We start from the raw sequence: 230686 nt of genomic DNA on the forward strand, positions 1-230686 counted from the left end.
TGATCACTGCACTTGCAAAGGGTGCAGGCCCTGTAGGAGCGGGTTCACCCGCGAAGAGGCCCTAGAACACTACCCGAGACCCCGCAATGCCATCCGCAATTCGCATCACTTCTCCCCTCCTGCTCGCCCTGGCCAGCACCACCGCCCTCGCCGACGGCGACCTGATGACCCGCAACACCCTGACCGGTGACTGGGGCGGCCTGCGCCATCAGCTGGAAGAAGACGGCGTCAAGTTCACCGGCGACTACAGCGGTGAAACCGCCTACAACGCCCACGGTGGCCTGCACCGTTCGGCCCGCTACTCGCAGAACCTCAAGCTGGGCGTGCAGTTCGACCTGTCGAAACTGTACGGCCTGGAAAACGGCGGCAAGGTGCAGTTGACCATCAACGACCGTCGCGGCAACAGCGCCTCGGAAGACCTGGTGGGCAACCGCTTGCCGATCCAGGAAAACTACGGTGGCCTGTACACCCGCCTGACTGAACTGAGCTACGAGCGCACCCTGTTCACCCCGGCCTTGAACGTCAAGCTCGGCTACATGGCCATGGGCAACGACCTCGGCGGCTTGGACAGTGGCATCCTGTGCAACTTCATGAACGCCGGCTTCTGTGGCCACCCACTGAACATGTCGGGCGGCAGCGGCTGGACCAACTACCCCAACGCCCACCTGGGCGTGCGGGTGAAATACGACCTGTCGCCGTCCTGGCAGCTGCGTGTCGCGGCCTTCAACGTCGACCCCGAGAGCAACGGCAATTCCAGCCGTGCCTGGCACCTGGGGCCCAAGCACACCACAGGTACCGTGGTACCGGTTGAGCTGGTGTACAAACTGCAAGGCGAACTGCCAGGTGAGTACAAGCTGGGCTACTACTACGACAGCTCTGATGTGAAACGCATCGGCAGCGACAAGGAAGTGTCCGGCCGCGGCGGCCATTACCTGCTGGTCGACCAGGCCGTGTGGAGTGATCCAAGCTCGCCAGGCCGCAGCCTGCACGCCTTTGGCCAATACTCGGCATCGAGCGAGGCCGCTTCGCCGTTCACCAAGTGGTATGGCACCGGCGTTGTGCTGTACAAGCCGTTCGAAGGCCGCCCGCGCGATACCCTGTCGCTGGGCTATGGCCGTGCCGTGCCGAACCCGCGCAGCCGCGATGTGCTGGAAGACGCTGCGTTCAACGCAGGGCAACAGTTCCCGAACATCGACAGCGCCGAGCAGTTGATTGAACTGAGCTACGGCTACCAGGCCACGCCATGGCTGAACCTGCGCCCGGATGTGCAGTACATCATCGAGCCGGGTGCGTTCTCCGGCAAGCATATCGACAATGCGCTGGTAGTGGGCCTCCAGGTCAAGGCGACGTTCTGATTCATTACGGCATTGCCCGCATCCTGTGAGCAGCCTTGTGCTGCGAAGAGGCCCGTGACAGCACAGTGAATTTTCTCTGCTGTCACGGGCCTCTTCGCAGCACAAGGCTGCTCCTACCAGGAATGCATAACCGGTAAAAAAGACTCAACCTTCGCGCAGGTAATCCACCAGCCGCAGCAGCATCTCATCGCACCCCTGCAACTGCTCGACACTGACAAACTCGTCCGGTTTGTGCCCCTGCTCCATGCTCCCGGGCCCGCAGACCACCGTCGGGATCCCGGCCTGGTCGAACAAGCCGCCTTCAGTACCAAACGCGACCGTGCCGAACGCCGCTGAACCACTGAGCAAGGCGACCAAACGTGCTGCTTCGCTGTCAGCCGGCGTGGCCAGCCCCGGGTAAGCACTCAGCGCCTCAAGGCGAATATCGGCGCCCTGATTGACGGCGCGCATGCGCGGCAGCAACTCAGCCTCGGCGTAGCCCTGCAACTGGTCAGCCACCCCCTGAGCGTCGAACCCCGGCAATGCCCGCACCTCGAAGTCGAATTCGCATTCCTCGGGCACGATGTTCAACGCCCTGCCACCTTTGATCACGCCGGTCTGTACCGTGGAAAACGGCGGATCGAAACGCGTGTCATGGTGCTCAGGCTGCGCCAAACCATCACCGATCTCGCCCAGCTTGCCGATCAATCGCGCGGCGTACTCGATGGCGTTCACCCCATAAGGCGCATAAGCCGAGTGGCAGGCAGCACCGTGCACCTGGCAACGCATTGCCAGCTTACCCTTGTGCCCCAGCACTGGCTTGAGCTCGGTCGGCTCGCCGATCAGGCACAACCGCGGCTTGTGTGGGCGCTGCGCAAGCGCCGCAAGCATCGAGCGTACCCCCAGGCAACCCACTTCTTCGTCATAGGAGAACGCCAGGTGCAGCGGAATACGCAAAGGCTGCGCGAGAAACGCGGGGACCGCTGCCAGGACAGAGGCGATGAAGCCCTTCATGTCCGCAGTACCCCGCCCATACAGGCGCCCCTCCCGCTCACTCAAGGCAAACGGCTCGACCGTCCAGGCCTGGCCGTCAACCGGCACCACATCGGTGTGCCCCGAAAGCACTACACCGCCAACGTCCTGCGGGCCGAGGGTGGCAAACAGGTTGGCCTTGGTGCCCTCGGCGTTATGGAACAACTCGCATTCCACGCCGAGGTCCGCCAGGTAGTCACGGATGAAACCGATCAGCGCCAGGTTCGAATCGCGGCTGACCGTGGCAAAACCGATCAGCCGGGCAAGCAACGCGCGGCTGGTGCGCTCATTCATTGCCCGGCACTCCGTAGCTTGGCGCGGCGGTCGGGTCGAGGGCGCGGGTCACGTAGTCTTGCATCTGCGGGCGATAGGCTTGCCACAGGCCATCGAGCTGGCCAATCGGGTCTTCATCGGCCCAGTCGACGCGCAGGTCCACCAGCGGCCAGGTCAGCTCGCCGGCAATCTTCAGCGCTGCGGAATGCACCGGCCCTGCCTCACCCCCGGCCGCCATCGCCGCCTGCATGGCCGCCAACAGGCGATCGGCCAGGTGCCCGCCGGCCTGTTCAAACGCGTGCACCATGGCCTCGATCACCTGCTTGGACGCCAGCAAGTTACCCGCAGCAGCGCACTGCTCGCCGGCCACGGCATTGTGCACCCCAAGCGCCTGCTTGCCGGTGAACAACGCGACCTGGCCCTGGCTGTCGATCACGGTGACCTGGCGGTATTCGCTCCAGCCATTGGCGTTCAGCACCCTGTCTAGTGCAGCTGCCGGCGGCAACTGGCCCTGCTCCAGCACATCGAGCAACTGCGGCCCCAATGCCGGCAAGGTGATGTTCTGCGTTGCGACCGCCCCCACACCTGCGCGCACCCAGGGGCAACGCGCCCCGACCGCGATGCTCGACGAGCTGATGGCGATACCGACTTGGCCGGTTTCCTGGCAACGACCGATGATGGAGAAAGTCATGTGATGGTTCCTGTTGTTCTGTCGATGCAGGGCATTCTGGGTGGAACCCTCCAGGGCGCGAAACCACCTTTTTCCGAGGGCTTGAAGAGGAAAAAACTAAGGCCGCCCGCACCACCCCGAACGGCATCAAAAATCCCCCTCAAGCACCGCGGCAAGCCCTGTGAATCAAGGCCTTCGCCGTTTTATCGGCAAGCCCTAGCTAAATACTATTTTCGCCATTTGCGCAGCGTCCCTAGTCTGGCCCCAGGCAACGGCGGTCCTCCAACCGACCTGACAAAAACCGCCTGATAAAGGGCTCGGACATGACTTTGAACAACCTCGAAATCGACACCCTCGTCGTCGGCGCCGGCCAAGCCGGCGTGGCCATGAGCGAACACCTGAACAAGCTCGGCGTGCCGCACCTGGTGCTGGAGCGCAAGCGCATCGCCGAAGCCTGGCGTACGGGCCGCTGGGACTCGCTGGTCGCCAACGGCCCGGTCTGGCACGACCGCTTCCCTGGCCTGGAATTCAACCTCGACGCCGATGCCTTCGCCGGCAAGGACCAGGTTGCCGACTACTTCGAACAGTACGTGCGCAAGTACAACCTGCCGGTGCGCACCGGCATCGAGGTGAAGAAGGTGGTGCGCAACAGCGATCGCCCAGGCTTCACCATCGAAACCAACGAGGGCGTGATCCGCGCCAATCGCGTGGTTGCTGCCACTGGCCCGTTCCAGCGCCCGGTGATCCCGGCCATCGCGCCAAAGGACGAGCGCCTGCACCAGATCCACTCCGCCGCCTACTACAACCCCGAGCAGCTGCCCGCCGGTGCCGTGCTGGTGGTGGGCGCCGGTTCTTCGGGCGTGCAGATTGCCGAAGAACTGATGCGCGCGGGGCGCCAGGTGTACCTGTCGGTCGGTGCCCATGACCGGCCGCCGCGGGCCTACCGCAACCGCGACTTCTGCTGGTGGCTGGGTGTGCTGGGCGAGTGGGACGCAGAAATCGCCAAGCCTGGCCGCGAGCACGTGACCATTGCTGTCAGCGGCGCACGCGGCGGCCACACCGTGGACTTCCGCGCCCTTGCCCACCAAGGCATGACCCTGGTCGGCCTGACCCAATCGTTCGCCGATGGCATTGCCACCTTCCAGGACAACCTGGCAGACAACATCCGCCGTGGCGACGAAAACTACCTGGCCCTGCTCGACGCCGCCGACGCCTACATCGAACGCAACGGCCTGGACCTGCCTGAAGAGCCGGAGGCGCGCAAGCAACTGCCCGACCCTGAGTGCCTGAGCAACCCGCTGCACACACTCGACCTGGCCCAGGCCGGCGTCAGCACCATCATCTGGGCCACCGGCTACGGCGTGGACTTCAGCTGGTTGCAGGTCGACACCTTCGACGCCAACGGCAAGCCACAACACCAACGCGGTGTTGCCCGCGAACCCGGTGTGTACTTCCTCGGCCTGCCCTGGCTGTCACGCCGCGGCTCGTCGTTCATCTGGGGCGTGTGGCACGACGCCAAGCACGTCGCCGGGCACATCGCCACGCAACGGACCTACCTGGCCTACCGCGACAGCGAACAACGCGCCGCGGATGAGCAGCAACAACCCACAATCAGCAACGTCAGCACCCTTGGAGCCCACTGATGCCAACCCATACCCGTATCCGCATGTTCAACACCAAGGTCACCTACCCTAATCAGACCCTGGACAACGACCTGTGCCAGGCGGTGCGCGCCGGCAACACCATCTACGTACGCGGCCAGGTGGGCACTGACTTCGAAGGGCGCCTGGTAGGCCTGGGCGACCCTCGGGCACAAGCCGAACAAGCGATGAAAAACGTCAAGCAACTGCTTGAAGAGGCCGGCTCGGACCTGTCGCACATCGTCAAGACCACCACCTACATCACCGACCCGCGCTTCCGCGAGCCGGTGTACAAGGAAGTCGGCAAGTGGCTCAAAGGCGTGTTCCCGATCTCCACCGGGCTGGTGGTGGCGGGCCTGGCCCAGGCCGAGTGGTTGATGGAAATCGATGTGATCGCCGTGGTGCCGGATCAGGCCTGACCTGCCGGCACCCCGCTCAGCCAGGCCTGCGTGACACGCGCAGCTGCCCTGAGCCGCTCTGCCCCGTGCAAATGGGCAGACGGCACCTCGACGCTGAGGCTGATGTCGCGGGGCAAGGCTGCGAGCAACTGCACCAACGGCAGTTGCCCGTGGCCAGGCAACTGCCTGCCCTCGCGCGCTTCCTGGATGATGCCGCTGTCGGGTGGTGCCTGCAGCGGGGCATCGCACAATTGCACGGCGCGCAAGTAACGCGGGTCGATTCCGGCAAGGTCCACTACCGCTGCACCAGCGCGAAACAAGTGCAGGGCATCGACCAGCACGCTGCTGTTGTCCTGCCCCGCCCCTGCGACCACGGTATAAGCCTGGTGCACGTTCGCCACCGGCCGCCAGCGCATGAATTCAAGGTCCACGCGCACGCCATAACCCCCTGCCAGCTCGCACAAGGCCGCGAAATGCCCGGTCAGCCGCGCGACATCGGCATCATCCCCCGACACCGTCAGGCTTACCGCCCCCAGCTCCGCACCTGCCGCCAGCAAAGGCTCGTAATCGGCGACCACCACCTCGGGCGTCAATGACACGAACTCGATATCAGCGACCCGTACGCCCTCACCCGCCATCACCGCCTTGAGCTCACGCAGCGCCAGGCTGCCCGCCGTTACCGGGTAGGCCAGCGCACCCGGCATCACTGGATGCAGGCGCAGCCCCACCGCGCTGAAGCCGGCACGGCTCGCCTCGCGCACCAGCACGGCTGGCGCCAGGTCCAGTGCCGTCAGGTGAGCGACGCCCAGGCCCCTCAATAGGTCGCCCTCCCGCCACTGAGGTCGAACACGAAGCCAGTGGTGAAACTGCACTCTGGCCCGGCGATCCAGCTCACCATGTTGGCGATTTCCTCGACCTTCAGGAAGCGCCCCATGGGGATCTTGGCCTTGCTCGCTGCGATGTGCTCCGGGGTCATTTCGGCCATCAGCGGCGTTTCTACCATCGCCGGCGCCACGCAGTTGAGCAGCACGCCATCCTGCGCCAGCTCCTTGGCTGCGGCCTTGGTGAAGGCGATCACGCCTGCTTTGGCCGCCGAGTACGCCGAGATGTACTGCACGCCATCCTTGCCCGCCATCGAGGCGACGTTGACGATACGTCCGTAGCCGCGTTCGCGCATGTGCGGGATGGCGGTGCGGCAGCAATAGAACACCCCGTTCAGGTCAATGGCGATGACCTTGTCCCAGGCCGCTGGCGGGTATTCCCAGGCGGGTACCACTGGGCCATTGATACCGGCGTTGTTGACCAGGATCTCGACCTGCCCGACGTGTGCAAGCACGTCGGCAAATGCCGCTTCCACCGACGCCAGTGATGAAACATCGACAGACTGGCGCAGCACCGGCTCAAAGCCGTTTTCGGCTGTGTCCCAGCCATCGACCGCCAAGTCCCAGATCACCACGTGGGCACCTGCGGCGTGCAGCCGCTGTGCAATCCCCAGGCCGATGCCACGCATGCCGCCGGTGACGATTGCAGTCTGCCCTTGCAGGTATTGGCTCATTGCTTTGCTCCATTTTCGAGGTTAGGGATGTCTGGCAGACGACGCAGGTCGCTCACCATGAACAGGTAACACAAGGCACCGAGGACGGTGATCGACGACACGAAGGCCAAGGCCCAGACGAACGACCCGGTCATCGAAACGATGATGCCGATGGTCAACGGGGTGACGATGCCCGCCGCGTTGGCGAACAGGTTGAACAGGCCACCGCTCAAGCCCAGCAGGCCCTTTGGCGCGATGTCGGAAACGATCATCCAGGCCAGCGCCGACATGCCTTGGGCGAAGTAGGCGATGCAGAGAATGGCGATTACCAGCGCGTCGGACTCGACATAGTTAGCCAGCACGATCACCGACGCGGTGAGCAGGCCGGCAATCACTGGCAGCTTGCGCGCCACGTTCAGGGAGTAGCCGCGGCGCAGCAAGGCATCGGACAACCAGCCACCGACCAGGGTGCCCAGCGAGGCGGCGATGAACGGCAGCACCGCGACCCAGCCAACCTTCAGCCACGGCATGTGCCGCTCGGTGACCAGGTAGGTCGGGAACCAGGTCAGGAAGAACACGTTGGTCGAGTTGCAGGCAAACTGCCCCAGGCAGATGCCCAGCATGTTGCGGTGTTTGAGCAGAGCCGGGATCTGCGACCAGCGGAATACCGTGGCTTTCTGGCCACCGTCGACCACGCCACCGCCAGCTGCGATGTAGTCGAGTTCGGCCTTGTTCGCCGTGGTGGACTGGTGCGGTTCATGGTACTTGCGCCACCAGACCAGGCCATAAAGGATGCCCATCAGCCCGACCGCCATCAGCAGAAAACGCCAGCCGTACGCGTGCAGTACCCAGAACAGCAGCGGCGTGAGAAACGCAAGCCCCGTGTATTCGGCAAATGTGTAGATGCCGGTCGCCCTGGCCCGCTCACTCTGTGGGAACCAGGTCGCCACCACGCGGCTGTTGGTGGGGAAGCACGGCGCTTCGGTCACCCCCACCAGAAAACGCATGCCCAACAGCGACAAAAAGCCCTGGGCCAACCCTTGCAGGCCAGTGAACAGCGACCACAGCGTCAAGGCCAGCCAGTACGTGAACTTGGTGCCCAGCCGGTCGATGAGGATCCCGCCGGGGATCTGGGCCGCCGCGTAGGTCCAGGAAAACGCCGAGAAGATCACGCCCATCATCGCGGCGTTAAGGCCCAGGTCGGCACTGATGCTAGGCGCCGCAATGCCCATCACGCTGCGGTCAAGGTAGTTGATCATCGTGCCGCCGGAGATCAGCGCCAGGATCATGAAGCGGGTGCGGGTGCGTTGTTGCAGGCGTGCAGGCGTGTCGAACGCCCCCACGCCGAGGTTCTGTTCAGTGTTCATGACGGTTGCTCTCTTGTTATTGGAATGGCAAAGGGCGGTGCGCTAGGCAAACCCGAACAGACGTCGCGGCGTGTCCCACATGACGGTGCGGCGCAGTTGCGCATCCGGCATCAGTTGCTCGGCCAGTTTCAGCAGCGGCCCGTAGTCCACCCGCGAGCGCTGACGAATGAACGGCCAATCGGAGCCCCACACGCAGGCCTGTGGGCCAAACGCTTCGAGCAGGGCGTGAACGTAGGCACTGCTCTGCGCCTGCAGCGCATCGGCCGATGCGAACTTCTGCATGCCAGACAGCTTGACGCTGGCCCGGCCGCTTGCGGCCAACCGCAGCAAGGCCTGGAAACCCGGTTGGTGAATACCCGCGCTCACCTCCGGGCGGCCGCAATGGTCGATCAACACGCGCGCCGACGTGCGCTCAAGCAGCCCGTGCAGCGCCAGCAACTGGTCTTCGCACACCTGAATCTGCGCAAACAGGTCGAGCTCGGCGAGCTTGCCGAACAACCCGTCGGCTGCATCCAGGCTCGCCACACCGTACAACGCCGGGTTGAAGGCCACCCCGACCACCCCTTGCGCCTGCAACGTAGCCAGCGCATCCAGGGTGATGTCAGGGCTAACCACTGCCACCCCCTTGAAACGCCCCTGCCCAGTGGCGAGCGCGCTCAGCAGGCAGCTATTGTCGGTGTGGTAGCCGCTGTTCGGCCCCACCAGCAAGGCATGCTGCACGCCATAGGCGTCCATCACCCGGTTGAATTGCTCGAGGGTGGCGACCTCCTGCCCGGACGGGGCGTAAGGCGCGTCGGGGTGGTAGGGAAAGCGCGCAGGGTCAAACAAATGGTTATGGCAATCGATCTTGGGTTCATCGAAGATGTTCACGCAACACTCCCGTCAAGCGCCGCTGCGCTTGCCTGCAGATCTTGTTATTGTGCGCCGCGAAGGCGACTCGGCAGGCTTCAAGATACTGCGTGCCCGGCGTCTGCGCTCATACCCAGATGGCGAAGACCATAACCAAAGGTAATGCTTATGCCCCTCGACCATGAAGGCCCGGAAGCTCGCGCACTGGTATTCAAACTGCGGCACATGGAAGTGTTTCGTGCGGTGATGTTGACGGGCTCGATCAGCGCGGCGGCGAAGATGCTCTATGTGTCGCAGCCGGCCGTGAGCAAATTGATCCAGTACATCGAGGGGCGGCTGGCGTACCGCTTGTTCGAGCGCATCAACAACCGCCTGGTGCCGACCCACGAAGCGCAGATTCTGTACCGCGAAGTCGAGCGGGTGTATCAGGCCGCGCTGGAGGTCAATGAATGTGCGTTGTCACTGGGCAGTGGCGGCCACCGTAACCTGCGCATCTCGTGCAGCGCCTCGCTGTCGACCGTGGTCATCCCGATTGCGCTGGCCCAACTCAAGCGTGAGTCACCCTCGCTGAACATCGAGTGGCAGACCTCGTTGATGGGTGAAATGCCGAACCAGATCCTGTCGAAGAAGGTCGACCTGTCGATTGCCGCCTTGCCGGTGATCCACGATCACCTGCATTCACGCGCGTTCATGCGCGGGCGCATGGTGGTGGTGATGCCGCCGGAGCATGCCTTGGCGCGGCAGCCGTCACTGGCGCTGGAGCAACTGCAAGGCCATGCCCTGCTGCTGTTCAGGCCCGACATGCCGTTCGGCAAATTGCTGGCCGAACACATCCACCAGCGCGGGCTGCAGTTGGAGTCGCTGTTGTCGTTCACCAATGCCAACGAAGCTGTGGCCTTGGTCAAGCAAGGCATGGGCATTAGCTTGATCGACGAATTTGTGGCACAGGACAGCGGCTTGACGGTGGTACCCCTGGCCGACGAAATCCATTTCGACATCAGTTTCGTCTATTCGCGCTTCGAGCCACCTTCGCACTCGGCGCTGCACCTGATGCAGGTGCTGCATGCCCAGGCCCTGAAGCTGGGGCGGGGGATCGAGGGGTTCGCGTTGCCAACCCCTTGATGAACCGGGGCCGCCCGGCGGCCCATCGCCGGCTCCCACAGGTAACTGCGCAGGCTCAGACCTTGCGAAAAACCTGTGGGAGCCGACTTGCCGGCGATGGGCTGCAAGGCAGCCCCTTGAGTACAATCAGGCGATCGCCGCGTCCACCAACACCTGCGCTTCCTGCACCAGGCGCTGCAGGTGCGCCTCGTCGATAAAGCTTTCGGCATAGATCTTGTAGATGTCCTCGGTGCCCGACGGCCGTGCGGCAAACCAGCCGTTGGCGGTCATCACTTTCAACCCGCCAATCGCCTGGCCGTTACCCGGTGCATGGCTGAGGATCTGCACGATTGGCTCACCAGCAAGCTCTGTGGATTTAACCTGCTCAGGTGCCAGCTTGCTCAACAACGCCTTCTGCCGGGCATCCGCCTTGGCCTCGACGCGGGTGGCATACGGTTTGCCCAGTGCTGAGGTCAGGTCGGCATAAGCCTGGCTCGGGTTGCGACCGGTGCGTGCGGTCATCTCGGCGGCCAGCAAGGCCGGGATCAAACCGTCCTTGTCAGTGGCCCAGACCGACCCATCGCGCCGCAGGAACGAAGCCCCCGCGCTCTCCTCGCCACCAAAGCCCAACGACCCGTCGAACAGGCCCTGGGCGAAGAACTTGAAGCCTACCGGCACTTCGAACAATTTACGGCCCAGGCGCTCGGTAACGCGGTCGATCAGGCCACTGGACACCACGGTCTTGCCCACGGCTGCGTCGCTGCGCCATTGCGGGCGGTGGCGGAACAGGTAGTCGATGGCCACGGCCAGGTAGTTGTTCGGCTGCAGCAGGCCATCCGGGGTGACGATGCCGTGGCGGTCGTGGTCCGGGTCGCAGGCAAAGGCCACGTCAAAGCGCTCGCGCAGGCCGATAAGGCCCTGCATCGCGTAGGGCGAGGATGGGTCCATGCGGATCTGGCCGTCCCAGTCGACGGTCATGAAGCGGAAGGTCGGGTCGACCTCGCTGTTGACCACTTCCAGGTTCAGCTTGTAATGCTTGGCAATCGCCGACCAGTAGTTAACCCCGGCGCCGCCCAGCGGGTCGACGCCCAGGCGCAGGTTGGCGCTGCGAATCACGTCGAAGTCGATGACATTGCCCAGGTCTGCCACGTAGTGGCTCACGTAGTCGTGGCGGTGCGTGGTGGCAGCCTGCAGTGCCTGGGCATGGTCCATGCGTTTGACGCCAGCAAGGTTCGCAGCCAGCAGCTCGTTGGCCTTGGCCTCGACCCACTTGGTCACGTCGCTGTCGGCTGGGCCGCCATTGGGCGGGTTGTACTTGAAGCCACCGCTTTGCGGCGGGTTGTGCGACGGCGTGATGACGATGCCATCGGCCAGGCCCTGCTCGCGGCCACGGTTGTAGCACAGGATGGCGTGGGACACCGCTGGGGTCGGCGTGTACTCGTCGTCTTTGGACAGCATCACCTGCACGCCATTGGCCGCCAGCACTTCCAGGGCACTGGCCGTGGCCGGTGCCGACAGCGCATGGGTGTCGGCGCCAATGAACAGCGGGCCATCGATGCCCTTCTCCTGGCGGTACAGGCAGATGGCCTGGGTAATGGCCAGTACGTGGTACTCGTTGAAACTCAGCTCAAGCGAGGTGCCTCGGTGCCCCGAGGTGCCGAAGGCCACCCGTTGGGCCACCACGCCAGCGTCGGGGCGGCCGGTGTAGTAAGCGGTGAGCAGTCGGGGGATATCGACCAGCACGCTGGCCGGAGCCGGCTTGCCTGCCAAAGGACTGAGCGTCATGCAGAAACCTCGAGTTCAACGAATGTTGGTGTTGGAACGTGCAGTGTACTGAGAGTTGCAACGCCGCGCGACGGGCGACGCGATGAAAGCCGCCAGCACTTGGCGATGGTCTAGAGTATTAGCCACCACTCCCCGGCAACGAGGCCCCATGGCTTTTCACCGCCTGACACGTACCCACCCTCGCCTCACGTTCGCCACCTTGGTCGGCATCATCGGCGCCTGGCTGATCCCTGCCGGTGACACGGTCCAGCACATTCTGGTCGGCTGGAACCTCGGCGTCTGGCTCTACCTGCTGCTGGTCCTGTGGCTTACCTGGAGCGCCAACCCGGAAAAGGTCCGCAACGTTGCCCAGGTCGAGGATGAGAACGCCGGCCTGGTCCTGCTCACCGTCTGCATCGCTGCCATCGCCAGCCTGGCCGCAATCACCTTGCAACTGGTCTCCAGCCGCGGCCTGCAAGGCAGCGCCCTGGCCCTGCACTACTTGTACACCGGGTTGACCGTGGCCGGCTCCTGGCTGTTGATCGGCTGCATCTTCAGCCTGCACTATGCCCGGCTGTTCTATACCGGCCAGAACCATGAGCCCCCGCTGCGCTTTGCCGATGGCGAGCGCAACCCGGATTACTGGGACTTTCACTACTTCTCGTTCACTATCAGTGTGGCGGTGCAAACGTCCGATGTCGGCGTCGCTGGCCGGGGGTTGCGCCGGGTGGTGCTGGCACATTCAGTGGTAGGGTTCGTGTTCAACACGGCCATTCTGGGGTTCACCATCAACATTGCGGCCGGCCTGCTGGGGTAGCACACACCGCTCGTCCGAAAACCCAGTGCGGTAGAGGCGGCCGTTACTTGCGGCACCCCGCAAGGAAAACGTTTGCCAGGCGAGCTGCCGGTGGATAGCGGCCCTAACAGCACTGTGACCTAGGTCAAACCTCCACGATTCCGGCGTATTCCCACCCTGGGCAATGGCGTGGCAGGTGCTATGGTTACATTCCCGGCGGCCGTGCACGCGGCCTCCCGCTCACCGCGTCCAGGTACGGACAAGGAGGCTGGCATGAACAAAATGACGTTCCCGAACGCCTGCCAGGTGATGCGCTGGCATTTCCACCCGCTCGGCTTCGAAGCCAGCATGGATGCACCGCGCAGCATGATCGCGCGCCTGTTCGACCGCGCCACCGGAGAAACCTTGCTGGCTATTGCCGGCATCCCCTGCGCTGCGATCATGGCCGCTGCGGATGTCGAGCGCATCATTGAAGCGGTCGAGGCTGAGATGGACGCCTTCGTACCCGTCTTCGCCCTGCGCGACGCAGGCTAGACTGCCGCCTCGGGCGTCTCCCGCATGGCCTGCAATTTGCCCATGAATTGCTCGGCTGGCACCGGTTGCCCGAGCAGATAACCCTGCAGCGAATCGCACCCCAGGCGGGTGAGGAAGTCTTGTTGCTTGTCCGTCTCTACCCCTTCGGCAACGATGCGCAAGCCCAGCGCCTGGCCCAGTGCGACAATCGCCGAGACGATCGCGGCGTCATCGCTGTCCTGCTCCAGGTCACGCACAAACCCCCGGTCGATCTTCAGCTCGTTGGCCGGCAGTCGCTTCAGGTACATGAGGCTGGAATAGCCCGTGCCGAAGTCATCGATGGACAAGTCCACGCCCAAGTCGGACAGGCGCTGCAACACTGTCAGGCTAGCATCGGCATCATGCATGGCGGTGGTCTCGGTAATCTCCAGGGTCAGGCAGTTGGCCGGCAGGCCGTTTTCGCGCAGGGCCCGGGCCACGCTGTCGACCAGCCCCGCATGGCAAAACTGGATGGCCGACAGGTTGACTGCCATACGCCACCCCTGGTGGCCCTGGTTCAGCCACTGGCGCATCTGCCGGCAGGCTTCGTCAAGCACCCACTCGCCAATCGGGATGATCAGGCCGGTTTTTTCCGCCAGGCCGATGAACCGGTCAGGCAGCAGCAGGCCCTGCTGTGGGTGCTCCCAGCGCAGCAACGCTTCGGCACCGATTGGCTGGCAGGCCTGGGCATCGAACTTGGGCTGATAGTGCAGGCGGAACTGGCGCTGCTCCAGGGCCTGGCGCAGGTCCTGCAATAACTGCAATTGCTGCCGCGCGTTGCTGTTCATCGACGCGTCGAAGAAGCTGTAGCCGTTTTTACCGGCGCTTTTGGCGTGGTACATCGCGGCATCGGCATTGCGCAGCAACTCGTGCTGATCCTGGCCATTGCCGGGGTACAGGACGATACCCAGGCTGGCCGTGAGCTGCAAATCATGCTCGGCGACGCGGAACGGCCGCGACACCAGGTTGACCTGCTTGACCGCCACGTCCATGGCATCGTTGGGCTCCTGCAACTCCACCAGCAGCACGAACTCGTCGCCGCCAATGCGCGCCAGCGTGTCCTGGCTGTGCAAATGGCCGCGCAGGCGCGCCGCGACGGCCTTGAGCAGCAAGTCGCCGACGTGGTGACCAAAGGCATCGTTGACCGGTTTGAAGCCATCCAGGTCGATGAACATCAGCGCAAAACAACCGCCCTGCTCCGCCACCTTGGCGATGGCTTGCTCGATGCGGTCGGCCAACAAGGTGCGGTTGGGCAGGTCGGTGAGCGTGTCGTGCAGGGCCAGCTGGGTCAGTTCCTGGTTGGCCAGTGTCAGCGAACGGGCCAGTTCCGCCGTACGCGCTTCGAGGCGCGCGTCCAGTACCGAGGTCAACAAAGCTACCGCCAGCACTGCCAGGGTGGTGATCAACACCAGGTAGACCAGCCCGTCGCCTTGCAGCCCATCGGCCAGCGCACCACAGAAACTGCCCTCGGGGAAATTGGCTGCGGCCATGCCGGTGTAGTGCATGCCGACGATGGCCATCCCCATGATCACTGCTGCCAGGCCACGAATCTGCCGGACGTAAGGGGTGTGCTTGCGCAAGCGGAACGCGATCCACAACGCCGCTGCCGAGGCGCCCACGGCGATCATCAGCGAGGCGCCGAACAGCGCAGGGTCATAGTCGATGCCCGGCAGCATGCGCAGCGCGGCCATACCGGTGTAGTGCATGCAACTGATGCCCGCGCCCATGATCAACGCGCCAAAGCCCAGTTGCAGCCAGGGCAGGCTCGGCTGGCTTACCAGCCACAAGGCAAAGCCTGACGACAGCACCGCAATCAACAGCGAGAACGCAGTCAGGCCAAGGTCGTAGCCCAGGTCAATGGGCAGGCTGAACGCGAGCATGCCGATGAAGTGCATCGACCACACGCCGACCCCCATGGCCAACGCACCGCCCCCCATCCACAGGTGCACAGCCCTGCCTTTGGCCGTCGCGATACGGCCGGTCAGGTCAAGGGCAGTGTAGGACGCCAGGATCGCCACGCACAGCGAAATCAACACCAGCGAAGAGGAGTAGCTACCGGTCAGCATTGGGAGTTCCAGCGACGGGCCAGGGGGCCCGGAAAAAGCTGACGATTGTACTCAAGCTTTGGCGAAACGCACGGGGTTTTTGCGAATGGGAATGGATCCAAGTGCTGGGATGCCACGGCTGGGCATACGTACCTTGCGCTGCGAAGAGGCCCGTATGCCTGGTAGCGATGTATTAGCCGTTAGGGCCTCTTCGCAGCACAAGGCTGCTCCTACAAGGAAGGGCTAAACCCTATGTTCAATACGAAGTTCGTCATCCTCAAGGCCCGCACGTAAGACTCAGCGGCTACCAAAGCCCAGTCATGCGCACGTCTTTGTAATCGATGGACTCGCCCCCGCCGAGGCATCACAGTGCCACGGTGGCGTTCAAAGAAGCCAACGGCAGCGAGGGCGAGACCATGAAGAAGCGATACATAGATGCAACCGGGTTCCTAAGTTCAAAAGCAGCTAGACAGTGTGGGCGAGTCCATACATAGGAGCAGCCTTGTGCTGCGAAGAGGCCCGTATGCCTGGCAAAGATGTAGTAGCCGTAAGGGCCTCTTCGCAGCACAAGGCTGCTCCTACAGTGATCGAGGCATGGGGCCACGAAGTGGCACTTATAGCCCAGCATGAATGGCCGGCCATCACTCCTGTTCGGCAAACGCCTGCTCGGCATCCCAGCCGCCGCCCAGCGCAGCAATCAGTTGCACACTGGCCACCAACCGCCCCTGCAGCAGGTTCAGCACACTGCGCTCGTTGCTCAGCGCGGTGGTCTGCACGTTCACCACATCCAGGTAGCCAATCAGCCCTGCACGGTACTGATTTTCAGTCAGGCGCAGCGACTCACGCGCCGCGTCCAGTGCCTCCTGGCGCACCACCGCTTCATCGCCGTACACCTTCAGCTGCACCAGGAAGTTCTCCACCTCCTTGAAGCCATCCAGCACGGTCTGGCGGTACTGCGCCACGGTCTGGTCGTACACCGCGACGGTGCGGTCCACCTCGGCGCTACGCTTGCCCGCATCGAACAAGGTCATGGCCAGCGAAGGCCCCACCGACCAGTAACGGTTCGGCAGTTCGATCCAGTTGCTGAAGCTGCTGCTGGAATACCCGCCACTCATGCTCAGGCTCAGGTCGGGGAAGTAAGCGGCCCGCGATACCCCGATATTGGCATTGGCTGCCATCACATTGCGCTCGGCCGAGGCAATGTCCGGGCGGCGTTCGAGCAACTGCGAGGGCAACGTCACTGGAATTTGCGGCAGCGCTGGGATGGTCTTGCTGTCTGCCAGGGCAAAATTCGCCGGGGCCTTGCCCAGCAACACGGCAATGGCATTTTCGAACTGCGCACGCTGCCAGATCAGGTCGATCAGGTCCGCCTGGGTGCTCTTCAGCTGCGTGCGCGCCTGCGCCACCGCATCCGGGCCAGACACACCGGCACGGTATTGGTTTTCAGTCATGCGCAGCGAGCGTTCGTAGGTGGCCACGGTCGCTTCCAACAGGCGCTTCTGCTCGTCGATCACACGCAACTGCAGGTAGTTCTGCACCAGCTCCGACTGCTGGCTCAGGCGGATCGAGGCAAGGTCGGCGAAGCTGGCTTCGGCACTGGCTTCGTTAGCGTTCAAGGTTTCACGCAGCTTGCCCCACAGGTCGATTTCCCAGCTCACGCCGAGCTGGGTGTTGTAGGTGTTGCGGATGCCGCTGCTGTTGTTCGACAGGCTGGAACTCGAGCTTCCAGTACCCTGGGCAGAGCGGTTCTTGCTGGCGCTCAAGTCCAGGCTGGGGAACAGCGCGGCGCGGCTGCTGCGCACCAGGGCCTGGGCCTGACGGTACTGGGCCTCCGACTGCGCTACCGTCTGGTTGCTGCGGTTGAGCTCTTCGACCAGCGCATTGAGCCCGGCATCGCCGTAGACTTCCCACCAGGCGCCACGGGCGATCGCGTCCGAGGGCTTGGCCTGGGTCCAGCCCTCGGCCTGCTTGTAATGCGCCGGGGTGCTCAGCTCGGGGCGGTGGTAGTCCGGGCTCAGGGTACAGGCACTGAGCAGCGCCACGCACAGACTGGCGCCGAGCAGACGCGAGCCACGCCCCAGGGTCAATGACTGCAGGGCACGGTGAAGCGGTGTCTGGGCAAAATTCATAGCGGGGTTTCCAGAGCGGCGTCAGTGCGTACGCCGCGCCAATGGTTGAAACGGTGACGCAGGCGGTCGAGGTACAGGTAGACCACCGGCGTCGTATAAAGGGTGAGGATCTGGCTGAAGACCAGGCCGCCGATGATGGTCAAGCCCAAAGGCTGGCGCATTTCCGCCCCCTCGGCACGGCTCACCAGCAACGGCAAGGCGCCGAGGATGGCCGCCAGGGTGGTCATCAGGATCGGCCGCAGGCGCAGCAGGCAGGCGCGGCGGATCGATTCCTCCGGCGACAGGCCTTGTTGGCGCTCCAGCTGCAGGGCCAGGTCGATCATCAGGATCGCGTTCTTTTTCACCACGCCAATCAGCAAGAACAGGCCCAGCAGCGAGATCAGGCTGAACTCGCCTCCGGTGACGTAGAGCGCCAGCAAGGCACCGACGCCGGCCGAGGGCAGGGTCGACAGAATGGTCAGCGGGTGAATGTAGCTTTCATACAGAATGCCCAGCACCAGGTACACCAGCACCAGCGCGCCCAGAATCATGAAGGGTTGGCCCTCCTGGGTCTTGGCAAAGGCGTCGGCGGTGCCACCGAGTTTGGCGATGACTTCCTCGGGCAGGCCAAGCTTGGCCACCGCCCGCTCCACTGCAGCCATGGCCTGGTCGGGGCTGTAGCCTTCGGCAACGTCGAAGGCGATGTCTTCGGAAGCGAACTGGCCTTCGTGGCTGACCCGGTCATTGGCCAAGCTGTTTTCGTAGTGGGCGATGGTCGACAACGGCACGCGGGCACCGTCGCTGGTGATCACCTGCACCTGTTCCAGCGTGCTCGGGTCCCAGGCGTATTTCGGGTTGATCTCCAGCACCACCTGGTACTGGTTGAGGCTGCCGTAGATGGTCGAGATCTGCCGCTGGCTGTAGGCGTTGTTGAGCACCGTGGTCACCATGTCCATGTCGATGCCCAGGCGCTTGGCCTGATCACGGTCGACCACTAGGGTAACCTGCGGGGTACCCGCGCCATCACGGGCGTCGATGGCGGTCAGTTCGGGCAATGCGCGCACTGCCGCGACCACTTTCGGGAACCACTCGCGAAGGGCCGCCAGGTCGCCACTCTGCAAGGTATAGAGGTACTGCGACGACGTCTGGTCACGCCCACCGCCACCTAACTGCAGGTCCTGGTCGGCCATCAGGAACAGCCGCCCGCCGGGCACCTTGGGCATCTCTTTGCGCAGGCGCTCGATCACCTTCTGGGCATCCATCTTGCGCTCGCTGATCGGTTTCAGGCGCACAATCACCATCGCATTGTTGGTGCCACTGTTGCCGCCGATGAAGCCAGCAACGCTCTGTACCGCAGGGTCGGCCAGCAAGGCGCGGCGGTAGGTTTCCATCTTCGGCTGCATCACGCTGAACGACAGGCCATCGTCACCACGGATAAAGCCAATCAATTGGCCGGTGTCCTGCTGCGGCATCAGCGTCTTGGGCACCACCACATACAACGCGATGTTGATACCGATGGTGGCCAGCAGGCTCAGCAAGGTCAGGCGCTTGTGCCGTAGCACCCAGCCGAGGCTGCGGTCATAGCCGTTGACCATGCGCTGATGAACCTTGTCGCTCCAGCGCTGTAGGCGGCTCTGTTCGGCCTGGTGCGGTTTCAGCCAACGGGCGCAGAGCATCGGCGTGAGGGTCAGCGAGACCACCAGCGAGACAATGATTGCAGCCGCCAGGGTGATGGAAAACTCCTGGAACAGGCTACGTACGATACCCCCCATGAACAGAATGGAGACGAACACCGCCACCAACGAAACGTTCATCGACAGCAGCGTGAAGCCCACTTCCTTGGCACCGAGGAACGCCGCACGCATCGGCGGCTGGCCGTCCTCGATGTGCCGGGAGATGTTTTCCAGCACCACAATGGCATCGTCAACCACCAGGCCCGTGGCCAGGATCAGCGCCATCAGCGACAGGTTGTTGAGGGAGAAACCGCACAAATACATGACCGCGAACGTGCCCACCAGCGACACCGGTACTGCCAGGCTGGGGATCAACGAGGCACGCAGGCTGCCGAGGAACAGGTAGACAACCAGAATCACCAGCCCCACCGCGATCAGCAGCGTGTGCTCAGCCTCCTTGAGGGTGGCTTTGATCACCAGCGAGCGGTCCATGGCCACGTTCAGCTGCACGCTGGCTGGCAACAACGACTGCAACGCCGGCAACTGCGACTTGATCTGGTCGACCGTCTCGATGATGTTGGCGCCGGTCTGGCGGTTGACCACCAGCAACACCGCGCTCTGGTCGTTGAAGAAGCCGCTGTTGTAGCGGTTTTCAACGCTGTCTGTGAGGGTGGCGACGTCGGACAGGCGCAGGATAGTGCCGTTCTGCTGGCGTATCACTACCGGCTCGTAGTCCTTCGCCGTTTCCAACTGGTCATTCGCCCGCACCTCCCAACTGCGCTCGGCATCCTCGACGAAGCCCATGGGCCGGCGTTGGTTGGCGTTGGACACGGCGGTACGCACCTCGTCCAGCGACAGGCCGTACTGGTTGAGCAACTGCGGCTCCACCGAGATGCGCACGGCGGGCAGCGAACTGCCGCCGATCTGCACCTCCCCTACCCCGGATACCTGGGCCAGGCTCTGGGACAGGATGGTGTCAGCCAAATCGTACAACTGGCCTTTCTTCAGCACGTCAGAGGTCAACGACAGCACCATGATCGGTGCCTGCGAGGGGTTGATCTTCTTGTACGTCGGCATGCTGCGCATGCCACTGGGCAGCAGGTTACGGGTGGCGTTGATCGCCGCCTGCACCTCACGCGCCGCACCGTCGATGTCACGGCCCATTTCGAAGCCGATGACCACCCGCGTCGAGCCCTGGTTAGAGCTACTGGTCAGCGTAGTGACGCCCGCGATACTGCCCAGCTTGCGTTCCAAAGGCGTGGCCACCGTGGCGGCCATCACCTCCGGGCTGGCGCCGGACAGGTTGGCCTGCACCACGATCACCGGGAAGTCCATCTGCGGCAGCGGCGCAACCGGCAACAGGCCGAAGCTGACGCCGCCCAGCAGCATGATCGCCAGGCTCAGCAGCATCGTCGCCACCGGGCGACGAATAAACGGTCCGGACAGGTTCATGCCTCAGCCTGCTTGGCATCAGTGGCCGGGCGCCAACGACGGGCCAGGCGGTCGAAGTACAGGTAGATGACCGGCGTAGTGAACAGTGTCAGCACCTGGCTGACCAGCAGCCCGCCCACCATCACCAGGCCCAGCGGCTGGCGCAGCTCGGCACCGGACCCGGTCGCCAGCATCAGCGGCACGGCGCCGAACAGCGCGGCCAACGTCGTCATCAGAATCGGCCGGAAACGCAGCAATGCGGCCTGGTAGATGGCGTCCTGCGGGCTCATGCCCTGGTTGCGCTCGGCTTCCAGGGCAAAGTCGATCATCATGATCGCGTTTTTCTTGACGATGCCGATCAGCAGGATGATGCCGATGATGGCGATCATCCCCAGGTCATTGCCACTGATGAGCAGCGCCAGCAAGGCCCCCACCGCCGCCGAGGGCAAGGTCGAGAGAATGGTCACCGGGTGGATGTAGCTCTCGTAGAGCACACCCAGCACGATGTACATGGTCACCACCGCAGCGAGAATCAGCAGCAAGGTGCTCGACAGCGAGGCCTGGAAGGCTTCTGCAGCACCTTGGAAGCGGGTCTGCACGCCGATCGGCATGCCGATGTCCTGCTGCACCTGTTCGATCACCTTGACCGCCTCGCCCAGCGACGCGCCATGGGCCAGGTTGAACGACATCATCACCGCCGGGAACTGGCCGATGTGCGAGATCGCCAACTGCGCCTGGCGCTGCTCGATACGGGCCAACGCCGACAGCCGCACCTGGCCGCCATCGGTGGCCTTGACGTGGATCGACTCCAAGGCCTGCGGGCCGATGCTGGCGGCGGCTTGCGACTGCAGCACCACGCGGTACTGGCTGGCCTGGGTGTAGATGGTCGAGATCTGCCGCTGGCCAAAGGCGTCGTACAAGGCGTTGGTGATCTGCGAAACCGAGATGCCCAAGCGGCTGGCCATGTCGCGGTCGATCACCAGGTACACCTGCAGGCCCTTGTCCTGCAGGTCGCTGGCCACATCGGCAAGCTCTGGGCGCTGTTGCAGCGCCTGCACCAGCTTGCCGCTCCACTGCGCCAGCAGGTCGGCGTCAGGTGACGACAGGCTGAACTGGTACTGGGTGCGGCTGACCCGGTCCTCGATACTCAAGTCCTGCACCGGCTGCATGAACAGGCGGATACCCACCAGCTTGTCGAGCTGCGGCTGCAGGCGGCTGATGACCTCGCCAGCGGTCACATCCCGCTCGCCGTGCGGCTTGAGGTTGATCAGTAGGCGCCCGCTGTTGAGCGTGGCGTTGTCGCCATCCACGCCGATGTAGGACGACAGGCTCTGCACCGCCGGGTCCTGCAGGATCACCTTGCTCAGCGACTGCTGGCGTTCGCTCATGGCGGCGAACGAAGTCGACTGTGGCGCCTCGGAAATACCCTGGATCACGCCGGTGTCCTGCACCGGGAAGAAGCCCTTGGGCACGGCGATGTACAGGACCACGGTGAGCCCCAGGCTGGCCACGGCCACCAGCAGGGTCAGCGGCTGGTGTTTGAGCACCCACTGCAGGCCACGGCCATAATGTTCGATGAGCCAGTCGATCCAGGCGCCGCTGGCGCGGTAGAAACGGCCCTGCTCTTCTTCCTTGGGCTCACGCTTGAGCAACCGCGCGCACATCATCGGCGTAAGGGTCAACGACACGACCAGGGAAATCAGAATCGCCACCGCCAGGGTGATGGCGAACTCGCGGAACAGGCGGCCGACCACGTCGGCCATGAACAGCAGCGGAATCAGGACCGCGATCAGCGAGAAGGTCAGCGATATGAGGGTGAAGCCAATCTGCCGGGCGCCCTTGAGCGCGGCCTGCATCGGCGTTTCGCCTTCTTCGATGTGGCGGGAGATGTTCTCCAGCATGACGATGGCGTCATCCACCACGAAGCCGGTGGCAATAGTCAGAGCCATCAGGGTCAGGTTATTGACCGAGAACCCGGCCAGGTACATCACGCCAAAGGTGCCGATCAACGACAGCGGTACGGCGATCGAGGGGATGATGGTGGCGCTGAAACGACGCAGGAACACAAAGGTGACCATAACCACCAGGACGATGGCGATCAGCAGCTCGTGCTGCACGTCCTTGACCGCGGCGCGGATGGTCTGGGTGCGGTCGGTCAGTACCGATACGTCCAGGCCGGCAGGCAGGTTATCGGTGATCGAGGGGAGCAGTTCCTTGATCCGGTCGACCACCTCGATGACGTTGGCGCCCGGCTGGCGCTGGATATTCAGCAACACCGCCTGGTTTTCGTTGGCCCAGGCCGCGAGGCGCTCGTTTTCGGCACCATCGACGATCTCGGCGACGTCCTTCAGGCGCAGCGGCGCGCCGTTGTTATAGGACAGGATCAGGTTGGCGTATTCCGCGGGGGAGCGCAGTTGATCGTTGGCATCGAGCATCGACACCCGGGTCGGGCCATCGAAGTTACCCTTGGGCTGGTTGACGTTGGACGCCCCGATCAGCGTCCGCACGTCCTCGAGGTTGAGGCCGTTGGCGGCCAACGCATCGACGTTGACCTTGATACGTACCGCCTGACGCTGGCCGCCAGCGATGCTGACCATACCCACGCCACTGATCTGGGCAAGCTTCTGGGCCACACGGGTGTCGACCAAGTCGTTGAGCTTGGGCAGCGGCATGGTCTTGGAGGAGATGGCCAGGGTCAGCACAGGCGTGTCGGCCGGGTTGACCTTGTTGTAGACCGGTGGCGCCGGCAAGTCGCTGGGCAGCAAGTTGCTGGCAGCGTTGATCGCGGCCTGCACCTGCTGCTCGGCAACGTCCATGTTCATGTCGAGGCTGAAACGCAACGTCAGCACCGACGCCCCGCCGGAGCTGGTCGAGGCCATCTGGGTCAGCCCCGGCATCTGCCCGAACTGGCGTTCCAGCGGCGCGGTGACCGCACTGGTCATGACTTGCGGGCTGGCCCCTGGGTACAGGGTCATGACCCGGATGGTCGGGTAGTCGACCTGCGGCAGCGCCGAGACTGGCAGCAGCTTATAGGCAATCAGGCCGGCCAGGACGATGGCCAGCATGCTCAGCGTGGTGGCGACCGGGCGCAGGATGAACAGGCGCGAGAGGTTCATGCGCCCGCCTTGCCTGCTTCACCGGCTTGGGCCGAGCCCTTGGCGTCCTGGCCCTGCAGGTGCTGGCCTGGGGTGGTTGGCACCTGCGAGCTGTCTTCGACCACCTCTACCTTGGTGCCTTCACGCAGGCGATCGGTGCCTTCCAGCACCAGGCGATCGCCGGCAGCCAGGCCTTCAACGATCACGCTGTTCTCGCCGTCGCTGGCGCCAACCTTGAGCTTGCGGATATTGACGGTGTTCTGGGCATTGACCACATAGGCAAAGGTGCCATCGTTGCCAAACTGGATAGCCGCAGCCGGGGCCAGCACCACCTGTTTGAGGGTGTCGGCCAACAGGCGCACATTGACGAACTGGTTGGGGAACAGCGCCAGGTCCTTGTTCTCGAAGCGGCCCTTGAACTTGAGGGTGCCGGTGGTGGTGTCGATCTGGTTGTCGATACTGCCCAGTACCCCGGTGGACTGCAGCTTGCTGTCGCTGCGGTCCCACGCCTCGACCGGCAGGCTGGCGCCGCTGCGGTAGCGTTCCAGCACGGTGCTCAGTTCGGTTTCTGGCAGGGTGAACGCGACGTTGATCGGCTCGGTCTGGGTGATGACCACCAGCGCGGTAGCGTCGTTGGCAGCCACCAGGTTGCCCAGGTCAAGCTGGCGCAGGCCTACCCGGCCATTGATCGGCGAGCGGATCTGGGTGAAATCGAGGTTCAGGCGCGCATCGCTGACCTGTGCCTGGTTGGTCTTGACCAGGCCTTGGAATTGCGCGACCTGGGCTTCTGCGGTGTCGAGGGTCTGCTTGGCGATGCTGTCCTCGGCATACAGGCCTTTATAGCGCGCCAGGTCGACCTGGGCGTTTTTCAGCTGTGCCTGGTTCTGCGCCAGGGTGCCTTCGGCCTGCTGCAAGGCGATGCGGTAGCTGCGAGGGTCGATCTCGGCCAGCAGTTCACCAGCCTTGACCTGTTGGCCTTCCTTGAAGTGGATCTTGACCAGCTCACCGGCCACACGGCTGCGCACGTTCACGGTGTTGGTCGCGGTGACCGTGCCCAGCGCCTTGTAGTACAGCGGGAAATCGCCCACCCGAACCGGCTCAACACGCACCGGCACCGGGTCGCTGGAGGCCCCGAAACCTGGGCGCCCGCCTTTGCCCATGCGCCCGCTGCTGGCTTCTTTATGTGCAGGCGATGCGGGCCACAGCCACCAGGCCAGCAAGGCCACCAGCAGCAGGATCAGCAGGCCGACGAGCCAGCGACGGGGGGAACGGGAATTGGACGCTTGCATGGGTTGAACGAACCTTGTTCGGAGTGACGACTTGGGAGGGTTGAACGATAAGCACTGGCATCGTTTTAGCAAAGGCCCTTTACCAGAGGTTTACCTTTGCCTGACGTTGCCAAAACACTGAACTTTAAACGAAAACGGCCCGGAAATCGTTCCGGGCCGTTACAGGGTGTTGCTTGGAGCGGTGGGCGGGGCTGGAGTTCCCTTACTTCAGAACAGCCAGCGCAGCCTCGTAGTTCGGCTCGTCAGCGATTTCACCGACCAGTTCGCTGTGCAGCACGTTGTCGTTTTCGTCCAGCACGACCACTGCACGTGCAGCCAGGCCAGCCAGCGGGCCGTCGGCGATGGCCACACCGTAGTTCTCGAGGAACTCGGCGCCACGCAGGGTCGACAGGTTCTTCACGTTCTCCAGGCCTTCGGCACCGCAGAAGCGCGCCTGGGCGAATGGCAGGTCGGCGGAGATGCACAGCACCACGGTGTTGGCTACATCGTTGGCCTGGGCATTGAACTTGCGCACCGACGTGGCACAGGTTGGGGTGTCGACGCTCGGGAAGATGTTCAGCACCTTGCGCTTGCCGGCGTAGTCCTGCAGCGACTTGTCAGCCAGGCCTTCACCCACCAGCGAGAAGGCTGGCGCCTGAGCACCGGCTTGCGGCAGGTTGCCCTTGACCTGAACCGGGTTGCCTTTGAGAGTCACTTGAGCCATGGACGAAATCCTTATGCGGGGTTTGAAAAGGACACCGAGTTAAGCATGAAGGCGGCCGGGTGCCTATGGGTGAAGCAAAAATTGTTTTATTGCCAGACAATTCTTGTGGACAAAAAAATGCCCAGGTCGCAACAGGCGACCTGGGCATTGCTTGTCACGGGCGGTGGATCAGCTCAGCAAGCCGTAAACCACCGACGTCAGCGCAACCACGCCAACCGCGACCACGAACACGTTGGACATCGCCCCACTGTACTTGCGCATCGAAGGCACGCGGCGAATGGCGTACATCGGCATTAGGAACAGCAGCACCGCGATGACCGGGCCGCCCAGCGATTCGATCATGCCCAGAATGCTTGGGTTGAGGGTGGCGACGATCCAGCACACCACCAGCATCAGCGCAGCGACCACGCGGTCCAGGGCTTTGGCGCCCGGGCGCGCGCCGGTTTTGGCAATGATGCCTTTCAGGCCTTCACTGGCACCGATGTAGTGGCCCAGGAACGACTTGGCGATAGCAATGAAGGCAATCAGCGGTGCGGCAAACTCAATGGTCGGGTTGCTGAAGTGGTTGGCCAGGTACGACAGGATCGACAGGTTCTGTGCCTTGGCTTCAGCCAGCTGGGCGCTGCTGAGGGTCAGCACGCAGCTGAAGACGAAGAACAGCACCATGGCCACCATCAGCAGGTGGGCGCGGGCGAGGATCTGGCCGCTGCGCTCATCGGCATGCTCGCCGTAACGGCGCTTCTGGTCGACCGCGAACGCCGAGATGATCGGCGAGTGGTTGAACGAGAACACCATCACCGGAATCGCCAGCCACACGGTGTGCAGGAAGGCCGAGCCCGACGGCAGCTGGGTGGCGCTGTCGAGAATACCACCGGTCCAGTGCGGTACCAGGTACAGGCCCAGCAGCGCCAGGGCCACGATGAACGGGTAGACCAGCAGGCTCATGACCTTGACCGTGGCCTGCTCACCGCAGCGCACAATGGCCAGCAGGCCCAGGATCAGCACGAACGACAAGATCGCCCGCGGCGGCGGCGTCATGTGCAGCTGGTGCTCCATGAAGCTGGTGACGGTGTTGGTCAGCGCCACGCTATAGATAAGCAGGATCGGGAAGATGGCGAAGAAGTACAGCACGGTGATCAATGCACCGGCGGTAATGCCGAAATGTTCCTCGACCACTTCGGTGATGTCCCCGCCCTTGCGCCCGGAGAGGACGAAACGGGTCAGGCCACGGTGGGCGAAGTAAGTCATCGGGAAGGCCAGCACGGCCAGGATGATCAGCGGCCAGAAGCCACCGAGGCCAGCATTGATGGGCAGGAATAAAGTACCTGCGCCGATGGCGGTGCCGAACAGGCCCAGCATCCAGGTGGTGTCTTGACGTGCCCAGCTGCCCAAGGCTGCCGGGGTCGATTCTTCATAGCGCCGTTCGACGCTTGGGGTCTGCTCATTCATTCCGGGTGTAGCTCCACTCGCAAGACTGCAACAGGGCTGGGAATGGCGAACCAGACGCTTCGCGCTCCCCAACCAAAAAAGAGGGGCGCGATTGTGCACTGAAAGTGGGCGGTTGCGAAGCCCCGTCCGAGGGACGGTTGCACTTGTCATGACAACTGGGTGAAACCGGGGGCCGCTTCGCGCCCCATTCGCGGCGCAAGGCCGCTCCTACAGGTGTTGCGCGAAGCGGCCCCTATCACATCACTTCTGAACGGCGGCGAACGCCTCGGCAACCCGTTGCAGGTTGGCCGGACGCAGGCCGGACATGCATACCCGGCCGCTGTCGATCAGGTAAACGCCGAACTCGTCACGCAGGCGACGCACCTGCTCGACGCTGAAACCGGTGTAGCTGAACATGCCGCGTTGGCGCAGGAAGAACTGGAAGTCCTGGCCTGGCAGCAGCGTGGCCAGCGCATCGACCAACGCCTGACGCATGTCCAGGATGCGTTTACGCATCACTTCGACTTCAGCCGCCCATTGGGCATTGAGCGCGGCATCGCCCAGTACGCCGGCGACCAGTTGGGCACCGAAGTTGGGTGGGCTGGAGTAGTTGCGGCGCACGGTAGCCTTGAGCTGGCCGAGCACGCTCTGCGCGGTGGCGTCATCGTCGCAGACCACCGACAGGCCCCCTACCCGCTCGCCGTACAGCGAGAAGATCTTCGAGAACGAGTTGCTGACCAGGCACGGTACGCCGGCACGGGCCATTTCACGGATGGCGTAGGCGTCTTCCACCAGGCCTTCACCAAAGCCTTGGTAGGCGATGTCGAGGAACGGGATCAGCTGACGTGCCTTGACCACTTCCACCACCTGCTGCCACTGGTTCTGGTCCAGGTCGGCGCCGGTCGGGTTGTGGCAGCACGGGTGCAGCAGCACGACGCTGTTGGCCGGCAGGGTCTGCAGGGTTGCCAACATGCCGTCAAAGTCGACGCCACGGCTGACCTGGTCGAAGTACGGGTAGGTATGCACCTTGAACCCGGCACCTTCGAAGATGGCGCGGTGGTTGTCCCAGGTCGGGTTGCTGACCCAGACTTCGGACTGCGGGAAGTAGCGCTTGAGGAAGTCGGCACCCACTTTCAGTGCGCCAGAACCACCCACGGTCTGCACGGTGGCCACGCGGCCGCCGGTCACGGCCGGGTGATCGGCACCGAACAGCAGTGCCTGGATGGCTTGGCGGTAGCTGGCAAGGCCTTCCATCGGCAGGTACAGCGACGCTTCGTGAGCAACGCCTGCGATGCGTTTTTCGACGGCATCCACCGCCGCCAGTTGTGGCACCACGCCGGCTTCATCGTAGTACAGGCCGATACTCAGGTTGACCTTGTCGGCGCGGGGATCGGCCTTGAAGGTTTCCATCAGCGAGAGGATCGGGTCGCCGGCATAGGCATCGACATGTTTGAACACAGCGTGCAGCTCCTTGGATCAGGACAGTTCGGAATGGCTGCCCTGAGGATACCCGGAGTCGCGGTGGAGGAACATCACCGATTGTGCAGGTTGTCTATGCAAGATTGCACAGCCCTAGATTCGTGCTGCCTGTAACGGCCCTTTCGCGGGTAAACCCGCTCCCACAACGCCAAACCTGTGGGAGCGGGTTTACCCGCGAAGAGGCCGGTTCAGGCAACTAATGCCTTGAGGCCCTGCAGTTCCTGCTCGGTCAATGCCACGCCCTCTTCCTCGGCCACCTCGCGCTCGCGGTAACGCCGCTCCCCGGGCATCCGCGTCAGGCCCACGGCCTGCATCTGCTCCACCAGCTCGCGGCTGCGCTGGGCAAACCGCTCGCCTTCGGCCTTGCTCGGGTCGATGACGATGATCAACTGCCCGGTCCAGGGCGTTTTGGCCCCAGGGTGCGAGGACCAGTCGAACTCCCACGAGAAATGGCCGCCCGTCAGCGCCGCCGCCAGCAGCTCGACCATCATCGACAACGCCGACCCCTTGTGACCGCCAAACGGCAGCAAGGCGCCGCCTTCGAGAATGGCCTTGGGGTCGGTGGTCGGCTGGCCGTTGGCATCTACGCCCATGCCCTCGGGCAACTGCTGGCCGGCCCGTGCAGCGATCTGCACATCGCCATGGGCCATGGCGCTGGTGGCCATGTCAAAGACGATCGGATCATGTTCGGCACACGGCGCGGCAAAGGCGATGGGGTTGGTGCCAAACAGCGGTTTGCGTGCACCATGCGGCACCACGCAGGTCATGCTGTTGACCACACTCAGGGCCACCAGGCCCTCTTCGGCGAACGGCTCTACATCCGGCCACAGCGCCGCGAAGTGGTGCGAGTTGTGGATCGCCAGCACTGCGATGCCGGCATTGCGTGCCTTGGCCACCAACAGCTCACGGGCCGCCGCCAGCGCCGGCTGAGCAAATCCGCCCGCTGCATCGACACTCACATAGCCAGCCGCCACGTCGCTGACCTTCGGCCTGGCCTGGCCATCGACCCAGCCACTGGCCAAGGTCGAGACATAGCCCGGAATACGGAACACACCATGGCTGTGAGCACCATCGCGCTGGGCGCTGGCGCAGTTGTGGGCCAGCACCTGGGCCACGGTCTCGCTGCAGCCATGACGCTGGAGGATCGCCTGCAACAGGTTCTGCAGCTCGGTAAAAGGCACACGCACGGCAGTGCCAGTGGAAGGTGCGGACATCTGAAGCTCCTTGTTGGAATTAGAGTGGCTACAGCGTTGCAACGACAAAAACTTTCCTGCATGTGACAGCTATCTGTCAAATATTGACTTGATGACAGAAAACATTCATTTTCTATCGCAAGCCTCACCCCCGGAGAAACAGCATGAGCCAACCGATCAAGCAACGCCTGGAAAACAGCCTGCAAGGGGCTGCCGCCTCAGGCCGCACGATCGCCAGCTACATGCTTGCCAACCTGCACGAACTGCCCTTTCAGACCTCGGCCAGCATCGCTGCCAAGCTGGGTGTCAGCGAATCCAGTGTTGGCCGTTTCTGCCGCTCGTTAGGTTATGCCCACCTCAAGGCGCTCAAGCAAGACCTGCAGAACGACCTGGGCGATGGCCCGTGGCTGGTCGGTGACCGCCTGCAAGACTACCGCCAGAACCATGATGCCAGCGACAACGCCGGCAGCCTGGAGCTGGAAATCGCCGCACTGGTGCGTGTGCACGAGTACCGCCAGAGCGAGCCCTGGCATCGCGTGGCACAGCGCCTGGCAAGCAAACCACGGGTGTTCATCGCCGGCTTTCAAACCGAGCGCGGCGTTGCCATGTGCATGAGCCACCTGCTGCAGTACCTGCGCGATGGCGTACAACTGGTCGACCTCAGCGCCGGGCACTTCGGTGAGGTGCTGTTGGGCCGCGCCGAAGACAGCGCACTGGTGGTGTTCGAGGCGCGTCGTTATTCCCGCCACGCCCTGCAGCTGTGCCAAAAGGCGCGCGAGGCTGGCATTGCGGTCACCCTGGTGACCGACACCTTCTGTGACTGGGCCGATGCCAACGCCGACGAGGTGTTCCGCATCCCCACCGAATTCAACCTGTTCTGGGAATCCACCGCGACCATGCTGTCGTGGGTGCACCTGATGGTCAACGAGGTCTGCAAGAAGCTCGGGCCGGATGTTGAAAAACGCTTGGAAGCGACTGCCGCTCTACATAACGAATTCGTCGGCTACACCTCGTGGCCGGCGGGAAAACAACAATAGCAAGAGTGCAAGAGGTGCGAGATGAACAAGACCATGGCTATGGTAGGTGCGTGTGCCCTGCTGCTGGCGGGCGCCGCCAGTGCTGAAACCCTGCGTTTCGCCACCGAAGGTGCCTACCCGCCCTTCAACTATGTCGACGCCGATAACCAGCTGCACGGCTTCGACATCGACATCACCCACGCCCTGTGCGAACAGATGAAAGTCGAATGCACCCTGGTCGCCCAGGATTGGGAAGGCATCATCCCGGCCCTGATGGCGCGCAAGTACGACGCCGTGGTCGCGTCCATGATCGATACCGAAGAGCGCCGCAAGAAAATCGCCTTCACCGATCATTACTACCGTACCCCGCTGACGGTGGCTGTAGCCAAGGACAGCAAGATCACAGACGCCCAGAACAACTTCGTCGGCTACACCGTGGGCGCCCAATCCTCGTCTACCCAAGCCATCTATGCCGAAGACGTCTACGGCAAGGCCGGTGCCGACGTGAAGCTCTACCCGACCATGGATGAAGCCAACGCCGACCTGGCCGCAGGCCGCCTGGATGGCGTGATCGCCGACAAGTTCCCCCTGCACGAGTGGATGACCAAGAACGGCCAGGACTGCTGCAAGATCCTCGGCGACGTGGCCGACACCAAGGCCGACGCGGCCATTGCCGTGCGCAAGGATGACGAGGCGCTGCGCCAACGCCTGAATACCGCACTGCAACAGATCGTTGCCAACGGTACCTACCAGAAGATCGCCAGCAAGTATTTCGCCTTCGATATCTACAACTGATCTTCAGGAAACGACGCAATCCTGTAGGAGCAGCCTTGTGCTGCGAAAGGGCCACAAAGTGGCCCCCTGCAATCTGTGCCGCGGCATACACCCTGGGGCTGCTCCGCAGCCCTTTCGCGACACAAGGCCGCTCCTACCAAGAGAACGCGTTGCCCACCTTAGGGGTTTGTCATGCTCGATCAATTGTCCTTGCTGTCCTTCGCCAGCGGAGGCTGGGGCCAGGCGTTGCTGGCCGGCGCCTTGGTCACCGTTTCGCTGGCCCTCGCCTGCCTGCCCATCGGCCTGCCGCTGGGCCTGGCCGTAGCGTTTGCCGCACGTTCGCGCAAACGCCTGCCACGGGCCTGGGCCACGACCTTTTCTACCGTGTTCCGCGGCCTGCCCGAACTGCTGACGCTGCTGATCATCTATTACGGCTGCCAGATCGCCGCGCAAAAAGTGTTGGCCGCCCTCGGCTATCAAGGCGAATTCCTGATCAACACGTTCCTGGCCGCCATGATCGCCTTCAGCCTGGTGTTTGCCGCATTCTCCAGCGAAATCTGGCTGGCAGCCTTCAAGACCCTGCCCAAAGGGCAACTTGAAGCGTGCTCGGCACTGGGCCTGAGCAAGCGCACAGGCTTCTTCAAGGTGGTGCTGCCACAACTGACGCGCATCGCCCTGCCCGGCCTGTCCAACAACTGGTTGTCGCTGCTCAAGGACACCTCGCTGGTGTCGACCATCTCGCTGGTCGACCTGATGCGCCAGACCAACCTGGCCGTCAGCGTGACCAAAGAGCCGATGTTCTTCTATGGCGTTGCCTGCCTGGGTTACCTGCTGTTCTCGGCGGTCTCGGGACGGGTCTTTGCCTTCATCGAACGGCGCAGCAGCCGTCACCTGCAAGGAGCCCGGGCATGAATATCGAACAATGGCTGGCAGTCGTCCTCGACCCGGACCTGCTGGAACGCTACGGCCCGCGCTTCGTCGATGGGCTGCTGGTGACAGCCAAGCTGGTGGCGATTTCATTCACCCTAGGCGCCGTGCTCGGCCTGTTGCTGGCACTGGCACGCTTGTCGCGCAGCCAGTTGCTGCAGCGCCTGTCGGCCGGTTATGTGTACTTCTTCCGCGGCTCGCCGCTGCTGGCGCAGTTGTTCCTCCTTTACTACGGCCTCGGCTCGTTGAAAGGTTTCTGGCAGGACGTCGGCCTCTGGTGGTTCTTCCGCGAAGCGTGGTTCTGCACGTTGCTGGCATTCACCCTGAACACCGCCGCCTACCAAGCCGAGATCTTCCGCGGCAGCCTGATGGCCGTCGCGCCTGGGCAGCATGAGGCGGCGCGGGCACTGAACCTGAGCCGCTCGACCACCTTCTTCAAGGTGATCCTGCCACAGTCGCTGCTGGTGGCCATCGGCCCACTGGGCAATGAACTGATCCTGATGATCAAGGCCAGCGCGATTGCTTCGCTGGTGACCATCTACGACCTGATGGGCGTGACCAAACTGGCGTTCTCGCGCAGTTTCGACTTCCAGATCTACCTGTGGGCCGCCGTGCTCTACCTGGTGATCGTCGAGCTGGTACGGCGCCTCCTGAAACACCTGGAAGCCCGCCTGGGCCGCCACCTGAACTGACCGAAGGATACGTTCCATGCATTGCCAGACTCTCGTTCTCGGCGCCGGCATTGTCGGCGTCAGCACCGCGCTGCACCTGCAGGCGCGCGGGCGCCAGGTGATTCTGATCGACCGCGACGAACCCGGCAGCGGCACCAGCCATGGCAATGCCGGGCTGATCGAGCGCTCCAGCGTGATTCCGTATGCCTTCCCCCGGCAAGCGGGCGCGCTGCTGCGCTACGGCCTGAACCGCCAGCCCGACGTACGCTACAGCTTGCTGCACTTGCCCAAGGCCGCACCGTGGCTGTGGCGCTACTGGCGCCAGTCGGCACCGGGGCGCCTGGCGGGTGCCGCCGCCGACATGCTGCCGCTGGTACAGCGCTGCGTCGAAGAGCATGACGCGCTGATCGATGCCGCCGGCCTGGAAGGGCTGGTTCAGGCCAAAGGCTGGATCGAGGTGTTCCGCGACCCGGCCCTATTCAAGCAGGCCAAGGAGGACCTCAAAGGCTTGAGCCGTTACGGCCTGCAGTACGAGATTCTCGAATGCGGGCAGCTTCAGGCACGCGAACACCAACTGGACAGCACCGTGGTGGGTGGCATTCATTGGCTCGACCCGAAGACCGTGAACAACCCCGGCGCCCTCACCCGCGGCTATGCGGCGCTGTTCGTCAAACGTGGCGGGCAGTTCCTGCATGGCGATGCGCGCAGCCTGCGCCAGGCCGAAGGGCAATGGCAGGTCGACAGCCGTCGCGGCCCGGTCACCGCCGACGAAGTGGTGGCCTGCCTCGGCCCACAGTCGGCCGACCTCTATGAAGGCCTTGGCTACCAGATCCCGTTGGCGATCAAGCGCGGCTACCACATGCACTACGCCACCCGTGACGGTGCGCAACTCGAGCATTCGATCTGCGATACCCAAGGCGGCTATGTGTTGGCGCCCATGGCCCGGGGCGTGCGCCTGACCACCGGTATCGAGTTTGCTGCCAGCGACGCGCCAGGCAACGAAATCCAGCTGCGCCGCTGTGAAGCCTTGGCCCGGCGGTTGTTCCCGGCACTCGGCGAACGCCTCGATGACGCGCCGTGGCTGGGCCGGCGCCCGTGCCTGCCAGACATGCGCCCAGTGATTGGCCCAGCGCCGCGGCACAAAGGCCTGTGGTTCAACTTCGGGCATGCACACCATGGCCTCACCCTGGGCCCGGTCAGTGGCCGGCTGCTGGCAGAACTGCTGACCGGCGAGCGCCCGTTTACCGACCCTGCGCCCTACAGCGCGACACGTTTCGACTGAACCCTGCGGAGAACAACAATATGACCGCCCCTTTGAGCCTTGCCAGCCTTGCTCCAGCACCCGACCCGCGCCCGGTACTGATCCGTATCGAGGGTTTGAACAAGCACTATGGCGCGTTTCATGTCTTGCGCGACATCGACCTGCAGGTCCGCGAAGGCGAACGCATCGTCCTGTGCGGCCCGTCCGGTTCGGGCAAGTCGACGCTGATCCGCTGCATCAATCGCCTGGAAGTGGCCGAAAAAGGCAGCGTCCAGGTGGATGGCACCGACCTGGCCGCCACCACGCGCCAGGCGGCGCAGATCCGCAGCGAGATCGGCATGGTGTTCCAGCACTTCAACCTGTTCCCGCACATGAGCGTGCTCGACAACTGCCTGCTGGCCCCCACCAGCGTGCGCGGGCTGTCGCGCAAGGACGCCGAGGAACGCGCGCGCATGTACCTGGCCAAGGTCGGCATCGAAAGCCAGGCGCACAAATACCCCAGCCAGCTGTCCGGTGGCCAGCAACAACGCGTGGCCATCGCCCGCGCCTTGTGCATGAAACCCCGCATCATGCTGTTTGACGAGCCGACCTCGGCGCTGGACCCAGAGATGGTCGCCGAGGTGCTGGATGTGCTGGTAAAGCTGGCCGACACGGGCATGACGATGCTCTGCGTCACCCATGAAATGGGCTTTGCCCGGCAGGTGGCCGAGCGGGTGCTGTTCCTTGAAGGTGGGCAGATCATCGAAGACAGCCCGCCTCAGGTGTTCTTCAACCAACCGAAGACCGAGCGGGCCAAAGGGTTCCTGGCGCAGATACTGCACTGATCCGTGTAGGAGCAGCCTTGCGCTGCGAAGAGGCCAGTGACAGCACCGTAAATCTTCGTGGCTGCCACTGGCCTCTTCGCAGCACAAGTCCATCGATTACAGGTGGCGTGCCAATGCATACGCCGCCTTCATTGCACCGCTGCAATGAACCAACTGCGTCGTTAAATATAATTGACCTCACCCCCTGCCAAACCCTTGCCGCCACAGGCCTGCAACGGTTTAACCCCCCTGAAATCGGCGTATAGCCCCCTCTAAAGCCTCTACCAGTCGTTTGACATATCGAACGGCTCTGGCAAGCTAGTAACAAGTCCCGACCGGAATCGTCGCCTCTGACGAGCCGGCAGTGCTCGGGGCTTCAGGTCGCACTCAAGGCCCCGGCCGTGCGCCTGCACAACAACGACAGGTCGAACCTGTCCCAAGGTGACATATGTCCAACAGCAACATTGGCAACAAGCAACCTTCCCTGCGCAAACCCGTCGTTCTGATGACCATGGGCAGCCAAGAGCGCAAAGGCCATGACTATCAGGTCATGACCCACAAATACATTACTCCGCTGGTCGACTTCGCCGGTTGCGTCCCGGTCCTGGTGCCCACCTGCTGTGGCACTGAAGACCTCGAGACCTACTTGGACATGGCCGACGGCGTCTACCTGACCGGTGCCGGCAGCAACATCGACCCGGCCCTGTACGGCCAGGAAAACGAAACCCCCGGCAAAGGCCAGGACAAGGCACGCGACCTGTTCGACATCCCGCTGGTCAAGGCAGCCCTTAAGCGTGGCCTGCCGATCTTCGGCATCTGCCGTGGCATGCAGGAAATCAACGTGGCGCTGGGTGGCGACATCTACCAGAAGGTGTACGCCGAGCCAGGCTTCAACGACCACCGCGAAAACCCCGAAGACCCGGTCGATGTGCAATATGCCCAAGTGCATGCCGTGAAGGTCAAGCCAGGCAGTTGGCTGCGCGACACCCTGGGCTGCGACGAGATCCGCGTGAACTCGCTGCATGGCCAAGGCCTGCGCAACCTGGGTAAAGGCATCGAGCCAATCGCCCTCGCCGAAGACGGCCTGGTCGAGGCTATTCATGCCCCGAGCATTTCGCCCTTCCTGTTCGCGGTGCAGTGGCACCCCGAGTGGCAAGCCGCGAAAAACCCTGATTCGATCAAGATCTTCCAAGCCTTCGGCGACGCTTGCCGCGCCCAGGTTCGCAAGTCCCAGGTCAAGCACCATCAGGCTGCCTGACACAAAGCTTCGTTAGCTTTGATCGCGGGGCGGCGCAAGGCCGCCCCCGCTTCCCCGGTCACCCTCTGCTGGTCCCAGAACACTTCCCGTGGATGCGGGCGGCGGGCTTGCGCCTGTCTCCGCGATCGTTTTTTCCTTCCCCCTCAAGAGATACGATGACTGTTTGCCATGAACCTGGGTGCCAGGCTTCATGCATGATCGGTTTTCGCCTACTACGCCCCATTCGCGGGCAAGCCCGCTCCCACGGGGTTTTCTAGGTGCTGAATGTTTGCGCTTTCCCTGTGGGAGCGGGTTTACCCGCGAAAGGGACGCCTGCAGAAACACGCCTTCCTCAGCCCATCAGGGAAAAAAAATGCATCGAGGGACTAGTCATCGTACAAGTTGTACGATAACTTACCTCCATCGCTTCTACACACCCTCACCCAAGCGCCACAGGATGCCTATAACAATGAATCCACAAGAACTGAAATCCATCCTCTCCCACGGCCTGCTGTCTTTCCCGGTCACCGACTTCAATGCCCAGGGCGACTTCAACCAGGCGGGTTACATCAAACGCCTGGAATGGCTGGCCCCTTATGGCGCCAGCGCCCTGTTCGCAGCCGGCGGTACCGGTGAGTTCTTCTCCCTGGCGGCCAGCGAATACAGCCAGGTGATCAAGACTGCCGTCGACACCTGCGCCACTTCGGTACCGATCCTCGCCGGCGTTGGTGGCTCGACCCGCCAGGCCATCGAATACGCGCAAGAAGCCGAGCGCCTGGGAGCCAAGGGCCTGCTGCTGCTGCCGCACTACCTGACCGAAGCCAGCCAGGACGGCGTCGCCGCCCACGTCGAAGCCGTGTGCAAATCGGTGAAGATCGGTGTAGTGGTCTACAACCGTAACGTCTGCCGCTTGAACGCCGACCTGCTGGAAAAACTCGCCGAGCGTTGCCCGAACCTGATCGGCTACAAAGATGGCCTGGGTGATATCGAGCTGATGGTGTCGATCCGCCGCCGCCTGGGCGATCGTTTCAGCTACCTGGGTGGCCTGCCGACCGCCGAAGTGTATGCTGCTGCCTACAAGGCCTTGGGTGTGCCGGTCTACTCGTCGGCCGTGTTCAACTTCGTGCCAAAGACCGCGATGGACTTCTACCACGCCATCGCCCGCGAAGACCACGCCACCGTTGGCAAGCTGATCGACGACTTCTTCCTGCCGTACCTGGACATCCGTAACCGCAAGGCCGGCTACGCAGTCAGCATCGTCAAGGCGGGCGCCAAGATCGCCGGTTACGACGCTGGCCCGGTGCGCACGCCGCTGACCGACCTGACTGCTGAAGAATACGAAATGCTCGCAGCCCTGATGGACAAGATGGGTCCGCAATAAGCGAACCCCCGCGGCCTGTCTCAGCCGCACCCGGAGTGGGAAGCCCCCACTCCGGTTACACCTCGTGAGCCCGCACAAAAATAACTAGTGGGAGTACTACCAGCATGCAAGCGACTAAGAAGACGCATGTGCGCTACCTGATCCTGTTCATGCTGTTTCTGGTGACCACGATCAACTATGCCGACCGCGCTACCATTGCAATCGCAGGCTCCAGCCTGCAGAAAGACCTCGGCATTGACGCCGTCACCCTCGGTTATATCTTCTCTGCCTTTGGATGGGCTTACGTGGCCGGCCAGATCCCTGGTGGCTGGCTGCTCGACCGTTTCGGCTCCAAGAACGTCTACGCCTTCAGCATCTTCACCTGGTCGCTGTTCACCCTGTTGCAAGGGTTTGTCGGTGGCCTGCCGGTGGCATGGGCAATCGTAACGCTGTTCACCCTGCGTTTTCTGGTCGGTTTTGCCGAAGCCCCGTCGTTCCCGGGCAACGCCCGCATCGTCGCGGCCTGGTTCCCCACCGCAGAACGCGGCACGGCCTCGGCCATCTTCAACTCGGCCCAGTACTTCGCCACCGCACTGTTTGCCCCGATCATGGGCTGGATTGTCTTCAGCTTCGGTTGGGAACACGTGTTCGTGGTCATGGGCGGCCTCGGCATCCTGTTCTCGTTCGTCTGGATGAAGACCATCTACAACCCCAAGCAACACCCGCGCATCAGCCAAAGCGAGCTCGAGCACATCGAGCAGAACGGCGGCCTGGTGGACATGGACCAGAAACGCGGCAACGACGGCCCGAAATGGGGCTACATCAAGCAGTTGCTGACCAGCCGCATGCTGCTGGGCGTGTACCTGGGCCAGTATTGCATCAACGCCATCACCTACTTCTTCCTGACGTGGTTCCCGGTGTACCTGGTGCAAGAGCGTGGGATGACCATCCTCAAGGCGGGCATCATTGCCTCGCTGCCGGCCATTTGCGGCTTCATCGGTGGCGTGCTGGGCGGGGTGCTGTCGGACTGGCTGCTGCGCCGCGGCAATTCGCTGACCTTCTCGCGCAAGCTGCCGATCGTCTGCGGCCTGTTGCTGTCGACCACCATGGTCTTCTGCAACTACGTCGACGCTGAATGGATGGTGGTCGGTTTCATGACCTTGGCCTTCTTCGGCAAAGGCATTGGTGCACTGGGCTGGGCTGTGGTCGCCGACACCTCGCCCAAGCAGATCGCCGGCCTTTCGGGCGGCCTGTTCAACACCTTCGGTAACATCGCCTCGATCACCACGCCCATCGTCATCGGCTACATCATCAGCGCCACCGGTTCGTTCAAGTGGGCCCTGGTGTATGTAGGCGCCAACGCCCTGGTCGCGGTGTTCAGCTACCTGGTGATCGTCGGCCCGATCAAGCGCATCGAGCTGCATGAAACCCCAAAGGCTGAAGCCGACGTCACCGCCAATGGTGACCTGGCAAGCGCCCGACACTGAGTGAACACGCCCGCGCCCGGCACCTGCCGGCCGCGGGCGGATGTATAAAGCCTGAGCAATCACAAGAAGGGCCCGAACATGCAGTTGATCGAACATTCCGACTCGCCCCGCTACGTCCGCCTGCACGATGACGACAATGTCGTGGTAGTGGTCAACGACGGTGGCCTGGGCGAAGGCGCCCGCTTTCCCGACGGCCTGACCCTGGTCGAAGGCGTGCCGCAGAGCCACAAGGTCGCCACCGTACTGATCGCCAAAGGCGAGCCGGTGCGCCGCTATGGGCAGATCATCGGTTACGCCCTTGAAGACTTGCCCCAAGGCAGCTGGGTGCAGGAAAGCCAGCTGGCCATGCCAGAAGCCCCAGCGCTGGACAGCCTACCGCGCTGCGACGCCGTCCCCGACGCCTTGCCGCCGCTCGAGGGGTTTACCTTCGAGGGCTACCGCAATGCCGACGGCACCGTCGGCACCCGCAACATCCTCGGCATCACCACCACCGTGCAATGCGTGACGGGCGTGCTGGAGCATGCGGTCAAGCGTATTCGCCAAGAGTTGCTGCCGTTGTACCCCAACGTCGATGACGTGGTCGCCATCACCCACAGCTACGGCTGCGGCGTGGCGATCAACGCCCGCGATGCCTACATCCCGATCCGCACCGTGCGCAACCTGGCGCGCAACCCTAACCTTGGCGGCGAAGCGCTGGTCATCAGCCTGGGCTGTGAAAAGCTGCAGGCCGGCCAGGTCATGCACGACAACGACCCCTCGGTAGACCTCAGCGACCCGTGGCTGTATCGCCTGCAGGACGCCAGCCTGGGCTTCGGCGAAATGATCGAACAGATCATGGCGCTGGCTGAAACCCGCCTGAAGAAACTCGACCAGCGCCGTCGCGAAACGGTGCCCGCCAGCGAGCTGATCCTGGGCATGCAGTGCGGCGGCAGCGATGCCTTCTCCGGCATCACTGCCAACCCCGCGCTGGGTTATGCCTCGGACCTGCTGGTACGCGCCGGCGCGACCGTGCTGTTCTCGGAAGTGACCGAAGTGCGTGACGCCATCTACATGCTGACCTCCCGCGCCGAGAACCAGGACGTGGCTGAGGCGCTGGTGCGCGAGATGGACTGGTACGACCGCTACCTGCAGCAAGGTGCGGCCGACCGCAGCGCCAACACAACGCCGGGCAACAAGAAAGGCGGCCTGTCGAATATCGTCGAAAAGTCCTTGGGCTCGATCGTGAAGTCCGGCAGCGGCGCTATTCAGGGCGTGCTCGGCCCTGGCGAGCGAGTCGCCCGCAAAGGCCTGATCTTCTGCGCGACCCCGGCCAGCGACTTTGTCTGCGGTACCTTGCAGCTCGCAGCTGGCATGAACCTGCATGTCTTCACCACCGGCCGCGGCACGCCGTACGGCCTGGCCATGGCACCCGTGGTCAAGGTGTGCACCCGCACCGAGCTGGCCGAGCGCTGGCCTGACCTGATCGACATCGACGCCGGGCGCATCGCCACAGGCCGCTCGAGCATCGAGGAACTGGGTTGGGAGCTGTTCCACTACTACCTGGACGTGGCCAGCGGCCGCAAGCAGACCTGGGCCGAACAACACCGGCTGCACAACGACATCACCCTGTTCAACCCGGCGCCGATTACCTGATGTAGCGGTTTGGCATGGCCCCTGTGGGAGCGGGCCATACCGTCCTTCAGCCTTTTATTTCATCAAAGGAGCACCCCATGCCTGAGATCCTCGGCCACAACTTCATCGCCGGCCAGCGCAGCGCCGCTGGCGCGCAACGCCTGCAGAGCCTGGACGCCACCACTGGCGAGGCCCTGCCCTACAGCTTTGCCCAGGCCACCGAGGCTGAAGTGGACCAAGCCGCTCAAGCCGCCGCTGCCGCCTTCGCCGAATTCCGCCAACTGGCCCCGGCGCGCCGCGCCGAATTCCTCGATGCCATCGCCGCCGAACTGGATGAGCTGGACGACGCCTTCGTCGCCATCGTCTGCCGCGAAACCGCCCTGCCTGCAGGGCGTATCCAGGGCGAGCGCGGGCGTACCAGTGGCCAGATGCGCCTGTTCGCGCAAGTCCTGCGCCGCGGTGATTACCTGGGGGCACGCATCGACCTGGCCCTGCCGGATCGCCAACCGCTGCCTCGTGTCGACCTGCGCCAGATGCGCATTGGCGTAGGCCCGGTTGCCGTGTTCGGTGCCAGCAACTTCCCGCTGGCCTTCTCGACTGCCGGTGGCGACACCGCCGCCGCCCTCGCCGCAGGCTGCCCGGTAGTGTTCAAGGCGCACAGCGGCCACATGGCCACAGCCGACCTGGTCGGTTGTGCCATCCAGCGCGCCGCTGAGCGCACCGGCATGCCCAAGGGCGTGTTCAACATGGTCTTCGGCGGCGGGGTCGGCGAATGGCTGGTCAAGCACCCGGCGATCCAGGCCGTCGGCTTTACTGGCTCGCTCAAGGGTGGCGATGCGCTGTGCCGCATGGCCGCCGAACGCCCACAGCCGATCCCGGTGTTTGCCGAGATGTCGAGCATCAACCCGGTGATCATCCTGCCCGGCGCCCTGGCCAAACGCGGCGAAGCCATCGCCCGCGAACTGGCAGGCTCAGTGTGCCTGGGTGCCGGCCAGTTCTGCACCAACCCTGGCCTGGTGATCGGCCTGCAATCGCCGCAATTCAGCCAGTTGCTGGCCGACCTCGGCCAGCACCTCGACCAACAGGCTGGCCAGACCCTGCTCAACGCCGGCGGCCTGCGCAGCTACGTTGGCGGCCTGGAGCACCTGCACGCCCACGCTGGCATCGAGCACCTGGCCGGCCAGGCACAGGAAGGCAACCAGGCCCACGCCCAGCTGTTCAAAGCTGACGCCCGCCTGCTGGTCGACGCCGACCCGTTGCTGCAAGAAGAAGTGTTTGGCCCGACCACTGTGGCCGTCGAAGCCCAGGACAACGAACAACTGCGCGCCGCACTGCTCGGCCTGCGCGGCCAACTGACCGCGACCCTGATCGGCGAGCCGGAGGATTTCGAAGCGTTCGCCTGGCTGGTGCCGCTGCTGGAAGAAAAGGTCGGCCGGATTCTGGTCAATGGCTACCCGACGGGTGTCGAAGTGTGCGACGCCATGGTGCATGGTGGGCCGTACCCGGCAACCTCGGATGCACGCGGCACGTCGGTCGGCACCTTGGCCATCGACCGTTTCCTGCGCCCGGTGTGCTACCAGAACTACCCGCAGGCGCTGCTGCCTGAGGCGCTGCGCGATGGCAACCCGCTGGGGCTGCGTCGCCTGGTGAATGGGCAGTGGAGCGAAGAGGCGATCTGATCGTCTTTAGAATGGAAAAAGCCCCGCACATGTCGTGATGCTGTTCACTTAAGTTATCCATTGCCTGTATTGGGGCCGCTTTGCGGCCCATCGCGGCACAAGGCCGCTCCCACAATGTTCGCGTATGCCCTGTAAATAGGGGCACAACGCGGTCGGTGTGGGAGCGGCCTTGTGCCGCGATGGGCCGCAGAGCGGCCCCGGCATTCTTAACTGAACAGCATTACGCACATGTCGGGGCTTTTTCTTTTGTCTGTACCGGCCCCTTCGCGGGTGAACCCGCTCGCACAGGGGTGGCACAGATTTCAAGCCTGCAGTGATCCTGTGGGAGCGGGTTTACCCGCGAAGAGGCCAGCCTGGGCGACAAAGGGCTCAGACCCCCTGCGCCTCCGCCTCTTCATGCGCCTGACGCAACCGCTCGCGGCTGTTGCTCAAGTGCATGCGCATGGCCATCTTCGCCCCTTCGCTGTCTTGCCGGGCAATCGCTTCGTAGATCGCCTCGTGCTCATGCATCAACCGGCTCATGTAGTGCGCCTGGTCATCGTGGGCCAGGCGTGCCGAATTGAGCCGGGTACGTGGAATGATGCTGGTACCCAGGTGGTTGATGATGTCGGCAAAGTAGTGGTTGCCGCTGGCCTGGGCGATGCGCAAGTGGAACTGGAAGTCCGCGGACACGGCATCGGTCGCATGGGCCGCGCCTTCGTTGAGCTCGTCCAGCGCTGCGCGCATGCCAACCAGCTGTTCATCGCTGCGCCGCTGCGCCGCCAACCCTGCCGACTCGATCTCCAGGGCAATGCGCAACTCCAGCACTGCCAGCACTTCGCGCAGGGTCACCACGGTCGCCGGGTCGATGCGGAAACCGCCCGTGGCCGGTGCGTCCAGCACAAAGGTGCCGATGCCATGGCGGGTCTCCACCTGGCCTGCGGCCTGCAGCCGCGAGATGGCCTCGCGCACCACGGTGCGGCTGACGCCCTCTTCCGCCATGATCTGCGATTCGGTCGGCAGCTTGTCGCCGCGCTTGAGCTGGCCGCTGCGAATTCGCTCGGTCAGCACCGTGACCAGTTCCTGGGCCAGACTGCGCGGCTTGCGCCGGGTCCTTGCCTGTACCTGCTGCTCTGTCATGCCCTGTATTTCACCTTGAAAGACAGCGCCCATAATAGCGCAAGCAGTTGTACGATCACATACACCCAATGCGGTATTTCACACTGTGTCTGCGACACGCGTAATGCGAAAAATCAGCGCCACATGCTGGCCCAAAGCCAGCGAAAGGCTGTACCGTGCGGCTTCGCGCTCACTTATCCATGGAAGGAAACGACAGCATGAAACCGCTCGACCGCATTCTGCTCGCCACTGGCCTGCTGATCCCCCTGTGGCTGCTGGCCGGCGTGTGGCTGACCGCCCAGGCGTACCCCGGCTATGACCACCTGCAACAGGCCATGAGCCAACTCGGCGCCGTGGGTGCAGCTACCCAGCACTGGTCACCGCGGGTCAACAACTTCCCACTGGCCGTGTTGTTCGCACTGTTTGCCTGGGGCCTGGCCCGTCGCTGGCAGGGATCGACCCTGGCGCGGGTCAGCGCGGCCCTGGTGCTGCTGCATGGCCTGGGCAGCCTGGGCACCGGCTGGTTCCCCTGCGACCAAGGGTGTGCACCGGCACAGCCTTCGCTGTCGCAGCAGTTGCACAACCTCTCGGGCTTGCTGATGTTCCTTTCGTTGACCCTGGCCAGTGCGCTGTGGGCCTGGCTAGGCAACCGGATGGCCGGCTCACGGGCCTTGAGCCTGTTCTCCTTGGCAGCCGTAGTGCTGGCGATCGTGACCGTCGCGCTGATGGGCAAGGCTGTTGAAAGTGGCCATCTGTTCGGCTTGTACCAGCGCTTGAACTACGGCGTATCGGTCATCTGGGTGGCAGGCCTTGCCTGGGCCAGCCTGCGTGCCCCCGCCTCAGGGCGGTTGCGAATGGCCACTGCCTGACGGCAAATTGCTGGCCCCCAGGTGTTTGAAGGGAAGGCAAACTCCCTTCTCCTTCAGATGCTTAGGACAGCAACATGCGAGTACTTCTAGCAACGATGGCTGGCTGCCTGCTGGCCACGGCCGCCTTCGGCGTGCAGGCCAGGACGCTGAGCCAGAACGATCGCCAGACCTGTGGCTGGGGCGCACAGATCGCCGCAGAAGCCCAGCAGGCCAAGCTATCAGGGGTAACCCTGTATGCCACGCGCAAGAAGTTACAGGCGCGCAAGTTCGCCAAGCCGTGGATGCGCATGACCGCGTTCGGCATTACCGAGCAGACTTACAACAGCCGTTCGCGATTGAAACCTGCGGCGATCAAACAGACCTATTACGAGCAATGCGTGCAGCATGCCGTCGCAAGGCGATAAATCCATATTTCTCAATAGGTTAGCCTGATTATTTTCAGCAAAATCTTAACAACAGGCAAAACAGCTAAAAATAGTTTTTATCGTTTATTTTCAATTAGTTAAGTAATAAAATTAAGGCGAAATCTAAAGATGATCGCCCTGGTGCCGCCAGGGCGCTCCCGCACTGAACTGCTCAGTCACCCACGCCTTGAAAACCCCGAGTGCAGCGGTGTTCAGCCGTGCCGTAGGCCGCACCAGGTAGATCCCTGCCGCCACATCGAGCTGCCACTGCGGTAGCACCCGCACCAAGCGCCCACTGGTCAAGTCCTCACCCATCAACCAGTCGCCGCCAGCCAATATGCCCACCCCCCGGCGGGCAGCTTCGAGCAAGGCTTCATTGTCATTACTGCGCAACGAACCACTGACCTTGACACTGACTTGCTGCGCTTGCCGGGTGAGGCGCCATTCGGGAAACGAACGCAAGCCGCTGAAGCCGAGGCAGTTATGCCCGGCTAGCTGCTCAGGCTGCTGCGGCGTGCCATGGCGGGCCAAGTAACCCGGCGAGGCGCAGAGGATGCGGCGGTGATCGCACAGTTGTTGCGCCACCAGGCGGTTATCGGCCAACTCGCCGATACGGATGGCAGCGTCAAAGCCCTCGCCGATCAGGTCAACGAAGCGATCAGCGTACTCGGCCTCCACTGTGACCTGCGGATAGGCCAGCACAAAATCCGCCAACATCCCGCTCAACCAGCGCCGCCCCATGGCCGCCGGCAAGGCGAGGCGCAAACGCCCCCGCACCGTTACCGCCCCTTGCGTGGCTTCCTGTTCGGCTTCGGCGATCAGCCGGCTGGCCTCACGCACCCGCGCCACCAACCGTTCACCTTCGTCGGTGAAGCGCAGTTGCCGCGTGCTGCGCTCAACCAAGCGGATACCAAGGCGTGCTTCGAGTGCGCTCAGGCGCTTGGACAGCACCGTGGGGTGGCGTGCCAGTTGCTGTCCAGCAGCCGCGAACGACCCCTGCTCGTGCAAGGCCAGCAAGGTGGCAAGTTCATCGGCGCGGCGGCTGTCGAAGGCATCCATGGCAAGGCTCGGCAGAAGGTAGGAAAGTCAGGCGGTGAGAATCAGCGCCCCTTCCGACAGCCCTTGCTCCAGGTCCGCGTGGGCCCTGGCCGCTTCGGCCAGCGGGTAGCGACGCCAGACCCGAGGCTGGATGATACCTGCGTCGACCGCCCCCAGCACATCGGCGGCGCGCTGCTGGTATTCCTCGACGGTGCGGGTATGGGCTGCCAGTGACGGGCGCGTCAGGTACAGGGAGCCTTTGGCATTGAGCGTGGCCACTTCAATGGCCGCCGGCGCGCCGGAGGTGCCGCCAAATGACACCAGCAACCCGCGCGGGCGCAGGCTGTCCAGCGAGGCCTCCAGCGACACCTTGCCGACACTGTCATACACGACGTCCACGCCCTCGCCCTGCGTCAACTCACGCACCTCCTTGGCCAACGTGGCCGCCTCGAACACCCGCACGTGATGGCAGCCCGCCGCCCGCGCCCGTTCGACGCTCTGTGGTCGTGACACTACGCCAATCACGGTCGCCCCCAGGTGCCTGGCCCAAGACGCCATGAGCTGCCCCAATGCCCCGCCCGCGCCATACAGCAGCACCTGGGTACCCGGCCCCATGCGGTAGGTGCTCTTCAGCAGGTACTGCGCGGTGATGCCCTTGAACAATACGGCTGCGGCGGCTTCGTCATCCAGTGAGTCCGGCAGCTTGACCAGGCGCTCGGCAGGGAACAGCCGCCCGCTGGCATAAGCGCCTACCGGCCCCATCGCATACGCCACCCGGTCCCCCACGCGCACATTGCCCACCCCTTCACCCACCGCGCTCACCCGCCCTGCGCCCTCCAGCCCCAGGCCAGACGGCAATGCCAGGGGCGCCCCGCCCTTGCGCTGCAGTACGTCCAGCGGGTTGACGCCCATGGCGGTCTGCTCCAGCCACACCTCGCCTGGCCCTGGCACTTGCGGTTGGACGTGCTGCACCTGCATGACATCGGCAGTGCCGGTGGCGTTGAGTGTTATACGGCTGGCCATGATCGATTCCTGTGAGGATGAAGGTTTCGATACAGGCTAATTAGGCATGGCAAGTTGAACAATACGGCGCAGTGCAGATGATTTCTGCAACCCGTGCAGCAATAGCCGATCGCCATGCGCACCGCCGCAACCCAAACCAGAGCATCTGTTAGGCTGATCAAAGCCCGCCCAACCAGCCTCGACTATTCGCCCCATGGATGAACTGCGCAAGATCGACCTCAACCTGCTGCTGGCCTTGCATGCACTGCTGACAGAGAAGCACGTGACCCGCGCCGCCCTGCGCCTGCACCGCAGCCAGCCGGCGGTGAGCCACGCGCTGGCACAATTGCGCAGGCACTTCGACGACCCCTTGTTGATTCGCCAGAACGGCCGCATGGCCCTGACCGCACGTGCGCAGGCACTGGCCAAGCCGCTGCAAGATGCCTTGGGCAACCTCAACGCGCTGCTGGCCGCTCCACTGTTCGACCCTGCCAAGGCGCAGCGTCGGTTCCGTTTGTCATTGTCCGACTATGCTTCGCGCATCATCCTTCCGCCCCTGGTCCGCCACGTGCGCCAGGTAGCACCCGGTGTGGACCTGGCAATCAGCCAGGCCAGCCGTGAAACCATGCTGGCCCAGTTGCTCGACGGGGAGCTCGACCTGGCCTTGGGCCTATTCCCCGAGCTGCCGCAGAGCATCACCGCCCAGCCCCTGTTCGAGGAACACTTCATCAGTGTTGCCGACCGCCAGGTGCTGCCTGCCAGTGGGGGCCTAGCGTTGGCCGACTGGCTGGCTCGCCCCCATGTGTTGATGGCCATGCACCCCGATGCCCATGATGAAATAGAACGGGCATTGGCCGCCCACGGCCTGCAGCGGCGGATAGCCCTGGCACTGCCGCACTGGAGCGCAGCGGTCGAGGTGCTTGCGGGCACCGACCTGATTCTGACGGTGGCCAGCCGCGCGGTAGGTTCATTGCGCCAGCATCAGGCGTTGCGCCGGTTTGAGCCGCCACTGGCCATTCCTTCGTTTGCCTATCAGCAGGCCTGGCACAGCCGCAAAGACAGCGACGCCGGGCATCGCTGGCTGCGCGAGGCCGTGTGGGCCTGCAGCCAGCCAGGCACTTGATCAGCGCTGTGACTGCTCGAGCACCACAGGCTTGGCCGCAGCGCTGCTCCCCCAGTTCCCCTGGACCAGAAACACCCCACACAGGATCAGTACCACGCCGGCCACCCGAGCCAGGCTGACCGGTTTGCCCCCCAGCCCCATTACCCCGAAATGGTCAGCGATGACCGCCGTCAAGATCTGTCCTGCCACCACCAGCACCAGAAAGCCTGCAGCGCCCAGTTTCGGTGTCAGTGCTGCCGCGCCGGCCACGTAGAGCGCGCCCAGCACGCCGCCAATCCACAGCCACCACGGCCCTTGGAGGGCCTTGCCCAGGTCTGGCGTTGGCACCCGCAGTATCAGCAGCGCCGCAATTACCACCACTGAACTGACCGTCAGCGAGGTGAACGCCCCCCATAACCAGTGGCCCAACGCCCGGCCAACAGCGGCGTTGCCAGCTGCCTGAAACGGCAGCACGGCACCCGCCAGCAACGCCATCGCCACGGGGATACCCAACAGAACCATCGACTTGCTCAACATGACTTCCCTCACCTTGTAGTGTGATGGAGGCCATGATCGATGGATCTGCACCGCTTATGGAAATCAAACACATGCACCCCGACTATTCGCCGCATGAATAGCCGGGCACCTCACACGCCGAACCTAGCGTGAGGTCTCCACGCGCAGCACTTCGGTGTAGATGGCATCGACCGTTTGGCCGACCTTGAGGTTCTTCATGCGCGCCTGCAGGTCAGGGTTCTCGACCTTTACCACCTGCAGCTTGCCTTCCGGCGGCAGCAGGCTCACCTCATGCTTCTTGAGGTCGATCTTCTTGATCTGCGACGTGACCTTGACCTGGCGGAACGCCTCACCGCCGGGGTTGGGGTTGTCCTTGGTGGCGCGAATGCTGCCGGACTCATCACTCACTTTAGGCGCGCCGCCCACGTCGGTATTGAGCACATAAGCCACAGCGCGGGTCACGTAGATGTCGACCGTGTCGCCGACCTTGAGGTTAGGCAGCGCCTTGGCCTTCTCGGTCAATTGGAAGGTCACAGGCTTGCCGTTGGCGCCCTCCACCGTGACCTGGCGGCTGGCCAGGTCGATAGCCTGCACCTTGGTGGTGACATGGCTTTCCAGCGCTTCGCTACCAATCGGCACATCAGCGGCCTGGGCCGTGAAGCTGCCAGCGAAGACCAGCGAGGCAAGTGCGACAGCGCGAGCGAGTGAGCTAATGGGTTTCATAGGCCTGCTTCCCTGTATTCGTTTCCGGGTTGGCGCGTGAAAGGTTCACGCGCCAACAAGCATAGTCATTACTGGCTGCGCGTCACCCGCCAGACCGTATTGGCCAGGTCGTCGGCAATGATCAAGGCACCGCGCGGGTCGACGGTGACCCCCACCGGCCGCCCACGCGTCTTGCCGTCCTCGCCCCGGAAGCCCGTGGCGAAGTCGATCGGTTCGCCTGCCGGCTTGCCATTGCTGAACGGCACGAAGATCACCTTGTAGCCCACGGGGTTTGGCCGGTTCCAGCTACCGTGCTCACCCACGAACACCCCATCGGCGAAGCGCTCGCCCATGGCCGGTACCGAGAAGTCGACCCCCAATGCAGCCACATGCGAGCCAAGGCTGTAGTCCGGCTTGATTGCCGCCGCCACCTTGTCCGGGTTCTGTGGCCTGACTCGGTCATCGACGTTCTGGCCCCAATAACTGTAGGGCCACCCATAAAACCCGCCTTCACGCACCGACGTCAGGTAGTCCGGGACCAGATCAGGGCCGAGCTCATCACGCTCGTTGACCACCGCCCACACCTGCCCGCTCTGCGGCTGAACAGCCAAGGCCGTCGGGTTGCGCAAGCCGGTCGCATAGGGCCGGTGAGCACCGGTCTGGGCATCGACCTGCCAGACCATGGCCCGATCGATCTCCACTTCCAGGCCGCGCTCGGTGATGTTGCTGTTCGAGCCGATACCCACATAAAGGAAGCGCCCATCAGCGCTGACGGCCAACGACTTGGTCCAGTGGTGGTTGATTTCGGCAGGCAGGTCGGTGACCTTGACCGGCGCACCGCTGGCCTTGGTCTGGCCCTCTTGGTAGTCGAAACGCACCAGTGCATCCTGGTTGGCCACGTACAGCTTGCCGTTGGCAAACGCCAGGCCGTAAGGGGCGTTGAGGTTTTCAGCAAACACCGTCTGCACCTCGTAGGTGCCATCGCCGTCGGCGTCGCGCAGCAAAGTCAGGCGATTGCCGCCTTTGACCTGGGTATTGCCCTTGGCCTTGATCTGGCTGGCGATCACATCCTTGGGTTTGAGTTTTGCGGCGCTGCCGCCGCGGCCTTCGGCTACGAGAATATCGCCATTAGGCAGCACCAGGCTCTGGCGCGGGATGTTCAGGCCGGTGGCGATTGCCGTGACGCTGAAGCCCTCAGGTACAGTCGGCTTCTGCTCACCCCAGGCCACTGGCTCAGCGATCTTCATGCTCGGCAGCAAACCACGCTGTGGCTCAGGCAGCTTGGGGTCCGGGCCATGGGCTTGAGTGGGCGTGCCTTCCCCACCACAGGCGCTGATCAGTAACGCCATGCTCAACAGGCTCAAGGTATGCAAAGGCTTCATGCCACACCTCCCGAACGCAGGTTGCTAAGGCCAGTCCACGCTGCAACAGCTGCGAGCCCGGTCACAATGACCGACAGCACCAACCCCGACGGCATCACTGCCCAGGCGTCCTTGGCATGCTCGAAGGCATTGACCAACCCCAACACCCAGGCCGCCAGCAACAGCACGAAATACAGGGTCGCACGCCCGCCCTTGCGCTCGGCGCGGATCAGGTTGACCAACGCGAACAGCAGCGCCAGCCCACAGAACACCAGGCCACCGGCAATTAGCCAGGCCGCGAAGTTGCTCCATTGGATCTGGTAGCTATTGAAGTAGGCGATATCGCTCAGCAGCGCGCCAAGAAACAGCGGAACACTGCCGGCCAGCAGCATGGCGTGCAGTGGGCCTGGCGTGCAGCGGTAAAGGGTTTGCTCAGATGCGGTCACGGCGCCTCCTTATCGTTCAGTGACCCGGGCCTGATGACAACGACATCGTCAGGCGTGCGCGGGGTGCGCTAAAGAAAGGAGCGTCTCTACGACGGGATAGTTCACCGTTTCGCTTGAATGGTATCCTGCAAGCACCCGCGCTGTACTTTTCCACCTTCAGCGCTTTGGCATCATTCGAACAAGGAGAACAGCATGAGCGACTACCGGGAGCGCACGTGGGCGTTCTGGGCACTGAACACGCTGCTCATCCTCGGCCTGGGGCTGAGCGCGGGCTGCTCCAGCAAAAAAAACCAAGCCCGCTATGCGGCCTCCACCGTTGGCTCCAACTGCTTCGCCAAGGCCGTACCGACTACCGGCGAAGGTGGCCTGGCCTGGGGCAATACCCTGAGCATTGCCCGGCAGAAGTCGCTGAACAACTGTGTGCGCTATGCAGGCAGGTCTGGGGGGACGCCGAAGACCTGCCAGGTGGTGATGGCCAAGTGCAAGAACTAGGCAGCAGTCGCTATTGGAGATGGCTGCGAGGTGCACGGCTTGGGGCTTTTGGCGCCTATGAGATCGAGCGCCGCGCGGGCGGCGCTCGGTCTGATAGGCGCCGCAAACCTCAAGGCATAAAACGCATCAGGCAAACTTGGCCCGAGCCGCATGCAGCTTCTTGTAGCTCTCGATCAAACGCAAATGACGATCCAGCCCTTCCAGCTTCATGCTGGTCGGCGTCAGGCCGTGGAAGCGCACGCTGCCGTCCACCGAGCCCAGCACCGCGTCCATCCGCGGGTTGCCGAACATGCGGCGGAAGTTGGTTTCGTAGTCTTCCATCTCCAGTTCATCATCCAACACCACCTCCAGCACCACGTTCAACGCCTGGTAGAACAGGCCACGCTCGACGGTGTTGTCGTTGAACTGAAGGAACGCCTCAACCAGCTCCTTGGCATCTTCGAAGCGCTGCACGGCCAGGCAGATCAGTAGCTTCAGCTCAAGAATGGTCAACTGGCCCCACACCGTATTGTCGTCGAACTCAACGCCGATCAACGTGGTGATGGTGGTGTAATCGTCCACATCGCAGTTGTCCAGGCGCTTGAGCAGCAACTTCAGCGAACGGTTGTCCAGGCTGTGCAGGTTGAGGATGTCAGCGCGGAACGACAAGGCCCGGTTGGTGTTGTCCCAGATCAGGTCCTCGACCGGGTAGATCTCCGAGTAACCCGGCACCAGGATGCGGCACGCGGTGGCACCGAGGTTGTCGTACACCGCCATGTACACTTCTTTGCCCAGGTCTTCGAGGATGCCGAACAGGGTCGCAGCTTCCTGTACGTTGGAATCTTCGCCATGGCCAGAGAAGTCCCACTCGACGAATTCGAAATCGGCCTTGGCGCTGAAGAAGCGCCACGACACCACGCCGCTGGAGTCGATGAAGTGCTCGACGAAGTTGTTCGGCTCGGTCAGCGCGTGGCTTTCGAAGGTGGGCTGCGGCAGGTCGTTCAGGCCTTCGAAGCTGCGGCCCTGCAACAACTCGGTGAGGCTGCGCTCCAACGCCACTTCCAGGCTCGGGTGCGCGCCGAACGAGGCGAACACGCCACCGGTGCGCGGGTTCATCAAGGTCACGCACATGACCGGGAACTCACCGCCCAGCGATGCGTCCTTGACCAGCACCGGGAAGCCCTGCTCTTCCAGCCCCTGAATACCGGCAACGATGCCCGGGTACTTGGCCAGCACTTCCTGCGGTACATCCGGCAGGCACAGTTCGCCCTCGAGGATCTCGCGCTTCACCGCACGCTCGAAGATTTCCGACAGGCACTGCACTTGCGCCTCAGCGAGGGTGTTGCCCGCGCTCATGCCGTTGCTGAGGAACAGGTTCTCGATCAGGTTGGACGGGAAGTACACCACCTCCTGGTCCGACTGGCGCACGAATGGCAGCGAGCAGATGCCCCGCGCGGTGTTGCCCGAGTTGGTGTCGTACAGGTGCGAGCCGCGCAGTTCACCGTCGGGGTTGTAGATTTCCAGGCAGTTCGCGTCGAGGATCTCGCTGGGCAGCGCGTCCTTGGGGCCCGGCTTGAACCACTGCTCGTTCGGGTAATGCACGAACGGCGCGTTAGCGATGTCCTCGCCCCAGAACTGGTCGTTGTAGAAGAAGTTGCAGTTCAGGCGCTCGATGAACTCACCCAGCGCCGAGGCCAGCGCGGCCTCCTTGGTCGAACCCTTGCCATTGGTGAAGCACATCGGCGACTGTGCATCGCGCACATGCAGCGACCACACGTTGGGCACGATATTGCGCCACGAGGCGATCTCGATCTTCATCCCAAGGCCCGCGAGAATCGCCGACATGTTGGCGATGGTCTGCTCCAGCGGCAGGTCCTTGCCCGGGATGTAGGTGCTGGTGTCCGATACCGGCATCAGCAGCCCCTGGGCATCGGCGTCGAGGTTGTCCACCACCTCGATGACGAATTCAGGCCCGGTCTGCACGACCTTCTTTACCGTGCAACGGTCGATGGAACGCAGGATGCCCTGGCGGTCCTTCTCGGAGATGTCTTCAGGCAGCTCGACCTGGATCTTGAAGATCTGGTTGTAGCGGTTTTCCGGATCGACGATGTTGTTCTGCGACAGCCGAATGTTTTCGGTGGGGATGTCGCGGGTCTGGCAGTACAGCTTCACGAAGTAAGCCGCGCACAGGGCCGAAGACGCCAGGAAATAGTCGAACGGCCCCGGGGCCGAACCGTCGCCTTTGTAACGGATCGGTTGGTCGGCGATCACCGTGAAGTCGTCGAACTTGGCTTCGAGACGGAGATTGTCGAGAAAATTGACCTTGATTTCCATGCGGGATTACCGTGAGTTAAGCGTGCAAAACGAAATTGGCCGGCATTATCCGGGTTTTTCGCCTGGAAGTCCTGTTTGCCTGCCGCCAACGCCCGCCTTGCGCATTCCGCCGAATTCCTTGCCTGATCCTCCTGACCTGTCGGCAGCGCCTGCTCGCCGGTCGTAGCGCTGTGCTAGCGTTTCTGGATTGGGGGCAACGTATCCCCACTCACGACGACAACGCGACAGCAAACCGATGATGAGCAGGTGAACCATGGAACTACGCATCAACCAGAAGACCTATCAGGTCGAGGCCGACGCTGACACGCCCCTGTTGTGGGTGATCCGTGACGACCTGGGGCTGACCGGCACCAAGTATGGCTGCGGCCTGGCGCAATGCGGCGCTTGCTCGGTGCTGGTGGACGGCAGCGTGGTGCGCGCCTGCGTGACCCCGGTGGCAGGCGTGGTCGGGCGCGAAGTGACCACCATCGAGGCGATCGAGGACGACGCCGTTGGCAAGCGTGTGGTCGCGGCCTGGGTCGAGCACCAGGTGGCGCAGTGTGGCTACTGCCAGTCAGGCCAGGTGATGGCCGCCACGGCGCTGCTCAAGCACACGCCCCAGCCCAGCGACGCGCAGATCGATGCCGCGATGGTCAACCTGTGCCGCTGCGGCACTTACAACGCCATCCATGCCGCCGTCCACGACCTTGCGGCCCAGCGGGAGGAGGCGTGATGAACACGCGTATCGATACCCCTGCCGAGCTGTCGGCGCTGCCGCTGGGTGAGCCGGTTAACCTGTCACGCCGCCGCTTCCTGCTAGCCTCGGCGGGCGCCGCCGCAGGCGCGCTGGTACTCGGGTTTGGGTTGCCGCTGGGCTCGGCACGGGTCCAGGCCGCCACCACCGCGGCCCAGGAGCGCGGCACACAAGTACCGGCCTTCCTGGAAATTCGCCCGGACAGCACCGTGCGCCTGCTCTGCCCGTTCATGGAGGGCGGCCAAGGCACCTACACCGCCATGGCACAGATCGTCGGCGAAGAACTGGACGCCGACCCGGCCACGTTCCTGGTCGACAGCGCGCCGCCTGGCGAAGCTTACGTGGTGATGGAAAACGGCATGCGCATCACCGGCGGCAGCATGTCGGTTCGCATGAGTTACCCGACCATGCGCCGCCTCGGCGCCCTGGCCCGGGCCATGTTGCTGCAGGCAGGTGCCGAGCAGTTGGGGGTGCCGGTCGACGAACTTTCCACCGAACCCGGCAAGGTCATCCATGCAGCCTCAGGCCGCTCGGTGCCCTACGGCGAACTGGCCGAGCGCGCCCTCGACCTGCCGGTGCCAGACCCGGCCAGCGTGAAGCTGCGCGACCCCAGCCAGTTCCGCTGGATCGGCAAACCGGTGCGCCGGGTCGATGCCTATGACAAATCCACCGGCAAGGCCGTGTACACCATCGACATCAAGCTCGACGGCATGCTCCACGCCGCCGTCCAGCACGCACCGCGCCTGGGCATGACGGTTGGCAGCCTGCGCAACGAAACACAGGTCAAGGCCATGAAAGGCGTGCATTCGGTGCATCAACTACCCGGCGCGGTGGCGGTGGTCGCCGAACGCTGGTGGCATGCCAAGCGCGCAGTCGAGGCCCTCCAGGTGGACTGGCAGGAGCCCGGCAGCGATTCGCCGGTAAGGCCGATGCCGGCCGACTTTTCCAGCGACGCCTATCGTGACCGCCTGGCCACCGAGCAAGGCCCGGCCCGCGACGAGGAAAACCAAGGCGATGTGGCCGGGGTGCTGGCCAAAGCCAAGACCAAGATCGAGGCAACCTACCATAACCAGTACCTCAACCACGCCCAGCTCGAGCCGCCCTCAGCGCTCGCCCGCTTCAACCCCGACGGTTCGCTGGAGGTGTGGTTGCCCAACCAGGCGCCGGACATGTTCCGCGACGACATCGCCAAACGCACCGGCCTCGACCCTGCGCGCATCACCCTGCACTCACCCCTGCTGGGCGGCTTTTTTGGCCGGCATTTTCTGTATGACTCGGCCAACCCCTACCCGCAGGCCATCGCCCTGGCCAAAGCGGTGGGCCGCCCGGTCAAACTGATCTGGAGCCGCGAAGAGGAGTTTCTGCGGGATGTGTTGCGGCCGCTGGCGGTGGTCAAGTTCCGTGGGGCACTGGATGACGATGGCCTGCCAGTCGCGATAGAAGCCGTGAGTGCCACCGAAGGCCCGACCGAGGCACTGGCCGGCAAACAAGGTGACAAGATCGACCCCACCGCCCTTGAAGGGCTGTCGGGCAAGTCGTACGCCATCGCCAACAAACGCATTGCCCAAATCTACGTCAAAGGCCCGGTCATGCTCGGCTACTGGCGCTCGGTGGGCAACTCGCTGAACGACTTCTTCTACGAAGCCTTCCTCGACGAGCTAGCCGACAAAGGCGGCAAGGACCCTTATGAATTGCGGCTGCATCTGTTGCGCGACAACCCGCGCCTGACCACCCTGCTACAGGCGGTCGGCGAGTTGTCCGGCGGCTGGAAGCGTGGGCCATTCACGGCCGAGGACGGCAGCAAACGGGCACGCGGTGTGGCCATGGCCTCGCCGTTTGGCTCGGAGGCGGCGGTTATCGCCGAAGTGTCGATCGAAAACGGTCAGGTCAAAGTGCACGACATCTGGCAGGCCATCGACCCAGGCAGCATCGTCAACCCGGCGATCATCGAAGCCCAGGTCAACGGCGCCGTGGCCCTGGGCCTGTCGCAGACCCTGTTGGAAGAAGCGGTGTACATCGACGGCAAGCCCCGGGCGCGCAACTACGACCTGTACCCGATCCTGCCGCCTTCGCGCATGGCCCGGGTGCATGTGCGCATCGTCGAAAGCGGCGCGAAGATGGGCGGCATCGGCGAACCGCCGCTGCCCGCGGTTGCACCGGCGGTGGCCAACGCGGTAGCGCGGCTGACCGGCCAGCGCATCCGCAGCATCCCATTGAGCCGCTACACCTTCACCTGACAGGACAAGGAACGCCCATGACCCACAGCCGATTCGCAAGAACCGCCGGCTGGCTGGCGCTGCCGTGCCTGGTCGCGGCAGGCCTGCTGGCCTGGTATGTCACCCGGGAGCCCGCGTCGCCTTTCGTGGCCGAGCAAAATGCCAACATCGACCCGGCGCTGATCAGCCGCGGCGAGTACGTGGCCCGGCTCAGCGACTGCGTAGCCTGCCACAGCCTGCCCGACAACAAACCGTTCGCCGGGGGCCTGGAGATGGCCACGCCGCTAGGCGCGATCCATGCCACCAACATCACCCCAGACCGGGATACCGGCATCGGCGGCTACAGCCTCGCCGACTTCGACCGCGCCGTGCGCCATGGCGTCGCCCCCGGTGGCCGGCGGCTATACCCGGCCATGCCCTACCCCTCCTACGCCAAGCTCAGCGATGACGATGTGCGTGCGTTGTACGCGTTTTTCATGCAGGGCGTGCAACCTGCCAGCCAGCCGAACATTCCCAGCGATATTCCGTGGCCGCTGAACCTGCGCTGGCCCATCGCGCTGTGGAATGGGCTGTTTGCGCCCACTACGCCCTACGTGACCAAGGCTGGCCAGGACCCTCTGTGGAACCGCGGCGCTTATATTGTCCAAGGCCCCGGGCACTGCGGCAGCTGCCATACCCCGCGCGGCCTGGCTTTCAACGAGAAGGCTCTGGATGAAGACGGCAAGCCGTTTCTGGCCGGCGCGCTGCTCGATGGCTGGTACGCGCCAAGCCTGCGCGCCGATCACAACACCGGCCTTGGGCGCTGGAGCGAAGCCGAGATCGTCCAGTTTCTCAAGACTGGGCGTAACCGGCATGCCGTGGTCTATGGCTCGATGACCGAGGCGTTCAACAACTCCACGCAGTTCATGGCCAACGAGGACCTGGCGGCAATCGCCCACTACCTGAAATCGCTGCCAGGCGATCCGCAACGTGACGGCACGCCCTGGCAGTACCAAGCGGCATCGGCGGCGGCGACGCTTGAGCGCCCAGGCGCCCACACCTACGTCACGCGCTGCGCCTCTTGCCATGGGCTGGACGGCAAGGGCCAGGCCGAATGGATGCCGCCGTTAGCGGGCGCAACCTCGGCCTTGGCCAGCGAGAACGCCTCGGCGATCAACATCACCCTCAACGGCTCGCAACGCATCGTTGCCGCTGGCCTGCCCGATGCCTACCGCATGCCGGCCTTCCGCGAGCAATTGTCGGACCAGGAGGTTGCCGAAGTACTGAGCTTTGTGCGCAGCAGTTGGGGCAACCACGGCAGCGCGGTGGATGCACAGGCAGTGAGCACGTTGCGCGGGCACACCGACCCGGCCAGCAGCAGCCCAATCATCTTGCATATGCGATGAAGTTTCATCGAGAACGGCACGGTCTCTATAGGCGTTCACCTTGGGTTGCCGGCTCCCACAGAAGGGTGGATGAGTGATTTCCCCACACAACCCTGCTGAATCAGTAAAGGGTCGGCACAGGTATTACGCTTTGGAGAATGAGAATGGAAAGCATCGACCTGCTGGTATTGCGCACCGCCCGTGACTGGCTTGCCAGCGGTGAACGCGTCCTGCTGGCCACCGTGGCCCGCACCTGGGGCTCCTCCCCTCGCCCGGTCGGTTCGATGATGGCCCTGCGCAGCGACGGTCGCGTGGTCGGCAGCGTGTCCGGTGGCTGCATCGAGGACGATCTCATCCACCGCTACACCACCGCCTATGGCGGCCCCGGCATGCAGACCGGGCTGCCGGAGGTGGTTCGCTACGGCGTCAGCGCCGAGGACGCCCACCGTTTCGGCTTGCCCTGCGGCGGCACCCTGCAACTGATCCTCGAGTTCGAGCCATCGGCAGCACACCTGGCGCAACTGCTGACCGGCCTGGACAGCGGTAGCCTGATACGCCGCGAGCTGGATGTGCGCAGCGGCGCAACCACCCTCACGGCCAGCGCCACACCGGATCAGTTCAGCTTCGACGGCCAGCGCATGCTCAGCACCCTCGGCCCTGGCTACCGCGTGCTGCTGATCGGCGCCGGCGCGCTGGCCGAATACCTGGCGACCATGGCCCTGTTCAACGGCTTCACGGTGTCGGTGTGTGACCCTCGGCCCGAGTACATGGGCGGCTGGAGCGTCGACGGCGTGGTGAAGCTGGCCGGGATGCCGGACGACGTGGTTCGCGCCTTCGCCCCCGACCTGCGCAGCGCCGTCGTCGCCCTCAGCCACGACCCCAAGCTCGACGACCTGGCATTGCTCGAAGCTCTGCACAGCCCGGCGTTCTATATCGGCGCCATCGGCTCGCGGCGCAACAGCCAGCTGCGCCGCGAGCGCCTGATGGAACACTTCGGCGAGACCGAAGCCAGCCTCCAGCGCCTGCACGGCCCTATCGGCATCTACATCGGCAGCAAGACCCCGGCCGAAATCGCCGTCAGCGTCATGGCCGAGATCCTTGCTGCCAAAAACGACGTGAGCCTGCCTGGCGCGGTCAACGTGACCAAGGCCAAGCTTGCCCGAGAGGCCGAGGCATGCCTGCACACCCCATGACCTGCGCCGCGCTGGTGCTGGCGGCTGGGCGATCGCAGCGTTTTGGCAGCGACAAACGCCTGGCACGGTTGCCTTCGGGGCAGACGCTGCTGGCAGCGACGCTGGCGCGTGCATTCGAGCAGTTCGCCGTGGTGCACATCGTGCTGCGCCCGGACGACGACGCGCAACAACTGGGCATCGACCCGCGTGCCCGGATCGTATGGGCCGACCAGGCCGAGCACGGCATGGGCGCCAGCCTGGCAGCGGGGGTCACCGCCCTGTTGCAGACCCCCGCCCAGGCGGTGGCGGTGCTGTTGGCGGATATGCCGTGGATCGCACCGCGTACCTTGCACACGTTGTGCGAGCAGGCCAGCGCTACACGTATCGTGCTGCCGCTGTACAAGGGCCAGCGCGGGCACCCGGTGGTCTTCGGCCGTGCGTTCTGGCCGGCACTGGCGCAGTTGCACGGCGACCAAGGCGGCAGGCAGGTCATCCTGGACAATCCGCGGGCGTGTGCCAGCGTGGCCGTCGACGATGCTGGGGTGGTGCTGGACGTTGACGTGCCTCAAGCCCTGACGTCGATGTGAGGGTCAGTGAGCGAGCCCTTGCGACTGCTGTTGCTGCCAACGTGCCAGGTTCTGCCGCATTAATTGCTCCGGCAACGTGCTGGACACAACCTGGTTCATCTCCCGCGTCAGCGCTTCGCGCAACTGTGGCTGATTGCAGGGCGATTTATGTGACACCGCCAGGTACAAGCCTTCGCTGGACACGGGCGGGTCCAGCACCTGCAGCTTGTCCTGCATGCCCAGCGTCTGCGCCAACGCCATGCCGGGGTACTGCTCGAAAACCACATAGTCGCTGCGTTTGAGCAACAGTTTCTCGAAGGCCTGCTTGGCGCTGGGCACCGCTTCGAGCGTGAGGTTGGCCCTGGCATAGTCATCGAACTGCTGGCCATGGCTGTTATTGACCAGTGTCCCGCCTTTACGGCCTTGCAGGTCCGACCATTGCTGATAGGCAAAGGCCCCTTGCTGGCGCACCCAGACCACGCTGGGCGTGTGCAGGAATGCGGGGCTTATGAAGTCCATCAGCTGGGTGCGCGCTTGGGTCAGAAAATACCCGGCCAGCAGGTCGATACGGCCCGTGCGCACTTCCTCCTGGGCACGCGACCAAGGCCCGCCATAGACCACCTCCACCTCCAGCCCGAGTTGCTTGCCCAAGTGCTTGAGTAAGTCGGCATTGGCACCGATCAACTGCTGAGGGTTGTGTGGGTCACGCCACAGGTACGGGGGGTATTCAGGGTTGCCAGTGGCCGTCAGGTGCTGGCATGCCGCCTGCGCACCCGCGCCCATCGGTAGCAGGAACCCGCACAGCATCAACAGCAAGGCGTGGCGAACGCAACGCTCGATCATCTACAACCCTCGGCACAAGTGGCACCCGGCGACCCGGCGTGGTCGCCAAAGGCTGCCACATCCCGTGGAAGACTGCAGCATCTGGCTTCGCGTGGTGTAGACAGTCTGGCCCCATAATGGCGGGCAGGCAGGTTTTTCGTCAGTGCGCAGATGCCCCGCCGTCGGCGGAATCGAGGGTGCCCTGCGCCCACTGCAGCAACTGTACGGCCATTCGGTCCCAAGCCTGCTCGACCTCAGCCACCCCGAAGGCGCGCAGGCTGGAATGCACCATCCCCTCGCCTACCCAGGCATCGGCCTGCACCCCATGCGCCGCAAGCGCGTCACAGTAGGCGATGCCGTGATCGCGCAGTGGGTCGACACTGGCCACCAACACCCAGGCCGGGGCCAGCCCGGCAAAGTCAACCGCCTCCAGCGGCATCGCGCAGGGATCATCACGGTCGGCCTTGACCGGCAGAAACCCTTCTAGGGACTTCATCAGCCCCGCCACCGTCATCATCGGTGCCTCTGCATGCTGCTGCATCGACGGCAACTGCCGCCGGGCAGTCAGTACCGGGTACACCAGCAATTGCCCCACTGGCTGCGGCTGGCCGTCACGGTGCAGTGCCCTGCACAAGCCGGCCGCCAGGGTGCCGCCTGCGCTGTCGCCGGCGACCATCAAGCGGGCCTGGCTGAGGCGCGCATCGACCTGGCCACTGCGCAACGCCGACCACACCTTCAGGCAGTCCTCCAGCGGTGCAGGGTAGGCATGCTCTGGCGCCAGCCGATACTCGACCGCGACGATAGCGATCGGTGCCCGGCGCGCCAGGGCGTAAGCGAACCAGTCGTGGGTATCGAGGTTACCCAGGTCCCAGCCACCGCCGTGCAGGTACAGCAGCGTTGGCCAGCCACCTTCCGGTGCTGGGCCGGCGGGTTGATAGCAGCGCAGGCGCAGGCCCTGCAGGTCGATGTCCTCGATACCCCAGCCTTCAGGCGGTGGCGGTGTGCAATTGCGGCAGGCTTGCAGGAATGCCGAGCGCCGGGCGGCCAGGCTGTTGTCGGTCGCGGTGAAACGCTTGCTGTTGTCGATGTAGGCCTGCATGGCGGGGTCCAAGGGCTGGGGCACTGGTGTCTTCCTGGGGGGATGTGAATCGGTTCGGGATTGTTGGGGGCGCGTCGCGAAGGGGCTGCAAAGCAGCCCCAGGCCAAAGGCTCAAAACAGCGGCAAGGTATAGGCAATGATCACGCGGTTCTCGTCGCGCCGCCCGGTCGCATCTCCGCGCAGTTCGACGTTGCGCCAGCGCAACGCCAGGTTCTTCAGCGGCCCGCTCTGGATCACGTAGGTAACATCCAGGTTGCGCTCCCACTCACTGCCATCCTCCCCCGCCACCTTGAAGTTGTCCCCGCGCACATAACGGGCGAACGCCGTCAGCCCCGGTACGCCGAGGGCGGCGAAATCGAGGTCGTAGCGGGCCTGCCACGAGCGCTCCTGGGCACGGTCGAAGCGCAGCACCTGTACGGCGTTGGCAACCCCCGGCAGGTCAGTGTCATGAATGAACGGCAAGGCGCTGTCGCCTGCGTTGTATTGGTAGCCAAGGCGGAACGTCTGGGCCTTGAGGTTGGCGCTGAGCATCGCCGAAGTCATGCGGCTATCGAGATTGCCAGCCTTCTCACTGCCCGACTCGCCAGTATCGAGGTAGTTGAAAGTGCCGGAAAGGTTCCAGTCGCCTGCCTTGAACGCCTGGGTGCCGGTATACAAGGTTTGCTGGTAGACGTCGGCAAGGCGACCGGTCCACAGCCCCAGCGACGTCTGCGGGGTCGCGCGCCAGGTGCCGCCCAAGTAGTCGAAGCGGTCACTGAACACACTGTAGTAGTTGCCCACCTGAATGTCGCGAGCGCCGGCGAACTCGCGCTGGTTGACCTTGCGCATCTGGCCCAGGCCAATATCGAGGTTGTCCAGTTCGCGTATATCGAGCATCGCGCCTTCGAAAAACTGCGGCAGCAAGCGCGCATCGCCGGCGCTGACCAGGGGGATTTTGGGGAACAGACCGCCCACCTTCAACTCGGTTTTCGAATACTTGAATTTGACCGCTGCCGTGGCCTCGGAAAACTCGTCAGCCGAACGCGGGTCAGCATTGCGGGGCCCACCCGCACGGTTGTAGGCGCCCGGCAGCAGCGCCGAGCCACTGCGCGATGGCGATGAATCCAGTTTTAGCCCCAGGCCGGCATAAACGTCCACGCCCACCCCGACCGTGGTGTCGGTGTAACCGGACTCACCTTTGAGGATGAAGCCCTGGGCCCACTCCTCCAGCTTGGACTGCGCAGGCTTGGTGGAGTCGCGCAGGTCGTGGTTGTAGTAGAAGTTGCGCAATGTCAGGTTGGCCTTGCCGTCCTCCAGAAAGGCCGCCTGGGCACACAGTGGGCCCAGCCCGAGCAGCAGCGACAAGGGTTTTGCAGCGCGAGCGAAGCCCGCTCCAGTCGAGGAGAGTTTCATTGTTGTTGTTCTCTTTTATTGTGGGTGTCGGGTACAGCGGTCGGCAAAGCTGTCAGCGTCGCTGCCAGGTAAATTCGAGGGTGGCTTCAAGCCGCTGGCCAGGGCCCAGCACCTGGGTGCCGGTATCGCCCCAGGCCTGTTCAGGCTGGTTGAAGGCATTGGCCAGGTGCGAAACCGGCTCCAGGCACAGGTAGCGGCTGCCGGCCGGGGCAAAGGCAACGAAATGGCTCAGGGGTGGGCTTGCCTGCAGTTTCAGGCTGCCCGCCGGGTAATCGAGTTCCAGTAGCCCATCCCAGCAGGACTGGTAGTGCGCCAACGCCTGTACGTCATCGGCGTCAATCGACACAGGCTGCGTGGCCTGCCGAAAGCCGCCGGTAGCCAGGTACTGATCATCGATCTGCCATTCCCGCCCAACCTGGTAACGTACTTTCAGCTCCGCATGGCGTTGAAAATACGGGTGCAGCCCAAGGCCCGCAGGCATGGGGGAATCCCCCTGGTTGAGCAGCGCCAGGACGATGCTCAAGCGATTGCCTTCGAGCACGAAACGCTGTTCGGCACGAAATGCCCAGGGCCAGTGCTCGCCTTGGTAATCGCAGGCAAGGGTCAACTGCCCGGCACAGGGTTCCAGCACGTGCCACGCCAGTGTGTGCGCCACCCCATGCAAGGTGTGCGGCCGCGCTGCGGGGTGAGCCGGCAATGTATAGGCCTGCCCTGCAAACTGCAGTTGGGCATTGCGAATACGGTTGGAGTACGGCACCAGCGGGTACGCGCCAGCCCGCGGCCAGTCGAGCGGGTCGAAGTGCTCGGCCGAGATCGGCAGCAGCACGTCGAGCCCCTCGGCACGCAGGTGGGCGATACGCCCACCCCAGGCAGGAAGCAGCCCGACAGACCAGGTGGCGTTGCTCAGAACCAACGGTTGCATAGGACCTCCGATGCCCTCACGGGCACACGTCGCCCCTGCCGCCGCGCCGTGGCACAGCGGAGGGGAGCAATTACGGGATACGCGCCAGCGTCAGCGGCGGTAGCGCTCGGCGACTTGCACGTCGATGTCCAGGCCAAGGCCGGGGCCCTGCGGGATCTGCAACAAGTTGCCCTGGCGCAGTTGCTCGACCGGGTACAACCAGGCCACCGGTTCGACGAACAGGTACTCCACTTGTGGCACGCGCTGTTGCACCGCCGCCAGGTGCAAGGTGGCGATCAGGCCGGGGCCGAAGTACGGGCAGTGCGGCAATACCACGGCGTTGTGCTGGTCAGCGAGCGCGGCGATGCGCAGGCATTCGGAAATACCCCCGACCTTGGTCACGCTGGGCTGGATCGAATCGACCGCACCTGCCACCAGCGCCTGCTCGAACTGCACGGCAGTGCACCAGTTCTCCCCTGCCGACAACGGCACTCCCTGGCCGCGCAAGCTGGCCAACGTGGCGAAATCTTCCGGTGGGAATATCGGCTCTTCCAGCCAGGCCAGTTGCAGGTCCGCCAATGCTGGCAGCCAGGCGCGGGTGTCCGCAGCCGTCCAGGCGCAGTTGACGTCGGTCGCCAGCGGTATGTCGTTGCCAACGGCGTCGCGGCAGGCGGCGATCTCCGGCAACGTCACCTCATGCAACTTGATGTCACAAAAGCCCATGCGCAATGCCTTTTCGCAGATCGCCGGTGCCACCTCATCATCGGCATAACGCACCAGGCTGGCATAGGCTGGCACCTGCTCGCGATGGGCTTGGCCCAGCAGTCGATGCAAGGGCACGCCCTCGCGGCGGGCGGCGAGGTCCCACAGGGCGATATCGACGCCGGAAATGGCAAACATCGTCACCCCATAACGCCCGAACAGGTGCAACCGCAACTGCAGTTCGCGGTTAAAGGCGGCGATGTCATCGACCTGGCGGTGCAGCAGCAGCGGCGCAATCAGGCGATCGATCAGGGCCTTGGTGGCATCGGCGACGAAGTAGCCAAAGGCTTCGCCCCAGCCGACGTTACCCTGCTCGTCTTCCAATCGAATCAGCACGTTTTCCAGCGTGTGCCAGGTGGTCGGCGTGATGCCCAGGCCCTTGCCGCCATCCTGGAAAGGAATTTCCACGACCTGGGTATCGATACGGACGATTTTCATGCTTGCTCCAGAACACTGGCCAAAGGCACACCGGCGTAGGCCCCCCCAACGTGATCGCGGCCAGAGCCTACCGGCGCCATGGCCTCGTAGGCCAGGAAGTCGTCGGCCAGATGATCGCTGGCATTATCCTGGGGGCAATAGCCCAGCGCACGGGCGCGGCGGTTATGGAAGAACGCATCCGGGCACTCCGACACGCCATAGACGATCTCGTGACGCACCTGCGGGTGCTCCAGGCCGATCAGCACCAACTGCGCCAGGTCGCGGGCGCTGGTCCACAAGCGCAGCCGACGGGCGTCGGCCACCTTGGGGTCGGCATTGCCGATGCGCACGACGAATGTGGCCAGGTCGCTGCGCTGCGAAAACATGGCGCAGGCCGCTTCGCCAAACACTTTGCTCAAGGCGTAGTAACTGTCCGGGGCCACCGGGCTGTCGTCGAAATGAGTGGCCGCCTGGCTGTGGTACTGGCCCAGCACATGGTGGCTGCTGGCAAACACGAAGCGCTTGGCGCCAGCCCGTTGCGCGGCTTCGAGCAAGTACAGGGTGGCATGGTAGTTGGGCTGCACAGTGCTCTGAAAGTGTATGTCGGTGCCGTGGGCGCAGGCCAGATGAAGCACCGCGTCAACGCCTTCGGTGGCTTGGCGGACGAAGGCCGGGTCGGTCAGATCGCCGACCAGCGCAACTTCGCCTGCGTTCAACTCGGTGACCGGCCTGCGGTCCAGCAGGCGCAGGGTGAAACGCTCGCGCAGGTAAGGGCGCAGCGCGGTTCCGACGATACCGGCGGCGCCGGTGATAAGAAGCGTAGGCATGGCGAATTCCCAAAAACGTGTGAAGTGCAGAAGCCCAGCGGGTTGCCCCGCTGGAGGTGCCATCAAGTCAAGCGGTAGCGACGGCTGCTGCCTGTTTTGCCGGTTTCTGGCCGACGAACAAGGCGACGATCAAGGCCCCTACAACCCCTAGCGCCGCCGCCAGGCCAAAGCCGCTGGCGTAGGTGCCGGTGGACTGGATAATGAACCCGGTCACGGTCGGCGCAACGATGCCCGAAAGGTTGGCCAGCCCGTGCATGAAACCACCAGCCGTACCGACCTGATGATCGGGCACGGCATCCTGGATCAACGACCAGTAAGCCGGCGCAGTCAGCATCAAGAAGCCGATCGCCACGGTCATGACCGCGACCGTACTGGTCACGCTTTGCACCTGCCCGGTCAAACCGATGCACACTGCCGCAATCAGCAGGCACGTAACCAGCACCACCTTGCGCGAAAACAGTTGCTTGCCGGTGCGTTTGAACACCCAGTCGATCAGCAGCCCACCGCAGACGAAGCCGACAGTGCCCACCAGCCATGGCAACGCGGTGACAATACTCATGGCCTTCAGGTCGATGCCCTTGGCGTCGATCAGGTAACTGGGGAACCAGGTCATGAAGAAATACAGAATGTAGTTGTAACAGAACAGCGAGACACCGGTGACCAGCACCGAACGCTGCAGGATGATCTGCAAAACCGGCGTGCGCGGCGCCTCTTCCACGGCGGTCACGGGGGCTTCGCGGCCCTCGTTGATCAGCGCCAGTTCTTCGGCCGAAACCTGCGGGTGTTCCTTTGGCGTGGACGCTGCCATGCGCCACCAGGCAATGGCCCAGAGCACACCGATCACTGCGATGACCACGAAGGCCACTCGCCAGCCCAGCCACAACGCGAGGAAACCGACGATGGGCCCGGCCAAGGCGCCGCCCAACGGGCCGCCCGCTTGGTTGATACCTATGGCGCGGGCACGCTCCTTGATCGGGAACCAGCTGTTCACTGTCTTGTTGGCCGTGGTCGAAACCGGCCCTTCACCTACACCGAACAGGGCGCGAACGATCAGCAGCGACCAGAAGTTGAACGCCAGGGCGGTAGAGCCACACAGCACCGACCAGAAGCTCATGGACCAGGTCAGTACGCGTTTGGGGCCGTAACGGTCGGCCAAGTAGCCACCGACGAAACAGAACAGCGCGTAACCGAAGAAGAAGCTGCTGAAAATCATGCCCTTCTCGGCGGGCGTGAGGTGGTATTCCTGGGTGATGAAAGGCATGGCGATCGACAAGGCAGCGCGATCGACATAGTTGATGATCATGGCCAGAAACAACAGGGTCAGGATCGTCCAGCGGTAGTTCTTTTTCTTGTTCATGTACGACTCCGCCCGGCACCTGTGATGCCGGATCTTTTTTGTTATAGCGCCTGGCCCCGTCAGCGAGCCGGGCGCTGATCAGAGGTCTAGACGCTGTAATCCACCGCTACCCACTCGAAGTACTGTTTAAGCTCGGCGACTAGGGCCTGGTGCGCCGGGTGTGGCAGGTAACGCTGCACGGCCTGGGCATCGTCGAAGCTGGACTCGAGGATGTAGTCCCAGCAGATCGGCCGATCCAGTTCGTTGGCGGCGACTCTCCAGTCGCGAATGAAGTCGATTTCTTCCGTGAGGCCGCGCATCCGCGCCACCAGCCTGCCTTCCAGTTCAGGCTGGGCATCCACCCCGGCCAGCCGGCGGAACAACACGATATGTCGCATCATCGCCCTACCCTCCTCACCCCAGCACCCAGGCCGGTGCGTCCTGCAAGGCGACCGGGCGCAAGAACCGCTCGATGGCCGCAAAACCCACCGAGGTGGTCTGTGGTGCAGTGGAGGCCGGCCATGGCCCGCCATGCTGCTGGGCATGGCACACGGCAACACCGGTGGGCACGCCGGCGAACAATACCCGCCCGGATACCCGCTGCGCAGCACGCAACAACCGGCGGTTGTCCTCGCTGTCGGCGTCCAGGCCCCACAGCGTGGTGGTCAGGGTACCGCCCACCGCATCCAGCACGTCGGCGACCTGGCTGATCGACTGCGCGGTGACGACCAACGCGGCCGGGCCGAACATCTCTTCACGCAAGTGCGCATTGGCAATGAAAGCGGCCGCGTCGGTGGCAAATAGCCGCGGCGCGGGGCCGGCACCCTCGGGCTGCTGCGCGAACAACGGCCGGGCATGCTCGGCCACGCTGGCGGCAGCGGCCTCAAAGCCTTGCTGCATGCCGGGGGTGAGCATACGGTGCGTGCGGATTGGCGCAATGGCTTCGGCCAATTGAGCGATGAAGCGCTGGCTGAGCGGCGAATCCAGCAGCACGATCACGCCGGGGCTTGTGCAGAACTGGCCGCAGCCAAGGGTGATGGAGGCGGCCAGGGTCTTGGCCAGGCCTTCGCTGTCGTGCTGCAGGGCGGATGGCAGCGCCACCAACGGGTTGATCGACCCCAGCTCACCGAAGAACGGCACCGGGCGGGCACGCGCATTGGCCGCCTGCCACAAGGCTTTGCCGCCTTGGTAGGACCCGGTGAACGCCACTGCGGTAATCGAGGGGTGCTGCACCAGGTAGGTACCCGCGGCGCGATTGGGGGCTTCGGCCAAGGTCAGCAGGCCTTCCGGCAAGCCCTGGGCACGCACCACGGCCGCCGCCAAGGTGAATACGGCGCGAGACAGCTCAGGGTGGCCGGCGTGCGGCTTGACCACCACCGGGCAGCCGGCAGCCAGCGCCGAGGCGGTGTCCCCACCGAGCACCGAGAAGGCGAACGGGAAGTTGCTGGCTGAAAACATCGCCACCGGACCCAGTGGCCGCTGGATACGTGACAGCCGTGGGCGGCCAGCGGGAGGAGCCCCCGCCACTGCGGCATCGTCGACTCGGCGGTAAGGCACGCCGGCTTCTACTTCAGTGGCAAAGCCGCGCAGCTGAAACGCGGTACGGGCGACTTCACCGTTGAGGCGTGCCTCGCCCAGCCCGCTCTCACGGTCGGCGATAGCGACCAGGTCCGGCTGGTGCTGCTCCAGCGCATCGGCCAGGCCGCGCAGCAACGTGGCGCGCTGGCTGGCGCTGGCGTCAGCCCAAACGTGCGCAGCGGCAGCAGATTTGGCCACGATGGCGTCGATGGCGGCCAGGTTGGGGTCTTGATGAGAGGTCATTGCTTTACTCCTGAATCGTTCAGTGCAGCCACCGTGCTCAACGAGCCTTCGGCTCCAGGTGATAGCCACGGCCGACGTAGTCGAAATCGACCAGTTCGTTGATTTCCACGTCCTGCTGCGCTGGCGAGGCGTAATAGGCGCGGATTTCCTTGATCAACCCGGTCTGCTCATCGAACAGGTACCACTCGTCCCCACGCACCGCAGTGCCAAGCTTGCGCTTCCAGTGGGTCCACTCGATCACCGCTTCGTCGCTGTCATGGCTGACCAGGATCTTTTCGATGGTCCACTGCGAGCCCAGCTGCTCAACGCACCACACCCATTTGCGGGCGATGGTGTCTGCGCTGCGCCAAGGGATTTCTGGCAAGCCCGCCGGAAAGTAGTGCACCGCGTCAGGCGTGAAGCAGGACACCAGTTGGTCGTAATCACCTGCGTTGCAGGCAGCGAAATAACGGCGGATCAGTTGCGCATGCTTGTGCTCGGCCATGGTTCAGGCCCCCTGTTGGGTGATGATCGACGGGATCGCCGGGCGGCCAGCGGCAACCCAGGCATGGTAGTCGGAGACCGACGCCGGGCTCGGCGGGTACACGCCCCACAGCGCTTCGCCGGCCGCGATGCGCATGGCCAGGTAGTGCTCGATGTCGTCTTGCACGCTGCACACCTCGGCCATTTCCTCGGCCAGGTGCGCAGGCACCACGGTCAGGCCATCGGCATCACCGACGATGATGTCGCCGGGGTACACGGCCACGCCGGCACAACCGATCGGGACCTGAAGGTCGGCCACGTGGTGGTAGGAGATACGCGTGGTGGCGGTAATTTCCCGGGCATAGGCCGGCAGGTTCATGGCAGCGATCTCGCTGCCATCGCGCAGGGCGCCATCGGTGACGATGGCCTTGGCCCCCCGGGCCAGCAGGCGGGTTACCAGAATATTGCCGGCCGAGGCGGCAGCCGGGTCGTTGCGGCTGTCGATGACCAGCACGTCACCCGGTTGAATCTGCTCCACACCCACCCATTGCAGGTTGTCGTCATTGGGCTTGGTGGTCATGGTCGAATAGGTGTCGATGTCTTCACGGGCCGGGATGAAGCGCATGGTGAAGGCACGCCCGGCGAACGGTTTTACATCACGGGTCATGGCACGCAAGCCAACCAGCGCCGGCTGGCGGAAGCCACGCTTGAACAGTTGAGTGGTCAGCGAGCCGCTGCTGCACGTGGCGAGCTTGGCAAGCACTTCGTCGCTCACCTCGACCTGTTTGGCAGAGACACTCTCGTGGGCATCGGCGTAGTTATGGATGACGGACATTGTTGTAGGTTCTCCTCGCGGGTTCATCCGATGATCGGCCCAGGCGAAATCCCACAATGTGGGACACATAATCGCTTCAAGCCCTGCTGAGGCTGATTCTATGGCGGAAAATCCCGCTGAAAAGAGGCAGACTGTGCCCCTTGGCAACCGAGTTCCAAAGGGTGGGAAAACAATGAAAACGGGTGAAGGCACCGCAGCACTGGAAAAAGCCCTGGATGTGTTGCAGGCCATTGGCGCTACCGCTTCGGGCATCAGCCAGGCTGCACTGGCCGAGCAAGTACCGCTGCCGCGCACCACGCTGTACCGCATCATCGCCACCTTGGTGGAGCGCGGCATGATCCGCCGCGACCCGACCCGCAAGGTCTATCGCCTGGGCTTCAAGTACCTGGAGATGGTCCGTAACGCCTACCTGGAACCTGACCTGGTGGCGGCGGCCAGCGAAGAGCTGCGCGCGCTGCGCGACCTAACCGGGGAGACCTCGTACCTGGCGGTGCTCGATGGCAACCAGGTGTTATCGCTGGAGCGCTGCGAGGGCGCGCATACCCAACGCTCGGCGGCCAGCCTCGGCCAAGGCAAGCCGGTGTACTGCACGGGGCAAGGCAAGGCGATTTTGTCGGCGCTGCCTGCAGCCGCTCGCGATGAAATTCTCAAGGGGCTGGTTTTGGCACCGTTGACCCCTCTGACCATCACTGACCGCCGTCGGCTGCTGGCTGAGCTGCAAATCACCCAGACCCGCGGCTACGCCCTGGACGACGAGGAAATCCGCCTAGGTGTGCGCTGCGTCGCCGCACCGATCGTCGACAAGCAAGGCCAGGTGCGTGGCGCCCTGAGTGTCGCAGGGCCAGCCTACCGGCTGACCCTGGAACGCCTGACGCTGCTCGGCCCTGAACTGGCCGAGGCCGCACGCCGGGTAGGCGAGCAATTGCGCCCCGACAGCGCACCGCAAGCCGCGGGCGAACTCAGCGTGGTACCCGGGCCTTGGGCATTCCATGGCGCGTTTCCGCGCTGGCATGCGGGCCAGAAGCGCTTGTACTGGGCCGACACCCTGGCACCGGCGATCCACTGCTGGGACGGGCACACCAGCCGCCAGCTGACGCGCCTTGACCTGCCGGTACGCGGCATGGAGCTGCACCCCGACGGGCTGCTGGTGGCCCAGGCTGGCGGGTGGTCGTTGGTCGACTGGGAAGGCCATGAGCACCCGCGTCAGGACCTGCTCGGCAGCCGTCTGCTGGCGTTGGCCACGCACCCTTCGGGGGCCTTGTGGGCGTGCGCGAAGACTGCCAGTGGTTGCCTGATCGGCGAACTGAGTGCTGAGGGCGAGTTGCGCCATGGCTGGTCGTTACCGGAGCAAGTCAGTGCTTTCCGCTGGGACGCCAAGGGCTCAGCAGTATATGCACTGGCCCCGGAAGCCGGTGACATCCTGCTGCTGCAGCCGGGCATCAGCAGCGTGCGCAGGCTCGCCTCGCTGCCACTGGGGGGTGGCCGGCTTGGCGGTTTGGCGCTGGACAGTGAAGGTGGGGTGTGGACCACCCAACTGGACGGTTGGAGCGTGGCACGCTTCGATGCCGACGGTAATCTGGACCGCATGATCGGCCTGCCGGTGCCGTGCCCTACAGACCTGTGCTTTGGCGGGGAAGCAGGCGCTACCTTGTTCATCACCAGTGCGCGGCAGGCCCTGAAGCTCGAAGCGTTGGGCAATGCACCGGACTCAGGATGCCTGCTGCAAATGCATACACGGGTTTGAGGGCCCTGCGGTTAACCTTTACGCGGCCTGACGACGCATGGTCAAAATGGCCGCACCGAAGCCAATGAAGGTCGTCCCCACCACCCGGCTCACCCAGCGCGAAAGGCTGGGCCGGGTCAACACGCCCTTGGCACGCGAGGCCAGCGCGGCGTACAGGGTCAGCGAAACGAGCGACAAGGCGACAAAGATCCCGGTCAGGATCAGGAACTGCGGCAGCAACGCTGCACCCTGATCGATGAACTGCGGGAACAGCGCCGTGAAGAACATGGTCGCCTTGGGGTTGGTCACCGCCGTCAGGAACGCCGATTTGTACAGTTTCATCGGCGTCGGGCGTTGCTTGGCCACCCCTGCCTCCGCCCCCGACTCGAGCATCGGGCCTTTCTTCAACAACTGCCGTGCGCCGAGGTAGAACAGGTACGCGGCACCGATGATCTTGACCGCATTGAAAAGGACTTCAGAGCTGGCCAACAAGGCGCCCAGCCCGAGCATGGCCGCTGCCGACAGGCAGAACAGTCCCGAACCATTGCCCAGCGAGGACCAGACAGCGCTGCGCTGCCCGTGGGCCAGGCTGTTGTTGATCGCCATCAGCGTTGCAGGGCCAGGGCTGGCGATGGCGATCGCAGCGACCAGGGTAAAGGCAAGAAGCGAGTGAGAATCCATTTTCCAGGCTCGATTTAACGTTCAGGGAGTTGAGTGTTGAGGCAACAGACAACGATCAGTCGGTATTCTGCCGTTTCGCGTTCTTCTTGACGATGGCCTTCATCCGCGTGGCCGCGCGCTGCACGGTGGCCATTTTCTCAGGGCGCTTCATGCCGCGCCACTTGCGGATTTCTTCACGGGTGCGGCCACAGCTTACGCACAGCTCGCTGTTGAGCTGGCAAAGCGAGACGCAGGGGTTGTCGATGTCTTTGGCCATTACACGCTCAAGACCAACATTCAGGCCGGCATTTCAGCGCGCACACGTTCGGCGGCTTCTTCAAAGACTTTGCGAAGCTCTTCGGACTTGGCCTTGGTAATCGACTTGGCGGCCAACAGTTCCTCCACCACACGAACGCACTGTGCCTCGGCAGTTTTCAGTTGCTCACGGTCAGAGGCGTCGGCGATATCACCCAGATAAGGAGCAACGAGGTACACGTACCGGTCCTGCAGCTTGAGTGTTTCCAGGGCATCGAGGGCAGTCTGGAACCGTTGGGCAGCGGCAGGGCTCATGCTCAATTTATCGAAATGAATCAGGCTCACACGGTCAGTGGCCATTGACGAATCTCCGTTTCCTGATAAGGCCAGGCTCGCAGGCAGCGCCGCTTCTACGGTGCTCGGGAGTGCGGGCCAGGGTAATGCCCATCAGGGTACCAGAACGCGGGACAAATAGGGCCATCGCCCCCGGAACTAAAAGTATTAAACAGGTCGTTCAATGGATGCCCCACGGCGCATTCGGGACAGGAAGCGCTGTGACTCGCACAGGATAATCGGCCCGGCAAGACTCCCCCGCCGAGACCGTCATCGACCCCGGCAGCCCACAACAACAAGCCTGCACGCGCAGGTAAGCCACAAAGGGGCAACACCATTCATGGCAAAGGAACACATTACCGAAACGCTCGACCTTGGCGTGACGGACCCCTCGAAGACTGCAGAAGCGCGCCAGGACCGGCACCTCGAGGGCAAGATCGACTGGATCGTCTTTGGCATCACCAGCATCCTGGCCATCGGCTTCGTCATCTGGGGCTTCATCAGCCAGGCCAGCCTGGCCGCCAGCGCGTCCTCAGCGCAATCCTGGGTCATTCTCAACTTTGGCTGGTTTTTCGTACTTACCTCGACCGTGTTCGTCATCTTCGTGCTGTGGCTGGCCGCCAGCCGCTACGGCAGAATTCCGCTAGGGCGTGATGGCGAAGCGCCAGAATTCCGCACGGTTTCCTGGGTAGCCATGATGTTCAGCGCCGGCATGGGCATCGGCCTGATGTTCTTCGGCGTTGCCGAACCCTTGTCGCATTACGTGTCGCCGCCTCCCGGCTCGGCCACCGGGCAATCGAGCGAAGCCATGCAGGTGGCCATGGCCACCACCCTGTTCCACTGGACCCTGCACCCCTGGGCCATGTATGCCATCGTTGGCCTGGTGATCGCTTACGGCACCTTCCGACGCGGCCGCTCGCAGCTGATTTCCACCGCCTTCCGGCCCCTGATCGGCAAACACGCCAACGGCCCAATTGGCCGTGTGATCGACATGATGGCGATTTTCGCCACCTTGTTCGGCTCTGCCGCCTCGCTCGGCCTTGGCGCCCTGCAGATCGCCGGTGGCCTGGAATACAACGGCTGGATCGTGAGCCCCGGCAAGCTGTTCTACATCTCGATCATCACCCTGCTGACCATCGCCTTCGTCACCTCTGCGGTCTCTGGCATCGGCAAAGGCATCCAGTGGCTGTCCAACACCAACATGGTGCTGGCGCTGGTGCTGGCAGTGTTTGTGTTCCTGGTTGGCCCGACGCTGTTGATGCTCAACCTGCTGCCCACCTCCATCGGCATCTACATCAAGATGCTGCCAGAGATGATGGCCCGCACCAACGCCAGCGGCGGTGAGCAGATGGACAGCTGGCTGGCCGGCTGGACAGTGTTCTACTGGGCTTGGTGGATCTCTTGGACGCCTTTCGTCGGCATGTTCATTGCCCGCATCAGCCGCGGCCGCACCATCCGCCAATTCGTCACCGGTGTGCTGCTGGTACCGAGCCTGGTCAGCCTGGTGTGGTTCACAATCTTCGGCGGTGCCGCCATCGACGCCCTGCGCGAAGGCAGCTTCGCACTGGTCAATGGCGCCGTGAACAGCAACCATGCCCTTTATCAGTTGCTGGACAGCTACCCGCTGGCCTCGGTGACCTCGGTGCTGGTGATGATCCTGGTGGGTATCTTCTTCGTCTCCGGTGCCGATGCCGCGTCGCTGGTCATGGGTACCCTGTCGGAGCACGGCACCACCACGCCATCACGGCGCACCGTGATCTTCTGGGGGGCGCTGACCGGCACGGTGGCGGCGATCATGCTGGCGATCGGCGACCCACGCGACCCCGGCGAAGCGCTCACCGGGCTGCAGAACCTGACCATCGTGGTGGCGCTGCCCTTTGTCGTGGTGATGGTGCTGCTGTGCCTGGCGCTGTACCGCGACCTGCGCAAGGACCCGATGATGCTGCGCCACTTGCGTGGCACTGAGCTGATCGAAAAGGCCGTGCTGTATGGCGCGGTGAAACACGGCGAGGAGTTCTACATCGTGGTGCAGGAGAAGAAGTCTGCGAGCAAGCAGGCGCAACCCCTGGCCGACGCCGAGCTGAACGGATAACCCCTACGCTGCAACGACCCGGGGCCGCCAAGCGGGCCCGGGCCGCTTCAGTCACTCGTCGAGAAAACTGCCTTCGAACGGGTAATGGGTCAGCACTTCATACCCCGTCTCCGTCACCAACAGCTGGTTCTCCAGTTTTATCCCGTCACGCCCTCCCACCTCCCCCACATAGGCCTCTACGCACAGCGCCATGCCAGGCTGCAGTTCCCCTTCGTAACCGTAGGCGTCGAAGTCTTCCGGGTAACGAATGCAGGGGTACTCGTCGCACAGCCCCACGCCATGGAACATCACCCCATAACGCTGGGCACGGCAGCTTTCCGGCAGACGATGCCCGTTAGCGGTGAGCTCGGAGAAACGCACGCCAGGCTTGACCATGTCGGCGTTGACCTGGATGTGCTCATGGGCGATTCGATACAGGCGTTTTTGCTCGGCCGTCGGTTCAAGCCCGCCGCACATCCAGCTGCGCGACATGTCGACGCAAAAGCCGTACACGCCGATCAGGTCGGTGTCGAACGACAGCAGGTCGCCGTCGTTCAGCACCCGTGGGCCGGACTCCTGATACCACGGGTTGGTACGCGGGCCGGAGCTGAGGATGCGGGTTTCGATCCACTCGCCGCCACGGCGGATATTACCGCTGTGCAACGCCGCCCAGACGTCGTTCTCGGTTACCCCGGCGCGCATGGCTTGGCGCATTTCAGCGATGGCAGCTTCACAGGAAGCCACCGCGCAGCGCATGGCGAGGATTTCATCGGGGCCCTTGATCAAACGCGCGAACTCAGTCACTGCCTGGCCGTTATGCACCTGCACGCCCAAGGCGTCCAGAGCCCGCAGGCCGGCGACCTCGATGCGGTCCACGGCCAAGCGGCGGTTGTCGCCGGCATGGGTTCGCAGCAGTTCGTCGACCTGGGCACAAAAACGCCGGGCATGTTCGTCGGTACGCTCGCCCGTTTCGAAGTAGAAGAACGACGCGCCACTGCGCAGCTCACGCACCAACGGCAGGTGTGCCGAGAGGTGGTCGCAACCATGAAAATCCCACAGCACCACATGCCCGCTGGCAGCGACGAAACAGGCACGGGCGGGGTTGTGGGTGGTCCACAGCTGCATGTTGGTACTGTCGGTGGCGTAGCGGATGTTCAACGGGTCGAATAGCAGAATGCCGCCGAGGTCACGGGCCACGAGCTGCTCGCAGATGCGTTGCAGGCGGTACTCACGCATCGTCGCCAACTGCGGCACCTGCAGGCCGAGCGCGGCCCACTCGGCGAACGCCAAAGGGGTCGGGCCGATTTCGCTGCGGTCGTTGTCATCGACCGAGCCGTCGGCCCTGAGCGCGGCCGACGGGTCGATACGGCGTGACTGGGCGGGGATCGAGAACGGCGAAGTCATCATGGTGCGAGGGCTTCCTTGATCGTAGTGTTGGAAGAATCACCCCACCTGCAAGGTGGCGCCGCTAGTTGCTGGCTTGCACCGCTGTCGCTCGCGCGGCCTGCAGCCATTGATCAAACTGCTGACGATGCGCTGCAATCCACGCCTGGGCGTGGCGCTGAATGTCGCTCAGGTTCTTCTCGCCGTTCTGCATCTTGAGGTTCTGCGCGCTCTCGTCCGCCGCGCTGATCTGCACCAGCGACAGAAACTTCAGTGCCGCCGGGTTCTTGTCGGCGAACGCTCGGTTGAGTACCGCTTCGACCTTGTCCACCGCAAAGCCCAGGTTCTTGCCCTCGAACGTGGTATCGACGCTGTTGCCGCCGCCCGGCAAATCGGTGTTGGGCACTTGCAGCCACACCACGTCGCGCCCCTCCACCATCACCCCGGCCACCCACTGGGGTACCCAGGTGTAATAGAGCACCGGTTTGCCTTCCTTGAAGCGGGTGATGGTGTCGGCCATCAAGGCGAAATACGACCCTTGGTTGACGTGCACAGTCTTGTCCAGGTCATAGGCCTTCATGTGGTGGGCGATGACCAGTTCGCAGCCCCAGCCGGGGTTGCAACCGGTCAGGTCGGCCTTGCCATCGCCGTCGGTGTCGAACAGCTTGGCCAGCTCGGGCTTCTTCAGGTCGGTGATGTACTTGATGTTGTATTGATCGGCGGTTTTCTTGTCGATCAGGTAGCCCTGCAACACGCCAGGCATGATATCGCCGGCCTTGACCATGTTCTGGTCGCCGCCGGCCTTCTCGTAGAAGCTGGCGTGCAGTTTGTCCCACAGGTTGACGCTGAAGTCGGCGTCGCCGTAACCGACTGCCAGAATCATCGTGGCGTATTCGGTTTCCTTGGGTTTCTGCACGTTGTAGCCCAATTCGCGCAGGCCCTGCATGGCGATTTCGCCGCGGAAGCGTTCTTCATCCACCGAAGGGAACGACGGGGTTATCTTCACCCCCTCCCCTGGCTTGTCGGTGGAGGCGCTGGCGCCCAGGCACGTTACGGAAAGCGCGATGGCACAAGCGCACTGAAGCAAACGACGGGTGAACGGGGACTCGTACATCTTCGCGTACCTTTTCGGGTTGTTGTCGAGGGTTGCGGCAGATAGAACGCGGTGTTTCAGGCTGCCTTGCGCTGCCCTTGTGGTTGCGCCGCGCCACACAGGCGCAGCACCAGGCCCACCGGGCCGGTGTGGTACCAGCGCAGGCTCGGGTCGGCATTGGTGCGCGCGCCCATGGCTTGGGTCAGGCGGTCGAGGAAGATCGCCAACAGCACCAGCCCCATGCCACCGACGGTGGCCAGGCCCATGTCCAGCCGGCCGATGCCGCGCAGCACCATCTGGCCCAGGCCGCCGACCGAGATCATCGAGGCGATCACCACCATCGACAGCGACAGCATCAGGGTCTGGTTGAGCCCGGCCATGATGGTCGAGGTGGCCAGCGGCAGCTGCACGCGGGTCAGCATCTGCCGCGGCGTGCAGCCAAAGGCGCGGGCCGCTTCGATCTTGTCTTCCGGCACCTGGCGGATGCCCAGGTTGGTCAGGCGCACCAGCGGCGGCAGGGCAAACACGATGGTCACCAGCACGCCCGGCACGTTGCCGATGCCGAACAGCATCACCACCGGCACCAGGTAGACGAACGCCGGCAGCGTCTGCATCGCATCGAGCACGGGGCGGATAATGCTTTCCAGGCGGTTGCTGCGGGCGCAGACGATGCCCAGCGGGATGCCGATCACCGCGCAGAAAAACACCGAAGTGAGCACCAGCGCCAAGGTGGTCATCGACTCCGACCACACGCCGATCAGCCCCAGCAGGGTCAGGGTGACGAAGCACAGCAGCGCCATGCGCTTGCCCGCCAGCTGCCAGCCGAGCAAGGACGACAGCAGGATGCCGATGGTGGGAGGGATGCTCTGCAGGGTGAACTCGATGCCGTTGAGCACCTGGTCGATCGGCCAGCGGATGGCGCGAAACACCTCACGGAAGTTGTGCACGAGGAAGTTGAGGGTAGCGGTGACCCAGTCGCCCAGGGGGATGGTGGCCGCCTGGAACGGGTCGAGCAGGCTGAATTCGGACATGGGGCAAACCTCGCGGGGGTCAGTGGCGGCTCAGGGACTGCAACGGCGTGCTGTTGGCCAGGCTGGAACACTGGCAGCGGCTGTTGAAGGTCTTGAAGAACGCGCGCACGTAATCGTTGGCCGGCTGGTTGATCAGCTGTTGCGGGGTGCCGATTTGCACCACCCGGCCGCCCTCCATGATCGCGATGCGATGGCCGATGCGGATGGCTTCCTCGATGTCGTGGGAAATGAAGATGATGGTGCGCTGCTGCTCGGCCTGCAGGCGCATCAGCTCGCCCTGCATCTCGTTGCGGATCAGCGGGTCAAGGGCCGAGAAGGCTTCGTCCATCAACAGGATGGTCGGGTCGTTGGCCAGCGCCCGGGCCAGGCCCACGCGCTGCTGCATGCCGCCGGACAGCTGGTGCGGGTAGCTGTGCTCGTGGCCGGCCAGGCCGACCTGGCTCAGCGCCTCGCGGGCACGGCGGTGGCGTTCGGTTTCAGCAACGCCGGCGATTTCCAGGCCGAAGGCGGTGTTCTGCAGCACGCTCATGTGCGGCATCAGGGCGAAGGACTGGAACACCATGCCCATTTCCTTGCGGCGCACATCGAGCAGGGCTTTATCGGACAGGCCGGTGATTTCGCGGCCGTTGAGGTGAATGCTGCCGGCGGTGGGTTCGATCAGGCGGTTGAACAGCCGCACCATGGTCGACTTGCCCGAGCCCGACAGGCCCATGATGACGAAGATCTCGCCCCGTTTGACGGAAAAGCTTGCATCGAACACGCCGACGACGTGGCCGGTCTTTCTGAAGATTTCGTTCTTGTCGGCGCCCTTGCGGAGCATCTCCATGGCCATGTTCGGGTTGGGGCCGAACACTTTGAAGATGTTGTTTACCGAAAGAATCTCATCGGCATGGCTCATACGACCCTCTTTGTTTTTGTTATGACCAATAAATGATCGGCATCCTTTCCATGGGCGGAAACAGCTGCAGACGTGCGATTGGCAGGGTGCTCAAAAAGCAGTGAGCGAATCAGAACTGTGATGATCTTATGGTTGAGCCAGCGGTGCGTGGCACGCTGGTAAAGCCTCGGGGTAGCGGGCTTTTGTGAAGGACTGGCTGAACTGTAGCCCTGGCGATCGGCATGGAATAGAACGGAAGCGTCAATTTATGGTATGCCGGGGCCCAGGGCTTGCCACGGCATAGGGACTGTAGGAGCAGCCTTGTGCTGCGAAGGCGCCGGTGCACACACCCACGGTTCAGGATGGGGTCACGGGCCTCTTCGCAGCACAAGGCTGCTCCTACCGGGTAAGTGGGTCACCCCTTCAATGCTGCCTCAATCTTGGCGACATCGATCTTGCCCATTTCCATCATGGCCTCGAACGCCCGCTTGGCAGCAGCCCGGTCGGGATTGGCAATGGCCTCGATCAGGATGCGTGGGCAGATTTGCCAAGACACCCCCCACTTGTCCTTGCACCAGCCACAGACGCTGGCCTCGCCGCCATGGCTGACGATGGCATCCCACAGCCGGTCAGTCTCGGCCTGGTCCTCGGTGCTGACCTGAAACGAGAACGCCTCGCTATGGCTAAAGGCCTTGCCCCCATTGAGCCCAACGCAAGGGATACCCATGACGATGAACTCGACGGTAATCACATCGCCTTGCTTGCCCGACGGGTAGTCGCTAGGGGCTTGGTGCACCGCCACTACCCCGCTGTCGGGGAAGGTGCGGGCGTAGAAGTTGGCCGCCTCTTCGGCGTCATGGTCGTACCACAGGCAGATCGTGTTTTTGGCAGTCATGGCAGGGCTCCATGAATGAGAGTGGGCCTTTGAGTCTAGTTCACGGCCTTGCCGTCGGCGCCGCTGCGTGGCCCGGCATACGCCTTCATGACGGCCGGTCTTTGCAACATTCTGCAGACATTTCCGACGTTAGGTAGTGAACCTGCTTACATAAAAAAGGTCTTTCGCTGACGGTCAACTCACCGACCGGTTCAGCGGCCCAGTCAGCGGGCCTACTTTTGTCCTGTTTCAGCGAAGACCAACATGCCCGAATCCCGCCCCACATTCTCCGCCCTCCCAGCCCTGCGCGGCGGCCTGATCGCAGCCCTGGTGGCCCTCGCCGCCCCGGTGCATGCCGAGGAGCCCGCCAGCGATGCGCGCTGGGTCAGCGACAGCCTGAGCACCTACGTGCGCAGCGGCCCGACCGATGGCCACCGGATTGTCGGCACCCTCAAGTCCGGCCAGAAACTGACGCTGGTCACCACCCAAGGCAACTACAGCCAGGTGCGTGGGCAGAATGGCGACCTGGTGTGGATCCTCAGCAGCGACCTGCAGGCGGTGCCAGGCCAGGGCGAACGCCTGCCGCAGCTCGATGCCCAGGTCGCCGACCTGTCGGGGCAGCTCAAGAGCATCGATGACAGCTGGAAAAACCGCGTGCAGGGCATGCAAGAGACACTGGACTCGCGCAAGCACCTGATCGACGAGCTGGAAGCCCGCAACAAAGCGCTGAACGAACAGCTCGACCAGAGCCAATCGACCTTGCGCGATACCCAGGCCCGCCTGGGGGATGAGAACAAACAGGTGATGATGCGCTATATGGTCTACGGCGGCAGTATTGCAGGCGCGGGCCTGCTGATGGGGTTGATCTTGCCGGCGCTGACGCGTGGGCGGAAGAAGAATGACCGCTGGTTCTGATTTGGGGTGCATCAGGGGCTTGAGGCGGGCGCCAGGAGGCATGCACCCCCCCCTACAACAGCCGCTCCAAAGCCTCGAGCACATGCGCCGTGGCACGTTCAGCCTGCCCTTCACGGCAGGCGATGCCCAGTTGCCGCCACAACCCCGGACGCAACGGTCGCCGGGCAATCCGCCGGTCCAGCTCGGGCGCCTCGCCCTCCTGCGGCAGCAATGTCGCACCGTAGCCGGCCCCTACCAGGCTTTTGATCGCATCGTTGTAGTTCAGCTCGATGCGCGGCTCGGGGAACAACCCCGCCGCAGCGAACCATTCCCCCGTCACCCGCGACAACTGCGTGCTGCTGTCATTGAGAATCAACGCCCGCTGCGCCAACCATGCCGGAGTAACCTTGGCCGGCGGCTGCCAGTCGGCCGGCACATAGGCCAAGATCGGATCGCGTCGCCACGGGGTGATCTTGAGCCCTTTGCCTGCCACTTGGGGCAAGGCCACCAGGCCAATGTCCAAGGCCCCCTCGCGCAACCGCGCCAGCGACGCCTGCGAGGTCAGCACCTGCACCTGCACATCGATCCCCGGGTGCACTTCGCGCAGGTACTCGAGCGCTTTGGGCAACAGGTGGGCAATGGCGCCAGTCGAAGCCCCCAGGCGGACCCGGCCAGTCAGCCCCTCGACCTGACGGCGCACCTCGTCCAGCGCCAGGTCGGCATCGGCCAGCAAGCGACGGGCTCGGGCCAGCAGCGTCTCGCCGATGGCCGTAGGCCGTACCTGCCCACGGTTGCGGGTGAGCAACGGCGCGCCGACCCGTGCCTCCAACTCGGCCACATGCAGGCTGATGGTGGGAGGGGCCAGGTTGAGCCGGCGAGCGGCCTCGGCAAACGAGCCGAGGTCGGTGATTTCGACCAGCGTGCGGAGGCGGTCGAGGCTGATTTCGCGCATGACTAGCTTCAGAAATAATGAATATCAGCATCATGATATTCAAATTTCCTTTAGTCCAGCCGCGGGCGAGCATAGGCCACCCTCCCCTGACCGGACCTCGACCATGCATACCCCTGTTGTCTTTATCGACGGTGACCAAGGCACCACTGGCCTGCAGATTCACGCCCGCCTGCACGGGCGCAATGATGTGCGCCTGCTGACCCTGCCCGAGGCCGAGCGTAAAGACCCGCAGCGCCGCGCCGAAGCCATCAACAGCGCCGACATCGCTGTGCTCTGCCTGCCCGATGACGCCGCCCGCGAGGCCGTCGCGGCAATCCACAACCCGCACGTCCGGGTCATCGACGCCAGCTCCGCCCACCGCACCAGCCCCGGCTGGGTCTATGGCCTGCCGGAACTGGACGCGCAGCAAGCCGAGCGCATCGCCCACAGCACACGCGTCAGCAACCCCGGCTGCTACCCCACCGGCGCGATTGCCCTGCTGCGCCCGCTAATCACCGCCGGGTTGCTGCCAGCGGATTACCCGCTGAGCATTCACGCCATCTCGGGGTACTCCGGCGGCGGCCGCGCCGCGGTCGAACGCCATGAGCAGCCGAGTGCCGAGAACACCCCAACCCTGCAGCTGTATGGCCTGGAACTGGCACACAAGCATGTACCGGAAATCCAGCAACACGCCGGGCTGTCGGCACGGCCGGTGTTCATGCCTGGTTACGGCGCCTATCGCCAGGGCATCGTGCTCAGCATCCCGCTGCAGTTGCGCCTGCTGCCCGGCCAGGTCAGCGCCGAACACCTGCAGGCCTGCTTGGAACAGCACTACCAAGGGGCTCGCCACGTTCAGCTGATGCCCCTGCACCAGCAAGGCCCCGCCGCAGCACTCGACCCCGAAGCATTGAACGACAGCAACGACCTGCGCCTGGCGCTGTACGCCAACCCGGCGCATGGCCAGGTGCTGCTGACCGCTGTATTCGATAACCTGGGCAAAGGCGCGTCCGGGGCGGCGGTACAAAACCTCGACCTGATGCTCGCCGCGCTACAGGCGCAAGGCTGATTGGGCAAAACCGGTTAAACTGTACGTCCCGCGTCAGCATGGCGCGGGTTGTATTCCTAGCCGCCGGAGCCCGCCCCCCGATGTTCATCCTGAGCCGCCTTGACAGCGTGCCGCCCGAGTCTTTCCAGAACCAGATCCGTGAGCTGGTGATCCATCACGTCGGCGAATTGAGCAGCGTCGCCATTCTTGCCGACAACCCGCTGTATCCGCTGTACCAGTACGGCGTCGGCATGGAAGTGCACCAGTACTTGCAGGCCATGGACGGTAAGCGCGGCCTGTCGGTGACGCTGACCCTGGCGCTGGACGCCGATGCCCCCGACCAACTGCTCGGTTTCGCCCTGGCGTTGCCGGCCGATGATTATGCGCAAACCTGCGCACTGGCATTTCTTGCCGTGCGCGCCAGCCATCGCCGCCAAGGTATCGCCCGCGCACTGTTAGGTGACCTGCAGGCGCAGCATGCCTATGTCGAGCTGAACACCTTTGCCGGCCAGGTGCCGTGGTTTGAGGCGATGGGCATGCAGGTGGTGGCAGCCAACGGGCCGCAGGTGCTGATGAGCAGCACCGGGCACGCCAGCGAGGCGCTGATTGGCCGGCTGGATATCGGGCCGATCTACCAGACCACCGAGGTGCATCAGATCCACACCTACCTGCTCAACCAGCAAGGCGAGGATGCGATGATCGAGGCCGAACAGCTGCGCGACGAGCGCTTGGACCAGTTGGCCATTCAAGCGCAGGAATGTGTCCGCCAGCGCAAGACCGTGCACTGATGCTGTGGGGCCGCACGGCGGCCCCAGCTCTTTTCAGCCGTGCACCCAACGCCGATGCAACCCACGCGCCAGGGCATCGAGCATGAACCCCAGCACCCCGATCAGCAGCACCATCGCCATCAGCTCCGAATACGCCAGCCGGTCACGGGTGTCGAGGATGAAATACCCCAACCCCGCACTTACCCCCAGCATCTCGCAGGGCACCAGCACGATCCAAAGGATGCCGATGGCCAGGCGCACACCCGTCAGCACATGGCCGATCACCCCTGGCACGATGACCTTGCACAAGGTCTCCCAGCGCGTAGCACTCAAACTGCGGCTCAGTTGCAACCAACGCGGGTCGAGCTGACGCACACCTGCCGCAGTGTTGAGCAAAATCGGCCACAGCGCGGCAAATGCCAGCAGGAAATAGATCGGCTGGTCACCCACCCCCATCAGCATCACCACCACCGGCATCCACGACAGCGGCGAGATCATCCGCAAGAACTGGAAGGCCGGCGTGGTCGCCGCCTCCAGGTGCCGATAGCTGCCCACCAGCAAGCCGAGGGGGACACCGATCAACAAGGCCAGCAACAGCCCGATCAGGATACGTTTGAGGCTGACCCACACGTGGCCGTAGACCTCGCCCTGCCCCAGCAGCTCGGCCAGGCTGGCCAGAGTCGCCGCCGGCGAAAAACGCGCCGACAGGCCATCGGCCTCGCCAAACCATGCCACGCCGGCCCACCACGCCAGCAGCAGCCCCAGCAGCCCGGCCAAGCCTAGGCTGGTATGAACGACATGCTTGCGCATCAGACCGCGAACTCCTCGCTACGCTCGAAGTTGTCGGCAATGCCGAACACCGACGGCCCGCCAACGGCGGTGATGGCGTTGCGCACGAAACGGTCGTCGACCAGGTCGCGGGCGGTGTGCGCCGGGTCCAGGCCGGCCAAAAAGCCACTGTCGCCTTCGATCAGGGTGTGCTGCAGGCGCTTGATCAGTGCTTCGGTGTAGCTGGGGAACGGGTATGGCTGGAAGTCGATACGTTTTTCGTCCCACTGCTGATGCTGGATCGCGCCACTGGCGATATAGCCTGCGCGGTCTTCGGCGGCTGGCGCCAGGACTTTGCTCAACACCGCCACTTCGTGCGGGGTGTACTTGTTGGGGCCGGCCTTGGACAGCAGCGCGGCGGCTTCGGCGCGGTGCTCGCGCGTCCACAGCTGGGCCTTGACGATGGCGTTGACCACCTTCTGCGACCACTCCGGGCGGGTGTTGAGGTCGTGCTCGTGCATGAACACCACGCAGCAGGCGTGGTTGCGCCACACATCGCCGGTAAAGCGCTGCACGCGGCCCACCTTGAGGTTCTCGGCCAGGGCGTTGAACGGTTCGGCGACGATGTAGCCAGCGATACGCTTGCTGGCCAGCGCCGGCGGCATGTCGGACGGTGGCAGCACCAGCAGGTTGACCTCGTTGGCCGCCAGCTGCGCACTGGCGGGTTTCGACACCGGGGTCAGGCCGCTGTCATTGAGCATCTGCTGCAGCACCACGTTATGGATCGAATACCAGAATGGGATGGCCACGGTCTTGCCGCCCAACTGCTTCATGTCGGTAATGTCGGGCGCCACGGTCAGCCCCGAGCCCCCCACATGGTTCCAGGCCACGACCTTGGCCGGTACCTTGCTGGCGTAACGTGCCCAGACGGTCATCGGCGACAGCAAATGGATGACGTTGACCTGGCCCGAAATGAACGCCTCGATCACCTGCGCCCAACTGCGCAGCAGCACTGGGCGCTCGGCTTTGATGCCTTCGGCCTCGAACAGGCCATTGTTGTGCGCTACCAGCAACGGCGTGGCGTCGGTGATCGGCAGGTAGCCGATACGCACCGGCGCGTCCGGCTCGGCAGCCGCACGGGCCTGCAGGCTCGACAGCAGCGGCAACGCACCGGCGGCGGTAAGCATGGCGCCAAGCTTGAGGAAGTCGCGACGCGAAGAAGCGGAACAGCAGTCATCCATGCACATGGACAGCCTCCGAGGGCAAGGGGGTTAAGGAAGGTGGGTCTGTGCGGCTTGCCCGCCGAAGGGTTTTGACAATCTCGATACGCAGCGCGCCCAGTTCCTCGACCCGCTGCGTACGCGGTTGCGGCAGGTCGATGCGCCACTGGCCGAGCACCTGCGCTGGGTGGTTGCCCAGTAGCAGGACCCGATCGGACAGCAGCAGGGCTTCGTCGATATCGTGGGTGATCAGCACCGCAGCGGTATTGTGGGTGGCGATCAGTTGCAACAGCAGTTGCTGCATGTCGGCGCGGGTCACTTCGTCGAGGGCACCAAACGGCTCGTCGAGCAACAGCACTTCAGGCTGACGCGCCAGGCAGCGCGCCAACGCCGTGCGTTGGGCCATGCCACCGGACAGCTGCGCCGGGTACTGGTTACGGGCATGGTCCAAGCCCACGGCGGCAATGGCATGGTCGATACGCGCACGCCGTTCGGTGGCGGCCAACTTGGGTTGGCGAGCGAAATCCAGGCCGAAGGCGACGTTCTTTTCCAGGCTCAGCCAAGGCAACAGGCTGGGGTCCTGGAAGGCCACCGCCAGGCGCGGGTGCGGCCCTTGCAACGGCTCGCCGTGCAACATCACGCTGCCGCCACGCGGTGCCTGCAAGCCCGCCAGCACCCGCAACAGGCTGGACTTGCCAACCCCGCTGGGGCCCAGGATGGACACCACTTCGCCCGGTGCCAACTGCAGGTCGAACCGCGCCAGCACCTCGTGCCAGCTACCCTCGCGGGGGTAGCCGAGGCTGATAGCTCGGGCTTGCAGCACGACTTCGCTCATGCCGTGCCCGCCTGGCGTTGCAGTTCGGCGCGCAGCTGCACCAGGCTTGGCGTGACGATGGGCACGAACGCCGATTCGCGCCAACGGCGCGCGAAACCTTGGCCGTACTCGCTGAGGTACGCTTTGCCACCACTGGCCTGCAGCTCGAGCTGCACCGCGTCGGCAGCACTTTCGGCAAGGATGATGCGCAGTTTGAACAACGCCGCTGGCTGCTGCAGGAAGCGCCCGTCGAGCAGGCCCTGCTTCAGTTCACTCACGGTGTTTTCCAGGCGTTCCTTGAGCACCTGGCGGGCCTCTTCGAGGAACGAACCACGGCCTTGCAGGTGCGCCGCCACTTCATCCAACGCGCGCCGGGCCAGGCCGATGGCCATGCCGCATTGCAGCGCGAGGAAGGCCGGGCGTACCTTGGGCAGGAACTCACGGGCGTTTTCATGCAGCAGCCACTCGCGGCCCAGCTCGACCTGATGGAACGCCAGCGCGGCGGTATTGCTCGATTGCAGCCCCATCAGTTGCAAGTCGTCCGAACGCTCCAGCCCTTGCACCTCTGACGGAATGGCCAGCACGAAGGGCGCGCGCTCGGCATCGCACTCGATGGCCGCGGCCACCACAAAACCGCTCTTGCGCAGATTGGTCACCCAATGCAAGCGGCCCTCCAGGCTCCACCCCTCGCTGCTGGGGCGCCCGCGCACCTGCAGGCGCTCGATGCCCGAGAGAAACTTCATGGCGTTGGACAACCCGGTGGCGCCTGCCAGCTCGCCTGTCAGCAACCTCGGCAGCAGGCGTTCGCGCAGTGACTGATTAGGGCTTTGCAGCAGGTATTCAATGAAGGCGCGCTGGCCCCAGCAGACGAACGCCGCCGCCAACGAACGGCTGGCAATGGCGGCGATGGCTTCGACCGCATCGGTTACCTGCCCGCCCGTGCCGCCCTGGGCCGGATCGACGCCGATGCGCAGCACCTGCGCTTCAGCGATCTGCGCCAGCACCAGGTGCGGCTCGCACGTGCCCTGGTCAATGGCCTCGGCGTTGGCATCCAGCCATTGCCGAAATGCACAATCTTGCATGTCTGTACTCCTTTGAAAACGCCGGCGGGGCCGGCACCCCACGCGGATTACGCAGAAGGCTGCCAGCGGTACTTGCTCAGCTCGTCGTTGAGCGGCGTCTGGGCGAAAACATTAGCAAAGTTGCACAGGGTTGCGAGGCTCACGCCCAGAATCACTTCCAAGGCGTTGCCTTCGCTGAAGCCGGCCTCACGAAATGCCTGGTAGGTGGCCTCGCTGACGTTGCCACGGGTGGCGATGACTTCGCGAGCGAACGCGGCCAGGGTCTCGTATCGGGCATCGGGCAGTTCACCCCGCGCACGCAGCGCATCGACCACTGCTTCCGGCAGCTTGGCCTTGTTCAACGCGACTGCGGTGTGGCCGGCGACACAAAAGTCGCAGCCATGCTGGGTGGCAGCAATCAACTGCACCACCTCACGCTCGGCCAGGGTCAGCTCGGACTTGCCGTTGAGCGCCGACACGGTCACGTAGGTTTCCAGCGCTGCCGGAGCGTTGGCCAGCACGCCGAGCAGGTTGGGGATGAAGCCGGAATTTTTCTGGGCATTTTCAAGGAATGGACGGGCCGCTTCCGGGGCGCTCTGCAGAGTGTGTAAAGTAATGCGCGAGGACATGGAGGGGTCTCCTGTGGTGGGTGTCCTTACAGTCTGTTGGTTATAAGAACTACCCTCCATATTCATCAGTCGCCTTTCCTTGCTCCTGAGTCTTTGCATTAGATGATTTCGTCCAGCCACCTTGTCGATTGGTTATTAGAAGGCCTGGAGCTCGACGCCAGCCTGTTTCATGTCGGCCGCTATTGCGGCGGCTGGCATGCCAGCACGCAAGGCATGGGCCGCGCCAGTTTCCACCTGGTCGTGCAGGGCCATTGCTGGCTGCACCTCGATGGTCAGGCCGAGGCAGTGCGGCTGGAAGCTGGGGATGCGGTTTTTTTGCTGCGTGACCTGGCGTATCGGCTGTCCAGTGACCAGAACCCCGTCAGCGCCTGCACCCAGCCGCGCCAGGCGATGCAGGCTCTGGATGCCACTGCCGGCGATGGCGTGGGGCTGGTGTGCGGGTTCTTTCACTTTCGCCCGGGGCTGTCGTCATTGATCGTGGAAGGCCTGGCCGACTGGATTCTGCTGCGCGCCAACGAGCCCGCCGGGCATGCGGCGCGGGCGCTGTTCGGGCTGATCCTGGAAGAATGCGAACGCCTACCGCCGTCGCAGACCTTGCTGGAGCGGTTGACGCATTTGTTGTTCCTGTACGTACTGCGCCAGCAAGTGCATGCCGGGCAGCCCCTCGGCGGGCTGGTGGCGCTGGCCCGGCAGCCGGCGTTTGCCGCGTTGCTGGTGCAACTGATCGAACAGCCTGGGCAAGCCTGGACGCTGGAAAACATGGCGGCGTGCACGGGGCTGTCGCGGTCAGCGTTTTTCAAGCGTTTCAACGAACTGGCCGGGCAGTCACCGGGGCAGGTGCTGCTGGCGTTGCGCATGCGCCATGCGTCCCAGCTGTTGCAAGCGGGCAACACCGTGGAGCAGGTGGGTGCGCAGGTGGGGTATCAGTCGGTGGCGGCGTTTACCCGGGCGTTTGCCAAGGCCGTTGGGGTGCAGCCGGGGGCGTATCGCAGGCAGCATGAGGGGCGGTGATTGTGTTTGCCTGGTCGGGCCTCTTCGCGGGCAAGCCCGCTCCCACAGGGACGGCACTGCCCTCAGGTTTTGTGCAGTTCCTGGACTGTCCTCAGGTTCTGTGCAGTTCCTGGACTGTCCTCAGGTTCTGTGCAGTTCCTGGACTGTCCTCAGGTTCTGTGCAGTTCCTGGACTGTCCTCAGGTTTTGTGCAGTTCCTGGACTGTCCTCAGGTTCTGTGCAGTTCCTGGACTGTCCTCAGGTTCTGTGCAGTTCCTGGACTGTCCTCAGGTTCTGTGCAGTTCCTGGACTGTCCTCAGGTTCTGTGCAATTCCTGTGGGAGCGGGCTTGCCCGCGAAGAGGCCTGGGCAGGTTGACTTAGACCTGACTCACCGGGATATCACCGCCACCCTTGCCATCCCGCCGCGCCCCCATCCATTCATTGACCTGCTGCCCGAACGCGGCAGGCGCCTTGCGCCCCACGCGCCGCGCAAGGTCTAGGATGGTCTGCTGCGCCAGCGCCTCTTCCATGCGCTTCTGCGCGCCCAGCATCACCGCATGAATGGCACAGGTGCCTTCGGTCGCCCAACCCGGTGGTGAGCCGTCAAACAGCGTGCAACGCTCGCGAATCTCACGGCAATCGAAGAGCTTCTTCGGCCCGTCGATAGCCGTGACGATATCCAGCACGGTGATCTCATCCGACGGCCGCGCCAGGCGGAAACCGCCGCGCACCCCTTCAGTGGCAACCACCAAGCCGGCGCGAGCCAGCTTGGTGAACACCTTGGCCAGGTATTCCTGCGGCACGCCTTGCAGCGCCGCAAGGTCGCGCACGCTGGACTCGCGCGTGTCTCCGCGCTCATCCACCAGGTACAGCAGGCAATGGATGCCATATTCGACGCCAGCACTGTACAGCGACATATCAATCTCCGACCAACTTTGTCGCAATAATACGCCGATAGCGCCAGCGCCGAAAGCATTCCCTCGTTTGAAGCGATAGAAAACCCTACCCGCGCAGTACCTTCACCTCACCTTGCTTGCCGTCCGTTTCCCGCAAGTACTCCTGCAGCGAGTCGTCCATCGCCTGCATCCAGCGGGTATGGTGGGGCACCGCTTGGGTACCGGTGATCACCGAGCGGTACGACTTGTCGCGGTAGCCCATGATGTCGTGCTTCTTGTCGGTCTTCCATTGCAGGAAGATGCGGTTCACCGCCTCGATATCGAAGCTTGGGTAATCCGTCTGCTCGATCAGGTGCCTGATGTATCGGCCTTGGAATTCGTACATCGAGGCCGTGGTTTCCAGGCCCAGCTCATCCTCGCGCCAGCGCTCGCTGTCGGCATGCATGGCGGCCTTGGCAGGCAACGTGATGCGCCCCAGCATGTAGTCGCGTGCAAACCATGCTTGTGCGTCGAACAGGTTGAAGCTGTACCAGAGATCCTGCATGCCCAGATAAATCAGCTGCGGGTTTTGCTCCCATACCACGCCTTGGTACAGCCCCGCAGGCCACAGGCGATTGTTGGTCTTGAGGGTGAGTTCGTCCGGCAGGAACGGGAAGTGATGCTGGTAACCGGTGCACAGGATGATCGCATCGACGCGTTTGTTCGACCCGTCGGCGAAGTACGCCAGGTCGTTCTCGACCCGGACCAGTTGCGGGCGTTCTTCCCAGCCCTTGGGCCATTTGTAGCCCATCGGTTGCGTGCGGTAGGCCGTGGTGATCGAGCGTGCACCGTACTTGTAGCACTGCGAGCCGATGTCTTCGGCCGAATAGCTGCTGCCGACAATGAGCAGGTCCTGGCCGTTGAACTCCATCGCTTCGCGAAAATCGTGGGCGTGCAGGATACGCCCGGTGAAACGCTCGAAACCTTCGAACTCCGGCACGTGTGGGGTGGAGAAGTGCCCACTGGCCACTACCACATAATCGAACACCTGCTCGACACTAACCCCTGCGCTGTAGTCGTGGGCGCTAACGGTGAACTCGCGGGTGGTTTCATTGAAGCTGACGTGCTTGACCACGGTATTGAAGCGGATGTAATCGCGCACCCCGGCCTTCTTCACGCGGCCCTGAATATAGTCCCACAGCACTTCCCGCGGCGGGTACGAGGAGATCGGCCGGCCAAAGTGTTCATCGAAGCTGTAGTCGGCGAACTCCAGGCATTCCTTGGGGCCGTTTGACCACAGGTAACGGTACATGCTGCCGTGCACGGGTTCGCCATGCTGGTCGAGGCCGGTACGCCAGGTGTAGTTCCACATACCGCCCCAGTCGGCTTGCTTCTCGAAGCACACGATTTCAGGCATGGGGGCGCCCTGGGCATGGGCGGATTGGAACGCACGCAATTGTGCAAGGCCGGACGGGCCGGCGCCGATGATAGCGACACGAAGAGTCATAGTGATTCCTGAACAGTTGAACGCTGAAAAAATGCAAAGGCTCCCCAACCCCAAACGGCAAGAGGCCGGGGGTGGTGAAATTCAGGCGTTACGGTGCAGGTGGAGGGACGGGGCGTTTGCGCATCTGGCTAAGCAGGATGTTGACGGGCGGGATCGACAACACGTGGTACAGGCTCGAAAGCGGGGAGCGTGTCATGGGGGTGGGCCCGTATCCATTAGCGCAGGGTGCGTAATGGGGGCCTGAGGGGCGCAAGATACGTGTGATCTCGTACATGGGGGCTGAAATGGCCTCTTTTCTTTATGGTTTCTTTTTTATCTATAACGGATGGGGGTGGGGATATCAAGGATGGCGGCCCTCCCCCCTGCACCCGAACGACCGCTCGTCGCCAGCAAAATCTTCGATTCACCGCCAAAAACCCATCAAAACACGGCCTTCCCAGGTGTTGACCGGCGGGTTGCGCCCCTACCTGGGACGAAAAAAAACTTGCAGACGCAAAACTACGACCAATACAGTCGGAGTTATTCGAGGGGCACTTGCTGTGCCATCGAAGCCCTTTTTCCCTACATGACCGTTGCGGAGCACCTGCATGAAATCCAACATCCTGATCATCGGTGCCGGCTTTGCCGGTGTCTGGAGCGCCCTGAGCGCTGCTCGCCTGCTGGACCAGGCACAACGTGAAGACCTACGTATCAGCGTGCTCGCCCCTCAACCCGAGCTGCGCATTCGCCCACGCTTCTACGAAGCGGATGTGCATGGCATGAAGGCGCCGTTGGGCGAGCTGTTCGAGGCCGTGGGCGTGCACTTCATCCCTGGCAACGCCGACAGCATCGACGCCGACGGGCGCAGCGTGAGCTACACCGATGCCCAAGGGCAGCCCCAGCAGATCCACTACGATCGCCTGATCCTCGCTGCAGGCAGCCAGGTGGCGCGCCCGGCTGTACCAGGCCTTGCCGAACACAGCTTCGATGTCGACCAGATGGAGTCGGCCGTGCGCCTGGAACAGCACCTGCTGGGGCTGGCCGCCCTGCCCGCCTCCCCGGCGCGCAACACGGTCGTGGTCTGTGGTGGCGGTTTCACCGGCATCGAGACGGCAACCGAAATGCCTGCACGCTTGCGCACCCTGCTCGGTGACGGCAGTACGGTGCGTGTGCTGGTGGTCGACCGTGGTGTCAGCGTCGGCGCGGCGTTGGGCGCGGGCATCACCCCATCGATCGAGGCCGCCTCTGCACAGGCGGGTGTCGAATGGCTGACCGGTACCTCGGTGGTGGCTGTCGATGCCGGCGGCGTCACCCTGGACAACGGCGAGTACATCGCCAGCAGCACGGTGATCTGGACCGCAGGCGTCAAGGCCAGCCCCTTGACTGCACAGGTCGCCGGCGAGCGTGACGGCGCAGGCCGCCTGCGGGTCGACGACCACCTGAAAGTGGTTGGCCAGGCGCACATCTATGCCACCGGCGACACCGCCTGGGCCGCTGTCGACGAGCTGGGCAACCACGCCCTGATGACCTGCCAGCACGCCATCCCCATGGGCCGTCACTGCGGCAACAATGCCGCTGCCGACCTGCTGGGCATCGACCCGGTCATCTACCGCCAGCCCAAATACGTCACCTGCCTAGACCTCGGCGACTGGGGCGCGGCCTACAGTGAGGGCTGGGTGCGTGAGCTGAAGTTGCACGGCCAGGAAGGCAAGGCACTCAAGCGCCAGATCAACTCGGTGTGGATCTACCCACCCGCCGCTGACCGGGCACTGGCGCTGGCCGCTGCCGACCCGCTGATCCCGATCGTCTAACACCTGAAAGCGAACAAATCCGTCAAAAAACGACGGATTTGTCCGCACATGTCGTTACATTGAATGACTGGTCAATAATGATGCCCATATGCCATCATTTAAATAAAACATTTCCGAGGGTGAGGCACACACACTAAATCCGCAGCGCATCGAGAGCTGGCACCACCCCCGGTGACCCGGCCTTCCGTCCATGCTCTTGACGCCTGCACGCCACCGTCAAGGAGCATTCCATGCAGTTACGGAATATGAAGATCGGCATTCGCGCAGCCAGCGTATTCGCCCTGTTGGGCGCACTGGTGCTGGGCATGGGCCTGATCGCCCTCTACGAGACCCGGCAAATGGACACGGCCACGGACGAGATCCGTGTCACCTGGTTGCCCGCCGTGGTCGCACTCAGTGAAATCAGCAGCAACCTCGGCCGGGCCCGCGCCCTGACGCTGCGCGCGGCGCTGGATGACGATGACAGCGAGCGCGCACGCAACCTCGACCTGCTCAAAGGCATCAACGTGCAGCTCAAGGACGGCCTACAGGACTACGACAGCACCATCATCGCCGCCGACGACCGCGCCCTGTTCAATGCCTTCAGCACTGCCCACCAACAGTACGTCGACCTGCAGACGCAGGTGCTCGACGACATCGCCGCCGGGCACATTGACCACGCCAGGCAGAAGATCAACGGCCCGCTCACCCTGCACGCCGACAGCATGATGAAAGCCATGGCGGCACTGATCGCCTACAACAGCAAAGGCGCTGAAGTGGCCTCGCAACGTAGCAGCGATGTCGCTGACCAAGCGTTGACCGCCATCATCGGCTCACTGCTGGTGATCATGCTCGCGCTGGCAGCCATCGCCACGGTGCTGACCCGCAGCATCGTCGTGCCCCTGGCCGACGCGGTGGCCGTGGCCGAGCGCGTGGCCACCGGCGACCTGACCCGCGAAATTCGCGTGACCGGCCGCGACGAACCGGCGCAACTGCTACGCGCCTTAAACCGCATGCAAGACAGCCTGCGCGACACCCTGCGCAAAATTGCCGCATCGTCCGACCAACTGGCCTCGGCCTCGGAAGAGCTGCACACCGTCACCGAGGACACCAGCCGCGGCCTGCACCAGCAAAGTGCGGAGATCGACCAGGCCGCTACCGCTGTCAACCAGATGACAGCCGCCGTGGAAGAAGTGGCGAACAACGCGGTGAGTACCGCAGACGCGTCCAAAGGCGCCGACCGCACCACCCGCGACGGTCGCGACCAGGTCAACCAGGCCTTGGCGTCGATCCAGCACCTGGTCGACGACGTCACCGGTACCTCGGCCGAGATCGAACTGCTGGCCAATAACGCCAACGAGATCAGCCGCGTGCTCGATGTGATCGGCGCGATCGCCGGGCAAACCAACCTGTTGGCGCTCAATGCCGCCATCGAGGCAGCACGGGCCGGTGAGGCAGGCCGTGGCTTTGCGGTAGTCGCCGACGAGGTGCGCGCACTGGCCCACCGGACTCAGCAGTCCACAGCAGAAATCGAGCAGATGATCGTGGGTATCCAGACCGGCACCGAGCGCGCGGTAAGCGCCATGCACAGCAGCCAAGGGCGTGCCACGGGCACACTGGAAGTGGCCCAGTCTGCAGGCCAGGCACTTGAGGTGATTGCCGAAGCGATTGCCTCGATCAACCAACGCAACCTGGTGATCGCCAGTGCGTCGGAGGAACAGGCGCAGGTGGCGCGGGAGGTAGACCGTAACCTGGTGAATATTCGCGACCTGGCGATGCAGACGTCGGCGGGTGCGAATCAGACCAGTGCGGCGGCGCAGGACCTGTCGCGGTTGGCGGTGGACCTGAATGGGATGGTTGCGCAGTTCAAGGTTTGACTCAAGATAGCTGGGGCTGCTTTGCAGCCCCTTCGCGGGGCAAGCCCGCTCCTACAGGTAGGACGCCAGCCTTGAGGTCAGCTCACAGCTCTGTGGGAGCGGGCTTGCCCCGCGAAGGGGCCGCACAGCGGCCCCAGTTTTGATCATCAGTCGTTCACGCTGACAGCCCGCGCACTGTTAACACTCTGCCCGCGCGTCGCCAGGCAGTAATACAGCGGCACCGTCACCAGCAACCCGATCAGCCAGGACAAATCAGCCCCTTCGACGATGTTCGAATACGGCCCCACATACAGCGCCGTATTGGCAAACGGCAGCTGCACCACGATCCCGCACGCATAGGCAATGATCGCGTGGTGGTTGAAGCGCCCATAAATGCCGCCGTCGGCACTGAAGATCGACGCGATGTCGTACTGGCCCTTCTTGATCAGGTAGAAGTCGATCAGGTTGATCGACGCCCACGGCACCAACACCAGCAACAGCGCCAGGATCAAGCCGATGAACTGGCCAATGAAGCCCGCCGACGCATTCAGCGCCACCAGGCCGCAGCCCACCAGAATCACCGAGGCCAGGATCACCCGCACCTTGATGCTCGGCGTCCACTTGGCAAAGAAGGTCTGGATGGCCGTGACGATCGACAACACCGCGCCATACAGGTTGAGCGCGTTGTGGCTGATGATGTTGAGCAGGAACAACACCATCAGGATCGGGCCGAGCCAGCCGGTGGCTTGCTTGACGGCGTCCATCGCGTCCGTGCCTTCCGGTACGCACAACACCGCCACCGCACCAAAGCTGAAGCACAGGATGGTGCCCAGCGTGGCACCGAAATAGGTGGCCCAGAACGGCTTGGCAATGCCGACTTCTTTAGGCAGGTAGCGTGAGTAGTCGGAGGTGTACGGCGAGAAGCTGATCTGCCAGATGGTGCCCAGCGACACCGTGGCGATGAAGCCCGACAAATTGAACGCACCGCGGCTGAAGAAGTCGGCCGGCAGCTCCTGGATGAACATCATGATGAACCCGGCCAGCAGCGCCGACCCCATCACCCAGGTACCGATACGGTTGAGGATATGGATGAAGCGGTAGCCGATCACGCCAATGGCCGTCGCGCTGAGGGCGCCGATGACGATGGCACCAGGCATCGGCACGCTCGGGGCGATACCGTGGATGGTCTTGCCCGCCAGCACGATGTTGGAAATGAAGAAGCCCACATAGATCAGCGCCGTGAAGAACACGATCAGCAGGGCGCCATAACGGCCGAACTGGCCGCGGCTCTGGACCATCTGCGGAATGCCCAGCTGCGGTCCCTGCGCAGAGGCCAGGGCGATGACCACGCCCCCGAGCAGGTGGCCCAGCACAATGGCGACAAGCCCCCACACCAGGTTCAGGTGGAACACCTGCACCACCATGGCACCGGTGACGATGGGCAGGGGCGCAATGTTGGTGCTGAACCAGAGGGTGAACAGGTCGCGCGCCTTCCCATGGCGCTCGGCAGGTGGAACGTAATCGACCGTGTGATTCTCGACAAACTGGTGTTGCGATGACGGTTGGGACATGGTTTTCAGCTCGAAAGGTCGTTTTTATCTTTGTAAGGAAACCGCGTCTAGGCGGCCTCTCAGCTGCGGACCATATTATGGTATTCCAAACTTTTGACAACACTGATTCGGCTTAAAAAACCCTAACTGATCCGGTTCAGCACCTGAAGCTGGGGCATTGAAGTTGCGCCAAGCCCCCTATCCATGCGGCTTTGCGCCATTCATCGTGATTTTGCTGCGGCGGAAAATTCCGCTTGCAAATCGAGTATTACGGTATACCATCAGACACATCAACGATAAAAACCGCGGACCACCGCAGCCCTTCTGAGGTACATGAGATGATCGACGCAACCGTCTACAAGAACGTCCTGGGCTCCTTCCCGTCCGGCGTTACCGTCATCACCACCCTGGACGACGACGGCTCGATCGTCGGCCTTACCGCCAGCGCCTTCTCCTCCCTGTCGATGGACCCGCCGCTGGTGCTGTTCTGCCCCAACTACAGCTCCGACTCCTACCCTGTGCTGATCAAGCAGAAGCGCTTCGCCATTCACCTGCTTTCTGGTGAACAGCAAGCCGAAGCCTATGCGTTCGCCAAAAAAGGCAAAGACAAAGCCACCGGCATCGAGTGGTCCCTGAGTGCGCTGGGCAACCCGCTGCTGGCCAATGCCACCGCCATCATCGAATGCGAACTGTGGCGTGAATATGAAGGTGGCGACCACGCCATCATGGTCGGCAAGGTGCACAACCTGATCGTCCCCGAGCAAGCCCCGCAGCCGATGATCTACTGCCGCGGCAAGATGGCCAGCCTGCCCGCCTTCGCCTGAGGCACCTAGCCTTATTACTGACGCCTGGCGCGCCAGGCGAGACTTTCAAGCTCCGAGGAAAGCCCCATGAAATTTTCGTTGTTCGTACACATGGAACGTTGGGATGAACAGGTCAGCCACCGCCAGCTGTTCGAAGACCTGACCGAACTGACCCTGATGGCCGAGAACGGCGGTTTCAGCACCGTGTGGATCGGCGAACACCATGCTATGGAGTACACCATTTCGCCAAGCCCGATGCCGCTGCTGGCCTACCTCGCTGCGCGCACCGAGAAGATCCGCCTGGGCGCCGGCACCATCATCGCGCCGTTCTGGAACCCGATCCGCGTGGCAGGCGAATGCGCCCTGCTCGACGTGATCAGCAACGGCCGCATGGAAGTGGGCCTGGCGCGCGGCGCCTATCAGTTCGAATTCGACCGCATGGCCAATGGCATGCCTGCCACCGACGGCGGCAAGGCCCTGCGTGAAATGGTGCCGGTGGTGCGCAAACTGTGGGAAGGCGACTACGCCCACGACGGCGAGGTGTACAAGTTCCCCACCTCCACCAGCGTGCCGAAACCGTTCAACGCTACACCGCCGATGTGGATCGCCGCCCGCGACCCAGACTCGCACAACTTCGCCGTGGCCAACGGCTGCAACGTCATGGTCACCCCACTGATGAAGGGTGACGAAGAAGTACTGGACCTGAAAAACAAGTTCCAGGCGGCCCTGGACAACAACCCGGATGTGCCCCGCCCACAATTGATGGTGCTGCGCCACACCCACGTGCACAGCCCGTCCGAGCCTGAAGGCTGGAAGGTTGGCGCCCAGGCCATCTCGCGCTTCTACCGCACCTTCGACGCCTGGTTCGGCAACAAGACTGTGCCGGTCAACGGCTTCCTGGAGCCGAGCCCGGAATCGAAGTTTGCCGAAGTGCCGGCGTTCCAGCTGGAAAACATCCGCAAGAACACCATGATCGGCACACCCGAAGAAATCATCGCGCGCATCAAGTACTACCAAGAGCTCGGCGTCGACGAGTTCAGCTTCTGGTGCGACAACAGCCTGCCCCACGCCGAGAAGAAAAAGTCGCTCGAGCTGTTCATCAAGGAAGTGGTGCCGGCGTTCGCCTGAATTCCCTTTGCCTGAAGTAGTTGCGGGATCAGCCCGCTCCCGGGGGCCCTAGTGGCTCTTGCGAGCGGGCATTTTTTTGAGTTTCAGGCGGCCTCTTCGCGGGCAAGCCCGCGAGGGGGCGGGTACAGACGCCGCGCAAATCAAGGGATCAAGCAACCTTTCGTCCCCCAGGGAGAGATTTTTCAAGCCCCCTCTTGCACAACAAATATTATGGTATACCATCAGACAACAAGAGCTGATAACCCTCACCAGGAGCCACCCATGAGTTTCGAAATCCGCAAGATCGTCACCTACTCCGAAGAGACCCGCATCGAAGGCGGCAAGGCCACCGACAAACCGGTGACCATGGTCGGCCTGGCCGTGGTGATCAAGAACCCGTGGGCGGGTCGTGGTTTTGTAGAAGATCTGAAGCCGGAAATCCGTGCCAACTGCTCTGAGCTGGGCGCACTGATGGTCGAGCGCCTGACCGCCGCCATCGGCGGTGCCGACAAGATCGAAGCCTACGGTAAAGCCGCTGTGGTCGGCGCCGACGGCGAAATCGAACACGCCTCTGCCGTGATCCACACCCTGCGTTTCGGCAACCACTACCGCGAAGCGGTACAGGCCAAGAGCTACCTGAGCTTCACCAACAAGCGCGGCGGCCCAGGCACCTCGATCCAGATCCCGATGATGCAGAAGGACGACGAAGGCCTGCGTTCGCACTACATCACCCTTGAAATGCAGATCGAAGACGCCCCGCGTGCCGACGAAATCGTCGTGGTCCTGGGCGCTGCCGACGGCGGTCGTCTGCACCCGCGCATTGGCAACCGCTACATCGACCTGGAAGAACTGGCTGCCGAAAAAGCCAACGCTCAATAACAACAACCAAGACGGGCCGGGGCGTGGCGTGCTTACCCGCCGCGCCCGACCTTCAAGGAGCGCCCTCCATGATTCAGCCTGTCGCTGAACGTACACCGGCCGGGACCAGTTACCTGGACCAAGGCCAGGGCCAACCCGTGGTGCTGATCCACGGCGTGGGCCTGAACAAGGAAATGTGGGGCGGTCAGTTCGTTGGCCTGGCCAACGACTACCGCGTCATCGCTTACGACATGCTCGGCCACGGCCAGAGTGCGTTGCCAGCCGCCGACACCGGCCTGGAAGGCTACGCCGCCCAGCTCGTCGAGTTGCTCGACCACCTGCAGATTGCCCAGGCCACCGTAATCGGCTTCTCCATGGGCGGCCTGGTGGCACGTGCTTTCGCCCTCAACTACCCGCACAGGCTGTCTGCCCTGGTGGTGCTCAACAGCGTGTTCAACCGCACCCCCGAGCAGAGTGCCGGTGTCATCGCCCGCGCCGCCCAAGCGGCGGAGCTCGGCCCCGACGCCAACGTCGACGCCGCCCTCGACCGCTGGTTCAGCCGTGAATACAAGGCTGCCAACCCGGCGCAGGTCGCCGCCATTCGCCAGGTGCTGGCGAGCAACGACCCGCAGGGCTACCACACTACTTATTCGCTGTTCGCCACCCAGGACATGTACCGCGCCAGCGACCTGGGCAGCATCCAGGTGCCGACGCTGATCGCCACCGGCGAACTCGACTCGGGCTCCACCCCGGCCATGACCCGCCAGCTCGCCGCCAGCATCCCTGGGGCGCACAGTGTGGTCCTCGCCGAGCAACGGCATATGATGCCGGTGGAAGCACCGCGTGAAGTCAACAAGATGCTGTTGGACTTCCTCAAGCAAGCCCGCACCCTCACCGAATCCGCCAAGGGGATTGTTGCATGACCCTCGTACGTTTCCAGATGTGCATCGACGGCCAATGGCTCGATGCCCAGAGCGGCAAGACTTTCGACAGCCTCAACCCGGCCACCGCCCAAGCCTGGGCGCAACTGCCCGATGCCGACGAAGCCGATGTGGAGCTGGCCGTGCAGGCCGCCCAGCGTGCCTTCGAAAGCCCAGCCTGGCGCAGCATCACCGCCACGGCGCGCGGCAAACTGCTGCGCCGGCTGGGGGACCTGATCACCGAAAACAAAGAGCACCTGGCCCAGCTGGAAAGCCGTGATAACGGCAAGCTGATCCGCGAAACCCGCGGCCAGGTCGGTTACCTGCCCGAGTTCTTCCACTACACCGCAGGCCTGGCCGACAAGCTCGAAGGCGGCACCCTGCCGCTGGACAAGCCAGACCTGTTCGCCTACACCGTGCACGAGCCGATTGGCGTGGTCGCCGGGATCATCCCGTGGAACAGCCCGCTGTACCTGACGGCCATCAAGCTGGCCCCGGCCCTCGCCGCCGGCAACACCATCGTACTCAAACCGTCCGAACACGCCTCGGCGACCATCCTCGAGCTGGCTCGCCTGGCCCTTGAAGCCGGCTTCCCGCCGGGTGTGGTCAACGTGGTCACCGGCTATGGCCCTAGCACCGGCGCGGCCCTGACTCGCCACCCGCTGGTACGCAAGATCGCCTTCACCGGCGGCGCCGCCACGGCCCGCCATGTGGTGCGCAGCAGCGCCGAGAACTTCGCCAAGCTGTCGCTGGAGCTGGGCGGCAAGTCGCCGAACATCATCTTCGCCGACGCCGACCTGGACAGCGCCATCAACGGCGCCGTGGCCGGCATTTATGCCGCCTCCGGGCAAAGTTGCGTGGCCGGTTCACGCCTGCTGGTACAGGACGAGATCTTCGACGAATTCGTCAGCCGCCTGGTCGAGCGAGCCAAGCGCATCCGCATCGGCAACCCACAGGACGACGCCAGCGAAATGGGCCCGATGGCCACCGCCCAGCAACTGGCCGTGGTCGAAGGCCTGGTCGCTGCGGCCAAGGCCGAAGGCGCCAAGCTGCACCTGGGGGGCAAGCGAGCCGAGGTCGAGGGTGACGGCTGGTTCTACGAACCCACCCTGTTCGAGTGCGACAGCAACTCGATGACCATCATGCAGGAAGAGGTGTTCGGCCCCGTTGCCGCGGTCATTCGCTTCAAGACCGAAGAAGAGGCCCTGGCCATTGCCAACGACTCGCAGTTCGGCCTGGCGGCCGGCATCTGGACCCGCGACCTGGGCCGCGCCCACCGCCTGGCCCGTGACGTACGCTCGGGCATCATCTGGGTCAACACCTACCGCGCGGTGTCGGCCATGGCACCGATCGGTGGCTTCAAGAACAGCGGCTACGGCCGTGAGAGCGGCATCGATTCGGTGCTGGCCTATACCGAGCTGAAGACCGTGTGGATCAACCTGTCCACCGCGCCGATGCCCGACCCGTTTGTGATGCGTTAAGAGGTAGCACGAGATGATCGAACCAGGCATCTACAAAGACGTGATGGGCTCCTTCCCGTCCGGCGTTACGGTGGTCACCACCCTGGACGCCGACGGCGGCATCGTCGGTATCACCGCCAGCGCGTTCAGCGCGCTGTCGATCGAGCCGGCACTGGTGCTGTTCTGCCCCAACTACGCCTCCGACACGTACCCGATCCTGCGTGACAGCAAGCAGTTCGCCATTCACCTGCTGTCTGCCGAGCAAACCGCCGAGGCGTATGCCTTTGCCGGCAAGGGCAAGGAAAAGGCCAAGGGCATCGACTGGCACCTGAGCGAGTTGGGCAACCCGTTGCTGGCCAAGGCCACGGCGATCATCGAGTGCGAACTGTGGCGCGAGTATGACGGCGGTGACCACGCGATAATCGTCGGCGCGGTGAAAAACCTGGTGTTGCCGGCAGATCCGGTCACCCCGATGGTCTACCACAAAGGCAAGCTGGGCGCCCTGCCCCCGCTGGGCTGATACCCTTGGGGCTGCAAAGCGGCCCTGTTCCACCCATTTTTTAGGGGCCGCGCGACCCTCTCACCCTTGGTTGCGGCCCCTGTTTTGATTCGGAGCCAGACACATGAGCAACGAAAAGTACGAAAAAGGCCTGCAGATCCGCACCCAAGTACTGGGCGAGGACTACGTCAACCGCTCGATCCAGAACGCCGACGACTTCACAAAGCCCTTGCAAGAGCTGGTCACCGAGTATTGCTGGGGCCATGTCTGGGGCCGCGAAGGCTTGTCGCTCAAAGAGCGCAGCATGATAAACTTGGCCATGATTTCCGCGCTCAACCGGCCCCACGAACTCAAGCTGCACATCCGCGGCGCATTGCGTAATGGCCTGAGCCGAGAACAGATTCGCGAGATCCTGCTCCAAGTCGGCATTTATTGCGGCGTACCCGCGGCGGTGGACAGTTTCCGCCTGGCCCGCGAAGCGTTCGCCGAAGCCGATGCGGAGTCAACCCGTTAACAACGGGCTGTTCGAACCACCGTAAGGAGCAGCGCCCGGTTCGGCGTGCTCCGCGGGTTGGCGCAACAGCCTCATAAAGAGCGCACCTGATGAAACGCCAGCCACTCGACGACAGCTTCAAGGTCAACCGCAACCCCGTTACCCTGCGCGAAATCGTGCTCGACAAGCTGCGCGCCGCGATCATGAACTTCCACTTGTTGCCAGGTGACCGCCTGGTGGAGCGCGACCTTTGCGACCGCCTCGGGGTCAGCCGCACCTCTGTACGTGAAGCCCTGCGCCACCTCGAATCCGAAGGCCTGGTCGAGTTCGCCGACGCCAAAGGCCCGCGCGTGGCCATCATTACCCTGGAAGATGCCCGCGATATCTACGAGCTGCGCTGCGTGCTCGAAGGCTTGATCGTCCAGCTGTTCACCCTCAATGCCAAGGCCAAGGACATTCGCGCCCTGGAGCGTGCGCTGGAGGTCAACCGCGAAGCCCTGGAAGAAGGCGAACTGCAACAGGTGCTCGACTCGGTGCAAGGCTTTTACGATGTGCTGCTGGAAGGCTCCGGCAACCAGGTTGCCGCTCAACAGCTGCGCCAATTGCAGGCCCGCATCAGCTACCTGCGCGCCACCTCGGTGTCGCAAGAAAACCGCCGCGGTGCCAGCAACCGGGAGATGGAAAAGATCGTCGAGGCGATCAAGGGCGGTGACCCACTGGTCGCCCACCAAGCCTCGGTCGATCACGTCCGCGCCGCCGCCAAGGTGGCCCTGGACTACCTGCGCCAGAAGCAGGATGACAACACCAAGGTGCGCGACATGGTCGAGCCCCTGGCCCTCAAAGAGCCACGTATAGAACCCCGCATAGGCCGCTGACCATGCCCAACGCCCCGCGCTACTGCCCGCACTGCACCACGGAACTGGCCCGGGGCGTTCCCACAGGCGACACCCACGAACGCCTGCATTGCACCGGCTGCGGCTACATCCACTACATCAACCCGAAAATCATCGCTGGCTGCATCATCGAGCGCGATGGCAAGTACTTGCTGTGCCAGCGGGCCATTCCACCCCGCCCTGGCACCTGGACCTTGCCCGCCGGGTTCATGGAAGCGGGCGAGACCACCGAGCAGGCGGCGTTGCGCGAGGTATGGGAAGAAAGCGGCGTGCACGCCGAAATCGTCTCGCCCTACTCGATTTTCAGCGTGGCCAAGATCAGCGAGGTGTACATCATCTTCCGCGCCATCGCCACGCAGGAGACCGGCCAGTTCGGCCCGGAAACACTGTCCTACAAGTTCTTCGAGCCGGACGAAATCCCCTGGGACGAGATCTACTACCCGGCCATCCGGCAGATTCTCGAGCGGTATATCCTGGAGCGCCAGGCCGGGGTGTACGGCATCTACATGGGCAATGACGATACCGGCAAGGTGCATTTCATTCGCTGAGCCGGCACGATTCGGTAGGAGCAGCCTTGTGCTGCGAAGGGGCCGGGGATAACAGCGGAGATCTTCGCTGCTTTCGCTGGCCTCTTCGCAGCACAAGGCTGCTCCTACACGCGAAGAGGCCCGCACAGACGACATAAAGCCCTCGCCAATTCGCTATTCTCGGTGCACCCTTATCCTCCCAGCTATGAAGGATCGGCAGCACACATGGCGAAATGGCTAGACGGCGGCGGGCTGATGGCCGAACGCATCCGCCAGCACGATTGGACCCACAGCCCACTGGGCCCGCTCGAGGCCTGGCCGAGCGCGCTCAAGACCTCGGTGGCCTTGTGCCTGGCCTCGCGCTTTCCGCAAGCCGTGCTGTGGGGCCGCGAGCTGATCACTTTGTACAACGATGCCTTCATCCCTATCCTCGGTAGCAAACCTTTAGCCCTAGGCCGGCCGTTCAGTGAAGTGTGGCAGGAGGCCTGGGGCGAAATCAGCGCCATGGCCGAACACGCCATGGCCGGTGAGGCGGTCTACATCGAAGACTTTCCCTTGGTCATCGACCGCAACGGTGCCCCCGAACGCGCCTACTTCACCTTCTGCTACAGCCCGATCCGCGGCGAAGACGGCACTGTGCTGGGCATGCTCGACACGGTGACCGAAACCACCACCAGCGTGGTCAACAGCCAGCGCCTGAGCTTTCTCGACGGCCTGGGGCGCGAAGTGGCCAATGCCACCGACCCCGAGCGGATCATGGCCATCACCACCCGCATGCTGGTGGAACACCTGCAACTGTCCAGCTGCGCCTACGCGGTGATGGACCCCGACCAGGACGGCTTCAACATCTGCGGCGACACCGTCGCCCCCGGCTCGCCGCGCCTAATCGGCCAATACCGCCTGGCCGACTTCGGTCGCCTGGCTGTCAGCCGACTGCGCGCAGGCGAACCGCTGGTGATCAATGACAACCTCAACGAACTGGCCGCCGAGGAAGCCGCGACGTTCCAGGCCATCGGCATCACCGCGACCATCTGCATGCCGCTGATCAAGGACGGTCGCCTGACCGCCCTGATGGCTATTCACGACAAGGCGCCCCGGGTATGGACGGGCTATGAACTGCGCCTGATCCGCGAAGTCACCGAACGCTGCTGGTCGCATATCCAACGGGTCCAGGCCCACGCCGAAGTGCGTGAAGCCTTGGCCGCGCTGGAGGCGCTCAACGCCTCCCTGGAGCACCGCGTCGAAGAGCGCACCGCCCAGCTGCTGCACACCGAAGCCGTGCTGCGCCAGGCACAGAAGCTCGAGGCCATCGGCCAGTTGACTGGCGGTGTGGCACACGACTTCAACAACCTGCTGACCATCATCCGCTCGTCATTGCACTTCTTGCAGCGTCCCAACCTGGATGAAGCACGCCGCGAGCGCTACCTCAAAACCATTGCCGACACCGTCGAACGCGGCGCCAAGTTGACCGGTCAACTGCTCGCTTTCGCCCGTCGGCAGGCCTTGAGCCCACAAGTGTTCGAGGCCGGGCCGCGGCTGCAGGCCATGGCCGATATGCTCGATACCGCTACCGGTGCACGGGTTCAGGTGGAAATCGAACTGCCAGAGGCGCCTTGCCATATCCGCGCCGACCTCAGCCAACTCGAGACCGCGATCATCAACCTGATGCTCAACGGCCGCGACGCCATGGCCGGGGAAGGCACCTTGCGCCTGCGCCTTCAGGCCAACCAACGCCTGCCCGGCCTGCGTGGGCAGGCCGCGCAAGCCGGGCCCTTTGCCGCCATCTCGGTAGTGGACAGCGGTGTCGGCATCGCCAGCGAGCTGCTCGATCGCATCTTCGACCCGTTCTTCACCACCAAAGCGCCCGGTGAAGGCACCGGGCTTGGCCTTTCCCAGGTGTTCGGCTTTGCCAAGCAGTCCGAAGGCGATGTAGAGGTGATCAGCGTCGAAGGCCAGGGCACGACGTTTACCCTGTACCTGCCGCAACAAGCGCCCTCTGCCGGCCCTGAGGCTTCTGAATAGCGGCTACCGTTGCGCGGCCAACAACCGCGCCACACTCTGCGCCAGCTCGGCACGCCGGTACGGCTTGCGCAGCACTTCGAAGCCTTTGAGTTCGCGCGGTGTCAGGTTGGCGTAGCCGGTAATGATCAACACCGGCAGGTTGGCCTGGCGCTGGCGCATCTGCTGGGCGAAGCGCACGCCGGTCATCTCGGCCATCACATGGTCGGTCACCAGCACATCCGGCACTAGCCCCCGCTCTACCAGCTGCAAGGCCGCCGCCGCACTGTCGGCCTCGATCACTTCGTAGCCGAGGTCGCGCAGTTGCAGCGCTGTGGCATGGCGTACGATCGCTTCGTCATCGACCAACAGCACGTGGTTCTTCCGGCCGGCCAATGGCGCTTCGGCTGTATCGCTGTCGCGGCAGCTTGCCGCCACATCGCTGGTCGGCAGCCACAAGGTCGCCTCGGTGCCCTCACCTGGCCACGAACGAAGGGTAAAGCCACCGCCGGACTGCACGGCCAAGCCCTGCACCATCGGCAGGCCTAGGCCGGTGCCTTTGCCCACCGCCTTGGTCGAGTAGAAGGGCTCGAAGCAGCGGCGCAGTTGTTCAGCGTCCATCCCACAGCCACTGTCACGTACCTGTAGCCAGGCCAGCCGCGCCGCGGCCACACCTTCCGGCCTCGGCGGGCCGTTTACATCGATACCGGCGACGATACTCAGCTCACCGCCTTCAGGCATGGCGTCACGGCCGTTGACCACCAGGTTGAGCAAGGCCAGCTCCAGTTGATGAGGGTCGGCCACCACGGCCGGTAGCGCCGGGTCGACCTGCACGTGCACGGTAATGGTCGGCCCCAGCGAACGGGCGATCAGCTCACGCATGTCTTCCACCAGCGCCGCCAGAGACACGGCTTGGGGTTTGAGGGTTTGCCGGCGGGCGAAACTGAGCAGCCGACCGACCAGGTTGCGCGCCCGCTCGGCAGCCTGCAGGCCGCCGTCGATCAGCCTGGGGGCACGCTCGGACTGTGGGTTGCGGCGCATCAATTCGAACGAGGCAATGATCGGCGTGAGCATGTTGTTGAGGTCATGGGCGATGCCGCCGGTCAATTGCCCGATCATTTCCATCTTGTGCGCTTCGTGCAGCTGCAGCATCGCAGATTCGCGCTGAGCCAGGGCCGACGCCACGCGCTCCTCCAGGCTTTCGTTGAGCAGGTGCAGCGCCCGCTCGGCCCTGGCATGGGTAATCGCCGCCCAGGCTTGCTTGGCGCTCTCTTCCACCAGCTGGCATTCGTCTTCAGGGCACAGGTGCGGGGTATGGAAATGCACACTGAGGGTGGTCTCCAGCCGGCCAGCGCGCAGGACCGGCACATGCAGGCTGTAAGGCTGCTGCACCACCTGCCCCGCTGCCAGTTGCTCGCGCAACGAAGCACCGAAGCTCGCGTAGGCATGCTGGCCGACGAACGAGGGCAAGGCCTCGGACCAGTCATGTGCTACCTGGAAGTTGCTGCCGTCGCCTTGGTCTTCACCAAAATAGACCCGTGCCGCGCCGAGTCGCCGTGCCAGCCGACTTACCGCGAACGCTTCGATCCGCTCTGCATCACCCAGCGCGGGTAAAGCACGGCCCAGCTCCAGCAAAAAGGCCTGGCGCTGCTGGAAGCGTACGCGCTCGGTAGTCTCAGTCACCAGGCACAGCACGCCACCGACGCTGCCGTCAGCCTCGCGCACAGCGGAGTAGGACACATCAAAATAGGCCGTTTCACCCACGCCGTGGCGCTCGATGTAGAAAGGGCGATCCTTGGCCGAGAAGGTCTGGCCGCTCTCGCGCACACCGCGCAGCAACGGCTCCAGGTCGTCCCACAGCTCACTCCAGTTTTCCTGGGCCGGCCGCCCCAATGCCTGCGGGTGCTTGGTGCCAATGCTCGGTGCATAGGCATCGTTGTACAGCGCCACGTAGGCCGGCCCCCAGAACAGCACGCATTGCGCTTGCGCTGGCAGCAGCGTGCCCATGACCGTCTGCAGGTGCGGCGACCAGGTGTGGGGGGGACCCACTGGCGAGCCGCGCCAGTCCATCGACTGGAGCAGGCTGCCGACGCTACCGCCGTTGAGCAGAAAGCCCAACGGTGGATTGCCCGCGTCGGTGGGGGGTTGTTGAAGCGATCTCATGTCAGGGAAGTCCCGGGCACATTGCCATCCATCTGATGGATAGGAGGCCTGCAAGTACCCGTTCGTTCCCTTGCTTTCAGACGTTTTTCAACGGCGCCCTTCAGCCAGCATGCGCAAGGCCAACCCGGCCAGCACAGTGCCCATCAACCAGCGCTGAACGCGCTGCCACAGGGGCCGCCCGCCTAAGAACACGGCGATGGAGCCGGCCATCACCGCGATCAAGGCATTGACCGAAACGCTGATGGCGATTTGCGTAGACCCGAGCACCAGCGACTGCACCAACACGCTGCCGTGACCGGGCTCGATGAACTGCGGCATCAACGACAGGTACATGACGGCGATCTTGGGGTTCAGCAGGCTGGTGGCAAAGCCCATGGTGAACAGCCGCCGCGGGCTGTCCGCTGGCAGGTCGCGGACCTGGAATGGCGAGTTGCCGCCAGGCCGAAGCGCCTGCCAGGCCAGGTACAACAGGTACAGTGCGCCACCGATGCGCAGCACGTCGTAGGCAAACGGCACGGCCATGACCAGCGCGCTGATGCCCAGCGCAGCGCAGAGCATGTAGATGACGAAGCCCAAGGCCACACCACCGAGGGAAATCAACCCCGCATTGCGGCCCTGGCAGATCGACCGGGAAATCAGGTAGATCATGTTCGGGCCGGGCGTCAGCACCATGCCCAGGCAGATCAATGCGAAGGTCAGCAGTTGGGCGGTATCGGGCATGGGGCACGTCCTGGTTGTGCGAAATGTAGCGGCGAGTGTATCCGAGCGGCGTCAACGCCGGTAGCGTCAGCCCAACTGCCCGGCAATCAGCCCCAGGGCCACGGCGATCATCGCCACGCCCGACACCCGCCCGACCATCTTCGCCGCCCCTGGCCGGGTGCTCAAGATGGCCTTGGCGCCGTACCCCACCAGCGAATAGATCACCAGCGAGCTGCACAGGTGCACCAGCCCCAGCAGCAGGATCTGCACCGGCACCGGCCAGCTTGACTGCGGGTCGGTGAATTGCGGCAACAAGGCCAGGAACAGCAAGAATACCTTCGGGTTAAGCCCACTGACGCAAAAGCCTTTAAAGGCCCAGCGCGAGCCGGACTCCCCCACCCCGTCCTGCCCCGCTTCCGGCACGCCGGGGCTCAACAACAGGTTGCCGCCCAGCCACAACAAATAGGTGCAGCCTGCCAGGGTCAGCAACGTCAACGCCAACGGGTGCCCCGCCAACAAGCTGCCCACGCCGGCCGCCACCACCAGCGTCGCAAGGAAGTGGCCCGACAACATGCCCGCCACCGCAGGCATCACCCAGCGGCCACGCATACCCGCCGAGATGGCGTAGGCCCAGTCGGCACCAGGGGTAATCACGAACAGCAACGACACGGCCCAGAACGCCGTCAGCACACTGATTGCCACTTGAATCTTCCTTATGTCTTGGCGTGGTATGCAGAAAGATTACGGATTCCTTCGGGGCATTTTCTTTCGTATATTCCCCGTCATCGCACATATGCTGGAAGATTCTTCTCCATGGACAGAACTGATCGCAAAATCCTTGCCGAGCTGCAAAAAGATGGTCGCTTGTCGGTGACCGAATTGGCGGATCGCGTAGGCCTGAGCCTATCGCCCTGCCATCGCCGGCTGAAGGCGCTGGAGGAATCGGGCGCCATCCTGGGCTACCACGCGCGCCTGGCGCCGACCGCACTGGGGCTGAACTTCGCCGCGCTGGTGTTCGTCACCCTGCGCGAGGTGACGCGGCAGCCGGTGGCGGACTTCGAGGCAGCGTTGGCCGAAATCCCCCAGATCGTCGAGGCGCAGCGGCTGTTCGGCGACCCGGACTACCTGCTGCACGTGGTGGCCAAGGACCTGCCGGCGTTTCAGAAGCTGTATGACGAACACCTGACCAGCATTCCCAACGTGAAGCGGTTGAGTTCGACGTTGGTGATGAAGGAAGTGATCCAGGACCGGCTGTTGCCCATGTAGCTGTGCAGGCCTGCTCTGGCCTCTTCGCGGGCAAGCCCGCTCCCACAGGACCCCACCGATCTTGAGCACGTGGTCCTCCTGTGGGAGCGGGCTTGCCCGCGAAAGGGCCGGCACAGGCGGACTATTTATCTGCACTGAAAACGCGCACCCCGCACCAGCCCGGTTCCCGGCCCATTCACCCGGAGGGCGCCAACCCCCCAGGCCCAGGCCTTCCAGCCGTATGGCCCGCTCCTTGCTACCACTCGTCCCTTAACCTTTTGTCAGCCTTAGGTTTTTTAAGGTTTATGGGCACATATTTACTAATTTCTCGTTATCCCCGCACCCCCCATCATCCCTCCAACAAGAACGCGTCGCCCTTCGCCGGCACGCCCCCGGGCAGTACCCCATGCCCTACCTTGCCTTGGAGTCAGTCATGACCAGTGCAGCCAACTCGGCACCCCTCATAGAAAAACACACGATCGGCTACGTGCCCCCGCAAGACCGCCATGGAAAGGTAAGGGATTTGTTCACACTGTGGTTCGGGGGCAATATCGCGCCCCTGCCCATCGTCACCGGCGCGCTGGGCGTGCAGCTGTTTCACCTGAACCTGGTGTGGGGCATCGTCGCCATCCTGGTCGGCCACCTGGTCGGCGGGGTGCTGATGGCGCTGCACTCGGCCCAAGGCCCGCAGATGGGCATCCCGCAGATGATCCAGAGCCGCGCCCAGTTCGGCACACTTGGCGCGCTGCTGGTGGTGGTGATCGCCGGGGTCATGTACATCGGGTTCTTCGCCTCCAACATCGTCCTCGCGGGCAAGTCGCTGCATGGCGTGGTCGAAGCCGTGCCGGTACCGGTGGGTATCGTCATTGGCGCACTGGGGTCAGGCATCATCGGCATCATCGGTTACCGCTTCATCCATGTGCTCAACCGCATCGGCACCTGGGTACTGGGCATCGGTATCGTGGTCGGCTTCGGCTATATCTTCACCCACGTGCAAAGTGACGACTTCCTCACCCGCGGCGGTTTCAACCTGGCCGGCTGGCTGGCCACGGTGTCGCTGGCAGCGTTGTGGCAGATCGCCTTTGCCCCGTATGTGTCGGACTATTCGCGCTACCTGCCGGCCGACGTCAAGGTCAGCTCGACCTTCTGGACCACTTACCTGGGCTCTGTGCTGGGCTCGAGCCTGTCGTTCATCTTCGGCGCGGTCGCGGTGCTGGCAATCCCGGCGGGCATGGACACCATGGACGCGGTGAAACTCGCCACCGGCACCCTCGGCCCGATCATGCTGGTGCTGTTCCTGCTCAGCGTGATCAGCCACAACGCCCTCAACCTGTATGGCGCGGTGCTGTCGATCATTACCCTGATCCAGACCTTCGCCTACCGCTGGATCCCCACCGCCAAAAGCCGTGCGGTACTGTCGCTGATCGTGCTGGCGGCTTGCAGTGTGGTGGCCGTGTGCGCATCGAAGGACTTCATCGGCCACTTCGTCGACATGGTGCTGGTGCTGCTGGTGGTGCTGGTGCCGTGGACGGCGATCAACCTGATCGACTTCTATGCCATCCACAAGGGTGACTACGACATCCAGTCGATCTTCAAGGTCGATGGCGGTATCTACGGGCGTTACAACCCGCAGGCGCTGGTGGCCTACGCCGTGGGCATCGTGGTGCAGATCCCGTTCATGAACACGCCGCTGTATGTCGGGCCGGTTTCCGAGCACATCAACGGGGCAGACCTGTCGTGGCTGGTGGGGCTGGCGATTACCTCGCCGTTGTACTGGTGGCTGGCTAGCCGTGACAGTGCCTATCGTCGCCGGCAAGTGAGTGCCAAGCTGGCCATGGGGCACTGATTCATCCTGTACTGGCCTCTTCGCGGGCAAGCCCGCTCCCGCAGGGGGACCACAGATTCCGGGCCCTGCGGTATTGCTGTGGGAGATTCTATGGTTTTCAGCAAGCCGGTTTGGTCTGTACTGCTGCGAACAGTCAGAATCGGGCATTTAGTCCCACCACCCCTTCAAGTCTAACCATACAAGCGGGCTTGCCCGCGAAGAGGCCGGTACAGACACCTTGTAGTCAGAGGTTATAAGCCCGCTCATTGTGCTCCGCCAGGTCCAGCCCCTGCTCTTCCTCCTCCCGGCTGGCCCGCAGCCCGACAGTCAGCTTGATGGCGCCCAGAATCGCCCAGCTCACCGCAAAGCAATAAACAACGGTAAAGGCCACGCCTTTCAGTTGCACCAGTGCTTGCCCAAGGGGCGTAATGCCTTCCACATAACCGCCCAACGACGGCGCGGCAAACACCCCGGTCAATAGCGCGCCAACCATCCCGCCCACGCCATGCAGGCCGAACACGTCGAGGCTGTCGTCATACCCCAATGCCTGCTTCAGCCGGGTCACTGCGAAGAAGCAGATAGCCCCCGTCAGCAAGCCGATCACCAGCGCCCCCAACGGCCCGACAAAGGCGCACGCCGGCGTGATGCCAACCAACCCGGCCAACGCACCTGAGGCCGCCCCCAGTGCAGTGGGCCGCCCATGCATGAGCTTTTCGGTAATCAGCCAACCGACAATCCCTGCGCAGGCAGCCACCATGGTCGCCAGCATCACCACCCCCGCCCCTTCGTTGGCGGCAAGCCCCGAGCCCACGTTGAACCCAAACCAGCCCACCCACAGCAAACCGGCACCTACCAGGGTGAAGCCGAGGTTGTGCGGCGGCATGGCCACCTGTGGGTAGCCCTTGCGCTTGCCTAGCATCAACGCTGCAGCCAGCGCCGCCACACCGGAGTTGATGTGCACTGCGGTGCCGCCGGCAAAGTCCAGCACGCCCCAGTTGACCATCAATGCCCCTGGCCCGCCCCAGACCATATGGGCAATCGGTGCGTACACCAGGACGAACCAGGCGCCCATGAACAACAACGAGGCACTGAATTTCATGCGTTCGGCAAAGCCGCCGGCAATCAGCGCAGGCGTGATGATCGCGAAGGTCAGCTGAAATACCGCGAAGACACCTTCCGGGATGGTCCCTACCAGGCTGTCATGGCCGATGTTCAGCATCAGCGCCTTGTCCAGGCCGCCGATAAAACTGTTGAAGGTCAGTTGGCCTTCAACCATACCGCGGGTATCCACCACCAGGCTGTAGCCGAACAGCACCCAGAGGATGCCGATGAGCCCGGCCACGGCGAACAGCTGGGTGAACACCGAAAGAAAGTTCTTGGCCCGCACCATGCCGCCGTAGAACAGCGCGAGGCCCGGGATGCACATCATCAGCACGAACATCGCCGCGCAGATCATCCAGGCGGTGTTGCCGGTGTCCAGGGTGGGCTCGGCGGCGTGAGCCAACGGCGTCAATGCCAACAGCACAACAGCAAGGGCAAGCTTCATGGAGTCACTCCTGTGCGAATGGGGATGCAGCGGGGGCTGCTTCGCAGCCCTTTCGCGACACAAGGCCGCTCCTACAACGGACCGCGATCATCTGTAGGAGCGGCCTTGTGTCGCGAAAGGGCCGCAAAGCGGCCCCAGAAGGTTGAATCAGTACTGAGCCTGGCCTGGTACCCAGGCAGTACCGGCCAGCGGTACCCGGGCCATGGCAGCCGCCTCGACGGTCAGCGCCACCAAGTCCTCAGGGTCAAGGTTGTGCAGGTGCGACTTGCCGCAGGCACGGGCCATGGTCTGAGCCTCCAGCACCAGCACGCGCAGGTAGTTGGCCAGGCGCCTGCCGGCCTCTTCCGGGTTCAGGCGCTTGGCCAGTTCCGGATCCTGGGTGGTGATGCCGGCTGGGTCGCGGCCGTTCTGCCAGTCATCGTAGAAACCGGCGGCCGAGCCAAGTGCCTTCAACTGCGCATCCAGGCGCGGGTGGTTGTCGCCCAGGGCGATCAGCGCGGCGGTGCCGATGGCCACTGCGTCAGCGCCCAGGGCCATGGCCTTGGCCACATCGGCGCCGTTGCGGATGCCACCCGAGACAATCAACTGCACCTTGCGGTGCATGTCCATCTCTTGCAGTGCCTGCACCGCCTGCGGGATGGCCGGCAGGATCGGAATACCGACGTGTTCGATGAACACTTCCTGGGTCGCGGCAGTACCGCCCTGCATGCCATCGAGCACGATGACGTCAGCGCCGGCCTTCACCGCCAGCTTGACGTCGTAGTACGGGCGGCTGGCACCGATTTTCACGTAGATGGGTTTTTCCCAATCGGTGATCTCGCGCAGCTCGGCAATCTTGATCGCCAGGTCATCCGGGCCGGTCCAGTCCGGGTGGCGGCAGGCGCTGCGCTGGTCGACGCCAATCGGCAAGGTGCGCATCCCGGCCACGCGCTCGGTCACTTTCATGCCCAGCAGCATGCCGCCACCGCCCGGCTTGGCGCCCTGGCCGAGGACGATCTCGATGGCGTCGGCCTTGCGCAGGTCGTCCGGGTTCATGCCATAACGCGACGGCAGGTACTGGTACACCAGGTGCTGCGACTGGCCCCGTTCTTCCGGGGTCATGCCACCGTCACCGGTGGTGGTGCTGGTGCCGGCGATGGTCGCACCACGGCCCAGCGCTTCCTTGGCGTTGGCCGACAACGCGCCGAAGCTCATGCCGGCGATGGTCACCGGGATCTTCAGGTGGATCGGTTTCTTGGCAAAGCGGGTGCCCAGCACCACGTCGGTGCCGCATTTTTCGCGGTAGCCTTCCAGCGGGTAGCGCGACACGCTGGCGCCGAGCAGCAGCAGGTCATCGAAGTGCGGCACGCGGCGCTTGGTGCCACCGCCGCGAATGTCATAGATGCCGGTTTCGGCGGCACGCTGGATTTCCTGGATGGTCAGGCGATCGAAGGTGGCCGACTCACGCAGTACCGGGGGGAATTGCTCGCTCATGGGGTTGCTCCTGGATCAGTACGCGGAGGCGTTGTCGACTTTGAAGTTGTACAGCTGACGGGCCGAGCCATACCGTTTGAAATCGGCGGCTTTATGGTCGAGGCCCGCGTCGTTCAGCAGCGCCTGAAGCTCTTGCAGGTGCTCGGCGCGCATTTCTTTCTCGATACAGTCCGAACCCAGCGACTGGACCGTGCCCTTGACGTAGATGCGCACCTCGTACAGCGAGTCGCCCAGCGCATCGCCGGCGTCGCCGCACACCACCAAACGCCCGGCCTGGCCCATGAAGCAGCTCATGTGGCCAATGCTGCCGCCGACCACGATGTCGACGCCCTTCATGGAAATACCGCAACGGGCACCGGCGTCGCCCTCGATCACCAGCAACCCACCGTGGGCGGTTGCACCGGCGGCCTGAGAGGCACTGCCCTTGACCCGCACCGAGCCGGACATCATGTTTTCCGCCACCCCCACGCCCACATTGCCGTGCACCGTAATGTTGGCTTTCTGGTTCATGCCGGCGCAGTAGTAGCCGGCATGGCCATCGATCTCTACCGAAACGTCTTCGTTGATGCCGACAGCCAGGTTGTGTTTGCCGTCGGGGCGCGTCACGCGCCACTCACGGTCTTGCACCTCACCGTGCAGGGATTGGTTAAGGACACGCACCGAAGTGCTGGAAAGGTCGATCGTCTTCATAAGGTTCTCCAGAGGTTCGGTGGCAGGTCAGGCGCTTTCGCGCTCCCAGACGTACAGGGTGGCCGGCGCTGGCTCCCAGACCTTGGCGTTTTCAATGCCGGGCAGGCTGGCCAGGGCCTGGTATTCGGAGGCCATGGCCACGTAGTCGTCGGTTTCGGCCAGCACCGCTGGCTTGCAGGCGATCGGGTCACGAATCACGGCAAAACCGTTGCGGGTGCCAATGGCAAAGGTGAAGAACCCGTCCAGGTCTTGCAGAGCCCCGTCCAAAGCCTTGGCCAAGGTATCGCCCTGCTGCAGGCGCCAGGTCAGGTAGCCGGCAGCCACTTCGGTGTCGTTGTCGGTCTCGAAGCTTATGCCTTCACGCTTGAGTTCCTGGCGCAGGCGGAAGTGGTTGGACAGCGAGCCGTTGTGCACCAGGCACAGGTCGGCGCCGGTGGAGAACGGGTGGCTGCCCTCCAGGGTCACCGCGCTTTCGGTGGCCATGCGGGTGTGGCCGATGATGTGGCTGCCCTTCATGCCGGCCAGGCCGAAGCGGCTGGAAATCTCAGCCGGCAGGCCCATGCCCTTAAGGATTTCGATGCTCTGCCCGGCACTCATGATGCGCACTTCAGGGGCCAGCTCGGCCAATGCAGCACGGGCGGCGGCTTCCGTGGTGTGCACCTTGAGCACGGCGGCGCTGGCGTTCTGAAACCAGTCCAGCGAGCAGCCCAAGCGCCCTTCCAGTTGCCCCATCAAGCTGGCCCACGAATAGCCCCCATCAAGGGCCTGCAACGTCAGTTTTACCCAGCCGTCGGCCACTTCATCGCCGTAAATGGCAAAGCCGGCGCTGTCGGGGCCACGGTCGGTCATGGCGTGCAGCATGGGTTCGAAGAGCTTGCCGAGCTGGGCTTCCAGCTCAGGCTTCTTCAGGTACAGACCTACGATTCCACACATGGTGATGCTCCTTACTAGGCAGTGGGCGACCGCTGTTTTGAGGGCCGCCCAAGGGATGGGGGCGGTCAGAAAAACTCGGTGTAACGCTGGATTTCCCAGTCGGAAACGTGGCGGCAGTACTCCACCCACTCCATGCGCTTGAGCTTGATGAACTCGTCGACGATTTCGGCGCCGAGCACCTCGCGGAACAGGGGGTCGGCCTCGAGCGCGTCGGCGGCTTCCTTGAGCGATTGCGGCAGGGTCTTGATACCGCGTGCGGCGATTTCTTCGAGGCTCAGGGTGTAGAGGTTCTCGTTGCACATCTCGCCTGGGTCGAGCTGGCGGTCGATACCATCCAGGCCAGCCGCGATGATCGCGGCAGTGACCAGGTACGGGTTGCAGCCCGCATCCGGCAAGCGGAACTCAAGGCGCCCGTAGGGGATGCGGACCATTGCCGAGCGGTTGTTGGCGCCCCAGGCAACGAAGGCTGGGGCCCAGGTCGAGCCGGACAACGAGCGGCCAACCACCAAGCGTTTGTAGGAGTTGACGGTTGGCGCCGCGAAGGCACACAGCGCCGGGCCGTGGGCCATCAGGCCAGCGGCGAAGTGGTACGCCAGCTTCGACAGGCCCATGCCGCTGCTGTCGCTGGCGTCATGGAACAGATTCTTGTTGGTGCTGCTGGCCAGCGACAGGTGAAAGTGCATGCCATTACCCGCGCGCTTGGGGTCGGGCTTGGGCATGAACGAGCAGATCATCCCCAGGTCGTTGGCGATTTCGCCGGCCGCCATGCGGAAGAACGTGAAGCGGTCGGCCGACTCCATGGCGTCGCTGTAGGTGTAGTTGATCTCGAACTGGCCGTTGGCGTCTTCGTGGTCGATCTGGTAGATGTCGAAGCCCACGGGCTGCAAGGCTTCGGTCAGGCGCTCCAGAAACAGCCGCGACCGCGACAGGCCCTTGTAGTCGTAGCATGGCTTGTCGAGGTTGTCGGAGGCATCCACCAATTGCAGCTTGCCGCCTTCGTCACGGCGGAACAGGCTGAACTCGGGCTCCAGCCCGGTGTTCAGCGTCCAGCCCTTGTCGGCCAAGCGCTGCACCTGTTGCTGCAACACGTAACGGCTGTCATAAGGCCAGGGCTGGCCGTTGACATGGCCGACGCACACCACCCGGCCATAGCCGGGCTGCCAGGGGACCGGGATCAACGTGGCCAGGTCGCCCCGGGCCATGAAGTCCGGGCCGTGTGGCTCCATGCCCATGCCGCAGATGGCGAACCCGGCAAAACCGGCGCCCTCCTCGGCCACCATCTTGAGGCCCGAGACCGGCACCGATTTGGTCTTTGCCGAGCCATGGATGTCGACAAACTGCGCCAGCACATACTTGATGCCGTGCTGATCGAGGGTGCGCTGGGTTTCTGCTGGCAACATGGGTTGAACACTCCTGGGTAAGGGGTCGCTTGTAATTCCGCATGGGAAACTTACTTTCATCACAGGAATGCAAAGCGCTTGCCAGGTTTACCTCCACCGGCCTTTTCGCGGCGGTTCGGCGCGAAGAGGCCAGCCGCCATTACCCAGGAAATTCCGTTGTAGATATGGGAAACTTGTTTTCACCTGAGGAAAACGACTGCCACCGCAGCAGCATTTCGCACTTTCTCAGTGCGAAATCTTTATTCTTGAACTGAAACCGTGCAGGACATTAGATGCCGACCGAAACCCAACCGCGCCTTCGCCTGGAGCAGTACCTGGGCTTGCAGATCAAGCGCCAGCGCCAGGCCCAGTCCCTCAAACTCGCCGATGTGGCGCGCATCGCCGGTATCAGCCAAGGGATGCTTAGCAAAATCGAGAACGCCCAGGTGTCCACCAGCCTCGATACCCTCAGCCGCCTGTGCGATGTGCTGGGTATGCCGATGGCCAAGCTGTTCAGCCAGTACGACCAACCTGACGGCAATGCACTGCTGGTGAAGGCCGGTGAAGGGCTGGAGGTGGTGCGCCGGGGCACAGAAAAGGGCCACACCTATCATTTGCTCAATCACGCCAGGGGCCCGAAGAAGCACTTCGAGGCCTACATGGTAAGCATGGATGACGCCAGCGAAGAGTTCCCGACCTTCGCCCACCCAGGCACGGAATTCCTGCATTTGCTGGAGGGTGAACTGGTGTACCGCCACGGCAACCAGCTCTATCACATGCACGCGGGTGACAGCCTGACCTTTGATGGCGAAACCCCGCACGGGCCGGAGCAGCTCGTGCAGGTGCCCATCCGCCTGCTGTCGATCATGAACTACGGCGAAGAGTAAGGCGGCGCGGCGCGACAACGATCAATGTCGCGATCAGACAACCAGACGTCGCCCGCGACCGGCCTTGCAACCCTGTATACAAAAATAATACACACATCAGCCAGCCCCGCGCCGTGGGCTGGCAGACGCGGTAATTGCGAGTAAACAGCCTCGCTTCACAATTCCAACGCTGTGGCGCCTTTTTGCACCGGGCAATTCGTCCGGGCTCATAACGATAAAACTCCCAGTTTTGAAAACCCGCGACGCGTCGGCCGGGAGTGCTTGCGCGCGCACATTGTGAAGCATTTGACTGCCATGATCGCTACCTCCCTCCCCGTAGCCGGTGCCTCCACCGGCCACCGCAACGCGCTGCTCGTTGCCCACATCGCCGCCGTCCTGTTCGGCCTGACCGGCATCCTGGGCCACTTGATCGAAGCCGACGCCAGCATTATCACCTTCGGCCGCGCCACCTTTGCCTTCATTGCCCTGGGCTTCGTCGCCGGGCTCAAGGGCACCCGGCTGCTCGACGCCCTGACCTTGCGCAACCTGCCAATCCTCGGCCTGACCGGCGCGCTGCTGGCTGCCCACTGGGTGACCTTCTTCATTGCCGTCAAGGTCGGTGGGGTGGCCGTGGCGACCCTGGGCTTTGCCAGCTTCCCCGCCTTTATCGCCATGATCGAGCGCGGTGTGTTCGGCCAACGCATTGGCGCCACCCAAGGTTTGTTATTGCTGATGGTGACGGCAGGCCTGGTGCTGGTCGTGCCCACCTTCGACCTGCTCGACAAAGGCACTGTCGGCCTGCTGTGGGGTTTGGGGTCTGGCCTTGCCTTCGCCTTGCTGACGGTCGCCAACCGCCGCCGCGCATCGAGCATGAACGCGATGCAAGTGGCGTTCTGGCAGAACGTGGTCGTGGCCGCGCTGGTGGCACCGTTCGCCTTCACTCACTTGGGCAGCACCAGCCTAGGCGGCCATGACTGGCTCAACCTGGCGCTGCTGGGCGTGTTCTGCACCGGGCTGTCGCAGTTCCTGTTCGTCAAGAGCCTGGAAGGCCTTGAAGCGCGTACCGCCGGCATGATCATCGCGCTGGAGCCGGTGTATGCGATTCTTGGGGCGTGGTGGTTGTTTGGCGAGCAACCGAGTATGCGCATGGCGGCGGGGGCGGCGTTGATCGTGCTGGCGACGCTGCTGGCTGCGGCGCGCAAGGCGCCGGCGGAGCACGGTGATACCAGCCGCTGCGCGCACTAGCTCCAGCGACAGTAGCCTGCCCGCAGTTAAGACAGCCCGCCTTCCGGCAACAAACTGCGGTCAAACATGAACGGCCGCTCCCCCTGCGGCGTGTACTGATACAACTGCTGCGGCCTACCCAGCTTAGGCTGGTTCTTCTCCCCGGTATCCCTCACCCACCCCAGCTCGCGCAAGCGCTCCAGGCGTTTGCGCAGCGAGGTGTTGTTCACCGCCTGCCCCAGGCACGCCTGCACCGCCCCCAAGGCATCGAGCACGGTGAACTTCTCGGCCAGCAGGTACAGCGGCAAGCTGCTATACACAGTCTTCGCCGCCAGCCGTTCGCGGGCGCGCTCCACCAGCAAGTTGTGGTCGAAGGGCAAGAGCACCTTGCGCCCCAGCACGCTGTCCATATCGACAAACGCCAGCTGCTCACCTTCAACGGTCTGCCCTGGGTCGAGCAAGGCCAGGTAGTAGGTGCTCAGCGACCAGCCACGCGGGTCACGGAACGCATTGCCTTCGGTACCCACCTGTTCCATGTAGCACGGCACCACCCGGGCCTTCTCCCGCAAAGCGCGGTCGGCCGCGCCTTCCAGGCTGGTGTCGGGGATACGGCCGTTGACGATCACACCCGGCAATGCCCACTGGCCGGCGTGCGGTTCGCGCTCACGGCGGTGCAACAACACTTGCAGATGTTGGGCTTCAGGGGCCATGCGTAAGGCGACGATATCGACGCTGGCCAAGACTTCAGTGCTACTCAAGGGAACGCTCCACGCTTCAGTAACTCCATAATCCACCAGAGCAGTTAAGTAGCACAAGAGGCTTTATTTCAATGGCTAGTGCTTGACACACTTAATACACCAGGTGGAATATATAACCATGCCAGCGAGGAGAGCACCATGAAGATCGCCAGTTTCGATGTCGACGCGCAAAACGGCTTCACCGCCAACGCCCCGCAGGAGCTACCCGTGCCCGAGGGTGATGAAATCGCCGCCGACCTCAACGCCATGGCCCTGCGTGCAGACCTGCGCCTGGGCAGCAAGGACGCTCACCCGGCCAATGCAGCCTGGGTGGTTGCCGACCCGGCCCAGATGCTGCAACCGCTGCCGCTGGCCAATGCCGACCTGACCTGGGTCAGCCACTGCGTGCCAGGCACACCCGGCTTCGAACTGCTGCCTGGCCTGCCCGCCCCCATCGATTACGACTACTTCGTGTGGAAAGGCGTCGAATCCGACCTGCACCCCTATGGCGCCTGCTACCACGACCTGGCCGAACGCCGCTCCACCGGGGTGATCGAATACCTCAAGGTGCAGCAGGTGGGCGCCGTGATCGTCGGCGGCCTGGCCCTGGACTACTGCGTCAAGACCACCGCCCACCAGCTGCGCCGGGCCGGGTTCCAGGTGTTGCTGTACCTGCCGGCTTGCCGCGCCCTCACCCAGGCCGGCGCCATCGCAGCCTGCGGCGCATTGGCCGCCGAGGGTGTCATCCTCTGCGGCGACGAAGCCGCGCTCGACTACCAACTCTCGCTGATCAAGGAAGACCGCCCATGAGTGACAGCGTTTTCGGCCCGCGCATCATCCAGAACCTGCTGGACACCGACTTCTACAAGATCACCATGATGCAGGCGGTGCTGCACAACTACCCCAACGCCGAGGTGGAATGGGAATTCCGCTGCCGTAACGGTGAGGACCTCTCCCCTTACCTGGCAGAAATCCGCTACCAGGTCGAGCAACTGGCCGATGTCACCGTCACCCACGACCAATTGGCCTACCTCGAAAAAATCCCTTTCATCAAACCGGACTTCATCCGCTTTCTGAGCCTGTTCCGTTTCAACCTGCGCTACGTGCAGGTCGGCCTGGACGACGCCGGGCAGCTGGCAATCCGCGTGCGCGGGCCGTGGCTGCACGTGATCCTCTACGAGATCCCGCTGCTGGCAATCATCAGCGAAGTGCGCAACCGCTACCGCTATCGGGAAGTGGTGATGGAGCACGTGGGCGAGCGGCTGTACCAGAAGCTTGACTGGCTCAAGGCCGAAGCGAGTGCCGATGAGCTGGCAGGCTTTCAACTGGCCGATTTCGGCACCCGACGGCGCTTCTCGTACCGGGTCCAGGAGCAGGTCGTGCACATTCTCAAGCGCGACTTCCCTGGCCGCCTGGTCGGCACCAGCAACGTGCACCTGGCCCGCGAATTGGAACTCAAGCCCATCGGCACCATGGCCCACGAATGGTTCATGGCCCACCAACAACTGGGCCCGCGCCTGGTCGACAGCCAGGCCGCTGCACTTGAATGCTGGGTACGGGAATACCGCGGGCTACTGGGCATCGCCTTGACCGATTGCATCACCATGGATGCGTTCATGGGGGATTTCGACTTGTACTTCGCCAAGCTGTTCGATGGCCTGCGCCACGACTCGGGCGACCCGCTGGCATGGGCAGAAAAGGCCATTGCCCACTATGAAAAACTGGGGATCGACCCGCGAAGCAAAACGCTGATCTTCTCGGATGGGCTGGATTTCGCCAAGGCGCTTGGCCTGTACCGCGCACTGCATGAGCGGATTAACGTGAGCTTTGGCATCGGCACCAACCTCACCTGCGATATCCCAGGGGTGGAGCCAATGAACATCGTGATCAAGATGACGGCGTGCAATGGGGCGCCGGTGGCGAAGATTTCCGACAGCCCGGGCAAGACCCAATGCCGGGACGAGAACTTCGTGGCGTATCTCAAGCACGTGTTCAAGGTGGGTTGATACCGCCGGGAGAGGCCAGCTTCGCTAACCGTCTTTGGGCTCGCCCACACACAACTCCATAAACCGCGCCGCCGCCCGCGACGGCGTGGCGGCATGGGGCATCAAGATGGAAAAGCGCCTGACCAACGGCTGCGGCGTAATGCGCAGCCGCCGCAACACGCCATCCTCATGGCGAATCGACATGGCCGACACAAAGCCAATCCCCATACCTGCCCGCACCGCTTCCTTTACCCCTTCCACACCGGCGATTTCCATCGCGACGCGCATTGCCACGCCACTGCGGGCAAACGCCCGCTCGACAATTTGCCTCACCCCTGAGCCACTCTCGCGCAGCACCAGTGGGTAGACCCCCAAGGATTCCAAGGTCTGCGCCTCGTCACCGGCCAACGGATGAGAACTGGGCACGATCGCGACGATCTCATCCTCACGCCACGGCGTGACCCCGGTGCCCAACGGCAACTCCTGCCCGGGAGGCCCTTCGATCAAGGCGATATCGACACTGCCCAGCGCGGCGACAATTTCAGCCGTGTTGCCATTGGAGGTGCTCACCGACACGTCCGGGTAGCGTGCATGGAAGTCGGCGATGAGGTACGGCAGCAGGTAGCTGGCCGGCGTGGTACTGGCGCCGATGCGCAAGGTGCCGCGCTCCAGGCCGCGCATGGCCTCGCGCAGGGCTTGGGCCTGGCGGAAGGTATCGCGCAGGCGCTCGGCATGGGCCAGCAACTGCTCACCTGCAGCCGTGAGGCGAACGCCGCGCCCCGCGCGTTGGTAAAGGGGCTCACCGAAAGCCTCCTGCAGCAACTTGAGCTGCCCGGACACGGCGGGCTGCGACAGGTGCAATGCCTGGGCCGCGTGGCTGATGTTGCCATGCTCGGCGACGGTGGCGAATGTTATCAGCTGTTCTGGGGTCATGAATTCAAAATATCAGCTAAACGGATACTTCACATCCTAAATTACGATTTTTTATAAGCTTATAACCAGATTAACGTAGGCCTTGTCGAAATACTTTTCCCGGAGGACTCACATGGCCACGGTTCCATCCCACCCCGCCTACGCGCCTACCCTCTCTACCCGAGGGCGGCTCAATGGCATTTTGTTCGTGGCGCTGTTCGCGCTTGCCGTCACCCAACTGGCAGCCTTGCCCGCCATCGCCAACCTGGGCATCAGCCCGCTGATCGTCGGTATCGTTGCCGGTGCCCTGTACGGCAACGCGCTGCGCGATGGCGTGCCGGCGAGCTGGGCAGCGGGCATCAACTTCTCGGCCCGCGGGCTGCTGCGCATCGCCGTGGCCTTTTTCGGCCTACGGGTCAGCCTGCAGGAAATCGCCGAAGTCGGCTGGTCGGGCCTGACGGTTTCGCTGCTGGTGGTGGTCAGCACCCTGCTGATCGGGCTCTGGTGCGGCATGAAGCTGCTCAAGCTGGACCGCGACACCGCGCTGCTCACTGCGGCAGGCAGTGCCATTTGCGGCGCCGCTGCAGTACTTGCGTTCGAGTCGGCGCTGCGCAGCGCCCCGCACAAGAGTGCCATGGCCGTTGGCAGCGTGGTGCTGTTCGGCACCCTGTCGATGTTCCTTTACCCCTTGGCGATCAATGCCGGATGGCTGCACCTGGATACCCTGGGCGCGGGCCTTTTTCTGGGCGGCACAATCCATGAAGTGGCCCAGGTGGTAGGTGCAGCCAGCAACGTCAGCCCCGAGGCGACGCACATTGCCACCATCGTCAAGATGACCCGGGTGATGCTGCTGGTGCCGGTGCTGCTGGTGGTAGGCCTGTGGATCAGCCGCTCCCGCCAGCCGGGCCAGGCGCAAGGCAACGGCCGCATCGCCATGCCCTGGTTCGCTTTCGGCTTCCTGGCGCTGGTGCTGGTGAACTCGCTGCAGGTGCTGCCTGGCAGTGTGACCCAGGCGATCAATAGCCTCGACACCTTTGCCCTGACCATGGCCATGACGGCGCTAGGGATGGAGACACGCTTCAGCCAGATCCGCCAGGCAGGGCCACGGGCGCTGCTGACCGGGGCGATACTGAACCTTTGGCTGGTGGGGGGCGGGCTGGCGATTACGCTGGGTGTGCAAAAGCTCTTCGCATGACTTATGGTGTTGTCTAAGAAGGATGTTTTACCTGCACAGGAAAGACTTAGATGCCCCAACGCCATGTCATAAATGCATCCGTCAGCCCCAAAGGCAGCCTGGAGACGCTGTCGCAACGTGAAGTCCAGCAACTGAGCGAAGTCGGTACCGGTAGCCTCTACACCCTGTTCCGCCAGTGCGCGCTGGCCATCCTCAACACCGGCGCGCATGTCGACAATGCCAAAACCATTCTCGAGGCCTACAAGGACTTCGAGGTGCGTATCCACCAGCAAGATCGGGGCGTACGCCTTGAGCTGCTGAATGCCCCCGCCGATGCCTTCGTCGATGGCGAAATGATCGCCAGCACCCGTGAAATGCTGTTCAGCGCCCTGCGCGACATCGTCTATACCGAAAGCGAGCTGGCCAGCCAGCGCATTGACCTGGAAAGCTCTCAGGGCATCACCGATTACGTGTTCCACCTGCTGCGCAACGCCCGCACCCTGCGCCCAGGCGTGGAGCCGAAGATGGTGGTGTGCTGGGGCGGCCACTCGATCAGCAGCGAAGAATACCAATACACCAAAAAGGTCGGCCACGAACTGGGCCTGCGCAAGCTGGACGTCTGCACCGGCTGCGGCCCTGGGGTAATGAAAGGCCCGATGAAAGGCGCCACCATCGCCCACGCCAAGCAGCGTATGCACGGCAGCCGTTACCTGGGCTTGACCGAGCCGGGCATCATCGCCGCCGAAGCGCCCAACCCGATCGTCAACGAACTGGTGATCTTGCCGGACATCGAGAAGCGCCTCGAGGCCTTCGTCCGTGTCGGCCACGGCATCATCATCTTCCCGGGCGGCGCCGGTACTGCCGAAGAGTTCCTCTACCTGCTCGGCATCCTCATGCACCCGGACAACCAAGGCCTGCCCTTCCCGGTCGTGCTCACTGGCCCCCGCAGTGCCGAGCAGTTCCTGCTGCAACTGCACGCCTTCGTCGGCGCCACCCTCGGTGAAGCCGCGCAAAGCCACTACCAGATCATCATCGATGACCCGGCCGAAGTCGCGCGCCACATGGTCGAAGGCCTCAAGGAGGTCAAACAGTTCCGCCGTGAACGCAACGACGCCTTCCACTTCAACTGGCTGCTGAAGATCGACGAGGGTTTCCAGCACCCGTTCGACCCGACCCACGCCAACATGGCCGAACTCGCCCTGCGCCGCGAGCTACCGCCCCATGAACTGGCCGCCAACCTGCGCCGAGCGTTTTCCGGCATCGTTGCCGGCAACGTCAAGGACAAAGGCATCCGCCTGATCGAAGAACACGGCCCCTACCAGATCCGCGGCGACAGCGCAGTATTGGAGCCACTGGGGCGATTGTTACAAGCATTCGTCGACCAGCACCGCATGAAGTTGCCGGGTGGTGCCGCCTATGTGCCGTGCTACCAGGTAGTGACCTGAAAGCGGTGATCTAGCGCCGGCTCTTGATCTTGATCTGGCTTTTGACCTTCAGCGACTCAGGAGGCCGAGCGCAGGCCTTGCGAAGGGAGGTGACGGGCAAGGATGCCCGTCAAGCGCTGGGGCCCAGGATGGGCCCTGCAGCGCGGTCCTCCCGGGAGCAAGGCCGTAGCGAGGGGACCCCGAAGCGCAGCGTAGGGGCCGTATGATGGAGCGCAGCCCTTTTTGGTTACTTTTTGGGGCGTTTGCCAAAAAGTGACCCGCCGTAAGGGCGGAAAGGTGACTAAGCGTCGCCCCAATGCTGGATCAACCACCCCCTCAAAACCAACACCCACACCCACGATCAAGAAACCAAACCCTCCCGCTCAACCAGCCGAATACTGTCACGCCCCCCGCGCTTCGACTCATACAACGCCACATCCCCCTGCTCAATCAACGCCGCCAAACTCACCGGCGGCTGATCAAACACATTAGCCCCAATACTCAACGTAACCGCCTGCGGCGTAGGCACCGTCTGCCCAGCAAACTGCTGAAACCGCTCACGCAACTGGCTACCCAGCTCCACCACCCGCTCCCGCGTCGCCTCACTGAGCAGAATCACAAACTCATCCCCCCCAAGCCGCGCCGCCAGCGACCGCTCCGGCAACACCGCACGAATCATCTCGCTCAAGGCGATCAACAGCCGATCCCCCGCAATGTGCCCGTGCAAATCGTTGACCAGCTTGAAGTTGTCGATATCAATCAACAGCAAGGCCCCCGGCCGCGCCGGGCTGACCTCTTTGAAAAAGTGCGGCGCCCGCACTTCCAGCGCCCGCCGGTTGTACAGCGCCGTCAACGGATCGCGCGCCGCCAGCCGGGCGATACGTTCTTCACGGCGATAACGCACCGTCCCCGTCATCGACAGCGCAATCAACATGATCGCCATCGCCCCCTCGACCAGGGAAATCTGAATGATCAGCCCGCCAAAGGTCGCCAGGTCAATCAAGGTGCCCGGCGTGATCGCAATGATCGCCTTCGCCACATAGAACAACCCATGGATCAGCAACACATAGCGCAATTGCACCGCGCCCACGCTCAGCGACCTGCCGTGGGGCTTCAACAAAAAGCTGGCCTTGAGGGTCAACAGCGCCACCAGCAACGAGTTGACCATCAGCATCACCTTCGACCACTCCGGCCCCGCGGGCAGCAGCAGCAAGGCGAACCACATCGGCACCATCAGCAACCAGGTGCGCGACAGGCGGTTCTGGGTAAAGCGCAACACCCCCATCAGGAAAAACGCATGCGCCACCACCAGCAACCCGTTGGCGAACCAGATGCCGATCAACAGCAAGCCAATGCCACGCAACAGGGCCAGGGTGGAGCCGACGGTAATAGTGGCGAAGCCCGCGCTCCAAAACAGGAGTGAAGCCTCGCGAACGCTGCGCCATTCGATCGCCAGGTACAAAGCAGCAGCGGCTGCCAGGGCGATCGTAATCGTCAGCATCGTGGGTGGATCAAGCGCCATAGACGGTTTGGCCTATCTGGTTAACGTGGGAAATGGGCTGATTGTATGCGCTTGCCACACTTTTTCAGAGCCCCTCCCACACCGTTAAAGCACCCGCTTGATCAACGGTTCAAGGCGGCTATAGCGCAACCGCCGCAAGAGCTTGCGCACCTCCTTGGGGTGCTCGGCCTTGACCCCGAGCTCGGCCGCTGAATCGATTTTTCGTGCGTGCCGGCGTATCCCCGTCAATTCCACGTCCCGAGGCACCAACCACTGCCCTGCTGGGTCATCGATAAGCAAGCCATTCTCAAGGTCCAGGTTGAAACCACGCGGGTTGAGGTTGTTACCGGTCAGCAGCGAATAACGCTGGTCGATCCACAACCCCTTGGCATGGAAGGTGTGCCCGGGGTCGTTCCAAATCCGCACTTCGAGCTGGCCATTGGCAAGCGCGGCCTGGCGACGGCGGGCAAAGGCGCGCAGGTTGTCCTCGTACAAGTAGGGCAACGCACCGCTAGCACTGAACGGCTCACCCGGAGCGATATAAAAGTCATTGGCCGTGCGATCGCCGACGATCAGCTCCACGCGCACGCCACGGTCCAGCGCGTGGTCGATTTCGCGCATCAATACCCGAGGCGGATTGAAATAAGGCGTGCTGATGATGATCTGAGTGCGTGCAGCGGCCAGCAGTGCGCAAAGTGCTTTGTTGAGCGGGTTGCCCCGCCCAACGCCAAGCAGCGGGATGACCCGCAAGCCCTGCCCCGCTTCGCCGGCGGGCACCTCATAGACCATGCGCCGCAGCCGCGCGCGCAAGCGCCGGATGTCACCGCGCAAGCTGCGGGTCGCGGGCGGTGCCGGCAAGTCCAGCCGCGGTGTGGCGGTGTGGTGCAGCAAACGTCTAACCAGGTCGACCATGGCATCGGCCAGCGCAGGCGACTGGAACAGGTGATAGCGATCCAGGCGATAGCGGTCGAAACGGTGCAGGTACACGTTGTTGAGGCTGGCACCGGTGTAGATCACACAGTCGTCGATGATGCTGCCTTTCAAGTGCAACACACCAAACAGCTCGCGGGTTTGCACCGGAACGCCATGGATCACCACATCCAGCCCACGCAATTGACGCTGGGCCTGGTACCAGGCCGCATTACCCGGCTGCCGCCCGCCCCCCAGCAGGCCACGGCGGGCACGGAACCAGTCGACCACGACAGTAATTTCCAGGCCTGGCCGCGCGGCCTTGGCCTGGTACAAGGCATCGAGCACTTCCTGCCCGGCCTCGTCTTCCTGCAGGTACAGGGCGACGATGACGATGCGCCGGGTCGCCGCCGCGATGCGCTCGAGCAGGCAGCGACGGTACGCCGCGGCATCGGGCAATACCTGGATCGCCTCAGGCGCGAGGGCGAAACCTGGCAGCGCTGCCAGCATGGATTCGGGGTTCACGTAGGTTCACCTTCTGTCTGCATTCAGGTCCATTCCTGGCCACCAGCCCGGGGTGTAAGATCGACCGGGTAACGACCTATAACAACAAGAATCATGCGAGGCCTGTTTTTCTCACTGCCCCCGACGAATCACGCCTCAGCTTGCACAGGAAGATCGCAATGGTCCACCCCGTTTCTGCAATCGTAACGCCTTCGCCCGCCAAGACCTTCGGTTTTCTGATCTTGCCCAACTTCACCACCATCGGCCTGGCGTCGGCGGTGGAGACCCTGCGCATGGCCAACCTGGCGGCCCGCCGGCCGATGTACCGCACCGTGCTGATCGCCGCCAGCGATGAACCGGTGGCGGCCAGCAACGGCATGCGCGTGTTGCCTGACTACAGCATCGACAACGCCCCGGCGCTGGACACCCTGTTGGTGGTCGGGGCCAACCCGATCGATCGCAGCCGTGGCAACCGGCCCTTGATCGACTGGCTACGCCAGCTGGCCCGCCAACGCCTGCCATTGGGCGGCATCTGCACGGGCAGTTACCTGCTGGCCAAGGCCGAGTTGCTCAAGGGCTACCGCTGCACCATCCACTGGGAAGACATGCAGACGTTGCAGGAGCAGTTCCCCGGTATCGTCATTTCTGGCCAGCTGTTCGAACTAGACCGCGACCGCTACACCTGCTCGGGCGGTGTGGCGGCCATGGACATGATGCTGCAACTGGTGGCCCGGGAAGAAGGCGGCCAAGACATCGCCGCCAAGGCCGCCGAACTGCTGCTGTGCGACCGTGTGCGTGGCGAGCGCGAACGCCAGCGGGTGCCCCTGCGCACCCTGCTCGGCAGCGCTCAGCCCAAGTTGAGCCAGGTGGTGGCGATCATGGAAGCCAACCTGGAGGAGCCACTGGGGCTGGAGGAGCTGGCCAGCCTCAATGAAGTGACCGTGCGCCAATTGGAGCGGTTGTTTCATAAATACCTGCAGCGCACGCCCAGCCAGTATTACCTGGAGTTGCGGCTGTCGCGGGCGCGGGAGCTGTTGTTGCGTAGCGATGTGCAGGTGCGAGAGGTGGCGTTGGCGTGCGGGTTCAGCTCGCCGGCGCATTTTTCCAAGAGCTACAGCCGGTTTTTTGGGCTGTCGCCGCTGGGGGAGCGGCGGCAGGCTTCGTTACACTGACATCAGACAGTGCTGGGCTCTTCGCGGGCAAGCCCGCTCCCACAGGATTTCCACTCACCTTGAGCGCGGTGGGGGACCGGTGGGAGCGGGCTTGCCCGCGAAGAGGCCGGCACAGATAGAATCAATCCTTCAAGGCCGCATGCGCCGTCTCCCGGCACATCAGCATCGCCACCAGCGCCACCAGTGCTGCGGCCAACAGGTACCCCGCCGGCGCCAGCTTGCTGCCGGTAACCTGTATCAGCCAGGTGGCAATGAACGGCGCCGTCCCGCCAAACAAGGCATTGGCCACGTTGAAGCTCAGGGCGAAACCACTGAAGCGCACCCGCGTCGGGAAGATCTCCGCCAACAGGCACGGCAAGGTCCCATCGTTCATCGCCAGCATCGCGCCAAACAGAATCTGGATGGCCAGAATCACCAGCAGCGGTTGCCCATCGAGCAACGTGAACAAGGGCACGGTGAGCCCCAAAAACAGCAGCGAGGCGATCACCAGCATGGTCTTGCGGCCAAACTGATCCGACAGCCGCCCCATCAGGAAAATCAGGCCGATGTAAGTGGCCAATGAAACCGTCGAGGCAATGAAGGCATCTCGCTCGGTCATGCCCAGCTCAGTAGACAGGTACGTCGGCATATAGCTGAGCAGCAGGTAGAACGCCACCGCGTTCAGGCACGTCACGCCGATACCGATGCCTAGGCTGCGGCGATGCTGGGTCAGCAACTCGCGAATCGGTGCCGGGGTCATGCAGGCCTTGTTCTCGAGACGCTGCTCCATCTCCAGAAACTTGGGAGTGTCCTGCAGGCTCATGCGGATGTAACGGCCCACCAGCCCGAACGGTGCAGCCAGCAGGAACGGCAGGCGCCAGCCCCAGCTGTGCAGGTCCTCGGTGCTGAGTAGCTCATGCAGCACCGCCACAAACGCCGCACCGAACAGCAACCCCGCTGCCGTGCTGGCCGGCACGATACTGGTGTACAGGCCACGCCGGCCCTGGGGCGCGTATTCGGCCAGGAAGGCCGATGCCCCCGCGTATTCGCCCGACGCCGAAAAGCCCTGCACCAGGCGTATCAGCAGCAACAGGCACGGTGCCCATAGGCCGATCTGCGCGTAGCCGGGCAGCAGCCCGATGCAGAAGGTCGAGATCGACATGATCAGGATCGACAACGACAGCGCGTTGCGTCGCCCATGGCGATCACCAAAGTGGCCCCAGACCACGCCGCCCAACGGGCGAACGAGAAACGACAGGGCGAACACCGCGAAGGTCGCCAGCAGGCCGGTAGTTTTGTCGGTTTGCGGGAAAAACGTGGCGGCAATGATGGTGGCGAGGTAGCCGTAGGCGGCGTAGTCGAACCATTCGACGAAGTTGCCCATGAAACTGGCGCGCGCGGCCTTGCGCAGGGCCTGGCGTTCGGCGCTGTGCACGGCGCCGCCGAGGATTGAGGCGTTCAGGGTGGTGCTGGACATGACGGGTACCCTCTGGTTCTTCTAATTGGAGGCAGGGTCTGGTGGTCATACAGTGATTTTATTGTTGTTGGTGCCGGCCTCTTCGCGGGTAAACCCGCTCCTACAGGGGCCGGCACCGAGCATCATTTGCGGATGATGTTGTGCTCCGGCCCGTACGGGAACTTGGTGATGTTGTCGGCGCCGCTGTCGTTGACGATGAGGATATCGTGCTCGCGGTAACCGCCAGCACCCGGCCGCCCTTCGGGCAGCATGATCATCGGCTCGATCGACACCACCATGCCCGGCTCCAGCACGGTGTCGATGTCTTCGCGCAGCTCAAGCCCCGCCTCGCGACCGTAGTAGTGGCTCAACGTCCCAAACGAATGGCCATAGCCGAACGTGCGGTACTGCAGCAGGTCGTGACGCAGGAAGATCTCATTCAGCTCACGGGCAATGTCACTGCAGCGCATGCCCGGGCGCACGAGTTTCAGCCCAGCCTCATGCACCTCGACGTTGGCCTGCCACAGGCGCAGGTGATCATCCGGGCAATGGTCGAGGAACAAGGTGCGCTCAAGGGCGGTGTAATAGCCGGCGATCATCGGGAAGCAATTGAGGCTGAGGATCTCGCCCTTGCCCACCGTGCGGCTGGTGACCGGGTTGTGCGCGCCGTCGGTGTTGAGCCCGGACTGGAACCAAGTCCAGGTGTCCATCAGCTCGCCGTCAGGGAAAGACGTGGCGATCTCGCGAACCATCGCCTGGGTGGCGTGCAGCGCCACTTCGTACTCGGGCACATGCTCACGCAGGGCCTCGACCACTGCCGCGCCGCCGATATCGGCCACCCGCGCGCCGTGCCGGATCAACGCCTGCTCTTCTGCGGACTTGATCATGCGCATGCGCATGCACGGGGCGCCGACGTCCAGCAACTCGGCCTTGGGGTAGCAGGCGGCGAGCTTGGCGTGGTTTTGCAGGTTGAGGTGGTCGTATTCCACGCCGATGCGCGAGGCCAGCGGCAGCGCTTGTTGAATGGCGACGAAGAAGTTGTCGCGTTGCCAGTCGGTGTAGACGATGTTGTCGGTGCCGACCGTGCGCCGCCAAGGCTGGCCGCCATCGATGTTGGCACTGATCGAGACGACCTTGTCCTGGGTCACCACCAGTGCATAGGGGCGGCCAAACGAGCAGTAGAGGAAATCACTGTAGTAATTGACGTTGTGATACGAGGTGAAGATCGCCGCTTCGATGTCCTGCTCGGCCATGTAGGCCCGCAGACGGGCGTGGCGGGCTGCGTATTCCTGAGCGGAGAAGGTCGCTTTGACCTTGTCGCCGTTGCGGATCTTCAGGGTTTTTGGCATGTGCATGGTCGGGTTCCTTGTCGTTGTGAGCACGCTGTTTCAGGCCGGCCGCCTGAGAAGCATTGCAACAGAACGAACGAGGACACTTTTGTATCTATCCGACCTGGAATTGGCGGGATGGCCACCGACGTAGGAGCAGCCTTGTGCTGCGAAGAGGCCGGTACAGGCAGCCCGAATTGCGGCTATCTGTACCGGCCTCTTCGCAGCACAAGGCTGCTCCTACACGGGTGGTGAGGTTTCAGGCACGCTTTATTTCAGATCAAAGCGGTCCAGCTCCATGACTTTTACCCAAGCTGCAACGAAGGCCTTCACAAACCTGTCCTTGCCATCGCTGCTGCCATACACCTCGCTCAACGCCCGCAACTGGGCATGCGAACCGAACACCAGGTCAACACGGCTGCCCGTCCATTTAACCTGCCCGGTCTTGCGGTCCCGGCCTTCAAAGCGCTCGTTGTCGGCTGACGTCGGCGTCCACTCCACGCCCATGTCCAGCAGGTTGCGGAAGAAGTCGTTGCTCAACGTACCCGGCTTGTCGGTGAACACCCCGTCCTTGTTGCCGCCATGGTTGGCACCCAGCACGCGCAGGCCGCCGATCAGCGCCGTCAGCTCGGGCGCCGTCAGTGTCAGCAGTTGGGCCTTGTCCAGCAGCAGTTTCTCGGCTTTGACGCTGTAGCGGTCCTTGGTGAAGTTGCGGAAGCCATCGGCCAACGGTTCCAGCACGGCGAACGACTCGACATCGGTCTGCTCTTGGGACGCATCGACGCGGCCGGGGCGGAAGCCGACGCTGCCACTGTAACCCGCATCCTTGGCAGCCTTCTCGACGGCGGCGGTACCTGCCAGCACGATCAGGTCGGCCAGGGAGACCTTCTTGCCACCGTTGTTGAACTCGCTCTGGATCTTCTCTAGCGCTGCCAAGACCTTGCCTACGCCCTGGTTCGCAGCCCAGTCTTTCTGCGGTGCCAGGCGCAAGCGTGCACCGTTGGCACCACCGCGCTTGTCGGACCCACGGAAGGTCGAAGCTGAAGCCCAAGCGGTCGATACCAACTCGCCCACGCTCAAGCCTGAAGCCAGTATCTTGGCCTTGAGCGCAGCGACATCCTGCTCGCCCAACGATACCGGGTCGGCTTTAGGCAGCGGGTCTTGCCACAGCAATTCCTCGTTGGGCATTTCTGGCCCGAGATAGCGCGCCAGCGGGCCCATGTCGCGGTGGATCAGCTTGTACCAGGCACGGGCAAAGGCGTCCGCCAATTGGTCGGGGTTGTCCTTGAAGCGGCGGGCGATCGGCTCGTAGATCGGGTCGAAGCGCAGCGCCAGGTCGGAGGTGAGCATGGACGGCGCATGGGTTTTGCTGGGGTCATGGGCATCCGGCACGGTGCCTGCGCCTTTGCCTTCCTTCGGCCGCCACTGGTGCGCACCGGCCGGGCTCTTGGTCAGCTCCCACTCGAAATTGAACAGGTTGTTGAGGTACTCGTTGCTCCATTTAGTCGGGGTTGAGGTCCAGGTCACTTCCAGGCCGCTGGTGATGGTGTCGGGGCCTTTACCGGAGCCGAACTTGTTGGCCCAACCCAGGCCCTGCATCTCCAGGCCCGCAGCCTCGGGCTCGGCCCCCACATTGTCGGCGGGGCCTGCGCCATGGGTCTTGCCGAACGCATGGCCCCCGGCGATCAGCGCCACGGTCTCTTCATCATTCATGGCCATGCGGCCGAAGGTTTCGCGGATGTCTTTGCCCGAAGCGACCGGGTCAGGGTTGCCTTCCGGGCCCTCCGGGTTGACGTAGATCAGGCCCATCTGCACGGCGGCCAGCGGGTTTTCCAGGTTGCGCTCGGCCTGCAGGTTGCGGCTCTGTTCTTCGCCGTGCTTGGCGGGTTCGGCAACCAGGTCACCCTGGCCGGGTTCCTGTGCCTTGACCTGCTCCTTGCCGTAGCGGGTATCGCCGCCCAGCCAGACTTTTTCCGAGCCCCAGTACACATCTTCATCCGGCTCCCACACATCGGCACGCCCGCCAGAGAAACCAAAGGTCTTGAAGCCCATGGACTCCAGCGCGACGTTGCCGGTGAGGACGATCAGGTCAGCCCAGGAAATCTTGTTGCCGTACTTCTGCTTGATCGGCCACAGCAGGCGCCGGGCCTTGTCCAGGCTGACGTTGTCCGGCCAGCTGTTGAGCGGAGCGAACCGCTGCTGACCAGAACCGGCGCCACCGCGGCCATCGCCAATGCGGTAGGTCCCGGCGCTGTGCCAGGCCATACGGATGAACAGCGGGCCGTAGTGGCCGAAGTCGGCGGGCCACCAGTCCTGGGAGTCGGTCATCAGGGCAGTCAGGTCTTGCTTCAGGGCCTGGAAATCGAGGCTCTTGAAGGCCTTGGCGTAGTCGAAATCCGGGTCCATCGGATCGGATTTGGCGGTATGTTGGTGAAGGATTCTCAGGTTGAGCTGGTCAGGCCACCAGTCACGGTTGGTGGTGCCGCCACCTGCGGTTTGATGGAACGGGCATTTCGATTCGTTCGACATCTGTGGGTACCTTTGGGTCGGTTATCCAGATTTCCGGTCTATGCCAGGTGTTCTATCAGCCGAGCGCTTGGGCTCGTGCCTACCCCTCATCAGGTCTGGTCGGTGTCTTGCCGACACGGGGCTTGCGAAGCTGTCACGGCGGGGCGCTACGGTCTTGAACACAGGTGCTCAGGCGCGCCCCGGCCGCGGAATTCACAGGGCCAGGGGAAAGACTAGCCGAGCTTGGGCAGACTTCTAATAGAGCGAGTATTACGGGGTAATAGGCTGGCTCTGTCAGCGTTTTGCCGTGCGGGCCTTTTCGCGGGGCAAGCCCGCTCCCACAGGTAGATTCGCGGGCTTGCCCCGCGAAGAGGCCGGCACATCCATACAAGGCAAGCGGGCCTGCGCCGTGCTTCAATACACCGTCAATTCCCTAAACCCCGTGAGCCAAGCCCCATGAACCGCAACGACCTGCGCCGCGTCGACATGAACCTGCTGGTGCTGTTCGAAGCCCTGATGATCGAACGCAACCTGACCCGCGTCGGCGAAAAACTGTTCATCACCCAGTCCACCGTCAGCGCCGCCCTCGCCCGCCTGCGCGAGCTGTTCGACGACCCGCTGCTGATCCGCAACGGTCGGGCCATGGAGCCCACGCCACGGGCGATGCAGATTTTCACCGAGCTGGGGCCGGCCATGGATGTGATTTCTTCTGCCATCAGCCGTGCGCGGGCGTTCGACCCCGCTAGCAGCTGCAACGTATTCCGCCTCGGGCTTTCGGACGACGCCGAGTTCGGCCTGCTCCCTGCCCTGCTTCAGGCCTTGCGCGAAGAGGCACCGGAAATCAGCGTGGTGGTGCGGCGGGCCAACTTCCTGTTGATGCCGGGCCTGCTCTCCAGCGGCGAGATTTCGGTGGGTGTGAGCTACACCACCGACCTGCCGGCCAACGCCAAGCGCCGCAAGTTGCGCGACATTGGCGTGCGCGTGCTGCGCGCCGACGATCGACCGGGGCCACTGACCCTCGACGAGTACTGCGCCCGCCCGCATGTGATGGTGTCGTTTTCTGGCGACATGAGCGGCAACATCGACCTGGACCTGGCGCGCATCGGCCGTTGCCGCAAGGTGGTGCTGGCCGTGCCGCAGTTCGGCAGCCTGCGCGCGCTGCTGCGCAACACCGAACTGATCGCCACAGTACCGGACTACGCCGCCTGCGCCCTGGCCGATGACGGCAGCTTGCGCGCCGACCCAGCGCCCTTCGAAATCACCGAGGCAGAACTGTCGATGGTCTGGAGTGGCGCCCAGGACAACGACCCGGCCGAGCGCTGGTTGCGCGAGCGGATCCTGCAGTTCATGGCCTCGCCATGAACCCAGGCCGTGTCACTTGCTCCGCTGCATCCACGCCGCGCCCAGGCCACTGATGCAGATGATCGAGATCCCCACCAGGCTCAGGCTGTCTGGCACCTGGCTGTAGAACAGCAGCCCAAGCAGCCCGGCAAACACGATCTGGCAGTAGCTGAACGGCGCCAGCAGCGCCGGTGCGGCATGGCGAAACGCCTGGGTCAGCAGCAGGTGGGCCGTCATGCCGAAACCACCCAGCGCCAGCATCAACAGCGCGTGGTCCCAGCGCGGCACCTCCCAGAAAAACGGCACCAGCGCACTCATCGCCAGGGTGTTGCACAGCCCTGCATAGAAGTTGCTGGTGGTGGGGCTGTCGTGGGCAGCCAGAATTCGCGTCAGCAACTGATAGAAGCAGAAGCCCAGCGCCGAGCCGAAGGGGTACAGGATCGCCGGCGTGAACATCGCACCCCCGGGGTGCACCACCACCAGTACCCCGATAAAGCCCATCACCACCGCCACCCACTGCCCCACCGTCACCCGCTCCTTGAGCAGGGGTGCCGACAAGGCCGTGACCAGCACGGGCGCGAGGAAGTTGACCGCCGTGGCCTCCGCCAGCGGCAGGTATTGCAGGCCGGTGGTGAACAGCAGGCTGGTGCTGAGCAGGCTCAGGGCACGCAGGGTCTGCAACAACGGGCGACGGGTGCGCAGTACATTGAGGCCAGACTTGGGCAGGAAGATCCCGGCCATCAGCAGGGTGTGCACCACATAACGCGCCCACACCACCATGATGATCGGGTACAGGCCACCGAGGAACTTGGACAGGGCATCGTGGCTGGCGAACAGGAACGTCGCCACCACCACCAGGGCGATGCCACGCAGCGGTTGGTTGACTCCGGACAGCGGTGTGCTGGAACTCATGGCGTTCTCGACGGCGGCGCGGCCGGATGCTGCGCCCAGGGAAAGCCGCACAGGGCTGGCCTGGCGGATGAAACAGCTCGAATTCTAGAAGAGATAGACGAGCATAAGGAAGTTCAATTAGCGCTTGTCCAGGCCAAACGCAATTTCCGTTCGCTGATCGACCACTTTCGCCCCGCCGCGCATGGTCCGCGCCGGGCTGATCGAAGACCATCCCCTACGGACTCTGTAACCACTACAAGGAACTGTCATGCGAAGGCTCACCACCCCTAACGGCCTGGACCTGCCCTGCATCGGCCTGGGCACCTGGCCGATGACCGGCAGCGAGTGCACCCAGGCCGTTCGCCAGGCCCTGGACCTGGGTTACCGACACATCGACACCGCCACCGCCTACAACAATGAAGCAGCCGTGGGCCAAGCCCTGCGTGAGTGCGACGTGCCACGCGAGCAGATCCACCTGACCACCAAGGTCTGGTGGGACCGCCTGGACCCGAAGGCCATGCGTCAGTCGCTGGAAGACAGCCTGCGCGTGCTGGGCACCGAGCAGGTCGACCTGTTCCACATCCACTGGCCGGGCAAGGACTGGGACCTGGCCCGCAGCATCGAGACCCTGGTAGCCCTGCGTGACGAAGGCAAGGCGCGCAGCATTGGTGTCGCCAACTTCCCGCTTGGCCTGCTGCGCCAAGTGGTCGAGACGCTGGGCGCGCCGTTGTCGGCCATTCAGGTGGAGTACCACGTGCTGCTCGACCAGCAGCCGTTGCTCGACTATGCGCGCCGCCACGACTTGCTGCTCACCGCCTACACCCCGTTGGCACGCGGGCAGGCGGCGCAACAAGAGGTGATCCAGGCGATTGCCCGCAAGCATGGCGTCCTGCCGAGCCAGGTGGCACTGAAGTGGTTGCTCGACCAGGACGGCGTCGCGGTGATCCCCAAGGCCAGCAGCCGCGAGAACCAATTGGCGAATTTGGCGGCGCTGGACGTGCGGCTGGATGATGAAGACCGGGCATTGATTGCGGGTTTGCCGAAAGATCAGCGCGTGGTCAGCCCCGACTTTGCGCCTGACTGGAATAGCTGAGCATGACCGGGGCCGCTGTGCGCCCCATCGCCGGCAAGCCGGCTCCCACAAATTGCGCGCACCTCGCGATCAACGCTGTACCTGTGGGAGCCGGCTTGCCGGCGATGGGGCGCGCAGCGGCCCCCGCGCACCTAGCCCCACAACAACGCCACCTGCTTCAACCGCTCACTCGCCGGCACAGGCCGCCCATACAGGTAGCCCTGGAAGTGCGAGCACCCCTCTGCCGCCAGGCGCCGCATCTGCTCTTCTGACTCCACACCCTCGGCCGTGGTCTTGATCATCAGGCTGTTGGACAGGTCGGTAATGGCGCGGATGATCGACATGGCTTCGCGGCTGTCGCACATGTCATGCACGAACGACTTGTCGATCTTGATCCGGTCGAACGGGAACGAACGCAAATACCCCAACGACGAATACCCGGTACCGAAGTCGTCCAGCGAAATCGACACACCTAGGTCCTTCAGCGCCCGCAAGGTGCGCACGTTCTCCTCACTGTTGCCCAACAACACCGACTCGGTGATCTCCAGCTCCAGGCGCCGCGCCGGCAAGCCCGAATCTGCCAGGGCCAAAGCCACGGTATGGACCAGGTTGGCATTCTTGAACTGCACCGGGGACAGGTTGACCGACACTGTCTGTTCGCTGTCCCAGCTGGCCGCCTCCTGGCACGCCAGGTTCAGCGCGCGAATGCCGAGCTCGTGAATCAGCCCGGTCTCTTCGGCGATGGGGATGAAGTCCATGGGCATGACCATGCCGCGGGTCGGGTGCTCCCAGCGCAACAACGCCTCATACCCCGTCACACTGCTGGTCTGCTGATCGACCACCGGCTGGTAGTGCAACTGCAGTTGACCAAGGTGCAGCGCCGTACGCAGGTCGGTTTCCACCAGGCGGCGTTGGCGGGCGGCGACATCCAGCTCGACATTGAAGCACTCGTACCGGTTGCGTCCATTGCGCTTGGCTTCGTACAACGCCATGTCGGCATAGCCCAGCAGTTGCTCGGCCTGGTCATTGTCGCCGGGGGCGATCGCCACGCCGATACTCACACCCACCGTGAACTGATGCCCCTCGATCTGAAACGGCGGGCAAATGGCATTGATCAGGCGCTGCGCGGTATTGCACGCGGCATCACGGCCATCCAGCCCCGTGAGCACGATGGCAAACTCGTCACCGCCCAGGCGGGCCAACGTGTCGTGCTCGCGCAGTTCGCGGCGCAAGCGCTTGCCCAGCTCACGCAGCAGCTTGTCGCCGAACGCGTGACCTAACGAATCGTTGATGTTCTTGAAGTTGTCCAGGTCCAGGCACAGGGCAGCGGTCAGCTTGGCGTTCTCATCACCGCGTACCAAGGCTTGGCGCAAACGCTCATGGAACAGCGTGCGGTTGGGCAGCCCGGTGAGGGCATCGTGGTGCGCCATATGGTGGATCTGCGCGTGGGCCGCCAACTCTTCAGTGGCATCTTCGGCCACGAACAGCACATAGTCGGCCTGGCCCTCGCGGTGCTGGCTGAGCAGCGTACGGCTGCGCAGGGTGCGTGGCCCGCACTGGGTGTCGACCCGGGTTTCGGCGGCATAGCCCTTGGTGCTGCGTGCCCCGCGAGCGAGCTGTTGCTCCAGGTAATCGGCTGCAGCCGGCGCCAGGCTTTGGGCAGGCAGTTGCCCGATCATGCTCGAACCCGGCACACCAAACAGGCGTTCGGCCTGCTGGTTGGCCAGCAGGATGCGCTGGCTCTCCAGGTCCTGGACCATGACACTGGCCGGGATGTTGGCAATGACCGAGTCGAGAAACTGCGACAGCTTGGCCATCTCTTGGCTGTACTGTTCGGCCAGTTCCTTGGCTTTGAGCAGCTCCAGCTCCTGCTGGTGGCGTTCGGAGATGTCGCGGGTGACCTTGGCGAACCCCACCAGGCGGCCGTCATCGTCATGCACCGCGTCGATCACCACATGCGCATGGAAGGCCGAGCCATCCTTGCGCAGCCGCACACCCACCTCTTCGAAGCGCCCCGTGCAACGCGCCTGTTCAAGGTTGTGCGCGGGCAGCCCGGCAGCCCGTTCGGCTTCGCTGTAGAACAACGAGTAATGCTGGCCGACGATCTCGTCGGCAAGGTACCCCTTGGCCCGCTGGGCGCCGGGGTTCCAGTTGGCAACAATGCCTTCGGGGGTGAGCAGGTAGATGGCATAGTCCACCACGCTCTGGATCAACAGCCGATACATGATGTCGGGGCTTGCGACTAGCGACATGAAATTAACCTGAACCTTCGACGGGCACGAAAAGGACCCCGGCGCTGCGCAACCGGGTCTTGTACAGAGGTGATGGCATTATGCCGGTCACTCGGATTTTGTGAAGTGGTTCACAAAATTTTGCTGCACTGTCCTTTGCCGTACGAAGGGCTGAAGGCGGGGACGTGCCTGGCCCCTCACCCTTCATCAGTACCTGATCATCACCGATTTCAGTTCGGTGTAATCCTCGATGAACGCACTGCCAAACTCACGCCCTACCCCGGATGCCTTCGACCCACCAAACGGCACCGCCGGGTCGAGGAAGGTGTGCATGTTGACCCACACCGTGCCCGCTTCGATCTGCGGGATCAGCCGCAGCGCCTTGGACAGGTCGTTGGTCCACAGGCTGGCGGTCAGGCCATAGGGGCTATCGTTCATCAACGCCAGCAACTGCTCTTCATCGTCGAACGGCAGCACACAGACGATCGGGCCGAACGTTTCCTCGTGCAGCAACGGGTCACTGGGGTCATTGGCCAGCACCACCGTAGGCTCGACGAAGTAGCCCGGCCGATCAAGCGCCTTCGCCCCACAAACCACCGTGTTGCTGGCCCGGGCACGCTCGAAGAAGCCGAGAATCTTCTGCAGGTGCGCAGCATTGGCCAAAGGGCCGAACTGGGCGTCGGGGTCGAGCGCCGAACCAATCTTCAACTGCCCCAGCGCTTCACCCAGCTTGCGGGTAAATTCCTGAACCTTGCTGCGGTGCACATACACCCGCTCCGGCGAAGCGCACACTTGCCCCTGGTGCACGAAGGCCGTCTGCAGGATGCCTGCCACGGCGCCGTCCACGTCCACATCGGCCAACAACGCTGCCGGGTTCTTGCCCCCCAGCTCCAGCGTGGCGCGGGTCAGGTTGGCCGCCATCGCGGCCTTGCCGACGGCGATACCGGTCGGCACCGAGCCTGTGAACGCGACCTTGGCCACGAGCGGGTGCTCAATCAACAGCTGGCCCGCCTGCCCACGCCCATTAACCACGTTGAACGCCCCCGCCGGCACCCCTGCCTCGACCGCCAGTTCGGCGATGCGCAGCAGCGTCAGCGGCGTGAATTCGCTGGGTTTGATCACGATGGTGCAACCGGTGACCAAGGCAGAGGCGATCTTCCAGATACCGATCATCACCGAGAAATTCCACGGCACGATCCCCGCGACCACGCCCACCGGCTCACGCAGGGTAAAGGCGGTGTAGCGCTCGCCACCGAATGAAGGCAGCGACGGGGTCATGGTCTGCCCAGTGATCTTGGTCGCCCAACCCGCGAAATAACGCAGGAAGACTACACTTTGAGCGATCTCCAACCCCCGCGAGAGGTTGATCGACTTGCCGGAACACAGGGTCTCGAGCTGTGCCAGCTCTTCGGCATTGGCCTCGATCAGGTCAGCCAAGCGGTTGAGCACCACGCCTTTCTGATAGGGGGAAACCTCAGCCCAACTGCCCTTGAAGGCCTGCCGGGCACTGTGCACCGCACGTGCTACTTCCACCTCGCTGGCCTCGGCAACCCGGCTGATGACCGTGCCGCTGGAGGGGTCGTGGATATCGACTGACGGCCCCGCCTCACCCGCCTGGTATTGGCCCTCGATGAAATGGCCATGGGGCCTGGCGAGGAACTCGACCACGGCAGGTAACAGTTGGATATCGCTCATGACATGACTCCTGGAAGGCAGCGCAAAAGTGTGTGCGGGCCGATCTTCAGGCCCCCGCCTACCCGCCTGCCAGCCCCGACCGGCGTTTTGTCAGGGAGCCTCAAGAGAATGTCACGCTGGCCAAATCACCACGCCGGCCCAGGCGGCACACTGCGATCACTGCGATATCTGCATAACCCATAACAACATCGGAGATAGCCAATGCGTCGCGTAGACAGGCTTAGCATCTCGGCAGCCCTGGCCTTGGCCCTGGCCGCGAGCACAAGCGCGGTGCGGGCCGACCTGCCCGCCGAAGAGATCGGCCAGACCAACCTGCCGTTCCCGCCGGACCCTCACCGTGTCTACATCCTCGATGTGGACTTCAAGAACCCCATCGCCGGCAAGGTGGTGGTGGTCGACCCCAAGGCCAAGCGCATGCTCGGCATGACCACCAACGCCTTCGTCGCCCCAACGGCGCTGAGCCCAGACAACCGCACCCTGTACTCGGCCAACCTGTTCTACTCGCGTGGCACCTACGGCGAACGCACCGACGTACTGGTGGCGTGGGACACCCAGACCCTGCGCCCGCAATGGGAAGTGGTACTGCCCGCCAAGCGCGCCTCCACGCTCACCGAGAAGTACGCGATGGGCGTCAGCGCCGACAGCAAGCTGGCATATGTCTTCAACCTGACGCCGTCGACATCGGTGACCGTGGTCAATACTCAGACGCACTCGGTCGCCAGCGAAGTCGCCATCAGCGGCTGCGTACTCAACTACCCAGTCGGCAAACGCAGCTTCGCGTCACTGTGCGGTGACGGCCAACTGCTGGTGGTGACACTGGATGATGACGGCAAAGAAGTCTCGCGCACCCAGACGCCGTTCTTCGACCCGAACAAGGTCCGCCTCAACGAGCGCGCCATCGCCAACGGCGACACCTACTATTTCACCACCACCCATGGCGAGGTGTACCCGGTGAGTTTCGAAGGGGGCAAGGCCAAGCCGCAGCCCACCTGGTCGCTGGTCAGCGACGAGGAACGCAAGCAAGGCTGGGCGCCGGGTGGCTGGCAAGCCCTGGCCTTGGCGCCAGGCCTGAACCGGCTGTATGCGCTGATGCATGACCAGCACACCGATGGCAAATGGGAAGACCCGAGCACCACCATCTGGGCGTTCGACCTGAAGACGGGCAAGAAACTCGGCACGCTCGACTCGCCCAAGCCAGTCTGGAGCCTGCAGGCCAGCCATGACAAGGCGCCCATTCTGGTGGCCACCGACCTGGAAGGCGGCGTGCAGTTCTTCGACCTGGCCACCGGCAAGCACAGCGGTGCCATGGATCAGATCGCCGACACGCCCGTGCTCACCTTGGCCCCTTGGTAAACAGGAGACCCGACCATGCTCGACCCTGTTCTCGTGATTGCCAGCAGTACCGCTTTGGCGACGCTGCTGGCCAGTGCCGCCAGCCACAAGCTACGTGACCTGCGCGCGTTCAGCGCCATCGTGCGCGCCTACCAACTGCTGCCAGCGCCCTTGGCACCCGTAGCCACGGCAAGCCTTGCGCTGGCCGAATTGGCCCTGGCGCTGGCTTTGCTGCTACCCGGTGTGCGGGCCAGCGCGGCGTTGGCGGTGGTGCTGTTGATGGCGCTGTATGCCAGCGCCATCGGTATCAACCTGTGGCGTGGCCGCCGCGACATCGATTGCGGCTGTTCAGGCCCCGGCGCTGCCCAGCCACTGCGCCCAGTGCTGTTGCTGCGCAACCTGGTGATCGCCCTGTTGGCCGGCCTGGCGGCGCTGCCCATGGCCGAGCGTGCACTCGGTGCCCTGGATATTTTCGTGGTGATTGCGGCCAGTGCCGTGGCGCTGCTGATTCATGTGGCGGTGGATGGCCTGCTGGCCAACCAGCCGCGTCTTGCCAAATTGACTGGGAGATAACCCATGCAACTGCTTATCGCATCGAACATTTTGCTCTGGCTGCTGCTGATCGCGGTGGCGTTCACGGTCATGGCCCTGGTGCGCCAGATCGGCGTGCTGCATGGCCGCATCGCGCCTGCCGGTGCGCTGATGGTAGACAAAGGCGTGACGGTCAACGACCCTGCCCCACAGGTCACCGCCGCCGACCGTCATGGCCGCCCGGTAAACATCGGCTACCGCAGCGAACGCTCGCAACTGCTGTTCTTCCTCGCGCCCGGCTGCCCGGTGTGCAAATCGCTGCTGCCGGCGGTCAAGTCGATTGCCAAGGACAACAGCGGCGAGCTGGACGTGATCTATGTTAGCGACGGTGATTTTGCCGAACAGCAGGCCCTGATCGACGCCAACGACTTGCAGCAAGCCACCTATGTGGTCGGCCCCGAGATCGGCATGACCTACCAGATTGGCAAGCTGCCGTACGCCGTGTTGATCGACCAGGCCGGCACCCTGCGCGCCAAGGGCCTGGTCAACTCCCGCGAGCACCTCGACAGCCTGTTCGAGACCGCGCACCTGGGCAGCGCGAGCCTGCAGCAGTACCTGCACGGCAACCACGCGCACGGCCATGCTCACGACCATGACCATGACCATGACCATGCCCACCCACACAGCGCGCAACACTGATCGCGGAGCACACCATGAGTTTTCTCGACAAACTGTTTGAACGCTCCAGCCGTCATGTCGCCGACACCACATCACGGCGCAAGGTGCTGGCGCGCCTGGGCTCGCTGATCGTCGCCGGCGCTGCCCTGCCGGTGCTGCTGCCGATCGACCGCACCGCCAAGGCGCTGGCCGCCGAGCAGCCGAAAATGGGCGACCCAGGTGACCCGACCAGCTGTGACTACTGGCGCAACTGCTCGATCGACGGTTTCCTGTGCTCGTGCTGCGGCGGTTCGATTACCTCCTGCCCGCCCGGCACCGATGCCTCGCTGGTAACCTGGATCGGCACCTGCCGCAACCCGGCCGATGGCAAGAACTACATCATCTCGTACAACGACTGCTGCGGTAAGCACGCGTGCGGCCAGTGCGCCTGCTCGCGCAACGACGATGAACAACCCTTGTATCGCCCGTTCAACAACAACGACATCAACTGGTGCCTGGGGGCTGAGTCGAAGATTTACAACTGCACCGTTACCATCATCCGCGGTGTGGCGGTCTAGCGCCGTGAAGGCCCTGACCGCGGTGTTGATCCTGTGCCTGCTGGCGCCTGTCGCCCAGGCCAGGACCCTGCCCAACCCCAACCAGCGCCCGGCGCCGGGCAACGAGGTGCCACCGGTGCCGATTGCCCAGGCCGGTTACTCGGTGCCGGTGAATTATCAGTTGCAATGCGCCGGCTGCCACCGCGACAACGGCGAAGGCTCGGCGGCCAACGACACGCCGCGCATGCAGGGGTTTGTCGGCAACTTCCTGCGGGTGCCGGGCGGGCGCGAGTTTTTGGTGCGGGTGCCGGGGATTTCCCAGTCGGCGCTTAATGATCAGCAGATTGCCGATTTGCTTAATTGGCTGCTGGCGCGGGATGGGATGGCCGGCAACAGCTCACCCGAGCAATGGCCGCCGTACAGCGGCGAGGAAGTGCATCGGGTACGTCAGAACAGCATGCTCAACCTGCCGCATGTGCGCGCCGGGTTGATCGAAGCGATGCAGGCCAAGGGCATTGCCATCAGCGATGGGCTTGGCCACTGAATCACGCAAGCGTTGTGCCTTCAGCCCGCCCTGTCAGCGGGCTTTTTTTTGTTTGTCGGGTGGTTTTTTTTTTGGGGGGGGGTTGGGGGTGTTCGTCGCAGGATCTTCGGCGCCTGTGAGATCGAGCGCCGCCCGCGCGGCGCATCGCGAGCAACGCTCGCTCCTACGTTTGTTTCGGGCCAATTATTCTGGGGCAAACGCGCGCGACCGTTTTGGTGCATGGCGCGATATTGCGTTGGACCAACAAGGCGGTCGCGCGCAAATGGCACAGAACTCACTGGCCCGAAACAAACGTAGGAGCGAGCGTTGCTCGCGATGCGCCGCGCGGGCGGCGCTCGATCTACGCCCCACCTCACAACCTGAGGCAGGCACCTCGTCGCCCTCACCCAACCTGCCAAAGTGCAACATCTGGAAACAAACCTGTATCAATTGGCTACATTCCAGCGCATTCCAGCGCACTAATCACACCACTACCACTGCCAACACCCTCATCAAAAATAAAATTAATCCCAATTATAACAATGCACTAGCCAATACCCTATGCTTTACCACCACCTCCCAGGCCCGCTTTTTGCTTGAAAATTCAAGTGAATTGTAATGCTTTAAGGCACCCCTCCAAGAGTTCGCCCAAGCGAACCGTTCCACGTCTTACCACGCGAGGCCTCCCATGACACCAGCAACCCGTGTTACCGACGATCACTTCCAGGCCTGGCTCAGCCAGGTCAACGATGCCTGCGGCCACTTCAACGCCCGCAAGCTCGACGCAGGCTTCGTCGGCCAGCTCGAAAAGTGCCAGGTAGGCCAGATTTCCATGAGCATCGTCGACATGACCCACGTCAACCTGTTCCGCGGACCGCGGGAAATACGCGCCAGCGGTGCCGACAACTACTATGCCGTCTTGCAGATGGCCGGCACCTCGCATATCGAGCACCAGGATGCACGCATCGAACTGCGGCCCGGCGACCTGACCCTGATCGACGCCAGTGCCCCGCTGGACATGCACTTCCACCAGCGCTCGCGCCAGTTGTCGCTGATTTTGCCGCGCACTCAGGTCGAAAGCGGCACCCGCGGCGTCAGCGTGGCCTGCGCCAAACGCATCGAAGCGCAAACCCCGTTGGCCAGCATGGCCCGCCAGATGATGCTCGAAGCCGGCCGCACCCAGCACATGGCCAACAACGAAAGCCAGGCGGTACTGGAGGCGCTGATCGCCTTGCTGCGCCCCGCCATCACCCAGGACTCGGTGCCCGGCAGCCACGAGCGCATGTTCCGCAAGGCCCTGGCACTGATTGACCAGCGCATCACCTGCGAAAGCCTGACACCTGAGTTCATTGCCCGCGAAGTGGGCATCTCCATGCGCAGCCTGTACCGCATCTTCGCCAAACACGACCTGGTCATCGCCCAGTACATCCGCAACCGCCGCCTCGACTTCTGCGCCGAAAGCCTGCGCAATCCGTCGATGGATCAGAAGGTGTCGTCGCTGGGGTATGCCTGGGGTTTTTCCGATTCGAGTTACTTCAGCACCGCATTCAAAGGCCGGTTTGGCATGACCCCAGGCGAGTACCGCAAGCGTCACGCCAACTGACAAGCCCAGCAAACACCCTGGCAGGCACAACAAAACCCGCCCGCCTGTACTCGCACACAATCAAGCAGAACACCAACAAGAAGCAGCCCCGCGCTGCCCTACCCAGGAACCGTGCGTGATGTCGACCGTCGTATCCAGCAAGTTCGTAATGCCCTTCCTGCTCGCCGCGCTGGCCAGCCCGCTGGCCCTGGCCGAAGACTGCGCAGCCCCGCAGCGCCAACAGGGCGAACAGGTGTTTGCGCGTGACTGCGCGGCGTGCCATTCGGCGCAAAAGGATGGCCCAGTGATGATGGGCCCCAACCTGCACGACGTGGTGGGCCGTACCCCCGGTACCGTGCCAGGGGCCAATTACTCTCAGGCCATGAAAACGCGCCAGGCGGCCTGGACGGCGCAAAGCATCGGCGCCTTCATTGCCCAGCCACAGGCGGCAGTACCCGGCACCTACATGCCTTATGCTGGGTTGCCGGACGCTGGCGAACGCCAGTCGGTGACGTGTTTCCTCGCCGGCCTCAAGTAACCACGTTTGCCCACGAAGGCCCCGCAATGGGGCCTTCTGCGTTTTTAACGCCCGCCCCATCAGCTTGGCACACCGCCAAAGTCAACTGGCAGCCAGGGCAAAAGCCCAGGGCTGGGCTTGCTTCATGATCATTGGCACGTCTTCGGAACTTCTGCCAAAACCATGACAAAGGAAGCCAGACCATGCACCACCGCCCGTTCCGCCTAACCTTGGCCGCACTCCTGGCCGGGGCTTCGCTGAGTGCGTCCGCGCACGAGCTGTACAGCGATGCCGAACGCCATCTGAACGCCAATGTGGAAGCCGTGTTCGGGGCATTCCACAGCGAACGCAGCTACGCCATCGCCCGCGGCCAACCCGGCTCCACCTCGTGGCGGGAAGGCTATATCAAGTATGGCTTGAGCGCCGACCAGGCCCTGGGCAGCGTCGGTTCGCTGTACGGCGCCTTCGCCATGCTCAGCTCAGCGACCTGGGGCGACGGTGATGCTGCCGGCTTCAGCGATGGCAGCGAACGCACCAGCAAGATCGAGGATGCCTACGTGGGCTGGAAGTCCGGCAACCTGGTGCCGATCCTGGGCGAGGACGGTATCGACCTGTCGTTCGGCAAGCAGATGGTCGCCGTGGGCGATGGGTTTCTGCTTCAGGGTGACTCGCTGAACGTCGGCCATGGCCTTGCCGATGGTCAGTTCAACCGGGGCGGTGCGTACTACCTTGCCGCGCGCAAGAGCTTCGACAAGACCGCCGTGCTGCGCCTGGGCGGCAGCAGTGGTTGGCGCGGCGACCTGATGTGGCTGCAGTCAGACAACCGCGCCCAGGCCAACACCGAACTGCACGTGGCCACCCTTGAGCACGTGGCGGACGCTGGCACCGTCGGCCTGACCTATATCGGCACTACCCATGTCGACGAGCAGTACGCCTCCCCGCTGCAACTGGAACGCGATGGCATGAAGACTTACAGCCTGCGTGGCCAGGGCAATGCCGGGGTAGAAAACCTGTTTTTGTCCGGGGAATACGCCAAACAGGACAAACCCCATACCGCCACCGAGGACGCCTGGTACCTGGAAGCCGGCTGGACCTTCGCCGACCTGCCCTGGCAACCGAACCTGAGCTACCGCTACAGCCGCTTTTCCGAGCAGTACGACACGCTGTTCTATGGCCTCGGGCGCGGGTTGGGTACCTGGTTCCAGGGTGAAGTGGCCGGTAACTATGCCGGGCCATTCAACAGCAATGCGCGGGTGCAGAAGGTCGGCCTGACGGTCAGCCCGACGCCGACGTTGAACCTTGGCGTGATGGGGTTCCATTTCGACACCATCGATCGCAGCCTGGGCAATGTGGACGGACGCGAGCTGGATATCTATGCCGAGTGGACCCTCAATGATCACCTGATGATCGTGCCGCTGGTGGGGTTGTATCAGCCGGATCGCAGCGTGGAGCAAGGGGGGACGCAGTTGGGCAACAACCACGACAACCTGTATGGCCAGGTGGTGTTCGTCAGTACCTTCTGAGCTGCAGGCACTGGGGCTGCTTTGCAGCCCCAGCATGCGTAACTACCGCTCTGGCACCGGCAACGGCGCGTCGCTGTTCCACGCCGTCACTGGTCGGCTGAACAGGTTCTCGGTCTGGAAATGCGCCATGCGCCACTGGCCCTCTTCCAGCGCAAAACGCACGGTCAGCCGGGCAGCATTGAGGTGCGAGGCGCCGTCGGCAAAGGTACTGGTCTGCAACATCACCCAGCGCCCCACTCCTTCCTCACCGGCCACCTCGATAACCTCACTGGTCAGAAAGTGCACATTCAAGGCGAAATGCGCCGGGGTCTTCATGTAGGTGGCGAACATCGCCCGGATCGCTTCGCGCCCGCGGTAGCCGCCAAAACTCTCGGCGTACTTGGCGCCCTTGCCCTCCCACACCGCATCACGGCAAAACAGCTGCGCCAGTTCATCGAGTGGGGATTGCGCGTCCAGTTGGTCGCACAACGCCATGTAGCGGTTGATGCAGACGCGGATGGCCTGCTGGTGTTCAAAGCTGCGCAGGCGGGCTTGGAGTTCGAGGATATCGGTCATCGCAATCGTGGCCTCAATGATCGTTGCCGGCGTACAGGTTCAGCAGCAAGCGCTCGGCCACTGCCAGCAATTTCTCGTCGGCGCCTTTGGCCGCCACCAGTTGCAGGCCAACCGGCAAACCGGCCTCGCTGCCCAGCGGAATGCTCAATGCCGGGTGCCCCGACAGGTTGAACGGCCGCACCAGCGAGGTCATGCCCAGCACCGCGCGGGTATCGGCGGCGTCCTCCAGGCGCAGTGGGAAGTCCGGCATGGTCGGCAGGGCCAGGACATCGAAGTTGGCCAGGGCCTGGTCGACTTCTTCAGTGAAGCGTCGACGCACCTCCTGCGCCTCGGCCAGCGCCGTGTCAGTGGTCTGCCCCGCTGCCGCCAGGCGCCCGGCGATATCGCTGCCGACCTTGCCGGTTTGCAGAAGGTGGCCACAGCCTTCGAACGTCTCGCGGTTGATCACGACCATGCCGGCGTCATAGGCGGCGCCAAAGTGTTTGAGTTCGACATTGCCCAACGGCAAGCCACTGGCGCTCAGGGCCCCGTGCACGACCTTGTGGATGGCGGCCTCGGCGGTCACCCGCAATACGCCGATGCGTGCACTGGCCGGTACCTGGGCGGGGACGAAACTTGGGTCGATCATGCTCATGGCGCGTACCAGCATCGGCAGGCTCGCGGCGAACGGGCCAACGCAGTCGAGGCTGGTGCGGGCCGGCATCACGCCTTTACGGCTTACCCGGCCAAACGTTGGCTTGAGGCCGAACACGCCACAGCAACAGGCCGGGACACGCACCGAGCCACCGGTGTCGGTGCCCAGGCTGAAATCCGCCAGGCCCGCGGCCACCGCAGCAGCCGAGCCGCTGGACGAGCCACCGGGTATGCGCCCCGGAAAGCGCGGGTTGGCGGCCGTGCCGGTATAGCGGTTGATGCCGGTCGTGCCGAACGCCAGTTCGTGCAGGCTAACCTTGCCGGTCAGCCGGGCACCGGCCGCCAGCAACTGGCTGACCACGTCGGCATGCCGCTCGGCCAACGGCGCATCCTCTAACGCCTGGCTGCTGGCGCGGGTCGCGGTACCGGCGACATCGATGGTGTCCTTGACCATGACCCGGGGGCCAGTGCTGCCCAGATCAAGGGTTTCTACTATGATTGTCATTGTTGTGCAGCCCTCTTCAAGAATGGATGCCGGGCCTGGGCCCAGCCGATAAAATGCGTGCCGATTACTTGAAATGTCAACTGAACATTCCAGTATTATGCGCCCGCTTTACGGTAGCCAAATGCGCGGAAACGTCTATGATGTCGCGACTATTTCCGCACAAGTAGTGAATCGATGAGCAACTCGAAAAACACAGGCCACAGCCACCACGACCCGGCTAGCGATGAATTTCGCAAGGAAGATTTCCCCTTCTACTGGTTGGCGCGCGTGCATGGCCGCTACACCCAGAACATGGAACGTCTGCTCAAGAAGATCGACCTCGACGTGCCGCGCTGGCGCGTGCTGTGGATCCTCAACGAGAACGGTGAATCGAGCATTTCCGAGATCTCCACCCACGCCATCGCCAAGCTGTCGACCATCACCAAGATCGTCTACCGCATGAAGGACGACGGCTTGGTCGATACCGCGCCAAGCCCGGAGGATGGGCGCGTGACCCAGGTGCGGATCACCGAAGTCGGCCTGCAGAACATCGAGCGCATGCAGGACGTGACGCGGGAACTATTCCAGCGCAGTTTCAAGGGGCTGACCGAAGCACAGGTGCAGCGCCTGAACCGGATGCTGGAAGTGGTGTTCCATAACCTCGAAACACCTTAACGCCCAATTCCCTCCCTGTAGGAGCAGCCTTGTGCTGCGAAGAGGCCGGCGCAAACTGCACACATCGCCGGTACTTTCACTGGCCTCTTCGCAGCACAAGGCTGCTCCTACACAGGTCCGCGCAAGCTGTTCGGCACGCCTTCGGGAGCACACATCGCGGGTGCTTTCACCGGCCTCTTCGCAGCACAAGGCTGCTCCTACACAGGGTCAGCGCAAGCTGCTCAGCACGCCTTCGAGGCCTCGCATACCCGGTGATAGGCGCGGTTGAAATACACCAGCCCATCGTCCGCCCCACCCTGGCGGATATCCTGGATCTGGCAGTAGAAAATGCTGTGCGAACCCACCTCATGCACCTGGGCAATGCGGCAGTCGAAGTTGACCAGCGCCTCCTGCATCACCGGCGCGCCGCTCTCCAGCACGGTCCAGTGCGTGGTCGCAAAGCGCTCTTCCGTGCTCAGGTTGCGGTTGGCAAACGCCCCCGACAGCTCCTGATGGGTACCGGCCAGCACGTTCACGCACAGCGCGCCATTGGCCTTGAACTGCTCATTGGAATACGAGGCGCGGTTCATGCACACCAACAAGGTGGGCGGCGCGTCGGTCACGCTGCACACCGCCGACGCGGTAAAACCGAAACGGCCTGCGGGGCCATCGGTGGTGATGACCGATACGGCGCCACCGAGCAGCGCCATTGCATTGCGAAACTGGCTTACATCTACCATGGTCATGCTCCTCAGATATCCAGCACCAGCTTGTTGGACTTGGCCCGCGAGCAGCACACCAGGATCTGGTCGTTCGCGGCTTTTTCTTCATCGGTCAGGTACACATCGCGGTGGTCTGGCTCACCTTCGAGCACTTCGCACATGCAGGTCCCGCAGACGCCCTGCTCGCAAGAAATGTCGATCTTGATGCCAACCTGGGCAAGCGCTTCGAGGATGGTCTGCCCCTCGGCCACCTGCACGGTCTTGTTGCTGCGCGCTGCCACCACTTCGAAACCTTGGCCACTGGCGTCGACCTCGACCTGGAAGTACTCCTTGTGGATGTGGTCTTCGGCATAACCCTGCCGACGCGCGCCCTCAATCACCCAGTCCATGAAGCCGGACGGGCCGCAGGTGTACAGGTGGGTGCCCTGGCTGGCAGTGCCCAGCACCGCCTGCAGGTTCAGGCGCTGTGCCGGGTCTTCATCATCGAAGTGAGTGACCACCCGCGCGGCGAACGGCGCCACCGCCAGCGCCTCGAGAAACGCACTGCGGCTGCGCGAGCGCCCGCAATAATGCAGTTCAAAATCCGCGCCCTGCTGGTGCAGGGCATGGGCCATGGCGATCATCGGCGTGATGCCGATACCACCGCCCAGCAGGATCGAACGGCTGGCCTGCGGCGCCAGCGGGAACAGGTTGCGCGGCGCACTGATCTGCAGCTCGCGCCCTTCCAGCAAAGTCTCGTGCACGCCCAGCGAGCCGCCGCGTGAAGCTGGGTCTTTCAGCACGCCCAGGCGATACACCGAAGCATCGGCCGGGTCACTGCACAGCGAATACTGGCGCACCACGCCGGGCGCGACGTGGATATCGACATGCGCGCCCGCCTCGAAGGCCGGCAACGCCGCGCCATCAGCGCGCCCCAGGTCGAGGACGACCACGTCGGCCCCTTGGATCTCGCGCTTGCGCACGACTACGTTCAACAATTGTTCATTCATGGCCGGTGTCCCGTGTAACGACAGGAGGCGCGCAGCGCCCCGCAAAAAAATCAACGCATGAACAGGCCGCCGTTCACGTCCCAGGTCGCCCCGGTGGTGAAGTAGGCTTCGGGCCGCGCCAGTTGCACGATCAGGTCGCCCAGAAAACCGGCGTCCCCCAGGCGCTGCACCGGGATGTTCGCCAGCAGCCCTGGCATGCGCTCGGCAGGCACCGCGGCATGCACCGCCGGCGAATCGATCGGGCCGGGGGCGATGGCGTTGACCGTGACGCCACGGGCAGCGAACTCCTTGGCGAAGATCTTGGTCAGGGTGACGATCGCGCCCTTGCTCGCCGCGTAGTGCGCGCCGGTCGCGGTGCCGCCGTTCTGCCCAGCCAGCGAGGCCATGTTGATGATCCGCCCGTAACCGGCCTCGGCCAGGTACGCGCCGAACACCTGGCAACCGAGGAACACGCTGCGCAGGTTCAGGCCAACCACGGCGTCGAATTCTTCCGGGCTGATCTGCATCAGCGGCGTGGTCTTGGTCACCGCAGCGTTGTTGATCACCACGTGCAGGGCGCCAAAGTGCTCCAGCACCTGGGCCAGCGCCTGCTCGAAATCGGCCTTGCTGGCGACATCGAGCTTGACCGCGAGGGTACGGCCACCCTGCCCTTGCCGGGCTTGCTGCAGTTGTTCGGCGCTGGCCTGAGCGAGCGCCAGGTCACGGTCCGAGACCACCACGTCAAAGCCTGCGGCAAGCAGTTGCGCGCAGAAGCGCTGGCCCAAGCCCTGGCCGGCGCCGGTTACCAATGCGACTTGGTTCATGGTCGGTTCCTCACAGGATGTAGCCGATACCGGCGAGGGTATCGTCACTGTTGATCAGGCTGATCACCTTGCGGTGGATCTTGAAGCTGCCTTGCGCCCGTACCAGGGTGTAGGTCAGGTCGGCGCTGTAGTGCTTGAGGCTTTCCTTGCGGAACTCACGCACGTTCTGCGCGCAGCGCACGGTGACGTTGACGCCGTCGTCGCCCAGCACCCGGAAGCGCGAAATCGTGCGCACGGTGCGCGGCTGCGGGCTGGTGGAAATCGACTCGCCGCCGATCAACCGCTGCACGCGCAGGCCACGCATGTGGTGGTCGTCGTAGGCGTAGTTGAGGGTGTTTTCGTAGTCGCTCTCGCGCGGGTCGATGGGGATGATGTACGTGCCTTTTTCGGTCCATTGGCCGAGCCAGGTGTCGTACTCGCCGTGGTCGAGCATGTCGCCTTGCTTCTTCATGGTCTCGCCCTCGCTGCCGTTGGCTTCTTTGAACGCCACCGTGGCACTGTGATGCCTCGGCGGGGGCGAGTCCATCGATTACAAGGGTCGAGCTTTAGCCGTCTTGCAAAGCACGCGGTCGATGGCTGCGGGTTTCAGCCTCAGGCGCCTGCGCAGCCTGCAACGTGAAGTCGAAGGCCAACTCGGCGAAACGCTCCCCTTGCACGCCCCGATCATGCGCCGCCGCCGCATCCTCGACAAAACGCAGGTCACCGATCAGCCCATCACGGGTGGCATAGGCAAAGTCATCCCACAGGTATTGGTCACCGGCGAAGTTGATCTGCGTGGTCAGGTGGCGATGCCCCGGCGCGGAGATGAAGAAGTGCACGTGCGCCGGGCGCTGGCCGTGACGGCCAAGCAAGTCCAGGCACTCCTGAGTTGGCCCCTGCGGGTCGCAACCATAACCGGACGGCACGATGGAGCGGGCGCGGTAGCGGCCCTCTGCGTCAGTGATGATGCGTCGGCGCAGGTTGTACTCGGACTGGGTCGAGTCGAAGTACGAATAGGTGCCCTGGGTGTTGGCGTGCCAGAGGTCGACGGTAGCGCCCGCCAGCGGCTTGCCGTCGGCGCCGAATACCTGGCCCTGAAGGAACATCACTACGCCGGGGTCGGTGCCATCGTCCATGCGTGCTTCACCTTGGCTAAGCGGCGCGCCTGCAACGTACAGCGGGCCCTCGATGGTGCGCGGGGTACCGCCGGTCAGGCCTGCTTCGGCGTCCTTGGCGTCTTGCAGCAGGTCGATGAAGTGCTCGATCCCCAGGCCCGCTGCCAGCAGGCCTGCCTCGTTACGGCCGCCCAGGCGGTTGAGGTAGTCGACGGCATGCCAGAACTCGTCCTCGCTCACTTCCAAGTCTTCGATCAGGCGGGCAGTGTCCTGCAGCACGCGCAGGATGATCTGTTTGAAGCGCGGGTTACCCTCGGCGTGCCCAAGGCCTGCGACTTCTTCAAAAAACGACTGGATCTCGGCAGTGTGGGAAATTTTCACGGTCATTTTGCTTACCTCATCTTGTTCTTGTCAGGTAGTCAGGGACGAATCAGCGGTCGTCACTGTGGATCGACGACGGGTGGCGGCACAATCCGTCCACCTCGATCTCCATGTACGGGAACAGCGGCAGTTGCATCAGGGTGTCGTGCAGGGCCTCGACGCTTTCCACATCGAACACGCTGTAGTTGGCGTAGTGCCCGGCAATGCGCCACAGGTGGCGCCAGGTACCTTCGTGTTGCAGGCGCTGGGCCAGTTCCTTTTCATCGGCCTTGAGCTTGGCGGCCTTGGCCGGGTCCATGTCGACCGGCAGTTTCACGGTCATCTTCACGTGGAACAGCATGCGGGTTCTCCTTAAGGCGTTGAATGTACAGTTCAGCGGCGGGCGAAGCGCGCCAGGCGCTGCTCGTCCAGGGTCAGGCCAAGGCCTGGCGTGCGTGGAATGTGCAGCTGGAAGTCGTGGTACTGCGGCGGCTCGTTGACGATCTCTTCGGTCAGCAGCAGCGGCCCAAACAGCTCGGTGCCCCAGGTCAGCTGGCGCAAGGTGAGGAACGCGTGGGCCGAAGCCAGGGTGCCGATCGAGCCTTCAAGCATGGTCCCGCCGTACAGGGCGATACCGGCCGCTTCGGCGATTTGCGCTGTGCGCAGCACTGCACGTGGGCCGCCGTTCTTGGCAATTTTCAGGGCAAAGATGCTGGCGGCACCGTCGGCGGCCAGGCTGAAGGCGTCCTCGACGCTTTCGATCGATTCGTCGGCCATGATCGGCGCTGGGCTGCGCTGATTGAGACGCACCTGGCCGCCGCGGTTGATCCGCGAAATGGGCTGTTCGATGAGGTCGATTCCGTTGTCGCCGAGCACCTGGCAGGCGCGCAGGGCCTGGGACTCGTCCCAGTACTGATTGACGTCGACCCGCACGCTGGCGCTGTCACCCAGCTCGCGCTTGATCGCCACCACGTGCTTGAGGTCCTGCTCCACCGGGTTGGCGCCGATCTTCAGCTTGAACACACGGTGGCGACGGATCTCCAGCATGTGCTGGGCTTCGGCGATATCACGGGCGGTATCGCCACTGGCCAGGGTCCAGGCCACTTCCAGGCTGTCGCGTACTCGGCCGCCCAGCAGTTCGCTGACCGGCAGGCCCAGGCGCTTGCCCTGGGCATCGAGCAAGGCGCTTTCGAGCCCCGACTTAGCAAAGGTGTTGCCCTTGGCCAGCTTGTCCAGCTTGAGCATGGCGGCGTTGATGTTGTCAGCCGGCAGGCCGATCAACGCCGGTGCCAAGTGTGCGTCGATATTGGCCTTGATGCCCTCGGGGCTTTCGTAGCCGTAGGCCAGGCCACCGATGGTGGTTGCCTCGCCGATACCTTCGACGCCGTCGCTGCAACGCACGCGCAATACCACCAGGGTTTGCTGCTGCATAGTGTGCATGGCCAGCTTGTGCGGGCGAATGGTCGGCAGGTCGACGATAATTGCATCTATACGTTCAATCAGGGTGTTTGTCATTGTTGCCAGGTCCCGTCAGATCGGACCGCAGATGGCAGACCCGATAGTTGCAGTTACTTGATTGATCAAGCATTGCGCGAGACCCTGATACCCGTCCAATATCAAATGAATCTCCCACCATACCCTGGAGGTCTGATGGAACTGCGCCACCTTCGCTACTTCAAGGTGCTGGCCGAAACGCTGAACTTCACCCGTGCCGCTGAGCTGCTGCATATCGCCCAGCCGCCGCTAAGCCGGCAGATCAGCCAGCTCGAGGAGCAGCTCGGCACGCTGCTGGTGCTGCGTGAGCGCCCGCTGCGTCTGACCGAAGCCGGGCGGTTCTTCTATGAACAGACCTGCACCCTGCTCCAGCAACTGGAAAACATCAGCGACAACACCCGCCGTATCGGCCACGGGCAACGCCAGTGGCTGGGCATCGGTTTTGCTCCCTCGACCTTGTACACCGTGCTGCCAGCGCTGATCCGCGAACTGCGCCAGGACAACGAGCTGGAACTGGGGTTGAGCGAAATGACCACGCTGCAGCAGGTCGAGGCACTCAAGAGTGGCCGCATCGACATCGCCTTCGGCCGTATTCGTATCGATGACCCGGCCATCCTCCAGCAGGTGCTGTGCGAAGACCCCTTGGTCGCGGTATTGCCCAAGGGCCACCCGTTGGCAGGCACCCCACTGACCCTCGCGCAACTGGCCAAGGAGCCGTTCATTCTGTACCCGGCCAACCCCAGGCCCAGCTATGCCGACCATGTGCTGGCCCTGTTCGCCCACCACGGCATGACCCTGAAGATCAGCCAGTGGGCCAACGAACTGCAAACGGCCATCGGCCTGGTGGCCGTCGGGCTCGGCGTGACCCTGGTGCCGGCGTCGGTGCAACAGCAGCACCGCACGGATATCGAGTATGTCAGCTTGCTGGACACCAGCGCCGTCAGCCCGATCATCCTAAGCCGTCGCAAGGGCGATGTGAGCCCGATCGTGCAGCGGTGCCTGGCGTTGATTGCACAACAGGCGACGTGATGGGCTGCGCTGTCACATCGAGAGCGACCAGTGGGAGCACCAACACCACCGTGATTTACATGAACTGGCCAAGCTTGGAGCCCTTTCCGACCGGTCCGGCGCCCCGGCACGGCCACCCTTACAAGAGCCATCAGCCCCCTGGCAATCCCCACCAGCACAGGAACAACGCATGATTCACGGCAAAACGCTAGACGCTTGGTACGCCTCCCACCCGCGGGTCGAGGACTTGGTCGCGCTGCGCGAAACCTGCTGGTTCAACCCAGGCATCGTGCCCACCGCACAAGCCCTGGGCGACGTCGGCCTCACTGCCACCGACGTCAGCGCAGCCAGTGCCCGGCTGCAGCGGTTTGCACCGTACCTGGCCGAGGTGTTCCCCGACACCGCCGCGTCTGGCGGCATCATCGAGTCGCCGATTCGCCCCCTGCCTGCCCTGCAGCACACCTTGCTGCAAGAGGCTGGTCTTGCCCAAAGCGGTGCGCTCTGGCTCAAGGCCGACAGCGAGCTGCCGATTTCCGGCTCGATCAAGGCCCGCGGCGGCATCCACGAAGTGCTCAAGCATGCCGAAGACCTGGCCCTGGCGGCCGGCCTGATCACCCTGGGCAGCGATTACCGAGTACTGGCCAGCGATGACGCCCGGCAATTTTTCAGCCAGTACAAGGTAGCGGTTGGCTCGACCGGCAACCTCGGGCTGTCGATCGGCATCATGAGCGCGCGGCTGGGTTTCCAGGCCACGGTGCACATGTCGTCGGATGCGCGGCAGTGGAAAAAGGACAAGCTGCGCGCCAACGGCGTGAGCGTGATCGAGTACCCCTCCGACTACAGCGTTGCGGTGGAACAAGGCCGCCAGCAAGCAGCAGCGGACCCTACTTGCTACTTCGTCGATGATGAAAACTCGCCTCACCTGTTCCTCGGTTATGCCGTGGCTGCCGAACGCTTGCAGGGCCAGCTCAAGGCCGCCGGCATCAAGGTCGATGCCGAGCACCCGCTGTTCGTCTACCTGCCCTGCGGCGTGGGTGGCGGGCCTGGCGGGGTGGCGTTCGGCTTGAAGCTGCTGTTTGGTGATCACGTGCACTGCGTCTTCGCCGAACCCACCCATTCGCCCTGCATGTTGCTTGGCGTGTACACCGGGCTGCATGACGAAACCAGCGTGCAGGACTTCGGCATCGACAACGTCACCGCAGCCGATGGCCTGGCGGTAGGCCGCCCTTCCGGCTTTGTCGGCAAGGCCATGCAGCGCCTGCTCGACGGCTACTACACGGTCACGGACGAGCGGCTGTACCAATTGCTGGTGCTGGCCCATGACCTGGAGCAGGTACGCCTCGAGCCCTCGGCGCTGGCCGGCATGCCTGGCATGGTGCAGGTACTGCAAGCAACGCAGTACCTGGCGCGCATGGGGCTGACGGCGCAGCGCATGGCCAACGCCACCCACTTGGTGTGGGGTACCGGTGGCAGCATGGTGCCGGATGACGAATATGCCGCCTACCTGGCCAAGGGGCGTTAGGCCTTGCGCCGACGATAAGCCACAAGCAGAAAGACAAACCACAACGGCATCACGCACAGCGCCATCCGCGTATCCGGCTCAAGGGCCAGAAGCACCAGCACGAAGCCGAGAAAGCCCAGCGAGGTGACGGCCATCGGCACGCCACCCGGCAGCTTGAACTTCGACGCCTGGTGCGCGGCCGGGTTGTGCTTGCGGTAGGCAAGGTACGCGGCGAGGATCATCGACCAGGTGAAGATCACCAGGATCGCCGAGATGGTCGAAATCAGCGTGAACACCGTCATCACCTCGGGGATGATGAACAACAGGGCCAGCCCGGCCAGCATGCACATCGCCGAAAACAGCAAGCTGTGCACCGGCACGCTCAGAGCCGAAAGCCTGGCAAAGATGGCGGGTGCATTGCGCCGCTCAGCCAGGCCAAACAGCATTCGGCAGCCTGAATAGACGCCGCTGTTGGCAGAGGATGCCGCCGACGTCAGCACCACGAAGTTGAGCATACCGGCAGCGGCGGGAAAGCCGGCCAACAGGAACAGCTCGACGAAGGGGCTGCGGTTGGCCGGCACTTCTGCCCACGAGACCACGCTAATGATGCACACCAGCGCCAGGATGTAGAACAGCAGGATGCGCAAAGGAATAGTGTTGATGGCCTTGGGCAGCGAACGGTGCGGGTTCTTTGCCTCGGCGGCGGTGGTACCGATCAGCTCGGTGCCAGCGAAGGAAAACACGGCAATCTGGAAGCCTGCGAAAAACCCACTGATGCCATGGGGCAGCACCGCGCCGGGCGCCACCACGTTGGACAGCGAGGCCACCACGCCATTGGGTGACACATAGGCGGTGGCGATCATCACCGCTGCGGTGATGATCAGCGTGACGATGGCCACGATCTTGATGATCCCGAACCAGAACTCCACTTCGCCGAAGATCCGCACCGCCAGCATGTTCAGCCCAAGCAGCACGAACAGGGTGAAGAACGCCGGTATCCACGCGGGCACATCCGCATACCAGTACTGGAAGAACCCCGCCACGACCACCACGTCGCCGACCACCGCCACGCTCCAGCTCAGCCAGTAGGACCAGCTCAGCACGAAGCCGGCGCGCGGGCCCAGGTAGTGGGCGACGATGTCGGCGAACGATTTGAAACGCAGGTCAGAAAGCAGCAGCTCGCCCATGGCACGCATGACGAAGAACACGAAAAAACCGAGGATCGCGTAGACCAGCAGAATGGAGGTACCGGACAGCGCGATGACCTTGCCCGAGCCCATGAACAAGCCGGTGCCGATGGCGCCACCAATGGAGATCAGCTGGATATGGCGGTTTTCCAGCGTGCGTTTGAGGTGCCCGTCTTGGGCTGAGTCTGTAGGTTTGCTTTGATCAAGGCTTGCGGACATGTCTTGCATGAGCGACCTCTTTTTATTGTGGGTATCAGGGCTTTCGAACAAGGCCCGCGCAGGGCCTTGCCACGGTGTGCTATCGAACCGCGCCTTCGAACCCTTGCAGCGTGTTCACGGCATTGATGCCGATTTCATCGACCATGTAGCCGCCCTCCATCACGAACAGCGTCGGGATGCCTACGCGTGCGATCTCCGCGCCCAGGCGCAGGAAGTCTTCGCTGGTGAGCTTGAAGTGGCTGATCGGGTCGTCCTCGAAGGTATCGACGCCAAGCGACACGACAAGAAAGTCCGGCTGGTGCGCGACAACGCGCTTGAGCGCGTCCTGCAACGCCAGCCGGTACTGCGCCCAGAGCGTGCCTTTGCCCAGCGGGTAGTTGGCATTGAAGCCCTCCCCGGCCCCCGCGCCCTGTTCGTGCGCATAGCCGGAGAAGTACGGGTAGGACACATGCGGGTCACCGTGGATCGAGGCGAAAAACACATCGGGGCGGTCATAGAAAATGTTCTGCGTGCCGTTGCCGTGATGGAAATCCACGTCCAGCACGGCCACGCGCCGTGCACCCTGGCTCAGGCAGCGTTCGGCGGCAATGGCGGCATTGTTGAGGTAGCAATAGCCGCCCATGTATTCGCGGGCCGCATGGTGCCCAGGGGGGCGGCACAGGGCGAAGGCACTGGGCGCGCCATCGATTACACGCTGCATGCCGGTCAGTGCCACGTTGGCACTGCTGCGCACGGCTTCCCAGGTGCCGCCGGTAATCGGCGCGCCGGCGTCCATGGCGTAGAAGCCCAGTTTGCCATCGATGAAGCCCGGCTCCCGGTCGATGGCCAGGTCGCGTACCGGCCATACCAGCGGCAGCGCATCATGGGTCTTGCCGGTGGCGGTCCATTCTGCCCAGGCATTTTCCAGAAAGCTCACATAGCGCTCGCTGTGCGCCGCGACATAGCAGGCACGGTCAAACGATTGCTCGGCGATGACATCGCCAAGGCCTGTGGACTGCACACGCGCCAGCACGGTATCGGCACGCTGAGGGTTCTCGAATGACGGCGTGATGGCCCCGTCCTTGAGCTCGGAGCCATGGTGCAAGCGGTGTTTGTTGCTAAAGACTGTCAGCACGCGAATGTCCTTTTTCAAGGTGGTATCGGATAACCAATTTTCGCGACAGACCGCTGAAAATGCTTTGCTTTATGCTCAGCCAAACCGGATGCTTGAGCGAAACATTCACCCGGTAGCCCCATAATGAGCAAAGCCTTTGCTTACGAAGAACTGGACGAAGTAGACCGCGAACTGCTGCGCCTACTGCAGGAGGACGGCACCTTGTCCAGCGCCGCCTTGGGCGAGCGCCTGTCGATGACCGTGACGCCCTGCTGGCGCAGGCGCAAACGCCTGGAGGAGCTGGGCCTGATCAAGGACTACCAGGCCAACCTGGACCGCAAGAAACTGGGTTATGACGTCATGGCCTTCGCCCAGGTGCGCTTCGGCAACCATTCGGCCGAAGCACCTGACGACTTCGAGCAGGTGATTCTGAAATTGCCGCAGGTATTGTCCTGCCACAAGGTCACGGGTGAAGCTGATTACGTGCTGACGGTGCTGGCGACCGACCTGGAAAGCTATGGCCGTTTCGTCGAAGACGTGTTGCGGCGGCAACCTGGCATAGCGTCGATCCAGTCGAGCCTGGCTTTGCGCGAAATCAAGGCGGTTAGCCGGATACCGGTGAGGTAGCCGCATAGAAACAACCATCCCACCCTGTGGGAGATTCTATGGTTTTCAGCAAGCCGGTTTGCTCGCTTTGGTGACATATTCGTCCTGATTTTTCATCAGGGCGAATGCTACGCGAGCTCCCACGGTCTGTACTGCTGCGAACAGTCAGAATCGGGCATTTAGTCCCACCACCCCTTCAAGTCTAACCATACAAGCGGGCTTGCCCGCGAACACCGGCGAAGCCGGTGCCATACACCGAGTCGCCATCTTCGCGGGCAAGCCCGCTCCCACAGAGATGTCGCTACCTTTAAAGCCAAACTCAATCCGGCAAGCTGTACCGCTCGGCAAAGTACTGCCGAAAGAAATCCACCGCCACCCGCACCTTGGCCGAACTGGCCAGCGGCGAGGTGTACACGGCCCAGATATCGGCAGGCTGGTGATAGTCACTCAGGACTTGCACCAAGCGCCCATCCTGCAGGCTGTCGTGCACATCCCACCAGGAACGCAGCAATATCCCACGCCCATCCAGGCACCACTGGTGGGCCACCTCGCCATGGTTGCTGGACAAGCCCCCTGTCACCCGCACGCTTTCTTGGCCCTCAGGGCCTTCGAGCTGCCAGATACCAAACGGGTGGTCGCGCTCCTTGATCACCAAGCAGTCATGGCTGCCCAGGTCGGCCAGCACTTTCGGTGTGCCTTGCCGCGCCAGGTACGCAGGTGAAGCACAGAGCACTCGCCGGTTCTTGGCCAGCAACTTGGCGATCAGATTGGGCGCGATGGTATTGCCCACGCGGATGTCCAGGTCGACCCCCTCCTCGATCAGGTCCACCAGGCGGTCATGCACATCCAGCCGAATATCCAGACGCGGGTAGCGCTCGGCCAGTTCCGACAAGGCCGGGGCCACGAACCTGCGCCCCAGGCCCAAGCTGCTGGCGATGCGCAGTTGCCCTGCCGGTTCGCGGTGCTGGGCACTGATGTCATCGCCCATGCGCTGCACCGCATCGAAAATCTGCAGCGCCCACTGGTACACCCGCTCACCCTCTTCGCTGATCGTCACCCGCCGCGTGGTGCGGTGCAGCAAACGCACCTCCAGGTTTTGCTCGAGCACGCGAATGCGTTTGCTGATGTACGCCGCCGACATGCCCAGCTCGTCGGCCACGGCGGCAAAGCTGGCGCGCTTGGCCACCTGCAGAAAGATATTGAGGTCGTCGAGGTTGGGCAGATTATTCACGTTTCGTGTTCCAAGAATCCATGAAAGGCCAGATTATCTCCGATTGAAGGCCTTATAGCATGGCTCGCACCTGTTCCCTAGCCAACGAGTGCGCCCCATGACCAAGACATTCAGAATCGCAGCCATCCCCGGTGACGGCATCGGCACCGAAGTGCTCCCCGAAGGCATTCGCGTGGTCGAGGCTGCCGCTCGCAAGCACGGCCTGGCCATCAGCTTCGAGTTCTTCGAGTGGGCCAGCTGCGATTACTACCTGGCCCACGGCAAGATGATGCCGGACGACTGGTTCGAGCAGCTCAAAGGCTTCGACGCTCTGTACTTCGGCGCAGTCGGCTGGCCCGACAAGGTCCCGGACCACATCTCGCTGTGGGGCTCGCTGCTCAAGTTCCGCCGCGACTTCGACCAGTACGTGAACATTCGCCCGGTGCGCCTGTTCCCGGGCGTGCCGTGCCCGCTGGCCGGCCGCGCACCCGGCGACATCGACTTCGTGGTGATCCGCGAGAACACCGAAGGCGAGTACTCGTCCCTGGGCGGGCGCATGTTCGAAGGCACCGAAAACGAGATTGTGCTGCAAGAATCGGTGTTCACCCGCCGTGGGGTCGACCGCATCCTCAAATACGCCTTCGACGTGGCACAAACCCGCGCGCGCAAACACGTCACCTCGGCCACCAAGTCCAACGGCATGGCCGTGAGCATGCCGTACTGGGACGAACGCACCGCAGCCATGGCTGCCAATTATCCGGAAATCAGCTGGGACAAGCAGCACATTGATATCCTCTGCGCCCGCTTCGTGCTGCAACCGGACCGCTTCGACGTGGTCGTGGCCTCTAACCTGTTCGGCGACATCCTTTCCGACCTCGGCCCTGCCTGCGCAGGCACCATCGGCATCGCCCCTTCGGCCAACCTCAACCCCGAACGCAAGTTCCCGTCCCTGTTCGAACCGGTACACGGCTCGGCGCCGGACATCTTCGGCAAAAACATCGCCAACCCGATCGCGATGATCTGGTCCGGTGCGCTTATGCTCGAATTCCTCGGCAACGACGGTGCCGACCCGCGCTACCGCGCTGCTCACGATGACATCCTCAAGGCCATCGAGCAGGTCATCGCCGCAGGCAACACCACCCGCGACATGGGCGGGCACAAGTCCACCCAGGAGGTCGGCCGGGCCATCACTGCCCTGATCGAGGCCTGACGCCCAGGGCCGCGCTTACAACGCCTGGGTGTGCTCGACGGCACCCTGGCGCAACCAGTCGATAAACCGCGCAAACAGCTCCGACTGTGAATTGATCTCAAGCTTCAGGTACAAATTCTTGCGGTGCATGCGCACGGTCTCCGGCGAGATCCCCAACTCCACCGCCGTGGACTTCACCGAGTGCCCGCGCAAGATCATATGCGCCACTTCACGCTCACGATCCGTAAGCACCTGGCAGCCAAAACTCTCGAACGCTGCCTGTACGCTGCCCCGTTCGGCCGAGGCCGTGGCAGGTTCAAGGTTGTAGCGGGCATAACGCACCAGCAGCTCGCGCACCATGGGCTCGACCGCCCGCAACAGGTCGATCTGCCCGCTACTCAAACCCGTGCCACTGCACCCCTGAAACAAGCTGAACGAAAGCTTGCGGCCCTCGCTGAGGTCGACGATGTAGTAACTGTCTTCACTGCAGCCGGTGCCTAGGTAGTAGGCCTTGTAGTAGTCGCTGTCGAAGAAGTTGTCCGGGGCGATTTCCTGCAAGTGATAGAACCCTTCGGCCAAGCCACTCTGCACGGCCAGGCAAAAGGGGTCGAGCAGATAGCCCGCGCTGAAATAACGCTCGAGCACCGCATCACGATGCACCTCGGGGATGCCCTGCTTGTACAGCAGGCGCGGTGCGCGCCCCTGGCATTCGAGGCTGATCATCATCGACTCGACCTGCACCAGTTGGCTGATCGCAACCGCCACGTAGCTCAGGGCATCGGCTGATTCACAGTGGGCGAGCGCACGCTGCAGCGCTGCATGCCAGTGCTGCAGCGCCCCCAGCGAGAGGGTGAGCGGAGTGTCGGAAGTGGCCTGGGTCATGCCCGGCAGTCTAGCCTGCCAGGCACGCCCACGCACAGCCCTTTGCGCCAGGCTCATCGCCCTTGGTACAGCCCTTGCGCGGTCAGTTCGCGCGCCGTTTCGATGATGCACTGGCGCAGGGTTTCGACGATCTCGTCGACTTGCGCATGCGTGATGATCAACGGCGGCGACATCACGTTCAGGTGCATGATCGGCCGCACCAGCAGCCCCTTGGCCTGGGCTTTGCTGTGGATACGCTCACCGATGTTGACCGCATCAGGGAACAGCGCCTTGCTGGCTTTATCGGCAACGAACTCGACACAGGCCATCAGTTTCAAGCAACGCACATCCCCCACCAAAGGCAGGTCGCGCAAGGTTTGCAGCCGTTGCTCCAGGTAGCTGCCCACGTCCTTGACGTGCGCCAGCAACTGCTCGCGTTCGATGATTTCGATGTTCTTCAATGCCGCCGTGCAGCACACCGGGTGCCCGCTGTAGGTGAACCCGTGGGTGAAGCAGCGGCCCTTGCCTGGCTCGGCGATCACCTGCCAGATCCGCTCGGAGAAGATGCACGCGCCCAGCGGCAGGTAGGCCGAGGTCAGGCCTTTGGCGGTGGTGATGATGTCTGGCGTGACACCGAACAGTTCCTCGCTGGCGAAGAAGGTGCCCAGGCGGCCGAATGAGGTCACCACCTCGTCGGCGACGAACAGGATGTCGTAGGTCTGGCACACCTGCCACATGCGCTCGAAGTAGCCCTTGGGCGGGATGATCACCCCGCCCGAGCCCATGATCGGCTCGGCGAAGAACGCCGCCACATTGTCGGCGCCCAGGGAGAGGATCTTGTCCTCGAACTCGGCCACCAGGAAGTCGAGAAACTCGGCCTCGTCCATGTCGTCCGGGGCACGGTACGGGTTGGGGTTGGAGACATGGTGGATCAAGTCATGGGCGTAGTCGAACTCTGGCACGCGGTCGGCAGCCTTGTTGCCAATCGCCATGGTCAGGGTGGTGGAGCCGTGATAGGCGTTATAGCGCGCGATCACGTGCTTCTTGTCCGGTTTGCCCCGGCAGTTCTGGTAGTACTGAATCAGCCGGTAGGCGGTATCGACGGCGGTAGAGCCACCGGTGGTGAGAAACACGTGGTCGAGGTCACCTGGCGCCAGTTGCGCGAGCTTCTGGCACAGCGCGATAGCGACGTCATTGGCCATGTCGGAGAACGGGTTGGAGTAGGCCAGCTTGCGCACCTGGTCGGCAATGGCCAGGGCCATCTCTTCACGGCCCAGGCCGATGTTGGTGCACCACATGCCGCCGACCGCATCGAGAAAACGGTTGGCGTGGGTATCGCGAATATAGGCGCCCTCACCTGCGACGATGTTCAGCGCACCTTGCTCGCGGTGCTCGTCGAACACATGGTAGCCGTGCATGTAGTGGGCCTTGTCGGCGTCCACCAGTGGGTCGTGGGCAATGGCAAATGCTTTGCTGGGTGTGGCCATGGGCAGCTCCTTGGCGGGAATCGGTTGGCAGTGTTCAGAAACCGGTCTTGACCGTGCTCCAGACCCGGGTGATGGCGCGCATGTCCTTGGGGCTCTGGGTCTTCTGGGCGAACAGGCGTTGGCGGGTCTGGGCATCGGGGTAGATCGCCGGGTCTTGGCGGATGTCGGCGTGCACCAGCGCCGTGGCAGCCGCATTGCTGTTGGCGTAGTGGATGAAGTCAGTGACCTTGGCCATGGTCTGCGGCTGCAGCAAAAACTCGATGAAGCGGTGAGCATTGGCCGCGTGCGGCGCGTCTTTGGGGATGTAGAGGTTGTCGAACCAGATCAGCGAGCCTTCCTTGGGGATGAAAAACGCCAGCTTGATGGCCTTTTCCGCTTCTATGGCACGGGCCTGGGCAGTGGCGTAGTCACCTGACCAGGTCAGGGCCAGGCAGACATCGCCGTTGGGCAGGCTGGTGAGGTAGTTGACCGAGTCGAACTTGCGAATGTACGGGCGAATGCCCATCAGCAGCTGCTCGGCAGCCTTGAGGTCGGCGGGCGCTGCGCTGCGGGGGTCCTTGCCCAGGTACTGCAGGGCCAGCGGGATCACCTCTGTCGGCGCGTCCATCAGGGTGACACCGCAGTCGGCGAAGCGCGAAACGATCTTGGGGTCGAACAACATGGCCAGCGAGCCGATCGGTGCATCGGGCATGCGCGCGGTGATCTTGTCGACGTTGTAAGTGATCCCGGAGCTGCCCCAGGTATAGGGAGCCGAGTACTTGAGGCCGGGGTCGTAACCTTGCAGGTTGCTCACCACCTGCTCATCCAGGTTGTGCCAGCTGGGCAGTTGCTGCTTGTTCAGCGGCTGGAACACGCCAGCCTGAATCAACGGGGGTACCAGGGAGGCGTTGAGCATTACCAGGTCGTAGCCGGAGCGGCCGGTGAGCAATTTGGTCTGGACGGTTTCGTAGCCATCGAAGGTGTCGTAGATGACCTTGATGCCGGTGGCCTTCTCGAAGTCGGCCAAGGTGGTTTCGCCGATGTAGTCGGTCCAGTTGTACAGCCTTAACGTGTTACCGCTGTCCCCCTCTACCGCCAGTGCCTGCGTCGCGGCCGACGCCAGCAACAGGCTGCCAATCACCTTCAGTGCCTTGCGCATAGCAACTCCATCGTGTGACTGCTCCGGATCGAGCCGATGGGTTCACTATCGGGGGATTTGCTTGAGGGCAACATACCCCGAATGTGTGGGTGGTCGTTTTTTCTGGCCGAACTCGGTTTTGTAGGAGCGGCCTTGCGTCGCGAAAGGGCCGCAAAGCGGCCCCCGTTTTTCAACAGCCCCCATCAACTTAACGGGTACAACGCCTCATCGAACTGCGCCAACCGCGGGAACACCAGCGGCTGATCATCCGCCAACTGCTGCAGGCGCTGCTGGTACTGCTGCAGAAAACCCTGCCGCGCTTCGTCGCTGATATACGGCACATGCCAGGCCACGAACGGCGGCAGTACATCGAAGCCAACGTACGCCAGCGTCCCCCGCAGAATCGGCCGCAACATGTCCTCAAGCGGCCCATGGACAGCCCCTTCGCCGAACATGTGCTCACGTCCGCCAAGGGTCACCGTCACCAGTGCCTTCTTGCCGGCCAGCCCACCCTGGTCGTAGAAGCGCTTGCCGCCATAGCAGACACCCGACACCAGCACCCGATCGATCCAGCCCTTGAGCATGGCCGGCGCCGAGAACCAGAAGACTGGGAAGTTCAGCACCAGCAAGTCGGCCCATAACAGCTTGTCCAGCTCTTGCTGGATATCTGCGGCAATGGCGCCGCTCTTCACCCCCAGGCGCTGCTCCAGCGCGTACACCAGGTACTCGGGGTTCTCCCGCGTGGCGAAATCATCCGCACTGGCCACCGGGTTCCAGCCCATGGCATACAGGTCGCTGACCTTGACCGCGTGGCCCTGGGCGCGAAAGGTAGCCACCGCTTGGTCACGCAGGGCGGCGGTGAAGGATTGCGGCTCGGGGTGAGCATGGACGATCAATACATTCACGACAGTTCTCCTTGCATCAGTTCACCCGCACACCGGGCAATGCGCTGGCACGCCTCGGTCAAGGCTTCGGCGCCTACCACCAACCCCAGGCGAATATGCCCGGCGGCGCTCGGGCCAAAGGCTTCTCCCGCCAGTACCGACACACCTTCGCGGTCCAGCAGGCGGTCAGCGAAGGCCTGGGCACTGAGGCCGGTTTCGCGGATATCGACCATCACGAACATGCCACCGTCGGGTTTGAGCGCCTTGACGCCCGGGCAACCAGCCAACTGTTCGCACACCAGGTCCCGGCGCTGGCGATAGGCGTCGCGCATCGCCTCAAGGGCGGGCAAGGGCTGATTCAAGGCCACCACGGCGGCGTCCTGGATAAAGTCCGGCGAGCCATAGAGCATGCACAGCGCCAGGTTCTCCAGGTGCGTGGCCAGCTCAGGCGAGCCCACCACCCAGCCCACCCGCCAACCGGTCATGGCATGGGATTTAGACAGGCTGTTGAGGGTCGCGGTGCGCTCGGCCATGCCGTGCAGGCTGCCCGGGCTGACATGCTCGCCTTCGTACAACAGTTCGCTGTACACCTCGTCGGAGATCAGCCACAGGTCGTGGGCGACGCACAGCTCGGCCAACGCCTCCCAGGTAGAGCGCGGCAAGCTCGCGCCCGAAGGGTTGTGCGGGCTGTTCAGGGCCAGGGCGCGGGTGCGGGGGGTGATGCGCGCGGCCACGTCCTGCGGGCACACCCGAAAACCGTTCTCCGGCTTGACCGGCACCGGCACCACCGTGGCACCACAGGCACCGAACACCGCCTCGTAAGTGACGTACATCGGCTCGGCGACGATCACTTCATCACCCGGGTCGAGCACGCACTGGGCGACGCAAAACAAGGCGCACTGGGCACCCGCCAGTACCGTGACCTGGTCAGCACTGACGGGCTGGCCGCTGCGCTGCCGGTGACGATCGGCAATGGCCTGGCGCAGCGCCAGCTTGCCGCGTACATCAGCGTAATGGGTGTGGCCGGCACGCAGGCTGTCGATGGCCGCCTCGACGATGGGGGCCGGGGTGTCGAAGTCCGGGTCGCCCACCGACAGCAGCAAAACGTCCTTGCCCTCGGCCTGCATCGCCAGGGCGCGGTAGTGGATGTCCCAGGCGGCAGCACCGTCACCGGCGATGCGTTGGGTCAGCTTGGCATAGCGCATGGCAGTCTCCCTTCAAATGCGGTCAATCGACGAGAATCTTGGGGTTCGAGCTGCCCCACACGGTGTAGAGGTCGGCCAGTAAAGCGCCGTTGATTTCCTCCATCTCGCCCTGGGTAATCTCGCCACCGGCCTGTTTGCCGAACAGCACCACTTCGTTGCCGTTCTTGACATCGGGGAAGTCGGTGACATCGACCATCAAGGTGTTCATCGATACCTTGCCCACCACCGGCACGCGGTGGCCGTTGATCAGCACATGGCCCTTGTTGGTGAACACCCGGCGGTAGCCGTCGGAATAGCCGACGGTGATATTGGCCAGGCGCGAGTCGCGCGCCAGGGTGAAGGTGCGGTCATAGCCGACAGTGTTGCCAGCCGGGTAGCTGTGCACCGCCGCCACCCGCGACTTGAACTGCATGGCACGCTTGTACTCGGTACGCTCGGGCACGGTGTCGCCGAACAGCGCACCGCCGGTGCGGACCATGTCCAGGCGTGCTTCCGGCACCTCCAGGGTGGCGAAGGAGTTGGCGGCGTGCAGGGTCAGTTGGCGGCGGTCGAGCTTGGCATGTTTGATCAACCAGTCGGCCTGCTCGTTGAACGCTGCCAAGCCCTTGCGCACGTCATCCTTGTCTTCAACGGCGAAGTGGGTCATCAACGCCACCAGCTTGAGGTGCTTCTGGTCGGTGATCTGCAGTGCCTCACCTCGCCCGCTCCAGCTGGCCATTTCCACGCCGTTACGGCTCATGCCGCTGGAGTTGAGCGCCAGGTGAATGCGCAAAGTCTTGCCATGGCGCTCGGCGATGGCATCGGCCTGGCGGGCGAACTCGGCGCTGCCGACCAGCTCTTCCATGTCGTATTGCAGGGCATCTTCCAGCTCGCTCAGGCTGGCCAGGCGTACCCGCACCAATTGCCCGGTGAAGCCGCTGGCCCGCACCACGCGGGCTTCCTCGTTGCTGGCCACCGCCACGCAAGGTACGCCAAGGGCGATCACCGACGGCATCACCAGGCCAATACCGTGGCCGTAGGCGTCTGCCTTGAGCACGGCGCACAGCTTGGACTTGCCACCCAGCTCCGCTTGCAGGGTGCGAATGTTGTGTTGCAAGGCACTGGCACTGATCTCGACCCAGGCGTTGCTGTTTTGCACGGTCAGCGCGTTGCTGCCGTTGTCCATCGACAGCGGCGGCGCGGCATACAGCGGGGCTTGGCCGGTGATCAGCAGGGCCAGGGAGGCAGCGAGGAGCGTACGGCGAAATTGCATGGTGGTTTCTCTTGTTATGGACGATGCGCTGCGGTCAGCAGACGCAGGTATGTTTGAGTTCGATAAAGGTCACGCCTGGCGTGGCGAAGCCGTCGGCCAGGTCAGCCTGCAAGGCATCCAGGTCACGTGGCTGACGCACCGCGCAGCCAAATGCACGGGCCAGGCCGATGAAATCAGGATTGCGCGGCAGTACGCCGACCGGCTCGATATCCAGGCCGAGCATATCGTCGCGGATCTGGCCAAGGGCGTCATTGTTCCACAGCAATACCACCAACGGCCGGTCCAGTTCCTCGACCGCAGTGGCCAGTTCCTGGGCGGTGTAGAGGAAGCCGCCGTCGCCCACCAGCACCAGGCCGGGGCGATGATCAGTGGCGAGCATGCCGCCGATACCCGCCGGCAAGCCATAGCCGAGGGTGCCGTAACCGGTGGGGTGCAACCAGCTGCGCGGCGCCCGGCTGGCAAAGGCGTAGTTGCCGGTGTAGGCCAGTTGGGTCATGTCGCTGCTGATGAAGGCGTCGTCTGGCAGCACCGCGTCGATGCGGTCGAGAATGGCCTGATGGATGGCCTGCAACGGTGCGTGCCCAGTGCGAATGGCCTGGCGCAGGCCGGCCACCGCTTCGATGGCCTGGCGAGGGTCGCGCTCGACCTCGGGCAAGTGCGCCAGCAAAGCGTCGAGGGTCTGTCGAGCATCGCCGTGCAAGGCCACCGCGCACGGGTAAAAATCGTTGAACTTGCGTGGGTCGATGTCGACCCGCAGCAACTCACCGTTGAGCGGCAGGCGCTCGCGCCAGAAGTCGGTATCGGCCATTTCGGTACCCACCGCCAACACCACATCGGCTTCGCTGATCATCTGCCAGCCCGGCGCGACGCACAGGCTAGAACCCGCGTTCAATGGCGCCTCAGGCGGCAGCAGGCCCTTGCCAGCGACGCTGGTGAATAGCGGCGCTGCCAAGCGAGTGCTCAACTGTTCGAGTTGCGCGGCGGCCTGCAGTGCGCCACCGCCGGCAATGATCATTGGCCGTTTCGCTGCGGCCAGTTTCAGCGCGGCCTGCTCCAGCGTGCCCCGGTCGGGCTGGCCGCGCCCAGGGCGACGTACCACCGCGTCGCTCCAGTCGCGGGCAACCGGCGCGGCCAGCACGTCCAGCGGAACCGAGATGTGCACCGGGCGCGGGCGTTCGCTGTCGAACACTGCCCAGGCACGGGCAATCAGCTCGGGCAGGTCTTCAGCGCTCAGTGCCACGGCGGAGAACGCCGTGATCGGCGCGGTCATGGCGCGCTGGTCCTGGGTTTCGTGCAGGCAGCCCCAACCTTTGCCCAGGCTGGCGGTGTGGTTGACGCTGGATATCACCAGCAACGGGATCGAGTCGGCATAGGCCTGGCCGATGGCAGTGGCGGCATTGGTCACGCCTGGGCCGGTGATGACAAAACACACGCCCGGCCTGCCGCTGACCCGGGCGTAACCATCGGCCATGAAGCCCGCGCCCTGCTCATGCCGCGTCAGCACATGGCGGATGCCACTGCCGGGCAAGCCGCGGTACAGCTCCAGCGTGTGCACCCCTGGGATGCCGAACACGGTATCCACCCCATAGTTGGCCAGCAACCGTACCAGCGCCTGGCCGGCGGTCATCGAGTGCTCATTCATGCTGATCTCCTTGCGGCTGGCCGAGGCGGATCAGCGCATCGACCGCGCTGGTGCCGTGGGCACCGACCATCAATGGGTTCACATCCAATTCCAGCAACTGCCCGGCGTTTTCGCAGGCGTAGTCGGCCACCGCGCGGATCGCCGCCACCAGGGCATCCAGGTCGGCAGCCGGGCGACCCCGAAAACCCTGCAGCAGGCTGGCGCTGCGCAGGCCAAGCAGTGCTGCGCGAATGGCGCTGTCGGTGGTGGGTAGCAACAGGCTGACGCTGTCTTTAAGCAGCTCCACCAGCACACCGCCCGCCCCGATCACCAAGGCCAGGGCAAAGTCGTTTTCACGCTTGATGCCGACGATCAACTCGGCCAAGGGCGGCGGCGCCATGGGTTCGAGCAAGACCTGGTCGAACGCTACCCCCGGCGCATAGGCGTCGATGCGCTGGCGCATCTGCGCCAGGGCGGCCTGCAGCGCTGCGCCATCACGCAGGTTCAGCGCCACCGCACCGGCTTCGGTCTTGTGCGGCAACTGCGCACTGACCGCCTTGAGCACCAGCGGGTAGCCAACGCGGTTGGCATCGTTTAGCGCGTGCTCCGGGGTACTCAGCACCCCGCCCGGCACCGGCAGGCCAAACGCACTCAGGGCCTGCTTGGACTGCCATTCGTCCAGCAGGCGGCTTTCACCTGCGAGGGGCCGTGGGCACAGCGGCACCTGCGCCGCCTCGCCCTGTTCCAGCAGCCGCTGGCGGTTGCGCTGATAGGCCACGATCCGCCCCCACGCTGCCAGGCCATCTTCCACGCCTTGCAGCGCGGCGATGCCATGGGCATGCAGGCGCTCACGGGCCGAGGCTGGCAACAGCTCGGGGAACGCCGAGGTGACGAAGCCGATCTTGCCGTGGCGCGCCAGGGCGTCGCAGTAAAGCGCCAGCAACAGGTCGCATTCCTTGCGCTCACCGGTGAACGCTGCGGGGTAGTCGAGCACCAGCATGGCGGCATCGGTGTCAGCGCCCAGGGTGCTGTCGAGCATCTGTTGCAGGGCCACTTCATCGCCCCAGATCGCTGTTGTGAAGTCCAGCGGATTGACCAGGTTGGCGTAGGCCGGAAGTACCTGGGCCAGAGCCCTCACCTGCCCTGGCGCCAGCGCGGGCAGGCGCAACTGGTTGCGCTCGGCGTAGTCGGCGATCAAGCCCGCATCGCCGCCCGAACAGGCCAGGGCGATCAGCCGATCGCCGGCCGGCAAACGGCCACAGGCGGCAGCCTTGAGGGTCTCGACGAAGCTCACCGGGCCACTCACGCGGATCACACCCAGGCGCTGGAACAGGCTGTCGTACAGGACATCGGAGCCTGACAGCGAACTGGTGTGGCTGAGCGCCAGTTCAGCGCCGATCTGCGACACGCCGGTTTTCAGGGCAATGATCGGGGTGCCCTGTTGCAGTGCCTTGTAGGCGGCGCGGGCAAAGCCCGGCACGTTTTTCAGGCCCTCGAGGTGCAAGCCGATGGCGGTCACCCGTGGGTCGTCGAGCAGCACGTCCATCAGTTCGGCCACGCCCAACTGCGCCTGGTTGCCGACCGATGCCATGTAGGCCACCGGCAGCGAGCGGTCGCTCATGGACAGGTTGTAGGCAAAATTGCCGCTCTGGGTCAGGATCGCCACGCCCTGCTCCACCTGCTTGCCGCCATGGGCAACAGGCCACAAGGCCGCACCGTGCAAGTAGTCAAGCAGGCCATAGCAGTTGGGGCCAAGCAAAGCCATGCTGCCAGCGGCCTCAAGCAGGCGCTGCTGCAACAGACGGCCTTGTTCACCGCTTTCGGCGAAGCCGGAGGCGTAGCAGATGGCGCCACCGGCACCGATGGCGGCCAGTTCCGCGACACACTGCAGGGTCAGTTCACGGTGGGTGGCGATGAACACCGCGTCTGGGGCGCATGGCAGGTCTGCCACCCGCGCCACGCAAGGGATGCCCTCCAGGCTCGCGTGTTGCGGGTTGACCAGCCACAGCGGGCCGGCAAAGCCACCTTCGGCACAGCGCTTGAGGGCACGGGCCATGCTGCGCCCACCCACGAAGGCCAGGTGCCGTGGCGCCAGCAGGCGCTTGAGGTTGTCACGATTGGAATGCGACATGCTGAGTCTCCAGGTCGATCAGCGCAGCAACGGGCGCAGCAGCTCACGGGAAATGATGTGCCGCTGGATTTCCGACGTGCCCTCCCAGATCCGCTCGATGCGGGCGTTGCGCCAGATGCGCTCGACCGGCCCCTCATCCATCAGGCCCATGCCGCCAAAAATCTGCACGGCTTCGTCAGCGACCTTCCCCAGCACTTCGCTGGCAAACAACTTGGCCATGCCCGCCTCGCCATCGGTCATGCTGCCCTGGTCCATCTTCCAGGCGGTGTGCAGGGTGAGCAGTTCGGCGGCGCGGATCTGCGTGGCCATGTCTGCCAGCTTGAACGACACACCCTGGTAGCTGCCGATGGGCTGGCCAAATTGCTTGCGGTCGGCGGCCCACTGCAGCGATACGTCCAGTGCTCGCTGGGCCTGGCCGACGCAGTTGGCGGCGACCATCACCCGGCCAGCGGTAAGCCAGGCGTTGGCCACCTCCCAGCCTTTGCCGACTTCGCCCAGCACGTTGCTGGCTGGCACCCGGCAGTCGTCGAAGAACAGCTCGTAGGTGTGATAGCCGCGGTTGCTCACGCACTTGGGCCCGCGGCGGATGATCATGTCGGGGGTGTCCCGGTCGACCAGCAAAGCGGTGACCGCATTGCGTTTGCGCCCGTTGTGCTCGTAGGTGTCGGTCACCGCGAAGACGATGGCGAAGTCGGCATGCCCGGCGTGGCTGATGAAGTGTTTGCTGCCGTTGATCACGAAGTCATCGCCCTGGCGCACGGCGCGGGTCTTGATGGCGTTGGCGTCCGAGCCCGCGCCAGGCTCGGTAAGGGCGAAGCAATCGGTCTTTTCGCCCTGCACACACGGCAGCAGGTAGTCGGTGATCTGCTGGTCCTTGCAGGCCATGAGAATCTTCGAAGGGCGCGCTACGAATACGTGCAGCGCCCAGGAAACCTTGGACAGTTCGCGCTCGATCAGCGCTTGGGACAGGTAATCAAGGCCACCGCCGCCGACTTCTTCAGGCATGTTGAAGGCATAGAACCCGGCGGCGATGGCCTTGCCGCGGATCTGCGCAGCCAGTTCCGGCGACACCGCGTCGGCACGGTCTACCGCTTCTTCATGGGGCAGCAGTTCCTTGGCCACGAAGCTGCGTACCGCATCCACCAACATTTCTTGTTCTTGGGTCAGTTGGAAATTCATCTGCGAAGGTCCTGAAGAGGTAACGGGTTATTGGCCGACGAAGTGCGCTGGGCGCTGTTCTACCGACGCCTTGAGCGCCTCGACGCCGTCCTGGCTGCGCCCGCATAGCAAGCCAGCCTGGCGCTCGGCTTCGAGTTGCTCGGCGAGGGTGCGCTGGGCGCCTTCGCGGATCAGCCGCTTGGTCTGCGCGTAGGCGAAGGTCGGGCCGTTGGCCAGGCGGCCCGCCAGTTCAGCGGCCACCGCAGGCAATTGCTCGTCGGCGCAGACCTCGCTCACCAGCCCTGCCGCCAAAGCCCGTTCGGCGCCCCACAGTTCGTCGAGGAACAACAGCCGTTTGGCTTGCTCGCTGCCAATCAGCCGTGGCAGGTGCCAGCTGGCGCCGGCATCGGGGCTGTAGGCCATGCTGGTGTATCCGGCTTTGAAGCGTGCCGAAGCAGCAGCGATGCGCAGGTCACAGCACAGGCTCAGGTCCATGCCGCCGCCGACGGCGGTGCCGTTGATGGCGGCCAGGGTCGGTTTATCCAGGCTGTGCAGGCGCAGCATCAGGGCGTGGGCGGTCTCGGTCCAGCCGTAGCTTTCCAGTGCCCCACGGGCCTCGGCCTCGGCCCATTCCGCCAGGTCGGCGCCGGCACAGAAGCTGCGCCCGCTGCCGGTCAGCACCACCACACGGACGGCGGGGTCGCTGTTGCAGGTGTCGAGCAGGGCATGCAGTTGCTTGAGGGTGGGAATGTCCAGTGCGTTGCGCTGCTCGGGGCGGTTGAGGGTGAGCCAGGCAACGCCGGCTTCGACCTTGCTCAACACTGACGATGACGGGGTGGTCATGGGAGGCCTCGCTGTTGTTATTGGGGTGGAGGACGTGATGAAGGTGATACTAAACGAGTGTTCAACAAGGCGGGATGGGTTGTTACAACTTTGCACAACTCGGATCAAAACCCTGGCGCTTCCCTTGTAGGAGCAGCCTTGTGCTGCGAAGAGGCCAGTGCAGGCTCAAAACAATGTCGATGCCTGCACCGGCCTCTTCGCAGCACAAGGCTGCACCAACAAGCGGCGTCAAACCCCAGGCGCACTCGGTGCAAAGGCCCCTTGCCGCCGGCGGTTCACCCCGTAATACGCCGCATAGCACAGGGCAATGAAACCAAAGCCCCAGTACAACGACGGCCGCTGGGTCTCATCAATGGCCAGAAACACGAACAGCGAACAGCACAGGGTGATGCACAGCAGCGGTACCAAGGGGTACAGCGGCGCCTTGTACTTGAGGTCCTGCAGTTGCCCGCCATCACGCAGGTATGCCTTGCGGAACCGGTACTGCGCCAGGGCGATGACAATCCAGGTCACAGTGCCCGACATGCCGCTCACGGCCATCAACACCATGAACAAGGTGTCGGCAGCCACGAAGCTGGTCATCAGTGACACCAGGGCAAAGCACAGGGTGATGCTCAGGGCACGCAGTGGCACGCCGCGCTTGCTCAGCGGCGACAGGCTCTTGGGTGCCATGCCGCTCTTGGACATGGCCCAGAGGATGCGCGTGGAGGCATACAGCCCGGAGTTACCCACCGACAGGATGGCGGTGAGGATGACGAAGTTCATCAGGTCGGCCGCATAGGGAATGCCGACCATGTCGAACACCTGCACGAACGGGCTTTCCATCAACCCGGCCTGCTCGAACGGCACGATGGCCGACAGCACGGCAATCGCCAGCACATAGAAGATCAGTACGCGGAACACCACGTTGCGCACGGCCCGAGGGATGCTCTTTTCCGGGTGCTCGGTCTCACCGGCCGCCACGCCCATGATTTCGCAGCCCTGGAAGGCATACACCACGGTCATCATCACCGCGAACACCGCCGACAGGCCATGGGGGAACAGCGACTCGCCCACCAAGTTGTTCAGCATCGGTGCCGGCGCCCCGTTGTTCAGCGGGATGGCGCCGAAGATCACCAGCAGGCCGACCACGATAAAGCCGAGGATGGTCGCCACCTTGATCCCCGAGAACCAGTATTCCGCCTCGCCAAAGGCCCGTGTAGCCAGAGCATTGAGGCCGAACAGCACGACCACGAACAACGCCGACCAATACCAGATTGGCACCTCGGGGAACCAGCGGGTCATCAGCATGCCCGCAGCGGTGAACTCCAGGCCCACCGTGGTGGCCCAACTCATCCAGTACACCCAGCCAATCATGAAGCCCGTGGCTGGGCCGATGAACTTGGTGGCATGGGCTTGAAACGAACCGGAAACCGGCATCTGCACCGACAGCTCGCCCAGGCAGACCATCACCAGGTACATCAACAGCCCCGCCACCAGGTAGGCCAGGATCGCCCCCACCGGCCCGCCCTGGTTGATGGTGACGCCCGAGCCCATGAACAGGCCGGTGCCGATCACGCCGCCCAGCGACAGCATGAAGATGTGCCGGCTTTTCAGCGCGCGGGTCAGCTGGATTTTGCCTTCGTGTGTGTCAGTCATGGTTCACCCCGCTGTAGCAGGGGGTGCAAAACGATCGTTCAAGGAGGGGCTGAGCGCTACGGCATGTCATTATTGTTATCTCCAATAAGCCTCATGGACCGCGTGCAACACGGTTGCCATCGATTATTGGAAACGGATGTAAGGTGCCGTTGTACGAACCGATCAAAGATGTAAAAAGTCGTAAGTTTTTTGTACGTCAGCTCTGGATCAACTGTTTCAGGGTGGTGCGGGCCTGTTCCAGCTGTGCCGCTAGTGGCTCGCTAAGCGCCAGCAGCGCCTGTTCATCTTGGCCTTGGGCGGCGTCTTCGAGGCGGCGCAACACGCCAGCCAGGCCAGCAAAGCCGAGGGAATCGCAACTGCCCGCCAGGCGGTGCGCCAGGTGCGAAACTGCAGCGCAGTCGCGTGCCTGCAAGGCTTCGGCCAGCGCCGTGGCGTGCTGCTCGATCGATTGGCGCAGCACTGCCAGCAGCGCCTGCAGCTTCGGCTCGCCCAGCAAGCTGCGGTGGGTTTGCAGCAGTGACCAGTCCATGCCCGAGCCAGGTGCCGCCACCGGGGCAGGCGCAACCTCGGCCAGGGCCTGGCGCAGGTGCTCCAGGCGCAGCGGTTTGGCCAGTACCCCCTGCATGCCTGCGGCCAGGTAATCGGGGACTTGCGCCGGTTGCACCCCGGCAGTCAGCGCCAGGATCCGGCTGCCACGGTTTGGCCCTGGGGTGGCGCGGATGCGCCGGCACAACTCAACCCCGCTCAAGCCGGGCAAGTGCACATCCAGCAGGATCAGGTCGAAGCGCTGCTGGGCACAGGCTTGCAGGGCTTGCTCGGCATCCTCGGCAAAGCACACCTGGTGGCCATCGCGTACCAGCAACCCACCCGCCACCTCACGGTTCAACGCCACGTCCTCGACCACCAGGGTACTCAGGCTGGACGACGCCGAGCAGGCCGGCTCATGGGCAACGGCAGGCTGCCCACGCGCCATGTCGAGCTCGAACCAGAAGCAACTGCCCTGCCCCGGTACGCTGTTCAGGCCGATGCAACCACCCAGTTTTTCCACCAGGTGCTTGCAGATCGCCAAGCCCAGGCCAGTGCCACCATAGCGCCGGGCCACCGCTTCGCTGGCCTGCACGAAGCGGTCAAAAATCTTCGCCTGCATGGCCGGTTCGATGCCAATGCCATTGTCACTGACCGATACGCGCAAGCGCTGCCCGCTCTGATCGCTGGCCAGCACCTGCACCCTGAGTTCGACCTGGCCGTGCGCGGTGAACTTGATGGCGTTGGCCAGCAGGTTGCTCAGTACCTGGCGCAGGTACTGCTCGGCGCCATGCTGATGCGCCGCCAATTGCTCATCGACCTCCACGTGCAGGGTGTCGCCGCGTTCCAAGGCCATTGGTTCGAGCAATGCCAGCACCTCCGTGCACAACTGGCGCAGTGAGAAACCGAGCATTTCGGCCTGGCTCTCGCCCTCTTCGAGACGGGCAAAGCAAAGCACCTCGTTAAGAATGGCCAACAGCCCTTCGCCCGCCTTGTACAAAGCCTGTAGGCGTTGCCGGTCGAGCGCATCGAGCCTGGCGCCACGTAGCAGTTCGGCCATGCCGAGGATGCCATTGAGCGGCGTGCGCAGCTCATGGCTCATGGTCGCCAAAAAGCGTGACTTGGCCAGGTTGGCGGCTTCGGCCTCGTCCTTGGCCCGGGCCAGGCTCGCGGTACGCCGCTCGACCATGGCCTGTAGCTCGTCACGCTTGTCCTGCAGGGCCACTCGGTCAAGCTCGCGGCGCTCGATGTCGCTGAGGATGGCCCGGCGCATGTCGTCCAGGGCATGCGCCACGGTATCGATCTCATCGGCATGCGCCGAACGGCGGCGATCCAGGCGCAGCGGCTCCTGCCAGTGCCCGGCCCCGATCCGCCGGGCAAACTCGGCCATGACTTGCAAATGGCGCGTCACCAGGCGGTAGAACAAGCCAGACAACGCGACCGCCAGGCCACACAGAAACACCCCCATCCACAACAGGCTGGCCAGGCCCGTGGCATACAGCCGCCGGTGCACCGCGCCCAGGTCGATGCTCACCTCCAGCTCGCCAAGGTGCCGTGCCGGCCCCGACGGTGGCTGGTAATCCAGCGGAAAACGCTCGATGCGCAGTGGCCCCTTAGGCTCGGCTTCACCGCGCAACAGGGTGAAGTCATCGCTGAGCAGGCGTACCCGCGCCACATCTGAAAAGTCCACCAGGCCACGCAATTGAACATCCAGTTGCGCTTCGTCGAGGTCCCACAAGCTGCGCTCCAGGCTGGCCAGGTAACCCGCGCGGATCAACGCCATGCGCGCCTCGATGTCGCGCATCTCGCGGCGGTACTCGAAATACAGCTGCACGGAACTGGCCAGCACCGTGAAGCACAGGCTGAACAGCAGGATAAACAGCAGCAGGCGGCGCAACAGGCCGTCGGTGCGCAGGCGGATCATCGGGCATCCGCCGGCAGGTTGATCATGTCGCGGTAGGTCACTTCGCTCTGCTCCAGCCAGCGATCGATCTCGCCAGCTTCGTGCATGCGCCGCAACTGGTGGTCGATCTCGTCCATGTGCTGGCTCAGGGAGGACTGGCGCGACACCGCCACGCGCAGGTAGTCCACGCTCAGCGCGGCCGGCAAGGCGCGGATGTCTTCGGCGCCGGGCAGGTGCTCGATGAACAGCTCGCCGGTACGCCGCTCCTGGATCACGAAGTCGATGCGCCCACGGATCAGCTTGCCGAAGTTCTGCTGGCTGGACGACACCCGCTCGATGTTCTGGTGGCGCGCGACAAAACGGTCGAAGTCGGCGCCGTAGCTTTCACCGTAGAGCAAGCCACCACGGTACCCGGCCAAGTCTTCCAGGTGCTGAAACTGCACGGGCCGGCGGCGATTGAAAAACACCGCCACCTCTTCACGTATCACCGGTACCGACGAAAAACGCATGCCTTGGTCACGTTGGTCGCTGTCGTAGGCGAGCACCACGTCCACCCGCCCGGCGGCAGCGTCCATCAGGCAGCGCTTCCAATTGCCCAGCACCACGGTTTGCACCTCTCGGCCCATGCGCGCAAACAGCTCCCGCACCACCGTCGGCGCCAGGCCGCGCACCTGGTGGCCATCGCTCCAGGAAATCGGCGGGTACACGGGGTAGTCGCAGTAGCGCACCGGCTCAGCCGCCGCTGCTGGCAAGCCTGGTACCAGCACCGCCAGCGCCAGCAGGCGGCGCAGGGTGCTCACGCGGCCACGCTGGCGGTGAACAGGTAGCCGGTGCCATGAATGGTGATGATCAGTTGCGGCTCGGCCGGGTCGTCATGCAGCTTGCGGCGCAGGCGGCCGACCAGCACGTCGATGGAGCGGTCGTTGGGTACCCACTCACGGTTGCGGATCTGGTCCATCAACTGGTCGCGGCTCAGGGTGTGGCCGCTGTTGCGCAGGAAGACGCTGAGCAGTTGGAACTCGCCATGGGTCAGCAGCGTTTGCCCGCCACGCGGGTCGATCAGGCGTCGACGGTCAGTGTCCAGTGCCCAGTCGGCAAATTGCTTGAGCGACTGTGCGCAGGCGGGCGCCGGGTGCACCTCGCGGGCATGGCGTACACGGCGAATCAGGTTTTTGGCGCGGGACACCAGCTCGCGGGGGTTGAGCGGTTTCATGATGTAGTCGTCGGCGCCGCACTCCAGGCCGACGATGCGGTCGATGTCGTCATTGCGCCCGGTGATGAGGATGATGCCGACTTCCGAGCGCACCCGCAGCTCGCGGGTCAGGGTCAGGCCGTCCTTGCCAGGCAGGCGAATGTCCAGCAGCACCAGGTCGACGTCCTGGCTGCCGAGCAATGCCTCGGCCTTTTCTGCGGTGTCGGCGCAGTGCACGTCATAGCCTTCCTGGGACAGATAGGCCTGCAGCAAGTCACGAATAAGCGGATCGTCATCGACGATCAATACCCGAGGCGTCATTGCGTGAAGTCTCTTTTTTTATTGGTTTGTTCTACACACTCGCGACAGCAGCCTACTCGTTACTGAACAGGCGATCAACAGCCCTTGGGCAGGCTGAAGCGTTGCCGACCACCGGCCTGCAAGCCATCCACCCAGGCCTCGCAGATCTGCACGCCCTGGGCCGGCGTAAAGGTGCCCGGGTTGAGGCCCGACTCCAGCCACAAGCCATCGAGCAACGCGCTCAGGCTGATCGCCGCCAGGTCGGCGTCAAAGCCCTGCCAGCCCTCTTCCACCGCCAGCGTGGCGAGCAGCCGGCTCAACTCGTTGCGGTACTCACCGTAGGAATGGTCGTGCACCTGGTTGATCGCATCGGCGGTCTTCACCGCGCCCCAGAACGCCAGCCAGGCATCGAGCAGTTGAGGGTCGAGCAGTTCGGCGCAAAACGAGGCACGGAAGAACGCCGACAGCCGTTCGCGGGCCGTGGGCGCGGCCTGGGCCATGGCTTCGCGCAGCAGGCCCATGACCCGCCCGGTGACCGCCATGTAAGCTTCGGCCACCAGTTCGTCCTTGCCCGCGTAATGGTGGCTGATCAACCCCACCGAAACCCCCGCCTCGGCGGAAATCTTGCGGATCGAAGCCCCCTGAAAACCATGGCGTTTGAGGCACACCAAGGTCGCCTCGACCAGGTTGGCTTTGCGCAATTCCGGCAGCATGCGGTGGTAGCGGGCTTCCTGGCTCATCGGCGATTCTCGGGCAGTAGACTGGGCTGAACGACTGTACAGCAAGCCGAGCGCCATGATAAACCCTAGTGGCCAATGCCCGGTGTGCACCCTGTTGCCGGGCCTGACCACAACAACAAAAGCGGCTGCCATGAACGACCTGATCACACGCGACCTGGACCAGGGCCTGCTCACCCTGACCTTCAACCGCCCAGACAAGCTCAATGCCCTGAACATCGCCATGTACCGCCAGTTTGGCGACCTGCTGCTGGCGGCGGGCGAAGACCCGCACGTTGATGCGGTGCTGATCACGGGCGGCCCCCACTGCTTCAGCGCCGGCAATGACCTGCGCGATTTCCTCGACAACCCGCCCAGCGACAGGGACAGCCCGGTGTTCCGCCTGATGCGCATTGTGATGGGCCTGGATAAACCCCTGATCGCTGCGGTCAGTGGCGCGGCGATCGGCATCGGCGCCACCCTGCTGCTGCATTGCGACCAGGTGCTGGTCAGCCGCACGGCCAAGCTGCGCATGCCGTTTGCGCCGCTGGGGGTATGCCCGGAGTTCGGCTCCAGCCTGCTGCTGCCGCGCATGCTCGGGCACGCCCGCGCCGCCCGCTTGCTGATGGGCAACGCGTTGCTTGAGGGTGAGCAGGCGGTAGCCTGGGGCTTGGCCAGTGAGCTGCATGAAGATGGCGAACAGTGTTTGGCAGCCGCCCGGCAGCTGGCGCGGCGGCTGCAAAGTTACCCGCAAGAAGCGCTGCGAATTAGCAAGCGCCTGCTCAAGGAGGGGGGGCGCGCGGAGCTGGAGGCCACTGTGGAGCGGGAGAGCCAGTTGTTTATCGAATGCCTGCGTACGCCTGAGGCCAAGGCGGCGTTACGGGGGTTGATCAAGGGTTGAGGTGATGGTTTGAGGTGATCGGGTTGAGGTTTGCGGCGCTGTCGAGATCGAGCGCCGCCCGCGCGGCGCATCGCGAGCAACGCTCGCTCCTACGTTTGTTTCGGGCCAATATTTCCTGGGGCAAACGCGCGCGACCGTCTTGGTGCATGGCGCGATATTACGTCGGACCAACAAGGCGGTCGCGCGCAAATTGCACAGGCGAAACTGGCCCGAAACAAACGTAGGAGCGAGCGTTGCTCGCGATGCGCCGCGCGGGCGGCGCTCGATCTCACAGGCGCCACACCCCCATCGCCATACACCTGGCAGCCTCACACCCGTGCATGCCCCTAATACCCCGTCATCTCCAGATACCCCCGCCCGCCCGCACTCCCCTGCAACCTCACCGGCCCCTCCCAGTAAGGAAACCGGGTGTTCATCCAGGCACGCGGCTCGACGGCATCAACTTGCACATCAACGCCGTACGCCAACACCCGCACTCGCCAACGTGTCGGCACCTCCTTGCCGTATTCCTGCCGCGTCCAGGCCAACGCCTGAAGCTGAATCTGATCGCTTCGCAGCGCTACCCCCTCACCCTGGGCACTGACCCAGGTCCCCGCCCGATACGGCAATCCCTTGGCCTCGCGCACCTGGAACAGCATCAGCTTCGCGCCGCTGTCCAGGTGCAGTGAAAACCAGTCCCAGCCCGTTTGCCCGGCCGCCAGCGGCTGGCTGCTCCACTCCCGGTCCAGCCAGGCCTGCCCGGTGACCGCAATGCATAGGCCATCGCGCTCCACCTCGCCGCTGACGCGGTAGAACGGCTGGCTGTAGTAATACGACGCTTGCCCCTTGCCCGACTTTTCGCTGTAGCCCTGGCTGCCGTGCAGCACCAGCGGGCTGTCACTGCGCAGATTCAGGTCGTAACCAAAGCCTTGGCCGGCAGCCTTCATGTGCAACCCTGCAATGCCCTCCCCCCCCTGCAGTGACCAGTCATTGATCCAGGCCCGGAACGGCTGGGCCTCGACGCCTGCCTGCCCGACACCGCCACGCGCCAGGGTCTCGCCTGCGCGATGCCCACCCGGCCCAGTCAGGGCAGCATGCCCCATCCACAGGTTCGGGCTGTTCCAGTCGGCCGTTTCCGCCCCTGGGCGCAAGGCCGAACGGAACAGCGTCCACTGCGCGCCCCAGTCCCGCCCTTGGGCGTCTTCAAGGTTGGCGGTGACATACCACCATTCGATGCGAAACCCCTCATGAGCACCGTGATCGCGCGGGAACACCAAGGGGTGATCGCGGATCACCTGGCTGAACCCACTGGCCTGCTCGCCCAACCCGGCAAAACTCTGCGGCGCTGGCGCAGGCTGGTCGCAGCCGCTCAGCAGCGCGCACAGCACGACACAGGCTTTAACGTTCATCGGCAAACTGCCTCAACAGATCGCTGGGCTGGCGCCGCGCCAGTTGCCAAAGCGGCCAGGCACTGGCCAGCAGGCTGGTGAGGATGCCCAGCACCGCCAGTTGCACCAATTGCCCAGGAAACACATACAGCGGCAACCGCCAGCCAAATGCCTGCACGTTCACCACCGCCACCAGGCACCAGGCCAACACGACACCGACAGGGATCGCCAGCAGCACGGTGAGGCTGCTCAGCATGAGCGTCTGGCCCAGGGTCAGCCAAACCAGTTGCGTGCGCCGCACACCCAATGCCCAAAGCGGCGCCAGCTGGCCCAGGCGGCTTTGGCTCAGGGTCAGCAGGTTGATGAACATGGCCACGCCGGCGACACCCAGTGTCAGGCTGTTGAGGGCGGCGGTGGCGGCAAAGGTGCGGTTGAACACTTCGGTCGACCAGCGCTTCAGGCGCGATTGCTCGACCACCCGGCTGTCGTCCAGGGCAAAGCGCTGCTGCAACTCAGCTTTGAGGGGTGCCAGGTGCGTGGGCGCGACATCCACGCTCAGGCCGGTCAATGTCGCCTGCGGCCAATGCCTGCGCAGCCAGTCGGCATTGACCAGCACATGGCCCTTGGGGTTGCCATAGTCGGCGTACACCCCCACAACCGTCATGGGCGGCGCAGCGTCGGCCGCCAGCATCAAAGTGTCGCCCACCGCCAGCCCTAGGCGGCGGGCCAATTGTTCACTGAGCATCACCGCCTTGCCCGCCGCCAACTGCTGCCAGGCCTGCGCGTGCTGGTCCAGCAACGGCCAGCGGTCGCGGTAGGCCGGGTGGTCGATAACCCCCTGCACCTGCACTGGCCAACCCTTAAGGTGTGTTTCCACTCGCCAGCCTGGCAGCACCGCCGTGGCCGCAGGTTGCTGCTTGAGCCACTCACTGATCTGCAGGCCCTGCGCGGTGTCCCGAGGCGTCAAGTAAAGGTCGGCGGACAAACGCGCATCGAGCCAGCCGATGAAGGTCTTGCGAAAGCCCTCGGTCATGCTGCCCACGCCAACACTGGCGGCCAGTGCCAGCAACAAGGCCATCAGCGCCAGGCTCAACCCAGGTAATTGCTGGCGGCTGTCGGCGACGAACCACTGCGACAGCGGCCGTCGGCGCCCACGCGCAGCCCAGGCCAGCACGCCGTCGAGCAAGGGCGGTAACAGCAACGCCGAGGCCAGCAACAACGCCGCCAGCAAGGCGAAAGCGCTGGCCAAGCCCTGGCCCAGTTGCCAACAGCCAAGCGCCACCAGCAGCAACAGCAGTGCCACCCACGTTTGGCGCCGCAACCAACGGCCTTGCGCCAAGCGCCAGGCCTGGGGTTGAGCCAGCGCCAACAGGGGCAGGCGCGCCGCCTGCAAGACACTGCTCAGCCCCGCCAACAAGGCCCCGAGCACACTCACCAGCACCCCAGCCAACCACCACCCAGCCGGCAGGTGCAACACGCTGGCGACCTGGGCGCCATACAAGCCACGCAAACTCGCGGCAACGTCCGGCAACAGCAACGCGGCCAGCCCATAGCCGCCCGCCACCCCGGCCAGCCCGCCCAGCACCGCGAACAGGCCCAGCTCCAGCGCCAGGCCGAGCAACAGGCAGTGCAAACTGACGCCACAGGCCCGCAGGCTTCTGATCAAGCCACGGCGCTGCTCCAGTGCCAGGCCAATGGCGGCGTGGGCGATGAACAGCCCGACCACGAAGGCCAGCAAGCCGAGGGCGGTGAGGTTCAGGTGAAAGCTCTCGGTCAGGCGTTGCAGGCCACCGTCATCACTCGGTGTTTGCAGTTCGAGCCGCGCAGCGATGGCTGCGGGCAAGGGCGCCGAAGGCCCTGTCAGTAGAAGCCGCGACAGCTGTCCGGGTGCCTGCAGCAAGGCCTGCGCATGGCCGATGTCGACCAGGATCACCCCGGGCGCCAACTCCGGCTTGAGCACAAAGGGTGGTAGCCGCTGCCCTTCGCTGCTGACAGCCACGTCGCTAACGGTTTTGCCCAGTTGGCGCAAGGTGTCCGGCCCTAGCCAGGCCTGCCCCGGCTTGCCAATAAAGGCCTGCAGGTCGAAATCGGCCACCCGCACACCGGCCACGGCGGTGGAAACTGGCAAGCTCAACGGCTCGACGCCAATCAGCCGGACAGTCACCGGCTGCTCGCCAGAAAACCGCAGCCGCCCCTCCAGTACCGGGGCAACCGGCCAGCCCAACTGGCGCAATTGCACATACAGCGCCTGCTCGAAGCGTTCGCCGTCACGCGGCACCAGTTGCGCCTGCATCGGTGCCGCCAGTACCGCACTGGCGCGGGCGTAGTCGCTGCGCGCCTGGCTGTTGAGTGCCTGGACGCCGGTCCATAACGCAGTGGCCAGCCACAACCCGGTAAAGATGCTAAGGCACTGCACGCGATGGCGCCGCCAATGGCTCAGCAGCGCCTGCAGGGTCAGCAGCAATGGGCTCATAGGCCGTGCTCGGCGCGCACACGGCCCGCCTGCAGGTAGCAACTGTGCGCTAGCCGCGCCGCCAGGCGCTGGCTGTGGGTCACCATCAGGACACTGCTGCCGGCCTCGGCGACCAGTTGCAAAAACAGGCCTAACACCTCATCGCTGCTGGCTTCGTCAAGGCTGCCGGTCGGCTCGTCTGCCAACACCCAGGCGGGGCGACCGGCCAGGGCGCGGCCAATGGCGACCCGCTGTTGCTGGCCGCCAGATAGCTGTTCCGGGTAGCGCGTCAATAACGCAGCCAGCCCCAGGCGCTCTGCCAAGTACGCCAGCCAGTGCGGGTCATGCCGGTTGGCAAGCCGGGCCTGAAACGCAAGGTTGGCCGCCACGTCCAGGCTGCTGATCAGGTTGTACTGCTGAAACACCAGGCCAATGCCATCCCGGCGCCACCGCGCCAGTGCCGTCTCCGAACGGCCATCGAGGGGTTCGTCATCAATCAGGATGCGCCCGCTGTCGGCCCGGTCCAGGCCGGCAATCAAATGCAGCAAGGTGCTCTTGCCACTCCCCGACTCCCCCATCAGCGCCAGGCTGCTGCCGCGCGCCAGGCGCAGGTCGATGCCCTGCAGCACAGGCAGCGGGCCTTGGGGTGTGATGAATGACTTGTGCAGTTGCTCGACGACCAGCATCGGGGGACTGTCCTCTTTGCGCGTTGTATCCCATAGGCATAGTAGGTCACGGCTGTGCAAGGGTTACCAGGACGTCATGTTGATCACTACGTCGAGTGCGACCTTGATGTTCGGCAACCCCTGATTGGAGTCGGCGGTGAGGTAGAAGACACCCTTTGCAATGGGGCCGATCGGCAGCCAGCCATTCTTGCCATCCAGTTCCAGTGTTGCGAAGGCGTTTTGATCCGGGTCGGTCGGGCAAGCGTAAAGGGTGATCTGGAAGTCAACCTTCGGCGTCGCGAGTGGAACGGGTCACCTGGTATTTCTAGCAGTTTTCGACGCTGAACCTTGGCGCTAATACTTCCTAACATTCAATGAGTACAAGCGCTCAATTGCAAATCGGCTAATCACATTTGAACGGGTGCCGTAAACAGGCGCACGAGGAGAACAGCATGCTTCCGGCTCGCTGGGTCGCTAAAACCGGCCTGTCCGCCCAGGACACCATTTCCAACAACCTGGCCAACGTCTCGACCACTGGCTTCAAACGTGATCGCGCCGAAGTCCAGGACCTGAAAAAAACCTGTTCGGTCAGGGTCTCGCTAGGCACTGCATGCCACTGCTTTTTGTGCCAGGCGAGGTCGGGATTGGTTTCGTCAGGTTCCGGATCGTTCAAGCGCGGCAGGGTGACATCCAGCGGTGCTGAAAACCCCGGCTAATGGATCCATAAAACAAAGAACCACTCATAGCAGTCCGATAATCGCCCAAATAAATCAGCAAAAAATGCCATAATCGTTGACCTTGCCGCCCTCCGCCACATTTAATGGATCCATTAAATAAAAACAATCGCTACTCCGGAGAGCCTTCATGTACCCCAAAAACACGTGGTATGTCGCCTGCACCCCCGATGAAATCGCCGAGAAACCGCTGGGCCGTCAGGTCTGCGGGGAGCGGATCGTGTTCTATAGGGGCCACGAAAACCGGGTGGCTGCGGTGGAAGATTTTTGCCCGCACCGTGGCGCCCCACTGTCGTTGGGCTATGTCGAAAACGGCAACCTGGTGTGTGGCTACCATGGCCTGGTGATGGGCTGCGACGGCAAGACCGTCGAGATGCCAGGGCAGCGGGTCAGGGGCTTCCCTTGCAACAAGACCTTCGCGGTGGTCGAGCGCTACGGCTTCATCTGGGTCTGGCCCGGCGACCAGGCGCAAGCGGACCCAAGCCTGATCCCGCACCTGGAGTGGGCGGTGAATGACGCGTGGGCCTACGGCGGCGGGCTGTTCCACATTGGCTGCGACTACCGGCTGATGATCGACAACCTCATGGACCTGACCCACGAAACCTACGTGCATGCCTCCAGCATTGGTCAGAAGGAAATCGACGAAGCCCCGCCCGTGACCACCGTCACCGGTGACGAAGTGGTGACTGCCCGGCACATGGAAAACATCATGGCGCCGCCGTTCTGGCGCATGGCCCTGCGCGGCAACGGCCTGGCCGACGATGTGCCGGTGGACCGCTGGCAGATCTGCCGCTTCACCCCACCCAGCCATGTGCTAATCGAAGTTGGCGTGGCTCACGCAGGCAAAGGGGGTTATCACGCCGATGCGCAGCATAAAGCCTCGAGCATCGTGGTCGACTTCATCACCCCAGAGTCCGACACCTCGATCTGGTACTTCTGGGGCATGGCGCGCAACTTTGCAGCGCACGACGAAACGCTGACCGCCAACATCCGCGAGGGCCAGGGCAAGATTTTCAGCGAAGACCTGGAAATGCTCGAACGCCAGCAACAGAACCTGCTCGCCTACCCCGAGCGCAACCTGCTCAAGCTCAACATCGATGCCGGCGGGGTCCAGTCGCGCAAAATATTGGAGCGCCTGATCGCCAACGAACGCACGGCCCAAGCCCAACTGATCGCGACCAGCGCAAGCCCAGCCTGACGAGGAACGGACATGATCGATGCCGTAGTGGTTTCCCGTAACGACGAAGCGCAGGACATCTGCAGCTTCGAGCTGGCCGCAATCGATGGCAGCCTGCTACCGCCCTTTAGCGCAGGCGCGCACATTGACGTGCACCTGCCGGATGGGCAAGTCCGCCAGTATTCACTGTGCAATCACCCCGAAGAACGCCACCGTTACCTGATCGGCGTACTCAAGGACCCTGCCTCACGTGGCGGCTCGCGCAGCCTGCACGAGCAGGTGCACAACGGTGCCCGCTTGCGTATCAGCGCACCGCGCAACTTGTTCCCACTGGCCCTCGGCGCCCGTCGCAGCCTGTTGTTCGCAGGTGGCATCGGCATTACGCCGATCCTCTGCATGGCCGAGCAACTGGCCCACAGCGGCGAGGACTTCGAACTGCATTACTGCGCCCGTTCCAGCGAACGTGCAGCCTTCGTCGAACGCATGCGCGGTGCCGCCTTCGCTGACCGCCTGTTCGTGCATTTCGACGAGCAACCCGAGACTGCACTGGACATCGCTCAGGTATTGGCCAACCCGCAAGACGATATGCACCTGTATGTGTGCGGCCCAAGCGGGTTCATGCAGCATGTGCTGGAAAGCGCCAAGGCGCAGGGCTGGCAGGAGGCCTGCCTGCACCGCGAATACTTTGCCGCCGCGCCGGTTGATACGCAGAACGACGGCAGCTTCTCGGTGCAGGTGAACAGCACCGGCCAGGTCTTCGAGGTGCCCGCCGACCAGAGTGTGGTGCAGGTGCTTGAACAGCACGGCATCGCGATCGCCATGTCGTGCGAGCAAGGCATTTGCGGCACCTGCCTGACGCGCGTGCTGGCAGGCACACCGGAGCATCGCGACCTGTTCCTCACGGAACAGGAGCAGGCGCAGAACGATCAGTTCACGCCCTGCTGCTCGCGCTCGAAAACGCCACTGCTGGTGCTGGATATCTGAAGCGCTTCAGGACGAGGGCAGGATGACCTTCATGCGCGCATCGGCCGTGGCCGCGCCGAACGTCTCGGCGTAGCGCAAGGTGGCATTGGCGTGCTCGCGCATGATGGCCTCGGCGCGGGCGCCCTGCCCGCTGACCAGGGCATCGAACACCGAATGGTGCTGCATGTGTGCATAGTTGAAGCGCCGGTACTCTCGCGCCAGGTCGTGGCGGTCCACGGCCAGCGCAGTGACCGAGGCAAACGGCAGGTGATCATTGCGCGCCAGGGCATCGGCAATCGCCGGGTTGTGGCTGGCTGCGATGATCACCTGGTGGAAGCGCATGTTGAGGTCATGGTAGGCCTGCAGGTCTTCCTCGGTGACAAAACCCTTGTCGAACAGTTGGTCGCCTTCGACCAGGCAGCGCTGCAGCGCCGCGCGCGCTTCAGCGGACAGCCCACGCTCTGCCGCTTGGCGCGCAGCCAGGCCTTCCAGCACGCCACGCACCTCGACCGCACCTGCGATGTCATCTGCGCTGACGGAACGCACCTGAAACCCACGCCCGCCAAAACGCACCAGCAGGCCCTCCTGCTCGAGGGTGCGAAATGCCATGCGCACCGGCATCCGCGAGACACCGAACAGTTCGGCGGTGGGGATTTCCATCAGACGCTCGCCGGCCGCCAATTCGCCGGAGGCGATCATCTTGCGAAGCGTAACCAGCACCAATTGACCGGGCTTGCTCATCCAGGCAGTTTCCAGAGACATGAGCGGTAATCTTATCGCAGTGCTCGCCACGACGCATTGGGTGGCCATGAGATCGAGCGCCGCCCGCGCGGCGCTTCGCAGCACAAGGCTGCTCCCACATCTGTTTCGGGCCAATTATTCCTGTGCCATGAGCGCGCGCCCCCTTGGCGCCTCACACGATATTGAGTCGGACCAACAAGGCGGTCGCGCGCAAATCTCACAGGCCTCACTGGCCCGAAACAGATGTGGGAGCAGCCTTGTGCTGCGAAGCGCCGCGCGGGCGGCGCTCGATCTCAATGCCGGCAAAATTGCTGCGGCGTACACCTGCCAGCCACACCCATTCTTGGCAACATTTTGCTGGGATCTACGGCCAGGCCGGGCACCAAAAGCCCGACCCTAGGCATCGGCCATCACTGCCTGCCCCGGCCGCGACGCTGGCTTGAGCAACACCAGGCAACCAGCAGCAAGCACGAAGACACTGGCAAACACCCCATACAGGTGCAGCGGTTGCCAGCCGCCGTCGAGCAGTACGCCGGCCACGGTCGGCGACAGGATTGCGCCGATCCGGCCAATGCCGATGCCCCAGCCCACCCCGGTGGCGCGCACCGACGCGTCATAGACCACCGGTGACAGCGCATACAGCCCAGCCACGCAACCGTTGGCGAACAGCCCGATCAGCAAGCCCAGCGCCAGCGCGGCAGTGACCGATGACCCGCTGGCCACGAACAGCACCAGCAGCCCGGCCGTGACCAGCATGAACATCGCCAACACGCGGCTCAGTGGCCAGCGTGACGACAGGCCGCCAATCAGCGCCGCACCAAGGATGCCGCCAACGCTCAGCAGCACCCCGCCGGTAATGCCCTGCTGCGCCGACAAGCCAGCCGCGACCAGCAGCTTCGGGGTCCAGCTCATGACGAAGTAGAAGCCGAACATCACCAGGAAGAACAGCAACCAGATCACCAGCGTGGTGCGGCGCATGGCGGGGGTCAGCAACTGCCTGAACCCTGTGGCGGCACCAGGCACGCCTTGCGCGGGCGGCGGCAGCTGGGACAGTGCCGGTTGCCCGAGTTTGTCGGCCAACCGATTGACCCGCGCCAAGGCATTCGCCGGGCGGCGTGCCAACAAAAAGTCCAGCGACTCCGGCAGCCACAGCAGCACCAGCGGGATCACCAGCACCGTGACGATGCCGCCGAACAGGAACACCGAACGCCAGCCCCAGTGGCCCAGCAGCCATACCGCCAACAAGCCGCCCAAGGTCGCGCCCAGGGCATACCCCGTGGACTGCAGGCTCACTGCCAGGCCACGCCAGCGTTTGCTGGCATATTCACTGGCGATCACATTGCTGCTGGCCAGGATGCCGCCGATGCCAAGGCCGGTCAGCCCGCGCAGCAGCGCCAGTTGCAACGGGCTCTGGCTCAACGCCGAGAGCAACATGCCCACACCGGAAAGCGCCAGGCAGAACAGAATCAATGGGCGCCGGCCAACGCGGTCGGCCCACGGCGCAATAAACAGTGACCCTGCCGCCATACCGAACAGGCCGGCGCTGAGCAGCAGCCCCACCTGCGCCCCACTCAGGCCCCACTCGGCAGACACCGAGGCGGCCGTGAAGGCCATCACCAGCACGTCAAAGCCATCGATCATGTTCAGCACGATGCAAATGCCGATGGCCAGGCACTGGAAGCGGCCCATCGGGTCATTGTCCAGACGTTGCTTGAGATCGATGTTCATGGGGCCACCTGCAGGCCGATGCGGGCCACAGGCGGGAGGACAGACGTGCACACGCAAGCAGAGCAGAAGGAACGTTGACAGTTCCGTGCCCCAGATAAGCCATTCATGACTGGACCCTTCTTGTAATTGTCGTCGCGCACGGCCGGAGGGCTGGCCGTCGTCAGGCGCTAATCAATCAGATAATGGATCCACAGACAACCGTGTGTGATTTGCTAAACACCAATCCGACAACACAAAGCGGCAAGCGCACAACGAATTAATACAAGAATCCGTTAATTTTCCATATCTTATGAATTTAGCGCCTGATGATTATTTCGTTCGCTTATCGCACAGCAGTTGTTTTGTGGATCCACAAACAACTTTCTACGCCCCCTCTGCGCAGCCATCCGAGTGCCGGCATGAACAAATCTTCATGTTCGCCGTGAACACCCTGATACCGGGGCCAACAGCTGATCGCCAGCCCCTGCCCAAGGCCGCCTGCCTTGAGCGAAAGGGAGGGGTTGCGTAGCATCGCCGGCCCCGGGGCCGCCGCCCGGCCACACCGCCACCCCACAGAGCCACCCATGCCGCAGCCCATCCCCCTCAAGGACCACGAAAAGGAAAAGCACCTGGTCAACCGCCGGCTGATCGCCTGCGCCACCCTGGTCTTCACCCTGGTCGCCGTCCTCGTGGGCCGCCTTTATGTGCTGCAGGTGCTGCAACATGACCAGCAGAGCGCCGTGTCGGAAAACAACCGCGTACACGTGCTGCCCATCGCCCCTGAGCGCGGGCTGATCTATGACCGCAACGGTGTGGTGCTGGCCGACAACAAGCCCAGTTTCGACCTGACCATGACCCGTGAGCGGGCCGGCGACTCAGCCAAAGTGCTGGATACCCTGGCGCAGGTGTTGAGCCTTTCGGAGGATGACCGCCGGCAGTTCGACAAGGACCTGCGCCGCGGCCGCAAACCCTTCGAGCCGGTCACTCTGATGGTCGGCCTGAACGAAGAACAGATCGCCCTGGTTGCGGTCAACCAGTTCCGCCTGCCCGGCCTTGAAGTAGAACCGCAGTTCATCCGCGAATACCCACTGGCCGAGCATTTCGCCCATTCGGTGGGTTATGTTGGGCGCATCAACGAGAAAGAAGCCAAGACCCTCGACAGCACCGAGTATCGCGGCACGCAGTCGATCGGCAAGACCGGTATCGAGCACTTCTACGAACGCCAGCTGCACGGCCAGGTGGGCTATGAAGAAGTCGAGACCAACGCCCAGGGCCGGGTCATGCGCGTGCTCAACCACAAGGCCCCGATCCCCGGCAAGGACATCATCCTGAGCCTGGACAGCCACTTGCAACTGGCGGCCGAAAAGGCCCTGGGCGACCGCCGCGGTTCGGTGGTGGTGCTGGACCCTGCCAATGGCGACGTGCTAGCGATGGTCAGCAACCCAAGCTTCGACCCCAACCTGTTCGTCAAAGGCATCAGCTTCAAGCAGTACGCCGCCCTGCGCGATTCCATCGACCGGCCGCTGTTCAACCGCGTGCTGCGCGGTTTGTATGCGCCGGGCTCGACGGTCAAGCCGGAAGTGGCCATCGCCGGCCTGGACAGTGGCGTGATCACCCCCGGCAGCCGGGTGTTCGACCCGGGCTACTACGAGCTGCCCAACTACGAACACAAATACCGCAACTGGAACCGCAGCGGTGACGGCTGGGTAGACATGTACACCGCCATCATGCGGTCCAACGACACCTACTTCTACGACCTCGCGCACAAGCTGGGGATCGAGCGCCTGCACGACTACATGGCCGAATTCGGTCTGGGGCAGAAAGTGTCGCTGGACATGTTCGAGGAAGCGTCCGGGCTGATGCCTTCCGCCGAATGGAAGCGCGCCACGCGCCGCCAGGCCTGGTTCCCGGGCGAGACGTTGATCCTGGGGATCGGCCAGGGCTACATGCAGGTCACCCCGCTGCAATTGGCCCAGGCCACCAGCCTGCTGGCGAGCAAGGGTGTATGGCACCGCCCGCACCTGGCCATGACAGTGGGTGGCGAGACCCCGGTCGACCCCAACCCGATGCCCGACATCGTGCTGCATGACAAACGCGCCTGGGACCAGGTCAGCCAAGGCATGCAGATGGTCATGCACGACCCCCGCGGCATCGCCCGCGCCTCGGCAGCCGGCGCCCAGTACCGCATCGCCGGCAAGAGCGGCACGGCGCAGGTGGTGGCGATCAAGCAAGGCGAGCGTTACAACCGCAACAAGACCCTGGAACGGCACCGCGACAACGCCCTGTTCGTCGGTTTCGCACCGGCCGATCACCCAAGCGTGGTGGTGGCGGTGATGATCGAGAACGGCGAAGCGGGCGGGCGTGTGGCAGGGCCGGTGGTGCGCGAGGTGATGGATGCGTACCTGCTGGATGAGCAGGGGCACTTGAAGCCTGAATATGCGGGCAATACGGCGACCAAGGCAGTGCCGCACGGTTAGGGGTGGATGTGGCGATGGGTTGCTAGGGGTTCGCCATGGGATTTGCAGCGCCTAGGAAATCGAGCTTCGCGCGCGCCGACTGGTCAGCGGAATAAGAATATAAGTTCTTATTCTTTTTTAGCCGCACCCAAATTCCTCTATAACACTCCCAACTGTACAGCCGCCAACACCCGGCCAACTGTCTGCAGCGCAACACCCGATCAACAGCCAGCGCCCGCACGGCAACATCGCCCCGGGCGCTAAAACGCGTAACCCGTTGATCTAAGATAGGTTTTATAAACGGCACGACGATTGCTCCAGCAAAGTCCCCCGCTCAACCCGAACCGGAGACTTGCCCATGAGCACCCCACTGAATGTCGTAGCCCTGTCTGGCGGTACTACCCGCCCTTCGCGCACCTTGGCCCTGACCGAGGCGATCCTCGCGGAACTGGCCGAACACCTGAACATCAAGCCTCACCTCATCGACCTGGGTGACATTGCCCGCCCGTTGGGCAGTGCCCTGTGGCGCAGCGAGCTGCCCGAGGCGGTGGAGCATCAACTGCGGCTGGTGGAAAAGGCCGACCTGCTGGTGGTGACCACGCCGGTGTACCGCGGCAGCTTTACCGGCCACTTCAAGCATCTGTTCGACCTTATTGGTCAGGACGCCCTGGTCGACACCCCAGTGCTGCTCGCCGCCACTGGGGGCAGTGAGCGCCACGCGCTGGTGCTCGATCACCAGTTGCGCCCGCTGTTCAGCTTCCTGCAGGCCCTGACACTGCCGATTGGTGTGTTTGCCAGCCAAGCGGAACTGGCCGACTACCGCGTTTCCAGTGAGGCCCTCGCCGCGCGTATCCGCCTGGCCGCCGAACGTGCCGTGCCTCTGTTCGGCGCCCATCACGCGCTGCGCAAAAGCGCCTGAGGAGCGGCCATGAATGCACCGGTAAACACGGCACCACGCCCTGCCCTGGCCATCGCCCGCGAGTTGGCTGGGCAGTTCGCCCAGACCGCCGTCGAGCGTGACGAGCGCGGCGGTACGCCCAAGGCTGAGCGCGACGCGCTGCGTGGCAGCGGCCTGTTGTCGCTGGCTATCCCACAAGCGTTCGGTGGCCAAGGCGCGAGCTGGTTCGATACTTTCGAAGTGGTGCGCGAGTTCGCCCGGGTCGACAGCTCCATTGCCCACGTCTTCGGTTTCCATCACCTGATGCTGGCCACCGTGCGCCTGTTTTCGCGCCCAGACCAATGGCAGCCGTGGTTCGAGCAGACTGCACGCAAGCAGTGGTTTTGGGGTAACGCCCTCAACCCGCTGGACACACGCACCGTGGTCAAGCACTTCGACGGTTGGTGCGAATTCTCTGGCAAGAAGAGCTTCTGCTCCGGTGCCAGCGACTCGGAAATGCTGATCGCCTCCGCCGTGGACGAACGCGCGGGCGGCAAACTGCTGATCGCCGCGATCCCCAGTGGCCGTACCGGTATCAGCCTGCACAGCGACTGGCACAACATCGGCCAACGCCAGACCGACAGCGGCAGCGCCACGTTTGAACGGGTGCGGGTCGAGCACTCTGAACTGCTGCTCGACCCAGGGCCGCTGAGCACGCCCTTCGCCGCCTTGCGCCCGCTGATCGCGCAGCTGCACTTCGCCAACCTGTTCCTGGGTATCGCCGAAGGCGCGTACGAGGAAGCCCGCCAGTACACCCTCAAGGAAAGCCGGCCGTGGTTCCGCTCAAACGCCACCACCCCTGCCGAAGACCCTTATGTGCTGCGCCATTACGGCGAGTTCTGGGTCGGCCTGGAAAGCGTCCGTTTGCTGATCGAACGCGCTGCCCGCCAGCTCGATAGCGCCTGGGCCAAGGAGCATGCCTTGAGCGCAGAGGAACGCGGCGACCTGGCCCTGGCCATCGGCACCGCCAAGGTTGCCGCCAGCCGCCATGGCCTGGATATCTGCAACCGGCTGTTCGAGGTCACCGGTGCCCGCGCTACCCACGCCTCGCTGCGCTTCGACCGCCACTGGCGCAACCTGAGGACACAGACCCTGCACGACCCCGTGGACTACCGCATCCATGAATTGGGCGAGTGGGCCCTCAACGGCAAGCGCCCTGACCCATCCTTCTACTCCTGAGGATTGCCCATGCAACTGCTGACCCTCCCCCCGTCCCCGACACTGGCCACCTCGATCAGGGCGACCGCGCAGGTTTTCGAAGACCCCAGGTCACAGGCGCTGCTCGCCCACCTGCAACAGGTCGCGCCGAGTGAGGCGAGCGTGCTGATCATCGGCGAAACCGGCACGGGCAAGGAGCTGGTCGCACGCCATATTCATAACCTCAGCGGCCGGCGTAACGGCCCATTCGTCGCGGTCAATTGCGGGGCGTTTTCCGAGTCGCTGGTGGAGGCCGAACTGTTCGGCCATGAAAAAGGCGCCTTCACCGGCGCCCTGGCGGCCAAGGCCGGCTGGTTCGAGGAGGCTGACGGCGGCACGCTGTTCCTCGATGAGATCGGCGACCTGCCCTTGCCGATCCAGGTCAAGCTGCTGCGGGTGTTGCAGGAGCGCGAAGTGGTGCGGCTGGGTTCACGCAAAAGCATCCCGATCAATGTGCGGGTGCTGGCGGCGACCAACGTGCAGCTGGAGAAGGCCATCAATGCCGGGCATTTTCGCGAAGACTTGTATTACCGGCTGAACGTGGTGACCTTGCAGTTGCACCCGCTGCGTGACCGGCCAGGTGACATCCTGCCATTGGCGCGGCATTTCATTCGTAGCTACAGCGACCGGCTGGGCTACGGGCCGGTGGAACTGAACCCGACGGCCCAGGCCAAGCTGGTTGACTATGCGTGGCCGGGCAATATCCGTGAGTTGGAAAACGTCATTCACCACAGCTTGTTGACCTGTGCTGACGGGGTGATCCAGGCGCAGGATTTGCGGCTGTCCAACCTGCGTATCGAACGGCAGGAGGAGCCTGCCAGCAATGCCGTGGAAGAACTGCTGCAGCGGGCGTTTAGCCAATTGTACGAGGAGCAGCCTGGGGGGCTGTACGAGAAGGTCGAAAATGCCCTGCTGCGCTCGGCGTACCGTTTTTGCCATTACAACCAGGTGCATACCGCGCAGTTGCTGGGGCTGTCGCGCAACATCACCCGGACACGGCTGATCGCGATTGGCGAGTTGGTGGTGAATAAAAGGCGGGGGCAAGCATCGCAAGTTCTGGATAACCGGGTGGTGCGGTTGTCGATTTGAAATATGCAGTGCCTGTACCGGCCTCTTCGCGGGCAAGCCCGCTCCCACAGGTATTCCACTGCTTTCAAGGCCAGTGAAGATCCTGTGGGAGCGGGTTTACCCGCGAAAAGGCCGGTACGGGCCACTCAAATGCTAGGTGCGGTCACCGCCATGATCATCGCCGACATCATGATCGGCCCCATCATCGGCGCCATGCCCTACACCGTGGGCCTCGCCAACACTGTGATTCGCTTCGTGATTCGCTTCGTGGTTGGCCTCATGGTTGGCCTCATGGTTGGCCTCATGGTTGGCCTCATGGTTGGCCTCATGGTTGGCACCATCATCGGCGCCATTGCGTCCACTTTCACCACGGCCTGAGCTGGCATGTCCGCCGCCATCGCCGCTGTGTCCGCTCCCACTGCCGCCGTGGCCTCCACCACCGCCACTGCCGCCGCCTCCACTGCCACCACCATGACCACCTCCACCACCGCTGCCGCCGCCGTGACCACCGCCACCGCCGCCACCTCCACCACCGCTACCACCCCCACCGCCGCCATGACCACCGCCGCCACCGCCGCCACCATGGCCGCCGCCACCTCCACCACCGCCATCCTTCGCATACGCGCTGGACGCACCGCCAATGGAGTCAGGCACCAACACGGCCGACGCTGACAAAACCGCGCCGATTGCCAAAGCCAACAAGCATTTTTTGAGCATGTAGAGCCTCCGCTTGGAGTAGCACGGGGGTTGCACATGACCCCCGTGAGTTCCGGCCCCCCCATGGGGCGACCTGCAAACCAGTGCGGCCTTCCATCTGCAGCGGGTGAGCGAGATCCATCAGGGCCAACTGGCCAGTTGTTGCAGAATGTGTCTTACGTCCTGAGCGTAGTCATGCGCTAGCGCTTGTCACGACCAGTCATCCGAATGGCACTTGAACAGGCGCTGTCCGCGGCATCAGGTCATAGGGGTGCTTCCAGCCTGGCGTGCTCTTGATCCGCGCTTTCCAGGCCTCGATATGAACGAATTCGTCCAGCGCGATACCCGTGTCTTCAGGCATGAACACATACCCCGCCAACGACAGGTCGGCGATGGTCAAGCGCCCGCCGACCATGAACGGCGTCTTCGCCAAATGTGCATCAACGATGCGATAGGCCGCCGTGGCGCGATCACGCAAGAACTTGGTCACATCGGTTTCGCCCATCTGTTTCAGGCAATAGATAAACCGCAGCGCCGCGTAGTAGCTGGTGAATTTGTGGTTGTCGAACAGCATCCAGCGCCAGATCTCGCGCTTTTCGTCCTCATCGCGTGGGCCAAACTGGCCGGTCTGCTCGGCGAGGTATTCAAGGATCAAGGCCGATTGGGTGAACGACTTGCCCGCATGTTCGAGCACCGGCACCTCGCCCTGCTCATTCACTTCATCGCGCCAGGCCTGCTCGCGGGTCTGGCCGTTGAAAAAGTCGACGAACACCGGCTGCCAAGGCTGGCCGGTGAGTTCGAGCATGAGGGCGGCTTTGTAGGCATTGCCGGATTCGGCGAAGCAGTGGAGCGTGTATTCGGACATGGCAGACCTTCAGTTTCCTTTGAATGATCGTTAGGTGCCGGGGCCTTTGCACGGGCCAATCACCGGCAAACCGAGCAAATCATGCAGGGCTTGCCGCGGTCAATCCAAAACCTCCCACGACCCGTCATTCCCGTTATATGCCCCCCGCCCGGGCCATGCGACAGTGAAGAAAACAACACGGATAAAACCCATGTACAGAAACACCTCTACCCCCGCGGACGACAACGGTTGCGGCTGGTTCCACCTCAGCCCCCTGCGCCAGCCACGTGCCGCGCACCGGGGGCGGAGCGAAGCGCGCTGGGTGGTGCTCGGTGCTGGCTTCACCGGCCTTGCCGCCGCACGGCAGCTGGCGCTGCATCACCCGAATGACGAGGTGATCCTGCTCGAAGCCCAGGAAGTCGGCTTTGGCGCCTCGGGGCGCAACTCGGGCTTTGCCATCGACCTGCCCCATGACATCGGCGCACCGGACTACATCGGTGAGCTGGCCACGGCGCGGATGAACCTCAAGCTCAACCTGCGCGCGCAGTCGATACTGCACACGCTGATCCAGCAGCATGGCATCGACTGCCAGATCCGCCCAGACGGCAAGTACCAGGCGGCGGTCGAAGACAAAGGGTTGGCGGTGCTCGAAGCGTACCGCAGCGGCCTGGAGAAACTCGGCCAGCCCTACCAGATGATCGATGCCCGTGACCTGCCCGAGCACTTCGGCACCGCGTTCTACCGCAAAGCGTTGTACACCCCAGGTACCCAGTTACTGCAGCCGGCCGCCTTGGCCAAAGGCCTGGCAGACAGCCTGCCCAGCAACGTGACGCTGTACGAACACACCACCATCACCCGCATCGAACAGGGCACGCGCATCACCCTCACGCATGCCCATGGCGAGATCGTTGCCGAGCAGTTGCTGCTGACCAACAACGCCTTCGCCTCGTACTTCGGCTTCCTGCCGGGGCGGCTGCTGCCGATTTTCACCTACGCCAGCATGACCCGGCCCCTGAGCGAAGACGAACAAGCACGCCTAGGTGGCAAGGCGACCTGGGGCATCATCCCCGCCGACCCGTTTGGCAGCACCCTGCGACGCACCCTGGACCAGCGCCTGCTGGTGCGCAACAGCTTCAGTTTCAACGCCGATGGGCGCGCCAACCAGCGCCACCTGCAACGGGCCGGGCGACAGCACCGGGCGTCGTTCGAGCGGCGCTTCCCGATGCTTGCGGGTACACCGTTCGAATTCACCTGGGGCGGTTCGATGTGCCTGTCGCGCAACCACCAATCGCACTTCGGCACGCTGGCACCCAATGTCCATGCGGCGCTGTGCTGCAACGGCCTGGGAATTACACGGGGCACCGCCACCGGGACCCTGTTGGCCGACTGGCTGAGTGGCGAGCGTGACGAGCTGATCGACTTCCTGCTGGGCGCGGCCGGGCCCAACCGCAACCCGCCGGAGCCGCTGCTGAGCCTGGGCGTCAACCTGAACCTGCACTGGGGCCAGCGCCGCGCCGGCCTGGAAAGCTGACAAGGAGGCATCATGCATAGCCTGGGCATCCTCGGGGTCGGCGAGCTGACCGAAAAAGTCGTTATCGGCCTGCGCCGCGGTGGTTTCGACGGCGCGATCCTGCTGTCGCCACGCAACGCCCAGCGCGCCGAAACACTGACCCACGCACACGGTTGCCAGGTACTGCCGAGCAATCAGGCGGTAGTCGACCAGGCCGAGGTGCTGATGCTGGGCGTGCGCCCGGAATCACTGGCACACCTGGCCGGCGAGGTACACCTGCACCTCGGACAACGCCTGCTGTCGTTGGCAGCAGGTGTGAACCTGCAACAGCTGCAAGCCGCCTTCCCCGCCGCTCACTGCGTGCGCGTGATGCTGTCTTATGCCGCGCAACACAACCAGTCCACAGTAGTGGTCTACCCCCCGGATCCCCCCGCTGAGCGATGCCTGGCCGGGCTGGGCAACCTGGTGGTATTGCAGGATGAAGCGGCGTTCGAGCTGGCCACGGTGGCCGCGTGCATGAATGGCTGGTTCTACTTCCTTTTGCACGACCTGCAGCAGTGGCTGACTGACAAAGGCTTGCCCGCAACCGACGCACGCGCTTTGGTACTGGGCAACCTGCACGACTGTGTGAGCAGTGCCCAGCGCCAACCCGAACACACGCTCAAGGCCCTGGGGCAAGCGATTGCCACGCCGGGCACCTTTACCGCCGATGGGCTGGCCGTGTTGATGCATCAACCGGTAAGTGCCAGCTGGGGCGCGGCCTGCGAAGTGGTGCTGGATGCGCTATTGACCCGGTCGCGGTAGGCGCAGCCTTGTGCTGCGAAGAGGCCGGTGACAACGCCGTAAATCTTGGCTGATGTCGCCGGCCTCTTCGCAGCAAAAGGCTGCTCCTACAGTGCCATTCACACTTCGCAATGCCATCCCACGACCCGTCCGAACCGTTATAGGGAACCCCTGCAACCCGGTGCCATAGTGCCGCCACGCAAGTGCGTCAAATAACAACAAGAGGTAAGTCCAATGTCTGTCCCCAAACGCTCCGTCGAAGATGCGCCACTCAATGCGTTCCACCGCAAACTGACGGTCTATTCCGCCGGTGGCCCGTTCCTCGACGGCTATGTGCTGAGCATCATCGGCGTGGCCATGCTGCAGATCACCCAGGCCCTGCAACTGTCGGCCTTCTGGGAGGGGCTGATTGCGGCTTCGGCGCTGATCGGGGTGTTCCTCGGCGGCTTCCTGGGTGGCTGGTTCACCGACAAATACGGGCGCAAGGTGCTGTACCTGGTCGACCTGATCGCCATTGTCGGTTTTTCGGTGGCGCAGTTCTGGGTCGAGTCGGCCTGGGCATTGTTCGCCTGGCGGTTGTTGATTGGTATCGCGGTCGGCGCCGACTACCCGATCGCTACCTCGCTGCTGGCCGAGTTCCTGCCACGCAAGCAACGCGGGCCGCTGCTGGCGGCAATGGTACTGATGTGGTTCGCCGGGGCCGCCGTGGCCTACGTGGTCGGTGAACTGTTGCTGCGCGTCGGCGGCGATGACGGCTGGCGCTGGGTATTGGCCAGTGCGTTGGTCCCGGGTGCGTTGTTCCTGATTGCCCGTAGCGGCACGCCAGAATCGCCACGTTGGCTGCTGAGCAAGGGCCGCACTGCCGAGGCGGATGCCGTGATCAAACGCGTCTACGGCCCGGATTACTCCATCGCCGATCTGCCCGAACACGTCAGCGGCAAACCGGTGTCGGTGTGGTCGCTGTTCCACTCCGGCTACGGCAAGCGCATGGCCTTTGTCACCCTGTTCTGGACCTGCGCCATCGTCCCGCTGTTCGCCATCTATGCGTTCGCCCCAAAGGTGCTGCAGGCGCTGAAGCTCACCGGCGACTGGGCCGCCTACGGCTCGATCGCCATCACCCTGCTGTTCACCCTTGGCTGCCTGCTGGCAACCAAGCTGATCAACCGCCTGGGGCGGCGCAAGATGCTGATCCACAGCTTCCTCTGGTCGGGCATGTCGCTGGTGCTGCTGGGCGTGTTCCCCGACGCATCGCCCACCACCGTGCTGGTGCTGTTTGGCGCCTACGCGGTGTTGATCGGCGGCGCCCAGGTGCTGGAATACGTCTACCCCAACGAATTGTTCCCCACCGAGATCCGCGCGTCTGCCGTTGGCCTGGCCACTTCGCTGTCGCGTATCGGCGCGGCCGTGGGCACCTACCTGGTGCCTATTTCCCTGGCCACCTATGGCATTGCCAACACCATGTTCGCCGCCGCGTTGATCTCACTGTTCGGTGCACTGATCTCGTGGTGGCTGGCCCCAGAGACCAGCAAGCTCGACCTGCAGCAAGCCGCCGCATTGGGCGGGGCCGCCCCTGCACCGTCACCGTCCTACAAAAACGTTGCCCGAAAAGCCTGAAGGAGCCACACCATGAACCAAGTGCTTACCGTTGTCCGCAATGCCGCTACCTCGCCCCTGGGCACGCCAGCCCCTGCCCGGATGCCGATCGGCGAACCGATCGCCCACGCCGCCAGCGCCCAGGACCAGACCGATGAAGCGGTGGGTGCCAGCATCGGCATCTGGGAAAGCAGCCCCGGGGTATTCCGCCGCTTCCTGAAAAACCGCGAATTCAGCCATATCGTCAGCGGCAGCTGCACCTTTACCCCCGACGGTGGCGAGCCGGTCGAGCTGCGAGCGGGCGATGCGGTGCTGTTCCCGGAGAACTGCGAAGGCGTGTGGGAGATCCACGAGACCCTGCGCAAGACCTACGTACTGTTCTGAGGAGCGCGCGGATGATCGAACGTATCAACCCCGGCAAACGGGCCAGCCAGATGGTTCTGGTGGATGGCCGCCTGGAAACCTCCGGGATCGTCGCCCTTGCACAGGGCGATATCGCTGCGCAGACGCGGTGCGTGCTGGCGCAGCTGGAGCAGTGGCTGGCACAGGTTGGCGCAGGTAAGGGCAACCTGACCCGCGTGCAGATCTGGCTGGCTGACATGGGGGAGTTTGCGGCGATGAATGAGGTGTATGACGCTTGGGTCGGGCAGCAGCCACCGGTACGGGCGTGTGTGGGGGCTGCGCTGGCGGCGCCTGAGTATCGGATCGAAATTCAGGCATTTGGACAACTTTGATAGCGCCGGGGCCGCTTTGCGGCCCATTCGCGGGCAAGCCCGCTCCCACAGGTATGCATCTATCCCATCTGTAGGAGCGGGCTTGCCCGCGAATGGGCCAGCAAGGTTTGATTACAGCTCCGGGTCCAAGCCTACTTTGTCCCCATGCCAGTCAAACCGCTCCACTTCATGCCGCCGTTTGCGGAAGCTGTAAGGCGTCTCGCCGTACTGCTTGCGGAACCACAAGATGAAGTGCGACGCATCGGAAAACCCACACGCCAAGGCAATGGTGGTGATGTTCTGGCTGGTATTCACCAGCAAGCGCCGGGCGTGGTCCAGGCGCAGCTTGCGCCAGTAGTTGGCCGGCGGCTCTTGCGTGTTGGCAACGAACTCGCGGTGCAACTGCCGCGGGTGTGTGCCCACTGCCTCGGCCACCGCCTTGAGGGTCATCGAGGCATCCAGGTTGGCGCGCATGAAGGCAATGGCCCGTTGCACACGGTCGTTCTGGTAAACGCTTTCGCTGGCGGCCTTGTCCTCTTGCGCGTCGGCACGCTCGTCCACCAGCAGGTACTCCAAGCCCTTCTGCGCACGCACCGCGCCGCAGTGCCGGCGAATCAGGTTGGCCGCCAGGTCGATGGCCGTGCCGCCCGGGCAAGTGATAATGCCGCGGTCATCCACATAGCTCTTGTCGATCACGGCGGTGGACAGCGGGAAACGCTCCTTGAACTCATCGCGCAAGGTGAAATGCAATGCGCACCGCCGGCCATCGAGCAGGCCGGCCTTGCCCAGCACGAACGAACCTGAACACAGGGCGATGATCGGGATATTGGCCGCATGCACCTCACGCAGCGCATCGAGTAGCCAGTCTGGGGGGTTACGCGTTTCGCCCAGCAGCCCGCCCGCCAGCACGATGTAGTCGTACTGGGCAAACAGGTTGAGCGGTTTGGTCGGCGAAATGGGCATGCCGCAACTGGCGGTGATCGGCTGGTCGTCCAGGGTCATCCAGTCCCATTGGCAATACACTTGCTGACTGCGGAACGACTTGTCGGCGGCGAAGCGCAACGAGTCGACCAGGCCAGCGACCGGGACCAGGGTGAACTGGTTGAGGAGCACGAAGCCAACCCGCAGTTCCGGTTTTATCTGCGAGGTGGCTTCGGGGGGCTGTGGTTGTTGTTGTAGGGCGACCATGGACGCTGCTCACATGACATCCGAAGTGGGTGTCATTCTAGGCGTCTTCAGGCGTCCGCCATATCATATTTAGCGCCAAGAATAGTAGATTTCCGACACGGGTTACTTTTTACGTGACCTCGCAACAGCATTTCTGGCGGAGTAGTGCTTCTCACTAGGGTTAGCGCCTATCACGCTCTCTGCTTTATCGTAGCCGTCAGTTGAAAGTTGTACTGCAACGAAGTGCTGTTCGTTGTTGAAAGTGACCTCGTAAATTGGACGTTTACCCATGAGTGGCCGGGGGTTTTGAATGCCTATTACTTTGCCATGGGCCAAGGCGGCCATCACCAAATCAGCGATGTCCTTATCCCTCGTTATGCCCTGATCAGCGAAGTCGGCACGGTGCCGAGTGGTAACATGCTTGAAGCCCCGAGATTCTGTACCTCTTTCCAAGAAGAAATATTCTTGCTTCGTACCATCACTCTTTGGCCTTTGGCCAATAGCCATAACACCATAACCCGATTGCCTGTCTGTCGGTAGATATCGTTTCAACTTCTCATACACTGGACTATCTGTTTTGCCAGCCTCCCTGACTGCCACGGATTCTTTCTTCGGCGACCTGCTTGCCTGCTTACTCTTAGGACTAGGAGCTTGCGACCAGCCATCGTCGTCTTGGGTATCTGCTGCAGAGGGCTCTAATTGAGAGGATGAAGCGAGCAGACCAGCACCATCTCGGCTCGCCCCTGCTGAAGCTGAAGTTGATGCGACTGGGTCATTAGCAGCGTCACCGGCCCCGCTGGCAACCGACGTGCCTTGTGCTCCGGAGCTGTTCCCCCCGCCCTTGTTCTTTTTCCCTTTGCCCCTCAACCCCAACTCATCAACCAATGTCATCGGGTTGTTACGCACCATCGCGTACAAGTTCAAGCCATCCACCGTACCTGCCGGGTCCGCACTCAACCACCGCCCCAGCCAAGGCTGGTAATAGCGATACCCGTAGTAGTACAGCCCCGTCGCATCGCGCTCCTTGCCCGAATAACGAACGAACTTGTAGCGCCCCTGAACTTCGCTGCGAGCGGCCCATACCGCCGTGCCGCCGTACGGGTAGTACTCCTCTCGACTAATCACCGCACCACTGCCATCGACCTCCAGGCAACCGCTGCCCAGTTGGTCGGCATAGCTGTAACGCAATTGCGCGTTGGCAAGTTCTGGGGGTTTGCCTGCAGCCCAGTGCAAGGCCCGCACCTGGGCGTGCCCAGCGTCGCCCACCAGCACCACCTGCAACTGTTCGGTCAACGTGCCGCCCTGGGTTGTACTGCGCTGCTCCAGGCCTGGCAGGTACTGCACACGTTGCGTGCGCATGTGGGCCGCGGTCTTTTGGGTACTGACCTTGAGCACGCGTTGGTTGCCAATGTCATAGCGATAACTTTCGCCATCGTCCGCCGCCCCTTCGCGCATGACCTGGGTAACGGTGTGCAACTCACCGCGCGGTGTCCAGCTCAGTTGCTGGCTCGGCAACAACGCCTTTTGCTGGCCACTGGCGTTGAACAACGCCTCGACGGCGGTCGGGTCCTGGGTTAGCGCGCTGTCCACGGCCCGGTTGCTGCGGTCGCTGACGGTGATATCGGTGGTGTAGCTGTGGTTGGTGGCGGGCGCGCTGTGGCGGATGCGGGTCAGGTTGCCCGCCATGTCGTAGGTATAGGTGCGGTTGTAGCAGCTGTAGGTGACGTTATCGAGGATCGCCATATCCGGCAGATTGACGCCCTGCTGGCCGGCATTGGCCATCTCGCGCCCGGTGGCGCTGGCCAGCCGGTACAGGCTGTCGTAGACATAGGTGCTTAGCGGTTCGACTTTCTGATTGCGCCAGAAGCGGGTTTCTTCGGCGTCGTTGCGCACACTGAGCACATTGCCCACCGGGTCGTAAGCGTAGCGCAGATCTTGCAGCACCTTGGCCCCTTGCGCGTGCCCTGTCGGGCGCTCGGTGCGTACTTCTGCCAGCAACTGTGTGCGCGGTTCGTAGCAGTATTGGGTGACCAAGCCGTTACCGTGCTCCTCGCGCAGCTTTTGCCCAGCCGCCGAATAGCTCAAGGCGTTGAGAATGACCTGCTCAGGGCCGCCCTCGAGCGTCAGCCAACGCTGCGTGAGCAGGCCCGCCACGTCGTAAGCCTGGCGACGCAGATGGCCTGCGGCATCACGCGTGGTCAAGGGTGCACCGGTCGCATCCACCGTGCTCAGCGTGGTGCTGGCTTCGCTTTCCGGCTGCAGTTGGGCCTCCCAATCGGCAGGCTGTTCACTTTGCCAATCCGCCTCCACCTGCGGGTTATCGGCATCCACCAGCAAACGCTGCGTGGTCGCTAGGGGTACACCAGTCAAGCCAACGCCATGGGTCTGCAGCACACCGGCGGTGTGGTAGTGCCGGCTCGCCTGGCCCGCCAGATTGTGGGCTTTTTCTGCGGCGCTGTTGCCGGCATATACCACCCGCTCCAGCCGACAAGCCGCGTGGCCATTGACCTGTTCGCTAATGCCCACGAGGCGCCCAGGCAGGGTGGCGTTCTCGTAGTGCCAAGTGCGGGTGACCGCTTCACTGCGCACGTGCTCGCCGCGCTCATCAAGCGCGATTCGCGACACGGCAAGCAACGGGCGCCCCGCTGCATCGCTCAGGTTGATCGACACGCCGGCGTCGGCGCTTTGGGTGCACACCGGGGTGCCGGCCAGGTCGGTCAGCCAGGCAAAGTTACCCCGGCCGCTGGCGTGCAGGCGCGGGTCGCAACTGTGGGTCATGAAACCCTTGGCGTCATGCTGCTGGCGCGTAATCCGAGGTTGCGTCAGGGTTGGCGTGTCTGGGTGACGGTGGTAGTGGATAGTCCGGGCCACCAGGCCGCGGTTGTCCACGACCGTGACGGTAGGGGTATTGCGATGGACAGCGTTGTCCGAAAAAGCAGGCATCGCGTGCCTCCTGTTCTTGAATTCTGCATGGGGTTGAGTGGCATGGCGTGCGCCAGGTAGCGCGCGCCATCAGGTCGCGTTCAGGCCGTGTCGTTCTCGTCCTGCGCTACCGTGAACCAGGGGTAGTACTCGGTACGCCGTTCCCAGCCCGCGGCGGTGAGGACGCGGTAAACGCGCCCCATGGCGTCATACAGCTGGGTATCGGCATACAGCCCGGGGCGGCCGCTGTCATCGCTTACAGGGCGCCAGTCATCGAGGTAGTACGGCAACCAGGTGCGCACGGGCTGGCCTTTGTTGTCGTACTCAGTCTTACCTGTCACCGCCCAGCGCCGCGCTGCGGGCTGCACGCGTGCAGCACCGTTGGCATCGCGCTCGAGGCTGCCTGCGGCGGTACGCACCCACGCATCGCCGGGCGCACTCAGCACGGCGGTCTGCAACAGGCGGCCGGCGCCATCGCTGTGCGCCACGTTTACGCGCAGCTGCTGCGCAGGGTCGCCGTCGTAGCGGTCGGTCTGCAGGCTGATGATGTGTGGCGGCTGGCGGCTTTCGCTGTCGTCCACAGCGGGCAGGCCTTTGGCCTTGAGCAGGCGACGCAGCGCCAGCTCGCCCATGCGGGTAGCCAGTGGGCGCCCCTGCCTGTCACGTGCCAAGGGCATCCAGCTGTCGGTCACTACCCGGTGCGCCGTGGCCACGGGTACCTCGCCTCCTTCGAGTGCCAGGATGCCCTCGACCGTTGCCGGCAGCGTGAATGCCTTGCTGCTATAGCCGGCCGACTGGCCCTGTTCCGTGCCGTAAAAGCGGGTTTGTGTCACTCGCCCCAAGGCATCGAGGCTTACCTGGTGCTGGTTGTCGTTGGCATCGGTCATGGCTACGGGCGTGAGGAAACGCCAGTCATACTCGAAGCCGGTTTCCAGGCCAGCGGCGTCGGTTAGCTTCAGCACTTGCTGGGCGTGTGGGCTCCAGTCAACACGCTGCTCGCCAAGCAGCTCGCTGGCACGCAGCGTGGCCAGTCGATAAAACAGTGACGCACCCTGGTGCTTGATCAGGTCGTGGCGGCTGACGTACACCCGCTTGCCGTCCTCAGCCAAGGCGATGAGGTGATAGCCGCCGTTGGCCTGCCACTGTGCCAGCTCGTGCGGCAAAAGCGTTGTCTCGAGCGCAGCCAAGGTGGCGTGTTCGAGCATGGCGGTTTCGCGGTAGGCCACCAGCGCCTGGCGGATTGGCGCAGTGGTCAGTTGCCCCTGGGCATCGCACCATTGCTTGCGCTGATAGCCCGACAGCGTGGCAGCGTCCAGGCCCTGCAACGGGCCGTCGGGTGCCAGCAGATGCTCCACGCAGAAGCCGCCCTGCGGCAGCGCGTGCGCTGGCAGCGCCAGCACATCGGTACGGGTCGCTTCGATCAACCCGGACACGTAATCATGGCCGTCCTCCAGGTTGTGTACCCGATGGCGCGCGTGCTCAAGCCAGGCCATGTCCTGCTGAGGGTCGCGGGCATCGTCCAGCAAACCGGCTGGTAGCGAGGCTGGATAAGGCGATGGGGAGACTGCAACCCGGCGCGGGTAATGCACCTGCACCTGCTGCAGGACATGGCCGTACTTGTCTTGGCCAAGCACCAGGGTCTGCGTGATAACCGGGTCTTGGACAATGCGCTCGGTGGTGAAGGCCAGGCTCTCTATTGCCGTTACCAAGGCCGCAGGCCGGTCGGCGTGCGCGGTCTCGTAAACCCGCACTTGCCAGCGCTGACGGGTGATGCTGTACGGCACTCCAGCGTGTTCAGTGCCGTCAAGGCCGTAGGTTTCACTGCGCACTTGCGCCCCTTTCAAGGCACAAAGCAGCCAACGCCGGGCTGCACCTTGCGGCGAGTAAGGCACATCGCAGTCACCTTCAAGGCGAGTGAAGCGCACCGGTTGCAAGGGAAAGTCCGCCTCTGCGCTGCCCTGCCCATCAAAGCCCTGTGGCGCGATGCTATCCAGGTCTTCGATGCCACTGAGGAACCACTGGCGTACTTGCGCCGGCGGCGAACGCTCGGCGGCCGTGCCCTGGGCGTCGCTCAGGGTGTCGGTCTGGATCAACTGCCTGAAACCGCGAAACTCGCGCTCGACTGGGTCCCAGACCGGGCTCTGATAGCGCATGCCACTGACAGTACGCAGGCCACTGATGTCGTCCACAAGGGTCACCTGGGCCAAGGTGTGAACCGGGAACGGCAAGCGACTGATCGCCGTCTTACCTTCCCCTTGCAGGGCACGCTTTTCATCCAGCCAGCTCTGCGCCGAACTGCGGTAGTCGAACAGCGTACGGCCACCGGTGTTGCTGCACACCTCAGCCAGCAACCAGGGGCGTCGGTCGTTGAAGCGGTACACCCAGCTGCGTGGAGAGAGGTGCGGCACAGTCAGCACCAGCTCTGCACAACCCTGCCCGCGCAAATCGACCAGTTGCAGTTTACAGCTGGCGTCGAGCACGACCCCCTCTGGCGCCGGCACGCAATGGCTTTCGACGAAGCGATTGCCGTTTTGGCTGACGAATACCCGGACGCGGTCGGCGTCTACATAAAGGATATCGGTAGTACCACTGCCATCGGTATCGCCAAGCAATACCCGCGAGGCGTTGAAATGTTCGATGGCAAAACCCGGCATCTGCACAGGGTTGGCAAAACGGCCGTGTCCAAGCATCGGCCAATAGGTGACGCCCTCGGCCGTGACCTCGATCAATTGCTGCAGCCCTGTACCCGCCAGGTCGGCAAATGCCACCAGCCGGTGCTCGCCGCCAGGCAATGGCAGCGTGGGGCCAGCCACGATGTCGCAGGCGGGCTGCCAGCCGGCACCACGCACCCTGGCAGACAAGCGCACGCTACGTGGCCCGATCATCACCAGGTCCTGCTGCCCGCCACCGCTGAAGTCGACCAGTTGCGCATCCCCATGGGCCAGCTCGCTGGGCATGGCGTCGGCGGCAATGAAGTCACGCCATTGCCCATCCGGCGTCAGGGTGAAGCTGCCGCGAACACCCGGCAGGTTGACCAGCCATTGTGGCTGACCGTCACCCTCGAGGTCGGCCAGCATTCCTGTGCCTGGGCGCGGCGCTCCCGGTAATACCTGTGACTCGCCCCACGTGATGACATCGCCACCCAGGTCACTGTTGCGTTCTGGCGCGCGATACCACCAGGCACCTGCATCCTGGAACAGCAAACCCGGCAGGCCCTCACCGTGTAGATCTACCATCTGCCAGTGCGGTGCACTGAAACCATCGAGGTCGGGCAATGCCTCCCAGTCTGAGTGCTCACGCCCTGGGCGACTCAGCTCGAATTCCACCGGCGGCAGCAACAACGGCGTGCCATCGGTTTCGTAAGCGATCTGTTGCGCGGCGACCAGCACCGAGGCGACGCCCGATGCGTCATACCCCAGGTGCAAGCGCGAAACCAGTTGCGGGCTTGGGTCAGCGTCCCCGGCCATCATGCGCGTACGGTGCCACAGCAGCACCTCGTGGCAAAGCCGCCGCACCCGTTTATCGAAGCCCCAGCGCCAGTACGAAAAGCAGTCCTCGCGCACCGGCCAGGGTGCCTTCACCTCGAACGCCGGTGGGGTGTTCACATCCACGCCGCGCTCGCCGTAATCCAGCTGCATCACGGTCATGAAATCGTCCGGGCGAAAGGCATGCTGCGGTATCAGCAGCGCTGCGCTTGGGGTTGCATTCATGGCGTGGACGGCAACCAAGTAGGTGTTGGCAACCTGCGGGTGCATGGCCTGTTCGTGCGCATCACACCCCGCCTGGTCTTCGCTGCGGTAGGTGTAGACCACATGCTCCCCCGTGGCACTGACGGTCTCTTCGGCATACCAGCACGCGACCTCTGCCGGTTTGCCGGGCTTGGCCAGGCGTGCCGAGGCCGACCAGCCAAACAGCGTAATGCTGCCGTCGGCATGGTATTGCAGCCAGAAGCCCGGCGAGTCGGGGCTTTCTTGCGCTTGCCAATGCTCCAGGCGCTGGTCGCGGCCGCCACTGCGCTGCACCCAGGCGGTTACCGTGTGAGCAGCGGGGGTGTCGGAAAACGGCAAACTGGCGACAGTGCGCGGCGCCCCGCGGTCGAGCAGGATTTCCTCGCCATCGGGACCCTGCCAACGGTCACTGAGGGTGTAACGCGGGACACCAAGGCGGTCCAGGCGGCAGACAGTGGGCGGGCTACACTGCCAGCCAGCACCGAAGGCGCCATTACCTGCCGAAGAACGGTAGGCCAGGCTCAACGACGGCGACAACGCGCGGCCGACCGGCAATGGTAATGGAAGCGACCAACCTGCGGCGCCGTCGGCGCTGCCGACTGACAGCATGCCTCCGCCCGCCGAAACCGTACCGCCGCCCTTGGGCAGCGAGGGGGGGCTGAACACAGGTTCACCGCCGGCACCCGAAGGGGTGACAGACATATCATTCATGATGTTGCTCCTTGACGACCCCCGCGCCTTGGCGCAAGGGTCAGGAAATAGGAAGTCGGCCTCAGCGGGAGGGCACCTGGGTACCCTCCCCTGCTCCTTAGCGAACGGTGAACTGCACGTGCAGAATGATGTCGCTGAGGCGTTCCAGCAGTGCCCGCTGATCGCCCTGGGGTTGGGCGAAGTTCAACGACATCTGGGTCTGGTCTTGGTCATCATCCCCCATGGCGATGTGCAACCCTTCGAACGGCAGCAACTGGTTACCTGGGCGGAATGCCGGGTAACCATTGAGCTGGCTGAACTGGCCGTTGTCCTGCATGGCATGGGAGATGTTCATCTGCTCACAGCCCGCAGGCAGGCCTTGAGCACTGGTCAACAGCCGTGCATGCACATCCTGGTAGGGGCCCAGCAAGGCTGGCAGCGAGACGGCAATGCTGCGGATGCGTCGCGAAGCTGCAGTTTCGAAGCCTGCTGCCAGGTTCAACGTTTTAAGGCCGAACTGGATCGATAGCATGCCGTTCGCAGCCAGTGCAAAGCTGCTGTTTTCAAGCGTGTCATCGACCTCAACTGTTTTACCGTCAAGCAGCGCCTTGACCGCCTCACCCAGGGTTACGGCTTGGTCTTGCGAGCTGAGCTTGCCGTCGAAAAGCCTGGCCAGTGACACCGTGCGCGTCACCTCAAGCTCGCGCTTCTGCCATTTGACCCAGGCTGTTTCCATCTGCCCCAGTGCCAGCATCAGCCCTTCACCACACAGCAAACCCGACCAGGCGCTGTTCCAGGTGCCGGTGCGCAGGTACACATCCGTGTCGCCTTTCTCCCACTGCAGGGCCTTTTGTGCCATCAGGCAGCGCGACACAGTGAGGTCGTAATAGGTGTAGAAAATGCTCGCCAGGCGTGCGCGCAGCCAGCTGTACATGGCCTTACCAGTGTACTTGCCTTGGTACAAAGCAAGCTGGGCCTGTGGATGGGCAGCTTGGGTGTTCAAGTGGGCAATGTGCATATGGGCGGAGGTTTCACGTACTGTAAGGGCATCAAGTTGAGCCTGTACGGTCGCCATCTGTTTCTCTGCCGACTCATACTGGAACTTCCACTCAGCACGGCGGCGCGCGAAGACCTCCTCTTGGCTAAGGCGCGATGCCTTGATCCCATACACTTTCGAGCGCGCGCCAAAGCCGTAGGCAACGGCTTTCAATACATCTTCCGGTTTACCGCCACCGTTGGAGAAACCAAAGATCTTGGGGAAGGCGGCAATGATCGAAGCCCCTGCCATGAGGGCAGATTCAGCCGCACCTGCCTGTTCAGACTCGGTTCGCAACTTCAGCGCAAGGTGCTCGCGATCAGAGATGTTCCTTTGGTAGAGGTTCAGGTAGTGATTCCGACTGGCCGTGGCCGCCACCAGCGAACTTTGCAAGGTCACGCGGTCGGCTGCCAGCTCCTTGAGGGTGTGCTTGAACAGCGCCACATTGCTCTCGGCAAGCTCCGCGCCCTGGCTGGCCAGCAAGCCTGCTAACGCCTCGGCATCCTGGCGCTCGAGAATCCATTGCATCTCGCTGCCAAAATGAATCAGCTGGGCGGCCATGCTGCGGGCACCGTCGAGCAACACGGTGAAGCGCAGCGCCGGCACGTCGTTGACTTCCGTCAGGCCACGTTCGCCACTCGCCTCTGCCGCCACTGCAGCGGCCAGCAACGCTTTGGGGTCGGCCGGTGTGGCGTAGAGCGGCAAGCGTAGCGGCTGGCCATCGAGGGTCAGGTTGTGGCGCAGGTTGTACTGTCGAATGCGCAGCGCCTCCCAGTAACCGAGCATAGTCCGGTTGACCTCTGGCAGAAACGGGCTTTCGCCGGGCACTGCGGCCTGCCCCAACACGGGTTCGTTCCAGCCCGATGCCGGCGGCGTCCAGGGAGCGTCGCCCAGCAGGCTCACCGCGCGCTGATACCAGACGCTGGCTTCGCTGAGGGTGTCGCGCTGCAGCTTGCGGTAAGCGGCATCGCCGCGGCCGATGCAAATGTCCAGCAGGCGCATGAAGACGCTGTATTTGTAATGCATCGGGTCGTTCTGCGCCACGGCATCCGGGTCGAGCGACTTCAGGGGGTCGTCGTTCCAGCTGGTGTCTTCTTCCAGCGGCCGTACATTCCACATCCGCTGTGTGCCTACGCCGGATATTGAGTAGCCAGCCGGGTTGAACACGTACTTCAGCCACTGTTCGGCAAGGTCAAAGCGTTCTTCCTGAAGAAAGCGCTGCATGACCAACATTGGGGTGTAGTAGAACAACTCCCAGAAATACAGGGCATTGGCGCCGGTGAAGTCCATGCTTTCAGTGTCGTTCCTGCCAAATACCTGCACACTGTCCACATTGTCCTTGAGCAGCACTTGGCCGGCAGATGCCGCATCAGAGTCACGCTGAATTGCCAGGGTATCGCTTGAGATCATGATGCTAAGGCCTGATACGGCCTTGTTGTGTTTAGCGCTGTATTTCGTCTCCAAGTGGTAGGACTGTTGCCCGACATACCGCTGATCCGACTCGAACATCATGCTGGCGAGCACCTTGGCGTTGCTGAGCTGCCCACTCCAAAGCAAGGTGCGCTCCTCTTTGTCGGTAGCAAGCCAGACTTCGGCCCAGCGCTCTGGGCCGTGATACGAAGCCTTGTACACCGGAAGTGTCAGACGCACGACGACGCCAAGTTTCGGCTCGGCCATGAGCTGGGTGTCGTAGTTCAGGATTGCGTCGATCCCTGAGACCGCCTTTACCGTCAGCTCCCGGGCGAACAGGGTGTTAAGACGGGTTACCTGCCCTCTGTGCGCCAGATACTGAGCACCTTGATCAGTGGCACCGATGATGGCGGTCTTGAGTACATCGGCATCTTTGTAAACCTTGAGGGTGTAGTTGCGGGTGTTGCCGTTGCCAAACATGTACTCGATGCGGTGCAGGGCTTCGCTCGCCCCCTCCCACTCGCTGATATCGCCCATTGGTGCGGTGGTGTTCAACCGTACCTGTGCCGGCCCTTGTGACAGATCGTACTCCTGGCTGGCCTGTGCGGTTTTCCAGCGCGTGCCATCGACGCTGTAGATGCGGCATAACACTTCATTAGCAGGCACTCTGCCAAGCAGGTTCAGGTAATCCTGAGGGTAGAGGGTGTCTTCAAAATGGCGCTGTGTGTAGCCCAAAACCCCAGGTATATTTGTTGGTGAAGGGTTAAAGTTCCCGTCCTCACTAAAGTAAAGACTCATTTTCGTTAACGAATTGCTTTCCGTAAAACGGACGCGTGCGACCACTGCGTCCCCGGCAACGCTCTCAATCCTATTCAACCCAGCCCAATAAGCATACCGAGTATCGTTAGCGACCCATGTAATAGAGCTACTGTTATGCCCGAAGTACGAAGTCATTTGTGACGCACTGATGACCAGATACCCCCAGTCATACCCGCCTTCTTCTCGACGCAACAGCAATGCACCCTCATCACTGCGTAACAGGCCTCTTATTTGTCTTCTTTCTGTGGCCAATGCAGGATATTGCGCAAGGAGGACCTCAACCCATTTATTTTCAATGGGTGGCCGCTTTTGCGCTACCGACAACTGGCTGCGAAAATACAGGCTGTAGCTGTTCCCAGCCTCTCCTACACCAGCGATAACCTTGGCTTCATCGAGCCTTGCATCAAACTGCGTAAAACCGCTGGGCGTACCATTCCCGGCAGTGACCGGCATGTGATTATCCGCAGTTGGCAGCTCCTCCCATTCGAAAACCGCGCACATGCCGGTATCAAGGGTGGTATCCAGCCAGTGCTGCACCGGCCCCAGGAACAGTTCGACACTGCCCAGCGTGCGGCTGCTGAAGTTCTCGGAAATCTCCAAGCCGGTAACAGTAGACGCTTCGCTAACTTTCTCTGCAGCCCGATCATAGATGGCTGCCAGCAGCCCATCACGTTGCGGCCAGGCGGCAAGAAACAACGAGAGGTCTTCCAGAACTGTTTCATCGCCAATATTGACCTCGAGCGGGTACTCGATGGGCACGCTCCACTTGCCGTCATAACGCAGCCAGGCCAGCTTGAACGTCCAGTTCCACTCACGCAGTTTCGGCTGCCCGTTGTCATCGCGGGTAATAATTTTCTCCTGGCGCTCTACCCAGCCCAGGTGCAAACGCCCGCGGAATACCACAGGCCGAATCAGGCGCCCTTGCACCTGCGGGGCCAGTTCGATTTTCGTCCAGGCGGTCCAGGCATTGGCTGGCAGCACGCCTTCTGGAGCACGCTTGGCTTCGTCCACAGTGCGCCACCAGTACTGGTGAGGCTGGCTGCGGCTACGCCCAATAAACCAGGATTTGCCCGTGTCGGCTTCGCGGCTGTCGTGATAGCCACTGATAGTCTCCAGGTTGGCCACTTCCTCGAACGCACTCAGGTAGCCCTGGAAGGCATCGCCCACCGTATCGTCATTGACCTGCGCCTGCCCCAGCGTTTGCAGCATGTCGTCCATTGCCGGGGTTTGCCCCAGGCGTACCGTCGGGTCGATGTAGTTTTCTGGGTAGTACATCAGCATTTGCCCTGCAGCCCAGTTGGCATAGCTGGCGTTCCAACGCGTCCAGTCCTTGAAAAACTGGCGACCCAGCACAACATGGCGCACGTTGGCCGGGTCTTCTGGCGTCGACAGGGTGCAGTGGATGAACTGCTGCAGGGCCGACATCGCTTCGGCGATACGGCTGCTTATCACCTGTTCGGCGTTCAGCACGTCGATCAACAGGTGCTTGTTCAGCGCTTCGACAGTGAAGTTCTGTTTCGCGCCCAGCACGCCGGTCAGCGCCAGGCTAAGCGGCCGTTCCGTGGCGGCATGGGCCGCCGTGACCTGCGACGGTTTCAAGCCTGCATGAAAAGCGTCTGCCATCTGCCGCCATGCGGCCCACTCGTCGTCCTGGGCCAGTAATTTTGCCAGCGTGTCTGGCATCACGGCATAGGCTTCGGCCAGTTTCGCCCACTGCATCAGCAGTTCGATTTCCTGCCAGCTGTGGACCTTTGTCGGCTCTTTCAGCTCGTCTTGGTCATGTGCATGCACAGCCGCCTGCGCCAACGTCGCTTGAGCAACACCGGTAGTCATAGAAAGCTGGGACAACGATACGCCTGCACCTTCACCAAGTGCCGCCAGCAGTGCGCCGCCTGCGCCTGACGGGTCCGCTAGCGTGCTTAGCCAGTCACTGAAGTTGCCGAGCGCCATGAGGGTCTGGACATCCCGCAGCAAGCCAGCGGTGCCACTGTGCCCGGCGTTGGCTGCCAGCAACTGTGGCTTTTCCACCAACAGGCGCAGCGCATCGCCTGTGACGCCGCATCCATGCGCGATGAGTGTCATTTGCGCGAGGGTGTAGGCAAAGTCGACCAAGACACGTTCATGCGGGGCCGAAGGGTCGGCCTTGCGCAGGCGTTCGCAGGCCTGCTGCAGCGTGAGCCCACTCGGCTCGGCACGGTTTACCCAGTTCAACAATGCTTGCGCCAACGCATCACCACTGAGGTTGAACGTGGAGGCGGTCAAGGGCGAAAGCACGCCTAGCAGATCCTGCACTGTCGGTGCTTCGGGTAGTTGCGCGGCGCTCAAGGCGGCTCGCATGTCGTTGAGCAGATTGCCGACTTCGGTACTGGCTGGGATGGCCTCGACAGCGCGGGTCATCAGTTGCAGATCGTGAACGGTCCAGCCACGGGTAGCCATCCAGTCGGTGGTGCTGCGCAGCTCCTGCAACAATAGCTGCCATCCGCTGTTGTCCAGCGAGTGCATCGGATGCGGCGCACCCATCATCTGCAGCAGTTGGCGCAGCTCAGCAAGCGTCAGACCGTGATGCCGAGCCCACAGGCTCAAGGTGTACAGCGCGGACAAATGGGACATGATGACATTCATGCCAACGTCGGCATCCGCAAGGCCACTGATAAGCCGGCCCAGCTCGAACAGCCCTTCGTCATCGGTTTGGCAGGCACGCTTGAGGGTTGCCTTGATGTCGGCATGCTCGCTGGCATGGTCCGGGTGCAGGCGCAGCCGCGTATTGTCTCTGATCAAACCGCCTGCAACCAGTGGCGGGTCATTGAACAGGCGGTCGAACTGGCTTTTTTCAGTGCCGTCGGACGCTTCGGAGATAAACCCCCTGGCCATGAGCAGCGCGTCCTGGTGATCGATGCCGTAACGCTTTACTGAATGGGCGGTGCGCAAAACAATGGCCAGCGTCTGGTCAGTGATCTGGCTTGGCTCGACGCTATTAATGATGTCTTGCAGTGCCCGTGGGGACAGCTGGGTCACTTTGTACAGGCGAACGATCTTGTTCAACTGAAGCAGGTACGCAGCGATCGACAACCGCGTGCAGGTAACATTTAACGTGCTTTCACGGCTCTCATGGTCAGCGCTAGCGGACCGCGTCCATTTAGCGGTGAGCGCGGCCTCGGCCGGCACGTCGGCCCATTCGAAACTGTGGCGATACTCGACATCAGGCGCACAGTGGTCGAGCCCATAATCTGACGCTTTCAATTCAAACTCAAAAGGACCGCTGAGTTCAAATTTAACAACGCGATTGATCTGAAACTTGAACGCCAACTGCCAGGTGTCGTTATGCAATGGATACAGTCGAACATAACGCATATTGGGAGGCGTATCACTCAACGTCAACTGGATCATTTCGTCATCGGCACGTGTCGTCAGCGTGCGCCCAATGTATTCAGCTTTATCCATTTCCCCCATGAAGCCTTGCAGTTCAGCATCTGTCAGGCCAAACCAGCTGCGCAAGCGCGCGGGCTGCATCATGGCGGTTGGCGTCATGCCAGGGAAGTACTTGGTAAACTGCTCTTCAGCATTTTGCTCGTTGATGTCGTCCGTCAATAAACGGCGCAACGCGGGCGATATATCATAGTGAAGGCAGGCCAGTGCAGCGTCATCCAGATGCTTGGTGAAGTGGGGTGCCGCCAGCAGGTGCGACAAATCCGCATCGTTCTGGACAAACACCTGGCGCAGGCGATTGTGATGATGATGGTACGGCGTAGTGCTGTTGCCGACATCGGTCGACAGCGTTTCAAGAAGCTGGTCATGGTTCAACGCCGGGCTGCCCGGCGGGGTAAGCGCCTCAATCGCCCGGCTCAGCAATATCTCATTGGACAGGCTGAGGGCACTGATCGGCGTGTCCAGATTGTTCTGGCTAAGTACCAATTGCCGCAGGTCGGGGCGGCGTTCGTCGATATGCCAGGGGTTTTTCGCGGGATACAACTCCTTCGCCTGTTTATACAGCTCTGCCAGATAAGCCGCCGGCGAAAACATCGAGGCTACATCCCCAGGGGCACAGTATCGTCCTGGGCGCTCGATCGGCCGATCGTTAACGTGCTGGAGACGCTTCGGCACAAGCGGAGAATGACGGATGATGATATTTTTCTCATCGAGCAGGGTTCTGTTGCGTGCCCGGCGTACTTGGTCGTGCAACTGGCGAGCTTCGTCAATATCAACCATATCGCCCAATTGCTCACGCAGTTCTTCGACAGATAGATCGCCCAAGGACGCCAGCGAATCGACCTTCAACTTGCTCATGAGAGACTTACTCTGTTCAGAAAAATTTTGAATCATTAGATAACCTTGCCGCAATAAACCACTGGACAAGCCCACCCCGCAGGGTGAGCAACTTTTTAACTTGGCGAGCCCATTCAAACGCGGCAACACTAATGGATCACTCCTAAAAAAAGACCTCTCAGAACTGCTAGCTAGTAACTGCAACCCTCGAAAACAAGCCGTCAGTTTTATTCCCTCATGATGTAAGGGTTTTCAGAACGCCTCCTCCAGGCACGCGCCCACGTCCTATCAATTGTCATGACTGTAATATCGCGCCCCGGCCGCACTGAGCATCATGTGTACACAAGACAAACATGCTCAGAGGCACCCCTCATGTACCGTGGATTCTGGTATGCCCAGGCGCTGGACCTGGACAGCGACCTCGCCCCTGCCCTGCAGGACTCGATTCAAGCCGACGTGTGCATTGTCGGCGGTGGCTTCCTTGGCCTGTGGTCGGCCATCCGCCTGAAACAGGCCCACCCGGAAAAAACCATCGTCATCGTCGAACGCGACCGTTGTGGTTCAGGCGCAAGCGGACGTAACGGCGGCGTTGCCACCAACTGGTGGGGCAAGTACCTGTCGGTGCGGACCATTTGCGGCGACGTCGAGGCGCGGCGCATCTGCGAGGCCGCAGAGTCGGCCATCGACGAGATCGGCAGCTTCTGCCGGGAACACGGCATCGACGCGCAGTACCGCAAGGATGGCTGGTTGTGGACGGCCACCAACCAACGCCAGATGAATTCCTGGCGGGTGCTGACCGATGGCCTGCAAAAGCTAGACGTCAACCCGTTCCAAGAGCTTGACCGCCAGACCATTCGCGGGCGCGTCGGCTCACCGCTGGTACTGGGTGGCATCTACGACCCCAACGCCGCCACCGTGCAGCCCGCCATGCTCGCGCGGGGCCTACGCCGGGTGGCGCTGAAGCTTGGTGTGCAGATCTTCGAGAAATCGCCATTCACCCACCTGCAACGTGGCGCCAACCCGGTGGTGCACATCGCCAAGGGCCATGTGAAGGCCAAGCACGTGGTGCTGGCACTCAACGCTTGGGGCGCGCAGTTCCCGGAGTTGCGCCGGATGATCGCGATCATGTCCAGCGACATGGTGGCGACAGCACCCGTCAAGGCCAAGCTCGATGCCATCGGCTTCAGCCGCGGCGAATGCATGACCGACTCGCGCACCGTGCTCAACTACTGGCGCAACACCCCTGATGGCCGCGTAGTCTTCGGCAAGCCGCTGGGCCAGTTCGCGTATGCCGGACGCATCGGCAACCTCTACGAGAAGCCTTCCCCTGCTGCCGACAAAGTGGCTGCCGAGCTGCGCCGGCTGTACCCGCAACTTGCCGATGTACCGGTCGTCAGCAGCTGGACCGGCCCCATCGACCGGGCCATGAAGGGCTTGCCGAACTTCGGCTACCTCGATCACCACCAGAACATCAGTTACGGCATCGGCTTCTCTGGCAATGGCGTGGCCACCACCGTGTTTGCCAGCCGCATCATCAAGTCGCTGGTCGAGCATGCCAATGACGAATGGGCCAACTGCGGCCTGGTCAACCAGAAGATGAAAATGCTGCCACCAGAGCCGTTCCGCTTCTTTGGCGCGCACATGGTGCGTGACGCCCTGGTCCGCAAGGAATCCCTCGAAGACCATGATCAGGACGCCGGTTTCCTCACCCGTCGCCTGGTGGCCATGGCCCCGGCCGGCTACGTGCCGGCCCAGAAAAAATAAGGAAACGGACCGTGAGCGAACACATCGTACTGCTCGACGACGAGGGCCTGGCGCCCTCCACCCGCCTTAAGCGCCCGGCCTGCGAGCACACCTGGCAGCAGTTTGCGTACACCCACCCCGAGCAGGTGCTCGAACACCTCAAAGACGCAACCATCGCCTTTACCTGCAGCGTGCCACTGCGTGAGGAACACCTGAGCCAGTTGCCAAAACTGAAGATGATTTCGCTGGCCCTCACCGGCCGCGATATCGTCGATGTCGATTACTGCGATACCCATGGCATCGAAGTGGCCAGTGTGCCGGGCTATGCCGCCAATACCGTGGCCGAGCACAGCCTGGCGATGATTCTCGAACTGTTCCGCCGCCCGGCCGCGTTCACGCGTTTGATGCGCCAAGTGCATGCGGGCGAGAAGCCGCAGCAGAACATCTACTTCAACCACCGCATCCGTGACGTGCGCGACAAGCAACTGGCAATCATCGGCAGCGGCCCGATCGCCCTGCGCCTGGCGCACCTGGCGCGGGCCTTTGGCATGCAGGTGCTGTTCGAAGACCGGGGCGGCAAGCGCCAGGGACTGGACTGCCGACCGCTGGCCGAACTGCTGCGCAGCTGCGACGTGCTGTCGATCAACTGCCCGCTGACGCCCGACACCTACAACCTCATTGGTGCCGAACAACTGGCCTTGATGAAGCCCGACGCCCTGGTGGTCAATACCGGCCGTGGCGGCGTGGTCAACGAAGCCGCGCTGATCCAGGCGCTACGGGACGGCCGCCTGGGCGGTGTGGCGCTGGATGTGGTCGAACATGAGCCGCTGCACCCGAGCAACCCGCTGTTCCAGCTGATCGAGCGTGATGATTTCTTGCTCAACCCACACATCGCCTGGAGCAGTGAAGATGCCATGCAGCAATTGATGGACAGCGCCGTGGACAACATCAGCGACTTCGTCGCCCGCCAAGCCAACGTAAAAAGGAGCCGAACCGCATGACCCTGGTCACCAAGAGCAGCTATGTCGATGGCGCCTTCGTCGCCCCAGGCGGCAACGATGTGCTGGAAAACCGCAACCCGTCCAACCCGAGCGAAGTGGTCGAGCGCTTCGCCCGCGCCGATCAGGCACTGACCGAACAGGCCCTGCTTGCTGCCCGCCGCGCCGCTCCCGCCTGGGCGCGCAGCAACCCGCAGCAACGCGCCGATGCGCTGGACTTCATCGGCAGCGAAATCCTCGCCCGCCGAGAAGAACTGGCCACACTGCTGGCCCGCGAAGAAGGCAAGGTGGTGCGTGAGGCACTGGGCGAAGTCGACCGTGCCGGCCGCTCGTTCAAGTTCTATGCCCAGGAAGCTCTGCGCGCCGAAGGCGAGAAATACCAGTCTGTACGCCAGGACGTGGGCATCGACGTGTTCACTCAGCCGCTGGGCGTGGTCGCCATCATCGCGCCGTGGAACTTCCCGATCGCCATCCCGGCCTGGAAGATTGCCCCGGCCCTGTGTTTCGGCAACTGTGTGGTGTTCAAACCGGCCGAATTGGTGCCCTCCTCGGCCTGGGCGCTGGCCGAAATCATCTCACGGGCAGGTTTGCCCGCCGGTGTGTTCAACCTGCTGATCGGGCCGGGGCGCAGCGTCGGTGACACCCTGATCCGCTCGCCGCTGGTCGATGGCATCAGCTTCACCGGCTCCGAGCACACCGGTCGGCAGATCGCCAGGCTGGCGGCCGATGGCATGAAGAAAGTGCAATTGGAGATGGGGGGCAAAAACCCATTGATCGTGCTGGACGATGCGAACCTGGAGCAGGCCGTGGAGGTGGCATTGAACGGCTCGTTCTACAGCACCGGCCAACGCTGCACGGCTAGCTCCCGGGTGATCGTCACCGCGGGTATTCATGACGCGTTCGTGGCGCGCCTGGCCGAGCGTACCCGGGCGCTGAACGTGGGCGATGCATTGCAGCCCACCACCGACATCGGCCCCGTGGTCGATAGCCGGCAGTTGGAGCAGAACCTGTCGTACGTGGCCTCAGGCCTTGAGCAAGGCGCGAAGCTAGTGTGTGGCGGGGAGCGCATCGACAACGAGGCTGGGGCATACCTGTTCACGCCCGCACTGTTCACCGACGTGACGCCGCAGATGCGCATCTACCGCGAAGAAATCTTCGGCCCGGTACTGAGTGTGCTGAAGGTGCGTGACTACGACGAGGCGTTTGCGGCTGCCGAGGACACCGTGTTTGGTTTGTCGGCCGGGATCGTCACCACGTCGCTGCGCCATGCCGAGCATTTCAAGCGCAACAGTTCGGCGGGAATGGTCATGGTCAACCTGCCCACGGCGGGCGTGGATTACCACGTGCCATTTGGTGGCAATGGTGCATCGAGCCTGGGCTCACGAGAGCAGGGCACTCACGCACGGCAGTTCTTCACCCGGGTAAAAACCACGTACCAGTTGGCCTGACCTTACGCACTGTGGAGCAGCCTTGTGCTGCGAAGAGGCCGGTGACAGCAGCGAAGATTTACTGGGCTGTCACCGGCCTCTTCGCAGCACAAGGCTGCTCCTACAGGGAAATGCATAACGGCCGATGGTCGGGCCGGGTTCCATTCTGTTTTATCAGCTCGGCGATTCGACAACTGTAGTTTCGGCAGCCTCTGCCAGCTTCAACCGGTCAGCTTTGCTGATGTACTTGGGCTTGCTTTTCGGCGCCAGCTTGGCACTGGCTTTCTTGGCATGCGCCTGCATCAACTGTTTGATCTTCTTACGACGGTTCATGGTTCCACTGGCCTGTAGGTCTGGTTACGCTGCAGTCATCATACCTGTACGCCTGAGAAATCAAACCCGCGAATATCCGCTACGAAAACTGCCCGGCGTCAGCCCCACCACCTTTTTGAATGCCCGGTTCAAATGGCTCTGGTCGAAGAACCCGCACGCGATGGCGGCATCGGCGATGCTCAGGCCTGCACGCAACAGGCGCTGGGCGTGGGCGACCCGCACCTGGATTCAACGGGTACCCAGGTGTTTTTCATGACCTTCCTGGGTTTTTACCTGCTCAAGGAACGCCCCTCGGCCAACTTCCTCGTCTCGATCACCCTGGCCTTTATCGGGCTGTACCTGCTGCTGATGCCCGAAATGAGCAGTGCGCTGGGCATGAAGGGCGTCATCTATGGGGTACTGTCGGGGCTGGCCTATGCCGTCTGTGTGTACTTCCTCAAGGTCAACACCCAGTTGCCCGACGGCGGTGGCGACAAGATCGCGCAGATGCTCAACCTGAGCCTGTGGGCTGCACTGGTCTTGCTTGGCTACCCACCTGAAACGCCCCGGACGGGCATGCCTCCCGTCTCATTGCGCTGCGCCTTGACGTTATTTTCACAACCTTCAGATTAGCGTCACGCCCTTTCCGGCCACGCGCACATTGGGTGGCTGCCAAGGTTCTACGAGGCATACGTGTCAGCTATTAAAAAAAACCTCACGCGCAAAGGCGTGGACTGGGCCGGCCTGGGCTGGCTCCTGCTGTTCTTCTGGTATTTCTCCGGCGTTACCCAGGCGCTGCTGCTGTTCAGTGGCACCACCGGCTTTGCCGGCTTTCGTGATGCGCTGTTTCTCAGCAGCCTGTGGCTGGCCCCAGTACTGCTGCTGCCGCGCTTTACCCGCGCCACTGCGGCAGTCATCGGCCTGGTGCTGTGGGCCGCCTCGCTGGTCGGGCTGAGCTACTTCGGCATCTATCGCCAGGAGTTCTCGCAAAGCGTCATCTTCGTGATGTTCGAATCCAATACCGCGGAGGCTGGCGAGTATTTCAGCCAATACTTCAGCCTCTGGCTGGGCCTGGCGCTGCTGCTGTATACCGTGGTGGCCGTGCTGCTGTACAAGCGCGTGCGCCCGGTCACGCTGCCCTTGCGCAGCCGCATTCCGGTGGTTGTCCTGCTGCTGCTGGCCAACCTGGTATACCCCTTCTACAAACAGATGGTCACCCAGGAACGCAACTTTGCCGACGCTGCCGAAAAGGTTCAGCAGCGCATGGAACCTGCCGTGCCGTGGCAGTTGCTGGTCGGCTACAAGCAATACCGCCAACAGCTGAACAACATGCAGGAACTGTTGGCGCAGAACGCTGCGTTGCCGCCCTTGCAGAACCTGCGCAACAGCAGCGGTGACGCGCCGCGCACGTTGGTCCTGGTGCTGGGCGAATCGACCACCCGCGAGCACATGCACCTGTACGGCTACCCGCGCGATACCACGCCCAACCTCGATGCGCTGGCCGCCAGCGACAAGGGCCTGACGGTGTTCAGCAACGTGGTGTCGCCACGCCCCTACACCATCGAAGTGATGCAGCAGATCCTGACCTTTGGTGACGAACAGCACCCGGACCGCTTCCTCACCGACCCGTCGCTGATCAACTTGATGAAACAGGCAGGCTACAAGACCTTCTGGATCACCAACCAGCAGACCATGACCAAGCGCAACACCATGCTGACCACCTTCTCCCAGCAAACGGACGTGCCGGTCTACCTGAACAACCAGCGC

195 protein-coding genes and 2 pseudogenes (1 of these 197 running past the window's edge) are annotated in these 230686 nt (G+C 63.4%); 88 read left to right on the forward strand and 109 right to left on the reverse strand.

What is annotated here, in order from left to right; genetic code table 11:
* Window positions 1-86: 86 nt before the first annotated feature.
* The gene (locus tag ACMCNM_RS17795) at window positions 87-1355 is read left to right on the forward strand and encodes a carbohydrate porin (protein WP_412765064.1); all 1269 of its coding nucleotides are present in this window, start codon (window positions 87-89) and stop codon (window positions 1353-1355) included.
* 144 nt (window positions 1356-1499) lie between these two features.
* On the opposite strand, the gene argE is transcribed toward ACMCNM_RS17795, so the two are convergent.
* A complete protein-coding gene (gene argE / locus ACMCNM_RS17800) occupies window positions 1500-2660 on the reverse strand; it encodes an acetylornithine deacetylase (RefSeq protein ID WP_027593578.1) in 1161 nt (386 codons plus the stop codon).
* Window positions 2653-3330 carry a DUF1028 domain-containing protein gene (locus ACMCNM_RS17805; protein ID WP_099429103.1) on the reverse strand — a complete coding sequence of 226 codons (678 nt, stop codon included), beginning with the start codon at window positions 3328-3330 and terminating at the stop codon, window positions 2653-2655. The genes argE and ACMCNM_RS17805 overlap by 8 nt, the downstream gene beginning before the upstream one ends.
* Window positions 3331-3632: 302 nt before the next feature.
* Between ACMCNM_RS17805 and ACMCNM_RS17810 the strand changes: the two genes are divergently transcribed.
* Together ACMCNM_RS17810 and ACMCNM_RS17815 are read left to right on the forward strand one after the other, a co-directional pair.
* Entirely contained in the window at window positions 3633-4952 is a 1320-nt protein-coding gene (locus tag ACMCNM_RS17810) for a flavin-containing monooxygenase (protein ID WP_099454405.1), read from the forward strand.
* Window positions 4952-5368, forward strand: coding sequence for a RidA family protein (locus ACMCNM_RS17815; protein WP_027593581.1), 417 nt, complete (start codon window positions 4952-4954; stop codon window positions 5366-5368). The genes ACMCNM_RS17810 and ACMCNM_RS17815 overlap by 1 nt, the downstream gene beginning before the upstream one ends.
* Here ACMCNM_RS17815 and ACMCNM_RS17820 read toward each other — a convergent pair.
* Genes ACMCNM_RS17820 through ACMCNM_RS17835 form a run of 4 tightly spaced genes read right to left on the reverse strand, consistent with a single transcriptional unit; the run spans window position 5359 to window position 9118 of the window.
* Entirely contained in the window at window positions 5359-6165 is an 807-nt protein-coding gene (locus ACMCNM_RS17820) for a sugar phosphate isomerase/epimerase family protein (RefSeq protein ID WP_265970150.1), read from the reverse strand. The genes ACMCNM_RS17815 and ACMCNM_RS17820 overlap by 10 nt on opposite strands.
* Window positions 6162-6902, reverse strand: a complete 741-nt coding sequence (locus tag ACMCNM_RS17825) for an SDR family NAD(P)-dependent oxidoreductase (RefSeq protein ID WP_027593583.1) — start codon at window positions 6900-6902, stop codon at window positions 6162-6164. Before ACMCNM_RS17825 ends, ACMCNM_RS17820 begins: the two co-directional genes overlap by 4 nt.
* Window positions 6899-8248, reverse strand: a complete 1350-nt coding sequence (locus ACMCNM_RS17830) for an MFS transporter (RefSeq protein ID WP_085274278.1) — start codon at window positions 8246-8248, stop codon at window positions 6899-6901. The genes ACMCNM_RS17825 and ACMCNM_RS17830 overlap by 4 nt, the downstream gene beginning before the upstream one ends.
* 42 nt (window positions 8249-8290) lie before the next feature.
* A complete protein-coding gene (locus tag ACMCNM_RS17835) occupies window positions 8291-9118 on the reverse strand; it encodes an amidohydrolase family protein (RefSeq protein WP_412765065.1) in 828 nt (275 codons plus the stop codon).
* A gap of 147 nt (window positions 9119-9265) precedes the next feature.
* Here ACMCNM_RS17835 and ACMCNM_RS17840 point away from each other — a divergent pair, with 147 nt between their 5' ends.
* On the forward strand, window positions 9266-10219 hold the full coding sequence (locus ACMCNM_RS17840) for a LysR family transcriptional regulator (protein ID WP_412765066.1): 954 nt from the start codon (window positions 9266-9268) through the stop codon (window positions 10217-10219).
* Window positions 10220-10345: 126 nt separating this feature from the next.
* On the opposite strand, the gene pgm is transcribed toward ACMCNM_RS17840, so the two are convergent.
* Entirely contained in the window at window positions 10346-11983 is a 1638-nt protein-coding gene (pgm, locus tag ACMCNM_RS17845; RefSeq protein ID WP_186703578.1) for a phosphoglucomutase (alpha-D-glucose-1,6-bisphosphate-dependent), read from the reverse strand.
* Between the two features lie 148 nt (window positions 11984-12131).
* Between pgm and ACMCNM_RS17850 the strand changes: the two genes are divergently transcribed.
* A complete protein-coding gene (locus tag ACMCNM_RS17850; protein WP_186680265.1) occupies window positions 12132-12779 on the forward strand; it encodes a DUF1345 domain-containing protein in 648 nt (215 codons plus the stop codon).
* 252 nt (window positions 12780-13031) lie between these two features.
* On the forward strand, window positions 13032-13292 hold the full coding sequence (locus tag ACMCNM_RS17855; protein WP_027593589.1) for a DUF1652 domain-containing protein: 261 nt from the start codon (window positions 13032-13034) through the stop codon (window positions 13290-13292).
* On the opposite strand, the gene ACMCNM_RS17860 is transcribed toward ACMCNM_RS17855, so the two are convergent.
* The 9 genes from ACMCNM_RS17860 to ACMCNM_RS17900 all read right to left on the reverse strand — a co-directional run bounded on the left by ACMCNM_RS17860 (window position 13289) and on the right by ACMCNM_RS17900 (window position 29775).
* Complete coding sequence (locus tag ACMCNM_RS17860; protein ID WP_412765067.1) at window positions 13289-15376, reverse strand: putative bifunctional diguanylate cyclase/phosphodiesterase; 2088 nt, start codon at window positions 15374-15376, stop codon at window positions 13289-13291. The genes ACMCNM_RS17855 and ACMCNM_RS17860 overlap by 4 nt on opposite strands.
* A gap of 620 nt (window positions 15377-15996) precedes the next feature.
* Entirely contained in the window at window positions 15997-17484 is a 1488-nt protein-coding gene (locus tag ACMCNM_RS17865; RefSeq protein ID WP_412765068.1) for an efflux transporter outer membrane subunit, read from the reverse strand.
* Window positions 17481-20588: an efflux RND transporter permease subunit gene (locus ACMCNM_RS17870; RefSeq protein ID WP_412765069.1), complete on the reverse strand. Its 3108-nt coding sequence runs from the start codon at window positions 20586-20588 to the stop codon at window positions 17481-17483. The genes ACMCNM_RS17865 and ACMCNM_RS17870 overlap by 4 nt, the downstream gene beginning before the upstream one ends.
* On the reverse strand, window positions 20585-23683 hold the full coding sequence (locus ACMCNM_RS17875) for an MdtB/MuxB family multidrug efflux RND transporter permease subunit (RefSeq protein ID WP_027593593.1): 3099 nt from the start codon (window positions 23681-23683) through the stop codon (window positions 20585-20587). Before ACMCNM_RS17875 ends, ACMCNM_RS17870 begins: the two co-directional genes overlap by 4 nt.
* Window positions 23680-24951, reverse strand: a complete 1272-nt coding sequence (locus ACMCNM_RS17880; RefSeq protein WP_027593594.1) for an MdtA/MuxA family multidrug efflux RND transporter periplasmic adaptor subunit — start codon at window positions 24949-24951, stop codon at window positions 23680-23682. The genes ACMCNM_RS17875 and ACMCNM_RS17880 overlap by 4 nt, the downstream gene beginning before the upstream one ends.
* A gap of 202 nt (window positions 24952-25153) precedes the next feature.
* Window positions 25154-25654, reverse strand: coding sequence for a thiol peroxidase (gene tpx / locus ACMCNM_RS17885; protein WP_252823768.1), 501 nt, complete (start codon window positions 25652-25654; stop codon window positions 25154-25156).
* 168 nt (window positions 25655-25822) lie between these two features.
* Entirely contained in the window at window positions 25823-27103 is a 1281-nt protein-coding gene (locus tag ACMCNM_RS17890; protein ID WP_412765070.1) for a serine/threonine transporter, read from the reverse strand.
* A gap of 240 nt (window positions 27104-27343) precedes the next feature.
* Window positions 27344-28540, reverse strand: a complete 1197-nt coding sequence (locus ACMCNM_RS17895; RefSeq protein ID WP_027593597.1) for an aromatic amino acid transaminase — start codon at window positions 28538-28540, stop codon at window positions 27344-27346.
* Window positions 28541-28749: 209 nt separating this feature from the next.
* A complete protein-coding gene (locus ACMCNM_RS17900; protein WP_186703579.1) occupies window positions 28750-29775 on the reverse strand; it encodes an Ldh family oxidoreductase in 1026 nt (341 codons plus the stop codon).
* Window positions 29776-29918: 143 nt separating this feature from the next.
* Here ACMCNM_RS17900 and ACMCNM_RS17905 point away from each other — a divergent pair, with 143 nt between their 5' ends.
* From ACMCNM_RS17905 to ACMCNM_RS17955, 11 genes are all read left to right on the forward strand, one after another.
* Window positions 29919-30791 (forward strand): MurR/RpiR family transcriptional regulator, encoded by an 873-nt coding sequence (locus tag ACMCNM_RS17905; RefSeq protein WP_027593599.1) that lies wholly within the window; start codon window positions 29919-29921, stop codon window positions 30789-30791.
* Window positions 30792-30812: 21 nt separating this feature from the next.
* Window positions 30813-31565 carry a transporter substrate-binding domain-containing protein gene (locus tag ACMCNM_RS17910; RefSeq protein ID WP_099429094.1) on the forward strand — a complete coding sequence of 251 codons (753 nt, stop codon included), beginning with the start codon at window positions 30813-30815 and terminating at the stop codon, window positions 31563-31565.
* Window positions 31566-31736: 171 nt separating this feature from the next.
* Window positions 31737-32456, forward strand: a complete 720-nt coding sequence (locus ACMCNM_RS17915) for an ABC transporter permease (protein WP_027593601.1) — start codon at window positions 31737-31739, stop codon at window positions 32454-32456.
* Entirely contained in the window at window positions 32453-33163 is a 711-nt protein-coding gene (locus ACMCNM_RS17920) for an ABC transporter permease (RefSeq protein WP_412765071.1), read from the forward strand. Before ACMCNM_RS17915 ends, ACMCNM_RS17920 begins: the two co-directional genes overlap by 4 nt.
* A gap of 16 nt (window positions 33164-33179) precedes the next feature.
* On the forward strand, window positions 33180-34424 hold the full coding sequence (locus ACMCNM_RS17925; RefSeq protein WP_412765072.1) for an NAD(P)/FAD-dependent oxidoreductase: 1245 nt from the start codon (window positions 33180-33182) through the stop codon (window positions 34422-34424).
* Window positions 34425-34444: 20 nt separating this feature from the next.
* Window positions 34445-35227, forward strand: coding sequence for an amino acid ABC transporter ATP-binding protein (locus tag ACMCNM_RS17930; protein WP_027593604.1), 783 nt, complete (start codon window positions 34445-34447; stop codon window positions 35225-35227).
* A gap of 427 nt (window positions 35228-35654) precedes the next feature.
* Window positions 35655-36464: a gamma-glutamyl-gamma-aminobutyrate hydrolase family protein gene (locus ACMCNM_RS17935; protein ID WP_099429091.1), complete on the forward strand. Its 810-nt coding sequence runs from the start codon at window positions 35655-35657 to the stop codon at window positions 36462-36464.
* A gap of 448 nt (window positions 36465-36912) precedes the next feature.
* Window positions 36913-37824, forward strand: a complete 912-nt coding sequence (gene kdgD, locus ACMCNM_RS17940) for a 5-dehydro-4-deoxyglucarate dehydratase (protein ID WP_027593606.1) — start codon at window positions 36913-36915, stop codon at window positions 37822-37824.
* A 104-nt stretch (window positions 37825-37928) separates the two neighbouring features.
* Window positions 37929-39290 carry an MFS transporter gene (locus tag ACMCNM_RS17945; protein WP_099454424.1) on the forward strand — a complete coding sequence of 454 codons (1362 nt, stop codon included), beginning with the start codon at window positions 37929-37931 and terminating at the stop codon, window positions 39288-39290.
* Window positions 39291-39368: 78 nt separating this feature from the next.
* Window positions 39369-40922 (forward strand): galactarate dehydratase, encoded by a 1554-nt coding sequence (garD, locus tag ACMCNM_RS17950; RefSeq protein WP_186680280.1) that lies wholly within the window; start codon window positions 39369-39371, stop codon window positions 40920-40922.
* Between the two features lie 77 nt (window positions 40923-40999).
* Window positions 41000-42580, forward strand: coding sequence for an aldehyde dehydrogenase (NADP(+)) (locus tag ACMCNM_RS17955; protein WP_412765073.1), 1581 nt, complete (start codon window positions 41000-41002; stop codon window positions 42578-42580).
* A 369-nt stretch (window positions 42581-42949) separates the two neighbouring features.
* On the opposite strand, the gene ACMCNM_RS17960 is transcribed toward ACMCNM_RS17955, so the two are convergent.
* Entirely contained in the window at window positions 42950-43699 is a 750-nt protein-coding gene (locus tag ACMCNM_RS17960; protein ID WP_027593610.1) for a FadR/GntR family transcriptional regulator, read from the reverse strand.
* A gap of 197 nt (window positions 43700-43896) precedes the next feature.
* Between ACMCNM_RS17960 and ACMCNM_RS17965 the strand changes: the two genes are divergently transcribed.
* Window positions 43897-44547 (forward strand): DUF998 domain-containing protein, encoded by a 651-nt coding sequence (locus tag ACMCNM_RS17965; protein WP_186703580.1) that lies wholly within the window; start codon window positions 43897-43899, stop codon window positions 44545-44547.
* 74 nt (window positions 44548-44621) lie between these two features.
* On the forward strand, window positions 44622-44951 hold the full coding sequence (locus ACMCNM_RS17970) for a hypothetical protein (protein WP_085274370.1): 330 nt from the start codon (window positions 44622-44624) through the stop codon (window positions 44949-44951).
* Window positions 44952-45074: 123 nt separating this feature from the next.
* On the opposite strand, the gene ACMCNM_RS17975 is transcribed toward ACMCNM_RS17970, so the two are convergent.
* Window positions 45075-46010, reverse strand: coding sequence for a LysR family transcriptional regulator (locus ACMCNM_RS17975; protein WP_186680287.1), 936 nt, complete (start codon window positions 46008-46010; stop codon window positions 45075-45077).
* A 27-nt stretch (window positions 46011-46037) separates the two neighbouring features.
* Entirely contained in the window at window positions 46038-47012 is a 975-nt protein-coding gene (locus ACMCNM_RS17980; protein WP_412765074.1) for a quinone oxidoreductase family protein, read from the reverse strand.
* Between the two features lie 193 nt (window positions 47013-47205).
* Here ACMCNM_RS17980 and ACMCNM_RS17985 point away from each other — a divergent pair, with 193 nt between their 5' ends.
* On the forward strand, window positions 47206-48114 hold the full coding sequence (locus ACMCNM_RS17985; RefSeq protein WP_186680291.1) for a LysR family transcriptional regulator: 909 nt from the start codon (window positions 47206-47208) through the stop codon (window positions 48112-48114).
* On the opposite strand, the gene ACMCNM_RS17990 is transcribed toward ACMCNM_RS17985, so the two are convergent.
* From ACMCNM_RS17990 to ACMCNM_RS18005, 4 genes are all read right to left on the reverse strand, one after another.
* Entirely contained in the window at window positions 48115-48630 is a 516-nt protein-coding gene (locus ACMCNM_RS17990) for a DMT family transporter (RefSeq protein WP_085274367.1), read from the reverse strand.
* Between the two features lie 123 nt (window positions 48631-48753).
* Window positions 48754-49332: a hypothetical protein gene (locus ACMCNM_RS17995; protein ID WP_027593617.1), complete on the reverse strand. Its 579-nt coding sequence runs from the start codon at window positions 49330-49332 to the stop codon at window positions 48754-48756.
* Window positions 49333-49400: 68 nt separating this feature from the next.
* A complete protein-coding gene (locus ACMCNM_RS18000) occupies window positions 49401-50693 on the reverse strand; it encodes a PQQ-dependent sugar dehydrogenase (RefSeq protein WP_027593618.1) in 1293 nt (430 codons plus the stop codon).
* Window positions 50690-51064: a DUF2231 domain-containing protein gene (locus ACMCNM_RS18005; protein ID WP_412765935.1), complete on the reverse strand. Its 375-nt coding sequence runs from the start codon at window positions 51062-51064 to the stop codon at window positions 50690-50692. The genes ACMCNM_RS18000 and ACMCNM_RS18005 overlap by 4 nt, the downstream gene beginning before the upstream one ends.
* A gap of 246 nt (window positions 51065-51310) precedes the next feature.
* On the opposite strand from ACMCNM_RS18005, the gene ACMCNM_RS18010 reads away from it, so the two are divergent.
* Entirely contained in the window at window positions 51311-51610 is a 300-nt protein-coding gene (locus ACMCNM_RS18010; protein ID WP_085274366.1) for a hypothetical protein, read from the forward strand.
* A 126-nt stretch (window positions 51611-51736) separates the two neighbouring features.
* Here ACMCNM_RS18010 and ACMCNM_RS18015 read toward each other — a convergent pair whose 3' ends face one another.
* On the reverse strand, window positions 51737-53923 hold the full coding sequence (locus ACMCNM_RS18015; protein WP_027593622.1) for an OsmC domain/YcaO domain-containing protein: 2187 nt from the start codon (window positions 53921-53923) through the stop codon (window positions 51737-51739).
* Window positions 53924-54176: 253 nt separating this feature from the next.
* Between ACMCNM_RS18015 and ACMCNM_RS18020 the strand changes: the two genes are divergently transcribed.
* From ACMCNM_RS18020 to ACMCNM_RS18040, 5 genes are all read left to right on the forward strand, one after another.
* On the forward strand, window positions 54177-54635 hold the full coding sequence (locus tag ACMCNM_RS18020; RefSeq protein ID WP_027593623.1) for a (2Fe-2S)-binding protein: 459 nt from the start codon (window positions 54177-54179) through the stop codon (window positions 54633-54635).
* On the forward strand, window positions 54635-56893 hold the full coding sequence (locus tag ACMCNM_RS18025; protein WP_274886905.1) for a xanthine dehydrogenase family protein molybdopterin-binding subunit: 2259 nt from the start codon (window positions 54635-54637) through the stop codon (window positions 56891-56893). The genes ACMCNM_RS18020 and ACMCNM_RS18025 overlap by 1 nt, the downstream gene beginning before the upstream one ends.
* A gap of 17 nt (window positions 56894-56910) precedes the next feature.
* Entirely contained in the window at window positions 56911-58257 is a 1347-nt protein-coding gene (locus tag ACMCNM_RS18030; RefSeq protein ID WP_412765075.1) for a c-type cytochrome, read from the forward strand.
* A 143-nt stretch (window positions 58258-58400) separates the two neighbouring features.
* Complete coding sequence (locus ACMCNM_RS18035) at window positions 58401-59429, forward strand: XdhC family protein (protein WP_412765076.1); 1029 nt, start codon at window positions 58401-58403, stop codon at window positions 59427-59429.
* Window positions 59411-59995, forward strand: coding sequence for an NTP transferase domain-containing protein (locus ACMCNM_RS18040; protein ID WP_412765077.1), 585 nt, complete (start codon window positions 59411-59413; stop codon window positions 59993-59995). The genes ACMCNM_RS18035 and ACMCNM_RS18040 overlap by 19 nt, the downstream gene beginning before the upstream one ends.
* A 3-nt stretch (window positions 59996-59998) precedes the next feature.
* On the opposite strand, the gene ACMCNM_RS18045 is transcribed toward ACMCNM_RS18040, so the two are convergent.
* From ACMCNM_RS18045 to ACMCNM_RS18095, 11 genes are all read right to left on the reverse strand, one after another.
* A complete protein-coding gene (locus tag ACMCNM_RS18045; RefSeq protein WP_412765078.1) occupies window positions 59999-60817 on the reverse strand; it encodes a substrate-binding periplasmic protein in 819 nt (272 codons plus the stop codon).
* Window positions 60818-60956: 139 nt separating this feature from the next.
* The gene (locus tag ACMCNM_RS18050) at window positions 60957-61919 is read right to left on the reverse strand and encodes an alpha/beta hydrolase (RefSeq protein ID WP_412765079.1); all 963 of its coding nucleotides are present in this window, start codon (window positions 61917-61919) and stop codon (window positions 60957-60959) included.
* 87 nt (window positions 61920-62006) lie between these two features.
* On the reverse strand, window positions 62007-63287 hold the full coding sequence (locus tag ACMCNM_RS18055) for an OprD family porin (RefSeq protein WP_027593630.1): 1281 nt from the start codon (window positions 63285-63287) through the stop codon (window positions 62007-62009).
* 52 nt (window positions 63288-63339) lie between these two features.
* Window positions 63340-64209 carry an aldose 1-epimerase gene (locus ACMCNM_RS18060; protein ID WP_412765080.1) on the reverse strand — a complete coding sequence of 290 codons (870 nt, stop codon included), beginning with the start codon at window positions 64207-64209 and terminating at the stop codon, window positions 63340-63342.
* A 90-nt stretch (window positions 64210-64299) separates the two neighbouring features.
* Entirely contained in the window at window positions 64300-65388 is a 1089-nt protein-coding gene (locus ACMCNM_RS18065; RefSeq protein WP_412765081.1) for a mandelate racemase/muconate lactonizing enzyme family protein, read from the reverse strand.
* Complete coding sequence (locus tag ACMCNM_RS18070) at window positions 65385-66194, reverse strand: NAD-dependent epimerase/dehydratase family protein (RefSeq protein ID WP_027593633.1); 810 nt, start codon at window positions 66192-66194, stop codon at window positions 65385-65387. The genes ACMCNM_RS18065 and ACMCNM_RS18070 overlap by 4 nt, the downstream gene beginning before the upstream one ends.
* 67 nt (window positions 66195-66261) lie before the next feature.
* Window positions 66262-67551, reverse strand: a complete 1290-nt coding sequence (locus ACMCNM_RS18075) for an MFS transporter (RefSeq protein ID WP_027593634.1) — start codon at window positions 67549-67551, stop codon at window positions 66262-66264.
* Between the two features lie 86 nt (window positions 67552-67637).
* Window positions 67638-67931, reverse strand: a complete 294-nt coding sequence (locus ACMCNM_RS18080; RefSeq protein ID WP_027593635.1) for a Dabb family protein — start codon at window positions 67929-67931, stop codon at window positions 67638-67640.
* A 13-nt stretch (window positions 67932-67944) separates the two neighbouring features.
* The gene (locus ACMCNM_RS18085) at window positions 67945-69351 is read right to left on the reverse strand and encodes an aldehyde dehydrogenase (NADP(+)) (RefSeq protein ID WP_412765082.1); all 1407 of its coding nucleotides are present in this window, start codon (window positions 69349-69351) and stop codon (window positions 67945-67947) included.
* A 37-nt stretch (window positions 69352-69388) separates the two neighbouring features.
* Entirely contained in the window at window positions 69389-69835 is a 447-nt protein-coding gene (locus ACMCNM_RS18090) for a nuclear transport factor 2 family protein (protein WP_027593637.1), read from the reverse strand.
* Between the two features lie 3 nt (window positions 69836-69838).
* A complete protein-coding gene (locus ACMCNM_RS18095; protein ID WP_186703592.1) occupies window positions 69839-70648 on the reverse strand; it encodes a ribonuclease activity regulator RraA in 810 nt (269 codons plus the stop codon).
* A 172-nt stretch (window positions 70649-70820) separates the two neighbouring features.
* Here ACMCNM_RS18095 and ACMCNM_RS18100 point away from each other — a divergent pair, with 172 nt between their 5' ends.
* Window positions 70821-72392, forward strand: a complete 1572-nt coding sequence (locus ACMCNM_RS18100; protein ID WP_412765083.1) for an IclR family transcriptional regulator C-terminal domain-containing protein — start codon at window positions 70821-70823, stop codon at window positions 72390-72392.
* An 18-nt stretch (window positions 72393-72410) separates the two neighbouring features.
* Here the strand turns inward: ACMCNM_RS18100 and ACMCNM_RS18105 are convergent, their stop codons facing one another.
* From ACMCNM_RS18105 to ACMCNM_RS18115, 3 genes are read right to left on the reverse strand one after another with little or no spacing between them, the layout of a single operon-like run.
* Window positions 72411-73052 carry a LysE family translocator gene (locus tag ACMCNM_RS18105; protein ID WP_186703593.1) on the reverse strand — a complete coding sequence of 214 codons (642 nt, stop codon included), beginning with the start codon at window positions 73050-73052 and terminating at the stop codon, window positions 72411-72413.
* A 55-nt stretch (window positions 73053-73107) separates the two neighbouring features.
* Window positions 73108-73308, reverse strand: coding sequence for a DUF1289 domain-containing protein (locus tag ACMCNM_RS18110; RefSeq protein WP_027593641.1), 201 nt, complete (start codon window positions 73306-73308; stop codon window positions 73108-73110).
* Window positions 73309-73328: 20 nt separating this feature from the next.
* Window positions 73329-73646, reverse strand: coding sequence for a hypothetical protein (locus ACMCNM_RS18115; RefSeq protein ID WP_027593642.1), 318 nt, complete (start codon window positions 73644-73646; stop codon window positions 73329-73331).
* A 313-nt stretch (window positions 73647-73959) separates the two neighbouring features.
* Here ACMCNM_RS18115 and ACMCNM_RS18120 point away from each other — a divergent pair, with 313 nt between their 5' ends.
* Entirely contained in the window at window positions 73960-75711 is a 1752-nt protein-coding gene (locus tag ACMCNM_RS18120; protein WP_412765084.1) for a BCCT family transporter, read from the forward strand.
* Between the two features lie 51 nt (window positions 75712-75762).
* Here ACMCNM_RS18120 and dddP read toward each other — a convergent pair whose 3' ends face one another.
* From dddP to ACMCNM_RS18145, 5 genes are all read right to left on the reverse strand, one after another.
* On the reverse strand, window positions 75763-77097 hold the full coding sequence (gene dddP / locus ACMCNM_RS18125) for a dimethylsulfonioproprionate lyase DddP (protein WP_412765085.1): 1335 nt from the start codon (window positions 77095-77097) through the stop codon (window positions 75763-75765).
* Window positions 77098-77158: 61 nt separating this feature from the next.
* Window positions 77159-78187 (reverse strand): glycine betaine/L-proline ABC transporter substrate-binding protein ProX, encoded by a 1029-nt coding sequence (gene proX, locus ACMCNM_RS18130; protein WP_339549720.1) that lies wholly within the window; start codon window positions 78185-78187, stop codon window positions 77159-77161.
* A gap of 56 nt (window positions 78188-78243) precedes the next feature.
* A complete protein-coding gene (gene proW, locus ACMCNM_RS18135) occupies window positions 78244-79197 on the reverse strand; it encodes a glycine betaine/L-proline ABC transporter permease ProW (protein WP_099429070.1) in 954 nt (317 codons plus the stop codon).
* A 19-nt stretch (window positions 79198-79216) separates the two neighbouring features.
* Window positions 79217-80095, reverse strand: coding sequence for a quaternary amine ABC transporter ATP-binding protein (locus tag ACMCNM_RS18140; RefSeq protein WP_412765086.1), 879 nt, complete (start codon window positions 80093-80095; stop codon window positions 79217-79219).
* 394 nt (window positions 80096-80489) lie between these two features.
* Window positions 80490-80969: a VOC family protein gene (locus tag ACMCNM_RS18145; RefSeq protein WP_412765087.1), complete on the reverse strand. Its 480-nt coding sequence runs from the start codon at window positions 80967-80969 to the stop codon at window positions 80490-80492.
* A 243-nt stretch (window positions 80970-81212) separates the two neighbouring features.
* Here ACMCNM_RS18145 and ACMCNM_RS18150 point away from each other — a divergent pair, with 243 nt between their 5' ends.
* Entirely contained in the window at window positions 81213-81863 is a 651-nt protein-coding gene (locus ACMCNM_RS18150) for a TIGR04211 family SH3 domain-containing protein (protein WP_085274352.1), read from the forward strand.
* A 52-nt stretch (window positions 81864-81915) separates the two neighbouring features.
* Here ACMCNM_RS18150 and ACMCNM_RS18155 read toward each other — a convergent pair whose 3' ends face one another.
* Complete coding sequence (locus tag ACMCNM_RS18155; protein ID WP_099429069.1) at window positions 81916-82794, reverse strand: LysR family transcriptional regulator; 879 nt, start codon at window positions 82792-82794, stop codon at window positions 81916-81918.
* A 103-nt stretch (window positions 82795-82897) separates the two neighbouring features.
* On the opposite strand from ACMCNM_RS18155, the gene argC reads away from it, so the two are divergent.
* On the forward strand, window positions 82898-83839 hold the full coding sequence (gene argC / locus ACMCNM_RS18160; protein WP_265969109.1) for an N-acetyl-gamma-glutamyl-phosphate reductase: 942 nt from the start codon (window positions 82898-82900) through the stop codon (window positions 83837-83839).
* An 80-nt stretch (window positions 83840-83919) separates the two neighbouring features.
* Window positions 83920-84606, forward strand: coding sequence for a GNAT family N-acetyltransferase (locus tag ACMCNM_RS18165; RefSeq protein ID WP_412765088.1), 687 nt, complete (start codon window positions 83920-83922; stop codon window positions 84604-84606).
* Window positions 84607-84639: 33 nt separating this feature from the next.
* On the opposite strand, the gene ACMCNM_RS18170 is transcribed toward ACMCNM_RS18165, so the two are convergent.
* The 5 genes from ACMCNM_RS18170 to ACMCNM_RS18190 are packed head-to-tail and all read right to left on the reverse strand — an operon-like array spanning window position 84640 to window position 89077.
* Window positions 84640-85395, reverse strand: coding sequence for an ABC transporter permease (locus ACMCNM_RS18170; protein ID WP_186703987.1), 756 nt, complete (start codon window positions 85393-85395; stop codon window positions 84640-84642).
* Window positions 85395-86600, reverse strand: a complete 1206-nt coding sequence (locus ACMCNM_RS18175; protein WP_412765089.1) for an ABC transporter substrate-binding protein — start codon at window positions 86598-86600, stop codon at window positions 85395-85397. The genes ACMCNM_RS18170 and ACMCNM_RS18175 overlap by 1 nt, the downstream gene beginning before the upstream one ends.
* Window positions 86587-87408 (reverse strand): ABC transporter ATP-binding protein, encoded by an 822-nt coding sequence (locus ACMCNM_RS18180; protein WP_412765090.1) that lies wholly within the window; start codon window positions 87406-87408, stop codon window positions 86587-86589. Before ACMCNM_RS18180 ends, ACMCNM_RS18175 begins: the two co-directional genes overlap by 14 nt.
* Complete coding sequence (locus ACMCNM_RS18185) at window positions 87405-88469, reverse strand: acyl-CoA dehydrogenase family protein (protein ID WP_412765091.1); 1065 nt, start codon at window positions 88467-88469, stop codon at window positions 87405-87407. Before ACMCNM_RS18185 ends, ACMCNM_RS18180 begins: the two co-directional genes overlap by 4 nt.
* A 47-nt stretch (window positions 88470-88516) precedes the next feature.
* Entirely contained in the window at window positions 88517-89077 is a 561-nt protein-coding gene (locus tag ACMCNM_RS18190) for a carboxymuconolactone decarboxylase family protein (protein ID WP_027595386.1), read from the reverse strand.
* A gap of 102 nt (window positions 89078-89179) precedes the next feature.
* Between ACMCNM_RS18190 and ACMCNM_RS18195 the strand changes: the two genes are divergently transcribed.
* Complete coding sequence (locus ACMCNM_RS18195) at window positions 89180-90088, forward strand: AraC family transcriptional regulator (RefSeq protein ID WP_186682616.1); 909 nt, start codon at window positions 89180-89182, stop codon at window positions 90086-90088.
* 356 nt (window positions 90089-90444) lie between these two features.
* Here ACMCNM_RS18195 and ACMCNM_RS18200 read toward each other — a convergent pair whose 3' ends face one another.
* On the reverse strand, window positions 90445-90984 hold the full coding sequence (locus ACMCNM_RS18200) for an RrF2 family transcriptional regulator (RefSeq protein WP_412765092.1): 540 nt from the start codon (window positions 90982-90984) through the stop codon (window positions 90445-90447).
* A gap of 85 nt (window positions 90985-91069) precedes the next feature.
* Entirely contained in the window at window positions 91070-92449 is a 1380-nt protein-coding gene (locus ACMCNM_RS18205; RefSeq protein ID WP_412765093.1) for an NAD(P)-binding domain-containing protein, read from the reverse strand.
* Between the two features lie 587 nt (window positions 92450-93036).
* Here ACMCNM_RS18205 and ACMCNM_RS18210 point away from each other — a divergent pair.
* Both ACMCNM_RS18210 and ACMCNM_RS18215 read left to right on the forward strand, forming a co-directional pair.
* On the forward strand, window positions 93037-94239 hold the full coding sequence (locus ACMCNM_RS18210) for an NAD(P)/FAD-dependent oxidoreductase (protein WP_412765094.1): 1203 nt from the start codon (window positions 93037-93039) through the stop codon (window positions 94237-94239).
* A 230-nt stretch (window positions 94240-94469) separates the two neighbouring features.
* Complete coding sequence (locus ACMCNM_RS18215) at window positions 94470-96095, forward strand: methyl-accepting chemotaxis protein (protein WP_412765095.1); 1626 nt, start codon at window positions 94470-94472, stop codon at window positions 96093-96095.
* Between the two features lie 146 nt (window positions 96096-96241).
* Here ACMCNM_RS18215 and ACMCNM_RS18220 read toward each other — a convergent pair whose 3' ends face one another.
* A complete protein-coding gene (locus ACMCNM_RS18220) occupies window positions 96242-97645 on the reverse strand; it encodes a purine-cytosine permease family protein (RefSeq protein ID WP_027595380.1) in 1404 nt (467 codons plus the stop codon).
* Window positions 97646-97962: 317 nt separating this feature from the next.
* On the opposite strand from ACMCNM_RS18220, the gene ACMCNM_RS18225 reads away from it, so the two are divergent.
* From ACMCNM_RS18225 to ACMCNM_RS18270, 10 genes are all read left to right on the forward strand, one after another.
* Window positions 97963-98448, forward strand: coding sequence for a flavin reductase family protein (locus ACMCNM_RS18225; RefSeq protein ID WP_027595379.1), 486 nt, complete (start codon window positions 97963-97965; stop codon window positions 98446-98448).
* 66 nt (window positions 98449-98514) lie between these two features.
* The gene (locus tag ACMCNM_RS18230; RefSeq protein WP_027595378.1) at window positions 98515-99555 is read left to right on the forward strand and encodes an LLM class flavin-dependent oxidoreductase; all 1041 of its coding nucleotides are present in this window, start codon (window positions 98515-98517) and stop codon (window positions 99553-99555) included.
* A gap of 261 nt (window positions 99556-99816) precedes the next feature.
* On the forward strand, window positions 99817-100413 hold the full coding sequence (locus ACMCNM_RS18235; protein WP_003256068.1) for an amino acid synthesis family protein: 597 nt from the start codon (window positions 99817-99819) through the stop codon (window positions 100411-100413).
* Window positions 100414-100481: 68 nt separating this feature from the next.
* Window positions 100482-101315, forward strand: a complete 834-nt coding sequence (locus ACMCNM_RS18240; protein WP_027595377.1) for an alpha/beta fold hydrolase — start codon at window positions 100482-100484, stop codon at window positions 101313-101315.
* On the forward strand, window positions 101312-102793 hold the full coding sequence (locus tag ACMCNM_RS18245; RefSeq protein WP_027595376.1) for an aldehyde dehydrogenase: 1482 nt from the start codon (window positions 101312-101314) through the stop codon (window positions 102791-102793). Before ACMCNM_RS18240 ends, ACMCNM_RS18245 begins: the two co-directional genes overlap by 4 nt.
* A gap of 13 nt (window positions 102794-102806) precedes the next feature.
* Window positions 102807-103292, forward strand: a complete 486-nt coding sequence (locus tag ACMCNM_RS18250) for a flavin reductase family protein (protein WP_027595375.1) — start codon at window positions 102807-102809, stop codon at window positions 103290-103292.
* 103 nt (window positions 103293-103395) lie between these two features.
* A complete protein-coding gene (locus tag ACMCNM_RS18255; protein ID WP_008100863.1) occupies window positions 103396-103785 on the forward strand; it encodes a carboxymuconolactone decarboxylase family protein in 390 nt (129 codons plus the stop codon).
* A gap of 89 nt (window positions 103786-103874) precedes the next feature.
* Complete coding sequence (locus ACMCNM_RS18260; protein WP_033697319.1) at window positions 103875-104639, forward strand: GntR family transcriptional regulator; 765 nt, start codon at window positions 103875-103877, stop codon at window positions 104637-104639.
* Between the two features lie 2 nt (window positions 104640-104641).
* On the forward strand, window positions 104642-105205 hold the full coding sequence (locus ACMCNM_RS18265) for an NUDIX hydrolase (RefSeq protein ID WP_412765096.1): 564 nt from the start codon (window positions 104642-104644) through the stop codon (window positions 105203-105205).
* A 204-nt stretch (window positions 105206-105409) separates the two neighbouring features.
* Window positions 105410-107206, forward strand: coding sequence for an ATP-binding protein (locus tag ACMCNM_RS18270; RefSeq protein ID WP_412765097.1), 1797 nt, complete (start codon window positions 105410-105412; stop codon window positions 107204-107206).
* A 3-nt stretch (window positions 107207-107209) separates the two neighbouring features.
* On the opposite strand, the gene ACMCNM_RS18275 is transcribed toward ACMCNM_RS18270, so the two are convergent.
* From ACMCNM_RS18275 to ACMCNM_RS18285, 3 genes are all read right to left on the reverse strand, one after another.
* Entirely contained in the window at window positions 107210-109345 is a 2136-nt protein-coding gene (locus ACMCNM_RS18275; RefSeq protein ID WP_186703980.1) for a response regulator, read from the reverse strand.
* An 87-nt stretch (window positions 109346-109432) separates the two neighbouring features.
* Window positions 109433-110065, reverse strand: coding sequence for a LysE family translocator (locus tag ACMCNM_RS18280; RefSeq protein WP_027595370.1), 633 nt, complete (start codon window positions 110063-110065; stop codon window positions 109433-109435).
* A gap of 66 nt (window positions 110066-110131) precedes the next feature.
* Complete coding sequence (locus tag ACMCNM_RS18285; protein WP_186682596.1) at window positions 110132-110746, reverse strand: LysE family transporter; 615 nt, start codon at window positions 110744-110746, stop codon at window positions 110132-110134.
* A 111-nt stretch (window positions 110747-110857) separates the two neighbouring features.
* Here ACMCNM_RS18285 and ACMCNM_RS18290 point away from each other — a divergent pair, with 111 nt between their 5' ends.
* Window positions 110858-111310, forward strand: coding sequence for an Lrp/AsnC family transcriptional regulator (locus tag ACMCNM_RS18290; RefSeq protein ID WP_099429055.1), 453 nt, complete (start codon window positions 110858-110860; stop codon window positions 111308-111310).
* Window positions 111311-111722: 412 nt separating this feature from the next.
* Window positions 111723-113135 (forward strand): purine-cytosine permease family protein, encoded by a 1413-nt coding sequence (locus tag ACMCNM_RS18295; RefSeq protein WP_027595367.1) that lies wholly within the window; start codon window positions 111723-111725, stop codon window positions 113133-113135.
* 223 nt (window positions 113136-113358) lie between these two features.
* Here ACMCNM_RS18295 and ACMCNM_RS18300 read toward each other — a convergent pair whose 3' ends face one another.
* From ACMCNM_RS18300 to glnT, 5 genes are all read right to left on the reverse strand, one after another.
* A complete protein-coding gene (locus ACMCNM_RS18300; RefSeq protein WP_339551045.1) occupies window positions 113359-114660 on the reverse strand; it encodes an ammonium transporter in 1302 nt (433 codons plus the stop codon).
* 147 nt (window positions 114661-114807) lie between these two features.
* Complete coding sequence (locus ACMCNM_RS18305) at window positions 114808-116133, reverse strand: FMN-binding glutamate synthase family protein (RefSeq protein ID WP_412765098.1); 1326 nt, start codon at window positions 116131-116133, stop codon at window positions 114808-114810.
* 15 nt (window positions 116134-116148) lie between these two features.
* Entirely contained in the window at window positions 116149-116823 is a 675-nt protein-coding gene (locus tag ACMCNM_RS18310) for a protein glxC (RefSeq protein ID WP_027595364.1), read from the reverse strand.
* A 27-nt stretch (window positions 116824-116850) separates the two neighbouring features.
* Window positions 116851-117756, reverse strand: a complete 906-nt coding sequence (locus ACMCNM_RS18315; RefSeq protein WP_027595363.1) for a class II glutamine amidotransferase — start codon at window positions 117754-117756, stop codon at window positions 116851-116853.
* Between the two features lie 65 nt (window positions 117757-117821).
* Window positions 117822-119156 (reverse strand): type III glutamate--ammonia ligase, encoded by a 1335-nt coding sequence (gene glnT / locus ACMCNM_RS18320; protein ID WP_027595362.1) that lies wholly within the window; start codon window positions 119154-119156, stop codon window positions 117822-117824.
* A 272-nt stretch (window positions 119157-119428) separates the two neighbouring features.
* Between glnT and ACMCNM_RS18325 the strand changes: the two genes are divergently transcribed.
* Window positions 119429-120022 (forward strand): helix-turn-helix domain-containing protein, encoded by a 594-nt coding sequence (locus ACMCNM_RS18325; protein WP_027595361.1) that lies wholly within the window; start codon window positions 119429-119431, stop codon window positions 120020-120022.
* A 294-nt stretch (window positions 120023-120316) separates the two neighbouring features.
* Window positions 120317-121246, forward strand: coding sequence for a DMT family transporter (locus tag ACMCNM_RS18330; RefSeq protein ID WP_412765099.1), 930 nt, complete (start codon window positions 120317-120319; stop codon window positions 121244-121246).
* Between the two features lie 26 nt (window positions 121247-121272).
* On the opposite strand, the gene ACMCNM_RS18335 is transcribed toward ACMCNM_RS18330, so the two are convergent.
* The gene (locus ACMCNM_RS18335) at window positions 121273-121983 is read right to left on the reverse strand and encodes an NUDIX hydrolase (RefSeq protein ID WP_412765100.1); all 711 of its coding nucleotides are present in this window, start codon (window positions 121981-121983) and stop codon (window positions 121273-121275) included.
* Window positions 121984-122121: 138 nt separating this feature from the next.
* Here ACMCNM_RS18335 and ACMCNM_RS18340 point away from each other — a divergent pair, with 138 nt between their 5' ends.
* Window positions 122122-122772: an isochorismatase family protein gene (locus tag ACMCNM_RS18340; RefSeq protein WP_412765101.1), complete on the forward strand. Its 651-nt coding sequence runs from the start codon at window positions 122122-122124 to the stop codon at window positions 122770-122772.
* Window positions 122769-123968, forward strand: coding sequence for a nicotinate phosphoribosyltransferase (gene pncB, locus ACMCNM_RS18345; RefSeq protein WP_099429045.1), 1200 nt, complete (start codon window positions 122769-122771; stop codon window positions 123966-123968). The genes ACMCNM_RS18340 and pncB overlap by 4 nt, the downstream gene beginning before the upstream one ends.
* 24 nt (window positions 123969-123992) lie before the next feature.
* Here the strand turns inward: pncB and ACMCNM_RS18350 are convergent, their stop codons facing one another.
* Window positions 123993-124880 (reverse strand): LysR family transcriptional regulator, encoded by an 888-nt coding sequence (locus ACMCNM_RS18350; RefSeq protein WP_412765102.1) that lies wholly within the window; start codon window positions 124878-124880, stop codon window positions 123993-123995.
* A gap of 112 nt (window positions 124881-124992) precedes the next feature.
* Between ACMCNM_RS18350 and ACMCNM_RS18355 the strand changes: the two genes are divergently transcribed.
* Window positions 124993-126054, forward strand: coding sequence for a YeiH family protein (locus tag ACMCNM_RS18355; RefSeq protein ID WP_027595355.1), 1062 nt, complete (start codon window positions 124993-124995; stop codon window positions 126052-126054).
* Window positions 126055-126104: 50 nt separating this feature from the next.
* Window positions 126105-127478 carry a nucleotide 5'-monophosphate nucleosidase PpnN gene (ppnN, locus tag ACMCNM_RS18360; RefSeq protein WP_085274328.1) on the forward strand — a complete coding sequence of 458 codons (1374 nt, stop codon included), beginning with the start codon at window positions 126105-126107 and terminating at the stop codon, window positions 127476-127478.
* A 340-nt stretch (window positions 127479-127818) separates the two neighbouring features.
* On the opposite strand, the gene ACMCNM_RS18365 is transcribed toward ppnN, so the two are convergent.
* Complete coding sequence (locus tag ACMCNM_RS18365) at window positions 127819-128979, reverse strand: GGDEF domain-containing protein (RefSeq protein WP_186682578.1); 1161 nt, start codon at window positions 128977-128979, stop codon at window positions 127819-127821.
* Between the two features lie 84 nt (window positions 128980-129063).
* Complete coding sequence (gene pssA, locus ACMCNM_RS18370; RefSeq protein ID WP_412765936.1) at window positions 129064-130377, reverse strand: CDP-diacylglycerol--serine O-phosphatidyltransferase; 1314 nt, start codon at window positions 130375-130377, stop codon at window positions 129064-129066.
* 173 nt (window positions 130378-130550) lie between these two features.
* On the opposite strand from pssA, the gene ACMCNM_RS18375 reads away from it, so the two are divergent.
* Window positions 130551-131543 carry a GlxA family transcriptional regulator gene (locus ACMCNM_RS18375; protein WP_186682574.1) on the forward strand — a complete coding sequence of 331 codons (993 nt, stop codon included), beginning with the start codon at window positions 130551-130553 and terminating at the stop codon, window positions 131541-131543.
* 121 nt (window positions 131544-131664) lie between these two features.
* Here ACMCNM_RS18375 and ACMCNM_RS18380 read toward each other — a convergent pair whose 3' ends face one another.
* From ACMCNM_RS18380 to katG, 3 genes are all read right to left on the reverse strand, one after another.
* Window positions 131665-132999 carry an MFS transporter gene (locus ACMCNM_RS18380; protein ID WP_412765103.1) on the reverse strand — a complete coding sequence of 445 codons (1335 nt, stop codon included), beginning with the start codon at window positions 132997-132999 and terminating at the stop codon, window positions 131665-131667.
* 122 nt (window positions 133000-133121) lie between these two features.
* Window positions 133122-134333: a M24 family metallopeptidase gene (locus tag ACMCNM_RS18385; protein WP_412765104.1), complete on the reverse strand. Its 1212-nt coding sequence runs from the start codon at window positions 134331-134333 to the stop codon at window positions 133122-133124.
* A gap of 243 nt (window positions 134334-134576) precedes the next feature.
* Window positions 134577-136835, reverse strand: a complete 2259-nt coding sequence (gene katG / locus ACMCNM_RS18390) for a catalase/peroxidase HPI (protein WP_412765105.1) — start codon at window positions 136833-136835, stop codon at window positions 134577-134579.
* Window positions 136836-137270: 435 nt separating this feature from the next.
* Here katG and ACMCNM_RS18395 point away from each other — a divergent pair, with 435 nt between their 5' ends.
* The gene (locus tag ACMCNM_RS18395; protein WP_252823681.1) at window positions 137271-138176 is read left to right on the forward strand and encodes a LysR family transcriptional regulator; all 906 of its coding nucleotides are present in this window, start codon (window positions 137271-137273) and stop codon (window positions 138174-138176) included.
* Window positions 138177-138188: 12 nt separating this feature from the next.
* Here the strand turns inward: ACMCNM_RS18395 and ACMCNM_RS18400 are convergent, their stop codons facing one another.
* The gene (locus ACMCNM_RS18400; protein ID WP_027595346.1) at window positions 138189-139067 is read right to left on the reverse strand and encodes a DMT family transporter; all 879 of its coding nucleotides are present in this window, start codon (window positions 139065-139067) and stop codon (window positions 138189-138191) included.
* 247 nt (window positions 139068-139314) lie between these two features.
* Here ACMCNM_RS18400 and ACMCNM_RS18405 point away from each other — a divergent pair, with 247 nt between their 5' ends.
* Window positions 139315-140139: an aldo/keto reductase gene (locus ACMCNM_RS18405; RefSeq protein WP_412765106.1), complete on the forward strand. Its 825-nt coding sequence runs from the start codon at window positions 139315-139317 to the stop codon at window positions 140137-140139.
* Window positions 140140-140270: 131 nt separating this feature from the next.
* Here the strand turns inward: ACMCNM_RS18405 and ACMCNM_RS18410 are convergent, their stop codons facing one another.
* Together ACMCNM_RS18410 and ACMCNM_RS18415 are read right to left on the reverse strand one after the other, a co-directional pair.
* A complete protein-coding gene (locus ACMCNM_RS18410; protein WP_412765107.1) occupies window positions 140271-142370 on the reverse strand; it encodes a putative bifunctional diguanylate cyclase/phosphodiesterase in 2100 nt (699 codons plus the stop codon).
* 186 nt (window positions 142371-142556) lie between these two features.
* The gene (locus ACMCNM_RS18415) at window positions 142557-144044 is read right to left on the reverse strand and encodes an aldehyde dehydrogenase family protein (RefSeq protein WP_186682564.1); all 1488 of its coding nucleotides are present in this window, start codon (window positions 144042-144044) and stop codon (window positions 142557-142559) included.
* A 201-nt stretch (window positions 144045-144245) separates the two neighbouring features.
* Between ACMCNM_RS18415 and ACMCNM_RS18420 the strand changes: the two genes are divergently transcribed.
* From ACMCNM_RS18420 to ACMCNM_RS18455, 8 genes are all read left to right on the forward strand, one after another.
* Window positions 144246-145397: an amine dehydrogenase large subunit gene (locus ACMCNM_RS18420; protein ID WP_412765108.1), complete on the forward strand. Its 1152-nt coding sequence runs from the start codon at window positions 144246-144248 to the stop codon at window positions 145395-145397.
* A 15-nt stretch (window positions 145398-145412) separates the two neighbouring features.
* Window positions 145413-145949 carry a MauE/DoxX family redox-associated membrane protein gene (locus ACMCNM_RS18425; protein ID WP_099453756.1) on the forward strand — a complete coding sequence of 179 codons (537 nt, stop codon included), beginning with the start codon at window positions 145413-145415 and terminating at the stop codon, window positions 145947-145949.
* Window positions 145950-145952: 3 nt separating this feature from the next.
* On the forward strand, window positions 145953-146606 hold the full coding sequence (gene mauD, locus ACMCNM_RS18430; RefSeq protein WP_412765109.1) for a methylamine dehydrogenase accessory protein MauD: 654 nt from the start codon (window positions 145953-145955) through the stop codon (window positions 146604-146606).
* A gap of 14 nt (window positions 146607-146620) precedes the next feature.
* On the forward strand, window positions 146621-147142 hold the full coding sequence (locus ACMCNM_RS18435; RefSeq protein WP_027595339.1) for a methylamine dehydrogenase light chain: 522 nt from the start codon (window positions 146621-146623) through the stop codon (window positions 147140-147142).
* Window positions 147143-147146: 4 nt separating this feature from the next.
* The gene (locus ACMCNM_RS18440) at window positions 147147-147665 is read left to right on the forward strand and encodes a cytochrome C (RefSeq protein ID WP_275745206.1); all 519 of its coding nucleotides are present in this window, start codon (window positions 147147-147149) and stop codon (window positions 147663-147665) included.
* A gap of 667 nt (window positions 147666-148332) precedes the next feature.
* Complete coding sequence (feaR, locus tag ACMCNM_RS18445; protein ID WP_099429006.1) at window positions 148333-149247, forward strand: transcriptional regulator FeaR; 915 nt, start codon at window positions 148333-148335, stop codon at window positions 149245-149247.
* 118 nt (window positions 149248-149365) lie between these two features.
* Window positions 149366-149764, forward strand: a complete 399-nt coding sequence (locus ACMCNM_RS18450; RefSeq protein WP_027595336.1) for a c-type cytochrome — start codon at window positions 149366-149368, stop codon at window positions 149762-149764.
* 182 nt (window positions 149765-149946) lie between these two features.
* The gene (locus ACMCNM_RS18455) at window positions 149947-151266 is read left to right on the forward strand and encodes a hypothetical protein (RefSeq protein WP_412765110.1); all 1320 of its coding nucleotides are present in this window, start codon (window positions 149947-149949) and stop codon (window positions 151264-151266) included.
* A gap of 42 nt (window positions 151267-151308) precedes the next feature.
* Here ACMCNM_RS18455 and ACMCNM_RS18460 read toward each other — a convergent pair whose 3' ends face one another.
* Window positions 151309-151821 carry a nuclear transport factor 2 family protein gene (locus tag ACMCNM_RS18460; protein ID WP_274887692.1) on the reverse strand — a complete coding sequence of 171 codons (513 nt, stop codon included), beginning with the start codon at window positions 151819-151821 and terminating at the stop codon, window positions 151309-151311.
* 13 nt (window positions 151822-151834) lie between these two features.
* Window positions 151835-152959: an amidase gene (locus tag ACMCNM_RS18465; protein WP_412765111.1), complete on the reverse strand. Its 1125-nt coding sequence runs from the start codon at window positions 152957-152959 to the stop codon at window positions 151835-151837.
* A 174-nt stretch (window positions 152960-153133) separates the two neighbouring features.
* On the opposite strand from ACMCNM_RS18465, the gene ACMCNM_RS18470 reads away from it, so the two are divergent.
* The gene (locus ACMCNM_RS18470) at window positions 153134-153613 is read left to right on the forward strand and encodes a MarR family winged helix-turn-helix transcriptional regulator (RefSeq protein ID WP_027595332.1); all 480 of its coding nucleotides are present in this window, start codon (window positions 153134-153136) and stop codon (window positions 153611-153613) included.
* Between the two features lie 221 nt (window positions 153614-153834).
* On the opposite strand, the gene ACMCNM_RS18475 is transcribed toward ACMCNM_RS18470, so the two are convergent.
* From ACMCNM_RS18475 to ACMCNM_RS18505, 7 genes are all read right to left on the reverse strand, one after another.
* On the reverse strand, window positions 153835-154332 hold the full coding sequence (locus ACMCNM_RS18475) for a flavin reductase (RefSeq protein ID WP_412765112.1): 498 nt from the start codon (window positions 154330-154332) through the stop codon (window positions 153835-153837).
* Between the two features lie 11 nt (window positions 154333-154343).
* Window positions 154344-155303: a PDR/VanB family oxidoreductase gene (locus ACMCNM_RS18480; RefSeq protein WP_412765113.1), complete on the reverse strand. Its 960-nt coding sequence runs from the start codon at window positions 155301-155303 to the stop codon at window positions 154344-154346.
* A gap of 50 nt (window positions 155304-155353) precedes the next feature.
* Window positions 155354-156106, reverse strand: coding sequence for an SDR family NAD(P)-dependent oxidoreductase (locus ACMCNM_RS18485; protein ID WP_412765114.1), 753 nt, complete (start codon window positions 156104-156106; stop codon window positions 155354-155356).
* Window positions 156107-156116: 10 nt separating this feature from the next.
* Complete coding sequence (locus tag ACMCNM_RS18490) at window positions 156117-156557, reverse strand: aromatic-ring-hydroxylating dioxygenase subunit beta (protein ID WP_412765937.1); 441 nt, start codon at window positions 156555-156557, stop codon at window positions 156117-156119.
* 94 nt (window positions 156558-156651) lie between these two features.
* Window positions 156652-157587 (reverse strand): catechol 1,2-dioxygenase, encoded by a 936-nt coding sequence (catA, locus tag ACMCNM_RS18495; protein ID WP_099453741.1) that lies wholly within the window; start codon window positions 157585-157587, stop codon window positions 156652-156654.
* A 43-nt stretch (window positions 157588-157630) separates the two neighbouring features.
* Window positions 157631-157921 carry a muconolactone Delta-isomerase gene (catC, locus tag ACMCNM_RS18500; protein ID WP_412765115.1) on the reverse strand — a complete coding sequence of 97 codons (291 nt, stop codon included), beginning with the start codon at window positions 157919-157921 and terminating at the stop codon, window positions 157631-157633.
* A gap of 32 nt (window positions 157922-157953) precedes the next feature.
* Window positions 157954-159075 (reverse strand): muconate cycloisomerase family protein, encoded by a 1122-nt coding sequence (locus tag ACMCNM_RS18505; RefSeq protein ID WP_027593654.1) that lies wholly within the window; start codon window positions 159073-159075, stop codon window positions 157954-157956.
* A 135-nt stretch (window positions 159076-159210) separates the two neighbouring features.
* Here ACMCNM_RS18505 and ACMCNM_RS18510 point away from each other — a divergent pair, with 135 nt between their 5' ends.
* Window positions 159211-160083 carry a LysR family transcriptional regulator gene (locus tag ACMCNM_RS18510; RefSeq protein WP_186683185.1) on the forward strand — a complete coding sequence of 291 codons (873 nt, stop codon included), beginning with the start codon at window positions 159211-159213 and terminating at the stop codon, window positions 160081-160083.
* Window positions 160084-160252: 169 nt separating this feature from the next.
* Entirely contained in the window at window positions 160253-161584 is a 1332-nt protein-coding gene (locus ACMCNM_RS18515; protein ID WP_412765116.1) for a D-serine ammonia-lyase, read from the forward strand.
* Here the strand turns inward: ACMCNM_RS18515 and ACMCNM_RS18520 are convergent.
* Complete coding sequence (locus ACMCNM_RS18520; RefSeq protein WP_412765117.1) at window positions 161581-162978, reverse strand: amino acid permease; 1398 nt, start codon at window positions 162976-162978, stop codon at window positions 161581-161583. The genes ACMCNM_RS18515 and ACMCNM_RS18520 overlap by 4 nt on opposite strands.
* A gap of 70 nt (window positions 162979-163048) precedes the next feature.
* On the reverse strand, window positions 163049-164083 hold the full coding sequence (locus ACMCNM_RS18525; protein WP_027593658.1) for a histone deacetylase family protein: 1035 nt from the start codon (window positions 164081-164083) through the stop codon (window positions 163049-163051).
* A gap of 123 nt (window positions 164084-164206) precedes the next feature.
* Between ACMCNM_RS18525 and ACMCNM_RS18530 the strand changes: the two genes are divergently transcribed.
* Window positions 164207-164689, forward strand: a complete 483-nt coding sequence (locus ACMCNM_RS18530; RefSeq protein WP_027593659.1) for an Lrp/AsnC family transcriptional regulator — start codon at window positions 164207-164209, stop codon at window positions 164687-164689.
* A 298-nt stretch (window positions 164690-164987) separates the two neighbouring features.
* On the opposite strand, the gene ACMCNM_RS18535 is transcribed toward ACMCNM_RS18530, so the two are convergent.
* Complete coding sequence (locus tag ACMCNM_RS18535; protein ID WP_186683201.1) at window positions 164988-165899, reverse strand: LysR substrate-binding domain-containing protein; 912 nt, start codon at window positions 165897-165899, stop codon at window positions 164988-164990.
* 97 nt (window positions 165900-165996) lie between these two features.
* Between ACMCNM_RS18535 and ACMCNM_RS18540 the strand changes: the two genes are divergently transcribed.
* The gene (locus ACMCNM_RS18540) at window positions 165997-167088 is read left to right on the forward strand and encodes a tartrate dehydrogenase (protein WP_265969776.1); all 1092 of its coding nucleotides are present in this window, start codon (window positions 165997-165999) and stop codon (window positions 167086-167088) included.
* 15 nt (window positions 167089-167103) lie between these two features.
* Here the strand turns inward: ACMCNM_RS18540 and ACMCNM_RS18545 are convergent, their stop codons facing one another.
* The 15 genes from ACMCNM_RS18545 to ACMCNM_RS18615 form a co-directional block, all read right to left on the reverse strand.
* Window positions 167104-167949, reverse strand: coding sequence for a LuxR C-terminal-related transcriptional regulator (locus ACMCNM_RS18545; RefSeq protein WP_412765118.1), 846 nt, complete (start codon window positions 167947-167949; stop codon window positions 167104-167106).
* A gap of 53 nt (window positions 167950-168002) precedes the next feature.
* Window positions 168003-169415 carry an aminotransferase gene (locus ACMCNM_RS18550; RefSeq protein WP_412765119.1) on the reverse strand — a complete coding sequence of 471 codons (1413 nt, stop codon included), beginning with the start codon at window positions 169413-169415 and terminating at the stop codon, window positions 168003-168005.
* A 34-nt stretch (window positions 169416-169449) separates the two neighbouring features.
* Entirely contained in the window at window positions 169450-170553 is a 1104-nt protein-coding gene (locus tag ACMCNM_RS18555; RefSeq protein ID WP_412765120.1) for a polyamine ABC transporter substrate-binding protein, read from the reverse strand.
* Window positions 170554-170735: 182 nt separating this feature from the next.
* Window positions 170736-171437 (reverse strand): NAD(P)H-dependent oxidoreductase, encoded by a 702-nt coding sequence (locus tag ACMCNM_RS18560; RefSeq protein WP_412765121.1) that lies wholly within the window; start codon window positions 171435-171437, stop codon window positions 170736-170738.
* Entirely contained in the window at window positions 171434-172621 is a 1188-nt protein-coding gene (locus tag ACMCNM_RS18565; protein ID WP_412765122.1) for a pyridoxal phosphate-dependent aminotransferase, read from the reverse strand. Before ACMCNM_RS18565 ends, ACMCNM_RS18560 begins: the two co-directional genes overlap by 4 nt.
* Window positions 172622-172643: 22 nt before the next feature.
* Entirely contained in the window at window positions 172644-173873 is a 1230-nt protein-coding gene (gene alr / locus ACMCNM_RS18570; protein ID WP_027593667.1) for an alanine racemase, read from the reverse strand.
* Window positions 173874-173907: 34 nt separating this feature from the next.
* The gene (locus ACMCNM_RS18575) at window positions 173908-175515 is read right to left on the reverse strand and encodes a 5-guanidino-2-oxopentanoate decarboxylase (protein ID WP_412765123.1); all 1608 of its coding nucleotides are present in this window, start codon (window positions 175513-175515) and stop codon (window positions 173908-173910) included.
* Window positions 175508-177625: an acetate--CoA ligase family protein gene (locus ACMCNM_RS18580; protein WP_412765124.1), complete on the reverse strand. Its 2118-nt coding sequence runs from the start codon at window positions 177623-177625 to the stop codon at window positions 175508-175510. The genes ACMCNM_RS18575 and ACMCNM_RS18580 overlap by 8 nt, the downstream gene beginning before the upstream one ends.
* 18 nt (window positions 177626-177643) lie before the next feature.
* Window positions 177644-178804 carry an acyl-CoA dehydrogenase family protein gene (locus ACMCNM_RS18585; protein WP_412765125.1) on the reverse strand — a complete coding sequence of 387 codons (1161 nt, stop codon included), beginning with the start codon at window positions 178802-178804 and terminating at the stop codon, window positions 177644-177646.
* Window positions 178805-178831: 27 nt separating this feature from the next.
* Window positions 178832-179626, reverse strand: coding sequence for an enoyl-CoA hydratase/isomerase family protein (locus ACMCNM_RS18590; RefSeq protein ID WP_412765126.1), 795 nt, complete (start codon window positions 179624-179626; stop codon window positions 178832-178834).
* A 228-nt stretch (window positions 179627-179854) separates the two neighbouring features.
* On the reverse strand, window positions 179855-181264 hold the full coding sequence (locus tag ACMCNM_RS18595; protein WP_027593672.1) for an amino acid permease: 1410 nt from the start codon (window positions 181262-181264) through the stop codon (window positions 179855-179857).
* Window positions 181265-181460: 196 nt separating this feature from the next.
* Complete coding sequence (locus ACMCNM_RS18600) at window positions 181461-183713, reverse strand: ATP-binding protein (RefSeq protein WP_412765127.1); 2253 nt, start codon at window positions 183711-183713, stop codon at window positions 181461-181463.
* Window positions 183710-184483, reverse strand: coding sequence for a substrate-binding periplasmic protein (locus ACMCNM_RS18605; protein WP_027593674.1), 774 nt, complete (start codon window positions 184481-184483; stop codon window positions 183710-183712). Before ACMCNM_RS18605 ends, ACMCNM_RS18600 begins: the two co-directional genes overlap by 4 nt.
* A gap of 5 nt (window positions 184484-184488) precedes the next feature.
* Window positions 184489-185205, reverse strand: a complete 717-nt coding sequence (locus ACMCNM_RS18610) for a response regulator (protein WP_099428974.1) — start codon at window positions 185203-185205, stop codon at window positions 184489-184491.
* Window positions 185206-185279: 74 nt separating this feature from the next.
* Entirely contained in the window at window positions 185280-185924 is a 645-nt protein-coding gene (locus ACMCNM_RS18615) for a TetR family transcriptional regulator C-terminal domain-containing protein (protein WP_027593676.1), read from the reverse strand.
* 130 nt (window positions 185925-186054) lie between these two features.
* On the opposite strand from ACMCNM_RS18615, the gene ACMCNM_RS18620 reads away from it, so the two are divergent.
* Window positions 186055-186801, forward strand: coding sequence for an enoyl-CoA hydratase (locus tag ACMCNM_RS18620; RefSeq protein WP_412765128.1), 747 nt, complete (start codon window positions 186055-186057; stop codon window positions 186799-186801).
* 326 nt (window positions 186802-187127) lie between these two features.
* On the opposite strand, the gene ACMCNM_RS18625 is transcribed toward ACMCNM_RS18620, so the two are convergent.
* From ACMCNM_RS18625 to ACMCNM_RS18635, 3 genes are read right to left on the reverse strand one after another with little or no spacing between them, the layout of a single operon-like run.
* On the reverse strand, window positions 187128-188189 hold the full coding sequence (locus tag ACMCNM_RS18625; RefSeq protein WP_412765129.1) for a lipocalin-like domain-containing protein: 1062 nt from the start codon (window positions 188187-188189) through the stop codon (window positions 187128-187130).
* The gene (locus ACMCNM_RS18630; RefSeq protein ID WP_412765130.1) at window positions 188179-190641 is read right to left on the reverse strand and encodes an ABC transporter permease; all 2463 of its coding nucleotides are present in this window, start codon (window positions 190639-190641) and stop codon (window positions 188179-188181) included. Before ACMCNM_RS18630 ends, ACMCNM_RS18625 begins: the two co-directional genes overlap by 11 nt.
* Complete coding sequence (locus ACMCNM_RS18635; RefSeq protein WP_186703184.1) at window positions 190638-191306, reverse strand: ABC transporter ATP-binding protein; 669 nt, start codon at window positions 191304-191306, stop codon at window positions 190638-190640. Before ACMCNM_RS18635 ends, ACMCNM_RS18630 begins: the two co-directional genes overlap by 4 nt.
* Before the next feature lie 431 nt (window positions 191307-191737).
* Here ACMCNM_RS18635 and ACMCNM_RS18640 point away from each other — a divergent pair.
* The 3 genes and pseudogenes from ACMCNM_RS18640 to ACMCNM_RS18650 all read left to right on the forward strand — a co-directional run.
* Window positions 191738-191857, forward strand: a pseudogene (locus ACMCNM_RS18640) (flagellar basal body protein); the annotation flags it as partial.
* A 292-nt stretch (window positions 191858-192149) separates the two neighbouring features.
* Window positions 192150-193217, forward strand: a complete 1068-nt coding sequence (locus ACMCNM_RS18645) for a Rieske 2Fe-2S domain-containing protein (protein WP_412765131.1) — start codon at window positions 192150-192152, stop codon at window positions 193215-193217.
* A gap of 12 nt (window positions 193218-193229) precedes the next feature.
* A complete protein-coding gene (locus tag ACMCNM_RS18650) occupies window positions 193230-194180 on the forward strand; it encodes a PDR/VanB family oxidoreductase (RefSeq protein ID WP_275750861.1) in 951 nt (316 codons plus the stop codon).
* A 6-nt stretch (window positions 194181-194186) separates the two neighbouring features.
* Here ACMCNM_RS18650 and ACMCNM_RS18655 read toward each other — a convergent pair whose 3' ends face one another.
* A complete protein-coding gene (locus ACMCNM_RS18655) occupies window positions 194187-194900 on the reverse strand; it encodes a GntR family transcriptional regulator (protein WP_027593685.1) in 714 nt (237 codons plus the stop codon).
* Between the two features lie 396 nt (window positions 194901-195296).
* On the reverse strand, window positions 195297-196628 hold the full coding sequence (locus ACMCNM_RS18660; protein ID WP_412765132.1) for an MFS transporter: 1332 nt from the start codon (window positions 196626-196628) through the stop codon (window positions 195297-195299).
* Between the two features lie 563 nt (window positions 196629-197191).
* Here ACMCNM_RS18660 and mrdA point away from each other — a divergent pair.
* The 6 genes from mrdA (at window position 197192) to ACMCNM_RS18690 (ending at window position 202937) form a co-directional block, all read left to right on the forward strand.
* Complete coding sequence (mrdA, locus tag ACMCNM_RS18665; RefSeq protein WP_085273334.1) at window positions 197192-199084, forward strand: penicillin-binding protein 2; 1893 nt, start codon at window positions 197192-197194, stop codon at window positions 199082-199084.
* 337 nt (window positions 199085-199421) lie between these two features.
* Window positions 199422-199982, forward strand: coding sequence for an FMN reductase (gene msuE / locus ACMCNM_RS18670; RefSeq protein WP_412765133.1), 561 nt, complete (start codon window positions 199422-199424; stop codon window positions 199980-199982).
* A 9-nt stretch (window positions 199983-199991) separates the two neighbouring features.
* Window positions 199992-201179 (forward strand): acyl-CoA dehydrogenase family protein, encoded by a 1188-nt coding sequence (locus tag ACMCNM_RS18675; RefSeq protein WP_412765134.1) that lies wholly within the window; start codon window positions 199992-199994, stop codon window positions 201177-201179.
* Between the two features lie 9 nt (window positions 201180-201188).
* Window positions 201189-202286, forward strand: a complete 1098-nt coding sequence (sfnR, locus tag ACMCNM_RS18680) for a sigma54-dependent transcriptional activator SfnR (protein ID WP_085273331.1) — start codon at window positions 201189-201191, stop codon at window positions 202284-202286.
* Between the two features lie 150 nt (window positions 202287-202436).
* Complete coding sequence (locus tag ACMCNM_RS18685) at window positions 202437-202643, forward strand: hypothetical protein (RefSeq protein WP_412765135.1); 207 nt, start codon at window positions 202437-202439, stop codon at window positions 202641-202643.
* A gap of 6 nt (window positions 202644-202649) precedes the next feature.
* Window positions 202650-202937 (forward strand): hypothetical protein, encoded by a 288-nt coding sequence (locus ACMCNM_RS18690; protein WP_412765136.1) that lies wholly within the window; start codon window positions 202650-202652, stop codon window positions 202935-202937.
* A gap of 244 nt (window positions 202938-203181) precedes the next feature.
* Here the strand turns inward: ACMCNM_RS18690 and ACMCNM_RS18695 are convergent, their stop codons facing one another.
* Window positions 203182-203826 (reverse strand): glutathione S-transferase family protein, encoded by a 645-nt coding sequence (locus tag ACMCNM_RS18695; protein WP_412765137.1) that lies wholly within the window; start codon window positions 203824-203826, stop codon window positions 203182-203184.
* A gap of 190 nt (window positions 203827-204016) precedes the next feature.
* Here ACMCNM_RS18695 and ACMCNM_RS18700 point away from each other — a divergent pair, with 190 nt between their 5' ends.
* From ACMCNM_RS18700 to ACMCNM_RS18720, 5 genes are all read left to right on the forward strand, one after another.
* Complete coding sequence (locus tag ACMCNM_RS18700) at window positions 204017-205336, forward strand: NAD(P)/FAD-dependent oxidoreductase (RefSeq protein ID WP_412765138.1); 1320 nt, start codon at window positions 204017-204019, stop codon at window positions 205334-205336.
* 12 nt (window positions 205337-205348) lie between these two features.
* Window positions 205349-206119 carry an NAD(P)-binding domain-containing protein gene (locus tag ACMCNM_RS18705; RefSeq protein ID WP_412765139.1) on the forward strand — a complete coding sequence of 257 codons (771 nt, stop codon included), beginning with the start codon at window positions 205349-205351 and terminating at the stop codon, window positions 206117-206119.
* A gap of 213 nt (window positions 206120-206332) precedes the next feature.
* Window positions 206333-207712: an MFS transporter gene (locus ACMCNM_RS18710; RefSeq protein WP_099453710.1), complete on the forward strand. Its 1380-nt coding sequence runs from the start codon at window positions 206333-206335 to the stop codon at window positions 207710-207712.
* 12 nt (window positions 207713-207724) lie between these two features.
* Window positions 207725-208075: a cupin domain-containing protein gene (locus ACMCNM_RS18715; protein ID WP_412765140.1), complete on the forward strand. Its 351-nt coding sequence runs from the start codon at window positions 207725-207727 to the stop codon at window positions 208073-208075.
* An 11-nt stretch (window positions 208076-208086) separates the two neighbouring features.
* Window positions 208087-208425, forward strand: coding sequence for a RidA family protein (locus ACMCNM_RS18720; RefSeq protein ID WP_412765141.1), 339 nt, complete (start codon window positions 208087-208089; stop codon window positions 208423-208425).
* A 111-nt stretch (window positions 208426-208536) separates the two neighbouring features.
* On the opposite strand, the gene ACMCNM_RS18725 is transcribed toward ACMCNM_RS18720, so the two are convergent.
* The 4 genes from ACMCNM_RS18725 to ACMCNM_RS18740 form a co-directional block, all read right to left on the reverse strand.
* Entirely contained in the window at window positions 208537-209592 is a 1056-nt protein-coding gene (locus ACMCNM_RS18725; RefSeq protein ID WP_186679763.1) for a GlxA family transcriptional regulator, read from the reverse strand.
* 102 nt (window positions 209593-209694) lie between these two features.
* On the reverse strand, window positions 209695-212349 hold the full coding sequence (locus ACMCNM_RS18730) for an RHS repeat-associated core domain-containing protein (protein ID WP_412765142.1): 2655 nt from the start codon (window positions 212347-212349) through the stop codon (window positions 209695-209697).
* A 245-nt stretch (window positions 212350-212594) separates the two neighbouring features.
* Entirely contained in the window at window positions 212595-216932 is a 4338-nt protein-coding gene (locus ACMCNM_RS18735; RefSeq protein WP_412765143.1) for a SpvB/TcaC N-terminal domain-containing protein, read from the reverse strand.
* 97 nt (window positions 216933-217029) lie between these two features.
* Window positions 217030-224589, reverse strand: coding sequence for a neuraminidase-like domain-containing protein (locus ACMCNM_RS18740; RefSeq protein ID WP_412765144.1), 7560 nt, complete (start codon window positions 224587-224589; stop codon window positions 217030-217032).
* Between the two features lie 222 nt (window positions 224590-224811).
* Between ACMCNM_RS18740 and ACMCNM_RS18745 the strand changes: the two genes are divergently transcribed.
* From ACMCNM_RS18745 to ACMCNM_RS18755, 3 genes are read left to right on the forward strand one after another with little or no spacing between them, the layout of a single operon-like run.
* Window positions 224812-226203, forward strand: a complete 1392-nt coding sequence (locus tag ACMCNM_RS18745; RefSeq protein ID WP_412765145.1) for an NAD(P)/FAD-dependent oxidoreductase — start codon at window positions 224812-224814, stop codon at window positions 226201-226203.
* 11 nt (window positions 226204-226214) lie between these two features.
* Complete coding sequence (locus tag ACMCNM_RS18750) at window positions 226215-227183, forward strand: NAD(P)-dependent oxidoreductase (protein WP_186679779.1); 969 nt, start codon at window positions 226215-226217, stop codon at window positions 227181-227183.
* Window positions 227180-228628, forward strand: a complete 1449-nt coding sequence (locus ACMCNM_RS18755; RefSeq protein ID WP_412765146.1) for an aldehyde dehydrogenase family protein — start codon at window positions 227180-227182, stop codon at window positions 228626-228628. Before ACMCNM_RS18750 ends, ACMCNM_RS18755 begins: the two co-directional genes overlap by 4 nt.
* A gap of 153 nt (window positions 228629-228781) precedes the next feature.
* Here the strand turns inward: ACMCNM_RS18755 and ACMCNM_RS18760 are convergent, their stop codons facing one another.
* Together ACMCNM_RS18760 and ACMCNM_RS18765 are read right to left on the reverse strand one after the other, a co-directional pair.
* Window positions 228782-228940 carry a DUF2986 domain-containing protein gene (locus ACMCNM_RS18760; protein WP_081717545.1) on the reverse strand — a complete coding sequence of 53 codons (159 nt, stop codon included), beginning with the start codon at window positions 228938-228940 and terminating at the stop codon, window positions 228782-228784.
* 60 nt (window positions 228941-229000) lie between these two features.
* The gene (locus tag ACMCNM_RS18765) at window positions 229001-229162 is read right to left on the reverse strand and encodes a helix-turn-helix domain-containing protein (RefSeq protein ID WP_338109066.1); all 162 of its coding nucleotides are present in this window, start codon (window positions 229160-229162) and stop codon (window positions 229001-229003) included.
* A 9-nt stretch (window positions 229163-229171) separates the two neighbouring features.
* Here ACMCNM_RS18765 and ACMCNM_RS18770 point away from each other — a divergent pair.
* Window positions 229172-229471: pseudogene (locus ACMCNM_RS18770) on the forward strand (EamA/RhaT family transporter); the annotation flags it as partial.
* A 141-nt stretch (window positions 229472-229612) separates the two neighbouring features.
* Window positions 229613-230686, forward strand: partial view of a phosphoethanolamine transferase CptA gene (locus tag ACMCNM_RS18775; protein ID WP_412765147.1) — the 5' portion only. 705 nt of this gene lie beyond the right edge of the window; the window shows 1074 of its 1779 coding nt (coding positions 1-1074); the start codon lies at window positions 229613-229615; the stop codon falls past the right edge of the window.

Source organism: Pseudomonas sp. NGC7 (assembly GCF_047159675.1).
Taxonomy (GTDB): Bacteria; Pseudomonadota; Gammaproteobacteria; order Pseudomonadales; family Pseudomonadaceae; genus Aquipseudomonas; species Aquipseudomonas kermanshahensis.

Coding starts and splice junctions, on each gene's coding strand:
- ACMCNM_RS17795 (WP_412765064.1), top strand. CDS start 87: ATGCCATCCGCAATTCGCATCACTTCTCCCCTCCTGCTCGCCCTGGCC.
- argE (WP_027593578.1), bottom strand. CDS start 2,660: ATGAATGAGCGCACCAGCCGCGCGTTGCTTGCCCGGCTGATCGGTTTT.
- ACMCNM_RS17805 (WP_099429103.1), bottom strand. CDS start 3,330: ATGACTTTCTCCATCATCGGTCGTTGCCAGGAAACCGGCCAAGTCGGT.
- ACMCNM_RS17810 (WP_099454405.1), top strand. CDS start 3,633: ATGACTTTGAACAACCTCGAAATCGACACCCTCGTCGTCGGCGCCGGC.
- ACMCNM_RS17815 (WP_027593581.1), top strand. CDS start 4,952: ATGCCAACCCATACCCGTATCCGCATGTTCAACACCAAGGTCACCTAC.
- ACMCNM_RS17825 (WP_027593583.1), bottom strand. CDS start 6,902: ATGAGCCAATACCTGCAAGGGCAGACTGCAATCGTCACCGGCGGCATG.
- ACMCNM_RS17830 (WP_085274278.1), bottom strand. CDS start 8,248: ATGAACACTGAACAGAACCTCGGCGTGGGGGCGTTCGACACGCCTGCA.
- ACMCNM_RS17840 (WP_412765066.1), top strand. CDS start 9,266: ATGCCCCTCGACCATGAAGGCCCGGAAGCTCGCGCACTGGTATTCAAA.
- pgm (WP_186703578.1), bottom strand. CDS start 11,983: ATGACGCTCAGTCCTTTGGCAGGCAAGCCGGCTCCGGCCAGCGTGCTG.
- ACMCNM_RS17850 (WP_186680265.1), top strand. CDS start 12,132: ATGGCTTTTCACCGCCTGACACGTACCCACCCTCGCCTCACGTTCGCC.
- ACMCNM_RS17855 (WP_027593589.1), top strand. CDS start 13,032: ATGAACAAAATGACGTTCCCGAACGCCTGCCAGGTGATGCGCTGGCAT.
- ACMCNM_RS17860 (WP_412765067.1), bottom strand. CDS start 15,376: ATGCTGACCGGTAGCTACTCCTCTTCGCTGGTGTTGATTTCGCTGTGC.
- ACMCNM_RS17865 (WP_412765068.1), bottom strand. CDS start 17,484: ATGAATTTTGCCCAGACACCGCTTCACCGTGCCCTGCAGTCATTGACC.
- ACMCNM_RS17870 (WP_412765069.1), bottom strand. CDS start 20,588: ATGAACCTGTCCGGACCGTTTATTCGTCGCCCGGTGGCGACGATGCTG.
- ACMCNM_RS17875 (WP_027593593.1), bottom strand. CDS start 23,683: ATGAACCTCTCGCGCCTGTTCATCCTGCGCCCGGTCGCCACCACGCTG.
- ACMCNM_RS17880 (WP_027593594.1), bottom strand. CDS start 24,951: ATGCAAGCGTCCAATTCCCGTTCCCCCCGTCGCTGGCTCGTCGGCCTG.
- tpx (WP_252823768.1), bottom strand. CDS start 25,654: ATGGCTCAAGTGACTCTCAAAGGCAACCCGGTTCAGGTCAAGGGCAAC.
- ACMCNM_RS17890 (WP_412765070.1), bottom strand. CDS start 27,103: ATGAATGAGCAGACCCCAAGCGTCGAACGGCGCTATGAAGAATCGACC.
- ACMCNM_RS17900 (WP_186703579.1), bottom strand. CDS start 29,775: ATGTCCGCACCTTCCACTGGCACTGCCGTGCGTGTGCCTTTTACCGAG.
- ACMCNM_RS17905 (WP_027593599.1), top strand. CDS start 29,919: ATGAGCCAACCGATCAAGCAACGCCTGGAAAACAGCCTGCAAGGGGCT.
- ACMCNM_RS17910 (WP_099429094.1), top strand. CDS start 30,813: ATGAACAAGACCATGGCTATGGTAGGTGCGTGTGCCCTGCTGCTGGCG.
- ACMCNM_RS17915 (WP_027593601.1), top strand. CDS start 31,737: ATGCTCGATCAATTGTCCTTGCTGTCCTTCGCCAGCGGAGGCTGGGGC.
- ACMCNM_RS17920 (WP_412765071.1), top strand. CDS start 32,453: ATGAATATCGAACAATGGCTGGCAGTCGTCCTCGACCCGGACCTGCTG.
- ACMCNM_RS17925 (WP_412765072.1), top strand. CDS start 33,180: ATGCATTGCCAGACTCTCGTTCTCGGCGCCGGCATTGTCGGCGTCAGC.
- ACMCNM_RS17930 (WP_027593604.1), top strand. CDS start 34,445: ATGACCGCCCCTTTGAGCCTTGCCAGCCTTGCTCCAGCACCCGACCCG.
- ACMCNM_RS17935 (WP_099429091.1), top strand. CDS start 35,655: ATGTCCAACAGCAACATTGGCAACAAGCAACCTTCCCTGCGCAAACCC.
- kdgD (WP_027593606.1), top strand. CDS start 36,913: ATGAATCCACAAGAACTGAAATCCATCCTCTCCCACGGCCTGCTGTCT.
- ACMCNM_RS17945 (WP_099454424.1), top strand. CDS start 37,929: ATGCAAGCGACTAAGAAGACGCATGTGCGCTACCTGATCCTGTTCATG.
- garD (WP_186680280.1), top strand. CDS start 39,369: ATGCAGTTGATCGAACATTCCGACTCGCCCCGCTACGTCCGCCTGCAC.
- ACMCNM_RS17955 (WP_412765073.1), top strand. CDS start 41,000: ATGCCTGAGATCCTCGGCCACAACTTCATCGCCGGCCAGCGCAGCGCC.
- ACMCNM_RS17960 (WP_027593610.1), bottom strand. CDS start 43,699: ATGACAGAGCAGCAGGTACAGGCAAGGACCCGGCGCAAGCCGCGCAGT.
- ACMCNM_RS17965 (WP_186703580.1), top strand. CDS start 43,897: ATGAAACCGCTCGACCGCATTCTGCTCGCCACTGGCCTGCTGATCCCC.
- ACMCNM_RS17970 (WP_085274370.1), top strand. CDS start 44,622: ATGCGAGTACTTCTAGCAACGATGGCTGGCTGCCTGCTGGCCACGGCC.
- ACMCNM_RS17975 (WP_186680287.1), bottom strand. CDS start 46,010: ATGGATGCCTTCGACAGCCGCCGCGCCGATGAACTTGCCACCTTGCTG.
- ACMCNM_RS17980 (WP_412765074.1), bottom strand. CDS start 47,012: ATGGCCAGCCGTATAACACTCAACGCCACCGGCACTGCCGATGTCATG.
- ACMCNM_RS17985 (WP_186680291.1), top strand. CDS start 47,206: ATGGATGAACTGCGCAAGATCGACCTCAACCTGCTGCTGGCCTTGCAT.
- ACMCNM_RS17990 (WP_085274367.1), bottom strand. CDS start 48,630: ATGTTGAGCAAGTCGATGGTTCTGTTGGGTATCCCCGTGGCGATGGCG.
- ACMCNM_RS17995 (WP_027593617.1), bottom strand. CDS start 49,332: ATGAAACCCATTAGCTCACTCGCTCGCGCTGTCGCACTTGCCTCGCTG.
- ACMCNM_RS18000 (WP_027593618.1), bottom strand. CDS start 50,693: ATGAAGCCTTTGCATACCTTGAGCCTGTTGAGCATGGCGTTACTGATC.
- ACMCNM_RS18005 (WP_412765935.1), bottom strand. CDS start 51,064: ATGCTGCTGGCCGGCAGTGTTCCGCTGTTTCTTGGCGCGCTGCTGAGC.
- ACMCNM_RS18010 (WP_085274366.1), top strand. CDS start 51,311: ATGAGCGACTACCGGGAGCGCACGTGGGCGTTCTGGGCACTGAACACG.
- ACMCNM_RS18015 (WP_027593622.1), bottom strand. CDS start 53,923: ATGGAAATCAAGGTCAATTTTCTCGACAATCTCCGTCTCGAAGCCAAG.
- ACMCNM_RS18020 (WP_027593623.1), top strand. CDS start 54,177: ATGGAACTACGCATCAACCAGAAGACCTATCAGGTCGAGGCCGACGCT.
- ACMCNM_RS18025 (WP_274886905.1), top strand. CDS start 54,635: ATGAACACGCGTATCGATACCCCTGCCGAGCTGTCGGCGCTGCCGCTG.
- ACMCNM_RS18030 (WP_412765075.1), top strand. CDS start 56,911: ATGACCCACAGCCGATTCGCAAGAACCGCCGGCTGGCTGGCGCTGCCG.
- ACMCNM_RS18035 (WP_412765076.1), top strand. CDS start 58,401: ATGGAAAGCATCGACCTGCTGGTATTGCGCACCGCCCGTGACTGGCTT.
- ACMCNM_RS18040 (WP_412765077.1), top strand. CDS start 59,411: ATGCCTGCACACCCCATGACCTGCGCCGCGCTGGTGCTGGCGGCTGGG.
- ACMCNM_RS18045 (WP_412765078.1), bottom strand. CDS start 60,817: ATGATCGAGCGTTGCGTTCGCCACGCCTTGCTGTTGATGCTGTGCGGG.
- ACMCNM_RS18055 (WP_027593630.1), bottom strand. CDS start 63,287: ATGAAACTCTCCTCGACTGGAGCGGGCTTCGCTCGCGCTGCAAAACCC.
- ACMCNM_RS18060 (WP_412765080.1), bottom strand. CDS start 64,209: ATGCAACCGTTGGTTCTGAGCAACGCCACCTGGTCTGTCGGGCTGCTT.
- ACMCNM_RS18065 (WP_412765081.1), bottom strand. CDS start 65,388: ATGAAAATCGTCCGTATCGATACCCAGGTCGTGGAAATTCCTTTCCAG.
- ACMCNM_RS18070 (WP_027593633.1), bottom strand. CDS start 66,194: ATGCCTACGCTTCTTATCACCGGCGCCGCCGGTATCGTCGGAACCGCG.
- ACMCNM_RS18075 (WP_027593634.1), bottom strand. CDS start 67,551: ATGAACAAGAAAAAGAACTACCGCTGGACGATCCTGACCCTGTTGTTT.
- ACMCNM_RS18080 (WP_027593635.1), bottom strand. CDS start 67,931: ATGATGCGACATATCGTGTTGTTCCGCCGGCTGGCCGGGGTGGATGCC.
- ACMCNM_RS18085 (WP_412765082.1), bottom strand. CDS start 69,351: ATGACCTCTCATCAAGACCCCAACCTGGCCGCCATCGACGCCATCGTG.
- ACMCNM_RS18090 (WP_027593637.1), bottom strand. CDS start 69,835: ATGGCCGAGCACAAGCATGCGCAACTGATCCGCCGTTATTTCGCTGCC.
- ACMCNM_RS18095 (WP_186703592.1), bottom strand. CDS start 70,648: ATGTCCGTCATCCATAACTACGCCGATGCCCACGAGAGTGTCTCTGCC.
- ACMCNM_RS18100 (WP_412765083.1), top strand. CDS start 70,821: ATGAAAACGGGTGAAGGCACCGCAGCACTGGAAAAAGCCCTGGATGTG.
- ACMCNM_RS18105 (WP_186703593.1), bottom strand. CDS start 73,052: ATGGATTCTCACTCGCTTCTTGCCTTTACCCTGGTCGCTGCGATCGCC.
- ACMCNM_RS18110 (WP_027593641.1), bottom strand. CDS start 73,308: ATGGCCAAAGACATCGACAACCCCTGCGTCTCGCTTTGCCAGCTCAAC.
- ACMCNM_RS18115 (WP_027593642.1), bottom strand. CDS start 73,646: ATGGCCACTGACCGTGTGAGCCTGATTCATTTCGATAAATTGAGCATG.
- ACMCNM_RS18120 (WP_412765084.1), top strand. CDS start 73,960: ATGGCAAAGGAACACATTACCGAAACGCTCGACCTTGGCGTGACGGAC.
- dddP (WP_412765085.1), bottom strand. CDS start 77,097: ATGATGACTTCGCCGTTCTCGATCCCCGCCCAGTCACGCCGTATCGAC.
- proX (WP_339549720.1), bottom strand. CDS start 78,187: ATGTACGAGTCCCCGTTCACCCGTCGTTTGCTTCAGTGCGCTTGTGCC.
- proW (WP_099429070.1), bottom strand. CDS start 79,197: ATGTCCGAATTCAGCCTGCTCGACCCGTTCCAGGCGGCCACCATCCCC.
- ACMCNM_RS18140 (WP_412765086.1), bottom strand. CDS start 80,095: ATGAGCCATGCCGATGAGATTCTTTCGGTAAACAACATCTTCAAAGTG.
- ACMCNM_RS18145 (WP_412765087.1), bottom strand. CDS start 80,969: ATGACTGCCAAAAACACGATCTGCCTGTGGTACGACCATGACGCCGAA.
- ACMCNM_RS18150 (WP_085274352.1), top strand. CDS start 81,213: ATGCCCGAATCCCGCCCCACATTCTCCGCCCTCCCAGCCCTGCGCGGC.
- ACMCNM_RS18155 (WP_099429069.1), bottom strand. CDS start 82,794: ATGCGCGAAATCAGCCTCGACCGCCTCCGCACGCTGGTCGAAATCACC.
- argC (WP_265969109.1), top strand. CDS start 82,898: ATGCATACCCCTGTTGTCTTTATCGACGGTGACCAAGGCACCACTGGC.
- ACMCNM_RS18165 (WP_412765088.1), top strand. CDS start 83,920: ATGTTCATCCTGAGCCGCCTTGACAGCGTGCCGCCCGAGTCTTTCCAG.
- ACMCNM_RS18170 (WP_186703987.1), bottom strand. CDS start 85,395: ATGCGCAAGCATGTCGTTCATACCAGCCTAGGCTTGGCCGGGCTGCTG.
- ACMCNM_RS18175 (WP_412765089.1), bottom strand. CDS start 86,600: ATGTGCATGGATGACTGCTGTTCCGCTTCTTCGCGTCGCGACTTCCTC.
- ACMCNM_RS18180 (WP_412765090.1), bottom strand. CDS start 87,408: ATGAGCGAAGTCGTGCTGCAAGCCCGAGCTATCAGCCTCGGCTACCCC.
- ACMCNM_RS18185 (WP_412765091.1), bottom strand. CDS start 88,469: ATGCAAGATTGTGCATTTCGGCAATGGCTGGATGCCAACGCCGAGGCC.
- ACMCNM_RS18190 (WP_027595386.1), bottom strand. CDS start 89,077: ATGTCCTCGCGCATTACTTTACACACTCTGCAGAGCGCCCCGGAAGCG.
- ACMCNM_RS18195 (WP_186682616.1), top strand. CDS start 89,180: ATGATTTCGTCCAGCCACCTTGTCGATTGGTTATTAGAAGGCCTGGAG.
- ACMCNM_RS18200 (WP_412765092.1), bottom strand. CDS start 90,984: ATGTCGCTGTACAGTGCTGGCGTCGAATATGGCATCCATTGCCTGCTG.
- ACMCNM_RS18205 (WP_412765093.1), bottom strand. CDS start 92,449: ATGACTCTTCGTGTCGCTATCATCGGCGCCGGCCCGTCCGGCCTTGCA.
- ACMCNM_RS18210 (WP_412765094.1), top strand. CDS start 93,037: ATGAAATCCAACATCCTGATCATCGGTGCCGGCTTTGCCGGTGTCTGG.
- ACMCNM_RS18215 (WP_412765095.1), top strand. CDS start 94,470: ATGCAGTTACGGAATATGAAGATCGGCATTCGCGCAGCCAGCGTATTC.
- ACMCNM_RS18220 (WP_027595380.1), bottom strand. CDS start 97,645: ATGTCCCAACCGTCATCGCAACACCAGTTTGTCGAGAATCACACGGTC.
- ACMCNM_RS18225 (WP_027595379.1), top strand. CDS start 97,963: ATGATCGACGCAACCGTCTACAAGAACGTCCTGGGCTCCTTCCCGTCC.
- ACMCNM_RS18230 (WP_027595378.1), top strand. CDS start 98,515: ATGAAATTTTCGTTGTTCGTACACATGGAACGTTGGGATGAACAGGTC.
- ACMCNM_RS18235 (WP_003256068.1), top strand. CDS start 99,817: ATGAGTTTCGAAATCCGCAAGATCGTCACCTACTCCGAAGAGACCCGC.
- ACMCNM_RS18240 (WP_027595377.1), top strand. CDS start 100,482: ATGATTCAGCCTGTCGCTGAACGTACACCGGCCGGGACCAGTTACCTG.
- ACMCNM_RS18245 (WP_027595376.1), top strand. CDS start 101,312: ATGACCCTCGTACGTTTCCAGATGTGCATCGACGGCCAATGGCTCGAT.
- ACMCNM_RS18250 (WP_027595375.1), top strand. CDS start 102,807: ATGATCGAACCAGGCATCTACAAAGACGTGATGGGCTCCTTCCCGTCC.
- ACMCNM_RS18255 (WP_008100863.1), top strand. CDS start 103,396: ATGAGCAACGAAAAGTACGAAAAAGGCCTGCAGATCCGCACCCAAGTA.
- ACMCNM_RS18260 (WP_033697319.1), top strand. CDS start 103,875: ATGAAACGCCAGCCACTCGACGACAGCTTCAAGGTCAACCGCAACCCC.
- ACMCNM_RS18265 (WP_412765096.1), top strand. CDS start 104,642: ATGCCCAACGCCCCGCGCTACTGCCCGCACTGCACCACGGAACTGGCC.
- ACMCNM_RS18270 (WP_412765097.1), top strand. CDS start 105,410: ATGGCGAAATGGCTAGACGGCGGCGGGCTGATGGCCGAACGCATCCGC.
- ACMCNM_RS18275 (WP_186703980.1), bottom strand. CDS start 109,345: ATGAGATCGCTTCAACAACCCCCCACCGACGCGGGCAATCCACCGTTG.
- ACMCNM_RS18280 (WP_027595370.1), bottom strand. CDS start 110,065: ATGCCCGATACCGCCCAACTGCTGACCTTCGCATTGATCTGCCTGGGC.
- ACMCNM_RS18290 (WP_099429055.1), top strand. CDS start 110,858: ATGGACAGAACTGATCGCAAAATCCTTGCCGAGCTGCAAAAAGATGGT.
- ACMCNM_RS18295 (WP_027595367.1), top strand. CDS start 111,723: ATGACCAGTGCAGCCAACTCGGCACCCCTCATAGAAAAACACACGATC.
- ACMCNM_RS18300 (WP_339551045.1), bottom strand. CDS start 114,660: ATGAAGCTTGCCCTTGCTGTTGTGCTGTTGGCATTGACGCCGTTGGCT.
- ACMCNM_RS18305 (WP_412765098.1), bottom strand. CDS start 116,133: ATGAGCGAGCAATTCCCCCCGGTACTGCGTGAGTCGGCCACCTTCGAT.
- ACMCNM_RS18310 (WP_027595364.1), bottom strand. CDS start 116,823: ATGAAGACGATCGACCTTTCCAGCACTTCGGTGCGTGTCCTTAACCAA.
- ACMCNM_RS18315 (WP_027595363.1), bottom strand. CDS start 117,756: ATGTGTGGAATCGTAGGTCTGTACCTGAAGAAGCCTGAGCTGGAAGCC.
- glnT (WP_027595362.1), bottom strand. CDS start 119,156: ATGTTGCCAGCAGAAACCCAGCGCACCCTCGATCAGCACGGCATCAAG.
- ACMCNM_RS18325 (WP_027595361.1), top strand. CDS start 119,429: ATGCCGACCGAAACCCAACCGCGCCTTCGCCTGGAGCAGTACCTGGGC.
- ACMCNM_RS18330 (WP_412765099.1), top strand. CDS start 120,317: ATGATCGCTACCTCCCTCCCCGTAGCCGGTGCCTCCACCGGCCACCGC.
- ACMCNM_RS18340 (WP_412765101.1), top strand. CDS start 122,122: ATGAAGATCGCCAGTTTCGATGTCGACGCGCAAAACGGCTTCACCGCC.
- pncB (WP_099429045.1), top strand. CDS start 122,769: ATGAGTGACAGCGTTTTCGGCCCGCGCATCATCCAGAACCTGCTGGAC.
- ACMCNM_RS18350 (WP_412765102.1), bottom strand. CDS start 124,880: ATGACCCCAGAACAGCTGATAACATTCGCCACCGTCGCCGAGCATGGC.
- ACMCNM_RS18355 (WP_027595355.1), top strand. CDS start 124,993: ATGGCCACGGTTCCATCCCACCCCGCCTACGCGCCTACCCTCTCTACC.
- ppnN (WP_085274328.1), top strand. CDS start 126,105: ATGCCCCAACGCCATGTCATAAATGCATCCGTCAGCCCCAAAGGCAGC.
- ACMCNM_RS18365 (WP_186682578.1), bottom strand. CDS start 128,979: ATGGCGCTTGATCCACCCACGATGCTGACGATTACGATCGCCCTGGCA.
- pssA (WP_412765936.1), bottom strand. CDS start 130,377: ATGCTGGCAGCGCTGCCAGGTTTCGCCCTCGCGCCTGAGGCGATCCAG.
- ACMCNM_RS18375 (WP_186682574.1), top strand. CDS start 130,551: ATGGTCCACCCCGTTTCTGCAATCGTAACGCCTTCGCCCGCCAAGACC.
- ACMCNM_RS18380 (WP_412765103.1), bottom strand. CDS start 132,999: ATGTCCAGCACCACCCTGAACGCCTCAATCCTCGGCGGCGCCGTGCAC.
- ACMCNM_RS18385 (WP_412765104.1), bottom strand. CDS start 134,333: ATGCACATGCCAAAAACCCTGAAGATCCGCAACGGCGACAAGGTCAAA.
- katG (WP_412765105.1), bottom strand. CDS start 136,835: ATGTCGAACGAATCGAAATGCCCGTTCCATCAAACCGCAGGTGGCGGC.
- ACMCNM_RS18395 (WP_252823681.1), top strand. CDS start 137,271: ATGAACCGCAACGACCTGCGCCGCGTCGACATGAACCTGCTGGTGCTG.
- ACMCNM_RS18400 (WP_027595346.1), bottom strand. CDS start 139,067: ATGAGTTCCAGCACACCGCTGTCCGGAGTCAACCAACCGCTGCGTGGC.
- ACMCNM_RS18405 (WP_412765106.1), top strand. CDS start 139,315: ATGCGAAGGCTCACCACCCCTAACGGCCTGGACCTGCCCTGCATCGGC.
- ACMCNM_RS18410 (WP_412765107.1), bottom strand. CDS start 142,370: ATGTCGCTAGTCGCAAGCCCCGACATCATGTATCGGCTGTTGATCCAG.
- ACMCNM_RS18415 (WP_186682564.1), bottom strand. CDS start 144,044: ATGAGCGATATCCAACTGTTACCTGCCGTGGTCGAGTTCCTCGCCAGG.
- ACMCNM_RS18420 (WP_412765108.1), top strand. CDS start 144,246: ATGCGTCGCGTAGACAGGCTTAGCATCTCGGCAGCCCTGGCCTTGGCC.
- ACMCNM_RS18425 (WP_099453756.1), top strand. CDS start 145,413: ATGCTCGACCCTGTTCTCGTGATTGCCAGCAGTACCGCTTTGGCGACG.
- mauD (WP_412765109.1), top strand. CDS start 145,953: ATGCAACTGCTTATCGCATCGAACATTTTGCTCTGGCTGCTGCTGATC.
- ACMCNM_RS18435 (WP_027595339.1), top strand. CDS start 146,621: ATGAGTTTTCTCGACAAACTGTTTGAACGCTCCAGCCGTCATGTCGCC.
- feaR (WP_099429006.1), top strand. CDS start 148,333: ATGACACCAGCAACCCGTGTTACCGACGATCACTTCCAGGCCTGGCTC.
- ACMCNM_RS18450 (WP_027595336.1), top strand. CDS start 149,366: ATGTCGACCGTCGTATCCAGCAAGTTCGTAATGCCCTTCCTGCTCGCC.
- ACMCNM_RS18455 (WP_412765110.1), top strand. CDS start 149,947: ATGCACCACCGCCCGTTCCGCCTAACCTTGGCCGCACTCCTGGCCGGG.
- ACMCNM_RS18460 (WP_274887692.1), bottom strand. CDS start 151,821: ATGACCGATATCCTCGAACTCCAAGCCCGCCTGCGCAGCTTTGAACAC.
- ACMCNM_RS18465 (WP_412765111.1), bottom strand. CDS start 152,959: ATGACAATCATAGTAGAAACCCTTGATCTGGGCAGCACTGGCCCCCGG.
- ACMCNM_RS18470 (WP_027595332.1), top strand. CDS start 153,134: ATGAGCAACTCGAAAAACACAGGCCACAGCCACCACGACCCGGCTAGC.
- ACMCNM_RS18475 (WP_412765112.1), bottom strand. CDS start 154,332: ATGGTAGATGTAAGCCAGTTTCGCAATGCAATGGCGCTGCTCGGTGGC.
- ACMCNM_RS18480 (WP_412765113.1), bottom strand. CDS start 155,303: ATGAATGAACAATTGTTGAACGTAGTCGTGCGCAAGCGCGAGATCCAA.
- ACMCNM_RS18485 (WP_412765114.1), bottom strand. CDS start 156,106: ATGAACCAAGTCGCATTGGTAACCGGCGCCGGCCAGGGCTTGGGCCAG.
- ACMCNM_RS18490 (WP_412765937.1), bottom strand. CDS start 156,557: ATGAAGAAGCAAGGCGACATGCTCGACCACGGCGAGTACGACACCTGG.
- catA (WP_099453741.1), bottom strand. CDS start 157,587: ATGACCGTGAAAATTTCCCACACTGCCGAGATCCAGTCGTTTTTTGAA.
- catC (WP_412765115.1), bottom strand. CDS start 157,921: ATGCTGTTCCACGTGAAGATGACCGTGAAACTGCCGGTCGACATGGAC.
- ACMCNM_RS18505 (WP_027593654.1), bottom strand. CDS start 159,075: ATGACAAACACCCTGATTGAACGTATAGATGCAATTATCGTCGACCTG.
- ACMCNM_RS18510 (WP_186683185.1), top strand. CDS start 159,211: ATGGAACTGCGCCACCTTCGCTACTTCAAGGTGCTGGCCGAAACGCTG.
- ACMCNM_RS18515 (WP_412765116.1), top strand. CDS start 160,253: ATGATTCACGGCAAAACGCTAGACGCTTGGTACGCCTCCCACCCGCGG.
- ACMCNM_RS18520 (WP_412765117.1), bottom strand. CDS start 162,978: ATGCAAGACATGTCCGCAAGCCTTGATCAAAGCAAACCTACAGACTCA.
- ACMCNM_RS18530 (WP_027593659.1), top strand. CDS start 164,207: ATGAGCAAAGCCTTTGCTTACGAAGAACTGGACGAAGTAGACCGCGAA.
- ACMCNM_RS18540 (WP_265969776.1), top strand. CDS start 165,997: ATGACCAAGACATTCAGAATCGCAGCCATCCCCGGTGACGGCATCGGC.
- ACMCNM_RS18545 (WP_412765118.1), bottom strand. CDS start 167,949: ATGACCCAGGCCACTTCCGACACTCCGCTCACCCTCTCGCTGGGGGCG.
- ACMCNM_RS18550 (WP_412765119.1), bottom strand. CDS start 169,415: ATGGCCACACCCAGCAAAGCATTTGCCATTGCCCACGACCCACTGGTG.
- ACMCNM_RS18555 (WP_412765120.1), bottom strand. CDS start 170,553: ATGCGCAAGGCACTGAAGGTGATTGGCAGCCTGTTGCTGGCGTCGGCC.
- ACMCNM_RS18565 (WP_412765122.1), bottom strand. CDS start 172,621: ATGCGCTATGCCAAGCTGACCCAACGCATCGCCGGTGACGGTGCTGCC.
- alr (WP_027593667.1), bottom strand. CDS start 173,873: ATGCAATTTCGCCGTACGCTCCTCGCTGCCTCCCTGGCCCTGCTGATC.
- ACMCNM_RS18575 (WP_412765123.1), bottom strand. CDS start 175,515: ATGAATGAGCACTCGATGACCGCCGGCCAGGCGCTGGTACGGTTGCTG.
- ACMCNM_RS18580 (WP_412765124.1), bottom strand. CDS start 177,625: ATGTCGCATTCCAATCGTGACAACCTCAAGCGCCTGCTGGCGCCACGG.
- ACMCNM_RS18585 (WP_412765125.1), bottom strand. CDS start 178,804: ATGAATTTCCAACTGACCCAAGAACAAGAAATGTTGGTGGATGCGGTA.
- ACMCNM_RS18590 (WP_412765126.1), bottom strand. CDS start 179,626: ATGACCACCCCGTCATCGTCAGTGTTGAGCAAGGTCGAAGCCGGCGTT.
- ACMCNM_RS18595 (WP_027593672.1), bottom strand. CDS start 181,264: ATGACTGACACACACGAAGGCAAAATCCAGCTGACCCGCGCGCTGAAA.
- ACMCNM_RS18600 (WP_412765127.1), bottom strand. CDS start 183,713: ATGATCCGCCTGCGCACCGACGGCCTGTTGCGCCGCCTGCTGCTGTTT.
- ACMCNM_RS18610 (WP_099428974.1), bottom strand. CDS start 185,205: ATGACGCCTCGGGTATTGATCGTCGATGACGATCCGCTTATTCGTGAC.
- ACMCNM_RS18615 (WP_027593676.1), bottom strand. CDS start 185,924: ATGAGCCAGGAAGCCCGCTACCACCGCATGCTGCCGGAATTGCGCAAA.
- ACMCNM_RS18620 (WP_412765128.1), top strand. CDS start 186,055: ATGAACGACCTGATCACACGCGACCTGGACCAGGGCCTGCTCACCCTG.
- ACMCNM_RS18625 (WP_412765129.1), bottom strand. CDS start 188,189: ATGAACGTTAAAGCCTGTGTCGTGCTGTGCGCGCTGCTGAGCGGCTGC.
- ACMCNM_RS18630 (WP_412765130.1), bottom strand. CDS start 190,641: ATGAGCCCATTGCTGCTGACCCTGCAGGCGCTGCTGAGCCATTGGCGG.
- ACMCNM_RS18635 (WP_186703184.1), bottom strand. CDS start 191,306: ATGCTGGTCGTCGAGCAACTGCACAAGTCATTCATCACACCCCAAGGC.
- ACMCNM_RS18645 (WP_412765131.1), top strand. CDS start 192,150: ATGTACCCCAAAAACACGTGGTATGTCGCCTGCACCCCCGATGAAATC.
- ACMCNM_RS18650 (WP_275750861.1), top strand. CDS start 193,230: ATGATCGATGCCGTAGTGGTTTCCCGTAACGACGAAGCGCAGGACATC.
- ACMCNM_RS18655 (WP_027593685.1), bottom strand. CDS start 194,900: ATGAGCAAGCCCGGTCAATTGGTGCTGGTTACGCTTCGCAAGATGATC.
- ACMCNM_RS18660 (WP_412765132.1), bottom strand. CDS start 196,628: ATGAACATCGATCTCAAGCAACGTCTGGACAATGACCCGATGGGCCGC.
- mrdA (WP_085273334.1), top strand. CDS start 197,192: ATGCCGCAGCCCATCCCCCTCAAGGACCACGAAAAGGAAAAGCACCTG.
- msuE (WP_412765133.1), top strand. CDS start 199,422: ATGAGCACCCCACTGAATGTCGTAGCCCTGTCTGGCGGTACTACCCGC.
- ACMCNM_RS18675 (WP_412765134.1), top strand. CDS start 199,992: ATGAATGCACCGGTAAACACGGCACCACGCCCTGCCCTGGCCATCGCC.
- sfnR (WP_085273331.1), top strand. CDS start 201,189: ATGCAACTGCTGACCCTCCCCCCGTCCCCGACACTGGCCACCTCGATC.
- ACMCNM_RS18685 (WP_412765135.1), top strand. CDS start 202,437: ATGATCATCGCCGACATCATGATCGGCCCCATCATCGGCGCCATGCCC.
- ACMCNM_RS18690 (WP_412765136.1), top strand. CDS start 202,650: ATGTCCGCCGCCATCGCCGCTGTGTCCGCTCCCACTGCCGCCGTGGCC.
- ACMCNM_RS18695 (WP_412765137.1), bottom strand. CDS start 203,826: ATGTCCGAATACACGCTCCACTGCTTCGCCGAATCCGGCAATGCCTAC.
- ACMCNM_RS18700 (WP_412765138.1), top strand. CDS start 204,017: ATGTACAGAAACACCTCTACCCCCGCGGACGACAACGGTTGCGGCTGG.
- ACMCNM_RS18705 (WP_412765139.1), top strand. CDS start 205,349: ATGCATAGCCTGGGCATCCTCGGGGTCGGCGAGCTGACCGAAAAAGTC.
- ACMCNM_RS18710 (WP_099453710.1), top strand. CDS start 206,333: ATGTCTGTCCCCAAACGCTCCGTCGAAGATGCGCCACTCAATGCGTTC.
- ACMCNM_RS18715 (WP_412765140.1), top strand. CDS start 207,725: ATGAACCAAGTGCTTACCGTTGTCCGCAATGCCGCTACCTCGCCCCTG.
- ACMCNM_RS18720 (WP_412765141.1), top strand. CDS start 208,087: ATGATCGAACGTATCAACCCCGGCAAACGGGCCAGCCAGATGGTTCTG.
- ACMCNM_RS18725 (WP_186679763.1), bottom strand. CDS start 209,592: ATGGTCGCCCTACAACAACAACCACAGCCCCCCGAAGCCACCTCGCAG.
- ACMCNM_RS18730 (WP_412765142.1), bottom strand. CDS start 212,349: ATGACCCACAGTTGCGACCCGCGCCTGCACGCCAGCGGCCGGGGTAAC.
- ACMCNM_RS18735 (WP_412765143.1), bottom strand. CDS start 216,932: ATGAATGATATGTCTGTCACCCCTTCGGGTGCCGGCGGTGAACCTGTG.
- ACMCNM_RS18745 (WP_412765145.1), top strand. CDS start 224,812: ATGTACCGTGGATTCTGGTATGCCCAGGCGCTGGACCTGGACAGCGAC.
- ACMCNM_RS18755 (WP_412765146.1), top strand. CDS start 227,180: ATGACCCTGGTCACCAAGAGCAGCTATGTCGATGGCGCCTTCGTCGCC.
- ACMCNM_RS18760 (WP_081717545.1), bottom strand. CDS start 228,940: ATGAACCGTCGTAAGAAGATCAAACAGTTGATGCAGGCGCATGCCAAG.